The sequence below is a fragment of the Mariniflexile jejuense genome, from assembly GCF_042675665.1.
In the GTDB taxonomy this organism is placed as follows: Bacteria; Bacteroidota; Bacteroidia; order Flavobacteriales; family Flavobacteriaceae; genus Mariniflexile; species Mariniflexile jejuense.
Genome location: NZ_JBHTJI010000042.1, coordinates 1 through 230,686 on the forward strand (window position 1 = coordinate 1; position 230,686 = coordinate 230,686).

Annotated in this window: 162 protein-coding genes, 2 tRNA genes and 2 pseudogenes (1 of these 166 cut by a window edge); 56 read left to right on the plus strand and 110 right to left on the minus strand. The window is 32.1% G+C overall.

The genetic code is table 11. The features are described from left to right. From ACFQ1R_RS13205 to ACFQ1R_RS13215, 3 genes are all read left to right on the plus strand, one after another. Positions 1-1,360 (plus strand): T9SS type A sorting domain-containing protein (locus tag ACFQ1R_RS13205; protein WP_379926737.1); only part of this gene is annotated, 1,360 nt, incomplete at its 5' end. A 708-nt stretch (positions 1,361-2,068) separates the two neighbouring features. Beyond that, a complete protein-coding gene (locus tag ACFQ1R_RS13210) occupies positions 2,069-9,502 on the plus strand; it encodes a choice-of-anchor D domain-containing protein (protein WP_379926739.1) in 7,434 nt (2,477 codons plus the stop codon). A gap of 229 nt (positions 9,503-9,731) precedes the next feature. Then, on the plus strand, positions 9,732-14,063 hold the full coding sequence (locus tag ACFQ1R_RS13215; RefSeq protein ID WP_379926741.1) for a M14 family zinc carboxypeptidase: 4,332 nt from the start codon (positions 9,732-9,734) through the stop codon (positions 14,061-14,063). An 85-nt stretch (positions 14,064-14,148) separates the two neighbouring features. Here ACFQ1R_RS13215 and ACFQ1R_RS13220 read toward each other — a convergent pair whose 3' ends face one another. The 7 genes from ACFQ1R_RS13220 to rpsF form a co-directional block, all read right to left on the minus strand. Beyond that, positions 14,149-14,553: a response regulator gene (locus tag ACFQ1R_RS13220; protein ID WP_379926743.1), complete on the minus strand. Its 405-nt coding sequence runs from the start codon at positions 14,551-14,553 to the stop codon at positions 14,149-14,151. Further along, the gene (locus ACFQ1R_RS13225) at positions 14,543-18,202 is read right to left on the minus strand and encodes a CheR family methyltransferase (RefSeq protein ID WP_379926744.1); all 3,660 of its coding nucleotides are present in this window, start codon (positions 18,200-18,202) and stop codon (positions 14,543-14,545) included. The genes ACFQ1R_RS13220 and ACFQ1R_RS13225 overlap by 11 nt, the downstream gene beginning before the upstream one ends. Before the next feature lie 375 nt (positions 18,203-18,577). Then, entirely contained in the window at positions 18,578-20,221 is a 1,644-nt protein-coding gene (gene hisS / locus ACFQ1R_RS13230; RefSeq protein WP_379926745.1) for a histidine--tRNA ligase, read from the minus strand. A 250-nt stretch (positions 20,222-20,471) separates the two neighbouring features. Next, a complete protein-coding gene (locus ACFQ1R_RS13235) occupies positions 20,472-20,942 on the minus strand; it encodes a DUF6495 family protein (protein ID WP_379926747.1) in 471 nt (156 codons plus the stop codon). A 59-nt stretch (positions 20,943-21,001) separates the two neighbouring features. Beyond that, positions 21,002-21,451, minus strand: coding sequence for a 50S ribosomal protein L9 (gene rplI / locus ACFQ1R_RS13240; RefSeq protein WP_379926748.1), 450 nt, complete (start codon positions 21,449-21,451; stop codon positions 21,002-21,004). 15 nt (positions 21,452-21,466) lie between these two features. Beyond that, positions 21,467-21,763 carry a 30S ribosomal protein S18 gene (rpsR, locus tag ACFQ1R_RS13245; protein ID WP_379926749.1) on the minus strand — a complete coding sequence of 99 codons (297 nt, stop codon included), beginning with the start codon at positions 21,761-21,763 and terminating at the stop codon, positions 21,467-21,469. Between the two features lie 2 nt (positions 21,764-21,765). Next, entirely contained in the window at positions 21,766-22,104 is a 339-nt protein-coding gene (gene rpsF, locus ACFQ1R_RS13250; RefSeq protein WP_379926750.1) for a 30S ribosomal protein S6, read from the minus strand. A gap of 213 nt (positions 22,105-22,317) precedes the next feature. Between rpsF and ACFQ1R_RS13255 the strand changes: the two genes are divergently transcribed. Beyond that, positions 22,318-23,013: a LytR/AlgR family response regulator transcription factor gene (locus tag ACFQ1R_RS13255; RefSeq protein ID WP_372753359.1), complete on the plus strand. Its 696-nt coding sequence runs from the start codon at positions 22,318-22,320 to the stop codon at positions 23,011-23,013. A 15-nt stretch (positions 23,014-23,028) separates the two neighbouring features. Here ACFQ1R_RS13255 and priA read toward each other — a convergent pair whose 3' ends face one another. The 3 genes from priA to nadC form a co-directional block, all read right to left on the minus strand. Then, positions 23,029-25,479: a replication restart helicase PriA gene (priA, locus tag ACFQ1R_RS13260; protein ID WP_379926751.1), complete on the minus strand. Its 2,451-nt coding sequence runs from the start codon at positions 25,477-25,479 to the stop codon at positions 23,029-23,031. Between the two features lie 3 nt (positions 25,480-25,482). Next, positions 25,483-26,424, minus strand: a complete 942-nt coding sequence (locus tag ACFQ1R_RS13265) for a YihY/virulence factor BrkB family protein (protein WP_379926753.1) — start codon at positions 26,422-26,424, stop codon at positions 25,483-25,485. A 102-nt stretch (positions 26,425-26,526) separates the two neighbouring features. Then, complete coding sequence (nadC, locus tag ACFQ1R_RS13270) at positions 26,527-27,387, minus strand: carboxylating nicotinate-nucleotide diphosphorylase (protein ID WP_379926754.1); 861 nt, start codon at positions 27,385-27,387, stop codon at positions 26,527-26,529. A 127-nt stretch (positions 27,388-27,514) separates the two neighbouring features. On the opposite strand from nadC, the gene rlmH reads away from it, so the two are divergent. Further along, positions 27,515-27,988 (plus strand): 23S rRNA (pseudouridine(1915)-N(3))-methyltransferase RlmH, encoded by a 474-nt coding sequence (gene rlmH / locus ACFQ1R_RS13275; protein WP_379926755.1) that lies wholly within the window; start codon positions 27,515-27,517, stop codon positions 27,986-27,988. Positions 27,989-28,027: 39 nt separating this feature from the next. Here rlmH and hpf read toward each other — a convergent pair whose 3' ends face one another. After that, the gene (gene hpf, locus ACFQ1R_RS13280) at positions 28,028-28,327 is read right to left on the minus strand and encodes a ribosome hibernation-promoting factor, HPF/YfiA family (protein ID WP_379926756.1); all 300 of its coding nucleotides are present in this window, start codon (positions 28,325-28,327) and stop codon (positions 28,028-28,030) included. A 369-nt stretch (positions 28,328-28,696) separates the two neighbouring features. Here hpf and ACFQ1R_RS13285 point away from each other — a divergent pair, with 369 nt between their 5' ends. The 11 genes from ACFQ1R_RS13285 (at position 28,697) to ACFQ1R_RS13335 (ending at position 43,149) form a co-directional block, all read left to right on the plus strand. Next, positions 28,697-29,269: a non-canonical purine NTP diphosphatase gene (locus ACFQ1R_RS13285; protein WP_379926757.1), complete on the plus strand. Its 573-nt coding sequence runs from the start codon at positions 28,697-28,699 to the stop codon at positions 29,267-29,269. Positions 29,270-29,338: 69 nt separating this feature from the next. Beyond that, the gene (locus ACFQ1R_RS13290; protein WP_379926758.1) at positions 29,339-31,558 is read left to right on the plus strand and encodes a RelA/SpoT family protein; all 2,220 of its coding nucleotides are present in this window, start codon (positions 29,339-29,341) and stop codon (positions 31,556-31,558) included. Between the two features lie 25 nt (positions 31,559-31,583). After that, a complete protein-coding gene (locus tag ACFQ1R_RS13295) occupies positions 31,584-32,036 on the plus strand; it encodes a Fur family transcriptional regulator (protein ID WP_372753343.1) in 453 nt (150 codons plus the stop codon). 13 nt (positions 32,037-32,049) lie between these two features. Further along, positions 32,050-33,324: an adenylosuccinate synthase gene (locus ACFQ1R_RS13300; RefSeq protein WP_379926759.1), complete on the plus strand. Its 1,275-nt coding sequence runs from the start codon at positions 32,050-32,052 to the stop codon at positions 33,322-33,324. Between the two features lie 111 nt (positions 33,325-33,435). Beyond that, positions 33,436-35,586 carry an OstA-like protein gene (locus ACFQ1R_RS13305; protein ID WP_379926760.1) on the plus strand — a complete coding sequence of 717 codons (2,151 nt, stop codon included), beginning with the start codon at positions 33,436-33,438 and terminating at the stop codon, positions 35,584-35,586. A 3-nt stretch (positions 35,587-35,589) separates the two neighbouring features. Beyond that, positions 35,590-36,771, plus strand: coding sequence for an aspartate aminotransferase family protein (locus ACFQ1R_RS13310; protein WP_379926761.1), 1,182 nt, complete (start codon positions 35,590-35,592; stop codon positions 36,769-36,771). Positions 36,772-36,931: 160 nt separating this feature from the next. Next, a complete protein-coding gene (locus tag ACFQ1R_RS13315) occupies positions 36,932-38,320 on the plus strand; it encodes a tetratricopeptide repeat protein (RefSeq protein WP_379926762.1) in 1,389 nt (462 codons plus the stop codon). 52 nt (positions 38,321-38,372) lie between these two features. Continuing rightward, the gene (locus ACFQ1R_RS13320; RefSeq protein WP_379926763.1) at positions 38,373-39,293 is read left to right on the plus strand and encodes a DUF368 domain-containing protein; all 921 of its coding nucleotides are present in this window, start codon (positions 38,373-38,375) and stop codon (positions 39,291-39,293) included. Beyond that, positions 39,293-40,312, plus strand: a complete 1,020-nt coding sequence (locus ACFQ1R_RS13325; RefSeq protein WP_379926764.1) for a DUF368 domain-containing protein — start codon at positions 39,293-39,295, stop codon at positions 40,310-40,312. The genes ACFQ1R_RS13320 and ACFQ1R_RS13325 overlap by 1 nt, the downstream gene beginning before the upstream one ends. Continuing rightward, positions 40,305-41,045: a shikimate dehydrogenase family protein gene (locus ACFQ1R_RS13330; protein WP_379926765.1), complete on the plus strand. Its 741-nt coding sequence runs from the start codon at positions 40,305-40,307 to the stop codon at positions 41,043-41,045. Before ACFQ1R_RS13325 ends, ACFQ1R_RS13330 begins: the two co-directional genes overlap by 8 nt. Positions 41,046-41,151: 106 nt before the next feature. Continuing rightward, positions 41,152-43,149: a DUF349 domain-containing protein gene (locus ACFQ1R_RS13335; RefSeq protein WP_379926766.1), complete on the plus strand. Its 1,998-nt coding sequence runs from the start codon at positions 41,152-41,154 to the stop codon at positions 43,147-43,149. Positions 43,150-43,215: 66 nt separating this feature from the next. Here ACFQ1R_RS13335 and ACFQ1R_RS13340 read toward each other — a convergent pair whose 3' ends face one another. The 3 genes from ACFQ1R_RS13340 to ACFQ1R_RS13350 form a co-directional block, all read right to left on the minus strand. Beyond that, positions 43,216-46,503 (minus strand): Ig-like domain-containing protein, encoded by a 3,288-nt coding sequence (locus ACFQ1R_RS13340; protein WP_379926767.1) that lies wholly within the window; start codon positions 46,501-46,503, stop codon positions 43,216-43,218. 279 nt (positions 46,504-46,782) lie between these two features. Then, positions 46,783-47,562 (minus strand): nucleoside triphosphate pyrophosphohydrolase, encoded by a 780-nt coding sequence (mazG, locus tag ACFQ1R_RS13345; protein ID WP_379926768.1) that lies wholly within the window; start codon positions 47,560-47,562, stop codon positions 46,783-46,785. A 110-nt stretch (positions 47,563-47,672) separates the two neighbouring features. Continuing rightward, entirely contained in the window at positions 47,673-48,746 is a 1,074-nt protein-coding gene (locus ACFQ1R_RS13350) for an FKBP-type peptidyl-prolyl cis-trans isomerase (protein ID WP_379926769.1), read from the minus strand. A 166-nt stretch (positions 48,747-48,912) separates the two neighbouring features. On the opposite strand from ACFQ1R_RS13350, the gene ACFQ1R_RS13355 reads away from it, so the two are divergent. After that, positions 48,913-49,323, plus strand: coding sequence for an RNA-binding S4 domain-containing protein (locus ACFQ1R_RS13355; RefSeq protein WP_379926770.1), 411 nt, complete (start codon positions 48,913-48,915; stop codon positions 49,321-49,323). A 53-nt stretch (positions 49,324-49,376) separates the two neighbouring features. Next, positions 49,377-49,880, plus strand: a complete 504-nt coding sequence (locus ACFQ1R_RS13360) for a phosphoribosyltransferase family protein (protein WP_379926771.1) — start codon at positions 49,377-49,379, stop codon at positions 49,878-49,880. Here ACFQ1R_RS13360 and ACFQ1R_RS13365 read toward each other — a convergent pair. Then, a complete protein-coding gene (locus ACFQ1R_RS13365) occupies positions 49,872-50,393 on the minus strand; it encodes a shikimate kinase (protein ID WP_379926772.1) in 522 nt (173 codons plus the stop codon). The two genes, ACFQ1R_RS13360 and ACFQ1R_RS13365, sit on opposite strands and share 9 nt — an antisense overlap. 145 nt (positions 50,394-50,538) lie before the next feature. On the opposite strand from ACFQ1R_RS13365, the gene ACFQ1R_RS13370 reads away from it, so the two are divergent. Next, positions 50,539-50,611, plus strand: a tRNA-Lys gene (locus ACFQ1R_RS13370). A 234-nt stretch (positions 50,612-50,845) separates the two neighbouring features. After that, complete coding sequence (locus ACFQ1R_RS13375) at positions 50,846-52,069, plus strand: site-specific integrase (protein WP_379926773.1); 1,224 nt, start codon at positions 50,846-50,848, stop codon at positions 52,067-52,069. 1,194 nt (positions 52,070-53,263) lie between these two features. Here ACFQ1R_RS13375 and ACFQ1R_RS13380 read toward each other — a convergent pair. The 22 genes from ACFQ1R_RS13380 to ACFQ1R_RS13485 form a co-directional block, all read right to left on the minus strand. After that, entirely contained in the window at positions 53,264-54,031 is a 768-nt protein-coding gene (locus ACFQ1R_RS13380; protein ID WP_379926774.1) for a ThuA domain-containing protein, read from the minus strand. A gap of 74 nt (positions 54,032-54,105) precedes the next feature. Further along, on the minus strand, positions 54,106-55,077 hold the full coding sequence (locus ACFQ1R_RS13385) for a type I phosphomannose isomerase catalytic subunit (protein ID WP_379926775.1): 972 nt from the start codon (positions 55,075-55,077) through the stop codon (positions 54,106-54,108). Between the two features lie 79 nt (positions 55,078-55,156). Continuing rightward, a complete protein-coding gene (locus tag ACFQ1R_RS13390) occupies positions 55,157-57,322 on the minus strand; it encodes a T9SS type A sorting domain-containing protein (protein WP_379926776.1) in 2,166 nt (721 codons plus the stop codon). A gap of 10 nt (positions 57,323-57,332) precedes the next feature. Next, on the minus strand, positions 57,333-58,247 hold the full coding sequence (locus tag ACFQ1R_RS13395) for an Ig-like domain-containing protein (RefSeq protein WP_379926777.1): 915 nt from the start codon (positions 58,245-58,247) through the stop codon (positions 57,333-57,335). A gap of 27 nt (positions 58,248-58,274) precedes the next feature. Continuing rightward, positions 58,275-59,321 (minus strand): GntR family transcriptional regulator, encoded by a 1,047-nt coding sequence (locus tag ACFQ1R_RS13400; RefSeq protein WP_379926778.1) that lies wholly within the window; start codon positions 59,319-59,321, stop codon positions 58,275-58,277. 32 nt (positions 59,322-59,353) lie between these two features. After that, complete coding sequence (locus tag ACFQ1R_RS13405) at positions 59,354-60,676, minus strand: sugar porter family MFS transporter (RefSeq protein ID WP_379926779.1); 1,323 nt, start codon at positions 60,674-60,676, stop codon at positions 59,354-59,356. Positions 60,677-60,722: 46 nt separating this feature from the next. Beyond that, positions 60,723-61,970, minus strand: a complete 1,248-nt coding sequence (locus ACFQ1R_RS13410; RefSeq protein ID WP_379926780.1) for a glycoside hydrolase family 88 protein — start codon at positions 61,968-61,970, stop codon at positions 60,723-60,725. A 242-nt stretch (positions 61,971-62,212) separates the two neighbouring features. Continuing rightward, positions 62,213-63,811 carry a hypothetical protein gene (locus ACFQ1R_RS13415; protein WP_379926782.1) on the minus strand — a complete coding sequence of 533 codons (1,599 nt, stop codon included), beginning with the start codon at positions 63,809-63,811 and terminating at the stop codon, positions 62,213-62,215. A gap of 5 nt (positions 63,812-63,816) precedes the next feature. Next, positions 63,817-65,751 carry a glycoside hydrolase family 127 protein gene (locus ACFQ1R_RS13420; RefSeq protein WP_379926783.1) on the minus strand — a complete coding sequence of 645 codons (1,935 nt, stop codon included), beginning with the start codon at positions 65,749-65,751 and terminating at the stop codon, positions 63,817-63,819. A gap of 21 nt (positions 65,752-65,772) precedes the next feature. After that, a complete protein-coding gene (locus ACFQ1R_RS13425) occupies positions 65,773-67,359 on the minus strand; it encodes a glycoside hydrolase family 43 protein (RefSeq protein WP_379926784.1) in 1,587 nt (528 codons plus the stop codon). A gap of 43 nt (positions 67,360-67,402) precedes the next feature. Beyond that, positions 67,403-71,359: a glycosyl hydrolase gene (locus ACFQ1R_RS13430; protein ID WP_379926785.1), complete on the minus strand. Its 3,957-nt coding sequence runs from the start codon at positions 71,357-71,359 to the stop codon at positions 67,403-67,405. Continuing rightward, positions 71,359-72,561, minus strand: a complete 1,203-nt coding sequence (locus ACFQ1R_RS13435) for a DUF4861 family protein (protein WP_379926786.1) — start codon at positions 72,559-72,561, stop codon at positions 71,359-71,361. Before ACFQ1R_RS13435 ends, ACFQ1R_RS13430 begins: the two co-directional genes overlap by 1 nt. Next, a complete protein-coding gene (locus tag ACFQ1R_RS13440) occupies positions 72,558-73,772 on the minus strand; it encodes a glycosyl hydrolase family 28 protein (RefSeq protein WP_379926787.1) in 1,215 nt (404 codons plus the stop codon). The genes ACFQ1R_RS13435 and ACFQ1R_RS13440 overlap by 4 nt, the downstream gene beginning before the upstream one ends. Before the next feature lie 206 nt (positions 73,773-73,978). After that, positions 73,979-75,103, minus strand: coding sequence for a serine hydrolase domain-containing protein (locus ACFQ1R_RS13445; RefSeq protein WP_379926788.1), 1,125 nt, complete (start codon positions 75,101-75,103; stop codon positions 73,979-73,981). Beyond that, positions 75,103-77,889 (minus strand): hypothetical protein, encoded by a 2,787-nt coding sequence (locus ACFQ1R_RS13450; protein ID WP_379926790.1) that lies wholly within the window; start codon positions 77,887-77,889, stop codon positions 75,103-75,105. Before ACFQ1R_RS13450 ends, ACFQ1R_RS13445 begins: the two co-directional genes overlap by 1 nt. A 176-nt stretch (positions 77,890-78,065) precedes the next feature. Next, on the minus strand, positions 78,066-79,961 hold the full coding sequence (locus tag ACFQ1R_RS13455) for a glycoside hydrolase family 97 protein (protein WP_379926791.1): 1,896 nt from the start codon (positions 79,959-79,961) through the stop codon (positions 78,066-78,068). Between the two features lie 187 nt (positions 79,962-80,148). Further along, on the minus strand, positions 80,149-81,033 hold the full coding sequence (locus ACFQ1R_RS13460) for a T9SS type A sorting domain-containing protein (protein ID WP_379926792.1): 885 nt from the start codon (positions 81,031-81,033) through the stop codon (positions 80,149-80,151). Between the two features lie 207 nt (positions 81,034-81,240). Continuing rightward, positions 81,241-82,767 (minus strand): alginate lyase family protein, encoded by a 1,527-nt coding sequence (locus ACFQ1R_RS13465; protein WP_379926793.1) that lies wholly within the window; start codon positions 82,765-82,767, stop codon positions 81,241-81,243. An 81-nt stretch (positions 82,768-82,848) separates the two neighbouring features. Then, positions 82,849-84,462, minus strand: a complete 1,614-nt coding sequence (locus tag ACFQ1R_RS13470; RefSeq protein ID WP_379926795.1) for a DUF4979 domain-containing protein — start codon at positions 84,460-84,462, stop codon at positions 82,849-82,851. A 36-nt stretch (positions 84,463-84,498) separates the two neighbouring features. After that, positions 84,499-86,271, minus strand: a complete 1,773-nt coding sequence (locus ACFQ1R_RS13475; protein ID WP_379926796.1) for a RagB/SusD family nutrient uptake outer membrane protein — start codon at positions 86,269-86,271, stop codon at positions 84,499-84,501. Between the two features lie 24 nt (positions 86,272-86,295). After that, entirely contained in the window at positions 86,296-89,499 is a 3,204-nt protein-coding gene (locus tag ACFQ1R_RS13480) for a SusC/RagA family TonB-linked outer membrane protein (RefSeq protein WP_379926797.1), read from the minus strand. Positions 89,500-89,829: 330 nt separating this feature from the next. Then, positions 89,830-94,005: a hybrid sensor histidine kinase/response regulator transcription factor gene (locus ACFQ1R_RS13485; protein WP_379926798.1), complete on the minus strand. Its 4,176-nt coding sequence runs from the start codon at positions 94,003-94,005 to the stop codon at positions 89,830-89,832. Positions 94,006-94,288: 283 nt separating this feature from the next. On the opposite strand from ACFQ1R_RS13485, the gene ACFQ1R_RS13490 reads away from it, so the two are divergent. Further along, positions 94,289-95,080, plus strand: a complete 792-nt coding sequence (locus tag ACFQ1R_RS13490; protein ID WP_379926800.1) for a gluconate 5-dehydrogenase — start codon at positions 94,289-94,291, stop codon at positions 95,078-95,080. A gap of 31 nt (positions 95,081-95,111) precedes the next feature. Continuing rightward, a complete protein-coding gene (locus ACFQ1R_RS13495; RefSeq protein ID WP_379926801.1) occupies positions 95,112-96,413 on the plus strand; it encodes an MFS transporter in 1,302 nt (433 codons plus the stop codon). A 571-nt stretch (positions 96,414-96,984) separates the two neighbouring features. Here ACFQ1R_RS13495 and ACFQ1R_RS13500 read toward each other — a convergent pair. Further along, positions 96,985-98,244, minus strand: coding sequence for a type II toxin-antitoxin system HipA family toxin (locus ACFQ1R_RS13500; protein WP_379926802.1), 1,260 nt, complete (start codon positions 98,242-98,244; stop codon positions 96,985-96,987). After that, positions 98,244-98,546, minus strand: coding sequence for a helix-turn-helix domain-containing protein (locus ACFQ1R_RS13505; RefSeq protein WP_379926803.1), 303 nt, complete (start codon positions 98,544-98,546; stop codon positions 98,244-98,246). Before ACFQ1R_RS13505 ends, ACFQ1R_RS13500 begins: the two co-directional genes overlap by 1 nt. A gap of 418 nt (positions 98,547-98,964) precedes the next feature. Between ACFQ1R_RS13505 and ACFQ1R_RS13510 the strand changes: the two genes are divergently transcribed. Continuing rightward, positions 98,965-101,583: a glycoside hydrolase family 3 protein gene (locus ACFQ1R_RS13510; protein ID WP_379926804.1), complete on the plus strand. Its 2,619-nt coding sequence runs from the start codon at positions 98,965-98,967 to the stop codon at positions 101,581-101,583. A gap of 482 nt (positions 101,584-102,065) precedes the next feature. On the opposite strand, the gene ACFQ1R_RS13515 is transcribed toward ACFQ1R_RS13510, so the two are convergent. The 7 genes and pseudogenes from ACFQ1R_RS13515 to ACFQ1R_RS13545 form a co-directional block, all read right to left on the minus strand. Beyond that, a complete protein-coding gene (locus ACFQ1R_RS13515) occupies positions 102,066-102,860 on the minus strand; it encodes a DUF4138 domain-containing protein (RefSeq protein WP_379926805.1) in 795 nt (264 codons plus the stop codon). Between the two features lie 19 nt (positions 102,861-102,879). Further along, the gene (gene traM, locus ACFQ1R_RS13520; protein WP_379926806.1) at positions 102,880-103,797 is read right to left on the minus strand and encodes a conjugative transposon protein TraM; all 918 of its coding nucleotides are present in this window, start codon (positions 103,795-103,797) and stop codon (positions 102,880-102,882) included. A gap of 38 nt (positions 103,798-103,835) precedes the next feature. After that, complete coding sequence (locus ACFQ1R_RS13525) at positions 103,836-104,456, minus strand: conjugal transfer protein TraK (RefSeq protein ID WP_379926807.1); 621 nt, start codon at positions 104,454-104,456, stop codon at positions 103,836-103,838. A 58-nt stretch (positions 104,457-104,514) separates the two neighbouring features. Continuing rightward, on the minus strand, positions 104,515-105,360 hold the full coding sequence (locus ACFQ1R_RS13530; protein WP_379926808.1) for a hypothetical protein: 846 nt from the start codon (positions 105,358-105,360) through the stop codon (positions 104,515-104,517). Between the two features lie 2 nt (positions 105,361-105,362). Next, positions 105,363-105,917 carry a conjugal transfer protein gene (locus ACFQ1R_RS13535; protein WP_379927246.1) on the minus strand — a complete coding sequence of 185 codons (555 nt, stop codon included), beginning with the start codon at positions 105,915-105,917 and terminating at the stop codon, positions 105,363-105,365. Positions 105,918-106,058: 141 nt separating this feature from the next. Beyond that, positions 106,059-108,465: pseudogene (locus ACFQ1R_RS13540) on the minus strand (TraG family conjugative transposon ATPase). 305 nt (positions 108,466-108,770) lie between these two features. After that, positions 108,771-109,058 carry a hypothetical protein gene (locus ACFQ1R_RS13545; RefSeq protein ID WP_379926809.1) on the minus strand — a complete coding sequence of 96 codons (288 nt, stop codon included), beginning with the start codon at positions 109,056-109,058 and terminating at the stop codon, positions 108,771-108,773. A 194-nt stretch (positions 109,059-109,252) separates the two neighbouring features. Here ACFQ1R_RS13545 and ACFQ1R_RS13550 point away from each other — a divergent pair, with 194 nt between their 5' ends. After that, a complete protein-coding gene (locus ACFQ1R_RS13550) occupies positions 109,253-109,885 on the plus strand; it encodes an N-acetylmuramoyl-L-alanine amidase family protein (protein WP_379926810.1) in 633 nt (210 codons plus the stop codon). Between the two features lie 223 nt (positions 109,886-110,108). On the opposite strand, the gene ACFQ1R_RS13555 is transcribed toward ACFQ1R_RS13550, so the two are convergent. From ACFQ1R_RS13555 to ACFQ1R_RS13585, 7 genes are all read right to left on the minus strand, one after another. Further along, positions 110,109-110,321, minus strand: coding sequence for a HipA domain-containing protein (locus ACFQ1R_RS13555; RefSeq protein WP_379927247.1), 213 nt, complete (start codon positions 110,319-110,321; stop codon positions 110,109-110,111). 354 nt (positions 110,322-110,675) lie between these two features. Further along, positions 110,676-111,323: an ATP-binding protein gene (locus ACFQ1R_RS13560; RefSeq protein ID WP_379926811.1), complete on the minus strand. Its 648-nt coding sequence runs from the start codon at positions 111,321-111,323 to the stop codon at positions 110,676-110,678. Positions 111,324-111,335: 12 nt separating this feature from the next. Then, complete coding sequence (locus tag ACFQ1R_RS13565; protein ID WP_379926812.1) at positions 111,336-112,055, minus strand: AlbA family DNA-binding domain-containing protein; 720 nt, start codon at positions 112,053-112,055, stop codon at positions 111,336-111,338. A 97-nt stretch (positions 112,056-112,152) separates the two neighbouring features. Beyond that, entirely contained in the window at positions 112,153-112,815 is a 663-nt protein-coding gene (locus tag ACFQ1R_RS13570; RefSeq protein ID WP_379926813.1) for an ATPase, read from the minus strand. 543 nt (positions 112,816-113,358) lie between these two features. Then, the gene (locus ACFQ1R_RS13575) at positions 113,359-113,637 is read right to left on the minus strand and encodes a helix-turn-helix domain-containing protein (protein ID WP_379926814.1); all 279 of its coding nucleotides are present in this window, start codon (positions 113,635-113,637) and stop codon (positions 113,359-113,361) included. Positions 113,638-113,907: 270 nt separating this feature from the next. Continuing rightward, entirely contained in the window at positions 113,908-114,747 is an 840-nt protein-coding gene (locus ACFQ1R_RS13580) for an RteC domain-containing protein (protein WP_379926815.1), read from the minus strand. A gap of 32 nt (positions 114,748-114,779) precedes the next feature. Further along, positions 114,780-117,185, minus strand: a complete 2,406-nt coding sequence (locus ACFQ1R_RS13585) for an aminotransferase class I/II-fold pyridoxal phosphate-dependent enzyme (protein ID WP_379926816.1) — start codon at positions 117,183-117,185, stop codon at positions 114,780-114,782. A gap of 202 nt (positions 117,186-117,387) precedes the next feature. Between ACFQ1R_RS13585 and ACFQ1R_RS13590 the strand changes: the two genes are divergently transcribed. The 4 genes from ACFQ1R_RS13590 to ACFQ1R_RS13605 all read left to right on the plus strand — a co-directional run bounded on the left by ACFQ1R_RS13590 (position 117,388) and on the right by ACFQ1R_RS13605 (position 119,736). Continuing rightward, on the plus strand, positions 117,388-117,765 hold the full coding sequence (locus tag ACFQ1R_RS13590; RefSeq protein WP_379926817.1) for a DUF7793 family protein: 378 nt from the start codon (positions 117,388-117,390) through the stop codon (positions 117,763-117,765). A gap of 79 nt (positions 117,766-117,844) precedes the next feature. Continuing rightward, the gene (locus tag ACFQ1R_RS13595; protein WP_379926818.1) at positions 117,845-118,828 is read left to right on the plus strand and encodes a helix-turn-helix domain-containing protein; all 984 of its coding nucleotides are present in this window, start codon (positions 117,845-117,847) and stop codon (positions 118,826-118,828) included. A 101-nt stretch (positions 118,829-118,929) separates the two neighbouring features. Further along, positions 118,930-119,373, plus strand: coding sequence for a MauE/DoxX family redox-associated membrane protein (locus ACFQ1R_RS13600; protein ID WP_379926819.1), 444 nt, complete (start codon positions 118,930-118,932; stop codon positions 119,371-119,373). Positions 119,374-119,475: 102 nt separating this feature from the next. Further along, on the plus strand, positions 119,476-119,736 hold the full coding sequence (locus ACFQ1R_RS13605; protein ID WP_379926820.1) for a DUF6520 family protein: 261 nt from the start codon (positions 119,476-119,478) through the stop codon (positions 119,734-119,736). A gap of 140 nt (positions 119,737-119,876) precedes the next feature. On the opposite strand, the gene ACFQ1R_RS13610 is transcribed toward ACFQ1R_RS13605, so the two are convergent. The 4 genes from ACFQ1R_RS13610 to ACFQ1R_RS13625 are packed head-to-tail and all read right to left on the minus strand — an operon-like array spanning position 119,877 to position 126,153. Continuing rightward, complete coding sequence (locus ACFQ1R_RS13610) at positions 119,877-121,196, minus strand: TlpA family protein disulfide reductase (RefSeq protein WP_379926822.1); 1,320 nt, start codon at positions 121,194-121,196, stop codon at positions 119,877-119,879. A 6-nt stretch (positions 121,197-121,202) separates the two neighbouring features. Further along, positions 121,203-121,661 (minus strand): hypothetical protein, encoded by a 459-nt coding sequence (locus ACFQ1R_RS13615; protein WP_379926824.1) that lies wholly within the window; start codon positions 121,659-121,661, stop codon positions 121,203-121,205. A gap of 27 nt (positions 121,662-121,688) precedes the next feature. Next, positions 121,689-123,110: a RagB/SusD family nutrient uptake outer membrane protein gene (locus tag ACFQ1R_RS13620; RefSeq protein ID WP_379926825.1), complete on the minus strand. Its 1,422-nt coding sequence runs from the start codon at positions 123,108-123,110 to the stop codon at positions 121,689-121,691. A gap of 16 nt (positions 123,111-123,126) precedes the next feature. Further along, entirely contained in the window at positions 123,127-126,153 is a 3,027-nt protein-coding gene (locus ACFQ1R_RS13625; protein WP_379926826.1) for a SusC/RagA family TonB-linked outer membrane protein, read from the minus strand. Positions 126,154-126,958: 805 nt separating this feature from the next. Between ACFQ1R_RS13625 and ACFQ1R_RS13630 the strand changes: the two genes are divergently transcribed. Next, positions 126,959-127,207 carry a helix-turn-helix domain-containing protein gene (locus ACFQ1R_RS13630; protein ID WP_379926827.1) on the plus strand — a complete coding sequence of 83 codons (249 nt, stop codon included), beginning with the start codon at positions 126,959-126,961 and terminating at the stop codon, positions 127,205-127,207. Between the two features lie 110 nt (positions 127,208-127,317). Here the strand turns inward: ACFQ1R_RS13630 and ACFQ1R_RS13635 are convergent, their stop codons facing one another. Together ACFQ1R_RS13635 and ACFQ1R_RS13640 are read right to left on the minus strand one after the other, a co-directional pair. Then, the gene (locus ACFQ1R_RS13635; RefSeq protein WP_379926828.1) at positions 127,318-127,458 is read right to left on the minus strand and encodes a hypothetical protein; all 141 of its coding nucleotides are present in this window, start codon (positions 127,456-127,458) and stop codon (positions 127,318-127,320) included. A 471-nt stretch (positions 127,459-127,929) separates the two neighbouring features. Then, positions 127,930-128,673 (minus strand): SOS response-associated peptidase, encoded by a 744-nt coding sequence (locus ACFQ1R_RS13640; RefSeq protein ID WP_379926829.1) that lies wholly within the window; start codon positions 128,671-128,673, stop codon positions 127,930-127,932. A gap of 57 nt (positions 128,674-128,730) precedes the next feature. Here ACFQ1R_RS13640 and ACFQ1R_RS13645 point away from each other — a divergent pair, with 57 nt between their 5' ends. Then, positions 128,731-128,913, plus strand: coding sequence for a hypothetical protein (locus tag ACFQ1R_RS13645; RefSeq protein WP_379926830.1), 183 nt, complete (start codon positions 128,731-128,733; stop codon positions 128,911-128,913). A gap of 36 nt (positions 128,914-128,949) precedes the next feature. On the opposite strand, the gene ACFQ1R_RS13650 is transcribed toward ACFQ1R_RS13645, so the two are convergent. Together ACFQ1R_RS13650 and ACFQ1R_RS13655 are read right to left on the minus strand one after the other, a co-directional pair. After that, complete coding sequence (locus tag ACFQ1R_RS13650) at positions 128,950-131,904, minus strand: DNA polymerase III subunit alpha (protein WP_379926831.1); 2,955 nt, start codon at positions 131,902-131,904, stop codon at positions 128,950-128,952. Between the two features lie 2 nt (positions 131,905-131,906). Continuing rightward, positions 131,907-133,121, minus strand: a complete 1,215-nt coding sequence (locus ACFQ1R_RS13655; protein ID WP_379926832.1) for a DNA polymerase Y family protein — start codon at positions 133,119-133,121, stop codon at positions 131,907-131,909. Positions 133,122-133,173: 52 nt separating this feature from the next. On the opposite strand from ACFQ1R_RS13655, the gene ACFQ1R_RS13660 reads away from it, so the two are divergent. Both ACFQ1R_RS13660 and ACFQ1R_RS13665 read left to right on the plus strand, forming a co-directional pair. Continuing rightward, on the plus strand, positions 133,174-133,947 hold the full coding sequence (locus ACFQ1R_RS13660; protein WP_379926833.1) for an XRE family transcriptional regulator: 774 nt from the start codon (positions 133,174-133,176) through the stop codon (positions 133,945-133,947). Continuing rightward, entirely contained in the window at positions 133,947-135,287 is a 1,341-nt protein-coding gene (locus ACFQ1R_RS13665; protein ID WP_379926834.1) for an exonuclease domain-containing protein, read from the plus strand. The genes ACFQ1R_RS13660 and ACFQ1R_RS13665 overlap by 1 nt, the downstream gene beginning before the upstream one ends. A gap of 2 nt (positions 135,288-135,289) precedes the next feature. Here ACFQ1R_RS13665 and ACFQ1R_RS13670 read toward each other — a convergent pair whose 3' ends face one another. From ACFQ1R_RS13670 to ACFQ1R_RS13820, 31 genes are all read right to left on the minus strand, one after another. After that, a complete protein-coding gene (locus ACFQ1R_RS13670) occupies positions 135,290-137,908 on the minus strand; it encodes a DUF4132 domain-containing protein (protein WP_379926835.1) in 2,619 nt (872 codons plus the stop codon). 2 nt (positions 137,909-137,910) lie between these two features. After that, positions 137,911-138,303, minus strand: a complete 393-nt coding sequence (locus ACFQ1R_RS13675; RefSeq protein WP_379926836.1) for a hypothetical protein — start codon at positions 138,301-138,303, stop codon at positions 137,911-137,913. A 1-nt stretch (position 138,304) separates the two neighbouring features. Continuing rightward, entirely contained in the window at positions 138,305-138,727 is a 423-nt protein-coding gene (locus ACFQ1R_RS13680) for a hypothetical protein (protein WP_379926837.1), read from the minus strand. Positions 138,728-138,818: 91 nt separating this feature from the next. After that, positions 138,819-139,511 carry a M48 family metallopeptidase gene (locus ACFQ1R_RS13685; RefSeq protein WP_379926838.1) on the minus strand — a complete coding sequence of 231 codons (693 nt, stop codon included), beginning with the start codon at positions 139,509-139,511 and terminating at the stop codon, positions 138,819-138,821. Beyond that, positions 139,504-142,683, minus strand: a complete 3,180-nt coding sequence (locus tag ACFQ1R_RS13690) for a type I restriction endonuclease subunit R (protein ID WP_379926839.1) — start codon at positions 142,681-142,683, stop codon at positions 139,504-139,506. Before ACFQ1R_RS13690 ends, ACFQ1R_RS13685 begins: the two co-directional genes overlap by 8 nt. Before the next feature lie 4 nt (positions 142,684-142,687). Continuing rightward, positions 142,688-143,929: a PDDEXK-like family protein gene (locus ACFQ1R_RS13695; RefSeq protein ID WP_379926840.1), complete on the minus strand. Its 1,242-nt coding sequence runs from the start codon at positions 143,927-143,929 to the stop codon at positions 142,688-142,690. Next, complete coding sequence (locus tag ACFQ1R_RS13700) at positions 143,926-145,155, minus strand: restriction endonuclease subunit S (RefSeq protein ID WP_379926841.1); 1,230 nt, start codon at positions 145,153-145,155, stop codon at positions 143,926-143,928. The genes ACFQ1R_RS13695 and ACFQ1R_RS13700 overlap by 4 nt, the downstream gene beginning before the upstream one ends. Beyond that, a complete protein-coding gene (locus ACFQ1R_RS13705; protein ID WP_379926842.1) occupies positions 145,152-146,714 on the minus strand; it encodes a type I restriction-modification system subunit M in 1,563 nt (520 codons plus the stop codon). The genes ACFQ1R_RS13700 and ACFQ1R_RS13705 overlap by 4 nt, the downstream gene beginning before the upstream one ends. Positions 146,715-147,231: 517 nt before the next feature. Beyond that, a complete protein-coding gene (locus ACFQ1R_RS13710; RefSeq protein ID WP_379926843.1) occupies positions 147,232-148,680 on the minus strand; it encodes a type IV secretory system conjugative DNA transfer family protein in 1,449 nt (482 codons plus the stop codon). Beyond that, the gene (gene mobB, locus ACFQ1R_RS13715) at positions 148,677-149,711 is read right to left on the minus strand and encodes a MobB family relaxase (RefSeq protein WP_379926845.1); all 1,035 of its coding nucleotides are present in this window, start codon (positions 149,709-149,711) and stop codon (positions 148,677-148,679) included. The genes ACFQ1R_RS13710 and mobB overlap by 4 nt, the downstream gene beginning before the upstream one ends. A 2-nt stretch (positions 149,712-149,713) precedes the next feature. Continuing rightward, the gene (locus tag ACFQ1R_RS13720; protein WP_379926847.1) at positions 149,714-150,262 is read right to left on the minus strand and encodes a BfmA/BtgA family mobilization protein; all 549 of its coding nucleotides are present in this window, start codon (positions 150,260-150,262) and stop codon (positions 149,714-149,716) included. A 429-nt stretch (positions 150,263-150,691) separates the two neighbouring features. Then, positions 150,692-150,889 (minus strand): hypothetical protein, encoded by a 198-nt coding sequence (locus ACFQ1R_RS13725; RefSeq protein ID WP_379926848.1) that lies wholly within the window; start codon positions 150,887-150,889, stop codon positions 150,692-150,694. 11 nt (positions 150,890-150,900) lie between these two features. Next, positions 150,901-151,281, minus strand: a complete 381-nt coding sequence (locus tag ACFQ1R_RS13730; RefSeq protein ID WP_379926849.1) for a DUF6876 family protein — start codon at positions 151,279-151,281, stop codon at positions 150,901-150,903. A gap of 72 nt (positions 151,282-151,353) precedes the next feature. Then, the gene (locus tag ACFQ1R_RS13735) at positions 151,354-151,710 is read right to left on the minus strand and encodes a single-stranded DNA-binding protein (RefSeq protein WP_379926850.1); all 357 of its coding nucleotides are present in this window, start codon (positions 151,708-151,710) and stop codon (positions 151,354-151,356) included. A gap of 662 nt (positions 151,711-152,372) precedes the next feature. Next, entirely contained in the window at positions 152,373-152,918 is a 546-nt protein-coding gene (locus ACFQ1R_RS13740; protein WP_379926851.1) for a hypothetical protein, read from the minus strand. Positions 152,919-152,990: 72 nt separating this feature from the next. After that, complete coding sequence (locus ACFQ1R_RS13745) at positions 152,991-154,559, minus strand: ParB/RepB/Spo0J family partition protein (protein WP_379926852.1); 1,569 nt, start codon at positions 154,557-154,559, stop codon at positions 152,991-152,993. Between the two features lie 364 nt (positions 154,560-154,923). Further along, complete coding sequence (locus ACFQ1R_RS13750; RefSeq protein WP_379926853.1) at positions 154,924-156,210, minus strand: malonyl-CoA decarboxylase domain-containing protein; 1,287 nt, start codon at positions 156,208-156,210, stop codon at positions 154,924-154,926. 10 nt (positions 156,211-156,220) lie between these two features. After that, entirely contained in the window at positions 156,221-156,970 is a 750-nt protein-coding gene (gene madM / locus ACFQ1R_RS13755) for a malonate transporter subunit MadM (RefSeq protein ID WP_379926854.1), read from the minus strand. A gap of 6 nt (positions 156,971-156,976) precedes the next feature. After that, positions 156,977-157,351 carry a malonate transporter subunit MadL gene (gene madL, locus ACFQ1R_RS13760; protein WP_379926855.1) on the minus strand — a complete coding sequence of 125 codons (375 nt, stop codon included), beginning with the start codon at positions 157,349-157,351 and terminating at the stop codon, positions 156,977-156,979. 1 nt (position 157,352) lies between these two features. Next, positions 157,353-158,843 carry an acyl-CoA synthetase gene (locus ACFQ1R_RS13765; protein WP_379926856.1) on the minus strand — a complete coding sequence of 497 codons (1,491 nt, stop codon included), beginning with the start codon at positions 158,841-158,843 and terminating at the stop codon, positions 157,353-157,355. Between the two features lie 44 nt (positions 158,844-158,887). Beyond that, positions 158,888-160,663, minus strand: a complete 1,776-nt coding sequence (locus ACFQ1R_RS13770; RefSeq protein WP_379926857.1) for a PIG-L family deacetylase — start codon at positions 160,661-160,663, stop codon at positions 158,888-158,890. A 104-nt stretch (positions 160,664-160,767) separates the two neighbouring features. Then, positions 160,768-161,589 (minus strand): alpha/beta hydrolase, encoded by an 822-nt coding sequence (locus ACFQ1R_RS13775; protein WP_379926858.1) that lies wholly within the window; start codon positions 161,587-161,589, stop codon positions 160,768-160,770. A gap of 262 nt (positions 161,590-161,851) precedes the next feature. Beyond that, positions 161,852-163,471, minus strand: coding sequence for a RagB/SusD family nutrient uptake outer membrane protein (locus ACFQ1R_RS13780; protein ID WP_379926859.1), 1,620 nt, complete (start codon positions 163,469-163,471; stop codon positions 161,852-161,854). A 19-nt stretch (positions 163,472-163,490) separates the two neighbouring features. After that, a complete protein-coding gene (locus ACFQ1R_RS13785) occupies positions 163,491-166,721 on the minus strand; it encodes a SusC/RagA family TonB-linked outer membrane protein (protein WP_379926860.1) in 3,231 nt (1,076 codons plus the stop codon). Positions 166,722-166,778: 57 nt separating this feature from the next. Next, on the minus strand, positions 166,779-168,233 hold the full coding sequence (locus tag ACFQ1R_RS13790) for a glycosyl hydrolase family 18 protein (RefSeq protein WP_379926861.1): 1,455 nt from the start codon (positions 168,231-168,233) through the stop codon (positions 166,779-166,781). Between the two features lie 154 nt (positions 168,234-168,387). Beyond that, complete coding sequence (locus tag ACFQ1R_RS13795) at positions 168,388-170,403, minus strand: glycosyl hydrolase family 18 protein (protein WP_379926862.1); 2,016 nt, start codon at positions 170,401-170,403, stop codon at positions 168,388-168,390. Between the two features lie 50 nt (positions 170,404-170,453). Continuing rightward, positions 170,454-172,400, minus strand: coding sequence for a beta-N-acetylhexosaminidase (locus tag ACFQ1R_RS13800; protein WP_379926863.1), 1,947 nt, complete (start codon positions 172,398-172,400; stop codon positions 170,454-170,456). Positions 172,401-172,600: 200 nt separating this feature from the next. Beyond that, positions 172,601-173,635 carry a family 20 glycosylhydrolase gene (locus ACFQ1R_RS13805; RefSeq protein ID WP_379926864.1) on the minus strand — a complete coding sequence of 345 codons (1,035 nt, stop codon included), beginning with the start codon at positions 173,633-173,635 and terminating at the stop codon, positions 172,601-172,603. 161 nt (positions 173,636-173,796) lie between these two features. Then, positions 173,797-174,123: a hypothetical protein gene (locus tag ACFQ1R_RS13810; protein WP_379926865.1), complete on the minus strand. Its 327-nt coding sequence runs from the start codon at positions 174,121-174,123 to the stop codon at positions 173,797-173,799. A 35-nt stretch (positions 174,124-174,158) separates the two neighbouring features. Next, positions 174,159-176,087 (minus strand): glucosamine-6-phosphate deaminase, encoded by a 1,929-nt coding sequence (nagB, locus tag ACFQ1R_RS13815; RefSeq protein WP_379926866.1) that lies wholly within the window; start codon positions 176,085-176,087, stop codon positions 174,159-174,161. Positions 176,088-176,120: 33 nt separating this feature from the next. Beyond that, a complete protein-coding gene (locus ACFQ1R_RS13820; protein WP_379926867.1) occupies positions 176,121-177,434 on the minus strand; it encodes a sugar MFS transporter in 1,314 nt (437 codons plus the stop codon). A 421-nt stretch (positions 177,435-177,855) separates the two neighbouring features. On the opposite strand from ACFQ1R_RS13820, the gene ACFQ1R_RS13825 reads away from it, so the two are divergent. Then, positions 177,856-178,584 (plus strand): T9SS type A sorting domain-containing protein, encoded by a 729-nt coding sequence (locus ACFQ1R_RS13825; protein WP_379926868.1) that lies wholly within the window; start codon positions 177,856-177,858, stop codon positions 178,582-178,584. Between the two features lie 267 nt (positions 178,585-178,851). Then, on the plus strand, positions 178,852-182,823 hold the full coding sequence (locus ACFQ1R_RS13830) for a hybrid sensor histidine kinase/response regulator transcription factor (RefSeq protein ID WP_379926869.1): 3,972 nt from the start codon (positions 178,852-178,854) through the stop codon (positions 182,821-182,823). 18 nt (positions 182,824-182,841) lie between these two features. Here ACFQ1R_RS13830 and ACFQ1R_RS13835 read toward each other — a convergent pair whose 3' ends face one another. Together ACFQ1R_RS13835 and ACFQ1R_RS13840 are read right to left on the minus strand one after the other, a co-directional pair. Then, the gene (locus ACFQ1R_RS13835; RefSeq protein WP_379926870.1) at positions 182,842-184,092 is read right to left on the minus strand and encodes an MFS transporter; all 1,251 of its coding nucleotides are present in this window, start codon (positions 184,090-184,092) and stop codon (positions 182,842-182,844) included. 38 nt (positions 184,093-184,130) lie between these two features. Continuing rightward, complete coding sequence (locus tag ACFQ1R_RS13840; protein ID WP_379926871.1) at positions 184,131-186,725, minus strand: glycosyl hydrolase 2 galactose-binding domain-containing protein; 2,595 nt, start codon at positions 186,723-186,725, stop codon at positions 184,131-184,133. Between the two features lie 281 nt (positions 186,726-187,006). Here ACFQ1R_RS13840 and ACFQ1R_RS13845 point away from each other — a divergent pair, with 281 nt between their 5' ends. Next, positions 187,007-187,483, plus strand: coding sequence for a hypothetical protein (locus tag ACFQ1R_RS13845; protein ID WP_379926872.1), 477 nt, complete (start codon positions 187,007-187,009; stop codon positions 187,481-187,483). A gap of 356 nt (positions 187,484-187,839) precedes the next feature. Here ACFQ1R_RS13845 and ACFQ1R_RS13850 read toward each other — a convergent pair. Then, positions 187,840-188,319: pseudogene (locus ACFQ1R_RS13850) on the minus strand (transposase); the annotation flags it as partial. A 906-nt stretch (positions 188,320-189,225) separates the two neighbouring features. Here ACFQ1R_RS13850 and ACFQ1R_RS13855 point away from each other — a divergent pair. After that, the gene (locus tag ACFQ1R_RS13855; protein WP_379926873.1) at positions 189,226-191,640 is read left to right on the plus strand and encodes a TonB-dependent receptor domain-containing protein; all 2,415 of its coding nucleotides are present in this window, start codon (positions 189,226-189,228) and stop codon (positions 191,638-191,640) included. Between the two features lie 307 nt (positions 191,641-191,947). Here ACFQ1R_RS13855 and ACFQ1R_RS13860 read toward each other — a convergent pair whose 3' ends face one another. From ACFQ1R_RS13860 to ACFQ1R_RS13875, 4 genes are all read right to left on the minus strand, one after another. Further along, positions 191,948-194,347 (minus strand): outer membrane beta-barrel protein, encoded by a 2,400-nt coding sequence (locus ACFQ1R_RS13860; protein ID WP_379926874.1) that lies wholly within the window; start codon positions 194,345-194,347, stop codon positions 191,948-191,950. A 138-nt stretch (positions 194,348-194,485) separates the two neighbouring features. Next, complete coding sequence (locus tag ACFQ1R_RS13865; protein ID WP_379926875.1) at positions 194,486-194,950, minus strand: PepSY-like domain-containing protein; 465 nt, start codon at positions 194,948-194,950, stop codon at positions 194,486-194,488. Positions 194,951-195,031: 81 nt separating this feature from the next. Then, complete coding sequence (locus tag ACFQ1R_RS13870; RefSeq protein WP_379926876.1) at positions 195,032-196,279, minus strand: sensor histidine kinase; 1,248 nt, start codon at positions 196,277-196,279, stop codon at positions 195,032-195,034. Between the two features lie 2 nt (positions 196,280-196,281). Beyond that, positions 196,282-196,956, minus strand: a complete 675-nt coding sequence (locus ACFQ1R_RS13875) for a response regulator transcription factor (protein ID WP_379926877.1) — start codon at positions 196,954-196,956, stop codon at positions 196,282-196,284. Positions 196,957-197,260: 304 nt separating this feature from the next. Here ACFQ1R_RS13875 and ACFQ1R_RS13880 point away from each other — a divergent pair. From ACFQ1R_RS13880 to ACFQ1R_RS13905, 6 genes are all read left to right on the plus strand, one after another. After that, a tRNA-Leu gene (locus tag ACFQ1R_RS13880) sits at positions 197,261-197,345 on the plus strand. Between the two features lie 76 nt (positions 197,346-197,421). Continuing rightward, entirely contained in the window at positions 197,422-198,321 is a 900-nt protein-coding gene (locus ACFQ1R_RS13885; protein ID WP_379926878.1) for a MerR family transcriptional regulator, read from the plus strand. Positions 198,322-198,366: 45 nt separating this feature from the next. Next, positions 198,367-199,833: a phytoene desaturase family protein gene (locus ACFQ1R_RS13890; protein WP_379926879.1), complete on the plus strand. Its 1,467-nt coding sequence runs from the start codon at positions 198,367-198,369 to the stop codon at positions 199,831-199,833. Continuing rightward, on the plus strand, positions 199,830-200,669 hold the full coding sequence (locus tag ACFQ1R_RS13895) for a phytoene/squalene synthase family protein (protein WP_379926880.1): 840 nt from the start codon (positions 199,830-199,832) through the stop codon (positions 200,667-200,669). The genes ACFQ1R_RS13890 and ACFQ1R_RS13895 overlap by 4 nt, the downstream gene beginning before the upstream one ends. A 9-nt stretch (positions 200,670-200,678) precedes the next feature. Next, positions 200,679-201,131 (plus strand): beta-carotene hydroxylase, encoded by a 453-nt coding sequence (locus ACFQ1R_RS13900; RefSeq protein WP_379926881.1) that lies wholly within the window; start codon positions 200,679-200,681, stop codon positions 201,129-201,131. Then, a complete protein-coding gene (locus ACFQ1R_RS13905) occupies positions 201,132-201,827 on the plus strand; it encodes a lycopene cyclase domain-containing protein (protein WP_379926882.1) in 696 nt (231 codons plus the stop codon). Here the strand turns inward: ACFQ1R_RS13905 and ACFQ1R_RS13910 are convergent. The 7 genes from ACFQ1R_RS13910 to ACFQ1R_RS13940 all read right to left on the minus strand — a co-directional run bounded on the left by ACFQ1R_RS13910 (position 201,820) and on the right by ACFQ1R_RS13940 (position 206,167). Then, complete coding sequence (locus ACFQ1R_RS13910; protein WP_379926883.1) at positions 201,820-202,380, minus strand: TlpA family protein disulfide reductase; 561 nt, start codon at positions 202,378-202,380, stop codon at positions 201,820-201,822. The two genes, ACFQ1R_RS13905 and ACFQ1R_RS13910, sit on opposite strands and share 8 nt — an antisense overlap. Positions 202,381-202,454: 74 nt before the next feature. After that, a complete protein-coding gene (locus ACFQ1R_RS13915; protein WP_379926884.1) occupies positions 202,455-203,324 on the minus strand; it encodes an anti-sigma factor in 870 nt (289 codons plus the stop codon). Between the two features lie 69 nt (positions 203,325-203,393). Beyond that, positions 203,394-204,065, minus strand: coding sequence for a Crp/Fnr family transcriptional regulator (locus tag ACFQ1R_RS13920; RefSeq protein WP_379926885.1), 672 nt, complete (start codon positions 204,063-204,065; stop codon positions 203,394-203,396). A gap of 118 nt (positions 204,066-204,183) precedes the next feature. Then, a complete protein-coding gene (locus ACFQ1R_RS13925; RefSeq protein WP_379926886.1) occupies positions 204,184-204,609 on the minus strand; it encodes a DUF5606 family protein in 426 nt (141 codons plus the stop codon). Positions 204,610-204,664: 55 nt separating this feature from the next. Beyond that, a complete protein-coding gene (gene def, locus ACFQ1R_RS13930; protein ID WP_379926887.1) occupies positions 204,665-205,255 on the minus strand; it encodes a peptide deformylase in 591 nt (196 codons plus the stop codon). 83 nt (positions 205,256-205,338) lie between these two features. Then, on the minus strand, positions 205,339-205,749 hold the full coding sequence (ruvX, locus tag ACFQ1R_RS13935; protein ID WP_379926888.1) for a Holliday junction resolvase RuvX: 411 nt from the start codon (positions 205,747-205,749) through the stop codon (positions 205,339-205,341). Positions 205,750-205,858: 109 nt separating this feature from the next. Next, positions 205,859-206,167, minus strand: a complete 309-nt coding sequence (locus ACFQ1R_RS13940; RefSeq protein WP_379926889.1) for a hypothetical protein — start codon at positions 206,165-206,167, stop codon at positions 205,859-205,861. Positions 206,168-206,498: 331 nt separating this feature from the next. On the opposite strand from ACFQ1R_RS13940, the gene ACFQ1R_RS13945 reads away from it, so the two are divergent. Both ACFQ1R_RS13945 and ACFQ1R_RS13950 read left to right on the plus strand, forming a co-directional pair. Then, entirely contained in the window at positions 206,499-207,314 is an 816-nt protein-coding gene (locus tag ACFQ1R_RS13945; RefSeq protein ID WP_379926890.1) for a 2,3,4,5-tetrahydropyridine-2,6-dicarboxylate N-succinyltransferase, read from the plus strand. Positions 207,315-207,428: 114 nt separating this feature from the next. Continuing rightward, positions 207,429-208,547: a glycosyltransferase gene (locus ACFQ1R_RS13950; protein WP_379926891.1), complete on the plus strand. Its 1,119-nt coding sequence runs from the start codon at positions 207,429-207,431 to the stop codon at positions 208,545-208,547. Here ACFQ1R_RS13950 and ACFQ1R_RS13955 read toward each other — a convergent pair whose 3' ends face one another. Beyond that, positions 208,548-209,366: a glycosyltransferase family 2 protein gene (locus tag ACFQ1R_RS13955; protein ID WP_379926892.1), complete on the minus strand. Its 819-nt coding sequence runs from the start codon at positions 209,364-209,366 to the stop codon at positions 208,548-208,550. It abuts the gene before it with no gap. A gap of 120 nt (positions 209,367-209,486) precedes the next feature. Between ACFQ1R_RS13955 and ACFQ1R_RS13960 the strand changes: the two genes are divergently transcribed. Next, a complete protein-coding gene (locus ACFQ1R_RS13960; protein WP_379926893.1) occupies positions 209,487-210,245 on the plus strand; it encodes a glycosyltransferase family 2 protein in 759 nt (252 codons plus the stop codon). A gap of 1 nt (position 210,246) precedes the next feature. On the opposite strand, the gene ACFQ1R_RS13965 is transcribed toward ACFQ1R_RS13960, so the two are convergent. Beyond that, positions 210,247-211,002, minus strand: a complete 756-nt coding sequence (locus ACFQ1R_RS13965; RefSeq protein WP_379926894.1) for a lipopolysaccharide kinase InaA family protein — start codon at positions 211,000-211,002, stop codon at positions 210,247-210,249. Positions 211,003-211,113: 111 nt separating this feature from the next. Between ACFQ1R_RS13965 and ACFQ1R_RS13970 the strand changes: the two genes are divergently transcribed. The 5 genes from ACFQ1R_RS13970 to ACFQ1R_RS13990 are packed head-to-tail and all read left to right on the plus strand — an operon-like array spanning position 211,114 to position 215,139. After that, on the plus strand, positions 211,114-211,674 hold the full coding sequence (locus ACFQ1R_RS13970; protein ID WP_379926895.1) for an L-threonylcarbamoyladenylate synthase: 561 nt from the start codon (positions 211,114-211,116) through the stop codon (positions 211,672-211,674). A gap of 26 nt (positions 211,675-211,700) precedes the next feature. Continuing rightward, complete coding sequence (locus tag ACFQ1R_RS13975; protein ID WP_379926896.1) at positions 211,701-212,075, plus strand: GxxExxY protein; 375 nt, start codon at positions 211,701-211,703, stop codon at positions 212,073-212,075. A gap of 29 nt (positions 212,076-212,104) precedes the next feature. Continuing rightward, on the plus strand, positions 212,105-213,523 hold the full coding sequence (locus ACFQ1R_RS13980) for a CCA tRNA nucleotidyltransferase (protein ID WP_379926897.1): 1,419 nt from the start codon (positions 212,105-212,107) through the stop codon (positions 213,521-213,523). Positions 213,524-213,562: 39 nt separating this feature from the next. Beyond that, positions 213,563-214,579 carry a COX15/CtaA family protein gene (locus ACFQ1R_RS13985; RefSeq protein WP_379926898.1) on the plus strand — a complete coding sequence of 339 codons (1,017 nt, stop codon included), beginning with the start codon at positions 213,563-213,565 and terminating at the stop codon, positions 214,577-214,579. A 38-nt stretch (positions 214,580-214,617) separates the two neighbouring features. Continuing rightward, positions 214,618-215,139, plus strand: a complete 522-nt coding sequence (locus ACFQ1R_RS13990) for an IS1096 element passenger TnpR family protein (RefSeq protein WP_379926899.1) — start codon at positions 214,618-214,620, stop codon at positions 215,137-215,139. A 10-nt stretch (positions 215,140-215,149) separates the two neighbouring features. Here ACFQ1R_RS13990 and ACFQ1R_RS13995 read toward each other — a convergent pair whose 3' ends face one another. Next, positions 215,150-216,211: a hypothetical protein gene (locus ACFQ1R_RS13995; protein ID WP_379926900.1), complete on the minus strand. Its 1,062-nt coding sequence runs from the start codon at positions 216,209-216,211 to the stop codon at positions 215,150-215,152. Between the two features lie 229 nt (positions 216,212-216,440). On the opposite strand from ACFQ1R_RS13995, the gene ACFQ1R_RS14000 reads away from it, so the two are divergent. From ACFQ1R_RS14000 to uvrB, 6 genes are all read left to right on the plus strand, one after another. After that, on the plus strand, positions 216,441-217,337 hold the full coding sequence (locus ACFQ1R_RS14000) for an ABC transporter ATP-binding protein (protein WP_379926901.1): 897 nt from the start codon (positions 216,441-216,443) through the stop codon (positions 217,335-217,337). A gap of 19 nt (positions 217,338-217,356) precedes the next feature. Further along, positions 217,357-218,181: an ABC transporter permease gene (locus tag ACFQ1R_RS14005; RefSeq protein ID WP_379926902.1), complete on the plus strand. Its 825-nt coding sequence runs from the start codon at positions 217,357-217,359 to the stop codon at positions 218,179-218,181. Positions 218,182-218,205: 24 nt separating this feature from the next. Beyond that, positions 218,206-220,932: a T9SS type B sorting domain-containing protein gene (locus ACFQ1R_RS14010; protein WP_379926903.1), complete on the plus strand. Its 2,727-nt coding sequence runs from the start codon at positions 218,206-218,208 to the stop codon at positions 220,930-220,932. Positions 220,933-221,117: 185 nt separating this feature from the next. Continuing rightward, entirely contained in the window at positions 221,118-225,950 is a 4,833-nt protein-coding gene (locus ACFQ1R_RS14015; protein ID WP_379926904.1) for a T9SS type B sorting domain-containing protein, read from the plus strand. A 55-nt stretch (positions 225,951-226,005) separates the two neighbouring features. Then, a complete protein-coding gene (locus ACFQ1R_RS14020) occupies positions 226,006-228,327 on the plus strand; it encodes a T9SS type B sorting domain-containing protein (protein WP_379926905.1) in 2,322 nt (773 codons plus the stop codon). Between the two features lie 28 nt (positions 228,328-228,355). Beyond that, the gene (gene uvrB / locus ACFQ1R_RS14025; RefSeq protein WP_379926906.1) at positions 228,356-230,359 is read left to right on the plus strand and encodes an excinuclease ABC subunit UvrB; all 2,004 of its coding nucleotides are present in this window, start codon (positions 228,356-228,358) and stop codon (positions 230,357-230,359) included. 74 nt (positions 230,360-230,433) lie between these two features. On the opposite strand, the gene ACFQ1R_RS14030 is transcribed toward uvrB, so the two are convergent. After that, positions 230,434-230,686: the 3' portion of a TerB family tellurite resistance protein gene (locus ACFQ1R_RS14030; RefSeq protein ID WP_379926907.1), read on the minus strand. Its footprint extends 155 nt past the window's final position; the window shows 253 of its 408 coding nt (coding positions 156-408); the start codon falls outside the window, past its right edge; its stop codon occupies positions 230,434-230,436.

Consider the following 230,686-nt stretch of genomic DNA (forward strand, 5'->3'; position numbering starts at 1 on the left):
TGTAAACTCTGTGGTTTATACAACCTCGCAATCTGGTCTTCGTATTACTAATGATGGCTGCACTGCTGATCAGGTGCTTAACTTAACGGTTACACCGAAACCTGCCGATGTGGTGACTAATGCTACCATCTGTTCGGGTGCATCCTATACTTGGTCTGTAAACTCTGTGGTTTATACAACCTCGCAATCTGGTCTTCGTATTACTAATGATGGCTGTACTGCTGATCAGGTGCTTAACTTAACGGTTACGCCGAAACCTACGGATGTTGTTACCAATGTAACCATCTGTTCGGGTGCATCCTATACTTGGTCTGTGAACTCTGTGGTTTATACAACCTCGCAATCTGGTCTTCGTATTACTAATGATGGCTGTACTGCTGATCAGGTGCTTAACTTAACGGTTACACCGAAACCTGCCGATGTGGTGACTAATGCTACCATCTGTTCGGGTGCATCCTATACTTGGTCTGTAAACTCTGTGGTTTATACAACCTCGCAATCTGGTCTTCGTATTACTAATGATGGGTGTACTGCTGATCAGGTGCTTAACTTAACGGTTACACCGAAACCTGCCGATGTGGTGACTAATGCTACTATCTGTTCGGGGGATTCATATACTTGGTCTGTAAACTCTGTGGTTTATACAACCTCGCAATCTGGTCTTCGTATTACTAATGATGGCTGCACTGCTGATCAGGTGCTTAACTTAACGGTTACACCGAAACCTGCCGATGTTGTTACCAATGTAACCATCTGTTCGGGGGATTCATATACTTGGTCTGTAAACTCTGTGGTTTATACAACCTCGCAATCTGGTCTTCGTATTACTAATGATGGCTGTACTGCTGATCAGGTGCTTAACTTAACGGTTACGCCACTTAACCAATATTATGTAGATGCAGATGGTGATGGATATGGCTCAACAACCTCAGCTATGCTATGCGATACTACTGCTCCATCAGGTTATTCTATTAATAATACTGACTGTGATGATTCAAATTTCAATATTAACCCTGGTGCTTCTGAAATTTCTGGAAATGGTATTGATGACGATTGTAATCCATCTACACCTGATGGTTCATTAGAAATTGATGATTTTAATATCAATAACATTAATATTTCACCTAACCCTTTTAATAATAAAATTGTTGTTAAGTTGCCTTTGAACTACAACAATAGTGCTTTTAACATAAAAGTTTTTGATTTAAATGGAAGACTTGTATATGAACAAAAACATTACAGTAATAATGGAACTATTACTGTAATGGATATACAAAATTTAGAACAAGCACCGTATTTGGTAAAAATCACTAGCTATAAAACAAACACTAGCATTCTTAAACGCTTAATCAAGTTTTAAAAAGTTGTGTTTATACAAAATTTATTAGGTAGATTAAACTGCATCAAAAAATGTTTTTTTTGATGCAGTTTATTTAATTATCATAGATTATTTTTAGAGTAATTATGTTTCTCTTATTTAAACCATATATATTTTTTGTTCTAAAATTATATTGTTTATTTTTTGCACTTATTTTCATAACAAGAAAATGCACACTAAATTTTAATAAGGTTTACCCACTATTTATCACTAAATTATTCTAATTTTTGTTAGTTAATTACTAAATATTATAGTCGTATAGACTTTTAAGATATGAGTATCAAGCTCAAAAGGTTAATTCTACTAAACTAGATTTTTTAATATTTAATGTGGCTTTATTTTTTAATAATTAAAACTTCAATATCCTAGAGTAAATTTGCATTACAAACATATTTAACACTATTTTTTATTAAATATTGGCATTATGCATGATTTTTTTTACTTAATAATATATTAATAAAAAAAAGAAAAAATTAGTTTCAGCATATTCTTAAAACACTAATTACCAGTACATTAAAATTATACACCCCATACTATAAATAATAAAAAAGCAAAAACACAAAGCATTGAATATAAGGTTTTTAAAAAAATAAAAATGCATTTTATCGATTTTTTTTGCATTTCATAGAGTAATAATGTATATTTGGCCATTAAAATAATTTAGTCCCCATGCTAAAAACTTAATCTCTCATGAAAAATATTGCTATTTTTTTAAGACTTAATATACTTTTATTAGGACTTATACTTCTCTCAAACAAAGTATTTTCACAAACAACCATATATTCTGAAAGTTTCACTTCGGGATTTGGCAGTTGGACAGTAAACTCGTCTGGTTCTGGAACAGGTGCATGGATTAATGGATCTAACGCAGCACATACAACTGGAGCTACGGGTAATTACCTTTATTCACAATTATATTCAGGACAATATAATGACAATACTTTTATTACAGCTACAAGCCCTACAATTAATACAACTGGTTTTACCAATATTACATTTGATTTTAAAGTTTGGTATAATACAGAAACAAATTGGGATGGAATGCAAGTTGAATACTCTCTTAATAATGGTTCTAGTTGGTCTGATTTAGGATCGGTAAGTGGTAGTTGGTATAATGATAATGATGTAGATGGTATTAACAACAACGCAAATGGATGGTCCGGAAACAGTTTGGGATGGATTGACAGAAGCATTAATTTAAGTACAGAAAACATAGGCTTTAACAATAATTCTCAAGTAAGATTTAGAGTAATAATGGGAACAGATGGTTCGGTTAGAGCTGTTGGCGTAGGTTTTGATGAAATTTTAGTAAGAGGCACAAGTGCCTGTCCAACTTATAGTTTAACAAGTACCACGTCTTCAACACCTGTGTGTTTAGGAAACGCAACTACAGTTACATTAAATGGTAGTGCAGCAAACTTACCAGTAGGAACTTATACTGTAACATATAATCAATCCGCTCCTAATCTTGCTACTGGTGTTACCAAAACCATGGTAGTATCTACAGCAGGTACTGGTACTTTTGTAACGAATGCTTTAACAAATAGTGGTACAACAACCATAACAATAACAAACTTAGCTAGCGGTAGTTGCAACAATGCTATTACTACAAATAGAACTACTAATACCGTAGTAACTCCTTCTATTTCAAACAACACCATTTCATCAGCGCAATCTATATGTTCTGGTAGTACTCCTGCTATATTAATAGGAAGTTTACCTCTGGGAGGAAACTTAAGTTATACTTATTTATGGGAACAAAGTACTACAAGTGCGGTAGCTGGGTTTAGTAATGCAGCAGGTACAAACAATGGACAAAATTACACTCCGCCATCATTAACACAAACAACTTGGTATAGGCGTACCGTTTATTCAGGTGGATGCAGTATAACTTCAACTGCATTAGAAATAACAGTTAATAATAGTATTGGCGGTACTGCAACTTCAAATCAAAGTATTTGCTCAGGAACTTCTCCTACCAATATTACTCTTAGCGGACATACAGGAAGCATACAATGGCAAGTCTCATCAGATAATGTTTCTTTTAGTAATATATCTGGTGCTACTTCAACACCATTAACAAGTACTCAAATGGGTACTTTAACTGCTACACGTTATTATCGTGCAGTTGTAACCAATGGAAGTTGCGCTTCTTCAAACTCAAATACTGTAACCGTAACCGTAATACCTCTTAGTATGGGAGGAACAGCTTCAACCAACCAAACAATATGCAGTGGAACTTCTCCTTCTAATATTAGTTTAAGTGGACATACAGGAGCAATTCAGTGGCAAGTTTCAACAGACAATATTACTTTTAGCAATATTTCAGGCGCTACTTCAACACCATTAACGAGTGTTCAAATGGGTTCTTTAACAGCAACAAGCTATTATCGTGCTGTTGTAACAAGTGGAAGTTGCTCTTCAAATAATTCAAATACTATTACTATTACCGTAAATGCTACACCTACAATTACTAGCACTAGTCCAGGATCAAGAATTGGAACAGGCACTGTTACTTTAGGTGCAACTGCATCTATTGGCACCATATCATGGTTTACAGCATTAACTGGTGGTAGTGCAATTGCTACAGGAAACAGTTTTACAACTCCTAGTATATCAACTACTACAACTTATTATGTTTCTTCTACCAATGGTACTTGTACATCTACACCTAGAGTTGCAGTAGTAGCAACGGTAAATAACCCAGAAATAGATATTTTAGGAAATTTAATTAGTATTTTAGATGGTGACACAACTCCTACAACTACAGACCATACGGACTTTGGTAATGTTGCAATTGCAACAAATTTTTCAAGAACTTTCACTATTCAAAATATTGGAACTGCCAATTTAAACTTAACTGGCGCATCACCCTACATTGTTATATCTGGTCCTAATGCTGCTGATTTTAGTGTAACTACAATACCTTCTGCTACAATTGGAACTTCTGGAAGTACTACATTTGTTATTAGGTTTGCTCCAACAACAACTGGCATAAAAAATGCTACACTAACTATTGCTAATAATGACGGTGATGAGAATCCTTATGACTTCAGTATTAGAGGTACAGGAATTGTTGGTTCTCCTGAGATTAATATTCAAGGTAATTCAACAACAATTGTTGATGGTGACACTACACCTAGTTTAACCGATGATACAGATTTTGGTAGTATTAACGTAGCTTCTGGTACAAATCCAAATGTATTTACTATTCAAAATTTAGGATCTGGAACGCTAAATTTAACAGGAAGTTCTCCGTATGTTTCAATTTCTGGTGCACACGCTTCAGACTTTACAGTAACTACAATACCGTCAAATTCAATTAGCGCAGGTAGTAGTACTACATTTATAATAACATTTAATCCTAGTGCTACTGGACTAAGAACAGCTACTGTTACCATTGCTAATAATGATTCTGATGAAAATCCATACGATTTTAACATCCAGGGTACAGGTGTCGCTGGACAACCAATATACACTATATATTATGAGAATTTTGACAATAATAATGGTGGATGGACAATGACTAACTCTGGTTCTGGATCAACTTGGGCTTATGGCACAAATAGCACAGAAGTTGGAGAAAAAAACTATTGGTATACTAATAACTACAATAATTATTTAACCAATACTAATACTTATGTAACTAGCCCTGTAATTAATTTAACTGGTTTTAATAACCTAGTTTTTAAAATAGATGTTAGATTTAAAGCTGCTGCTAATGATGGTGGTTTAATACAATATTCAACAAACGGTTCAACATGGACTACTTTAGGTGCCGTAGGTTCAGGAACCAATTGGTATAACACCAATAGTATAAGTGCTTTAGGCAGCGTAAATGGCTGGAGTGGCACTATTGCGGGAACAATTTTAGCTGGTGCCAACAATTTTGTTGAGGCTAGCATACCTTTACCAACGGCATTAAACAACGCCCCTTCTGTACAGTTTAGAGTGCGCTTTGCTACTCAATCTAACAGCGATGATGGGTTTAATTTTGATAATGTTTTTATTCAAGGTGACCACATAACACCCTTAGCAGATCCAACTTATGGACCAGGAGGTGTAAAAGCCAACTTAAAACTATGGTTAAAAGCTAATACAGAAGCTGGAACTGTCGCAGACGGTAGCGATATAGCAGTTTGGTATGACCAAGCTATGAATAACCATGCTGTTAGTGTTACCTCAAATAGCCCTGTTTATGGCAATAACGCAACTGGAAATTTAAACTTTAATCCTTATGTAGATTTCACAAAAGCCAATAGAGATGTCATGAAAGGTAAGGGTGGCTATTTTGCAAGAGAATATTACATTGTTCTTAAAGCTAATGGCATAATTGACAAACAATTATCAAACACACAAGCACCTATTTCTGGACGATATGCTACACAAACAATGCATAGTGATGGTTCTGGATTATTTTTTGGTAAAGGTTCTCAAAGATTTACCAATTTTGATTCTATGGTAAACCATATGGTAAGTACCGTACCTCCTAGTTTAAGTGGAGGTGTAGCCTCTGATGGTTCGTATGGCAGAACCTACTCTAGTGCAACAGATTCTTATAACAGTCAAGTAATTGTTTTTAACATTAAAAACAATCCTGCTGGAAATTCAACTGAAATTTATAAAAATGGTATTAGAATAGACAATGCTACAGGGCAAACATCATCAAGTTTTGAAACCTTGCCTTTTACAGAATTTCTTAACTCATATTTTGCTTTAGGTAGTGGTAGAATCACTTTAAATGGACACTCATTTGATACCTATTTTGATGGTAAAATTGGTGAAGTTTTAAGTTATTCTCAAACCAATTCTTCTTTAGATCAACACAAAGTACTTTCGTCACTTTCTATTAAGTATGGTATCACATTACATGAAACCAATAGTACAACTGCTGTTAATTTAAATGATAAAAATTATATTGACTCTCAAGGTACAGTAATTTGGAATACAGTTGCGAATTCAGGATATAATTATGATGTAGCAGGTATAGGAAGAGATGATGCATCTCAATTAAATCAAAAGCAATCGCAAAGCTCAAATGATGCTTCAGATGGAACCGGTCGTACTCAAGGCATACTAACTATCGGACTTTCAAATATTTACAATACAAATACTAGCAACATTTCAAGTAATCCTACCAATTTTAACAACAGAGAATTTTTAATGTGGGGTGATAACGGTGCAAATCTTAATCTAGCTGCTTCAACTGTAAATGTTAATATGAGTGCTGGCATATCACCTTCACTAACTACAAATGTTTCGTTTGTTGCAATGCAACGTGTGTGGAAAGTAGTTGAAAATGGTGGAGACATACCGTCGTGTAAAGTTAGAATACCACAAAATGCTATTAGAAACATATCGCCTCCTGGTAGCTATTTAATGTTTATATCAAGCACAGGTATTTTTGACCCTACTGCTGATTATAGAGTTATGACTCCTGATGGAAGCGGAAACCTTGTTGCTGATTATGATTTTGATGGTACAAAATACATCACTTTTGGTTATGCACCACAAGTTATTGTTGAACGTTCTGTTTATTTTGATGGAGTAGTAGACTATATTGATGTGGAAAACAAATTAAACCTAAACTCTTCTGCTTACACAATTTCAGCTTGGATTAAAAGAGATACTGGTACAACAAACGCTTCTATTTTATCTAAAAGAAATGCTACATATACTGAAGGTTATGATTTTAAAATAAATAGTACTGGAAGACTTCAGTTTATTGTAAACGGTGGTGCTGCTTCAGTTACATCATCGGTAGCAATTCCTGAAAATCAATGGCACGAAGTAGCTGTAATCTACTCAAGCGGCACTGCTACTTTATATATTGATGGTGTTGCGGACACATCTGCTAGTTTACCAGCTCCTGTTACTACAACACAATCATTTTGTATGGCTGCTGCAGGCAAAAGTACTCATACTGCATATTTTAAAGGGAATATTGATGAAGTAAGAGTATGGAATAGAGCTCTCACTCCTACGCAATTAAGGTATGTAATGAATCAAGAAATTATTGATAATTCTACTTTAGCTTTGAAACGAGGTGATGTTATTCCTACAACAATTACTAAAAACGAATTGAATTCGATCCCATGGACTGATTTAGCAGGTTATTACCCAATGTCTGTATATACATATACAAATACAAATGACATGTCTGGAAACAATAACCAAGGAGCTTTAAGAAACTTAGATACTGTTGATAGACAAACTGCACCACTTCCCTATCAATCACAAGTAAATGGTGCTTGGTCTACACCTAGCACTTGGCTAAACAATTCAGTGCAAACTTTGCCAAATGCATTGTCAATAATAGACAATACCACTCCAATTAATTGGAATATTGTAGAAACAAACCACGATATAACCATTGAAGATTATGTAACACTAGGCAGAGAACGTGCAGTACAAGGATTAATTATTAATAGTGGCGATTTACAAGTTAATGGTAATACTACATCAAATACAGGAAATGGTTTAACAGTTACCCACTACTTAAAGCTAAATGGCACAATTGATTTGGAAGGTGAATCACAACTAATTCAAACACTTGGTAGCGATTTTGATGCAGCCAGTACTGGCACTTTAGAACGTGACCAACAAGGTAATTCAAGTACTTATTTATATAATTATTGGTCTTCTCCTGTTGCGCCGACTAGTAATTCAAACTACAATTTATTAAACATATTCACTAATATTGGTTTTAAAGCGACTGGTTATGACGGTACTGCTACTCCAACAATAAAAAATGCTGATTATTGGATATGGAAATATGCAAACAGAGCAAGTGACAATTATTCTTTATGGCAGCAAATTAGAAGCACAGGATCTTTATCAGCTGGTGAAGGCTTTACAATGAAAGGTCCAGGAACCGCAACTTTAGACCAAAATTATATTTTACTAGGTAAACCAAATAATGGAACCATTTCTTTAACAATTGCCGCTGGTAATGATTATTTAGTAGGAAACCCATACGCATCGGCTATAGACGCAAACGAATTTATTCTGGATAATATAGGTATTGCAGATGGTGGTAGAAATGTTTCAGGAAACGTTATAAATGGTGCTTTATACTTTTGGGATCATTTTGCAATTAACTCTCATTATTTAGCCGATTATCAAGGTGGTTACGCGATTTATACACTTATGGGTGGTACAGCAGCTATATCAACAGATACTAGAATAAATGCATCTGGTGCAACGGGTACCAAAATACCAGAAAGATATATTCCTGTTGCTCAAGGTTTCTTTGTATCTGCAATATCAGATCCATCGTTATCTGGCTTATTATCTCAGCCAATAGTTGGAGGAACTATTCAATTTAAAAATAACCAACGATTATTTAAAAAAGAAACTGTAACTGGCACAAATTCTGGTTCGGTATTTTTAAAATCTGGTTCAAAAAGTAATAAATCGGTAAATAGCAATGATACTGATATAGACAGCAGACAAAAAATTAGATTAATGTTTGATTCTCCTTCAGGATATCACAGGCAATTACTTGTTGGTGTTGATGAAAATGCTTCTAATGAGTTTGATTTAGGTTATGATGCACTAATTAATGAAACCAACAAAGAAGACATATATTGGCAATTTAATAATTTAAATTTTGTAATTCAAGCTGTTAATAATTTCAATGAAGATCAAATATTACCTTTAGGCCTTAAAACTATGAAGGATGGTTTAATCAAAATTAAAATTGATGGTCTTGAAAATATTGATAATAGCAAACCTATTTATATTTATGACAAACAACTTAATGTATATCAAAATCTTAACAATAGCTATTACGAAGTATTTTTAAATAAAGGAACATATTCAAACCGTTTTGAATTGGTATTCAAAAATTCGAAAGTTTTAAATACAAAAGAAATTACAAATACTAATATTCAAGTTTATTTTTCAAACGACAGTAAAAGTTTAATTATTCAAAATCCAAATTCAATACAAATTGAATCAATTGAAATATTTAATATTCTAGGACAGTCAATCTATAATTTTACTAATAGTACCAATGAAAAATATATTGAGCAAAAAACAAAAAACATTGCTACTGGTGCGTATGTTATAAAATTAAAAACACCTTCAGGAATAGTTTCTAAAAAAGTTTTGGTAAACTAAGTTTTTAATAGCTACAAATTCACAAATAATTTAAATATTTTTTAAGAGTTCTAAATTGATTTTTAGAACTCTTTTTTTTTGTAACAAAACTTATTGTAAGCAGTTTCTTTGATTTAAATAAGGTAAAACCATAAACGTTAATTTTTTTAACAAAATAGATTACCAAATGTAATTTGGTGTAAAAAAATCTACTAAATTACCTCCGTTTTCAACCTAACCACTTAACCATATGAATAAAATTACATTAACCCTTATTTTGCTGTTATACAGTACTTTTGCTCTTACCCAACAAAACAATACAGCAAAAAGAATTTCAATTTCAAACCCTTCAGAATCAGTTTTAATTCAAATAAAAAAAGCTGGTATCGATTTAAATTGTGGTCCAAGATTTATTAACAATAATCTTGAATTAGAATTAAGTAATGAAGAAATACTTGAATTAAAGAAAAATGGTATTAATTATACCATTCTAATTGATGATTTAACCAAATTTTATTCAGAAAAAAATGCAATTGAACTACCAAAAGCGAAAGTAGAATTAACAAGTCTTAAAAGTAATAAGAATAAAAAAAGTAATACTTCATCAACTCAAAAAAGTTTGAGTAAACAAAATGTTATAGTTGGCAACCCTGTACAACATGATGAATGTAGCGAAATAAATTGGACAGTGCCTAACAATTTTCAATTAGGAAGCATGGGTGGATGTCTAACTGTTAGTGAAACCTTAGCACAATTAGATTTAATGCGTAGTTTATACCCTAACTTAATTTCTATCAAAGCTGATGCTTCATCTATTGGTCAAAAAACATATGGCAACACAACTGGATCTACAACATGGCCAGGGCAAACTGTTTATTATGTAAGGATTTCTGATAATCCTAATATAGATGAGACAAATGAACCAGAAACTTTAATTACAGGAATGACACATGCTAGGGAAGTAAACAGCCTTATGAACGTTATGTATTTTATGTGGTACATTCTTGAAAACTATGATAGTGATCCTTTCATAAAGAACGTTGTAGATAACCAAGAACTCTATTTTATACCAATTATCAACCCCGATGGTTTACGCTGGAACGAAGTTATAGCTCCTTCAGGAGGCGGATTACAGCGTAAAAATTTAAGACCAGGTACTGCTGATAATGGAACTAACAGTACTACCAATAATGTAAGAGGTGTAGATTTAAATAGAAACTTTAATTACTATTGGGGTTGGGATAATTCTGGATCGTCGCCAACGGCTAGTAGTAATGTTTATAGAGGTCCATCAGCTGGCTCTGAACCAGAAACTCAAATTTTGCAAGACTTTGTATTAAATCATGATTTTAAAATTGCAGTAAACCATCATGGTGGATTAAATTCTATTGTTACTTCTTCATATAATGGTAGCGTGTTGGCATTAGATTCTGGAAGAGAAGATGAGTATGCTAAATTATGCCATGATTTAACACACTACAACAGATATATTTATGGTTCTGCACCAAACACATTATACGAAGCTAATGGAGATACTAACGACTGGATGCTTGGCGGACCTGCAGTCTCATCAGGAGGGCAAACTAATGCTGGTTCTGGAAAAAATGTGCTTACTATCGCGCCTGAAAATGGTGATGATTTTTGGCCAAGTCCAAGTTTAATTACCCCAATTGCACAAAATGCCATGAGAACAAATTTTCTATCTGTTTTATATTCAGGAAAATTTGCAAAACTACATGACTTAAATGCAAGTAATATTGCTACTACCACTGGAAACTTAAACTTTGGTGTGGAATATCTAGGAAAAACTTACAATAATATAACGTTAAATGTAACTCCTATTTCATCAAACATAACCTCAATTACATCGCCTCCCGTTCAAACAGGTTGGAATAAATTAGAACAACGTAACCTAAGCATTCCTTTTATTTTAAATGCTAATATTCAACCTAACGACAAAATTGAGTTTCAAGTTACCTTAAGTAATAATGATTTTGTTATCTATCAAGCCAATTATATAAAATACTATCAACCTTCAATACTATTTCAAGACAATCCCGATGTTAGTGGGATAACTAATTGGACATCGTCTGGAGGTTCATGGGGCACAACCGATAACGCCTATTCTGGATCTACTGCTATTACAGATTCTCCCAGTGGTTCATACAGCAATAATGAATCTAAAACCTTAACTTTAAATACTTCAATTAACTTATCTAATTCTAGTTCTGCTTTAGTTCAGTTTTATGCTAAATGGGATATTGAAAGAAATTATGATTTAGTACAATTTGAAGCTAGTACGAATTCTGGAAGTAGTTGGGCAGCGCTTTGTGGTAATTATAATAAACCTGCAGCTACTGCAGCAACAAATTATCATTTAAATAAAAATACAACGGCTTTTAAAGACCATCAATCTTTAAATGGAGCTATTATATACGATGGTGATACTATGGATAAATGGGTTATGGAAGAAATATTAATAAATAACACTCAAAATAGTTTCTTATTGGGGCAAAGCAATATTCAGTTTAGATTCAGATTTAAAAGTGATAGCACAAATAGAGAAGATGATTTAACTACAACGTTTGACGGATTCACTTTTGATGATTTTAAAGTTCTTGGTTTTATTGCTCCATGCGTAACCGAAGTACCTTCTGGAATAACTAATTCATCTACCACTCAAAATAGTACTAATATTACTTGGTCTAACATTCCTTCTACTACCTACGATTTAAGATACAAAATTTCAGGTTCATCAACTTGGACTACATTAATTGGTCTAACATCTGCTTCCGCAAACTTAGCAGGGTTAGCTGCATCTACAAATTATGAAGTACAAGTTAGATCTAATTGTGGTGTTTCCAATTCAGCTTATTCTTCGTCTTATAATTTTACGACTGCGTCTATTGTATATTGCGCTTCTAATGGCAATAGTTCAGCTCGTGGTTACACACGAAATGTAACTTTTGGCATTATTAATAACACAACTGCTTTTGGTGCTGGAGGCTACTCTGATTTCACTTCAATAAGTACCGATGTCATGATGGGTTCTAATTATTCAATCTCAATTGGTAAACAAATTGTGTCTGGTCGTTCTGCTGCTGTTAGTGTTTGGATTGATTATAATAAAGATGGCGATTTTGATGATGCCAACGAACTTATATTAAATAGCGCAGCTTCAACTACTGCTACTATAACTGGAACTATTACCATTCCCCAAAGTGCTACTCCAGGTAACACAAGAATGAGAGTTTCACTTAGAAATGGAGGAACACCTGTAACCTGTGGTGCTTTTACTTATGGTGAAGTTGAAGATTACAGTATAAACATTCAGAGTTTGGTTGATACTACACCTCCTGTAATTACTTTAAATGGAGCTTCAACCTTAAACTTGTTTATTGGTAATACATATACTGAACTTGGTGCTGCTGCCTCCGACAATAAAGATGGAAATATTTCAGCAAACATAGTAATTAGCGGCTCTGTAAATACTGCTATTGCTGGAACTTATAATATTAACTACAATGTTTCCGATGCTGCTGGCAACCAAGCTACGCAAGTTTCAAGAACCATAAATGTAGTTCCTGATACTATTGCGCCTGTTATTACATTAAATGGTGCATCAACCATAAATCTTAATGTTAGTGACACCTATACAGAACTTGGTGCTACAGCTACCGATAATAAAGACGGAAATATTTCTGCTAACATCATTATTGGTGGAACAGTTAATACCGCTGTAGCCGGAACTTACATAAAAACATATAATGTAACCGATGCTGCTGGTAATAACGCTACGCAAGTTACAAGAACGATTATAGTTGCAAGTGCACCATCTAATGTTGTGCTACATCAAGGATATTTTGAAACAGGAAATGATGGATGGACTTTGGGTAGTGGTGATGCTGGTAGATATGCAGGTTCTAGATCTTATGAAGGCAGCTACTCATTATATATAAGAGATAATTCTGGAATAGCTTCATCTATAACATCTCCAATTTTAAATTTAAGCCCTTATAGCCAAGTTGAAATCCGTTTTTATTTCTACCCAACTAGTATGGAAACCAATGAAGATTTTTGGCTACTTTACTATAACGGTTCTACCTGGAGTACTATAAAAACCTACGTAAGTGGCACAAACTTTAATAATAATAGTTTTTACACTTCTACAGTAACTCTTAATGCATCGCAATACAATTTTGCAACAAACTCACAATTCAGATTTCAATGTGATGCTAGTGCAAATGACGATTTGGTTTATATAGATCAAGTTATTATAACAGGTCTTGGCACTAACAATTCTGCAAAAACAATTTCTGGCAAAGTACTTGATGTTTCTGAAAATACTATAGTTGAAAACAATTTCAAACTGTATCCAAACCCAGTGAATGGTGCTATTTTAAACATTAAACTTTCAAAAGAAAGTAACGTATCCTATAAAATTATTAATATGCTTGGACAGGTTATAAGCATTGGGAAAACTACTAAAGAAATACCTGTAGGCAATTTAGAAAATGGCACTTATTTTCTTGAAGTTAACGATGGCGAACAAGTAATGACAAAAAGATTTATTAAAAACTAAGCCTAGGTTTCTAATTACAAAAAAGTCCTGAATTAATTTTCAGGACTTTTTTTTAACATACAATTTAAATAACAAAAAGTATTGCCTAGTTTGTAATAATATTGTTTTCAAGTTTATTTATAATACCTTTTACTTTATCTTTATTTAAAGGTTTATTTACAAAATCTAAAACACATGAGTTATTATCTGCCATTTCTTTATCAGCAGGATTTATTGATGCTGTTAAAACTATAATAATAGGTTTTGTAGTATCTGTACAACGTTGGCAATATTCATCTAAAAACTGCCAACCATTCATTACAGGCATATTTAAATCTAAAAAAATAAGATCTGGAATTTTCTTTTCTACAAAAATTATATCTAAAGCTTGTAAGGCACTATCGGCTATGGTAATACTTTTTGCAATACCTGCCTTTTTTATATGAATTTCGTTTAGTAAATTAGTTGTGCTATCATCATCAATTAAAAGTACATTGTAGCTATTCATCATCTTTTATGTTTTTTGAAAGGGTTATTATAAATTCTGAGCCTTCTCCTAGTTTAGATTTTACATGTATACTACCACCATGTAGTTCGGCTGTTTTTTTACATTTAGCAAGACCAATGCCGGTACCTTGATATTGTTTATTTGTGTGAAGCCTTTTAAAAATTTCAAAAATCTTTACAACATGTTTTTTTTCAATACCTATACCGTTATCTTTTATACTAAATTTTAAATATTTTGGGGTTTCTTTACCACTAATTATAACTATTGGAGATTCATTAACTTTTGAAAATTTAATGGCATTGCTTATTAAATTTTGAAACAAAGTTCTTAACGAATTCTTGTAACCTGTAATAGTTAATGGTAAATCTAATATTTCAATTTTTGCATTTTTTTCTTTAATAACACTATTTAAATCTTCAATTATTTCGGTTAATAAATCATTTGTTTTAAAGGTTGTTAATATTTTATTTTTGCCAATTCTAGAATATTCTAAAATCCCTTTTATTAAAGTTTTCATTCGTTCTGTGGCATCCAACACAATTTTTATGTATTGTTTTGAGTCTTCATTGTATACTGCTTCGTTTTCAGATTTTAACAACTCTATAAAACCAATAATTGTATTTAGTGGTTCTTGTAAATCATGCGAGGTAACGTATGCAAACTGGGCTAATTCATCATTTCTTGTTTTTAATTTTTCTATTACATTAATTAACTCTTTTCTTGCCAACTCTAACTCGGTAATATCTATTGATACTCCTAAAATATTATTGTCTTCTTTATTTTTTAGTAAAATTTTATTTGTAGTAAACCATGCTTTACCGTTTTTAGTATCGTAAGATTCTAGTATGTTGGTTTTAGATTTTCCTGTATTTATAACCTCTAAATCATCATCAAAATGTTGTTTTGCAACAAATGGATCTATTAATTCTAGCAAATTTTTCCCTTCAATTTCATATTTAGTTTTGCCTAATAAATTTGCTAAATAATTGTTAGCTTTTAGAAGGTTGTTTTTATTGTCTTTATAAAAAATCATTGCAGGAATGTTGTTCATAATTAATTCTAACTGTTTTAATAAATTTTCTCTTTCTTCATTAGCTTTAATTAATTTATTTTCGGTTTGAATTAAATTGGTTATATCTACATAAGTGATAACAACACCATCTATATTTTGTTCTCGATCTCGGTATGGAATTATGCGATTTAAATAGGTTACTCCTTCTTTATCAAAAATTTTTCTTTCTAATTTTACTCCTGTTTTTAATACTTCTTTTAAATCTTTTATAAATGCCTTTTCATTGGTAGATGTAAGCCTATGCGAAAAGCTTCCTATATATCTACCTGCATCTGATTCTTCAATATCAAAATGTTTTTTAATGTTAGGTGTTACTTTTCTTATATTTAATTTATTATCTAAAAATAAGGTTCCTATTTCTGTACTTATAAAAAAGTTAAGCATATCGTCGTTTACAACCGCTAGTTCTTTATTTTTAAATTGAAGTTCGGAGTTTACAGTGTATAATTCTTCATTTACCGATTGCAATTCCTCATTAGTACCTTGAAGTTCTTCGTTGCTAGCCATTAATTCTTCGTTTGAAGCCTGCAACTCTTCGTTGCTTGTTTCTAGCTCTTCAATTACGTATTGCAATTCGGCATTTTTTGCTTTTATTTCAAACTCTAAATCGTCAATTCTTTGTTTAGAAAACTCATCTAGTTTATATTGATTGTATACTATTGCTTCTGTAACTTTTTCTTTTAAATCTAAATTATCTTCAAAAACTATTAAATATATCTCAGAATCATTATCTGATTTTACTCTAGAAAACGATAAATTTATTAAGCTTGTTGTTTCTGAACTTGAATTTTTTACATTATTAAAAACTATGTTTTTATTTTCTTGCTTTACTCGTTTTACACCATTACGAACCATAACTGCCAACTTTTCATCTATCATTTTTAATAAATTATATTGGGCTATGCCTTCTGATATTTTTAAAATAGATTTTAAATCACCTTTTACAAATAAAATATTATAGTCTTTATCTATAAAAACACTTTTTGGAACAAATTCATTTAATAAATGGTTGGTAAATAAACTTTCGTTATCTCGTTTTATTGGACTTAAAAGACTTGAAACATGCAATTGTTTATCGGTTCTTTTTCCTGTAACTATATGTTTGTAAGCATTATTATCAAAAGTAAAATAGTTTGACAATTTTTTTTTACCATTAACTTGGTACATTTTATGTTTAGCATTTAATACGCTAAAATCTTTTTGTAAATCACCAAGTGTTTCACTACTACCTAAAAACAAATAACTATTTGCTAATAGTGAAAATTTAAACTTTTCCAGTACTTGGTATTGAGATTTAACCGAAAGGTAAATTAATAAATTTCTACAAGAAATTAAATCCATCTTAATAAACGGAGGATCATTTAAAACATCATGCCTAGAGAATACTATTTTTTCTCGTATCTTTTTGTTTACTTGATAGTAATTTCCTATTCTGGTAAAATATTTTTCAATGTATTTTGATGGTATTTCATTAGCCATATTTAAAATATATTCGCCATTACTAGCTACTTCTAATGCTCTTAAATCGGCATCGGTAGCAAAAACTTTAAAATCTGTAGCTAATTTATTTTCTCTAATGTACTCATCCATTATAATTGCTAAAGAATAAGCCTCTTCACCTGTTGAACAGCCTGCAGACCAAACTCTAACCGTTTCAAAATGTTTTTTACTATCAAAAATAAGAGGTAATATTTCTGTTTTTAAAACATTCCAAGCTTCTGTATCTCTAAAAAAACTTGTAACTCCTATATAAAAATCATTTATTAATAAAAGTTTTTCATCGTCATCAACCTTTAATAAATTTAAATATTCTAATATTTCTTGAATATTTAAACTACCCATGCGTTTTTCTAATCGTCTTACTAAAGTATTATGTTTATAATCTTTAAAATTTTGACCTGAAAACTTATATAACACATCTAATATATCGTTGAATGTATTTTCTATTTCTGTGATAGATCCTCCATTTACCGCATTTACAAAAGATGGTTTGCTTGGGAATTTTACAATTTCTAAGGCTAATTCGGCAGGTGTTCCTATGTATTCTGCCAAACCTGTACCTATGGCCGTATTAGGCATTCCATCAAACTGGGCCGATTTTGGGTTTTGAACCATTATGGTTCCACTAACTTCTTTAAGAGTTTTAATACCTCTTGATCCATCGGTTCCTGTTCCAGACAAAATAACACCTATTGCTTTATCTTTATATTCTTTACCTAAAGAATGAAAAAAAGTATCAATTGGTAAATTTAAAACAGGACCATCGTTTTTAGGAACATATTTAAATGCCTTGTTAGAAATTTTTAAACTGGCGTTATTAGGGTTTAAATAAATATGATTTGCTTTAATTTCTTCACCATCTTCAACAGTTGATATTGGCATTTTTGAATATTTACCAAGCAAATCACTCATTAAACTCTTAAAGTTAGGAGACAAATGCTGTATAATACAAAATGCCATTCCTGTGTTTAAAGGAATATGTTTAAAAAACTCTTGTAATGCATCAAGTCCTCCTGCTGAAGCCCCTATTCCTACTACAAAAATGTCGTTATGATTATTATTCTCGGTTTTAGATGTCATATATTAAATCAATTGATTGTTGTAAATATATTACAACAAATAATGAAACACAAATATCAAAAACGACTAAATTTTGAGAGAATAAACAAAACATTTATGATATTAACACAATTTATATATATTTTTCAAAAAAATAAAAAAATATGCAAAAAAAACGATTAAAATGTTTTTTTACATATTGCAACAAATGATATCGCATTTTTGGTTAATTTACATATCGTTAAACTATTTATGATCAAATTTCTTCCTAAAACACTTTAAGAGAATGTTGTACTTACTTTTTAAAAGCTAATTTTCGTTTTTTCAAGTAGTCAAAAAAAAATCCTGAAAATTAATTCAGGATTTTTTTTTTAAAATAGTTATAATATAGTTTTTTTATTTATATTGTTTTACTTTGCTTATTAAATCGCCTAGCGACACTTTAAACTGCTCGCCCGACACCATATTTTTAAGTGTATAAGTGTTGGAAGTCATTTCCTCCTCACCTACTAAAACCACAAACGGAATGTTACGCTTATTGGCATGATTCATTTGTTTTTTCATTTTATCGGCATCAGGATACAATTCGGTATTGATTCCTTCAAGACGCATTTTTTTTATGGCTTTTAAACAGAATAATGCTTCTTTATCGCCAAAATTGATGAACAACACCTCAACATTTTTGTTAACCGTTTCTGGAAACAAACCTAATTCTTCAAGCACCAAATAAATACGATCTAAACCAAAACTGATACCAACACCACTAACATTGTTTAAACCAAAAATGCCTGTTAAATCGTCGTAACGACCACCACCACCAATAGAACCCATTTGTACGGTTTTTGGTGCAGCTACTTCAAAAATAGCACCTGTGTAGTAGTTTAAACCACGAGCCAAAGTAACATCTAGTTGTAGTGTAGCCGTTTTTAAACCTAACTGTGCAATAGCTTCGTTTATAAAAGCCAGTTCTTCAATACCTTTTTTACCTTCTTCGGAAGCTGATAAAATGGTTTTTAAACTTTCAATTTGCGATTCAAATGAACCCGACAAAGTAAATAAGGGTTGTAATTTTGAAATACCTTCTTCTGAAATACCTTTGGATAGCATTTCTTCTTTCACCTTCGCCTCGCCTATTTTGTCCAGTTTATCTAATGCTACGGTAAAATCGATGAGTTTATCAGAAGCACCTATAACTTCGGCAATACCCGAAAGTATTTTACGATTGTTAATTTTTATGGTAACGCCTTCCAGTTTTAAAGCCGAAAAAACGGTGTCGTATAATTGAATAAACTCTACCTCTTGCCATAAACTTTTACTACCAACCACATCGGCATCGCATTGGTAAAACTCTCTAAAACGCCCTTTTTGTGGTCTGTCGGCACGCCAAACAGGTTGAATTTGGTAACGCTTAAACGGAAATTCTATCTCGTTTTGGTGTTGTACTACGTAACGTGCGAATGGTACTGTTAGGTCGTAACGAAGGGCTTTTTCTGAGATTATTTTTGATGAATCATTTGAGTCTAACAATCTTTTATTTATGCATTCTTCAAAAAAGTCTATAAAGACTTCTTGTCTTTGAAAAGCCTTTTCAGCTTGACTAAAATTTTTATATCTATTGTTAACTTCAATGAGCATATCTTTTCTTAAATCTAGATATTCATTTACTCTATCCCTATACACAACATCAAAAAAATCATTAACACCTTTCTTGATGTCCACATCCCATTTAGATATATCTCTTATAAACAAACCTTCTATAAATAAGAAAAAATTGTTGATTAAGTTACCCGCAGAGGACCAATTATCTCGCAAATCTTTTAAATAATCCCCAGAATTCAAAATCTTAAAAATCAATCTATCACCTTCATCGCCATATTTACCCATTAAGGTTTCAGAGTTTTCAAAACTTGGTGTTTCAATAGGTTGAAAACCAAACGTTTCAAAATTATTACGAATGGTATTAAATATATAGTTGCGCTTTGCTACTTGTTCTGGATTAAAATCTCTGGTACCTTTTGGTATGCTTGGTTTTTGAGCCATATTAATGCCTGCGAAAGCAGGTATCTTTTTAATTTATGAAATAATTCCGCTACAACTATTAACTTTGATATTTTATAAAGCGGAATGACAAAAATAAATAATGAAAACGTCATTGCGAGCTTTTTCATTAGAAAAAATTAGCCTGTACTGAGCGGAATCGAAGTAAAGCAACTTTTTTATATGTTACTAAACAACTTTTTAACTTCAAATTGAAAGATTGCTTCACTACGTTCGCAATGACGGTCCTATTCTAATTTATTAACCCATCAAAATACTTAAACAAATCGCCTTTGGTTATTACGGCACCTTGTTCAATCATTTTAAATTTATCTAGGTTTTTATCGGCTGTATAATCTTTATCGGCTTGTAAAAACTCAACGCTTTCATCCATTAAGTTTTCGCGTAGCCAGTTATAGCCTTCTTTGGTGGTAATATCTACATTTTTATTTTTCACATTTACCACAATTGCTTTCATTTTTTTGTTACCTAAACGAAACAAATACATGTGTTGTGGTGAAAAATGCTCTAAATATTTTGCTTTATTCAATACACCTTCCCAAATTAAATCGCTAAAAACATCCAGTTCCATTTCTGCAAGTTCTGGCTTGTTTGCTTTTAAGTTTGCCCACTCATCGGCAGTTATAGATTGTGTTGCCAAAAAGTTAATAAACTCTTGGTGTAGTTCTTCAAATTGTTCTTTTGTAAGTCTTGAATACTTCATAATATTACTATAAAAAAAGCCCCAACTAGGTTGAGGCTTCTATATTGATTCATTTAAAATTACTCAGCTTGTGCAGCAATAACTTCAAATTCTAAATCTACTGTTACCGATCTGTGTAAACGTACTGCAGCAGTATATTTACCTGTACGTTTTACAGTTGTAACGGTGATGAATTTTTTATCAATAGATTGACCTTCTTTTTCTAAAGCTTCAGCAACATCAATGTTGTTTACAGAACCAAATAATTTATCACCCGATCCTACTTTAGCAGCTATTTTAATTTCTAAAGCTTTTAAAGCTTCAGCAATTTTATTAGCATCATCAACTATTTTCTTTTCTTTAAAAGCTCTTTGCTTTAAATTTTCTGCTAATACTTTTTTAGCAGAAGCCGTAGCCATAACAGCTTGACCTTGAGGAATTAAAAAGTTTCTACCATAACCGTTCTTAACTGTTACAACATCGTCTTTAAATCCTAAATTTTCAACGTCTTGTTTTAATATAAGTTCCATTGTTATCGGTATTTTTTATTTTAATAAATCTGCTACGTAAGGCATTAACGCTAAATGACGAGCTCTTTTTACAGCAACAGATACTTTTCTTTGGTATTTTAAAGAAGTTCCTGTTAAACGACGTGGTAAAATTTTACCTTGTTCGTTTACAAACTTTAATAAGAAATCGGCATCTTTATAATCGATATATTTAATACCAGATTTTTTGAAACGACAATATTTCTTTTGTTTGTTAGTATCAATATTAAGCGGCGTTAAATATCTGATTTCGCCGTCTTTTTTTCCTTTAGATTGTTGTTCTATAGATGACATAATTAAGCTTTTTGTTTAAGTTTAACTCTTCTTCTCTCTGCCCATGAAATAGCGTGTTTATCTAACGATACCGTTAAATAGCGCATAAAACGCTCATCACGTCTAAACTCTACTTCTAAAGTGTTAATAACGTCACCAGCAACAGTGTATTCAAATAAGTGATAAAAACCACTTTTTTTGTTTTGAATTGGGTAAGCTAATTTTTTTAGTCCCCAATCTTCTTTTGATACCATCTTAGCGCCGTTAGAAACAAGAAAATCTTCGTATTTCTTTACTGTTTCCTTTATCTGATCTTCAGATAAAACGGGATTTAAGATGAAAACAGTTTCATAATGATTCATAAAAATCGTGTTTATTGTTAAAAATTGGGTGCAAAAATAGTTAATAAATACATACTACACAACAATATTTAAAGTATATTTTTTCAGTATCTTTATGGTGTGAAAAACAAATGTTAAAATTTTGTTAAATTAAACAGTTTAACGATGTTTTTTGGTTTTTAGCCGAATTTTTTGTACTATTGTCGATATCTTAACCGAAATAATATAAATGTTATGACTTTAAACTGTGTAGTAGTAGACGATTCAGCAATACAGCGTCTCTCTATTGTTAAGTTAGTAGAGAATCACCCCGCTCTAAACTTAATTGCAGAGTACAGTAGTGCTTTAGAAACCAAAAATGGTTTAAACACACACCAAGTAGACCTTATCTTTTTAGACATTGAAATGCCAGTGCTAAATGGATTTGAACTTTTAGATGTATTAAACAACAAACCTCAAATTATTTTTGTAACCGGTAAAACAGAATATGCTTTTAAAGCATTTAACTATGATGCTACCGATTATTTACACAAACCAATTACTAGAGAACGTTTTAATACAGCTGTTGAAAAAGCCCTTGAACAGCATAAACTAATCCAAGATTTTAACGAAGAAGAAGGTGAACATATCTTTGTTAAGAGCAATCTTAAAAAACGTAAAGTTTACATAAAAGATATTAAGTGGATTGAAGCCCTTGGTGATTATGTTAAACTAGTAACAGAAGAAAATAGTTTAGTAGTATTATCTACAATGAAATCTTTTGAGAAAGAATTACCGGAAAACAAATTTTTACGTATTCACAAATCTTATATTGTGAATTTAGATAAAATTGATAGGTTTAACAGTAAAAATGTTGAAGTTGGTGCTTATGAAATTCCTTTAAGTAGGAACAAAAAAACCCAACTGGTTGATGCTTTAAATAATATTTAAGTTGAACCAACTAAATTAAAAGTTATCGACATTTAAAATTACTTTAACCGACCGAAAATCTTTAATACTTAAGAAGCTGTTATTTATTTTAATAATAGCTTCTTTTGTTTTTGATAAAGATTGCTTTTTAGGAATTTTTACTAAAATATTTTTATGAAACTGATTTCTAATTCTTGAAATTGGTGGCGATTCTGGTCCTAATATATAATCGCCAAAAACATTTCGTAATGATTTAGCATACCAAATGGATGCCGTTTCAACTTTAGTATAATCTTTATGTTTTAAAGTAATTTTAATTTGTTTAAAAACTGGTGGGTATTTAAAGTTATAACGCTCATTCATTTGCTCGTTATACATGTCTATATAATTATTGGTAGAAACCTGCTGCAAAATATTATGATGCGGATTGTAGGTTTGAATTAATACTTTACCGCGCTCTTCTGTTCTTCCTGCCCTACCCGATACTTGCAACATGAGTTGAAAACTGCGTTCGTGCGCTCTAAAATCTGGAAAGTTTAGCATGTTATCAGCATTCATAATACCTACTAACTTTACGTTTCTAAAATCTAAACCCTTTGTTAGCATTTGCGTACCTACTAATATATCTATTTCTTGTTGTTCTAAAGCTGTAATTATTTTTTCGTAACCATATTTTCCGCGAGTGGTATCTAAATCCATTCTGGCTACTTTTGAATTTGGAAACAACAACTTCACTTCTTCTTCAATTTGCTCTGTACCAAAACCTTTATTATCTAACTCTGGGCTTCCGCAAGCAGAACAGGTTTTTCGCATTACTTCTGCAAAACCACAATAATGACAACGCAATTGGTCGCGATATTGATGGTAAGTTAAACTTACATCGCAATTTGGACATTGTGGCGCATGACCGCAAGTATTACACTCAACAATAGGCGAAAACCCACGGCGGTTTTGAAAAAGTATAATTTGTTGACCTTCACGCAAAGTTTCAGTCATTTCTTCTAGCAATCTATCACTAAAATGACCTTTCATCAACTTTTTTTTCTGCTTCTCTTTAATATCAACCAACTCAATATCTGGCATCAAAACATCGTTAAAACGCTTGGTTATTTCAACAAAACCATACTTATTTTGTTTTGCATTAAAATAGCTTTCTAAACTTGGCGTAGCCGAACCTAAAAGTGTTTTTGCTTGATGTATATGAGCTAATACAACCGCCGTATCGCGTGCATGGTAGCGTGGTGCAGGATCAAATTGTTTAAAAGAGGTTTCGTGCTCTTCATCAACTATAATCAATCCTAAACTATTAAATGGTAAAAATATAGAAGAACGTGCACCTAAAACTATTTGCGCTTTCGCGGAATTATTCAATACGTTATTCCAAACTTCAACCCGCTCGTGTGATGAGTATTTTGAATGAAAAACAGCCACTTGTTCACCGAAATAGTTTTGAAGTCGGGTGATTAATTGTGCTGTTAAAGCTATTTCTGGCAGCAAATACAAAACCTGTTTACCTGTACTTAAAACAGTTTCAATTAGTTTTACATACACTTCGGTTTTACCTGATGATGTTACACCATGAAGCAACACAACGGATTGTTCTTTAAATGACTCTTTAATTTCATTTAAAGCTGTGTTTTGGTATTCGTTTAACTTTTTTGAATCTTCATTATCATCACCAGCATATTGAATTCTATCTGTTTGAATAAAATACTCTTCAAGAACACCTTTATCTATCAGCGATTTTATAATAGAAGCAGACGCATCACTTTCTTTTGTTAAATCTGCAAATTTAACTGGCTTTTTTGTGGTAGCAGAAATTGAAAACAAGGTTAATATAACTTGATGCTGTTTTGGCGCCCGACTTAAATTGTTCAATAAATTTTCAAGAGCACTTTCTGAAGCATATTTTATGTGCAACTTTACATAACGAACTAGTTTAGGCTTGTATTTTTCAAAAACCTCTTCTTCAATAGCTATGGCTTCTTTTTCTATTAACCGTTGTATAACGGGAAGTACATTTTTTTTATCAAGAATATTGGCTATATCATGAATTTTTAATGATGATTGATGCTGTAGTGCTTCATAAACTAAAAATTCATCATCTTTTAAAATAGTTTCATCAATAGTTTTTGTGTTTTTTACAATGATAGTTTCACTTTCTAACACAAATGCACTTGGCAATGCTGCTCGCATAACATCGCCCAAAGTACACATATAATAATTTGCTATCCACTGCCAAAGCTGTAGTTGCTTTTCATTTACTATTGGACCTTCATCTAAAATTTGATGAATATCTTTAGCTTCATAAGTAGTTGGTGCTTCATTATGAATTTTAGCAACTATACCTGTATAAATTTTAGATTTTCCGAAAGGCACTGCAACACGCATTCCTATTTTTAAAAAAGTCGCTTCAGCAGGTGTTATGCTATAAGTAAATAACTTTTGTAATGGTACTGGAATAATAACATCTATAAAATACAGCATAAGCTAAAACCTTTCGCGTAATTTGTTTAAAGACGTATTCAATTCATGTCCAAGCAGTAAAATATTAGCGTTTAACCATAAATAAATCATTAATATTAAAAGTGCGCCAATAGAACCGTATAATTTGTTATACTGACCAAAATTTTCAATATAAACACCAAATAAAAAGGATAGAATAATAATTAACGATGTAGTAAACATAGCACCGACAGAAAAGAATTTTGAATTTCTACCTTCTTTAGTTCCAAAATAATACATAGTTGCTGTTGCTATATAAACCATAATTATAAAAAACACATATTTAACAACATTAAACCAAAACACACTTTGCGCAGCAACATTATAGCCTTTATTATGAAGCGTATCTAACACTTTTTGTACTACGTATATTTGAAAGTAACCTAATACAGCTATTGTAATTATTAGTAAAAAAGCTAATATTAATGCAACACCCAAAGCGTACAAATATTGACGAAACACGTTTCTAGACAATTGTTCGTGATATGAATTTTCAAAACCAGAAAAAAGTGCATTAACACCATTTGCCATAAGCATGATTGATAATACAAAAACAGACGACAATAATCCACCTCGTTGCGATTGGTCTATACCTTCAAAAATACTTTCGAAGAAAAAATCGGAGGTACTTGGTGGTAAAAACGATTCTAGAAACCTTAAAAATTCAATTTTAAAATCGTCAATTGGCACGTAAGGTATGATTATTAATATAAAAAGTAAAAAAGGAAATATTGCCATAAAAAAACTAAAAGCAATAGCACTTGCTCTGGTAGTTAAGGCGCCTTTTAAAATACCTGTTATGTAAAGCTCTAATAAATCGTAAAATGATAAACCATCAAGACCAGGCAATTTAGCTTGCTTAAAAAAACGCACCACCTGCTTTACAACAGGTATTTTTTTAAGTTTTTCTTCAAGAGATTTGGTCATTTATAGTTTGCATTAAAATTGATAACAAAGTTATTAAAATTAAAAATGCCAGTATAATAAAAGCATATTATACTGGCATTTTTAATTTATTTTTAAGACAAACTAATTAATAGCCTTTAAACTTAAATCCATATTATGTACTGAATGTGTTAAAGCTCCAGAAGAAATGTAATTAACGCCACACTCTGCATAGTGCCTAATAGTACTTTCATTTATATTTCCAGATGATTCTGTTAAGCACTTATCACCAATCATTTTTACAGCTTTTTTAGTATCTTCATAATCAAAATTATCAAGTAAAATTCTGTAAACACCATCACATTGTAGTATTTCTTCAACTTCACTTAAATTTCTGGCTTCTACCATAATTTGTAAATTTTTGCCAGAATCTTTTAAGTATTGTTTACTCATTTCTATGGCTTTAGTAATACCTCCAGCAAAATCTATGTGGTTATCTTTAAGCATAATCATATCGTAAAGTGCAAATCTGTGGTTTTCACCGCCACCAATTTTTACAGCCCATTTTTCTAAAACACGAATACCAGGTGTTGTTTTTCTTGTGTCTAAAATTTGGGTTTTTGTACCTTTAAGTAAATCTACAAACATGCGTGTTTTTGTAGCAATAGCACTCATACGTTGCATTGCATTTAGCACTGTGCGTTCTGCTTTTAAAATAGATTGCGATGGTCCTTCAACATACATAACCACATCGCCATAAGTAACCTCAGAACCATCTTCAATAAGCACTTCTAATTTTAAACTTTTATCAACGTAGGCAAATACTTTTTTAGCAAAATTAACGCCACCAATAATACCTTTGTCTTTAACTAAAAGTTTTGCTTTACCTCTAGCATTTTCTGGTATGCAAGCTAATGAACTATGATCGCCATCGCCAACATCTTCTCTAATGGCATTAGCTATTATCGACTTGACTTCTTGATCAAATTGTTCTTGTGTTATCATAGTTAAGGTTGATTTGCAACAAAAATAAGAAATTGATTTACTTTTTTTTAATTTACAATTATGATTTTTATAAATTTTTAATATTTAAATTCATTATTCATAATTACTAAGTATTATTTTTGCGGTTATGACTATCAAATTAATTGCCATAGGAAAAACCGATAACAAGGAATTACAATCGCTTATTGATGATTACACAAAACGTTTAAGCTTCTATATCAAGTTTTTAGCTGAAATTATTCCCGATATAAAAAATGTTAAGAATTTAAGTGAAGAACAACAAAAACAAAAAGAAGGCGAACTTATTCTTAACAAACTTAATGCAACCGATGTTTTAATTTTATTAGATGAAAACGGAAAACAGTTTGATTCTGTTAATTTTTCAGAATATTTACAAAAACACATGAATGCTGGCATGAAGCAATTGGTATTTGTAATTGGCGGTCCTTACGGTTTTTCTGAAGATGTGTATAAAAAAGCAAATGGGAAACTATCATTATCAAAAATGACATTTTCCCATCAAATGATTCGCTTATTTTTTATTGAACAATTATACCGTGGCTTTACCATTTTAAAAAATGAACCTTACCACCACAGGTAATAAATATGAATAATTGATAATTACTCATTAGTCCATTAATTAGTGTGTTTTAAAAACTTCTTTTCGTTTTTCTAGTTGGCGTTCTAAATCGCTAATAGTTTCGCGTACAGATACTTCAAAATTACGTTCGGTTGAGGTTGCAAAAATTCGTGGTCCTGGTAAGCTCAATTCTATATTACAAATTTTTCCAGTATCGTGTTTGTTTTCATCTTGTTTAAAATAAACGGTTGCACTTATTATAAATTCATATTTGTTAAATAGTTTTTTTAGTTTTTCTTCAGTGAAAGAAGATAATGTTTCACTCACATCTACACCTACATATTGAAAATTTACTGTCATAATATTTATTTTTACTTAGTTTAACGTCATGTAAAATACATTATTTTTAATGAAATTTAGCATACTTTGGTCATAAAAAAAGTTAAAATATTTTATATACAGATAATCAATAAATTAAAAAAACAAGAATTAAAAAACGTTATAAATACTTTTAAAAATAATTACTTCAGCTCTTTTAATACAGCTAAAAGTACGGTGTCCGATAACCTGTGTTTATAGTCAATATTAATATATTCAAACAAAATTTCACCCGATTTATCAACAACAAAAACAACAGACCTACACATAAAAACAAATATTCATTAATTTTAAGATTCGTTTTTACTTTTTTGAAATGATTACCACTATTTTTGAACTAAATTTTACAAAATGCAACTCGTTTTCGCTACCAATAATTTAAATAAACTAAAAGAAGTGCAAGCCTTAATACCTGAACACATAAAATTGTTGAGTTTAGAAGCAATTGGCTGTTTTGAAGATATTCCTGAAACCCAAAACACTATTGAAGGCAATGCCATTCAAAAAGCAAACTATATTAAAGAAAACTATGGGTACGATTGTTTTGCAGATGATACAGGTTTGGAAGTTGAAGCTTTAAACGGCGAACCAGGTGTTTTTTCCGCACGTTATGCGGGCGAACAACGAAATGCCGATGATAATATGAACAAGCTTTTAAACAACCTACATAATAAAACCAACCGAAATGCCCAATTTAAAACCGTAATCGCTTTGCATTTCAACAACAAAAAACACTCATTTACAGGCATATGCGAAGGCGAAATTACAAACACAAAGCAAGGTGAAAACGGTTTTGGCTACGACCCAATTTTTAAACCAAAAGGGTATGAAAACACATTTGCAGAAATGGATTTAAGTTTAAAAAACAGTATTGGGCATCGTGGTAAAGCCATAGTACAATTAGTTCAATTTTTAAATTCTTAATATTAAAAAATCATTATAAATTTTAACAATGCTGTTGGTTGTTAATATTCTTTATGCTACTTTTAAATTATGACAGAGGAAGATATAGAAAAAGAAAATGCAGCCATAACCAAAGCCTACAAAGAGTTATTAAAAGTTAGTTACACAACACTTACTGATGATGATAAAAAACTAATTCGTAAAGCTTTTGAAGTTGCCGTAGACGGACATAAAAACCAGCGCAGAAAATCAGGCGAAGCCTACATTTTCCACCCCATAGCAGTGGCTAAAATTGTGGCACAAGAAATTGGGTTAGATGCCACATCTATTGCCGCAGCATTATTACATGATGTGGTTGAAGATAGTCCTGATTATGAAATTGAAGATATTGAAAACCAATTCGGAAAAACCGTAGCTACTATAGTTGACGGACTCACAAAAATATCATCATTAAGTAAAGAAAAAGACATGAATGTGTCTTTGCAAGCAGAAAATTTTAGAAAAATGCTGCTTACACTAAATGACGATGTTCGAGTAATCATCATTAAAATAGCAGATCGCCTTCATAACATGCAAACAATGGATTCGATGCAACTTGATAAACAAGAAAAAATAGCATCGGAAACACTGTATATTTATTCTCCTTTAGCGCATCGTATTGGGCTTTACAACATCAAAACAAAACTTGAAGATTTAGCTTTAAAATATACCGAACCAGACGTTTATAATGATATTTTACACAAAATAAAGGAAAGTAAGGAAGAACAAGATTTATATATAGAGCAGTTTAGCGATGTTATAAAAAAATCGTTAGACAAAGAAAATTTAGACTATACTATAAAAGGACGACCAAAATCTATTTTTTCAATTAGACGGAAAATGGTAAAACAAGGCGTTACTTTTGATGAAGTTTACGACAAATTTGCCATTAGAATTATTTACAAAAGCAACCCTGAAAGCGAAAAATTTCTAGCATGGAAAATTTACTCTATTGTAACCGACCATTTTAGACCAAACCCTATTCGTCTTCGCGATTGGATATCATCACCAAAATCAACAGGTTATGAAGCATTACACATAACAGTAATGGGTCCAAAAGGCCGCTGGGTAGAAGTACAAATTCGTAGCGAACGCATGAATGAAATAGCCGAAAAAGGCTATGCAGCACACTATAAATATAAACAAGAAGGCGAAAAAGAAGATAATTTAGAAGATTGGATAAACAAATTGCAAGAAGCACTTGAAAACCCAGAAACCAATGCGGTTGATTTTGTTGAACAATTTAAGCTAAACCTATATTCCAAAGAAATATTTGTTTTTACTCCCGCTGGTGAATTAAAATCGCTACCAAAAGGCGCAACACCTTTAGATTTTGCTTTTAATATTCATACCGAAGTTGGTATGAAAACCCGTGGTGCAAAAGTAAACGGCAAACTTGTACCTTTAAATCATGTTTTACAAAGTGGCGACCAAGTTGATATTTTAACTTCTGAAACCGCAAAACCAAACCCCAATTGGTTAGATTACGCAACAACAGCTAGGGCTAGAAGCAAAATAAAATCGGCTTTAAGAGAAGATAAAAAACGCTTAGGAGAAGAAGGAAAAGAAATATTACGCCGAAAATTAAAACAGCTAAAAATAAATCTTAATGAAGCATCTATAAACGAATTAGTTGTATTTTTCAAACTAAAAACAAGTCTAGATTTATTTTACAGAGTTGGTATTGGAACTATAGACAATAACATGCTTAAAGACTACGCTTCATCTAGAAGCAATGCTTTAATGACCTTTATTAAAAGCAAAATTTCTAGAAAAGCCAATGCCAAAAAAGAAGATTTAGATAAAGAAGAAATAACTACCAATTATGACTCGCTAGTATTTGGTAAAGAACAAGAAAAACTAGATTACAAACTCGCCAATTGCTGCAACCCAATACCTGGTGATGATGTATTTGGTTTTTTAACCGTTTCTGAAGGCATAAAAGTTCATAAAAAAAACTGCCCCAATGCATTAAGTTTACAATCTAACTATGCATATAGAATTATGCCCGCCAAATGGGTAGATTCTACACAGCAAGAATTTTTAGCCCAAATATCAATAACAGGAATAGACCATATAGGTTTAGTAAATGATGTTACAAAGGTTATTTCAGAAAACATGCATGTTAATATGAAGAGTATTAGTTTTGAAAGTGAAGGCGGTATTTTTTCTGGAAAAATTAATTTAGTAGTTAAAAATAATACCCTTCTAAAAAAGCTATTAGAAAAACTTAAAAAAATTAATGGCATAGATAAGGTAACTAGAGTTTAAAAAAGTGTAAATTTGCAACGAAATTATGAATGCAAGCGCAGAAACAAAAAATCAAGAAATAGTAAAAAGTGTTTTTACTAACTTTTTAGAAACCAACGGGCACCGTAAAACACCCGAACGATACGCTATACTGCAAGAAATTTACAACAATAAAGAGCATTTTGATATAGAATCCCTATATCTTAATATGAAAAATAAAAAATATCGTGTATCAAGAGCAACACTTTATAACACGATAGAATTACTACTAGAATGCAAATTGGTAAGGAAACATCAATTTGGTCAAAATCAGGCACATTACGAAAAATCGTATTTTGATAGACAACATGACCATGTCATTTTAACCGACACAGGCGAAGTTATCGAGTTTTGCGACCCAAGAATTCAATCTATAAAAAAAACCATCGAAGAAGTTTTCGATATTGAAATAAATAATCATTCACTATATTTCTACGGAAATAGAAAATCAACTAAATAACTAATTTTTTACAATGGCAGTAGATTTACTACTAGGACTACAATGGGGAGACGAAGGCAAAGGAAAAATTGTTGACGTACTTACCTCTAACTACAATATTATTGCACGTTTTCAAGGTGGTCCAAACGCAGGACATACACTTGTTTTTAACGGAAAAAAACATGTTTTACACACCATTCCATCAGGTATATTTCATGAAAACACCATCAACTTAGTTGGTAATGGTGTTGTTATCGATCCTGTAATTTTTAAAGGTGAGTTAGACAAATTAGAAGCTCAAAATGTAGATTACAGAAAGTCTTTAGTTATTTCGCGTAAAGCACATATTATATTACCAACGCACCGTTTATTAGATGCTGCAAGTGAAGCATCTAAAGGAAAAGCTAAAATTGGTTCAACCCTTAAAGGTATTGGCCCAACCTACATGGATAAAACTGGTAGAAACGGATTACGTGTTGGCGATTTAGAATTAAGCGATTGGAAAGAACGTTACAGAGCATTGGCAGACAAACATGAATCAATGATTGCTTTCTACAATGTTGATATTGAATACAACCTAGCAGAACTAGAATCAGAATTTTTTAAAGCAGTTGATGTTTTAAAATCTTTAAAATTTATAGATTCTGAAGAATATATTTACCAAGCACAAAAATCAGGACAATCTATTCTTGCAGAAGGTGCTCAAGGTTCTTTGTTAGACATCGATTTTGGAACATATCCATTCGTAACCTCAAGCAACACAACTGCTGCAGGCGCTTGTACAGGTTTAGGTGTTGCACCAAACCAAATTGGCGAGGTTTTTGGTATTTTTAAAGCTTATACAACACGTGTAGGTTCTGGACCATTCCCTACTGAATTGTTTGATGAAGATGGAGCAACCATGAGTCGTGTAGGAAACGAGTTTGGTGCTACTACTGGTCGACCAAGACGTTGCGGATGGTTAGACTTAGTTGCCTTAAAATACGCTTGTCAGGTAAACGGTGTTACCCAATTAATGATGATGAAAGGCGATGTGCTTTCTGGTTTTAAAACCTTAAAAGTATGTACCGCTTATAAATATAAAGGCGAAATTATTTCTCATTTCCCTTATAATATTGAACCAGAAAATGTAGAACCAATTTACACTGAAGTTAGTGGTTGGGCAGAAGATTTGACTGAAATGGCAAAAGCATCTCAAATGCCAAAAGCCTTAAATGATTATATTGAATTTTTAGAAAAAGAATTAGAAATTCCTATCACAATCGTTTCTGTTGGACCAGATAGAAAACAAACTATTTTTAGAAAGTAATTCATTTTACTCAATATATAAAAAACGCTTCAAAATTATTTGGAGCGTTTTTTGTTCCAATACAATTATACATTATAATTATCGTTATTTTTGCGACAAACTTTTAAGAATTTGAACAAACAAACGTTTTATACCATACTGCTTCTTAACTTCTTTTCTATAGGAATTATTAATTCGCAAGACAAAAAGAAGATTGAAATTGAATATGCTGGTAGGCTAACCATAGATGAATTAAACTACCCTGGAGCAAAAATATTAACCCGAGATGAAATGCAACAAGTTCATATTGTACAAGGCAGCATCAATATGTGGAGTGATAAAGCTATTTACTACAGCGGTGAAAATTTTATTGAAGCTTATGGAAATGTAACACTAATTCAAGGAGACACAATCAATATGTCTTCAAAATATATTGAATACAGTGGTATAACGCAATTAGCATTTGCCAGTGGTAATGTGGTATTACAAGACCCAAATTCAACCATTTCGTCAGACACCTTATATTTTGATCGTGTAAAGCAACAAGCATTTTACAAAAATGGTGGTACCGTTGTAAAAGATACTTCTGGCACCATCACCAGTAAGGTAGGAAGGTATTATATGGAACAAAAAAAATACCAGTTTGTTGACGATGTAAAATTGGTAAATAAAGATGCAACCATAAATTCTAATTATTTCGATTTTTTTTCAGATACGGGTTATGCTTACCTATATGGTCCTTCAACTATAAATACTACAGAAAGTAATACCTATACCGAAAAAGGATTTTATGACACAAAAAAGAGAACGGGTTATGCCGTAAAAAATTCTAAAATAAATTACAACAATCGTATTATTGAAGGTGATAGCATTTATTTTGATGACACCATAAAATTTGCTTCCGCAACCAACAATATTAAAGTTACAGATACCATAAATCACAGCATTGCTATAGGGCATTATGCTGAAGTTTTTAAAGCCCAAGACTCTTTATTTTTAACCAAACGTGCGCTGGTAGTTACCAAACAAGAAAACGATTCTATTTACATGCACGCCGATAAAATAATGATGACTGGAAAACCAGAAAACCGTATTGTTAGAGCTTATTATAACGCTAAAATTTACAAATCAGATTTAAGTGGAAAAGCCGATTCTATACACTCAAACCAAAAAACTGGTATTACGAAGCTAATAAATTTAGCACGTTTTAATAATTCTGATATTTTTTCAACCAAACGAAGACCTATCATGTGGAATATAGAAAACCAAATGACGGGTGATACTATTCATCTTATTTCAAACCCTGAAACCGAAAAATTAGATTCACTTTTAGTATTTAATAACGCATTCATAATAAGCAAAGACACTATTAGTAAAACAGGCTTCAATCAAATTTTCGGAATTAAACTCGTTGGTTTATTTAATGATGAAAACAAATTACGAAAAGTAGATATTGTTAAAAATGCAGAATCAATATTTTACGCCAGAAACGATAAACAAGAACTTATAGGCATAGATAAAGCACGCTCCGGAAGTATTTCCATACTTTTTGCAGATGGCGATATAGAAGAATATACGCGTTACAACCAAATTGATGGTAATTTGTATCCTGAAGACGAATACCCAAAAAACGAAAAGCGACTAAAAGGCTTCGATTGGCGTGAAGATGAAAGACCACTTAGCGTAGAAGATTTATTTAAAGATGATGAACCTCTGGAATTAACAACCATTAAAGGTTTAGAAGATTATGTGCCCCAAGATGCTTTTTTTGATGAAGAATTATTGGAACGTATTAAGATATCAGGACAAGGTTTTATTGTTAATAGAGCAGCTCAAAGTATTCCTGATGAAGATAATTCTAACGAAAATTTATTAGAATCTAGTAATAATTTAAATGATCCAATATGGCAAAAACATGATTTACAAATAAAGTCTAATACAGTTTTATCGCCAAATAATAAAAAAGATGCGGGATTTATTACTGGTAAAAAAAATAGTGATGGATACATTTATCAAATAGAAAATAAAACAACTGGTACTTATTTATGGAGCGTTTGGTTAAAAGGTAATGGAACTGTCAGAATATCTATTCAAAAAAATGACAATAGTAACAAAGACTATAGTTATTTAGATATTTACTTAACCAATGATTGGAAAAAGTATTCTGTTATGGCTAAAAAGCCTAATGATGGCATTAATTTTCGGTGTGTAATCTATGCTATACAACTAGAAGACGAGTTTAGTATTTGGCAACCTAAACTTATAGAACTAAAACAAAAATAGCTTTTGAAACAAGATTTCCTAAAATACCAAGCGCAAACCTCACCACATCCATTAGCAATGGAAGTATCTCATGCTAACGGAAGTTATATATATGACACTAACAACAAAGCTTATTTAGATTTTGTTGCAGGCGTTTCAGCTACACCATTAGGTCATAACCATCCAAAGGTTATAAACGCCATAAAAGAACAATTAGACAAATACATGCATGTAATGGTGTATGGTGAATACGCCCAAAATGCACCCGTTAAACTTGCTAAATTACTTGCTAAAAATTTACCTTTTCCCTTAGAAAAAACGTATTTAACTAACTCTGGTACCGAAGCTATTGAAGGCGCTTTAAAACTAGCTAAACGTGCCACAGGACGAAGTGAAATAATATCTGCAAACAACGCATACCATGGCAACACTATGGGGTCTATGAGTGTTATGGGTTATGAAGAACGCAAGCAAGCTTTCAGACCATTGTTACCCGATGTGCGCTTCATTAATTTTAATAATGAAGACGATTTAAAGCTTATTACCACAAAAACAGCAGGTGTTATTTTAGAAACCATACAAGGCGGTGCTGGTTTTATTCAACCAGAAAATGGTTATTTGGAAAAAGTAAGGAAGCGTTGCGATGCCGTTGGAGCACTTTTAATTTTAGATGAAATTCAACCAGGTATTGGTAGAACAGGAAAATTATTTGGTTTTGAAAACTACAATTGCATACCAGATATTTTGGTAATAGGGAAAGGCTTAGGTGGCGGCATGCCAATTGGTGCTTTTACAGCATCAAGCCAACACATGGACCTTTTACAAAACAATCCAAAATTAGGACATATAACAACTTTTGGTGGGCATCCTGTTATTGCAGCTTCTGCCCTAGCTACTTTAAAGGAAATAACCGAAAGTAATTTAATGGCTGAAGCCCTAGAAAAAGAACAACTTTTTCGCAAACTTTTAGTACATCCATTAATTACAGACATTCGTGGAAAAGGACTTATGTTAGCCCTAATAACACCTTCGGCAGACATAACAAATTCAGTTATTTTACAATGTCATAATGAAGGACTCATCCTTTTTTGGTTACTTTTTGAGCCAAAAGCCGTTCGAATTACACCACCTTTAACCATTTCAAACGACGAAATCATCAAAGGTTGTAGCATAATTATCGATGTTTTAGATAAAATAAAAAAATAAAAAACATCACACAATAAGCTAAAAACCAGTTATTTAAATACTTTTATTTGAATGAAATATATAAGTGTTCATTACTTTGTTAAAAACATTTAATTATTTCGACTAATAAAAGAAGAATAGAACCTTAAATTTATTCAAGTACAACCTTACAAATGCGCTTATGGAGTTTAGTCATGATGACAACAACGATTTACCATTAACCAAATTTGAGTCGATGCTGAAAACAAACCATGTTTTATTCTTCGACTCTGAAGAATTTGAAAACATCATTCACCATTATCTTAATCAAGGTAAAATAGCTTTAGCTAAAAAAGCCATAAAATTAGGTTTAGACCAACACCCTACTTCTACTAATTTAAAGCTTTTTAAAGTTGAAATTTATATTTTTGAAGATAAGCTAATTGAAGCCGATAAGTTATTAAACGAGCTTCATAATTTAGACCCAATGAATGAAGAAATTTACATTCAAAAGGCTAATATTTTTTCAAAGAAAGACGACCATGAACAAGCTATTGTGGTATTAAAAAAAGCTTTAGAACTTACAGATGATGTGGTTGATTTATATTCATTAATTGGAATGGAATATCTTTTCTTAGACCAATTTGAAGAAGCTAAAGGCTATTTCATGAAATGCCTTGAAGAAGATATTGAAGATTATTCAGCACTTTACAATGTAATTTATTGTTTTGAATTTTTAAATCAAGTTGAAGAAGCTATAGATTATTTAAATGTATTTTTAGATAAAAACCCATATTGCGAAGTTGCATGGCATCAATTAGGCAAGCAATATTACGCTCTTAAAAACTACAAAAAAGCATTAGCGGCCTTCGATTTCGCAATCATTTCTGATGATACGTTTGTAGGTGCTTATTTAGAACGTGGTAAAGTTTTAGAAAAATTAAAACGCTTTGAAGAAGCTATTGAAAACTATACAATTACTCTAAAGCTAGAAGACCCATCATCTTTCGCATTATTACGCATCGGTTTTTGTTATGAAAAACTAAGAAATGATGATTTAGCAGTTCAATATTTCTATAAAACCGTACATGAAGATCCATTATTAGACAAAGGATGGATTGCCATTACCCGCTATTACAACCGAAAAAGAAACTACCAAAAAGCATTATACTACATCAATAAAGCCATAAATATTGATTCTGAAAATGTAACATATTGGAAGTTATATTCACAAATTAATCAACGTTTAAATTTTTATGAAGAGGCAGAACGTGGTTTCAAAAAAACCTTAGAATTAGGCAACTACGAATTAAACACATGGCTATCTCGTGGCGATTTGTTAATTAAACTTGGCGAACCAGAAGCTGCTATTTTTAACTTTGAACAAGCTTCTGAATTTTATCCTGAAAATGCCGAAATAGAATATCGTTTAGCAGGTTTATTTTTTACTTTACTTGAAAATGACAAAGGTATCTTTCATTTAAAAAACGGTCTAAAACATAATGAAGAATATGCTTTTATTTTAGAAGAACTTTTTCCAGATGTTTCAAACAAAATACTTGTTAAAAACATACTAAAATCAAATCAATAAACAAACGTCTAGTTAAAATCCATACCTTTGGTTTTAGCTTAAAAATTAAACTATGCAAAGACGTTTCAAAAACTATTCAATAATCACTTTAAAAGGGTTAGCTATGGGTGCAGCCGATGCTATCCCAGGCGTTTCAGGCGGCACTATCGCTTTTATTTCTGGAATTTATGAAGAATTAATTGCCACCATTAGCAATATAAAACCATCACTTTTTAAAACACTTTTAAACAAAGGACTTAAAGCGTTTTGGTACGAAGCCAACGGCAACTTTGTTTTAGCACTTCTTAGCGGCATCATTATCAGCTATATCTCTTTCATGAAGCTCGCTAAATATTTATTAGAAAACGAACCTGTTTTAATATGGTCGTTCTTTTTCGGGTTAATTATAGCTAGTATTTATTTTGTTGGAAAACAAATTACTAAATGGAACTTTTCGGCTATTATCGCCTTCCTCATAGGTACTAGCATAGCTTTTTATGTAAGCATTTTGCCAACAATGGCTACAAACGATAGCGCATGGTTTTTGTTTTTTGCTGGTGCTATCGCTATTTGTGCTATGATACTACCTGGTATTTCTGGCTCTTTTATTTTAATAGTTTTAGGTGCTTATAAAACCTTAAGCGATGCAATACACGACATTGATTTAAAAAAAATAATCGTTTTTGTATTAGGTGCTATTATTGGTTTGCTAAGTTTTAGTCATGTACTAAAGTGGTTATTCAAACATTATCACAACATTACGTTAGCATTACTAACAGGTTTTATTTTTGGATCGCTAAACAAAGTTTGGCCTTGGAAAAAAACATTAACATGGCATACAGATTCAAAAGGCATAAGAAGTCCGTTGTTACAAGAAAGTGTTTCGCCTTTAGCATTTGAAGGTGACAATAAGCTTGTATTTGCTGTAATTTTAGTAATTATTGGTTTTTTAACTATTTTTATTCTTGAAAAAGTAGGTTCAAAAAAACAGTAATGGAAAGCACTAGAACACTTAAAGATAAAATTTTCTTAATTCTTAAAGGATTAGGTATGGGTGCTGCCAATAAAGTACCTGGTGTTTCTGGAGGTGTTGTTGCTTTTGTAGCTGGATTTTATGAAGAGTTTATTTATTCCTTAAAAAAAGTAAATAAAAAAGCATTTAAGCTACTAATAAACAAGCGTTTTAAAAGTTTTTATCATTACATAAATGGCAGGTTTTTAAGCTTACTTTTTTTTGGAATGATAGTTAGTTACTTTAGCATTTCAAAAGTACTAGACTATTTAATTAAACACTATGAACTTTATGTTTGGAGTGTTTTTTTCGGAATGATTATTGGCTCTATCTACTATATCAACAAAGATTTTAAAGATTGGAATTTTAAAACATATACAACATTAGCTATTGGTATTTTAATTGGTGTTAGCATTAGTTTTTTAAATCCTGCAAAAGAAAATGACAACCTTTGGTTTGTGTTTTTTTGTGGTATAATAAGTGTTTCGGGCATGACACTTCCTGGGTTTTCGGGTTCTTTCATACTCATTCTTTTAGGAAATTATGTGCTGCTTTTAGTAGATTCTGTAAACGCACTATCTGATACTTTTTTTGATATTTTTAGTGGCAATTTCAGCTTTATACATAATGCCCAACGCTTAAGAATGCTTCAGGTTTTAGCAGTTTTTACACTTGGCTCGGTTACTGGTTTAGTAACTTTTTCACACATATTAAGCTATATTTTAAAACACCACAAAAGCATTACACTTTCGGCTATAATTGGGTTTATAGTAGGTTCTTTAGGTGTTGTTTGGCCTTGGAAAAATACTATTTACAAACTAACTAATAGTGGTTTACCAATGCTAGACTCGACCGGAACAAAAATCGTTTTAAATTACGAACGTTACATTCCGCAACTAAATACCGAAACCTATTATGCTATTGCTTTTATTTTCATTGGAATTGCTATAGTTTTGGCACTTGAATATTACGGACAAAAAACAAGAAATATTAATGAATAAATTAGGATTGTTAGGTAAAAATATCTCCTACTCGTTTTCAAAAGCATACTTCAAAGAAAAGTTTGAAAACCAACAAATAACAGATACTACTTACGAAAATTTCGATATTGAAACCATCGATTTATTTCCTTCAATAATAAAAAATACTAAAAACCTAAAAGGCTTAAACGTTACCATTCCTTATAAAGAAGTGGTTGTTCCTTACCTTGATAAAGTAAATAAGAAAGCAAAAGAAATAGGTGCTGTAAACACCATTAAAATAACAAAAAAAGGAAAACTAGTTGGTTACAATACAGATTGTTATGGATTTAAAAAAACACTAAAACCCTTTTTGCAACCACACCATAAAAATGCATTAATTTTAGGTACAGGTGGCGCAAGTAAAGCCATTGCGTTTACGTTTAAAGAATTAGGAATTAGTTACCATTATGTTTCAAGAACACAATCAGAAGGTGTGAGTTTTACGTATAATTCACTTACTGAAGATACTATAAAACAGCACCAAATAATTGTAAACTGTTCACCATTAGGCACATTTCCAAATATAGAAGATTGCCCAAATATTCCATACAACGCCATTAACGAAAACCATATTTTATTCGATTTAATCTACAATCCTGAACAAACCAAGTTTTTAAGATTAGGAAAAGCACAAAATGCCACAACAATTAATGGCTTAAACATGCTAAAACTACAGGCAGAAAAAGCATGGTCAATCTGGAATTTGTATTAAAAAGCGTCAATAAACAATTAAATCCTTCACTTGTGCTTTGTAAATAATAGACTTGTTAGTATCTTTAAAGTCTAAAGCAACAAACACGAACCATAACATTTTTAAAATGTCTGATATAAATAACCTGCCAAAAGCAGAAGGAGAAGAAGAAGTTAATAAGAATGTGAGTCATTCAGATAACAACTTAGATGAAAAAAAGCCCGTAGAAGCTAATGAACCTGAAATAGTTGAAGAAGCTACTGTTCCAGAAGAAAAAGCTAGTACTACTGCTGAAACTGTTGATGATAGTGCAAATTCAGACACCGACCATGATGCTGTTTTAAATGAAATTGAAGATTCGAATGCTGAAGATGCAGAAGATGAAGGCAATAAAGAACGCCATACTATTGAAGTAAAAGCGTATGATAAAATGTCGTTGGAGGCATTAACCATAGAGTTAGAAACACTTACCAAAAACGAAAAAGTTCAAGCTATAAAATCGCATGTAGATGCAATAAACAGTGAGTTTAAAGAAAAATTTCAATCGCTATTAGACGAAAAAAAGGAAGATTTTTTAAACGATGGTGGCAACGAAATAGATTTCTACTACTCATCACCAATACAAAAACGTTTTAAAGAAGCCTACCACGATTATAGAAAAAAACTTAACGACCATTATCAAAATTTAGAGAAAAACTTAAAACAAAATTTAGCCGATAAACTTGAAATTATAGAAGAATTAAAAGGCTTAATTAATGTTGAAGAAAACATAAATACTACTTACAAACATTTTAAAGAATTACAAGAACGTTGGCGCACAACTGGTCCAATTCCAAGAGACAAGTACAATAATGCTTGGAATAGTTACCATCACCATGTAGAAATGTTTTACGACTTTTTACATTTAAACCGCGACTTACGTGATTTAGATTTTAAGCACAATTTAGAGCGAAAATTATTAATTATTGAACGTGCTGAAGAACTTGCCAAAGACGATAATGTGATGCGCGCTTTTAGAGAAATTCAAGAGCTTCATAAAATGTGGAAAGAAGAACTTGGACCTGTTGATAGAGAACATCGTGAAACTATATGGAACAAATTTAAAGCTGCCACAAAAACAATAAACGATAAACGCCAATTATACTACCAAGAAATTGATAAAGTTTACGAACTAAACCTTGAAAAGAAACTGGAAGTTATAAATGCCATAAATACAATAAGTACCGAAAATGTAAACTCGCATAATGCTTGGCAGAAAAAAATTAAAGAAATAGAAGCTTTACGCGAAACTTTTTTTAGCATTGGTAAAGTACCTAGCAAAGTAAATGAGGCTACTTGGGCAAAGTTTAAAGAATCTGTACGAACATTTAATCGTAAAAAAAATGCGTTTTACAAAGATTTAAAGAAAGACCAATATACCAATCTTCAAAAAAAATTAGAATTAATTAAAATTGCTGAAGACAATAAAGACAGTGATGATTTTGAAGTTGCAACCGCATTGATGAAAAAAATTCAAAGTGATTGGAAAAAAATTGGACACGTACCACGAAAAGACAGCGATAAAATTTGGAAACGCTTTAAAGCAGCATGTAATTTTTATTTTGATAGAATACATGCCACAAAAAATGCAGCCAATAAAGAAAGTTTAAATGCTTTTAATAACAAAACCAAACTTCTAGATTCACTTAAAGATTTAAAATCTACTGGTAATAAAGAAAAAGATGTTGAAAGCATAAAAGACTTTATAAATACTTGGAAAGAACTTGGTAGAGTACCAAACGATAAACGCTATATTGAAGGTAAATTTAATAAAGCTATTGAAGAGTTTTTAACAACCTTAAAAATGGATAAAAATGAAGTTGAAATGATTAAGTTTGAAAACAAACTTGATGCAATTTCTGCTTCAGATGATAATAAAGATTTAGATTATGAACGAAACTTTATTAGAAAAAAGATTGATGAAGTTAAAAGTCAAATCAATCAATTAGAAAATAACTTACAATTTTTTACTAATGTTGATGATGACAATCCATTAGTTAAAGATGTTCATAAAAACATAAAAGCTCACAAAGACGAATTAAAACTTTGGAAAAGTAAACTTAGTATGATTAAGGAAATGTATTAAAGTTTAAAAATTGTAAAATGGCTCAAGTTTTCTTGAGTCATTTTTTTTTCTTAACATTCACATTTATTACCTAACTAAACTAAAATGCCCTTTATAGGTTACTACATTACCTGAAACTTCAACTAATTCGGCAATAAACCAATAGTCTGAATTGGTAAGTGGTTGTCCATTAAAAGTGCCATCCCAAGTACCATTTTTAGCATTTAATTGTTTAATAAGTTTACCATAGCGGTCAAAAACTTTTACAGTTGAAGTGTTTGAAAAATTATTACCCAAACCTTTAACTTGCCATATATCATTAAACCCATCATTATTTGGTGTGAAATATTTTGGAAAGCCAAGTATAAAAACTTCCAATTGTGCTATACCACATAAATTTTTATCTTTCACATAAATAATATGCGAACCTGCACCTACTTTACTAAAAAATGGTTCGTCTTGGTAAGGACCATCAACAGCATCCAATGAAAACTCATAATCGCCAATACCTAAATTATTATTTTCATTATTTATGGTTATACTATTATTATCGGATAATTCAACTATTGTAATATCATCTAAATTAATATTTGCAATAGCCGATTCTACAACATTAAAAACAACAGGAAACGATTCGCAACCAAAAGTTGATGTTGCAATAACGCTATATCTACCACCAGAAATAACTTCGGCATAAGGCAAACTACTTACTAGTAACCCAGCTTCATCTTTCCATTGGTATGTATAATTTCCTTTGGGATTAAATGTGGTTAATCTAATGGGATTATTATCTAAACAGTAAATGGCAGTGTTATCAACCTCAAATTCTGGTCGTGGGTTAACGGTTAACTTTAAATGTGGTCCAACACCAAAACAATCACCATTATCTTCACTTTCAACACGAACATAAATTACTTGAGAAAATGGCTTTTTGTTTGTGTAACTAGTTTGATTAATAATTTCATTTTGCTCTAATAAGGCATCGTTTAATGTTTCAAAATAATGAACACTTAAATTTTGGCCTAAAGGAAAATTTGCAAGCAAATGTGGTGAAACACTTGTTAAATTAAATACATTTTTTCCATCTATAATTGCATCATCATCACACATTGTTAGTTCTTCAAAATAACCTGATGTAAAAGACGTTGTTGAAACTTGCAAGTTTACTGTAGCTACACGATAGCAAGTATTACCATTTTCAACGCGAACAAATATTGTATTTGCTATTTGATTGTTGAAAATTGAAGCTATTTCATTATTACCTAAATTAGCGTCATTATATGTTAAATAGTACGTAAAACTTAAATTAGAAGAATTGTTATTGGAAAGTACATTATTTACTTCTTCCAAATTAAAATTTGTAAAACCATCAGGCGTACCATCTTCATCACAATTCTTAAAAATAATAGCTGTTTGAACAACTGGTAATTCATTCACTTTAATTTCAAAAGAAGCATCAGTATAACATAAATTATTAAGATTGTTTGCTATGCGAACATAAATTGTTTGACCACCTTGAATAGTGTTTAAAAACGCATTTGAAGGTGTTGTTATTGGAATAGTATAAGCTGAATCAATAAAATAGCTGAAATTGTAATTTGATGCCAATTTTCCATTCAGCAATATCGTTTCATTGCTAGTTAAATTAAAGTTTGTATAACCATTTGTGTCGCTACCATCAAGCATCGTATCGCATTCATATAAAACAGGAATATCTTGAGATTGTGGTAAAACAACTGTTTCATCAATAATAACTGTAACAGCTACTCTACTAACACTTTCACAAGTGTTTATAGTTTGCGATGCATAATAAATAGTGTTTGACACTAACGCTTCTGAGCTATTTAAAGGCATGCCTCCAGTATTTGATGCATACCATAAAATAGCACTTCCTGTAGCAACTAAATTAGAAATAGTTGGGTTTTCAATATCACAAAAGCGTTGTGTAGTATTTGCAGTAGGCAACGGTGTTTTTTGAACCGTTACGGTAATTGGTGTTCTTGTTAAAGTTGTACAACCATTATTTGTTGCATCTACATAATACGTTGTGGTTGTATTTAATACAGGCGTATTAAAGGATGTTCCTGTGGCTAATGATACGCCACCAATTGGTGAACTATACCAATTTATTAACCCTGCCGAGGCTGTTGCAGATAGTGTGCCTGAACCTGTTTCGCATACTACAGTATTTGTAACCGAAGTAATAGATGGAATTTGATGTACTGTTGCAAAAACTGGCGTTCTAAAACCTGTTGTACATCCATTAAGCGATGCTAGTGCATAATACGTTGTTGTGGTAGTTAAGTTTGGTGTTGTAAAGACAGTATTAGTAGTTAATAACGTACCACCAGTTGGGGCATCATACCATAAAACACTAGCACCTGCAGAAGCAGTTGCTTCTAAAGTCATAATACCACTTGCGCACACCGACGCTGGTTTTGTATTGATTATTGATGCTGTATAAATACTTGTGCTTGTAGCGATATTTAAAATTGGATCTCCTGGCATACCTCCATATTCTACAATATAACCTTTTGGGTGATAAACACCTGGTGAATCTCCTGCAACTCTTAAATCGTTCCAAGCACCTTTTATTCCAATAGAAGGATCTGTAATATGTAAATAATCTTCTCCTACACCACCATGCGCATTGTCTGGTTGATTAATATTCCAATTTGAATATGTTGTCGTTGATCCATTATTATCCCCATTCCAAAAAACGGTTCCTGCCTCTGGACCAGTTACCCATTTCCAAGTACCTTCAGTTTCTGCATCGCTTCCTCCAATCCAACCTGCACCTGCAGCTTGTTCGCCACATAATTGCGCTTCTTCTACTGATGTTATAGTTGCCAAATAACCTTGTAGCCCAAAATAGGTACTGCTTTCAGCAGCTGTTTTGGCTGAAGACCATGTAATTCCCAAAGAAGGAACGTATTGATAATAATGGTCTGTTGATGGTAAATAATTAGCATCTCCAACGGTTATTGAAAATTCTTTATTAGTTGGGTTATTTGAAGAGCTTTGAAAAACAATAGCTTTAACAGCAGCTATAAAATCAGTATAACTAACTAAACTTGTAGTAATACTACTTAATGTTAGTTTACCTTCTAATGCGTTCCATGAAGTTGTAATAGTTGGGTGCGAACCTGTAAGTATTAAAGTATCCTCACCATTACTATATCCTGTTGATATTTGTACATACAATGCCTCTGTTTTAGTATCATCAGGATCAACTATATTGAAATCGGTAACAATATTAATTTGGCTTTTTGCACAATATGCCTGATTTCCTGTAGCTGTTAATAAAGGTGCTATGTTTGTAGTTTGTGCTAAACACAAATTACTTATTAAAAAGAAAAACACAACGCAAAACATTGTGCAGCTAGCAATTTTATACATTAATAATTCAATATATATATTTTAATTAATTAATTAAATATCTTGCAAATATTTAATATTTAAATGATGTGTAAGATAAAAAACCTTTTAATACGTTTAAAGGTTTTAGCTTCGTTCTGAAGAGTATTTTGGTAATAACTTTACTTCCCAAAAAACTGTAATATTTGAAAATCCTAGATTTTCCAATATTTATTTTGGCAATCGCTTTGCTTCCTCCCAAATTGTAATATTTGAAAATCCTAGATTTTCCAATATTTATTTTGGCAATCGCTTTGCTTCCTCCCAAAACACATCCATTTCAGCTAAAGTCATGTTTTTTAACGGCTTATTCATGGCTTGTGCTTTTTCTTCTAAATATTGAAAGCGTTTTGAGAATTTTTTATTAGTTCGTTCTAAGGCATTTTCTGGGTTGATATTTAAAAAACGGGCATAGTTAACCATTGAAAACAACACATCGCCAAACTCACTTTCCATAGCGTCTTTGTTGCCATTATCAATTTCATCTTTAAATTCTTGAAGTTCTTCTTTTACTTTTTCCCATACTTGTTCTGGTTTTTCCCAATCGAATCCAACACCTGCTACTTTTTCTTGTATTCTGTTGGCTTTTACTAATGCTGGTAAACTTTTAGGAACACCTTCTAAAACACTTTTTTTGCCTTCTTTTAGTTTTAAATTTTCCCAATTTCGTTTTACATCTTCTTCATTTTCAACTTTAACATCACCATAAATATGCGGATGTCTATTTATTAACTTTTCACATATATTATTGCATACATCGGCTATATCAAAATGGTTTGTTTCACTACCTATTTTTGAGTAGAATACAATATGTAATAAAACATCGCCTAATTCCTTTTTTACTTCTTCTAAATCGTTATCTAAAATGGCATCACCAAGTTCGTAGGTTTCTTCAATGGTTAAATGGCGTAAGGTTTCCATGGTTTGCTTTTTATCCCAAGGGCAACCTGCACGTAATTCATCCATTATTGTTAGTAATCTATCAAAGGCTTTTAGTTGCTGTTCTCTTGTATTCATGTAATTTGTTTTTGGTAAAAATACAACTATAAATAACTTTATTTATATCTCATTTAAAACAAAAAATCCAGTAAAAACTGGATTTTTAAACTATATGTATAAAATTTATTCTAATTATCTTTATCTAAATAATCAAATGGTTCGCCAACAACTGTATCTTTAAATTTAATAATAGTACCTGTATATGTACCGTTTCTATTATCTATTATCTTGTTTAATAATACTTCATTATAGGCTAAAGATTTACTTCTAACTGCCTCTACGGTATCTGCTGTAAACGTTGTTATTATAATTTCATCTTTAGTTAATTTACCATCACCATCATCATCGTTATCTATATAATTATATCTTGGATAAACATTTCCGTAACTATCACTTGTAAAATCTTCATCTGTGTTTAAAGTAAATTCAAAATCATCATCAGCACCTTCTAAATATGAAGGGATTCCATCACCATCATGGTCATTTTCAAACATTTGTAATAATTCAAATTTAAAAATAATAGGTGAATATGCAGGAATACCTGTTGTTGCATTAGAAAAATAGGCTAGTCCTGAAGGCAAAAACATAACTCCTAAACCTTTATTAGTATAACTTATAGTGCCATCGCTATTTTCAACAAAACTTTCGGCTGTTTTAAAAGATGGCATTATTTTTTTCCAACCAGGTATAAGACCAAAAGTTGTAACTCCATTCCCTACCAAATCACTATCAAAAGGAAAAACTGAATAATCAAAAACAGCATCTTCTAACGTAAAGCCTTCATAATTAAAACGTATTTTATCTGAAAATTTTGGCGAGTTAATACCTCCACCAATATTTAAATTAAGTACAAAATATTCATAATCTGTATCTTCATACTTTACTGAATACTTAACTAATTTAGGCGCTAAAACATCTCCTTTTTTAAGCATGGTATAGCCAACTGGCGCATCGGTTTGTCCTGTTTCTAGCTTTTTAATTTCAATGTCAGAAATGCTTGCATTTGTGCCTAAACTTTCAATATATTCTGAATTATAATAATGGTTTTCTAAATATTTATTTAAAGAATCCATGTCTTTAAGTTGTTGCTCTGTTCTATCTTCTATCTCAACAATAACTTCGGTAACAGGATCATCTTTTTTACAAGATGCTACAGCTAACACTAAAAACAATATAAAAAAACTTACTTTTCTTAAATTCATTTGAAATTTTTTATTTTTTAAGAACTAATAACATGTTTTCTAAACATTCTTTTTTTAATATTAAATAACTTCGAATGTTTTTTATTATTCCTTATTTTTGAGCCGCAAGATACAATTTTAATATAATTTTGCATAACAACATTAACGTAGTTTTCACAATAATTGTATGCGTATAGACAAGTATTTATGGTGTGTTAGATATTACAAAACAAGAACGCTAGCTACTATAGCGTGTAAAAAAGGACACATACGTGTAAACCAAGAGGTTGTTAAACCTAGCAGAGAAGTTTATGCACAAGATGTTATTGAACTTAGAAAAGACCAAATTAACTACAAACTTACCGTTAATGATATTCCTGAAAGTAGAGTTGGCGCTAAATTGGTTGATATTTATAGAACCGACACGACGCCAAAAGAACAGTTTGAAGCTCAAGAACTTTTAAAATACTCTAAAGATTATTACAGAAAAAAAGGTGTTGGCAGACCAACTAAAAAAGATAGACGAGATATTGATGATTTTACTGATGATGCTTCTTTAGAAAATTCTATTTTTAAAGATTTGGATGCTGAAGAATAATTTTAAATTCAGATAAAATAAGTAATTTTATACTTTAATACTAAGCAACTGCTATGAATGTAACTAATAATGTGATTTTAAATCATGATGAAATTAACCATAAAATAAGACGTATAGCTTTTCAAATTTATGAAAGTAATGTAAATGAAACTGAAGTTATATTGGCAGGAATAGACAGTAATGGCTATATTTTTGCAAAAAAATTAAAAACAGTACTTCAAAAAATATCGGATATAAATCCTGTTTTATGCAAGGTTAGTATTGATAAAAAAAATCCGCATTTACCAATTAAAACATCTATTCAAGTTGAAGATTATGAAAACAAATCGTTAGTCTTGGTTGATGATGTTTTAAATTCAGGCACAACTTTAATTTATGGTGTAAAACATTTTTTAAACGTGCCTTTAAAACAATTTAAAACAGCTGTTTTAGTTAACAGAAACCATAAAAAATACCCAGTTAAGGCCGATTTTAAAGGTATTTCATTATCAACATCGTTACATGAACATGTAAATGTAATACTTGATGGCAAAAAATTTGAAGTTATTTTAGAATAGCTTCACAATTAATTCTTCAATAATATCTTTTTCAGATTTATTATCTGTACTTAAAGTTGCATTTGCCAAACTATAGTATTGAGAACGTTCAAACAGATGCTTTCCTATGAATTCCTCTAACAACTCGTCTGTTTCAATATGAGCAATTAATGGACGTTTGCTTTTTTCATTCTTTAATCTAGCAATTAAAGTAGGTATTGAAGCTTTTAAATAAATACTTTTAGCGTTATTAGCATTTAATATCATTTCCATGTTATTACTGTAACATGGTGTGCCTCCACCTAAAGACAATACTAAATTGGTTTTTGACTCTAAAAGTTTCTTTAAATAAAAAGTTTCTTTTTTTCTGAAATAAATTTCACCTTCTAACTTAAATATATTACTTATCGTAGTATTTTCATTTGCCTCTATGTAATCATCTAAGTCTAAAAACTCATAATTTAGTTTTTTAGCTAAAATCCTACCTAAAGTCGACTTTCCAGAAGCCATATATCCTATTAAAATTAAAATCATTTAAAGCGTTATAAATTGATTATTAAAAACATACGTTTTAAAGGTGCAAAAAAACGAAAATTTCTTTAAAAAAAGCCTTGTTTTATTAAAAATAGGTTTTATATTTGCACCCGCTAACGGTAATACGCTAGCAAACAAAAAACAAGACCTGGTAGCTCAGTTGGTAGAGCATTTCACTTTTAATGAAAGGGTCCTGGGTTCGAATCCCAGCCCGGTCACTAAGTAGGATATCATCCGAAATCAAAACCTTGCTAATCTTATGATTAGCAAGGTTTTATAGTTTTTAGGGTATCATTTTATTTGATATGATTTGATTTTAAAAGGTCGCAAATCGTCAACATTGATACAGAAAAAAATTATGTTGACGATTATCCTTGTAAGAATCTGATAATCAGTAAAATAGTTGATTTGACTTTCGTCTATAAATGTTTAACACTTTAAAGACAACAACTATGCGCACTTCATCAACATTTTCAATACTCTTTTGGGTATACACAACCAGAGCAACTAATGAACAAGCCGATATTTATGCCCGTATTACGGTCAACGGCAAAAGAGTCAACCTAAGTTTAAAGCAGAAAATTGATATAAAAACCTGGGATCCGAATCGACAAAAAGCCAAAGGAAATGGAATTACGGCTCGAAAAATCAATTTTTATCTCGATGATATTAAATCAAATTTAGTTCAATGTTATCGTGATTTGAAATCTGAAGATAAAACACCCTCACCACAACAAATAAAAGGTAGGTTTTTAGGCGAAGACAAAAAAAACTATAATCTTCAAGATATAATTGATTATCATAACAATAAAATGGCACATAAATTATCTGAAAAAACATTGTGCCATTATAAAACAAGCCAAAAATATATTAATGAGTATATATTAAATGAATACAACACTACGGAAATCTTATTACATGATTTAGATTATTCTTTTGTTTTAGGTTTTGAAAATTTTCTAAGATCATACCAACCGAAACATTATCAAGGTAAAATTGGAAACAATGCCATCATGAAGCATATTCAAAGACTTCGGAAAATGATAACCTTAGCATACCACATTGAATGGATTATTAGAGATCCATTTGTTAAATATAAACCAGTCATAGAAAAAAAAGAACGTGATTTTCTTACGAATTCAGAACTTAAGAGTATTGAAAACCTGACATCTCCAATTGAAAGAATCTCTGTAGTAAAAGATTTATTCTTATTCAGTTGTTATACTGGGATATCATATAGTGATATTATGAGCTTAACCAATAATAATATACTAAAAGGAATTGATGGAAATAATTGGATAATGAGTCAAAGAAACAAAACTGGCATTCCTTATAAAATACCAATGTTACCTACCACAGAATTGATAATAAAAAAATATAAAGACCACCCCAGAACCATATTTACTAAAGGGCTACTACCCTCTATTTCTAACCAACGGATGAATAGTTATTTAAAAGAAATTGCTGATATATGTGGTATAAAAAAGAACTTAACTTTTCATATGGCTCGCCATACATTTGCAACCACTGTAACTTTAAGTAATGGTGTACCTATTGAAACCGTATCAAAACTATTAGGGCACACCAAAATTTCCACAACCCAAATTTATGCTAGGGTAATTGAAGAAAAAGTAAGTGTAGACATGGAGAAATTAAAAAACAAATTAAACTCATAAAAAATCGAAAACATTTAATAAGTCATGCAAGTTCAAAAATCTTTCATGACTTTACTATTTAAGCTCGGTTTCCAATTTACTGCTTTATTCCGATGTAGCCCTTTAATCTTACAGTCAATTTCTCATTTTCACCTAAGCCAAATTTAGAAATTACATAGACATTTTTTTTGAGCTTTTGTTTCTAACATTTCTAGTTATGTCATGCCTATATACAATTTTTTGATTTAAACTTTGATAAGACAACCTACGCTTCTTATTACCTTTGACAACTTATATATCCAAGTAATCAATTTCAAAATCAATTCCCAAATTATTCACAATTTCCTTAACCAAATACACTTCATCTTTGTTGTGAACCTATTTTAATAGTTTTAAAACGATGTACTTGCATACGTGATCCTTAAATAGTGAAATCGTTATCTTTAGTCCTAAATGTTTTCTTATCTAAAAACACATACTAAATGTTGTCGAAGTCTTCATTTCTTCCGTTTAAGCAAAACAATCCGTTAAACAAAAGCCTAATCTATAAATGTATTAGATCTAAAAATATGTAATTAACCTAAATCTAGTAAAAATAGGACACCTAAAAAATGGTTTTAAAGCGAATCAAATGATATCAAATAAAATTTAAACAATTGAAAATAATATAATTAAATTTTTATCCATGTCCATTAACACCTATTTTGTAGGGATGACAGGGCCTGAAACACTTATCATAAACACCTGTATACCAACATAATAAGCATTATATTTAATATTGTAACACCTATTAAGACACCTAAATATACTATTTTAGCTTTCTAAGGTTAGAAGTAAACAAAAAGAACTAAATATTATCTACAAATACCAAAATTCTATGAATTTTAAAATTTTGGAATAACACAAACTTATCAGGTCCCATAAATTTAAACGATCCCTTTGCTTAAATCATGTGCATTAATTTATGTTTCTTTTTTTCATGATTCAAAGTTAAATTTTGTAACTCTAAATCTCGCAATCAATCTAATGTCCAGTCTAATGTAGTAATTCCAGTATTTAGGTATCGGTCAAAAAGTAGAGAATCTGAGCAAAAAAAAAAAAAAAAAATGGGCTCGAAGAAATATCATCAGATTATGATTATTCATTTTTTAATATTCTAGTTGCTTTTTTAAAGAACTAAAAGCATTTAAATTAAAATCTTATAGGTTTCCATTTTCACAAACCTTTACCCGTAGCAGCCCAATAAATCCCTCCAAATAAATGCTCTAAAAACATTTCATCAGAATATATGGCATCTATGTGACCTAAACTTGTATAGAACGATCTTCCGCCTTCATAAAATTGATACCAAGCTGTTGGATGAAATTCCCCCATACCATTCCCTTCTTGATTATTAAATTTGATGTATGGTTTATATGTTTTTTCATCAACGGACAATAAATAATTTAGGTTTGGTGAAATTGCAGGCATATTAAACTCATACCATTCATCTGTCCAAAGCATTTTTTTTGGAAAACGCTCCATACCTGGAAAATTACTGTCTTCAACTTTTATATAAGCTGTTTGAACTAAGGGATGAATTTTAAAGGTCATTCCTAACATTTTTGTAAAAAACAACCAATCTGTTTCAGTGTTAGAAGCAGAATGAACTCCCACAAAACCATTGCCATTTCTTATAAATTTTTCAAAGGACTTTTGCTCATTTTCATTTAAAATATCTCCAGTAGTACTTAAAAAAACAACGCATTGGTATTTACTAAGGTTTTCATCATTAAAAACATTAGAGTTTTCTTGCCAATCAACTATAAAGTCATGTTTTGCCGCTAAGGATCGAATACCCCTAACCCCTTCTAAAATAGATTCGTGATGAAATCCAACCGTTTTGGTAAAAAGTAATACTTTAAATTGCTGTGCTCCTATTGAAAAAATAAAAAACAGCATTAAAAAGACAGACAGAACTACTTTTAATTTGTTACTTTTCATTCATCCTATTTATATATTATATTCGCAATATGCCTATTATATGCACTTAAATACTTTGATAATTATTTTGATGACTATAAAAATACTTCTAATACTATGGAATTATCTGATTTTAGATTCAAAATATCTATACTTGCTGGGAATAGAATGGTTTCTCCTTGTTTAATGTCATAATCAACACCATTATATTCAATTCCTAGATTACCTTCAATGCATATATAAATAACAAATGAGTCTAAACTAGAATAATCCTTTTCAAGTTTACCTTTAACTTTTAATATATTCGTTTTAAAATAAGGAGAATAAACGAGCTTTTCAGAGGTATTAATTTTTGTAGTGTATTCCGTTTTATAATTATTGTAAAAATTATAATCAATAGCATCTAGAGCCAATTCGGTATGCAATTCCCTTTGTTTTCCTGTTTTTTCGTCAACCCTTTCATAATCATAAATGCGATAGGTCACATTGGATGTTTGCTGAATTTCAGCCAATAAAACACCCGCTCCTATGGCATGTACGCGCCCTGTTGGAATATAATAAGTGTCTCCTTTTTTAACTTTTTCTATATTTAATATATCATCTAAAGTTGCATTATTAACATGATTTATATAAGTGTCTTTTTCAACCTTTTGATTAAAACCTACTATTAACTCTGCATTTTCTTCAGCTTGCATAACATACCACATTTCATTTTTACCAAAGGAATTGTGACGCTCCTTAGCTAATGCATCGCTGGGATGTACTTGAATTGATAATGGCATTTTGGCATCAATAAATTTGATGAGCAACGGAAAATCTTCCCCAAAATTTTCGTAAACATGCTGACCAACAAAACTCCCTTTAAATTCTTTTATTAAATCTTTAAGCGTTGTTCCTTTCAAAACACCTTCATAAACTACTGTTTCACAACCTTCAACATCGGATATTTCCCAAGATTCACCAATAGAATCTTCATCATATTTTTTATTTAATACTGTTTTCAGCTTCTCACCACCCCAAATACGGTATTGAAAAAGAGGTGCAAATTTTAATGGGTATAATTTCATATTTTAAAAAGTTTACTTTTGAGTTTCATTGATATTCTGTTTTAATAATTTCACTAAAAAATTATAAATTAATAAAGCTTTACTTTTTTACGATTAATCTATTTAAGTTTTTATCTGAAAAATTTAATAGATAAAGTCCTTTAGAGTAACATTCCATATTAATTTTAATAGTAGATTCTAAAAACGTTTTAGTTAATACTAATTTCCCCATCATATCATAAACATTTATATTTATTGGACTATCCACTTCTTTATAAAACTTGATATTTAATTCATTAGTTATAGGATTTGGATATACTAAAACTTCAGAATTTAAATCTGGCATTGAATTTGTTTTTCCACTAAAATACTGCAATGAATATTCAAAACCTTGTCTACCAATTTTTTCACCGATAATTCTTCCCGGAATATCATCTACAGGGGGATGAATGCCTCCCCAAATTCTTGATAAACTACATTGATCTGAAGCATCTCTGTAAGTAGCCCATTGTAATTTAACATCTTGACTAGGCCCTTCTTCAAAAACTAAAAACTCATTCTTTTTTGCAATAAACTCACCCAAACCTTCTGGAAAACATTCTGAACCCGTAAGCAAGGTTAACGTTTCTGCTGCTGCTCTAGAATATGTGGAATGTCCTGATAGATAACCTGCAAAAGGAGGTGTAACAAAAGATGGTCTTTGGTATGGCCACCAATTTTCTGCCAATATCCAACCAACGCCTGCTACATCATTTTCCGGATTATCAATATAGTCATGCCCTTTCCATGTGTTGAGTTTTATTTTACCTATATTTTCTCCATTTTCTCCTGCCAACGCATCATTTTCTTGAACAATTTCTATGTAACCATCAATTAAAGATATGCCATCTTCATTATAATTGTACTGAGAGCTATCGGTACTCTGTCCTTTACTAGCCATATATCGGATCGCAGAAATGGGTCTAATATAATCATACCAACCTTTTATTCCCCATGCAGCAATAGCGGCATCATGTACAACACCACCCAAAATAAAATAGGATTTAATGTCCCATTCTAAATCATTTAATACCTCTCCTTCACCTTTAAATCTTTTTTCAAAAATATGATCACTTACATAATTAAGCAATACGAACCAATGTCCCGGTGGTGTTTCAGAATCAGGTCCATCAGCCCAAAATTCAGCTAGAACCCTCGTGTAATCTCCTCTAGGAACTACTTGAACCTGATAAGGAGCTCCTGTTACCGGATTTAGATTTCTTCCCATGCTAATGTCACCACCTTCAAAAAAATTATAAAAACTTGGATAATCAGAAAAGCTTGTAGGAAACGAAGAAAAAGATATATTGCCAATAGTGTTTGGAGAAATATCCCAAAGTACACCATCATCTGATGATAAATGTGATGCCCACACAGCATTTAATGTAAATGCCCATTTATACAAATCACTATTATCACTATTGCTTCCTAATTGAGGAGGCTGTCCAGGATCAAAGTAAACATGATACACTTTTGAATTGCGCTCAAAATTAGTAAGATCATTTTCCGTAAGAGCAAATGAAGCTACATTACCCCATTCTGGACTTAAAAAGGCTGGAGTTTTCTCTTTAATAACATTTCCACTTTGATCAATAAATTCTTCAAAAGAAAGTGGTTGCCATCTATTGGGATCAATAATGGTCTGGTTTCCGATAGCAGACGGATTTAAAGGCGCATTTATGGGCGTGTAATATACATTTTCATAATTATTTGCTTCATTCGATCCATCTTGCAACCCATATTCAATATATTGCATAGCAATATAATTGCCTAAAGCTGCAGCAGAACCTGTAGAATAATCTATGGAAACAAAATTTGCATCATAGCCCAATTGCCCCGTAAAAAGTTCGTTTGCTAATTGAACTATTTTAACGGCTCCTGGTGAGTTTGAAAAGCGATGTATAATTAATCTATAGGCAGCATAACTTACGGCCTTTTCCCTTAAGTTTTCAACTGCTCCTGGTATGTTTTTAAAGTTTTCAAACTGAGAAACAAACCCATGTAAATCATTTCCCAATAAATAAGATTGCGATTCTTCTGAAAACACAGCCCAAGCATCAAACATGGCAGCAGAAATATGAAATAAGTTTCTAGCATGGACCGTTGGTCTTGCGTAATCGTTTCTTATCGCTTCCAGTAAAACCTCGTTCCATTTTCGGGCTACTGATTGTTGGCTTTTTACAGATAAACAACAAAATAAAAAAACTATAATAAAAGCTCTTTTCATAGTGTTGGTATTAATAGCTTAATTCTCCAAATCCTACCATATCGTTAAATAGCTCACACCAAATTCCAACATAATCATAAGAATAAAGTGATGCTTGTGGGTCGATTTCAGAAATATTAATGGAATAGGAACCATCTTCTGCTAACCTTAATCTTAACGCATTGGTTATTTTATTATAATGATTTGTGAGATAAAAATATGTTAAAGGCCCTTGTAGCTTTAGATTTCGTAGCTCTAAAACTAATTGGCCATTAACCATTTTCAATATTCCATTTCCTGTGTTGTTATAATCTTTCAAACCAGTTATATTTATTAACCTATCTTGATTTTTCTTTTCTCTTATTTCGACTGGAATTCGTTTTTCAATGTTACCACTGTAAGCTATAATTTCGGCAGTACCCTGAAACAAGGCATTCGAATTACCCTGTGTATCTACTTGCAAAATAGATGGATTTGAGTTCTCCCAATTAACTATCTCTGATGCATCTATAACTCCAAACTCGTTATACACCAAAGCTTTAAACTTGTAAATATCACCTATATACAAGTAATGTCTATAACTCAAAAAATCTATTATTTTCTGAGGATATACACTATTAATTTCAATAACATCGGTAAAATTTTCAACCTCAACCGTTACAGTTACGACCCCTGTTTTATGAGCTGTTAATTTACCCTCATTGCTTACAGATATTATTTCAGGGTTAGAAGAGAACCATTTTATTTCTTTCGGGACTTTTATAACTTCCTGATAATTAAGATATACTATTTCAAGATGAAACGATCTTCCAACAGTTAAAGTTTGAATAGTATTCACTATTACAACACGCCCACCAGTATCTAGATTTCTTTTATTTGAGTCTTCTTGATTCGGACTACAACCAAGAAAAGCCAAAAAAACAACGGCCAAAGTATTTTTTATCATTGGTATCATCTTTAGCGACTTAAATTTTTAAATTGAATTTCTACAAATAAAATTAAAGGGGTTTTTTATTTTTCCCTTTTTATTATTTATAATCATTTGAGCAGCTGTTCGTCCCATAAGTTGAAAATCGGTGGATATTACTGTTATACCTAATAGCCTTTTTAAAGGCGTTTCATTATAAGATATAACCCCAATATCCTTTCCAATGGTTAAATTTTTAACACCTATCAAATCTACCATATTAACCAAATCATCATCATTCTGAACAATGAACAAATCTCCTTTATTTAAAGATAATTTATCATAGGAGTCATATGAAACTTCAAAAGTCAAAGAATTCCTTGTACAAAAATTCATAAACCCATTTATAATATTTAGATGAAACGGATAATGTGTGTCTTTTGGAATTCTCAATATCAGTTTGTTATATTTATTTATCTTTTCAATTCCTGATAGAAGCGCATTATATATATCTTTTTCAAAATCTTGATAAATTTCAATAAAATCACCATCTAAAGACAGCTGATTATTATCCATGATAACTAACTTTTCTCTTGGTATTTTTTTTATAATATCAACAGCTTCCTTTGAAAAACTAACTTGTTCTAAATATTTAGTTTTAAAATGTGGCATGATAACGTAGTAATCATATTTATTTAAATTTCTATCTAATAAATCTAAAAAAAGAGATTCGTCGCAATTATATATTTCTACATCCACATGATAATCATCTCCAATACTTTCTATAAATGAATTATACATTTTAAGTTTATAAGCACTGAACTTATTTATTAAAAAAAGGATATTTAATTTTGAGATTAATTTCGTACTACTTACATATGAAGATTTGCCTTTTCTAGCGGATATAATATTCTTTTTTTTTAAAACTTTATATGCCTTTTCAACAGTGTCTCTTGATACATTGTATATTCTACTAAATTCATTAATAGATGGAACTGTTTCGTTATGTTTAATATTTCCATTAGAAATATTAAACATAAAACAATCCACTATCTGTTGATACTTAAACTTATTTGGATCATTTTCAAACTTTAGATCCTTGAGCATATTCATAACTAAATTTTTAAATCATTAGTTAAAAACAATTATTTACTTTTTAAAATGATACTCTGTAGTTCCTCTAATGTTTTTCCCTTGGTTTCTGGCATCATAAACATAACAAACAGCAATTGTAAAACCATCATAAATGCAAAGATGGCAAACACCCATCCAGCTCCTATAGTAGAAAATAATACGGGTACTAATGAAGGTACTACAGCAGCTAAAACCCAATGTACCGAACTACCAAATGACTGACCAGATCCTCTTAAATGATTTGGAAATATTTCTGAAATAAACACCCAAATTACTGTTCCTTGTCCTATAGCATGAGCAGCAATAAACATAAATAAGAAAACAGGCATAAAACCACCTTCCCAATCAAAGAAAAATGCCATAGACACTAATGATAAAGATAAAATATACCCAATTGAGCCTATATACATAAGTTGCTTTCTACCAAACCTGTCTATAAGATAAATTCCTAAAAAAGTAAACAACAAATTGGTTACACCTACTCCTATACTGCTTAAAAGAGCTGAACTTTCAGAGAGTCCAGCTTCAGTTAAAATTCTAGGAGCATAATATAGCAAGGCGTTGATTCCTGATAATTGATTGAAAAATGCAATTAAAAAGGCTAATAGAATTGGAAATCGATACTTTTTTATAAAAATATTTTCGTTCGGCACAGTATTAGCCATTTCTTCTTTTATTTGTGCCATTAATTCATTAGTATCCTGCTCTGGATTGATAATTTGCAGTACCTCTTTTGCTTCTTTAACCTTACCTTTAGTTAGTAACCATCTAGGACTTTTTGGTAATGTAAATACCATTAAAGTATAAATAAAAGCAGGAAAAGCTTCCACTCCAACCATCCAACGCCAATCATTATCTCCAATACCATTCAACAGATAATTGGATCCAAAAGCCACCAAAATACCAAACACAATATTAAATTGATATAAACCAACTAACTTGCCTCTATCCTTTGCTGGTGCAATTTCAGAAATGTAAGCTGGAGCAGCAATAGTTGAGGCACCTACACCTAAACCCCCAATAAATCTGAATATTGCAAATGATATGGGGTCATTGGCCAACCCAGATCCTATTGCTGAAATGGTGTATAAAACACCAATCCATATTAAAGTCTTTTTTCTACCGAATCTATCAGTGGGAATTCCACCCAAAAATGCACCAACCACAGTTCCCCATAAAGCCATACCAATAACTACTACACCATGAAAAACATCTGTAGAGTTCCACAATAATTGTAATTTTTTTTCTGCTCCTGAGATTACTACGGTGTCAAATCCAAAAAGAAATCCGGCCAATGCAGCCGTAATAGACCATATAATAATTTTTTTATTCATATGAATTATTCATTTTTAATATGCTTAGTATTGTCAAATTGACATATTAATTATTTTTCAAGGCTAACGTATTAAAAGCTATACCTTCCTTTATTTTCTTTAATCTTAATAAGGCTTCTACGTAATAATAATCTGCATAATTAATAGAATAATCTATCTCAGAATCTGCTGGTTTATGGCCTGTTGAATGTAATAAGCAAGCTGAGTTTTTATTTCTACTCTGATAATTATTGGAAAGCTCCTTCAACATGCTTTCTGCTTTTTTGAGATAATCTTTAGCCAACACCGTATCTTCAGTATAAGTTGACAATTCTATAAGTGATGAAGCCACTATTGCTGCCGCTGAGGCATCCTTAGGCTCATTAGGGATATCAGGTGCATCGAAATCCCAATAAGGAATAAGGTCATTTGGTAAACGGTCTAAATATACTTTTGCAACCTTATGTACAAAATCCAAAAATTTAGGATCTTTAGTTTCTCTATATACCATAGTGTAGCCATAAATTGCCCAAGCTTGTCCTCTGGCCCACATACTATCATCACTATATCCTTGATGTGTAACTCCTTTTATTCTCTTTCCTGTATCTTTATCATATACTACCACATGATAGGATGTGTAATCTGGTCTAAAATGGTTTTTCATTGTTACCTCTGCATGGCTTACCGCCATATCATACAACGTTTTTGAACCACCATTTTTAGATGCCCAGAACAGCAATTCTAAGTTGATCATATTATCCATAATGGTGTTATGCTGTGGCCACTCCATATTGGGAACTTCTCTGGGCCATGACAGTATGGTTCCCACTTTAGGATTGAAAAGTGTTGCAAGCGTATCGGCCGCTTTAAGTATAACACTTTTATATTCTGGATCTTTTGTTAACCTATAACCATTTCCATAACTATTAAATACCTGAAAGCCTAAATCATGATCTAGTGCTGGTGTAACGGAAAGTGGTTTTAAATATTCAGTAAATTTAGCAGCATCCTCTTTCAATTCATCTTTTTGTGTATATTCGTATAAATACCATAACTCCCCTGGCCAAAAACCGCTAGTCCAATCTTTATAATCTACATATTTCCATTGCTTAGAGTTGGGTGGGATATTCCTTGGAATACTTTCACCATCATCTGGAATAAGCTTCAACGCTTCCAAAGATTGATTTACGCAATAATCCAATTGTTTATCTACGTTAAAATTAACATCTAAATTGGCTTGTGATTTAGAACTAATACAACCTGTCACAAGGAATGTTGCAAAAACCGCACCTAAAAACCGTAATTTAATATTCATATTGTCACTTCAGTTTTCCTAAGATTTTCAATAAAGCTCGTTATCTAAATACTGCCTTTATTATTATCCTCCTAAGACTATTTGATTATGTCAATATTATTAATAATAAATTCGCAACCGCATAAATTATGGTGCAATCAATATAAATTATAGGTATAAATTATAAAAAAACAATAATCCATAAGCTGATTACTAAGCAAGTACCATTTAATTAAACATTGTAGTCTAAAAATGGCGTCCAATTAATTTATAATATAAAAACTTTGCTCTACAGGTTTAGCCGATTGAATTTTATCTACAACTCCGTATTGCCATGCAACAACAGTAACCTTTATTGGAAATTTAGCCCTTGGTGGTATTTTTGTAAAATACAACATGTTACCTTTTAAGTAAGCAGGTCCTTCTTTTACATAATAATTCACTTTTAATCCCATATCTGAAGTAGCATTTAAAGGCATTTTTTCAACACCTTCTTCAACATTTTTTATAGGATAAAACTTAATGTTTTGCTCATTTCCAGATTTGTTCACCAAAGGAAAATGCATATTTAATTGCTGAACCATGCTTTTATATTTATCATCTCCTTTGTTATAAGCCAACAACCAAATATCATTACTTCGTTTAGGATTGCTAAAACCCATTCTGTAAAAATCTATTTTAAATGTGGTATCATTTACTTTTTTTACTGGACCACAAATTCTATCAATTTTCAATGAAGTTTTTGAATGATGATTAGTTTTTTTCACTCTAGAAGAATCAGCATAAAAAGCATTTATATTAAAAGTAATACCATCATTTAGAGGTTTAAAATCTAAATGATAATTTGCATGTGTTTTACTAGGAATTAAAGCCTTTCCGTTTTGTGAAATACCAATATACTGCTCCTTTTTACCTCTAGATTTAGCATAATATGTCTTTGTTGCTTTCGCCATTTCTTTGTCAAACACCCAAGAAGATGAATACCTATCTCCTTTGTATTTTTTATATTTAGTTGCAGTGTAATTAGGGACACTATCTTGCCTCCATCTATCCATTAACCAACCTGAATTAGGAGATACTTTCTTTAGGACTACGGAATCATTTAACAATGATTTTTTAGGTAATCTTTCTACAGCTACTTTTTCTATATAATTGGCAATATAATTGACCAATTCATCTGAATAATCAAAATGTCCATGACCAGCATCGGCAAACCAAGTAATTACACTTTTAGGATGTTTTTGTTGATATTTAAATCCCGGAGTTAAACGATCTTCCCACCATTCATATTCTCCCATCACAAATAAAGCAGGAATGCCATCTATATTTCTATTTCCCCAATCGGGGTTAGGCCTTCCACTGCCTGTTAAATTGGTCTGAGGTGCATCACCATGTATAGAGATTAAAGCAATGGTTCTATCTGGTATAAAAGCTGCAAAATTCCAAGGAAAACTAGCATAAGCCGAATGTCCCATAGGTACAATAGGAGCATACAACAATTCTTGATATCCAGAAACTTCTGATAAAGATTTCATAATTTCTTCAAAAATTTTATCTTCATTTTTTTGAACATCAAAGGTTATAGCAAAACCTGGAGTTACCCAAATCTCCGCAAAACCAATTTCAGTCATTTTCTTTCTAAAATCATGATGCTCTAATACCCCTTCTTCAATCATGTTGTGCTGTGTAAAAACCACCCCTTTTACTTGTTTACAATTTTCAGGTATCCATAAAAAAGCTTGGGGATTATCATTGGTTTCGTTAGAAACATAAGAATCAACCTTTACGCTCCATTGCCAAACTTGTGCAGATGCACAAAAGCTTGTGATAAACAGACTTATAAACAAAAGTTTTTTAAGCATTTATATTATTTTAAATTCCAATAAATATTGTAACGCTCTCTATGTAAATCAAACAAAGGAATAAAAGTCAATTCTTTGTTTTTTAAACCAACTGTTTTAAATGTTAAAGGTTTATTTTCAACAGGTTTTAACCAATTTTTAAACTTATCTCCTTTTACTTCTAAATGATTATTTAAAGTAGTAGGAACATTATAATCATAAGTATAATAATCATTGTGTAGCTGAGGGTTAGAATATGGAGCTGGTTTTTTCATTCCCTCTGTCCCTAATTCAGCAGCCATTACAATAGGTCCATACATGACTACTGCGATATTTGAATTATCTTTTGATACACTCCAATGTAATTCCATCGGATACGTAATTTCTACCTTATCATTATTTTTCCAAATCCTATCTATATTGATATAACTCCCTGGCTTATATTTTACACTGATTTTTTTACCATTCACTTTAACTGTTACTCCTAAAGTAGCCCAAGATGGATACCGAATAAATAATGTCGTATTTACATTTTTATTAGTTGATATTGTAAGCGTTGTTTTGTCTTCATATGGAAATTTGGTTTCTTGTTTTAAAGTAAGTCCTTTCTCTTTCCAATGTAATTCTGAAGGAATAAAAAGATTTACAAAAAGTCCATTGTCATTATGGTAGTAAATCGCCTCACTATATTTGGCTTGATTTTCAAAACCAGTACCGACGCAACACCAAAAAGATTCTGTAGGCGTGCTGTAAACTTTATGGCTACCAGGCAACATTGGTAAAAAATATGCTATCATTCCCGTTGCCGGATCTTGTTGACCTAAAATATGATTGTACAATGCTTTTTCATAAAAATCAGCATATTTTACATCAGCCTCTAAACCAAATAAATGTCTTGTTAATTTTAACATATTGTAGACATTACAGGACTCTCCCGTATACCCAGATAAATGTTCTGTTTGATTATCTGGCTTAAAAAACTTTTCTTTATCGCTATTACTTCCTGTTACAAAAGAATGATGATTTACAACTGTATTCCAAAAAAACTTAGGAACTTCTTTGTTTTCTTTGTTTCCTTCTATTTCATAATTTCGGATCAATCCTATTAATTTAGGGATATACGTATTGGCATGTTTTTTATCTAAATTATCTTCTTTTTTCTTTAAAGGGTCTAAACTTTCATTATGATAAAAGAACTCCCCTAACCATTTATACTTTTTATGACCTGTAATTTCATAAAGCGAATAAAAAACATCATTCATTCCGCCAAACTCATTTCGTAACATGATGGTTCTTTGCTCAGGAGATATCAATTGTAATTTGTCATAAGCCCAGTTTGCCATACCTTCAACTGTTTCTAAAGCTAGTTTATTGTCCGTATATAAATACTGATCTATTAAACCAGCATACAATTTGTGTAATGTGTACCATGGCGCCCAAACTCGTTGTCCAGCAATATTTCTGTCAATTAAATTTTGAGGATATGCACTTAAATAGCCGTTTTGATTTAATGTTTTTTGTACCTCAGCAAGTCCAACTATAATACTATCAGCCTTTGTTTTATAAACATCTTCCTTTGTTGTAGCATATAACAATGCCAATCCTGATAAAATATGACCTACAGCATGACCTCTAAGTTCACAGTCTAAAGACTCCCAACCTCCTAGTTTTTCTGTGGTATCATAACCTCCTTCATAACCACTATACACTCCTGCATTCGTTCTAAAACTGTGCAATAAACTATTTGTTTTTAAAGACAAAATCCAACTACTTTCACGTTGCATATTTTCCTTAAATCGTGAATCTAACAAGGTCACGTCTTTCATATCAAAAGCCATAGCTTTTGTTTTAATATTGTCTTTTAAAGCTAATTTATCTTGATGTTGCCCGGGATAATGAGACTGCCCCATTGAAGCCATTACGCCTCCTAAAAACAATAGTATTCCTATTTTAAATTTCATAATTTCTTATCTAAATAATTATTATTTCTTTTCAACTCTAAACCAATCAAAATCAGCATAACCACCCATTCTAACATCTTTTTCGCTTACACAAAAAATACCCATTTTTACACTAATCCAAAGATCTTTTTGAGCAATAAAACTGGTTCCTATCTCTTTATACTTTTTACCATTTTCACTATAATAAAAAACACAAGTTGCATCAGGGGCAACAACTTCCATTCTTAAATAAACCGTATTTGATTTTAATTCTTTTTCTGCAATAACTTTTTCTGCAGCGCCACGAATAGCATTATCACATCTTACTTGTTGTATCCAATATTTCTCGTCATGATAGGCAATTCCAACATACACATAGGATTGCCCCATTATTATTAATCCCGCTCGTTTTCCTGGAGTTTCCCACTCTATATTTAAGGTAACTTTTGTAGTTGTTTTAAAATTTGGAGCAGGTAACTTTTGTAATAATAAACTAGGCATATCCCACAAATTAGGAAGTTCCTTTTTATTCATTGCAAACAATCTTAAATAATCGGTTCCTGGAATTTGAGCACTCCATTTTACTGATGAATTTGCATACCATTGCCATTGTAACCCAGGTTTTCCATTGTTAAACTCATCGCTTTCTTTTGGAGAAGACACAGCCATACCCTGTACTGGTTTTTTATGAGTAAGGATTGGTTCTCCTATCCCATTTCCATCTAAATCCTTTCCCATTTCTGGCCAATTATCATTCCATAACATAGGAGTTACCCATAGCACTCTTCCATAAACAGCCTGATCTTGAAAGTGTACAAACCAAGAAGCTCCATCTGGTGAGGTTACCCAAGCTCCTTGATGCGGTCCATTAATGGCAGTACCTCCTTGTTCTAATACAATTTTCTCTTCATAAGGCCCATAAATATTTTTAGAACGCAAAGCCAATTGCCATCCATTTTCTACCCCTCCTGCTGGGGCTAGTATATAGTAGTAATCTCCTTTTTTATATAATTTTGGACCTTCTAAAGTGTGATGATTTTCATGCCCGTCAAATACATTTTTACCTTCGTCTAAAACTTCAGTCCCTTCTTTATTCATCGTACGCATGGTTAACATACTATTGATTCCTGCGCGACTACCAGCCCAAGCATGTATTAAATAGGTGTTTTCTCCATCCCAAAGCGGACAAGGATCTATAATGCCTTTTCCTTCCAGAACCAATATAGGTTTTGACCATTTACCATAAATATCCTTAGTTTTAATCATATACACACCAAAATCAGGATCTCCCCAATAGATATAAAACTCATTGTTATGATATCTTATAGAAGGTGCCCAAACCCCTTTACTATGCTGAGGAATATTAAACACCTCCACTGGAATTTGCTTTTCCAATGCGTAATTAACGATTTCCCAATTCACCAAATCTTTGGAGTGCAATATTGGTAATCCTGGGATACAATTAAAACTGCTCACAGTCATATAAAAATCATCTCCTACCCTAATGAGATCAGGATCTGAATAATCGGCATATAAAACAGGATTTGTGTAAGTCCCATCGCCATTATCAGCTTGCCATACTTTAGACACATAATTTTGTGCTATTACAGATTGAAAGGATAGTAGCAATAGTAGGAAAACGCCTTTTTTCATTATAGTTTATTATATTAAATTACATTTCTATTGATTTTTCTATAGCTAAAATCATTCTTACAGGTCCTAAAAGCCCTGATTCTAGTAATGGATCTGTTTTTTCAAAATTTTTCCAAACAGAAAAAGTAGTTCTATCACCTGGTTTAATTTTATTTTCTTTATACCACTTAGGAAGTTGATGAATGAACTTATCTTTACTAAACTCATTTTCTACAGCTAAATATTCATCTCCTATTAACCTATTAGCCCACAAATTTGTCACTTCAATTTTTATCGTGTTTTTTCCATGAACCACGTATTTAGTAATGTCTGCACAATAAGGTTCTTTCCAAAGCAATTGAACTTCTTTGTCATTCACATAAACTTTGGCGATAACTTCTACTCTACCTAAATCCAACAAAAACTTTCTCCCGCTTATGAATGCCGATGATTTTAATTGAATCGTTTTTGAATACACCATCGTTCCTGAAAAATGCTTCACGTTAAAATCTGAATGCTTTCTAAGTGACATTAATTCACCTATTTTAATAGCACTAGGTGTATTCTTTAATGACCCTAGAAATTCTAGCTGCCAATCATGGTTATAATCGACTACTTGACAATCATTGATGGCAATAGTTTTTTCATCGCGTCCCAAAAATTGATAAGTCCCATTTTGAGTAAACAACCACGCATCATTTTCTGATGGTTCAATAGCCGAAATTAAACTTAAAGATGGTATTCCTTTTTTATAGCTTAGTAAAATGTCTTCTTGTGAAAGGCTCTTTTCTTTTAAGATAATATCAGTGTAATTCCCTTCAAAAGAACTTACTATCTGATCATTACTTGAAGGTGTCTCTAAACCTGGATGTACTTGATATTTGGACGTACTTCCTTCTTTTACCATAACGCCATTTATAAATAGCAATGGTTTGTTATTTCTATAAATCAAATCTATATAAGACCAACCTTCAATCATTATATCCAACTCCAACACGGTTTCTCTTTTTGTAGCTTCCTCAAAAACCTTAATCCCATTTTGACCTATAGAAATGCCACACGTTGCATGGTTTTCACCAAATAATTGTTTACCATTTGATGTATGGCACAACATACCTCTACCTTTATGTGCATAAGAATCTGGTTTTGCCCAAAATGACAAAGAAAAATCACCAAAAACATCTTTATACTTTAATGTGATAGGGGTTTCAAAAGGTTGTGTAGATAACACTAATTCACTACCCTTCAAAATAGAAGTATAACCTAAATTATTTACTGTTTTTCTAAACATTACAAACAACGATTGTGAAGGTTTCATCTCCAAACTAATAATCGTTCTATTGTCTTTAATTTCAAATACTGGACAACTTATAGTCTCTCCAGTTTCACTATCCCAAAATTCTGGTTGATATCCCGTAATTCTAAAAGAACAATTTACCATTTCTTTTCTTCGTTTATGATTACTGATAAAGTAAAATTCCGCATCTTCTATTTTTTTATGTGTATAATGTAGCATGGCATCTTGATTTTCAGAAGTATATTCAAAATCGGGTGCGATGCTTAATTCTTTAAACACTTCTTTTAACGGAGTTCCCCAATACAGTTTACCTTTTCCATAGCTTCTTTTCTGAACAGAAACACCATCTAAATTGCCATAAAATTCTGACACAATATCTTGAATTTCTTTGTCGTTATTAGAAAGACCATACGTTATAGATGGTTTGTTTTGTACAATTAATATCATGCCTTGATCCACCAATTCTTGTAATCTTTTCAAGGTTTTTGGAAAAATAGCTTCTAAATTGGCCAGTATACATACTTTATACTGCATCCCATCGGGAAGGACAATTTTTCCATTTTTAATAGCAAAACGACTAAAAAGAGCATCAGTTCCTACCACATCGCCAACATAACCTTTTGGCAATATATTGTAGATATCTGGTACACCCGAAGCTGCTTCGTCACCTTTAAAATAGCAAACATCTGCAACTGTTAAACCTTGTTGTAACAGATATTGCGATCGTCTTAAATAATTTATCCAGCCATAAGCCTGTTCTGCCCACGTATTATTTCTATCAAAATGAGTTCCAAAAGGTCCCATAGTCATCCCTGGAAATCCAGTGGTATATGGTTGATGTACAAATGTGTGAAAAAGTAATCTATTGATTCCTAAACTAAAAAAGTAATCCCCTTCGGCTTTTAAAGAGTATGGATAATTCGTCCATTTACTAGTTAAAGGCATTCCCGTAAAAGCTTCGGCTGCAACCACATTTTTCCCATAAACATGCCCAATTGAAGTGGCTTGCTTAGAGGTCATATCACTACCATAAATATATCTAGTCCAAAATTCAGACATGGGTACATCTAAATATTGACCTGCTTGCAAACTATCTAAATTTCCATCACCATAAGGTTCTGCATGGTATTGTAATCCGTGTTGATGACACAACTCTTGGCAACGTCCATAATAATTTTTTGAAAGTAATTCGGCTTGGGTTTTTCTCATATCCCACAAAAAGCGTTCTGTACGATCTATAGAATCAATAATTCTACCGGTCATAGCTAACAACCATCCTCCTATTTCATACCCTCTATTTTTTTTAAATTGAGTAGGAACTGTTATTGACCAATTTTGTTTACCTGCTTCCCAAGAATCTGTTGTAAATCCATTAAAAGTATTTCCTACAAATCCATCTAACTTTTGAATAACTTTGGATAGAAATTTATCATAATGAAAATCTACTGCTTCCGCTCTAAATTTATCAATTTCTAAGCCTTTTCCAGCATCAGGATGTGCTGCTGGTTCTTCTCCCGTAGTGGTATGTCCCATTCTAACAATGGTCCAATTTCCTTTCTTAGGAGCTTTCCATTTTAAATTTCCTTCAGCATTCATATATTCAGTAATATCTAATATGTCTTTTGAATGGATGATATCATCTGCATTTACTTTAGATATGTTGGCATTATTATCTCCATGTGTCCAGTTTGCTTTCCCTGGCCAACCCGCCAATCTGGGTCCTGAAATAAATTCTACGGATGACAACCACGTTGAATTTTTGGTGCGTAATCTAAAATATTTAGCTTTTGTCGCTTTAAAATTCTGCATAGCAGGTGTATCCATTTCTCTTAAAGCTGGTGTATTAACGCTTGCCAGTTTAAAATAAGACATGCCATCAAAAGAGGCTTCAATTATAAAATGCGGCGGATGATCTCGCGGGCCATCAAATAGATCTTTTGGGATTTCAGCTTTTCTTATAATAGTGATAGAACGCGCTTCAAATGGGTTTAAAAATTCAAATTCCAATACAGAATCCTCTTTATCTTCTCGTTCTAATCTAATTTTGCTTTCTGGGTTTTCATCAAACAAAACAGCATAATCTATCTCTTTTCCATCAAGTGTCACTTTCTTTATATGATCTTTCATCAATCCCTTTTCGACAGAAAGCGAGGGATAGGCAAACACGTATGCATCTTTATAAAAACCATGTTTTTCTTGTGGCTTTGGTAAAGTGCCTTTTATTTTTCTTGTGTTTTTAAACTGAGCTTCTGTCCATACCAATTGTTGCATACTCATTTCTGGTGTCACCCAAGGACCACCAGATCCAGAATAACCGGCACCATTATGAAGCATGAATGTCATATTTAATCTATGACATTCTTTAGTGGCATGTACTACCATATCTAACCACTCATCACTAGCATAATCCACATTCCCTTTTGGAATCCCTACGGCATTGTTAAAACAAAGTGCGCCTCCAATACCTATACGATACATGGCTTCTAAATCCAATGTAATGCCTTGTTTGGTTATATTGCCATTCATCCATTGCCAAAAAACCCATGGTTTTGAAGCATTTGGTGGTGATTTAAATCCATTTTCTAAATCTGAAAAGGTCAAACTATTAGAAGTCAAACTCATCGCAGACAAACTTGAAGGGAGCATCATCAATCCTGAAGACCCTAAAATTGTATTACGTACAAATTCTCTTCTGTTCATTATTTTAATTGAACTTTTAATGGGTTATTTATGATTTGAATTTGTTTTTTTAACATGTTATCCCAATCCTCTACATTAGAGACCTGACCACTTTTTGTCCAAGCAAAACCAGCATAATAACTCAATGAATTCCCTTTGGGCCTAGTAACAATTAATACCTGACTTTGATCTGATGTTTTTGAATCATAATTAATAGATTCTTTTACCAATGCAGTATCTATTAAAACCCCTTCTCCTACAAAAGCATCTTCAATAGGTTCCCAGTGTCTAAACAATCCTTCTTGATTTTTCATTTTCACAGTTCCTTTTCCCTGATGTTTTGTAATCCCTATGGTATAATTAGGAACTTCCTTTTCTGATACTAATTTTATATCAAATTTTGAAAAATTACTTCCAAGGTCTAAAGAAATTCTTTTGGTTTCTTTTACATTGTAATTACTCCAAGGCGCATAGTCTAATTCAAAAACGGTTCTTAAAGGTCCTGTTGCAATGGCTCTATAAGCAATAAAGTTTTTAGAAACATACAAACTATCGTTTTCCCAAATACCAATTCCACCATCGCCTCTACTTTTACCTACATGGTATGGATCATAACCTTCACCATGATCGATATGGTAATAGCCTTCGGTCTCTACATTTTTAGCATACCATTTATCTATAATAGAATAATCTACACGTTTTAACCAAAGATCAATACCACTAGACAAAGTGCCTCCATATTCATTTTCTTCAATTCTGCGTTGTGCTTCTGGTCCATAGGTTCTAAAAGCCACTTTATCATTTTCCCAAGTATAATCGTCTGTTCTTTCAGGAACCAACCTCGAAAAAGTAACTGCTTTTGTTTTTTTAACATGATTGATACTATCTATAACTATAACATATTTTACAGAGGTATTTGCAGGGGTTTCTGCTTGAAACAATAAATCATCCATTATACCGTCTTGATTATTATCTATCCATTGGGTAAGAAGATATTCTTCTGTATCCTGCTTTTTAACTTTTATATGTTCTTGGGCATTGTTTTTTAACAATAAAGAAAGTTTATTATATCCTACTGCAACGATTTCCTTTCGTTCGAAATCTAAACTATTTGTCACTTCTACAGTAATTTCATTTTTTTCTACTTTATTGTTACAGCTCGAAAAAAGAGAAAGGACAACAATACTATTTATGATTAAAACATATTCCGGTGTTCTTTTCATTTTTGAAATTTTATGTTGTTAGTAAATTCCCTTATTGTAAAAAAAGTGTCATCTTGTTTTGATATCACCTTATCATTAATTTTTAAGTTTTGGATAGTCACACCCATAACCTGATTGTCCTTATTATAACCTTGAATTAGGGAAGGGTTGGGAAGCGAACCTGTGTATGTAATATTTTTGAGTACTACCCCCTCTATATGTCTTCCAGGTGCAGCACTATATTTCTCGTTAAATAACACTCTGAAATTAAATAATTGCCCTTCTTGTATATTATCTATTCTAATGTCTTCGTATCGGATATTCTTGATTAAGTTTTTATCACTTCCTGTAATAGCCAAACAACCTTGGTAATTACGGTCGTCTTCATCATGCTCTAAAATATCTATGTTAGAAAATGTAATATTTTGAATGGTATCACCAACATGTTCGGCGTTACCATGTAAACCAATATTTGTAGGGTGCGCAATATCTGCCCAAAGAATGGAATTCTTTATGTTATAATTCTCGGCATTTCCATAAAAATCCCAGCGATGTGCATAAATGGCAATACAGTCATCAGAATTTCGCATGAAGACATGGTCAATTTCCACATTAGAACACGACATTAAATCGATCCCGTCGCTCCATCCATTACTACTGAATGATTTTATGTTTTTAATAATTAACCCGTTTGCTTCTCCTCCATATATGGTATAGTGTTTTGGATTGATGAAGATTAAACCATCTATTGTTACATTTTTTGAATATCTAATTTCTACACCTCTTTCTGGTTGCATAACAATACCCCTACCAATTATTTTTACATCATGTGCTTTATCAACTAAAAATTTGGCTTTTACAATGGCTCCACCATGTACATACACCGTTTTACCTGAAGGAATGTGATAAACATCCCCTGGTTGATCGTTTGGCTGATGTACTCCTGGTCCAAAATAAATAACATTAGGATCGTTAGGATCCGGTCTGATTTTCTCTATAGGATTTGCAAAAACATGTAAGTTTTGTAGTTTATATCCATTAATTTCTAAGGAAAGATTCGTTGGTTTATCTAATAGGAAAGTAATTTCATTACCATTTACATTTGGATGTACTCCTAATGTTTTTGGTCTAATTTCAGCTTTATAAATATTTCCATTATTCTTTCTAATCTTTAGCTCAATTTTACCATTAAAATCAAATTGAACCATTGATGCTATAGATTTAGTATCCAAATCCACCTCTACTTTATATTCAAAAAGATCTTTCCACTCTCCATTAAGTTCTCTAACAAGGACAGTAAAATCATCATTATGTGCTGAATATTTGTACCCTCCTGGAACCTCATAAATAACAATATTTTGTTGAGCCTGGATTTTTAATGTAAATACAAATAAGATTAACAAAGGAAGAACTAATTTCATTTTTAATATTTTAGTTTTTAACGATGATTAAATTGTAAAACTTTTCGAATATCTATCACAAGCCCTGGACTGCTATAAAAAGATGAAAACCCATCCTTATTTGCCTTTTCAACATTTACATGCGTTAAAAAAAAGCCATAAGTATTGGTTGTTTTATCAATCCAAGGGTAAGTTCCTGCCCAACTGGGGCTACTAATTAAAACAGCGTTTCCATCAGCATCTAATTCTTCCCGCCATTCGCCCAACCCGTACACTGCATTATGTTTTAATCCTCTTACCCTATTGACATAATCGGGTTCTAAAACTGGATTGTTTATATCCCCAACTTGGTTTGCTTGCATGTCTTCAATAGACGATTTTTTCAAAACCTGTTTACGCTTATAAACTCCATTATGAGAAATCATCTCTAAAAAACGAGCATAATCATGTAAAGTACTTTTTGCACCACCCCCTAGCATAGGTGCATGTCCGCCACCATCATCTACAGGTGTAAAATGCGTGTTTTTCATTTCTAAAGGTATTGCTATTCTTTCTTGAAATAAATCCTCAAAATTTTTATTGGTAGCCAATTCTGCCATTCTACCTGCTACTTGCATGGCTAGTCCACCATAAAAAAACGCCTCTCCTGGATTGGATTTTGCTGGTAAATGAACAATATGCTTTACTGATTCCTCTAAGTTTTGATAATGATCTTTAGGCTGCCCTTCTGGTTGATAATCAGGAAACCCTGACGTATGAGAAAATAATTGTTTTAATGTGGCTTCTCCTTTGATATCCGTAAACTCTGGCAGCCATTTCTTTACTTTATCATCCCAAGAAAGTTCCGTATTTTCAACAACTGAAGCAACCGTGGCTGCTGCTAACCATTTGCCAGCTGATGCAATAAAGGTTTGTGTTTCTTTGGTATAATCTCCAAAATAATCTTTATAAACAATGGTGTCGTTTTTAGATACCAATATTGAAGCCCCAGAATAATACCCCTTATCAACCCAGCCTTGGATTTTATTTTTAACAACACTAAAATCGTAATGATTCTTATTAGACTCTTGTATTTTCTCTTCCTTATTATTCTTACAGCTAATTAAGAAAACTGCACACAACAATACCTTGTAAACGCTTTTTATATTATCAAAAAATAACATTAGTTTAATTCTATTTTAATGGCTTGAAAAGAAAGCATAGGAAGATTAAAAACCACTGTTTTAGATTTTTTATCATATGTACCCAAATAGTTTTTACCAGAAGCATCTGTTAAAACTGATTTTTTAATTTTATTGACCTCATTAATCTTTAAATACGTATTTCCTTCGGAAGAAAAATACAAGTTACCACTTTCGTATTTTAAAGATGTAGAAGCTGCATCTCCTTTTACTTCTAGTGTGTATTTCCTATTAGAAATGGATTTTCCTTTACCTAAAAACAAAGTAAATTCATCGTTATATTGACTAATAACCCCGTAAGTTCCTTTCACAGAAAGCTCGTTGTTTTTTAATTCATCGTTGTCATTTGTATTTGAAAACACAAAATTTTCCTTACCCGATTTTTCTACGATATGAATTCCAACGCTTTCTGTATTTCCAAAATAATCTACCGTTTTAATATTTGAATTTCCATTTTCATTTGGTTCATAAATAGCAACAAAAGGTCTATTCCATGCTTCCCCGTTTTGTTTTACGACTAATGTAGGTATTGGATTATCATTAAATGCCTCTGGAAGTGGACCATGACGAAACGCTGTTGATTTTGGTGACATTACAGAAAATACTTCTCTATTATCTTCTCCTTTAAACCATACATTCATATTCACTGTTCTGTCATTCATCTTCAATGAAAATTGTCCTTTAAAGTCATCATTGGTTTTTATGGATTTTTTGTCCCACATATAATCATAGGCCATTAAATCGCCATCACCAAAAGCTAAAGACGAGGTGGGTGTCAAGGCTAAAGGTTCGTCATATATACTGGTTAAATTTAATTGCTGACCCAAATTATGGTAGAAATATTCGTGTTTAATGTCTTTATTTTCTTTTTGTTTAGATCGGAAAATATCGATATAAAAACCACATATCTCATTCTTGATAATTCCCATGACTCTACGTTGATTACTATGGGTTTCTGGTTCTAAAAACTCAATATCAGAAAACGTATAACCTTTGATGTTTCCTTCTTTATTTTGACTTTTTGGATACATACCTAAAACGTTAAAAGCATGATTGCTTTTCATTTCAGGATATTTTGACTTACCATTAACAATAACCGTATTATGAGCAGGAAACTGTGTGTAATATTCCGCATATTCTATAGAAAAATAACTAGAACCATGTCCCATTTCTGGAGCCATAGGTAATCCTTTCCCGTATAATTCCATAGCAATGCCATTAGAGTGCATATGATTTCCGAATGAACCTATCTGGCTAATCATTAAAGCATCATCTTCATCATCACCCTGACGTTGTACCAACCAACTTGTGTTAGGTGCATAAAACAATGGTGATGTAAAATCTGACAATTTACCAGGTTTTATTTCACTTTTAACTTGAAAGGCTTCTGACGAAAATAAATCTGAAATATTTCTACCTACAAATTCTCCACTAAATTCATTTTCATCATAAATGGTTTTCAGCATTTTAGTAAAGTAAACCTCATCTTTTTGTTTTTTATATTTTTGAGCATTCTCAATTAAGTACTTTATAGGTTCTGACCTAAGGTGACCATAATGTCCATCACCAAACGCTACTTGAAATTTATTTGGATAAAGATATTCTGCCGCTGATTTTACCGCTTGCTTTAAAACGGGCATTTCTGCTATTAAATCAATCTCAAAATTACGATCATAAAATTCAGCAAAATGAATAAAGTCGTTTAATACATTCATTGAATATCCTGGACTTTCATTCCAAATACCTGTATTCTCATCATAGCCATAATCCATTAATTTTTTCATGGACCACTGACGTGTGGACGTTTGATTCATTATTTGGTCTAAATAGTAAGTTGCTCCCTTACCATTTTCATAATGACTATTATTTTCTAACACCAAAGCGATGTTCGATATGTGTGCTGCTTGTAGTAAATTCCAGTTATTGAAACTCACGCCATTTTTAATAATTAAATCTGCCCATTTTTGTAGGGTCGCATCATAGATTTTTAAATTCTCTGAATGATTATTGCTGATGTAATTATGTAAAAAATCATAGCATTGTGTCACTTCATTAAGCACATGTTCTTGAATGACTTCAAACTGCGTATAACTTACCAATGTTTGATGATGTCCGTGACTTAAATCAATCGGTTCATTTAAATAATACACACCTTTTAAGTAAGTGTCCAATATATTATATGCTAAATCGGCATATTTTTTATCATCTTGATACCAATATAAAAAAGCAGCATCTCGTGCAATACTCAAAATTTCTCGGTTAATAGAAGCTGTGGTACCACTAGTTGATGGTATGGATGCCCATTCCCATACATCAGTTGTTTTATTTTGAAGATACAAGCCTCTGGGATCATCCATATACGGTGTCACATCTTCTAATTTTGGACGTTTATAATCTGATGGCGTTCCACGTCCTCCTATAAATTTCACGGTAGGTACTGGTGCTTCTCCTTCAGCATGATCATAACTTCCTCCATTAATATATACTTGGTTTGACCTACTTTTCCAATACATTTGTAATCGGGATACTAACCAAGTTTTATCTTTTTCATAAAATTCGATATACTTTACTAAACGGTTTTTAGTATTATTTATAATCTGTGAAGCCCATTTTTCATTTTCGACTAATTTTTTTACTTCACCTAAAGACATATCTTGTCCAAAAATTCGAGGATGTTGTTTTCCTATGCTTTCTGGAACTGGTAATTTTTGTGCATAGGTATTAACTATTACTATTAACAACGCCGTTAAAACAAATAGTCTTTTCATTTTTATAAAATTCATTTTTTTTACCTTAAAAATAACAGTTGCTAGTAAAATTACCAACAACTGCTATTTTGACTAAACTAAAGTTCAAACAAAAACACTTATTAAACCATTTTGTTTGAAAAAGTAAATTTTAGTAAACTATTCTAAAACTTACAAAAACTAAACTAACTCAACTACTAATCAACTATTTTTTTAATTTGAATAGCTGTTCCACCAGAGGCTAACAGATTCAATTTTATTTTTTTTCCTTTTTTAACTTTTACTTCTTTAACTCCAACCTTAGTCTTCGTTTTTACACCCGAATCATCTAAATAAATAATAGCTTTGTACTTTGAGCCCTCATCTAAAAAATCTAAACTAATTTCTAAATCTCTTGCATCGTTATTTGTAATAGACCCAATGAACCAATCTTTACCAGATTTTCTTGCTATAGTAATATATTCGCCTATTTTTCCGTTTAATATTTTTGTATCATCCCATACTGTTGGTACGGCATCAAAAAATGCTATTTCGGGTTCCCTTTCATACATATCGGCCGTATCATACCAATATAAGGTTTGAAGTGGGCTATACATGACAACAGACAATGCTAATTGGTGCGCGTGCGTTGTTTTTAATCTTTTATCATAATAACAAACTGTATAATCGCCCATACCAGCAATTCCTCTTGTAAATGGTAAGGTTGTATTGTGCGTGGCATCTGGAAATTCCTCATTACCCCTTATGCCTTCAACAGTCATAATATTTGGTAACGTGCGTTGTTCTCCAGTTACTCTAAATTCATCATGAATATTAACCATTAATTGATTATCAGCCGCTCTCTTAATGGACTCATGCAACCAAGTAGTCCAACGATGCGATCCTACTTGCACGAAACCATACTTTACACCTACTACACCCCATTCTTTATAAAGTGGAAAAATTTCAAAATCTTGTTTTAATAAGGCCTGTTGATTGACATACACCCAAATACCAATACCTTTTTCCTTACCATAATCAATAACACTTTGCAAATCTAAATCGATATCTACTGTACGCGCGTCAGAATCGAAGGTAAAGGATGGGCCGTACCATTTCCAGTCAAATAATACATATTGTAAATTATGTTCAGCGGCAAAGTCAATCCATGCTTTAGCACCTTTTTCAGTTAAAGATATATCTCTAACTATTTTCCCTGGCTTAATCCAGTTTGTATCTTTTATAGCACTAGGCTCATTTAAATTTAAAAGAATATCATTATTCTCAATTAATTCACCTGCTGTATCAGCAGCCATTATAACCCGCCATGATGTTCCAAAATAAGGCACCTTATCTATACTTTCGTACAAAGCTGTCTTAATGGTATTTTTTTTTAGGTCGCTTAACTTAAACTTGGTTCTAACAAAATCTACCAAACCAGCTTCGGCAATACATGCATATAAACCATTTTCCAATTCTAAGGTTAAAGGTCTTTCACTTTCTGTTGGCCAATCGTTAAGTGGTAAAAGTTCATATGTTCCTTGAGCCCAAGGTTCAAACCATGCCTTAGTGTTTTTAGCAAATGTAAATTCTGTGTTTTCTTCAGTAATATGATAATAGATTCCCGTTGGATTGGTATGGAAATAATATCGAAATGCAACACCTTGATTGTACGCTCTTAATTGAATATCCATTTTATAATTAGAACTGGCTTTTTGCTCAAACGTAAGCACTAATTCATTATAATTATTTTCAATGGTGTTTCGTTCTCCAAAAATTGGCTTCCATGTATTAGAAACATTATTAACTTTAAAATCTGTTAGCACCAATTCATCCATCCAATTACCTTTTGGTTTATCCTTAACAGCCAAAGCCCATTCATTAAGATGATTATCTAGTTCTATATTAAACCGAGAATCTAGAATAACTTGCTTTCCTTTATAATTAACACTGTATTTAATAATTGATTTACCCAAATCATCCAATTTTTTAGAAATATTTATTTCGTAATTAGTATCTGGCGATGTCAACGATTTATGAAAACCATTATCTGATTGCCCGATAGATATCAGATAACTAAAGAAAAATACTATTGATAGTTTTACTTTGTTCAATTGTAATGAATTAAAAGATTGATAATTTAAATATGTAATTAGTATAGCAATATTATCCAAAAATGTATAATTTATGTATAAACTATCATCCATATACTATAAAAAAACACCCTTTCCTTATGTATTAAACAAAAAAGCAACACTTAGTTTAGTGTTGCTTTAAAATATGAAGCTATTATTTTATTTTTTATTTAACAACCAATTTAGCTAAACTGTTGTCAACTTTCACAAGATACATTCCCGCACTTAAATCATGATTGATAGTCACTTTTTTAGAATTTGCACTAAATTCTTTATCTAATACTAATTTTCCTAATACACTGTATACTTTAACCTGTGCTGTTGCTTTTGAATAGTTGTTTTTTAAATCAAGATTAAATGAATTATTAGTTGAAGGATTTGGATATATTTTGAATGTGCTATTGCTGGCATTAAAATCATTAAGTCCCAAGGCAGATTCATCCATATCTCCAGTGCCATCTTCATTTGTGTTTTTATAGGCTTCTAATGCAGCAACGTCAACAAATGTAGCTATCCAATCAATTGTGTAATTAGGATTAGCTGTAACATCTGCAATTGTAATGTTTATTTTATCAATTTGAATATTGCCTGCTGAATAATTAGCATCACCACTAAAATCAAAATAATAAATAGTATTGCCCGATGATGTTAAAACAGATCCCGCATTTGAATACCTACTACCTCCATTGTTAATCCATGTATTATCAGTAAAATTATGTATCTCAACTTTAAAACCAGTTGCAACTCCAGTAGGTCTATCACCTATAAATTTGACAGCTATTATTTTATCTGTCGTTGAATTAATAGTATAATTAGTTCCTGCTAGAAATTTTAAATCCGCACGATATTTTGTTTCTCCTACATTTGTAGATTGAGGTCCCATAGTAACCACTAAATGACCATTAGAAACCATACTTGTACCAGCTGGAACACTGGTATTTGTGTTTTGGGGTTTATTATCGACAAACCAGTCTCCAAAAGATGTAAAAATTTGGTTCACATTACCCTGAGCAGTTGTTACGTTTACTGTAAAAAATAATACAGCTACCATTAAAAATTGTAATTGTTTTTTCATAATAAATTAGTTTAATTTTTACCATTCTTTAGGGCAATGGCTTTAACCCTTTTGTGTTTTTGTAAATCTAAATGTTAAAAGAAAAAAGGAGTTTAAATTATAATTCAATAACTATAATTTAAACTCCTTTTTTAACTGATATTCAATAAACTACTACTAATTACAGAAGCCTATTTTTAGAATCTATTCATCAATTGCATAAAGTAAGGTTCCAAAACCTAAAGAATCGTAACCTCCACTGTTAGGTCCATAATCTCCTCCTCCACCTTCAATTGAGCCATTTGCCTCTGAGGCTAATTTAAGGTAGGGTGAACTTAGTCCCTTACGTATCACATAGTGATAATACAATAAGTCCCATATAGGTCGTACATTACCTCTTGCATCGGGACTAACAACAGTATGATTTACATTGTCACAATTATTATAAGGCTGAAATGGTACACTTAAATTAGCAACATTATATTTTGCACTATACTCGGCACCTTTTAAAATTCGGTTATCATCATAACCAAAAATGTCATCACCTTGACTGTATGCCATTTGAGCAATTTCCCCCAACATTCCAACACAAAGTAATGCATGTCCTTGATCACGCCCACTTTCTTGTAATTGTCCTAACCCATCTGGATGTATAAAATAAACGGCTTTGTTTAAATTACCATTACCCGCACCAGTTTTTAAATAGTTCATTGCAAAATCATATTTATCAGTATCATCTGTTAAAACAGCAATAGCTAAAATTGAAGAAATATTAGCAAGATCCCAATTTGCCCAATAGTGACTGATACATGTATTCCAATGTGTATCAATAAATGCTTTATTGATTGGATAAAAAACATCAACCATCCATTTTTTGAATTTATCAAAATCTGAAGTAGTCCAACCAGAATAATCTCTCATTATTTCAGCAGCATTTGCAAATTGATACCCATAAATTCCTGCTCCTAATGCCTTATTGGAGTTACCACTTATACTAGTACAAGTTCTTGCCCAAGAATTTAAAACAAAAATCGCTCTTTGCGCATAAATATCATTACCTGTAACTTTCCAGCGAATAGCCAATTGAAATGCCGCTGCCGCATCATTAAAAGCTACACTATAATTATCTGGTTCTGGTTCTTCTGTTGAACTTCCTCCTCTAATTAATTTTACTACTGGATTAGGGGTGTAATTTGATTGCGAATGTGCATTATTAATTAATCGATTCCACCCTGACATCCAAGGTTCTGCCCCTGCATTAACTTTAATTTTAATTCTGTCAAAATCTGATTGTTTAACTAAAAGTCCCGGATGTACAAAAGTTCTAGCTTGCACTTCTTCTATTGTTATTTGCTTGGAAGCTGTAGTTCTTACATTATTTCCTTTATTTTTTGAAGTAATAACTACATCAATTGTATTATCTGCAATTAAATCGCTGGTAGCTACGTCAACAGAGAAAGCTCCACCAGACACTATTGTTGTGTTATAAGCAGTTCCATTTACTAATACGATTACACCGTCTCCTGCTGCTATATACCCTCCTGTTGCCGATCCACTTACTGTATGATTTGGTCGTTTGCGTTCAGTCACATCAATAACATCATCATTTGCTATAGAATTAAATATTATAGATGCTGTTTTTGTAGTCCCTGCATCATCACTACCGCTACAACCCACTGCTCCAAAAAAAGTATAACAAATGAGTAAATTAATTAAAAAAAGTTTTTTCATAGCTTTATATTTAATATTAATAATTAGAGACGGATTCTAATTAATGAATCCGTCTCTAGGTTAAGTTTAAGACTATTTTGACTAATTAAGAAAAGCATTAAGTTCTGCTTTACTTTTAAAAGTTCTAACCCAATCAATTTGATAACCCGTTTCTGCAGAAGTAATATCAGCAATTTTAAATTGCCAAACATTTAGTTCTGTTCTTTCAGTATATTTATCCGAGACATCATAGTAAATTACATTTTTACCAACAAAATCAGTTAAATAGGTGTTATTTGCTCCTGTGTAAGGATCTAATTTTATATTTCCTGCGGCTGGTTTATAATCACCTGTTTCATTAAATGTAATCTTCATTGCTATAATTGGATATTCTGGATTGTATATCCAAGAGGCTTTATCAGCTCCTCCTGGGTAAGGAAATTTACCCAAAATAACATTGTAAAAATCTGCTCTTCTTTTATTGGTGCCTGTAAACTGAGCTGGATCAAAAGTTACTTTAAATTTCCCTCCTTCAATTTTAGTAGTGGCATTTTGAGCAGCTAACCAATCGCCTGTAGCATTTGCGTCATCAAACTCAAAAATGTATTTACCTTCAGGTAATGATGCATATGCATTTAGAGCCGCTAAATTTTCAAACGATTGTACCCAATCAACCGAGTAACCTGTTTCAGGACTTGTAATATCGGCAATTTTCCATTGAAATGTAGTGAGTTTTGTAGGCTCTGTTTGAGATAACTTAGCACCTGCACCAAAGGTATTACGAATATCATAATAATAAATATCACCAAGTAATATTCCATCATAGTTGTTAGACCCATTTTTATAAGAACCCAAATTAGTGTCAAGAATAAAATTACCTGTGGCTGGCTTATTAAGCTTAATTGCAATAATAGGGTATAATCCAGCATGAACTTCTGCTCCACCGGTTAATTGAAAATCGGCTCTACGTTTACTTGTTCCAACAAATTGACTAGAGTTAAAAGTAACATTCATAGATCCACCAGAAACTTCGTTGGTCGAACTATGAGTTGATACCCAACCTTCTGCATAACCATTTGTGTTAAATTGGTAATTCAACCCAACAAATGGATATGAAAATACTGGTGTCTTTACAAAACTATCCTCAAAAATAATAGTTATTGGGCCTGTACTACCTCCGGCAGGTACAGTAACAACTATTTGCGTATCTGTTACAGACTTTACAATGGCTGGCACGCCTCCATTAAATTCAACAGTAAATTTTGTAGGATCAGTTCCAAAATTTTCACCAGTAATGGTTAAATCTTGACCAACACTTCCTTGTGCAGGAGAAATACCAGTAACTTTAGCCCCTGGAATAAAAGTAAAATCTGTTGCTGTTTCCTTAGTATAAGTCCAAACCTTAACTGAAATTGGTCCTGAAGCGGCATTATCTGGCACAACAACTACAATTTTATTATCTGTTACACTAATTATATTTTCTTTGGGTGCTGCTTGACCATTAAAAAAGATAGTAACCGCTCCTTTATAAGTTCCAAAATTCGAGCCATTAATGGTGATTTGATTACCCGGACGCCCAATTGTTGGATTAAAATCACCAACTGTTTGTTCTGGATATTGATGAACTTTTAACTCATCATTTTCTTGACATCCCGAAAGTATAAACCCAATTATTGCAATACTTAAGATATAAGTTATTATTATATTTTTTTTCATTTTTTTTAATTTTAGATTATTCAAAAACTTCTACAATTACCAACCTGGATTTTGCACTAATGCTGGATTCAGGGCTCTTTGTGTTGGAGGAATTGGAAATAAATAATTTTTTCTAGAAAAATTTCTGTTAGATGCAGGATCAATAACAGACACTCTTCTTGTTCCCACTGCTGTTGTTACAGATTTCTCACCATAAACAAAGTCTGTAGGTTTATATAGACTTGTATTAGTTTCATAAACTGTTCCTTCTATAACAGCACCTAGTACATCTTTATTAAGTTCTTGCTCTGCAATACCCCATCTTTTTAGATCGTCAAACCTGTTATTCTCACCAAACAACTCAATGGTACGTTCTCTTCGTATTTCATCTAACATATTTAAACCATTAACTGAAACCAATGTGTTTGTTAATGGTGCAACACCTGCACGTGCACGAATCTTATTAATAGAAAGGTTTAAATCTGCATCAGAAATAGCTCCATCTCTTTCATAAAGTGCTTCAGCATATGTTAAATACACTTCTGGCAAACGAAGAAATGGATAATTAAAAGACTCTTCCAATGCTGCTCTATAGGTACCATAATTATAAGACCGGAATTTACGTGCATCAATTCCTGAGCCAGAAACACCATCACTTGCTGCTTTTAGAGCCACAGAACCATCGGTTGGAATATTTCCTCCAAAGTAAGCCTTCAATCTGTAATCTCTATTCTTGAACTCATCGGACGTTTTATTATAACCTTGAAATAAAGGTGACTTATCAACAGGAAGTCCATCAGTACATAATACCATATCCATTAACTTTCTGCTTGGAGATAATCTTGAAGTAACTGTATGGCTTATATTTACACCACCTTTTCTCAAATTAAAATCATAAATTCCTTGTATGATAAATTCTTTATTTGAACTTTTATCAAACCCTCCAGGATTAGAATTACTATCCTCTAAATTGAATAAGTAATTACTACTTAAATTATTTAGTGTAGCATTTTTATTCCAAAGCTCATAACCACCATTGTCCATTACATCTTTACTTAAAGTAATTGCTTCTGTTAAATAGGCGGTGATATTTGCAGACGATGTTCCTGAACCTTGAAAATCGGTTGTTACGCCTACATATTTCTCCCAAGTAGCTTCATATAGTAATATTTTTGCTTTAAACGCTTCTGCACCCCATTTACTTATTTTCCCTTTGTCTAAGCTACCAATATTTTGTTCTGTTGGTAAACCAGCAATGGCTTTATCTAAATCAGAAAATATTTGATTTATAACTTCATATCTACTATTACGTGCCCCATAAAGTTCTGGAGAATCTAAATCAACAACCGTTGTAACTATTGGAATGCCTCCAAATCGTTGCAATAAGAAAAAATGATGCCACGCTCTAAAAAAATATGCAGTAGCAACAGATTGTGAGATATCAGCAGCATTACCTTTATATTCATTAGCTTTTTGTAGTAAAATATTAACATCTCTTAAATAATAGTATGTATTATCCCAATATTTATCATCATTGGTAATAGTATTGGCTCCTCTACCCACTTCAAGTGGTAATCCATTTAAATCGGAACCAAAATCCATAAAATCATAAATACTACTTTCAAAACCATTTGGAGTTCCTGATGCCTTAGTTGGTTTCCACCCCACCAAACCTATGTATAATTGGTTAGCAGCATTAGCAAATTGTTGTGGTGTTTTAAAGTATGCCGCTTCGGTAACAGAATCTAACGGATTTAGTTCTAAATAATCTTTTTCACAACTTAAAAGCCCAAGAAAAAGAATCGTTATAGGAATTATTATTTTTTTCATAATAAATAATTAAATTTTTATTGATTAAAATGTTAAGTTTAAGCCTACTGCCCAAGTTCTAGAAAAAGGATAAATACTCTGTGAACTTTCTCCAAATTCAGGATCATAACCATCTTTAACACTTGTAAATTCAAAAAGATCGCTTCCTGATACATAAACTCTAAATTTATCTAGGCTTAACTTACCAGTTAACGATTTTGGCAAAGTATATCCTAAAACCACATTCTTTAAGCGGATGTATTTATTATTCTGTAATGCAAAATCATTATTAGCCCAATTATAAGCCGCTCTATTGGAATTAGTTGTCATTCTCGGGTAAGATGCTTGTGTATTATCAGCAGTCCAGGTTTGATTTAAATAAGCTGTAGTTTGATTTGTCCATACTCTGTAAAAAGGATAAGCCATAAAGCCTGTTCTTAATACATTTTGTTCTAAAACACCCTGAAAGAATGCCGTAAAATCGAAGGCTTTATAGCTTGCCCCTAAGTTAATACCGTAAACATAATGTGGTGCGGCATCACCCATATACTTAACATCTCCAGAATCTCCAACTCCACCCACGTCATCTATATAGCCATTACCATCTAAATCAACTTTTCTGGTATCTCCAATACGTAATCTTTGATTAGCATCAGATGCTACAGGAAGTTCTCCCTGATTTACCGAAGTATAAGTTGCATAATAAGCATCTACTTCAGCTTGTGTTTGAAATAATCCATCGGTTTGATATAAAAAGTAAGAATTTAAAGGGAAGCCTTCTCTTGTAGCAACTTTACCTGCTTGAAATGCAGTTGCCCCTTCCATTTTTACTAAAGTATTATTATTATCAGACATATTTAAGGAAATATTATAAGAAAAATCACCTTTTGTATCTTTCCATCCTAAAATAGCCTCCCATCCTGTGGTTTCAAGATTGCCACTATTTGATTTAGGTGCAGTTCCACCTAAAACACTTGGATAAATAATATTAACTAGCATACCTGTATTCTCTTTTTTGTACACCTCAAAAGTTCCTGTTAGTTTATTTTTAAGAACCCCAAACTCTACAGCAATATTTTTTATTTTAACCTGTTCCCATGTACGTGTAGCACTAGTTAAACCTCCTACTCTAGCTATATTTTGATATGCTGGAGTTGAACCAAAAGGTAACGATCCTAATGAAATACTAGATAGATAATCATACAACCCTATTCCTACTTGATTACCAGAAGTACCATAACTACCTCTTAACTTTAAATAGTTAATAGCAGTATCTTTTAAAAAATTCTCTTCAGAAATTAACCAACCTGCAGTAACACTACCAAAATTGGTATATTTATAATTTTCTGCAAATCTTGAAGATCCATCTCTGCGCCCAACTAACTCTAATAAATACTTGCCATTATAGTCATAATTAAATCTTGAAAGTGTAGAATAAATACCCCAATGACCAGCACCTCCTCTATTAGTAACATTATCAACTGGTGCTACATTTAAATCATAAACACCGAAATCTTGAATTCCTGAACGTTCAGCATGCAATAATTGATCTTCTTGTAATTCAGCTGTTAAGCCTGCCATAAACGCAAAATTATGTCCTCCATTAGAATATTTATAATTTAAAAATCCTCCATAATTTTGATACGTTCTATCTCTAGTCTCTGCTATTATGAGTGATGTTGGATTAATTCTTTCTGCTGACACTTCACCATTCCATGTATAAGGCTGTACCGTTAACCTATATTCATCTAGTCTACCAGTTAATTTGTTAAACGATGCATTAGCCGTAAAATCTAAACCGTCTATAATTTCATATTTAAGATTTAAACTTAATTTTGTAAGATCTTCAGAAAAATCTTTTCTACCTCCATCTGTGGTAGCAGCTGTTGAGTTTCTATTTCCAGCAATATTAAAGTTTGCATACCATTGCCCATAAGGGTTTAAAGCTGGGAAAAATGGTGGATCATAAGAACCCGCAGTTGCATCAAGACCCGTAGATGGACCAGATGTTTTTGTACGTTGGTAAGTTATACCACTCTGTAATGACAACTTTTCTGAGATATCATAATCATAATTAAAACGAATATTATGTTGTTTTGTCCCATCATATGCAGTTTTTAAAGCTCCTTCTGTATCTGCAACACCTGCAGACATTCTATATCTTGTGTTATCTGTACTACCCGATACACTAACTGTGTGCTGATAAGACGAACTATTTCCAAAAAGCTCATCAAAACGATTTGCTTTTCCAATAAAGATATCTCCCCAAAAAGGAGTAGTATAAATACCTTCTTCACCATTTTGCATACGCTCTAAGTTTGCTTTAGAAGCCCATCCCCAATAATCATTTGTTCCATCTTCACCAACTGCTTGCAACCATAACGTAGCATATTCTTCCATACTTGGTGTTGGTGGTTTAATACCTATGGTATTATATCTAAAGCTTCCATTATACTCAACTTTCATTTTACCCTTACCTCTTTTTGTAGTAACAAGAATAACTCCATTTGCAGCTCTAGAACCGTAAATAGATGCCGAACCATCTTTAAGTATACTTATAGAGGCTATATCATCTGGATTCATTTGATAAAACTCTCTATTATCAATTACTGCAGCTCCATCTATAATAACTAGCGGGCTGCCGCCATTTACAGATGTTGCACCTCTAATTTGCAACTCTACACCTTCATTTCCTGGACGCGGAGACGATTTTGAAACTGACAAACCAGGTGTTTGACCTTGTAATGCTAATGCAGGGTTTGTAATAGCTCTATCTTCAAAGACATCCGATTTGATTTGTTCAATAGCACCAGTAAGCGTTTCCTTTTTAGCAGCACCATATCCTACAACTACAACTTCATCAAGTGCAGCAATATCCTCAACTAATGAAATATTAATTGTCTTTTGGCTACCAACCTTAATCTCAACCGTTTTAAATCCTAAGTAAGTGATAACTATTACTGATTCTGAAGATGGCACATTTAAACTATAATTACCATCAAAATCAGTAACTGCTCCTATTGAAGTACCTTTTACCGTAACATTTACCCCAGGAAGAGGAAGATTATCAGCAGCAGATACAACTTTACCTTTTATTGCTATATTCTGAATCTCATCTATATTCAATATGGATGTATTTACAGTATTTGCATGTAATTGGGCTGAAAAGCCGCAAATCAGAAGTGCCATCGCCAATATGGTTTCTGATAAGAATTTCAGTTTTACCTGATTATTTTTTAATTCACTCATAAAATTGTCATTTAAAATATTTGTATTTAGTTAGCTTTTTTCGGACAATAAAAAACTAATATTAATTAGTTGATTTACTGTCTGTGTTTTTCGATAATAAAAACTGTCTTTTTCGTCTTAATAAAAATAATTTGATTCGTACTTTTTTTTCATATTTAAAATTGTTTAGTTGTTTTTTTATTTAACAAAAAATTAACCTTTATAAAAAGTTCATAATTCATTATCCAATTTTATAACTAAATGAAGAAAAGAAGTGTAAATTAGAATTCAATTTTGATTATTTATAACCCATTTTAGCTATAAACAATAGTGTAAGTCACTGAAAAAGGCTTATTTGTGATTATCTTTGAGTTTTTGTTCAATATATTCAGTTGGTGTTAAACCGAATAATTCTTTGAAGGTTTTACTAAAATAAGCTGTTGAATTAAAACCTGACATATGGGTAATTTCCTTTATAGATAATTCATTTTTCAATAAAAGTTCAGAAGCATACTTTAAGCGAATTGTTCTAATAAAATTGCTTGGATTTTGCCCAGTTATAGAGTTTATTTTTCTATAAAACTGAGACCTTCCAATTCCAATTTCTTTTAATAAGTCTTCTAATTTATAATCCGTGTCTGAAATATTGTCAATAATAGCCTTGGTGGCTTTATCTAAAAAAGCTTCATCCAAACTATTTGAAGTAATCTCACTAGATGGTATAACACCTCCTATTGAAGCAAATCTATCTCTTAATCTTTTTTTTGCCTCTAATAAATTTTTAACCCTAGCTCTTAAAATATTTATGTTAAATGGTTTTGGCAAATACTCATCAGCACCTATACCATACCCCTCTATTTGATCTTCTTCTAGACTCCTTGCTGTTAACAATATAATAGGAATATGGCAAATTTCAATTTCAGTTTTAACTAAACGACATAACTCAAATCCATCCATCTTGGGCATCATAACATCACTAATTACCAAATCTGGTTGGTATTTTTTAATTTTTTCTAATCCATCGACACCATTAACAGCTTCAATTATTTTAAATGAATTACTAAACTCATAAACCAAATGCTTCCGTAATTCTTTATTATCTTCTACTACTAGTATAACTTGTTTTTTCTTTCCGTCGGAATTTGTTTCTATATCCCGTATTTGACTATCAATACTTTCGTTGTAAATTCCAATTTCATATTCGGTAGAATGCACGCTACTCAAATCGAATTCATTTATATATTTATTAGCTCCATCTATAAATTCACTATTTTCATTTGTAAGGTTTGTAGGAAGTAAAACAGTAAAAACAGTTCCTTCTTTATACTTACTTTCTACAAATATTTCCCCACCATGAATTTTCACAAGACCTTGAGTAATGTTTAAACCAATTCCCATCCCTGTTTTGGTATTTCCTGCATTTACAAATCTTCCAAAAACATCTTTGAGTTGATCATGTTTAAACCCAATACCTGTATCTTTAATTTCAATTTGAATAAATTCGTCAAACTTATTTTTATTTAAAATCTTTGAAAATAAATCTCTTTTATTTTCGTTGGGATTGGAAATAGAAAGTTTTACTGAACCACCTTCATTGGTATATTTGATGGCATTGGAAATTAAATTGGTGATAATTTTTTCAATTTTATCAGGATCAAAATTTATTGGTAATTCTTCTAATGTGGTTTTAAATTTAAATTTAATCCCTTTCGATTTTGCCAATCCTTCAAACAATTTAAAAACATCTTCTGTAAACTTGATTAAGTCTCCATGAACTAATTTTAGGGGTACTTTGCCCAAATCCATTTTTCTAAAATCTAATAATTGATTTACTAAGTAATACAATCTTCTTGCACTTCTTTGAAGAGTATATGCAGATGATTTAACAACTTCAGGATTATTAAATGATGCTATAATTTTTTCAACGGGATTTAAAATAAGTGTAAGCGGTGTTCTTAGTTCATGTGAAATATTTATAAAAAACTTTAACTTCATTTGATCTAGTTCATGCTCTTTTTCCTCTTTAATCATTTTCGTATAATAATGCATCCCAAGCCAAAATAGCACTGCTAAAAACAATATATAAAGAGAATAAGCCCACCATGTTTTCCAAGGCGGTGGCAATACACTAATTTTTATGTTTGAACTTTCTGAATTATCCCATTTACCATCAATAGAAGCTTTTACTTGAAACTCATACTCTCCTGGAGGGATACTAGAATAATTTGCCAATCTGTTATCTCCGGCACTAATAAAATCATCGTGAATACCTTTCATCCGATACATGTACTTAACACGATTTTGATTTTCATAATGAAATGCTACGAATTCAAAAGACAAATAGCCTTCATCATATTTTAGTTCAACTAAATCGGTATTTGCAATTGAAGCATTTAAAATAACTCTATTGTTTAACTTTTGTCCTGGCCTAACTAACTCGTTAAATAATTTAAATTTAGTAATAATTGGTTTAAGCTTCGCTGGCTTTTCAATAATGTCAATTGGGTTAAATAAGTTAAAACCATTTATTCCTCCAGCAAGTATTCTACCATCTTTTAATTTTTCAATGGATTTACTTTGAAATTCAATCCCTTGAACTCCATCTTGTACATTATAATTATAGAATTTACTTTCAGAAACATTTAATTTTGAAAGCCCTCCTTTGGTAGTAATCCATAAATTATTTTTATTACTTTCAGCTATTCCCAAAATTAAATTGTTTGGAAGACCATCTGCAGTTGAATATGATTTAATAAGCTTCAGATTGCTATCTAAATAATGCAAGGCAACATCGGTTCCTATCCATATATTACCTAAATGGTCTTCTGTAATGTAATTAACCCTAGTTCCTTGAATTGGTTTTTCTTTAAGTTCTTTAAAATCTATATTACTTGGAATGTAACTTGACAAATTATCTAACTCAACTACCGATAAGCCTAACGATGTACCAATTAAAAGGCGGTTTTTAGAATCTATAAATATGGAAAAGACCAAATTACTTATTAAACTATTATTTTCTCCTTGTACACTTTTATATTTATAAAATCGTTTTGTTTTATTATCAAATAAATTTAAACCTTCAGATTGTGTTCCCAACCATAGGCGCTTTTTAGAATCTTCAACGGCACACCACACCGTATTTTGAGCAATTGAATATAGATTATTAGGTTCATATTTATATTGTTCAGCTGTTTCAGAAGTTGGATTGAACTTACTTAAACCTCCATCCCATGTACACACCCATATAGATCCATCAAAGCTTTCCAAGAGATAAACAATTTTATTGGAACCTATTGACGATTTGTTATTAGGATTTGCTTTAAAATGCTTGAATGAATTTGCCTTTTCATTAAATAGGTTCAGCCCTCCTCCATCTGTACCAATCCAAATTCTTCCTTTACTATCTTGAAGCACGGACTGTGCTATTTTGGCGCTTAACCCTTTTACATTGTTAGATTCGTAAAAATAATGACCGAAAGATGATTTTGATAGAACCAACTTACTAATACCTTTGTTGTATGTAGCAATCCAAAAGATACCGTCTTCGTCTTCTATTACCTTAGATGGTTGGTTATTAGGAAGCGAAAAATTATTTAAAGGACTATGAATAATATGTTGTAAAAGCCCCTTTTTTTTATCATATAAATATATTCCGTCTCCATCAGTAGCAATCCAAATTATACCCTTTGAATCTTGATACATATGAAAAATTGGAATATTATTCTTAACTGGGTCTAATTGATGAAACACGTTGTTCTTTCTATCCCAAAAAACAAGCATCGATAAATTATTGCCTATCCAAAAATCACCTTCACTATCAACTAAAACACTTTTTGGAATATGATTAAGCTCGTAAGTATTTGGTATATCAATAATTACTCTAGAAAAAGTGTTCTTTTTAGAATTGTACTTATTTAAATAGTTCCCTTCTGTAACAGCCCAAATACCACCTTCCTTATCCTTTATTATTGTAGTGATATCATTATTATCAATCGTTTTAAGATTATCATTTAAATTAACATAATGAAACAAAACAGCATCCTCCCTATAATTACTAATTTTGTTAGGTAAACTTAATCTAACAACTCCATTTTTTGTTGCCACCCAAAGCATATGAGTTGCGTCATCATATAATAAGTCATTTACAATTTCACCTTGGTCTATAAGATTTGATGATTTATTATGAAGAGAAATTCTATGAAATTTTTCTTGCTTTTTATCAAAAAAATTTAATCCATTACTAGTTCCAACCCATAAAAACCCATTGGAATCTTCAACAATTGAGCTTATACGATTATTACTTATTGATGTAGAATCATTTAATGTTGGTCTATAAATCTCAAAACTATAACCATCATATCGGTTTAACCCATCGATAGTACCAAACCACATAAAACCCTCACTATCTTTAAATATTTCAAGACATGTACTACTAGAAATTCCTTCTGATGTGTCTAAGTTTTCAAATTTAAGATTTTGATATTGAGAATATACCTGCATATTAATCAACAATAACAGGAATAACATAATTTTTCTTTTAATCGATGTTAAAATCAAAAATTGATACATATAAATTTAGAATATAAAAACTGGAGTAATAAAACTAAACAATTGAATTTAAAAAATATTTTTCTTATCAAAGTTTAAACTTGCATAAATATAAAAATATTAAACTTTATATAATTACCCTGTACATTAAAACATATTAAAATGGTTTATAAATAATTAATATTGAGCTATAATTTACACCCAAAAGCATGCTTTATTTTTAATATTGAATATTGAATTAACCAAAAAATAATATTTTAAAATGTCAACAAACTTATTTGATTTAAAAGGTAAAATAGCTCTTATTACTGGAGGAGTACATGGATTAGGGATGGCAATGGCTAAAGGACTAGGTCAAGCTGGCGCAAAAATTGTAGTAAATGATTTATCACAAGATGCAATTAATAATGCTGTTGCAGAATACAAATTGGTTGGAATTGAGGCCTATGGGTATGTTTTTAATGTAACAGATGAAGTAGCTGTAATTGAAAACATCAAAAAAATAGAAACTGAAGTTGGTCCGATTGACATATTGGTTAACAACGCTGGTATAATAAAAAGAACTCCTATTATTGACATGGAAGTTGTAGATTTTGAGTCTGTAATTAAAGTAGACTTGATTAGTCCGTTTATTGTATCAAAAAATGTGGCTAAAGGAATGATTAAAAGAGGCGGTGGAAAAATTATTAATATTTGTTCAATGATGAGTGAATTAGGTAGAGATTCTGTAAGTGCTTATGCAGCTGCTAAGGGAGGCTTAAAAATGCTTACTCGCAGTATGGCTACTGAATGGGCCAAATTTAATATTCAATCTAATGGAATAGGGCCTGGCTATTTTGCCACAAGCCAAACAGCACCTATAAGGGTAGATGGCCATCCTTTTAATGAATTTATAATAAGCAGAACACCTGCAGGACGTTGGGGAGACCCAGAAGATTTACAAGGTGCTGCGATTTTTTTAAGCTCTAAAGCTAGCGATTATGTAAATGGCCATATCTTATATGTTGATGGAGGAATTTTAGCCACTATAGGAAAACCATCTAACGAAAATTAAAATCTGCCCCTCATACACCAAGAAAATAATTATGGGTAAGACACAAAAAATTGGCACCTATCGCTACAGAATTTTAGCTCTTTTAATGTTTGCAACCACTATAAATTACTTTGACAGAAGTATTATAGGTGTATTAGCTCCAACCTTACAAAAATTATTTGGATGGTCAAACAGTGACTATGCAGGAATAATAATTTGGTTTCAAATTGCCTATGCTATTGGAATGCTTGCTATGGGAGGTATTATTGATAAATTAGGAACCAAAAAGGGATATACACTTGCCATAGGTACCTGGAGTGTCTTTGGTATGTTACATGCAATTGTACCTGCTTCATTCAGTATTTTGGGATTTTCAATTGCACGCTTTGGACTTGGGATTGGAGAGTCTGGCAACTTTCCAGCAGCTCAAAAAACAGTTGCAGAGTGGTTTCCTAAAAAGGACAGAGCATTTGCTACAGGTTTATACAATGCCGCCACAAGTGTAGGTGCCATTTTAGCACCTTTTGTGGTTGGTTGGATTGTACATGAAAATGGGAAGAATTGGCAAATTCCATTTTTAATCACTGGAGGATTAAGCGCTATTTGGGTATTTTTATGGTTTCGTATTTACAACAAACCAGAAACACATTCAAAGCTAACCAAGGAAGAGTTAGATTATATACAAAGTGATTCAGAGATTGAAAATGAAGAAAAATTGCCATGGAACAAAGTTTTTCTCAAAAAAGAAACATGGGCATTTGCTTTAGCCAAAACAACCGATGCCGTTTGGTGGTTTTACTTATTTTGGGGAGCAAAATACTTATCCTTAACTTTTGAAGTTGATGTTAAAAATATAGGGCTTCCATTCTTTATAATTTACCTACTTGCTGACTTAGGTAGTATTTTCGGAGGATATTTATCTGGTTATTTTATTCGGAAAGGTTATGGAATTAATAAAGCAAGAAAGATTACCTTACTTAGTTGTGCTCTAATTATTTTACCTGTTGCTTCTGTAGCTATAACAGGAAATAAATGGTTAGCTATTGTGCTTATAGGAATTGGAGCTGCTGGACATCAAGCTTGGTCAGCGAATATATTCACGCTCGTCTCAGATATTTTTCCTAAAAAGGCTGTTGCCTCTGTAACTGGCATAGGTGGTATGTCAGGTGCAATTGCAGGAATTATTACATCATTTCTTTTAGGAAAAGCACTGGACTCGGCAGGTAAAGAAGGGTTTTTCTGGGCATTCTTAATTGCAGGATCATGTTATTTAATAATTCTTGGCTTAGTTCATATCTTAATACCTAAAATGACACCACTCGATAACAATTTAAATCATATTACCAAACCTTAAATTTAGAATTATTAATAAAGGACAGTTAGACTTTTGATGTTTAATCGTTGCCAAATTCTCACCATCAACTCTATAACAAATGTTTCCTGAACTTGAAATAAAAATAGGACACCTAAACAAGGGTTTTAAAGCGAATCAAATGATATCAAATAAAATTTAAACAATTGAAAATCATATAATTAACTTTTATCAATGTCCTTTTATACCTATTTCGTCGGGATGACAGGACTTTTTATGTATTTTCAAGTAGTTGTATAACAGCGTCTTAAATGATAATATCGGTAAAAATTCCCTTTTCAGACACCGATATAACAATGCAACTTTAAATGTGCTTTTTTATGTGTTTATACAAGCGCTAATTTATAAAAAAAATACATTTATAACAAATATCATTACTCTTTAGAAATTATTAATAAAAAAGTGATGCATAAACATCACTTTAATAAATCTCCTAATGTTTCAGTATTCATCTGATTATTAAAAAATATAATCAAATAAATCTTATTATTATTATTTTAATCTATTTTATCATATTTTATGTGTATTCCTAATATGTTTTCAATTATAATTTTTAGAAAGCTTCAATACGTGGCCGATTTTTTTCGACTTGGTCTATTAATTCCTGTTTGACCCTTATTTTTGAAGCATATTCAGGAAAAGCACCTACTATTGTTTTTATTTTATCGAAAACTGCCTTGCGTTTTTTAATATTAAATTTTTGACCAACGACCATCAAATCTTCATACGTTATATTGGTACGCTTATTATTTATCCGCATGTTATGGCCGTTAACCCATTCATTTTGGTTATCATATGAGTAACATAAATCGAAAGCCGGACTTAAGGACCAGGCTCCATTTTGGTTCATCATAAAAGAAAAGTTTTTGGTATGGTCATCACAGTTGTGAACCAACACATTGAACACCATTCTTCGGAAGATTTCCTCCATATCATTTTGTCCCAAACCAAGTCGTCTTGCAGCCATAAAATAGTGCTCATATGAATACTGGCCAACTTTATTATAATCTAGACCAAGCAGACCACATAAGGAGTGCACATGCAATTTATCACCATTGTCATCCCTATCAAACCTTCTAGTTAAAAAATGTAAATCTCTATACAGTGAACATTCTGACATTTGGATATCGCAATCCTTAGCCATTTGGGAATAGGCATATTCTAGCCTACCATAACCACTTGGTTCCTCTAATTTTGTTTTGTTAGCCCCGTCAATTTTAATTAAATAATAGCCATAATCTGAACCTAATGGTAATTGCCCCGATTTAATATTGCCGTTTTCCTTGTTTATAGCGATGAGTGCCTTAGCCCTAGCTCCTCCTGCTGAAGTTCCTATGTGTAATATTTGCAACAAGGCATCTTTGTCTTTAATATTAGTTTTTAAGGCTTCCTTTCCTTGGGTACTTAGCATGGAAATCTTCTCAATGTCCTCTAAAGAGATAGTATCTTCTATTTGCTTGATTTCGGTTGCAGGCCTAAACTCTAAAGCTCCCATACCTCTTTTACCTATGTACTGAAGTTTAGCAAATACATCTATATCATTTTCGGTAAGTCCTTTTTCAGTAAAGTAAGTGCGCAATAAATCGTTACCAAACTTATCTGGCAACGAATCATAAATCAAACCTGGTATCCCTTCTGTTTCTCTCCATTCGGCTTCGTTTATATAGATCCTTTTACCTTCCAGGGGTAAGTTAATTGGAGACAGTTCAAGACCAGTTTTAATAAATGCTGGATCATATTCGAACGCTATCCCTTCGGATGTTTTCACCAATGCCCCTACCCGTATGTCCCATATAAAAATTTCGATACCCATTAATTACTTGCTCTTTTACGTTTTTTCTTTTCCAATTCGATTAATTCCAAAGGGCTAATTACTGGTATTTCCGGAAATAGACCATCCAAATTGTTCAATAGTCTCAATGCCCTAAGCATCTCTATGAAACTCATCAATGTTATATTTTTTTTGCCAAGTTCAAAACCAATAATCGTACGTTCACTAACACCACTTTTATCTGATAATTCTTTAACGGTAAGATTACTGTTTAAACGGTGTTGTCTTAAGCCTTTTCCAAGTTCCTGTAGTATGTCCTCATTTAATAATATATTATAGTTCATATGTAATATATTGCATATTATACACAAATATAGCTATTAATACGCAATATATTGCATATTTATAAAAATTACTCATTCAGTTTTTCGATTTACTTTTAACAATACCCTATGATACAGAGTTTCTTCGTTCTATTTAATCTATTGCTTATGCTGCCCTTTTTAATATTATTTTCAAAAAAGCCTTTATAATTAGTATCAATTCATTAAATAGTTCAATATAAAATCAACACACTAATTTGGACACCAAAATATACTGTTTTAGATTTCTATAGTTTAAAAGTAAAAAAATGAAACCCCGCAAAGTAAAATTCTTAAAATTAATTTTGAACTATAATTAATACCAAAAAAAAAAAAACTATCATTGTTTTTATTTATGAAAGCTATTTTTTCAACCTAAACTAAATTAGACATAAATTAAATGAAAAACATCAAATTACTTATTTGTACTTTTTGTATTGCAATAATAATTAGTGCTAAAGCTCAAGAAAACCTGCTATTTAAAAATCCAAACTTACCAATTGAAACTCGTGTTAATGACCTTGTTACAAGAATGAGTTTAGATGAAAAAATTAATCAGCTTATGGATTATGCACCTGCAATTGAGCGTCTTGGCATTCCAGAATACAATTGGTGGAACGAATCACTACATGGTGTTGCTCGTGCAGGTTATGCTACGGTGTTTCCGCAATCCATTTCTATTGCTGCCTCATGGAATAAGGACTTAATTTTTAATGTCGCTAATGCCATATCGGATGAAGCCCGAGCAAAACACCATGAATATTTAAGACGTGGCGAACATGGCATGTATCAAGGTCTCACTTTTTGGTCCCCTAACATCAATATTTTTCGCGATCCTCGTTGGGGTCGTGGTCATGAAACCTATGGTGAAGACCCTTATTTAACTGGGCAACTAGGGCTTCAATATGTTAAGGGCTTACAGGGAACCAATGAAAAATATTTAAAAGTTGTTGCTACCGCAAAACACTATGCAGTGCATTCTGGTCCAGAGCCATCGCGCCATGAATTTAACGCAGAAACAAACGATATAGACTTATATGAAACTTATCTTCCTGCTTTTCGAACTTTAGTAAAAGAAGGACATGTGTATTCTGTAATGGGTGCTTATAATCGTTTTCGTGGCGAATCTGCTAGTGCTAGCCCTTTTTTATTTGATATTCTAAGAAACAAATGGGGATTTAATGGATATATAGTTTCCGATTGTGGTGCTGTAGCTGATATTTGGAAATATCACAAAATAACAAACGATGCTGCTAGCGCATCAGCTTTAGCTCTTAAAACTGGATTGGATTTAAATTGCGGTAGCACTTATAAAACCTTAAAAGAAGCTATTGAAAAAAATCTAATTAATGAAAATGATATTGATATTGCCGTTAAACGATTGTTTACAGCACGCTTTAAGTTGGGCATGTTTGATCCTCAAGATATGGTTCCTTACGCACAAATTCCCTATGCCGTAAACAATAATAGTGCTCATAATTGGTTGGCTAGAAAAGCTTCTCAAGAAAGCATTGTCCTTTTAAAGAATAAAAACCAAACCTTACCACTTTCAAAAAAAATAAAGAAAATAGCTGTTATAGGTCCCAATGCGAACGATATCCAATCGTTATGGGGAAACTACAATGGTACTCCTAGCAACCCTGTAACCGTGCTACAAGGCATAAAAAACAAACTAGAACCCAATGCACAAGTGGAATATTCACAAGGAACCGATTTAGCTACTGGAATTCCAGCGATGAATACAATTCCGTCGATTTATTTCGAAACCGTAAATGGTATCCAAGGTTTAACTGGGCAATATTATAACAACCTTGAATGGGAAGGCGAACCTGTTTTTACCCGTATTGATGATAACATCGACTTTAATTGGGATATTGATACGCCAAGTCCTAAACTAAAAATGGGTTACTATAGCATTAAATGGACAGGATATATTATTGCTCCCAAAACTGGTGCTTATCATATTTCAGAATGGTCCAAACCCTTTATGACCGTTGAAATTGAAGGCGGGAAAATATCTGGTGGAAAAAACAAACATCATCCACGAATCCGTTCTCAAGAAATTTCTTTGGAAGCAGGAAAGAAATATAAAATTGAAGTTAAGTACCAAAATTATTATGGTGATTCTACCGCAAAATTGTTGTGGGCAGAACCTCAAGATCATCTCTTAGAAAATGCTATAGCAACAGCAAACCAATCGGATGCTATTGTTTTAGTTTTAGGTTTAAATGAACGCTTGGAAGGCGAAGAAATGAAAGTTGAAGCCGAAGGATTTGTAGGTGGTGATCGTACCAGTCTTGATTTGCCTTTCAACCAACAAAATCTAATGAAAGCCATGATGGATACAGGAAAACCTGTGGTTTTGGTTTTAATAAACGGTAGTGCTCTTTCAATCAACTGGGCAAACGAACATGTGCCAGCCATATTAACTGCTGGCTATCCTGGGCAACAAGGGGGCAATGCTATAGCCGATGTTATTTTTGGCGACTACAATCCTGCTGGCAGACTTCCTGTAACCTATTACAAATCTGTTAACCAACTACCAAATTTTGAAGACTATAATATGAAAGGTAGAACTTACCGATACTTTAGAGAAGAACCGCTTTACCCCTTTGGTTTTGGCTTAAGTTATACTATGTTTAACTATAGTAACCTGCAACTTCCAGATGTAATACAAACGGCAAAAGACATTGAAGTATCTGTTAACGTAACAAATACAGGCAATTGGGATGGCGATGAAGTTGTGCAATTGTATATTACAGACGAAAAAGCCTCTACACCACGTCCAATATGCCAATTAGAAGGTTTTGAACGTGTTCATATCAAAAAAGGAGATACTAAAACTGTTCGCTTTGTACTATCGGCAAGACAATTTTCAATTATTAATAAAAAAGGTAAACGTGTTATAGAACCGGGTTGGTTTTCAATTTCTGTAGGTGGAAGTCAACCTGATGACACTAGAAATACGCAAATAAAACGCCTGAAATATACTGGTAAAACCGTATCTTTAGAAGATTAATAAAAAAAATTAAAGAATCGTAATACATAATTATTTTAGTATTACGGTTCATTTCATTTTGATAGCCTTATATACATTAGATTTTACACCCACTTCATATGCAACAATTATAGTATATTTCTAGTTAAATTATAATTTTAGGTCAACCTTTTAACTATTTGTTATATAAGTCGCTAATTATCTTTAAAAGAAGTTTATTCTGCTTGATTATAAATTAAGTAAAAATGGACATCCAAAATTAATTTACCCAGTTACTTTAAAGTTTTGATTTAAAATATTAGCAGTGATGAGATTCTTTTGTTTACTTTCATTTAATCTAAGTATTTTTCAACCGATACATTGACACCTAATCTAAAACCTAAAGAAATAATTTAAAATTAGAACCTACAAAACAAAAGAAGTAACAAAAATTAATACCCGAAAATCACGGATTAGTTCATAACAAATTTTATTGTTTATAGAATTGTCTTAAATAAATACATTTAATACTTAATTAGCAATTCCCTAGCCCCTTTTAATTCCTTCATATCAATTTGTAATTTCTCATTTTCACCTAAAACAAATTTATTCAGTACATACACAAATCGTTTTGATTTATCATTTTCAACAATCATTGGCGTATTGTATTTATGAATGACTTTTTGTTGCAGTATTTGTAAGGAGGCCTTACGCTTCTTATTACCTTTGACAATTGAAATATCCCAGTAATCAATTTCAAAATCAATCCCCGAATTATTCACTATTTCCATAACCAAATACACTTCATCTTTGTTGTGTACCATTTTTAGTAGTTTTAAAACGATTCCCTTTTTTCTTTTTGATGCAATTGAAGAACTCTTTGTTTTTAATAAATATTCTGAGAACATTTTATAATAATTCTTTTTTGGGTTTTCAGTATTTATTGTATCACTCGGATTTAAAACTTCTATAGTCTTTGGTTTTTCATTACCTATACTTTCGTATTCCTGTATGAAATAATTAAGTTTAGATAAGCTCTTCGAATACTTTAAGATATAGGAATAAACGTTTCCATCACTGGTTATTGCTAATAAATTACTGGTTTCACCAGGATTTGCTTGTAACAATCCAAAGTATTGTTCCTTTTCCCTATTGTAGGTGAATGCAAAATTGTTAGTTCCTGTAATTCCCTGACGTATCGGGTTTGGAAAAAACAGGGCAACATTCATTTGGTCATTGGCGAAAATGGTATCCAAAGCTTGTTGGGCATGTATGCCCATGGACCAAACAATTAATAAATAGGTGATAGTAGTTTTCATAATTATATATTTAATTTCCCTACCGGGTTTTTAAGATTAATTGATAGTTATTTAAGACTGTTGCTTTGATGTGTCTATTATTTCGTTGGAATATTTTTTTTATACCACTAACTTGGGGCATGCCCGCAATATTGATATCCTGAACCACATCATCAACTACTTCGCGTGTGGCATCTGCACGAAAACTATTTTCTATATAAATACCTTCGCTTCCATCCTGTAGATCAAATGCTTTGAGTTTTGTTGGCTGATGGTTGATGTTTTCTATTTCAATGATGACACGATTGGGCTGAAAGCTCACAAAGCCATATACTGGCGTATTTCTTGGTATTTTAACATTGTTAATATTGGTGTCTTTCATCAATCGCATCCGTAATCTATAATTGGTCTTTACGGTTTGCGTACCATCTACAATAACAGGAATCGCCAAGTCATTACCCATAGTTTTAGGCTCTTTGGGATCTGAAGAAAAAAAGAGCTGATGCTCCAATGGCAATTCCTTCATTGAAATAGTAGGTGCTACTTCCAAGATTATGGAATCTGTTTTAGATTCGGTTACTTTTATAGTCTCTCTGGGAATTTTACTTCGGTAGGCACTTTCTGAATAACTGATACGTCCTTCGTTATAAATACTATCCACCATGCGCATCTTTTCCTTGTTCAATAAATCTGGGTCATAAATACCCGTTGAATCTAGCAGGCGCTCGTCATAAATACTGGGCGCATTGGTTTGCCTAACTTCCTTCAGGTCATTAAGCGCATCCAATTTGGAGTCGTACGCCTTCTGCTCATCCTTCAATTTGGGTACTTGTATTTGATTGCTATCCAAGGTTGGCTCTTCACCAGCACCAAGTACAAACATCGCATAGGCTCCAATAAATACGATGATACCCACTAGCATCAATGCAAATACGATTTTTTTCTTTTCTAGTTTCATCTTTAGTTTTTTATTTATTACTCTGTTTTAATTATTTTTTATTCTTCATTTTGAATTTTTCTTAGAGCTTTTTCAAAAAAATTGGTAATCAACAAACCATGGGTGTTATTTGGAAAATGTCTATCCACATGTATCAAGTTTCCTGTTGTTTGTAGTTCATATACATCTATGATGGTTCCGCGGTTCACTTCAAATATGGTCGTGGTTTCAAAACTGTAAGGCTCTTTTGTTATATCTACTTTGGATACAATAGACAACACTTTTTGTACTAATGAATACTGAAGCAACCGATTATAAACACCATCAGATTTTTTCTGTCGGTATAATTCATCAACTGAACTATTACCTAGCCAAAGCGCTTTTTCCAAATGCTTTTCATAATTACTTGCATCGATATGATAAAAATATTTATGGAACAGTTCTATATGAGCCAAAGCTTCTACTTCTAAATTTTCACGTTGTTTAACTAGTTTTAAGGGTATCACACTACCATCCGTATTGACCATAAATGCAGTGTTGATGGTTTCTTTATGTAATTTTATGACCAACACCACAGACACAACACTGATTAATGTTGCACCAATGATGGCTGACAAAACAATAAAACGGTTCAGTTTTAAGATGGTATAAATATTTTTATAAGGTGTTTTTGCTTCCATTTGGCTTTTAGTTTTTTGTTTTCAATCATTGGTTATTTATGAATGTATCTTAGAATCCTTAGGCACTACCAGAGAAGAGTTTGAATGTAAAAGCGGTGGCGCGTCTATATAGCTTGAATTTTAATAAAACAACAAACCCTATTGATCCTAACTGGATTACTGGTGCAAAAAATTGACTGCCCCAATCTGTTCCAAATAAGGTGGACCAAAAATTGGTATTCACTTCGGTATAGAGGGTGTTTATAAATACATTCACCAGAAAAAACGCTGGTACTAACATATACACGGCTGCATATAGCTTAAAGAAATTATAGGCCAACCCCCTAAACTTTTCAAAAACAGCTAGACTAATCACCAAAGGAAAAAATGCTTGCATAATGCCCAATAAAAAGTAGCGTTCTGCCAAAAACAGTGGATAAATAAACAGATCTAATAACCACAGAAACAGTCCTATTATAAAAGCTACGACCTTCAATCCAAACAATGGTGTAACCAATGCTTCATAAAGTAATGCCATAGCTTTACTGGCGGCTTCCAATACACTCACATCCTGTTCCAAATCTACATCTTGCATTTGCAATGGAAGGAGTGCTGGAACCGTATCCCTGTATTGAGCTTCAATAGACACCAATATGGAATCAAATACACCCAATACTTGTGTGGAGAAAATAACCAATATAACTATTGCTAAATTTTTGGCGAGTTCTGCAGGCGTCAATCCCCATGTATAGCCATCATTATTGGCTATACCCTCATTATATTTTTTTAGAATATTAATCAGAAAGAACAGAATAGCCAAGGTTTTCATACCAGTAATCGTGTACTGCGAAAAATCACTGTTCTTAATGGTTGCAAATACTGCATCCACATATTCCAATCCTATGCCTAAAAAAACACCTGCCATGGCTAATAATTGGTTTCTCTATTATTGATTTTATCCTGCATCGTTCTAAATGAAATTATGCTTTTATATAACCTAGTCTTTTGTTCTATGTCTGCAACCATTTGTTTGGACTGTTGTTCTTTTTCTTTTAAAAACATAGCACGCTCCGCATCCGTCATTTTTAGTGTATCACTTGATAAAATTTGCGCTATAAAATCAAGGTCATCCAAAGATTGCTCTATGATGCTATTGAATGATTCTGAAATACGATCCACTTCATCTACTTTGATGTAAGGAGAATTTAGAATATCTCTTAAATCCTTTTGAACCATGTTAAAGAGCTTCTGGTTATTTTTGGTCAATTCTTTGACGGCCTTGAGTTGCTTGATTACATTGTTAACTTTTTCAATGTTCTCCTTTTGCTGTTTTAAAAACTCTACGGATTTTAAAAGCTGTGAGGTTTGTTTTGCTGATTCTACAAGCGATTTTGCTAAACTTATAAAATTGGTATTATCATAAACTGGCATCCCCTGGGCCATCATGTAACCAGATAATGACGTGATTAGGATCAGTGTCATAATAACTGTTTTTATGGTGTTTTTATAATATGCTCCTTGCGCATGTCTAAAATCCTGGAATAAGCTGTGGTTTGTTTTTATAATTTTCATGATGTTTTATTTTAATACTTTTTAAGGTTCTGTATGGGTTAATGATTCTTGTTATTGTTTTTTGATGATGAACTCCTTAATTGCCTGTTCCATGCTTCCATGTTTGTTATAGAGGTTCATAATGATTTCACTTTCGCTACCGTCGGTCAGGTAAGCCGCATACACTTCTTTGGGAACTTCCAATCTGAAGATGTTACTCTCCTTCCCTATTTTGATAAACATTTCGGTGTACTTTCTGGTGCCTACCAAGTTGTTACGTATGGATTTCAGTTGGTTTAAGTCATGGCTCGAAAGATGCAAGCGCTTTTGAAGCTCATCATACCCTTTTTCATTTCGTAGACTATAAATAACCTGAGTGTTTTCCAAAATACTGGCCGATGTGGAATTATTGGGTAACTGGTTGATGGATTGCAAAATGATACCAATCGCACCGTTTTGCTTCCTAATAGCTTGGTAATAGAACTCCACACTTTCCAATACATTTTCAAACTTTAGTTGTTTGGCAAACTCATCAAATAGAATGATGCCTCTTTCGGCTTTGTTTCGCCAAATTGTGCGCTGAATGGCAGATTTAATAAGTTTCAACATCACCGAGAGAATTTCCTTGTTATCCTTAACTTCATCGAGTTCAAAGACTATCAATCGCTTATCTTCTATTTTATAGGTTTGGTCTTCACTAATATTGAACAGAAAACTGTACAATCCTGTTCCCACATATTCTGAAAGGATATGCAGAAAAATTATAGACACTGAAATGTGCTTCTTGGATGTTTAGTGCCGTTATGAGTGTTTCTTTTTCATCATCCACAAATTGATATAGACTTGCCAGTGAATGGGCTTGTCGTGTTTTAGTATAATACCGTAGTAATACTTTTTTCATAGCCACCTGCTCTGCTTTGGTGGTTGTTTTGCCTGAAGCCATAAGCTCCAATAGAAACATTGTCAAATCCTCCAAACGTTCTGGCGTTAAATCGGCATCACTGGAAATATAAAAGGGATTGATGCCTAGATTTTTTCCTTGCTCATATTTTAAAATGATATGGTCTTTGGGATACAACTTGGCAAATTTAGAATAGGATCCTCCCAAATCGATAATGACCAGCCGAACACCATCCTCAAAATATTGCCTTAGAATATTGTTGGCTAAAAAGGATTTCCCCTCGCCCGTTGGAGCAAAAATGGCAAAGTTCCTCGCTTTGATGCGTTTTTTTTGCTCATCCCAAACATCTTTAAGCACTGGAATATTATACTGCCGGTCATTGAATAGAATACCCTTGGCATCGGATCGGTAGTTGGTGTTATTGATATATAGACAGAGGGCATGCTTTAAATCGGTAACATACAAATCCGCATTGGAAAAATTGGAAGCAAAACAACAAAAGCTATTCAGGTAATAGTGCTTCCGCTCTTCGCCTTTGGGATAATAGGGTACAATATCAAGTTCCTTGAACTCTGCTTTTATTTTAGATGCTATTGTATTTAATGCTGTGACTTCATGTGACCAAAAAACAATGTTCAGATGCCCCCGGATGATCCGTGAGGTGTCATCTTCATTAATTTGGTTCACAATGTCCTCGATTTTTTTTAAAACTACTTTGTTCTGTGTCCCGAAATTGGAACTTTTGTTGAGTTCCTCTATTTTCTTCTCCAGTAGTTTTCGCCATTTATGCTTGTCATCTAAATAGATGATTTGATTGATGATATGGTTTTCATTGAGGTTCAATCCCAACCCATCAATAAAGCCTTGGTGGAACACAAAATCATCGGAGGTAAATTTATCATTCGTTTTACTGCTCTGTACGACATCTCCAAAGCAGAGTTCACTATTCACTGCCAAGACATCAAAATGGTTTTCCCCAATTTCAATATTTGATTTTTTGAGCTGAATATCGGTGTCAAAATCCTCATTAAAGCCATTAAAATAAGCTTCTGAAATAGATCGTATTTCAGTCTCAACCATTGGCAACAAAGATACCTTCCGACTGTTATTGATAAATGAAACCGCATCGTTTACGGCTGTAATAAATGCTTGTACGTTTTGATCTAATGCCTTGTATATGCCTTTTTTTATATGTCGAAACGGATTGGTAAACTTGGAGGCATTGAGTGCTTTATTTAATGGTAAAATAAAAAATAGATAGGAACTGTGATTTAGGCATTCCCTCCCTTTAAAATAATTATAGGTAGCTTGTTCCAAAAAGCTTTCATTTGGAATATTATTGGCACGATATGTTGCCTTTTGGTAAATATCCTGTTTATGGATAGCAGTCCCTATTGGTAGGGATTTGAACCCCTGAAACCAAGCGGCATGAATTTCTTCAAAGTCGGACTCGGACAAGGTATACACTTCGGGCAATTCTAGTTTATAACATAATACTACATTGCCGTTATTTGCAAATAAGATATGGTCTTGGATATCCAAAATGGGATGGTATGTTGCAAGATTAATAGCCTTCATAATACAAGTGACTTTGCTTTTTATTACTAATGGATTGTGGAAACACCTTTTTAAAATGCATTAAGGATGGATTTTTTATAAAGTGTGTCAAAACGATATACAACATACCATTGAATAGAAATACCATGATGATGACCAAAAAACTAAAGGAAAAAATGATAACTAATAGTGATCCTATAACGGCGGTCATCATGAGCGCAAACAATGCTATGGGCAGTCCCATAATCGTTGCGCGCTTTCTAATATTTCTATAGATTTTAAAGGTTTTCATTGCTATATTTTATTCATAAATGGTGTATAGCAACTTATACTACGATGCCAATGAGATAGGTAAAGATGCCTACCACGGCTCCAGCTATTAGTACAAATACAAGCACACGTGTGATGCCCTTTTTCAAATCGGCATTCTCCCCAAAGAAATGACCTGCATTAAATAGAAAACCTACCAAGAATATAACCCCCAAAATGATGGGGAAAATGGTTCGAATGGTATCGGAAACATCATTAACAGAATCTTCAATGCCTCCAATCTGTGCAAAAATGGAGGTTGAAACCAGCAGTAATAGCATGGTAAAATAAATTGATTTTTTCATAAGAATTAAAATTTAGGTTTTTAATAGTTTTGATTCTTTAAAATTACAATATATTTGTTTTTAAACTACTGATTATCAATATTTTAGTAAATAATATTATTTGATTTACATTGTAGATAATTGCAACTAAAAGCCATTAAATTTTATGGTTTTAGATGCAAAAAGGATTGATATTTATGAAAACCAATTTGAAAATGAAGCTCAAAAACGTCTTATTTCTTCTAGCGATGCTGAAAATGTGCTTCCTTTTTGGACAAAATTTGGATGCACGAAAAAGAATTGTTATTGATGTGGGGCATGGTGGAAAAGATTCTGGTGCCATTGGCATAAATGGCATCCAGGAAAAGGATGTGGTTTTGTATATTGCCCAGGAAATTATTAGGCTTAATAAAACGATTTTTGATGATAAACTGGATATTTATTTGACCAGATACTCTGATACGTTTATTGCGCTTTCTGATAGAAGTCGATTGGCTAAAGCTTTAATGGCGGATGTGCTTGTGTCTTTGCATTGTAATGCATCTCCATACTATTCTAAAGGTATTGAAGTTTATGTGCATAATTCTGAAAAATTGCATATTAAAGAATCTATTGCTTTGGGAACAACTATTTTAAATGAAAGCACACAAAAGCTGCGGTTTGAAAAACGAGGTTTGAAATCTGCTAATTTTCAGGTATTAAGGGAAACTGTTGGTTTTTGTCCCTCTGTACTTGTTGAAATTGGATTTGTGACGAATATGAATGAGGCTGATTATTTTTTGAAGCTCTCAAATATTAGGGCTATGGCTTTGTCTATTTTAGTTGGAATATATAATTATTTAAAATGATTCATGGAAAATTGTTAATTGAGATTTTTAAGAGTATTAAAGCGATAATTAAAACTACGCTTAAGGAATTTATTCTTTCACTTAAAAAAATGAATTGAAATACTAAATATTAAAAGATTTATACATAATACTCTTTTCTCTTTTTGCAATACCTATGTTATCAGCTTCATTTCCCCATGTTGAGACGACGGTTTTTACTTGAGTTAGTATGGTATCCATTTGGTTATTGTCTAGACGAAAAAAAGCACAGACACTTTTTTGCCAAATCATAATCCAGCACATTGTTATCTGTATCGATATTGAGTGCCAACCCATCTTTGTCTATTGAGGGATTTAAATCGTATACAGGAGACAATACCCATCCTAAGCTTGTTAGAATAAAACCATGATTAAGTAAGTGGTCGTCTGTATTGGAAATAGCATTTACTTTTCTTATCTATCATTTAAATGATTGTTATTTCATACAAATACACTGATTATGATTGAAATAACAATCTTTTTATAGTTTAAGCCTTCTAATAGAAACTTTATTAATAATTTGAATAATGTAAAAGCTATTAAAAATCCTGACGGATTAAAAACAAAAATTCTAGCTAGTATAACCAGAAAAAAATTAACAATGAAATAAGCACTCTTTCAAAATTATTAGAAATGTACACTAAAGCCAAAGTGCTTGATACTGAATATAATTTGAAAGATAAGATAGGTTATATAAATTTAGATACTATGCTTTATGGAAATGCAAAATAAATTTTCATTATATCAATTTACCACCCACCTTTCTACCCACCTAAGGAAGTATATAATTAATTTTCCAATGGCCACCTTTAGCACTACCAACTCTTTCAATAAGACCTAAGTCTTTTAGGGTGTCTAGATTATTATCAATGGCAGTGGCACTTAAGTCAACTTTCTCTTCAAGTTCTCTTTTAGAAATTTTACTGTTTTCATGAATAGCTTTAATAATATTAACTCTATTATCAGTAAGATTACCTACCCACTTATCTACCCACTTATTAAAATCAAAAGGTCTTCTAACAGTTACTGTAAATATTCCTTCAGTATTAAATTCAGGTTCAGTTAAATCAGCTTCAATCATTAAATCTCTCATTCTGCTAATACCTGAACCTATTTGCTCAACCATTCTTATTCTTTCAAATAGACCAAATATTAAAGGATTTCTACTTAAGCTTCTTTTACCAAATTCATTTTTGGGAATACCACTAATTAAACCACCAGGGTTAGAAATCTCAACGCGATCATTAAACACTTCAATGGTAATACGAGCTCCTTTATCATAATAATCTCTATGAGCAAGAGCATTTATTATAGCTTCTTTGAAAACTGTTTCTGGAATTTCCCAAATTTCTTTTCTTGGTTGAGAGCCTTCTCCTTCAATATCATATCGAATATTTAGTTTAGATTTTATCCAAACCATAGCCTGAAGAAACTATCGATATAATGTACCTGACATTGTTTGGTCATCCACAATAAATCGTTTATCAATACCATCAAAAGCGACACAAGGAATGACTGCTTTTTCGAAAAACTGCTCTGGATTTTGAGCAAAAAACAAAGTAGCTCCATTTTTCAGAAACCCTTCATTAGTAATCAACTTTAAATTGTTAAAAACCTGCTCATTTGAAACCGTTGAACTCAAACCTGCCAACTCTTTAAATTGATCAATATTTTTATCAGGAATGTCTTTAACTAAATCAATTTCTTTGCATGGTGCCTCGTCAAAATAAATGCGATCTGCTTGTTGGAAGAAATCCCTCATTTCTTCAACTGTTGTTAGCTTTTGAGAGTTTGGGCCTTGACGCACATAAATTGCTCCAGAAAGCACATAAGGTTTATTTGCACCTGAAGGCACTTCTATTACCACGACATCCTTAGCATCAATCTGTATGGTATAAATTTCACAATGCAATGCTGGTGTTAATTCATTGATAGAATTTTGAAGTGCAGAACGTTTTGCATTATTAAAAGAAACACCTTGAATTACATTATTATCATCAACTCCAATAAAAAGCACACCACCAGAAGCATTAGCAAACGCACAAATTTCTTCGGTAATCTCCTTGACCTTACTTGGAATGCTTTTTTTGAATTCGACATTGTATCCTTCACCAGAAGCAATAAGTGATTTTATTTCAGTGCTATTTAACATAAATTAGTTGATTATTAAGTGTAACAAAGCTATTCAAATTGTTTTGTTTTTAGATCCTTATATTCCAATTTTGTCGGTGTTATGTCGGTGTTATGATTTATTTTCTCTTATCATAACTTTCACTATCAAACGCAATCAAATTAAATAACTCCCGCATCCGGGAACGTACACGATTCCCATATCTCTCCTCCAATTCCTGTGCGTTTAGGTTGGATGTAGCATGCGTTTTAACCTTTTGTTCTAAAAATAATTCATAACGTGACAACAGGATTTCACCCATAACATTACAATCCTTTCCATAGTGCCTTCCTATAGGTTCGACCCCCAAATCATCAAAACAAAAGTAGTTGGTGCTGCCATAATCTTCGATTGTCTTATACCCCACATGATTAAAGCCAAACACAATATTTCTGCTTGGAATCAATTTGTAAGCTTTTTGATGTGGCACAATATGCCTAAGCAGTTTCATCAAACTTGTTTTACCACAGCCAACAGGACCAGTTAAAAGAATGCCCTTATGAATGTCAATATCCAACTTTTTACAGTTAGCTTCGTCCTTTATGAAATAATTACATAACTTAAACAGGACATCCCTATCTTCAATTACTATTTTAAAACCAGTTCCAAAAAGTAACTTTCCTTTTGCATTCAAATAAGTAAGAATTTCATTAAAATCATAAACGATTTCATTGCCCTTAAGTTCCCCTAACTTATACTCCTTAGAGCCCTCCAAGATAATATGTGGACTTTTGGTATTCATAAAGGCTCATTGTAATTTTTATCAGTACTTGTCCTCAGGTTGTCCTGATATGGGACATCTCTATTTTGTTTATCCTCTTTTTCAGAATTTTTGGAAATTAAATTTTTTATATTTTCCGGTTTGTTTAAGTTTTTATTGTTTTCTTTAGTTTGTATATGTTTGTTTATACGTACCAGTGCTTGTCCACTGCTTGTATCTATATTGGTACGACTTTGGTACAGAGCTTGTCCAGTACTTGTCCCAAAATCGAACATCTTGATTCTGCTTCCTTTAAACGGATTATGCGAAGGTGTGTATAGAATGTAGCTCCAATGGCTCAATTCCTTGATGCAACGATGGTAGGTGCTCTTCGATCCAATCTTGGAGAACGACATGATTTCCTCGCGATTGATATAAAATTCAGCCTTAAAATAATTGGTATTCCAAAATTGAAACAAAGCGATATATAGACTGATATGGGTTGGATTTAGTCTACCATCTATCGAAAATTGCAAAAACACCGCATTAAGATGCTTGATATAATTGATATTTTCCAAAACGGGTTCAGAATTTATTAAGAATCTTGTTCTTTTCAAAAACCTTAACAATCTCCTGATAATCATAATAAAGCACGCCTCCAATTTTGGTGTATGGCAAAGTGCCATTGATGCGTAGATTTTGCAAAGTTCCTGGGGAGATTCCCAAAAGATCGCGAACCTCTGGTGATTTTAACCATTTCTTGGCCACTTGACCAGACTGGTTGTTCAGTAGTTTTTTAATATCATCGAGGAGTTCCATTTTAAATTCCTGAAGATCTTCCGTGGTAATAATTGTTGCTGCCATGTGCTTTTTGTTTAAAAAAACAAAGCCGTCTTTATCATAATCCCTTATAAAATAATGTTTAGACGACTTTGCTTCGATTTGACTTTCGTATGGCAAAATTGGGTAACTATTTCCTAGGTTTTTCAATAGTTGTTCCCAAGGTGGGTGATTTTTTTATCATTTTTTTTAACCGATTTTGTTACAGCTTTTTTAACAATATCATATATTTTATGCTGAATAATATGGTGTTATTTTCATTTTAAAAGAGACCAAGGTGGGTTCAACTTGGTATTATTCATCAGCTTTATCAAACCGTCTGTTCAACCCTTCTATTAACTGTTCCATAAACTTTGTTTTATTACTTTTTCTACCACGTATCTCAATAAACGTATGATAGTAATTGCCTAGGTCTTTATTAAACAGTTGTTCAAACATGGAGGCTATTTCTTTTATATCTGCGGTACCACTATTTATAGCACCACTGCTGTGCAACGCATAAATAAGTTCTACTAAATCTATATTATTACCTGTCCAGAAGAGTTTTGATGTTTGTTTCATAGGGGCTGTTTTAGGGGAATCTGCATCCATTACCAATTTTTCGATCTCTTGTTGTAAGTATACTATGAGCATATCAAACGCCATGATGGTTGCCACCGTGCTGTCTTGGCAAGTAGAAAACTGTTCATCAACAAAAAAATGAAACGACTCTGTTGGAGAACGCAAATCAGATTGTCCTCTAACAAAATATAGTTCATCCAAAGTGCTTGCACCACGACGGTAATAATGATAAAACTCCAAATTATCATTAAAATACAATTGCAGTTTATCTATCTGCATGTTCAAGTATTTGACTTGGTATTTTATACTGCTTCTTGGGCGTTTACTTTCAATATTAAATAGTTTAACGTAGTAAATGAGTTTGCTTAATATTTGAGGCTTGATATGCTTAAAAAAGAATATTTCTTCCTGGGTGGTTTGAAACCCCTTAAGCACGACTTCCCGCCGCAACTGTTTTATGCATTTTTCGGTGTGGTTAATACCTGTTTCCGCTTTATATAAAATGTCGTCTTGCCGTAATTCCAAAGTTTCTAACTTCGCCTCAAAATCGGATAGTAATTCTTGGTATTCCATACATATGCATATCCCTCAATATTTTGATTATGTTAACGATGTCCTTCTAATATACCCATGAGTTCGAGGGTATAGTTATCTGATGTTTGTATGTATGCAAACCTTTCTTCAACCACAGCTCCTAATTTACGCTTCTCAAAGCTAGCTGTCATTCCCAAATCTATCTGTCGAAAATTTAAGAACACTGCACGTTTTATGGTTTGATATAATAATTGCCGATACGTATAATACTTAGTTAAATAATCGTAATCCATCCCTACAAATGCAGGAACATAGGTGTGAGTACCATTTTTATAACATAGCATTACCCCGATTATGAAATTTGGTGTTTCTCGGATTCGAATCGTTATAAATTCCCAATTGGGATGGTTGGACATGGCTTCAAAGAGTTTATCAGGGAACGAAAAGGTATTTAATCCCAGATTGTTTTGATGTACATTGTTATATAGTTGCTTTACCTGAATTTGTGCTTCAGCACTAATGGTCTGCAAAATCTCTATTTGCAACACGCTTTCAAAAGCTTGTATTTCTTTTCTAAGATGCTGTCTGTTTCTAGAAGATAGTTTGTTACAGTAGGCTTCAATAGTTTCATTCGTATCTAGATTAATTTTACAACTATCTGGCATTTGTACACGAACAAATCCTTGACCTTGAAAATAATGATGTAAAGGATTTTTTGCTGCAAAATCGCGAAGCACTACCATTTTTGCATGATGTTCCCTTTCAAGCGACTCTATAGATTCCATCATGGCATTTAAAGCTTCTTGTTTTATGGGATGCGCATCATTTACATAGAGATGTTTACCTTCCGTAAATAGGGTTCCCATACTCAAAACCTCAGAGGTCAGATAGTAAGGATTTGTTTTACGCTGGTATTCAATAGCTTGAGAAGCGCTAACATCAGTCAACATATCATCCTTCCATAGCCCAAGCGTGAAGAATGTCGCTAAAATGGGGCTTTGGTTTTGATCATAAATGATTAAATACCAAAACCTCCAATTATGCTCTTTCAACATATTTTCTTTGAATGTTTCTTCAAGAAATTTGAGCCCTTCCCAATCAAAAACACCTTGTTTACCAACACAGGTATTCCATATATTTTTCTCAACTTTTAAAATTGAATCTTCTAATTGAATGCTAAGGTTTTGTTGTACGTTAATTTCCTTAGATTCTTTTACATCCATTTTAAATGCATGATAAATACGTTGTGCATTTGTCCATGTAGCTTCCAAAGCTTTGGAAAAATGATAGACCATGGCCTCTACCAACGCCTTGATTTCCTTTTTTTGATTATGCCTGGATATGGTAATACGGACTCCTGTATTTTTTACGGGCACAGCTGGAAATATACCCAGATTCACATAAAATCCTTCCTTCATTAGGCGATTAACAAAATTATAACCTGTTTTGGGCATACCCGTTCCAATAAAGAATACTGGTGAGATATTCTTTTCAATAAGTGGAAGATTCGTTTGCTCTAAAAGTGCATTAAAATAGTGTACGCGTGTTCTCAAATCATTTTGAAGTTCATATATTTCAGGTGATAAATGAATATCGGCAGAGGCAATAGCTGCTGCCACTGAAGCAGGTTCTAATTGTGCTGAAAAGGTCAAAGGCCCTCCGAATGTCTTTATCTCTTGGTACATCTTTTTATTGGAACACACTAATACAGCACCACTAGCACCAAATGTTTTACTCAAAGTTCCAAATAACAATACGTTTTCTGACAAATCTCCTAGTTCACTAAGGGCATATCCTGTACCATTTTTGCCTATCCAACTCATACCATGTACATCATCTATATAAAGATGTAATTGGGGATATTTTAATGCTAATGTTTTTAAATCTTGAACTGGGGAAAAATCACCATACATTGAATAGATGCCGTCAGCCATATACCAAATCTTTTTTCGTGAATCAGAAAGCGATTTTATCTTATCTTCTAACATATTTAAATCATTATGCCGGATCATATCTATTGGTACACTTCTATTCTTTAATACTTTGGCGGCACTTTGTACACTCCAATGAACCTGATGGTCTAATATGATGGCGTCACGATCATTAACAGCATTGGGAATCACGCCCATATGCCCCAAGGTGCTATTCTTGGTAATAATGATGGGGTTTTGGTACATTGCTGTCACTTTCTCTTCCAATGCTTTGTATAAAGGATTCGAAATGTATGATTTGGATAACGGGAACTGTGTACCATATTTTTTAATGGCTTCGATAGCTGCTGCTTTCAATCTTGTATCTTGTTCCAAGCCTAAATAACCCGTCGTTCCAAAATGAAATAACTGTTGGTTTTTAACCCCAATGGTTCGCCCTGTAAAGGTTTCTCCTTCTGCATATAAGTGCATTATACCTGCTTCTTTGGCATCTGTAAATACCTCATGTACCGTGTCTAAAAAATTGTTGTGTTTGATTTTTGCCATTTGGTTGATTTTTTAAAAGTCATTTAATTTAACGTCATTTGCAGGACTTTGACGCATTTTTTTCCTACAAAATCCTTTTCAGTCAACTATTAATCCTTTTCAGACAAACAAATCACCTCATTTTAAGCACCTTATCGATTAACAAACAAACAAAGTGTTGATTATTTTGTAAGTTTATAATGAAAAACCAGTTTTCTAGACCATGCGAAATTATTTTGAGAATGACTATACCTCGTATAGATTTCATGATGATGTGCTACACATCATTTACCACCAAGGCGTCTGTATTGATTTAAATGCCGCCGTACAAATTGTTAAAGATCGCTTGCTCTTACAAGAAGGCGTATCTTTACCTATTCTTTGTGATATAAGAGGTATTAAGGAAATTAATAAATCCGCAAGAGCCTATTTAGCTATGGAAGGTTCAACACTTATAAAGGCTGTTGCCGTTATTGTAGAAGCCCCCGTTTCTGAAATGATGTCTGAATTTTATATCCGTACAAGCAACCCCAGCATTCCAACACAATCCTTTGAAAACCTAGACGATGCCATGGTATTTCTAAGGAACTTTATGGCATAATCCTCTTATTAGAATTAGCACGTAATGGCTGTTTTAAGGCTAAGTCTCTCACATTAATAATTAATTTAATACTTTAAATGTGAGCAACAGTAAAAAACACAGAATTCAACAGATTAACAAAATGTTATTAGAAATGGCTTCTGGTAATTTCTTCTATCGTTTAAAACGTTCTGCTAAGAATGACAATTTGGAAGCCATCAGTATTTCGCTCAATATGTTGGCTGAAGAAATTCAAGAAACGTTAATACATCAAGGCTATGTGAATTCGAACCAACCCATCATGGAAATCATCCTAATGAGTTTTGTCATTGATTTTGAGGGCTATATTGAAATAGCAAACCAACAAGCTTGTAACATCCTAACGGTTCTGCATACCGATATCATTGGGAAACCATTTGATACATTTTTGGATGATCATTCTAAAAAAGCATGGAAAGACACATGGCGTTCGCTTAAGCAAAAGGCTTTTCAAGATACCTCATTGGAACTGAAGTTTATTTCCAAAGAGGGTTTCGTTGTTCCCAAGACCTGTTATATCACTAGTTTTCAGGGCGATAATCCCAATTCAATGAGAACACTGGTATCCGTTATACATCATGCCACTAGTCAAGTTTTTCTAGAGCAAAATTTAAAACAGCAGGTCATCCAGTTTTCTAATGTCAAAAAGCATCCTTCGATTGACTCCCAAATTAGTACCCACAAACAAAAAATTAGGTTGACCTTTGATGACATCCATAAAATCCGTGAAGGTCGGGACATCATCATTAACAATCTTGAAATGGACTTTCCTTCTCTAAAAGAATTTGCTTTGCAACTAGGCACCAATGAATTTAAATTAAAATATGGATTTAAGGAATTGTATGGTACTACGGTACATCGATTTTTAATGGAAGAGCGTTTAAGAAAATCTAAAATGATGATTCAATTCACTCAGAAATCTTTAAAATCCATTGCACAAATGACTGGTTTTAAAAGTATCTCCCATTTTTCTAGAACGTTCAAAAAGCGATTTGATTACTCCCCTAGTGACCTCAGAAAAAAATCTTTTGATAAGGATAAATAGGTGTTTTAATTACAAAAAATATATTAAATCCTTCACAGTCAATTTTTTATCCTTTAAGATAAAATGCAATTAATGAACTTTACCATATCAAAACAAAAGATATGGCTCCTTATAAATTTAACTATCAATTGGCACTAAAATTAAGTAATATGCTATTTATGGTATTATTCACTTATGCTGCTACAAGTAAATTAATATCGTTCGATTATTTTCAATTTCAACTAAGTAAAATGCCTCTTATTTCTCGCTTAAGTGCTTACCTAGTTTGGCTAGTTCCTTGTGTTGAATATGCCATTGTTTTACTGTTCCTTGTACCTAAACAGCTTCTTAGTGCTTACTACCTTAGCTTAGGCTTATTAACGGGGTTTACAAGTTACCTGATTTGGGTTTTAAACAGTGGCAAAGCTGTTCCATGTTCATGTGGTGGTGTGCTTTCTAACTTAAGTTGGAAAACACATATCCTTTTTAATTTCGCTTTTATTGCAATAGCTATTATAAACATTTCGATACTGCACAATCAAAAGGGGTTTTTAAGGCAAACTTAGAAAAATGACTTTAAATGTAATCAAAAATATTCCTGCGCAGAATCAGGGTAAGACCGAAAACCTGTAAAAAAGAGTAGGTCATAAATTTTAAATCAAAACATTATGAAAACCAAAGTTTTTAAATTCATGTTACCAGCCTTAGCTATGGTATTAGCTATTGGCTTATCTTTTGCTACAGAAGCAAAACGTTCTGCCCAAACTGGGTATTACGATGACCCATTCATCCCTGGCGTACAATCCATTATTACTGATTGTGAAAAACAACCATCGGGGGATTTATGTCAAACCGAAGAAGGTTATCAATTGTTTGACACACCTGCTCTTAATTCCGTTCCAAACAACGAATTAAGAAGAGTTGAATAGTCAAAATTTGTTCCAAATGGAAAAGGTGTCCTTAAAGGACACCTTTTCTTGACTAATTCTTAACCAAATGGTTTTTATTGCCAAATGAAATTAGAATTGCTAAAACATTGATAGTATTCTGTTTTTATTTATAAACATCTTTAATTTGAAGCCGCATCCAAGTTTAAATATTTTCGAATTAAGGCCTCCACGTCTCCATGTTTAACATCCTTTTCTACCAATTTTCCGGCTTTATCTATCAACCATAAGGTTGGTAATTTTCTTATTTCATACAACGCATGATAACTTACGGAAGCTTCCTGTCCAGTATCTAAACGCTGTGGCCAATCGGCTTTGGTTTTACTTAATATCTTTAAAATCGCTGCTTTCGAGGTATCACCTTCATTTGCAATCCCGATAATTTCAAATCCTTTGTTTTTATAGGTATCGTAGAGTTGTTTTAAATGTGGCATGGCGGCTATACACGGTGGACACCGTGTAGACCAAAAATCAATTAGTACGACTTTACCTTTCATATCTGACAAATCTATATGACGCCCATCCATGGCCGTAAATACCATATTTAAAGGTGCATCTTTCGAACTTGAGTCTAGTTGTTCCAAGGCTAGCAAATTATCGGATGTAGCCCTATGTAATGCTTTAAATCCTTTTCGATGGGATAGCTGCTCTTTTTGGGAAAACACCAAGGCTTCTTTCATATAAGTCAAGGACAACTCAGGCGAAAATCGTTTAAATTCATTCAATACGGCCATCACATAGGCTGTTAGTCGTTCAGAATCTGGGTAGGTTTCCAAAAGATCCAGCAAACGGTTCCAAAAGGCATCCCATTGGGTTTTTTCTAGGGACTTCCAATAATCAGATTCTAAAGGGTCTTTGGGTAAATAATAAAATGTCTTTAAGGCTATATTAATATCGCGATTGTATAAGGATTGCTCAAACTGTGCCTTGCGTTCCCAAGATGCATTGGAATTAACAATTGCCTTTACATATGCATTTCCTTTTTCTAACCAAGCATCCTTTTTTTCTGTGTCAATGGGCAACAAGCGATAGGCCTTAAGCCAAGCATCTGCAGATCCACGTCTGGGAAGCTTTTCTATAAGCTGTATATGAATCCTATCTATAGGTTTTGCTATGAATAATGGGGTGAAATACTCGCTTAAAAACAAGCTTAAAGCTTCGTCATAATGCGCGCTGTTGGAATAGGTATCCATAAAAGCTTCCGCTAATTCCGATTTCGTAATTTTGAGTTCATCGATATACTTTAAATACTCCAAAAGCGTAAAATTAGCGACTTGTTGGCACTGCTCGGGTGGTTTGCAAATCACCTTTTTTAAATAATCCAAATGTTCCCAATCTGCTGCTTCATTTGATGCTTGGATGTTACTCTGAGCGGTCAAGTGGGTCACTAAACCTAGACTTAGGAGCATCAACATGCGTTTTATGTTCTTAATTTTTTTCATACTTTCTTAGTTTATCGTTTTTATTTTAAATTCAAAATTGTCTGTTTTAAAAAGACATTTTCCTTCTAACACGTGACATATTTGATACTCATAATATCCTTTTACAATAGGCTTGTCGGTACATATTTTTATTTTCTGACGGAATTCTGCTATTTTATCAAAGTAATGGACATCCACATCGAAAATGGGTTCATGCTCCATTTTGGATCCTATTGGTATCATGTCATCTAGCAGTTTATAACTAGGATGGGGTTCAAATTCAAAGATTGCGGGTAAAGGTCCTAGCTTATAATTTTGTAGGTTGCTATAAAGGTGCCAATGGTCTTCCAATTGCAATGTAAAAATGAGTGTCACCACATCCCCTTTCTTGATCTCTTTTTTAGAAAGTGTATAATATGGTTTGACTGGTGACGCTATTTGTGCGCACATTTGTTGACCAAATAGGCTTATTAGTAGTAGTAACATTATTTGTTTCATTGTATTTCTTAAAGATTAATACCCAGAATTTTGTGGCTTTAAGTTTGGATTTATTTGGATTTCACTATTAGGAATAGGGAACAAAACATCCGTAGGCTTCCAATTTGGTTTAAGTGAGCTTAAAATAGTATTTGCTTGACCTAGCCGTATTAAATCATGCCAACGTTGCCCATGCTCTGTAAACAACTCAACGCGGCGTTCTTTTAAAATAGCATCAAATAAGAGGTTTGTATCCATAGTTGATATAGTTCCCAAACCTGCTCGTTGTCTAATCGTATTTAAATCTTGTTGTGACCCCAAAGGATTATTTTGATGTGCTCTGGCTTCTGCCCGGATTAAATATTGTTCAGACACTCTAAAAATTATTGAATATTCCAAAGAAGTTGTTGTGCTACTTAGGGTCTCTTTATATTTATAGGCAAAGCGTAATGTGGTTATTCCATTGCTAATGCTACCAATCCATTTAGTGCGTCTCAAATCATTTGGTTCAAAAGCGTTTAATAAGCTATTTGAAATTGCATACCCACGGGTAGGTAAAAAACCAATGATTAATAGTTGGGCTTCTTGAGTATTCTTTACACTTTTACCTTCTGGTTTAAACTGCCAAATGGTTTCAGCTGAGTTTTTTAAAAACACCTTATTGATATCTATTTCTAATGGAAACATACTTATTACCTTACTCGATGTTTCCTCTGCTTTTTCCCAATTTTCTGTATAGAGATACATTCTAGATAACAAGGCCAATGCTGCAGATTGGTTTGGAATTACCCGCTCGCCTATAGCACCTGAATCACTCATAACGCTTACAGCCTTGTTTAAATCGTCAATAATGTGTTCATAAACCATATTGATGGGCTGTCTTAGCACGTTACTATTAGTTACATAATCTGTTGAATTCACATAGGGTATCTCTCCATAAAGCCCTAATAGTAAACTATGCATATATGCACGTACAAATAGTGCTTGTCCCTTATATCTTGCCTTTAATGCTGGCGATAAACTAGAAGCCTGTTCTAGTCCATTTATAACATCATTTGTTGCATAAATAATATTATAGGCGTGGTTCCACCAGCTCAATACGGTGATATTATTGGATGCTATGGTATGATTATAAATAGTTGATGGGTTCGCACTGGTACCGTAATAATCCAATTCGTCAGCATACATCCCTAAATTTATACTTAAGCCAAAACTTCCAGAAACCATGCCTTGCTCCCTTAGTTTATAGTATATATTTGCCATGGCTGATTCAACAGTTGCTGCATCTTCAAATACGGTTTCGGTAATTAGCGTATTACTTGGTGGATCTATATCAACAAAAGATTCACAAGAAAGCATGCCGAAACTTAGAAAACTAATAACTACTACTTTCAAACGATTGCTGGTATTTCTATTGGGATATATTTTAAATCCCAAACTATTTATAATATGTTTCATGATTTTGTATTTAGTATTAAAAACTTAATTGCATTCCTAAAGTCAACTGCTTTAGGGGTGGTAATATGGCATTCGAAGATTGCTCAGGGTCTGCCCCTTTATAGTTCGTAATTGTCCATATATTTTGCCCTTGTAAATACAAGGTAATGGCTGTATTTGAGTTTAAGGCTTTAGGTATTTGATAGCTTAAAGAGATATTCCGTAATCGAATAAATGACGCATCCGAAATAGCTGCATCACTCGCACCTTGATTTTGACCTGCCAATCCTGCTCCAGGAAACCTTCCAAAGGTGGCTCTTTGTATGGGCGCAATATCGCCTGTTTCCTGCCAACGCTCTAGTAATTCAATGGCATTATTTCCTCTAAAGCCTGCGGAAGCTCCATAAGCCAAACTATTGTATGCTTTTTGATTTTTAAATTGAAAGAAGCAATCAAAAGACCAATTACAGTAAGTTATAGTATTTCCCAAGCCTCCGTAATACTTTGGTGCCACATCTTCTATCCATTGCTTATCCAAGGCATTGATGCTTCCATCTTGGTTATAATCTTCAAATTGATAGAGTCCCGTTTCAGGGTTCACTCCCAATGCATGATACAAATGCACTATGGATAAAGGCTTGCCTATAACATACTTACTGGCAAAGGCTGAGCTTTCTAAATTTGGAAACTTCACAAGTTTATTCTCTGCTAATGTCAAATTAAAGGTTGTCGTCCACTTGAAGTTTTTCCTTTGGATGTTTACGGTTCGTAAATCTATTTCAAATCCTTTATTTTCAACTGTAGCCTCAAAATTCCCTGTCAGACTATTAAATCCTGTGGTTCCTGCCAACGGAATGCCTATCAATTGGTTTGAAGAGCGGTTTTGATACCAAATGGTATTTAGTAATATGCGATCATTAAAAAAGCCTAACTCTAAACCCAATTCTTGTTTTTTATTGGATTCCCAACCAAAATTTGGGTTAAATACGCCTGTTGGTTCTAATACTGAAGTACCATTATAGTTGAATCCTGTTGTATTATAGGTTCCTAAAAATTTGTAATCACCTATGTTATCACTTCCAGTGGTTCCATAGCTAGCTCTAATTTTTCCAAAACTTAACCATAAACTTTCTTTAAGCCAATTTTCTTCAGAAAAGAGCCATGCCATGCCAATAGCACCAAAATTTCCAAATTGTTTATTGGGACCGAAACGAGACGACCCATCACGCCTTCCAGTAAGGTTTATGATATATTTTGAGCTATAGTTAAGGTTAACCCGTCCAAAATAAGCCATGTATTTATAGGTACTTGAATTATCTTGCAGTATTGCTAGTGTATTAGCCGCTGAAAGGTTTTGTATTAAATTGTTACTTGAAAATCCAGTACCTCGTTGCACTAATTGGTTGGTAGTTTCCTCCTGAAACGAACTTCCTAATAATACCATGAGCTTAACCTTATGCCATTGCTCTTGCCAATGTATTTGAGGTTCTATAATCCATGAGTCTCTTTGACCCGCATTGGTTGTTAATGAGGATATACTCGAGGTAAAGTTATTACTAGGGTTAAATGCCGTATTGGGATAGGTTAAATAAGATTCCATAGCGTATTTGTTATATCCCAAATTGGTTTTCAACTCCAATGTGTTAAAGATGCTATAAGACAGGGTTGTATTAGCTATCAGTGTATTAATCTTAGCTTGGTATTCTCGTTTTAGTGCTGCCAAGGGGTTTTCCCAAGTGCCATTTTCCCAATTTAGATTACCATTCTCATCATACAGAGCTGGTGCATTTGGTTCAAGGGTATTGGCTAAATAGGTATAATCTGACTGAGGTAGTAAATTATTCTCTAAGGTATAACTGAATGATGTGTTTAGCTTAAATCGTTGGTCAACTGATTGGTGATTCAGGCTATTGTGTACTGTCGTTTTTTTATAATTGGAATCTCCTGGAAAAACGGTTGTCTCTTTTTGATGTGTTGTACCTATTGAAAATTGGGTATTATCATTTCCTCCTGACACTGCTAATTGCATGGTATTTCGATAGGATGTTTTACCTATTAATTCCTTCTGCCAATCTGTATAACGGGTTTGACTCCATGTTTTAAGATCTGGCCAAATAAAATCAAAAGCGGGGTTTTCTAAAAATGCACCAAAACCATCATTTACAATGGCTTCCCGTCGTACTTCCAAATACTGTTGGGTATTCATTAAGTCTCTAAATTGAGTGACTTGCCCTAAAGTGGTACTTACATTGGCACTAATTTGTGTTTTTCCTGCTTTTCCACTTTTTGTGGTAATAAGCACTACCCCATTTGCTCCACGGGATCCATATATTGCTGTTGCATCCGCATCTTTTAGGACTTCTATACTTTCTATATTGTTTGGGTCTATGGCATTGAGTGGGCTAATATTTGCTGCATTAATACCTGCCGATACATCTGCTGCTCCTAAAGACTGCGAGCCAAACGGCACACCATCAATAATAAATAAGGGGTTGGTACTGCCATTTATAAAGTTCTTACCACGTATTTCTATTGAAAAACCACCTCCTGGCACACCTGTTTTTTGAACTATATTAACCCCTGATACATAACCTTGCATGGCTGCCATAGGATTATTTACAGGCTGTTTTTCAATGGTTGTGGCGTCTATCTTTGCTATATTTCCGGTGCGTTCTTTTTCTTTAACACTATAATAGCCTGCATTTAGCATCACTGTTCCCAATTGGGTAATAGCCTCTACCAGTTTTACGTTAACTACATTTTGATGGTTTATGGCTATTGTTTGAGACTCAAAGCCCAATGCTGTATATTTAAGCACATCGTTTGGATGTACATTTATTGTATAAGTACCATCAAAGTCTGATACCACGCCTTGCTTGGTATTTTGAGACACGATATGTACACCTGCTATCGGTAAGCTATTGGTATCTGTGATGATACCTGTTACTTTAAACTGCATTTTGGTGGGTGGATTTGCCCATGCTGTTCCGACAATTAATATAAAGATATAGAGATACGGGTTGAATAAGGCGTTCTTATGAATACCAATTAGTTTATTTTTCATAATTTTGAATTAAGTTTAACATTAGGTTGTTGAATGACTACCTCCTACAGGACCGTGCAAAGTTTACTAGGAGGTTTTTTGTGTGTGTTTTTATAGCATAGGCTGTTACATTTTTAATTAATAATAAGTGAAGGCGTCCGCCGTAACCTGTAATTATAAGGCAAGACGGACTGTGCCCTCTGACTAACTCAATTATAAACTACAAAACACTAGTTATAATGGTTTAAGGTGCTATTATGTTCGGATACATTGAAGAAAATAAAAGTAGTAATGGGATAAAAAAAGATAAGTATCAATCCGAAATCAAGGTTGCGTGCATCCCACACCAAAGTATTTATATCGGGTTCTTAGGCTTTTTCTTAAAGAGAATATCGAACACAGTAAGTTCTAACACATAAAAATGTTGTAATGAACCTATTGGTATTTGTTTATAAAACCTGTGTTGCATACGCTTTTGGCTTAATAACCCTTTGGCAATGCTTCATAAAACACAAACAACGCTAAGAATGAGCTAAGAAAAACCTTTAGTAACAAAAAGGCGTGGAACTCAGCTTACTGCCCTTGAGGTACTGGAATAACTTGCAACAATAAGTGAGCCCACGCCCATAGACGTGAGCATCTTACTTATCATCTCGTTGCAAAAAGTTCCAGTTTTCTAGTGCGAGATTCTTAGCGAATGCTTCAAATATTTTTATGATGAAGAATCGCAAAATTATTTTATTACGGGCTAATATAATAAATATTTTTCAATTGTGGGTTTTATAACCCACAATATTTTTTAAGAATTTGACCAACTTGTTGCCATATGAATGAGAATACAAACAAAGTTCAATTCCAGCAGCTATTTGGCACAAAGATTAAAGAATTGCGTAAATTGAAGAAACTGAGTTTAAGACAGCTTTCTCAAAGATGTAATTTAGATTATAGTGATATTGCTAAATACGAAAAAGGGGAAGTTAACATTCAATTGTCTACGGTATTTGAATTATCAAAAGGGTTGGAGGTACACCCGAAAGTATTATTTGATTTTGATTTTCTTTTTAATGCTGACTAAAACTTTAATTGGTTTTTTAACAGATTAAGGTACTTTAAATAATAAACTTTCACTTTTAAAGCTTATTAAGCGTATATCAAATATTTATTAGCAGTTGTTTATTCACCCATTTATTCACCCACTTTAGGATTGATGACGTGAACTATCCAAACACCTCCTTTAGTTCCTTTACGCTGCAACAGTCCTTCTTTTTTAAGAACTTCTATATTATTATCTAATTCAGTAGCACTAAAATCAACTAATTCCCGCAATTTTACTTTTTTAATTTTATTATTCTGTTGAATAGCCTGAAGTATTATAATTTGTTTTTCTGAAAAAATAATTCACCCACTTATTCTCCCACCACATGATGGTGTATTAATATATTTAATAGACAACCATTAGCATAAAACAATACATTTAAATAGTTTAAAGCTGATAATATTGCATTTCGCAATATGAAATACGTAAGTATCTAAAAGTAATTTAAAGCAACAAAATTTACTCATAATCCTAAAAATAATTGCAATAAGAAATCTGCCTTGATTTCATCTCACTATTGGACAGGAATTAGAAATAAATCAATCAGAATTTAGTCAATTGCATTACCGCTCTAAAGATGCAGAATTGATTGATAACTTAATTAAAAATGCAAAAAATAGCTTTAATAGCGTGACCTGTCCAGAAATAAGCCTTAATAATTTAATCATAAAGAATTTCTAGAACTAGATTACTAGAAGATATTATGAACTAAAACTTTCTTTTAATTCAGCATATTCAACCTTTTCAATGATAGTTTCAATATTACTATCCACTTTTGGGCTGAACAAATCTTTACTAACAGTATAAGCCTCCAATTGAGATTCTGGATAATTTGAGCTCACTAATTCTCTTACATCATCTGCGTTAAGTTCAGGTAATAACCAATTATCCTTTATGTCATCACTTAAAATAACTGGTTGACGCTTTTTACTATTGTGAATTTTTGCAAACATAGGAGACGCCTCTTTAGTAAGTATTGAAAATGTAATGTAGGTGTCAATAACAGAATAAATACCTGCAAGGGCTAATGGTTCGTTATCATTATTGAAAATAAAAAATGGGTACTTCTTTTTTAAGTACTCATGAGGTTCAAAAAAACCATTTACAGGTATGATGCAACGGCGTGTTAAGGCTGATTCTCTATACATATAATGCTGGAACAGTTTTTCTGATTGCGCATTCAGTCCACCCCCATATTTAACCGCCTCTTTATAATAATCCTTTATGGCATCACCTTTTTTATTTGAAGGTACAATACCCCAAACTCCTGGTGCCAACACGTTGCTTTTCTCTTGTGGGATTACCAACATGTTTAGGTGCGCAAAACCATTTAAATGGTAATTAGGTTTATCAAAAATTGACCGAATATTTTCAGCATTTAATTTAACCTTAAAATGCTCTTCTAACTTTTTGGTCTTAAAGGTGGTACTGGTATGAAAACACATAGAGTAAATTTAATAAATTATTGATTATATTTCTTAAATTATTTAAATCAAATAATTATGAAGTTAATTGATTTAGCAGATGGTACTCCAAAAAATCATAGAATTTACCTTGTATGTATCAAACAAGTGTTTTATTCCAACACCAGAGATGCGTACGCCGATTGGACTGACAATGGGTTTATTTTAACAGAAAGCATTCTTTTTAATGATGAATATATTTTTGGATTTTATTCTGAATAGAAATAATTGATGTAATAAGGTGATTAATTTTATATTTTAACTTCTTGGATCTGGTTTTAACGACATTTTTTTTGACCAAACAATGTCGAGACTACAAAAATCAAACTCCTCCGTTACTTTCCCATAACACCCATAAACACCCATACCATTAATGGGGTATTTATCGACCACTTTTGTAAAATGTACCGTATCAAAATAGTGGCCAGCCCTATCTATAAAGGTGCAAAACCTGATTAATTTATTGTTTGATGTTTTATGAAAACGGGTGTTTACCAAGACACCATAAAGCAATACGTTCTGATTGATGTACAGATGCATGTCACTTGCTTTTATATTATTTTGAAAAGTTTCATCAACTAAATCAAAATAACTACACAACGGAAACCCCAGAAGTTCAATCTGGTCATAGGCTTCTTCAACAAACGTGGTTGTTAATGTCGGTAAATTAAATTGCTTATGGCTTGGTTTGAACAATCGCGCCTGTACCGTTCCCTGCTTACTAACATTCAACTTAAAGATAGCTTCCCATAACAATTCGGTTTTGGAACGTTCGGTAAACCTAAAAGCGTCTATTCGGATCAAAATAGTAATTTGCTCGATGCTGATAACCACCCTATCAATAAAATCATCCAAAGATGTAAACGAGCCATTGAAATTTCGATCGGTCAAGAACCTTTTAATGGTCAATACTTCCAAACTTTTCAAGTAACCAAAACCCAAATAAATATCCTTCCCTTTAATAATGTTGGGATGATCACTGTTATTGATACATGGGGGATGCACCACCGCACCACACATTTTTGCTTCATGTATATAATGTTCTGCACTGTAAAATCCACCACCGTTATTTAAAACGGCCACCATAAACTCCAAAGGAAAATAGCATTTTAGGTATAAGCTTTGGTAACTCTCTACTGCATAGGATGCGGAATGACCTTTGGCAAAGGCATAACCTGCAAAGCTTTTTATTTGATTCCACACTTCAAGCGTTAATTCTTCAGTATAGCCCTTGTCCTTGCAGTTTTTGATAAACTTCTCCTCTACTTCCACAAACTCTGTTCTAGACCTGAACTTACCACTCATACCCCTACGTAAGACATCGGCTTCCCCTAAAGTCAACCCTGCAAATTGGTTCGCTACTTTAAGCACGTCTTCTTGATACACCATAATACCATAAGTCTCTGGCATAATCTGTAACAGCATGGGGTTGGCTTCTTTTCGCTTTTCAGGATAGCGCTGCCTGACGATAAATTCCTTTTTCATTCCAGAACTGGAAACCCCTGGTCTGATAATGGAACTGGCCGCTACCAACCCCAAATAATCCTGTGTTTGCAGTTTTTGCATCAAGCCACGCATGGCAGGAGACTCTACATAATAAGCGCCAATGGCTTTGCCTCTTTTTAGCAGGTCATTGATTTTGGGATCGCTTTTAAAAGCCTCCACTTGGGTAATTTCTATGGGTGGTAGTTCGGGTCTGTTGTACTGAATAATTTCTATAGCTTCCTTTATTTTAGCTAAGCCCCGTTGCCCTAAAATATCGAACTTAAAGATTCCCACATCTTCAGCAATGATCATATCAAATTGAATGGTTGGAAAGCCTTTTGGTGGCATATCGGTAGCTGAATAATAATGGATCGGTTTTTCAAGAATAAGCACCCCACAGGAATGGACGCTCAAATGGTTTGGAAAACCCCGTATAAGCTGTCCGTACTTCAGTACCAATTTTCCCATTTCATCAAGACTATCTGCGGCATACTTGCCATCGCTTAACTTGTCTATTTCTTCCTTTGGTAAGCCAAATACTTTGCCCAATTCCCTCACCACACCTCGGTATTTAAAGGTGTTATAGGTTGCCAATAATGCCACATTCTTGAACCGTTTGAAAATGTATTGGGTGATGTCTTCCCTATCTTTCCACGAAAAATCTATATCAAAATCTGGTGGCGATGCCCGAAATGGATTGATGAAGCGTTCAAAGTACAAATCCAGTTCAATGGGATCTACATCGGTGATGCCAATGATATACGCCACAATACTGTTTGCGCCACTGCCCCGTCCCACGTGGATATATCCCATGCGTTTTGAATAGGACACAATATCATAGTTTATCAAAAAGTACGACACAAAATCCATAGTCTTGATTGTTGTCAACTCGGTCTGCAAACGGGCTTTCACCTTTTCAGTGGGTTTGGAATAGCGTTTATGTAAATTGTCCTCGCATAGTTTTTCCAAAAGTTCATAATCCGCTTCGGGTGATTCTAGATACACCTTTTGGTTTTGCGAAATCCTATCACTACCAAAACTGAAATCAATGGTACACGCATTCAAAAGGGTTTCTGTATTGGCAAGAATATGTGGGTAGTGTGCATAGGCTGCTTTTAACGCTTCAAGGGGCAGCATCACATCCGATGTTCTACATTCTTCGGATTTTTGCAGTTTGCTCAATAAGGTATTGTTGTCAATGGCTCTGAGCAATCGGTGCGCATTGAAATCACGTTTGTTTCTAATGGTTACCTGTTGCTGCACCACCAACTTTTCGGTGTAGGTTTTATAGATGGAAAATGGCAACTTTTTAAGTTCTTCTACCGAAACACCTATATATTCATTTGGTGCAAATGTTTTCTTTTCCAACTGCATCACCCGTTCTAAGGGATACACCATATAGGTGTGGGTTAATGTGGGTGCTTCTGGTGGCAGGTTTAGGTTATTGTGGGTGTGGTGTGATAAAAAAGCGTTTAACTCTTGAAATCCTTCGTTGTTTTTTGCCAAACCCACATAATACTGGGTGGCACCACACCTAAAATCAATCCCGATAACGGGTTTTATTTGGTATTCGGGTGATTTACGAATGAAATTAAGGCAAGCGGATGTATTATTGATATCGGTCAATGCCAAGATTGTGATGCCATTTTCTTTTGCAAGATCTAATAAGTCAACTTCCGAAAATGTACCATATCGCAACGAATAATAGGTGTGACAATTGATATACATGTTTATTGTTTTCGGTGCGCCAATATTATTGGTGGTTCTCCATTAAATGGGTTTTTCATACTACCTATGGTTTTAGCGCCCATGGAAGCTGCTTTTTGGATGCTGGATTCACCAAAACGGTTCCGTATGGTGTCCAAGGCATTGTATAAACTCAGCATTTCCTCGGTATCATCAAACAGGTTTATTTGGTAATTACCACTCACCAGATTACTCATTTTTACACCTACCAAACGTATTAACAAACGGCGTTGGTAAAGGGCTTCAAAAAGTTCCAACACTCTAGGTATAATGATATGGTCTGCACTGGTATAAGGTATGTTGACTTGCTTTGAATAGGTATTAAAATCAGAATACCTAATTTTTACACTGATGCGCGCTGCTAATTTATCGCCACGACGTAATTGATAGGCCAAACTTTCTGCCATGGCAAAAATGGTTGTTTTTAGTTTTAGCATATCAATGGTATCTTTACTAAAGGTACGTTCTATGGAAATGGACTTTCGTTCATGAAATGGAATGAGTGGTGGGTTATCCAATCCGTTCGCACGTTTCCAAATCGTAATCCCATTAACACCCAAAGCACTATGCATCATTTCCACAGGCATTTGTTGTACCACACCCACTTTATCGATACCCAAATTGCGTAAGATCTGATAGGTTTTATCCCCTACGGACGGTATTTTTTTTATCGATAATGGTGCCATAAACGCCTTTTCAAACCCAAAATCCACCCGTAACTGGTTATTGGGTTTGGCTTCACCTGTAGCTACTTTAGAAACAATTTTATTACCCGACAACCCAAACGAAATAGGTAAACCTGTTTCTTTTATGATGGTATTACGCAATTCGGTGGCGTACTTGTAGCTTCCAAAGAACTTGTCCATCCCACTTAAATCAGCATAGAATTCATCAATACTGGCCTTTTCAAAAATGGGTACTTTTTCCTTAATGATTTCGGTTACCTGATGTGAATATTTGGTGTAAATGGATGAATTGCCACGAATGACCACCGCTTCAGGACACAAACGTTTGGCCAAACGCATGGGCATACCGGAATGCACCCCAAAACGTCTGGTCTCGTAGCTACAGGCGGCAACTACACCTCGATCGCCCGTTCCACCAACCAATAGCGGACGTTTTTGCAACCTACTATCTATCAAGCGTTCACAGGACACAAAGAAAGTGTCTAGATCCAAATGCAATATATTCTTGTTCATGCTACAAAATTAGCTACATTATTAAGCAATTATTGCTTATATTTGTAGCATTATGAAAATGATTTCTAAAAACATTCGGCATTTAAGACATTTAAAGGGACTGACCCAAGAAACATTGGCTGATGACCTATCGGTTACACGTTCGCGTATCAGTTCGTATGAAGAGGGTCGCTCTGCTCCCACTATTGAGATGCTTATCCAGTTATCCGATTATTTTAAATTACCTATTGATATATTGTTACGAAACGATCTAACAAAAGCTACGGATTCCTCGTTTATTGAGGTAGGCAACCAACGGGTGCTGTTCCCTATAACCGTGGATAACGACAACAACAATTTGATTGAAGTAATTCCTGTTAAAGCATCTGCTGGCTATCTGGAAGGATATGATGATCCTGAATATATTGAACAGCTCGAAAAAATAAAGCTCCCGTTTTTACCCACGGGTAAACATCGGGCATTTCCCATCAAAGGGGATTCCATGCTGCCTATGAAAAGTGGTTCGTATGTAGTGGGTCGTTTTGTGGAAAACAGAAATGATATTGTGAGTGGTAAGACCTATGTCCTTATCACCCTTAATGATGGTATGGTGTACAAACGGGTGTACAACCACATTAAAGAAAAAAATGCTTTGCTGTTGGTTTCCGATAATAGCGCCTACCAACCCTACGAGGTGTACATTGATGAAGTGTTGGAACTTTGGGAGTTTACCTGTAGCATTAACACCCAAGAGTACAGCGAACAGGAACTGAAAATCAGCAGCATCATCAATATGTTCAATGAATTGGGCGTGGAACTGAAAGCCCTAGAAAAACTGCAACGCTAATGTATACCATCATCGATGTTGAAACGACGGGTCAGGGCAATAAAATCACTGAAATAGCTATTTTCAAATACGATGGTTTACAAATCATCGATGAGTTTACTTCATTGGTTAACCCTGAAATGTACATTCCTGAGTACATCACGGCATTAACGGGTATCGATAATGGTATGGTTGCCGATGCACCCACTTTTTCTGAAATAGCTGATGCCATTCTGAACATTACCGAAGGCACTGTTTTTGTTGCCCACAGCGTTAATTTTGACTACAATGTGATTCGCAACGAGTTTAAAGCTATTGATATAGATTTTAACAGAAAAAAGCTTTGCACCGTAAGATTATCACGTAAATTAATTCCTGGACACAGGTCTTACAGTTTGGGCAAAATTTGTAATGCCTTGCACATTGAGATTAATGGCAGACACCGCGCAAGAGGCGATGCCGAAGCTACCGTCGTGCTATTTGAAAAGCTCTTGCGCGCTGAAGGCTCGGAAAAAGTGTTCAATGATTTCCTTAAAAAATCATCCAAAGAAGCCACCTTACCTCCACACCTACCAAGTAGCGTATTCAATGCCATCCCAAACGAACCCGGTGTATATTTTTTCAAGAACAAAAAAGGTAAGGTTATCTATGTAGGTAAGGCGAAGGATTTAAAGAAACGTGTGTTGGGACATTTTTATAATAAAACTGAAAAGGAACTTAACCTTTGCCGAGAAACCGTGGACATCGATTTTGAATTATCGGGAAGCGAACTTGTTGCATTATTAATGGAAGATGCCGCCATAAAAAAACACTTCCCAGAATACAATAAGGCTTCCAAAAGAAACCCGAAAGCCTATGCTATATTCAGTTTTGAGGACAGGAATGGTATTATCCATTTAGCGTACAACACCTTAAAAACAATACCCAACCCCATACTGACCTTTTACAACGTTACTGATTGTAGACAGTTCTTGGAACGCTTATGTACACAACACTCATTATGCCCGAAATATTGCCACCTACAGGAAGGTGTTTCCCAATGCTCGCACTATTTAATTAAAACATGCCAAGGTATTTGCATAGATAAAGAACCCGTTACCAACTACAACCAACGGGTAAAAAGTGCCATTGACCAAACCATTGCATCTTCAAAAGACGTAGTAATCAAAGAAAGAGGACGCCATTCTGAAGAAGAAGCCTTTGTACTCATCAAAAACAATGTGTATTTGGGTTATGGATTTATTGATAGATCGGAACAAATAACTACTAATGAGGCGTTGGAAAATTATTTGATTCCTCAAAAGAATAATGTGGATGTGCAGAAAGTCCTTAAAAATTTACTATTAAAAAGTATTACTTAAAATTAACCCTTTCTATTGATTTGGCTTAAAATAGTAGTATCTGTTATCTTATCATCTTCCGCAAGTAAAAATGCTTTGCTAAGCACTAAAGACAATCCCCTATCTCCTTCAAATGGTAAAAACACATTTTCAGTATTTACATCTTTTCCTCTAGCCGGAACTATACATAAATATTGGTCGTTTGGTTCCATTAAAATATTTGTGCTACCAATATGAATTTTATAAGTTCTTTTTGTTCCCTTTATTTTTAGAAACTTGCCTTCAAAAGAAGCTACTTTTCCGATTTTTAACCTCGGCACTATTTTTTCAAGTATTTCTTTTCTTGTTTTAGCAACTTCTGTTAACTCACCAAATGAATAACTTGTCCAATAATCGGTATATTGCGGTAAACCACCATTATCTCTCCATTGTGGGTCATTACCAACACTAGCAACACCAACAAACAGATCGACATCCCTCATAATTTCTGATAGAATAATTTTAGGAATTTCGATTAAATCCTTTACCTCATTTTCAGTATTAACAAAACGCACTTGATCCGTTGCTACATAGTCCCAAATTCCTGCATCATTCCAAGCTTCACTTGCATTTACTTCATTTATCCAAAATTGAGCTTCTAAATTATATTCTTTTAATGCTATTTTAGCTATATCACCATCTCTACCATCGTCAAAAGCTCCCAATAAAGAATAATGCCAACCTCTTAGCCCTGTTAGTGCTTTAAACTGATGTTGCTTTAATAAATGGGCAGCCATTCTATTGCTGTAGGTTTTTGTGTTTATTTCCGCATCAGTTAAAATATATACTTCGCGATAAGCCTGTTTTAATGCTTGTTTGATATTTAATTCCTCAAGCCTATTTCTCCAAGCTAAAACCTCATTTACTTCGGCGTTTATGGGATGCCATAATTTAACTTCTGCCTCATTGTTTATACAGGTTAAAGCATTACCCTTAACATCAACCCATTCTTCTTTAACCCATAAACCACTTTCTTCTTTATCTCCTGTCTTAAAAGTCCAAATCAAATCTTTAGCAATAAAGTTAACTAAACCATGATTTAAATAAAATTTTAAAAAATTATCATATGTCCAAACTCTATTATACAAATACAATCGGTCTATCCTATCTCTTTGGGCAGTTAAGTATTTCTTTATTTGGACAACACTATCTTTTGCTTTTTTTAAAGTTTGCTTATGCTTACTTGTATCCTTTATAAAAGATGGTGCCGTTTTTTGAATACTACCATCTGGTTTTACCCATGTTAGAGCTACTTTTCCTAAAGCTTCAATTTTAACCTCTAAAGTATAATCATCAAAAACATAAGTTTTAAATCCATTTACCAATCCAAAATCTGGAATCGATAATTCTTCAATTTCCGATGTTGATATACCTAGTTTTTGTGATGAAGCTTCTATATACTTTCCAATAATGGCTTTAGTATTATTCTGCTTGATTTTTAGTTTTAGTCTAGACAAATGGCTAATGCCTTCTAGCCCTTTAACACTTCCCAAAGTGTAAATGCAGGCATTGCCAACTCCCGCCGCCGTGGGACCAACACCGGGTATTTTATCAAAACAACGCTCGGTTAATTTAGCGATAATGTTGAGTGTTTTAGAATCATAAAACTTTGACATACTCCAAAGTAGTCCTTTTAAGAAAATAAGATTCTTTTCATGCAAAAACTCATTTGCTACATAATTATAAACCCGTCCATCTGGGTATCTAACTTGTTTTGGTGTTTCAATTACTTTTAATGAGGCGGTAAATTCAAGCCACTCTTGTACTATGCTTTTATATTTTTCTAGCCCAATACTGTCAATAATATCACTCGTTTCTTTTAAATATTTTTGAGTTGGTTTAGCCCCTGTGGCTTTCATAAACAAATGAAACAATGTATACATTGAATCTTGCATGTCACTTTTTAAGCCTAATATTTGAGGATTAACCATATGTGATAATCTATCATCTGGCAAAGTATATGGTGGAGCTTTACTTAGGTCATTTTCACTTTCAAAGACAATTTTTTCTAACTTAACTTTAATCTTTTCTAAATCGGCTCCCCAATAATTTTTTTTAGAAGTATGCTTTAGCGAGTCCAATAAGTCTTTTAAGTAAAACTTCAAGGTATTATCTAATCCTTCTTTTTTTACTAAACGCTCTATTTGTTGAACCGCAAACCCAATAGGCCAAAAGGTGAAACTTTTAATATTTCTTTCATCTGAAATTTTAAACTCATTAATCAATCTAATAATATCATCGGATGATAAATCTAGATTACTGCGCATTAAAAGGTTTAATAATTCAGAATATGTGTATTTTTTTTGCCAGTTTAATTCTCTTCCTGAAAAATTTCCTGATTTCTTATAAATAGTTTCAGAGGTATTTATTGGTTCAATTAAATAGAAAACTAACGCTTTTTTGGTAGTTGAATCTAATTCCTTTATAGTTTTATAGGATTTTAATTTACCAATTGAACCCGAAGAAACGTAATTACCATATTGGTTTTTGCTATAGTTTTCAGCAAGTAAATCATCAAGTAATTTTTCAAATTGATTGTTTACAGGTTTTTCAGCAAACTCTTTCTTGCCAAATAAGTTTCTAAAACTTTCTTTAATTCCCATGTTTATCCGCCAACTAATTGTGTTAGTTTAATAAAATTAACTGTAGTATCTTTACCAATAAGTACTTCTTGTTCTAAATCCTCGGCTTGTTGCTCGTCAATTAAAATAAAATAACTGTTTTTATAAAAAGCATCCCAAGCAATTAAAACTTGTTTTTCTATATCTATTCTTCGGTTTCTGTCTTTAAGCTTGAACCCATTTAAGGTTTTTTCAGTATCATTGGGTTGAATAAGCCCCTTGAAATATTCTGGTAGTTTTTCGTTATATGCTTTTACTTCGGCTTCTACCCTGGCTGCAATTAACTCCTTAACAGTGGTGCGTTCATTTTTTACAGCGATGGTAATTTGGTTGAGAATGTCTCCCGTAAATGTGACGTCTTTTAGTACTAGTTCCATATTATAATAATGTGTTAATATCAGTTTCCTTTATTTCTCCTTGTCCCATCTGATCGAAACCAGTCATTAATTCAAAAGCATCAGCTTCTATGGGTTTCCATTGTTTGCCTGTATATTTAAAATTGAAATACAATGTTTCTTCGTTTAATCTACCATGGTTACATAATACTACTTCTAGCCGATCTCCAGATTTTAAATCGAGGTTTTTATCGAAAGCATCCGCAGAATTTAAAGTATTAAGCATCAGCTCTTCATTAATATCAAACATGGGATTGAACATTTGTGGAAGTGTTGGCATACCTACTACAATCAAATCTTTATTTTTATTATATCTATGCAAAACCCAATAATGATTGAGTTCTTCAATGTCAATATTAACATCAACACAAGTGCAAAACTTAATTTTACCCGACACTTTACACATTATCTGTTTTTAATATAAAATTATTTCAAGCTTTTTTTGGACATAACAAATAGGTTAAATCAGTTATGGTAATTTAAATATAATAATATTGCTACAACTTCATCCCATACATTTTATCGTCCATTTCTTTCCAGTTTGGTATGTGTTTGGAAAGTTCTGCCCAAAATTCTTTGGAATGGTTTTTTACTTTAGTGTGTACTAGTTCGTGTACTATGAGATAATCAATTAAACTAAAAGGCAGTTTAATGGCATCTATATTTATTAAAATGCTATTGGTGGGTGTACAACTACCCCAGCGTTTTTCTAATTTTCTAATCTTTACATCTTTAAAGTCCAAACCCGTTTTTTTTGCCCATTTTTTAACCCTAGGCAGTATTTTCTCTTGGGCTTTGGCTCTAAAAAAGTCTTCGAATGCTCCTTTTAAAGTGTCTTGGATGTTTTGGTCTTTGGGAACCAATACTTTGAATTTCGATTCCGTAAAATCAATAGTTACTTCGTCTAAATCTTGCTTTACAAATAGCTCTACATAGTACTTTTTCCCTAAGTAGGGTATTCTAGACCCTGTTACAATATCGTCATAACCTATAGCTTCTACCAATTCCATTTTTTCCAATATCCATCGGGCTTTTTTAAGTATAAACGCCTGTTCTTTTTCCAATGGTACAGGGCTGCCCTTTAGCATCACCCCCGTATCTTTTTGTACACTGATGTAATGCGATTTTAGCCCTTCTTTTGGAAGGAATGTATATTCTATAACCTTATCTCCGTACTGTACTTTAGGCATCTTTGTTTTTTATAAGTACCTCTACCAATTCTTTTGCTTTTTCTTTGGCAGCTTCCCGTTCTATTTTGGCAGTGGTTAAATAGCGGCGCATCTTATTTTCTATATCCTTTTTTACCTGTCCTTTTGCTTGCCAACCCACAATGTTTAACTCGCCCGCTATCAGGTCGAATATGGTTTTTGTGGCATCTTCGGCATCTTCAGCAAACAACACTTTCATAGCATCATAAACTGCTCGTTCGCGTTCTGTTTTAAAACCTTTTGCCTCACCTTCTTTTTGTTGCTCTATGATTTCATCTTGCATTTCGGCATAGGCTTTTAACAGTTCCAATTGCGTGATGCGTTCTTCGGCTTTTAACTTCAACAGTTCATCCAAACGTTGCGCCAAGGGTTTATAAAAATCGGGGTTTTTATCTAAACCTACTTTTATGGTGTGTTTTAAATTGTTGCGCATTTTCAACTCTTTGGTAGCTGGCGATGCGTTCATGATTTCCTCCTTAAACTTATCCTTGTCTATAATGGAAATGGGCTCTTCCAATAGGTTTTCTACGCCTTGGGCTATTAAGTGCGCATCTATCATACCTTGCAGCATGTTACTTTCGTCTTTGGTAATCTTCAGTTCTTCATCATCCGGAAAGGCGTTTCTAGCTCTTAGTTTTATTTCATTGAAAAGCTTAAAATCCCCTTGGTACTTCATCGCCTTGGTATTGGGTAGTACGATGTTAAGCGATTTATTAAAATCCTTTAAAAGCGTTTTAAAATCATCGCGTTTGTTGATGGGTTCTATAAACCTAACCGCGGCATCCATATAGTCGTTGCGGTTGTAATGCCTATCAATGCGTAAGGGTTTGAAAAAATCGACCAGCTTGGTGTGGTTCATTTCCAACTTGGGCAACTCTTCGTTGATGTTCTTTAAAATATCGTCTGGTCGGATATCACCCGAAAATATTTCCAATGCCTGTATTAAATTGGCGGTAATACCATTATAGTCTACAATATAGCCCGCTGCTTTTCCTTTTCTGCTGCGGTTTACCCTAGCAATGGCTTGCAACAGGTTATGTTCCTTTAAGGGTTTATCTAAATACAAACAGGAGGCTATGGGGGCATCCCACCCGGTAAGCAACATATCGGACACAATTATAAAAGCAGTATTATCATATTTCTTTTTGCCCGATTTCTCCGTGTCTGCTTCATCTCCAAAAGGCAATTTAAAACTATCGGTTACCTCTTTAATGGCTTCGGGTGCGACTAGGTGTATGGGCTTTTTATCTTGTGGGTGCTTTCTATTCCACTCCAAGACTTCATAGTATTCCTTGGCAATGGGGTCCGATTTTAGCGACCCCATGCTCATCACCACTTTCGATTCAAACCCATGATAGCCTTGGTCTTTCAACCGTTGCAGGGCTTCTTGGTATCTTAATGCGTGTGGCCGACCACTACATACTATCATGGCTTTATGCCCATCTGGATGTATTTTATCCCTAAAATGGTCTACAATATGTTTTACAATGTCGTTTATACGCCCTTTACTCAATTGGTATTTGCGTAAGGCATCGCTTTTTAGCTTATCTTTTTTCTCTGCGGAATAGTCTCCAAACTTTTCTTCAAACTCCTTGTCCAGTGCCTCTTTTTTAACATCCAGTTTGGCAATGCCTTCGTCGTACAGCAACTCTACCGTGGCACCATCGGCAACGGCTTCTTTTATGGTATATACATCTATATAATCGCCCCCGTAAAACTCGCCTAGGGTCGATTTATCTTCTTTTGAAATGGGCGTACCCGTAAAAGCCACAAATTTGGCATTGGGCAATACGGTACGCATAAACGATGCTAAAAACCCGTAATGGCTGCGGTGAGCCTCATCGACTAAAATATAAAGGTTTTCTTTTTTTGACAGTTCTTCCAATTGAATTTCCACCCGTTCCACCTCTACCCACTTTCCTTTTTGAAGTTCTTTGGTAATTTTTATAAGGGTCTTTTCCTTTAGGTGTTTTTCAATCATCACATCACCACGTTCTTCCATTTCGGTTTGGTCGGTGCTGGCGGTGGCTTCTTTATCGGTTTCCTGAAACTTTTGTATGGTGGTGGTAATAATACCCCCGTAATCGTTACGCAGTAATTTATCCAAATGCACCACAGATGAAGCTTGGTTTACGTTTTTAAAACCCACATTTTGCAAGGTGGTGGTAATTTGCCTATCCAAATCCTTTCTATCGGTCATAATCATAACCGTGGGATTGTTAAAACCGTATTCGGGGGCTTGCAGTTTTCTAGCTACATATGCCATGGTTAACGATTTACCCGAGCCTTGGGTGTGCCACACCACACCGCCTTCACCCGCTTGCAATCGGGTAATGGTTTTGTTGGTGGCACGTATTTGTTGGTAACGCGGTAGTTTTTTTATGGTAACGCCCTCATCCAGTTCAAACAGTACAAAATGCCTGATGATGTCCAGCACCCGCTCCTTTTTAAATAAGGCCAGGAGTAATTTATCTTGCTCGGTTTTTGCCAAGTCTAATATATCGGTATCGTCTTTACTGGTTTTAAACACCGAATAAAATTGTTTTGGGGCATTGATAGCGCCATATCTACCGCCTACTTGCCATATACCGGCGCATATTTGGTTGTAATGAAACAGTTTTGGTGAGTTTTCTTGGTAATATTTTAAATCGTTATAAGCTGAATCCCACGCCGTGGGTGCTGTGGGCGATTTACATTCTATAACACCTATGGGCAAGCCATTGATATACACCACCAAATCGGGTACCGAGTTTTGGTACCTACCGTGGTATTTTATTTGATTTACCACCAAAAAATCATTGTTATTTGGGGTTAGATAGTCTATAAAATGAACCGCTTTAAATTCCTCTACCCCGTTAATTACCTGTTTTACGGTAAAGGTACCGCCTTTAATAAGCTCCCAAATGTTTTGGTTTATTTCCATTAAGGATGCGCCGTTTACACTGGTTATTTGGGTAAAGGCTTTGTTTAGGTTGTTATCGTTAAGCCAAGGGTTTATTTTATTTATGGCTGCCAATAACCTATCCGTTAAAATGACTTCGGTATTATTACTGCGCTCATCGTGTTTAGAGGCATCATAGTATTGATACCCCAGCGTTTGCAATAAGGTAATTGCTGGCAGCTCGCTGTATTTGTATTCTGGCGATTGGCTCATGCTTTTATAATTTAGCTAAACATTCTTGTACCCAAGGTTGGATAAGAACTTTGTTAATTTCTTCAAATTTTGTTTTATATAATTCTAAAAACGGTTTATCACTTGCATAATATGCCACATCATTAAATAAAGGAACAACACATATTCCTTTATAACTTTCCTCTGGACTTTCAAGATGAAAATCTATTCCTATCCCTTTAATTTTAAAACAGTTGAAACTATTCATGGTTGTTACCATATTAGTTTTTATCAATTGATACGCTTCCCTATTGTCATCATTTTTAATATCACCAAAACACCACTTTAACCAAACCACGTTTTTCTGAAAAAAGAGTTCCAAACAAAACATATAATCGCCATTCCAAGAATTAAATCTAGCATCTCTAAAAATATTTTTTAATGCTTCTTTATTTGGTAATATTCTAATAATCTCTGGATGGGGTTCATTCTCTATAATTTCAAAATCCCCTAACTCCCCATCTTTAATGGCATTCATTATAACCGCTTTTTGAGCCGTAAAATCTTCTTGGTTACTGATTATAAAATCAATTTCCTTTTTATATTTTTTATAAATTTCTCGGGCTAAAGCTACTTCCTTACTGGTTTTTGTAATGTCTTTTTGTACCATGGCAATGTATTGGCTAATGCTTTCTTTAACGGTGGATTTGGAAGCATGTATTGATGTTTGGTTGCATTCTATAATACCTACAATTTGTTTGTAGTTTATATTGGTAAACCTGTCTCCTTTAATTAAGCATAAATGACCGTTGCTTTCAAAAGGCGTTAAGGTTAAGTATATTTTTGTTTGTAATAATTTGTAATTATCCTCTACAAATTCAAAGTATTTTTCTAACTGATGCGCTGAATAACCAGAGAATATTTTATTTTCAATAGTGATAACAAAACCTAGTTTTTCATTCACTATTAAAATATCAATGTTGTGTACTGATTCCCTATAAACTTGTGTGTCTGACAGGTTTTTATCCAATAAGGCAGATACTTCGGTATGCTTGCTTGGTATTACTTTACAAATGTGGGTTAACAAACTCCTTAAAAACACATCGCCCAATTGGTGCGACTCGTTGGGGCTAAACAGCCAACCTAGAAAATTGCTGTGGCGTATTTCGCGGTATTGAATACCCAATACGTTAAATATATTAAAGGCGTTTAACGATTCTTTAATATCGAGCAAATCACTTTCGCACGCTGCTTCAAAGCTTTCTAAATCTTGGCTTGTTACACTCATACGCCTACCTCTGTTTTAACCCGAATATTACCCGTTAACAATTGTTGCATCAAACCTTGTTTTAACGCTTGATAGTGGGTTTTCTTTTCTCCTAATACTTCTAGTTTTTCGTCTACTGTACCTAGTATATTTGCAATTTCTTGTTGTTCTTCAAAAGTAGGAGCCGCAAATACAAATTTTAAAATATCTGAACCAGGTAAATTAGCAACTGTTCCTTTTCTGATATATTTTTCAACCTGATTCTTAGCCATTTTTGTTTGAAAAACATATTTAAAATAAAGTGGATAGGCTTTTTTATTTAATGTTATTCTTACAGCATACGCACTTGGAATATAGGGAAACCCTTGGTCAAAATAAACACCTGTTAAACCACAATCAGCAGTTGTAATCATAACTAAATCTCCATCTTTTAGCATATGGTTTTCTACAAAATCATTTGGCAATAACGCTATTGGTACTTGTTTATATAATATATCTCCAGTTTTATTAATATCCGTTCCTCTAATAGTTTTAACATTTCCCCTTTCAGAATAATCTTTTGAACTAAACCTAGGGCCATAGCAATGACTATAAATCAAATTCTTAAATTCCGTCACCTCCCAACTCACAGGAATTTTACCCAAAGGCGATTCTTTAAACTGGGTGTGCCCAATGCCTTTGGTTAACAGGCGTTGCATCAAGCCTTTTTTAAGTGCTTGGGTTTCGGTAATTTGTTGGTCTATCACCTCTATTTTAGCATCTACGGTGCTTAATATGTCGGCTATTTTTTGTTGTTCTGGGAGGGGTGGTAGTTTAATATTAAGCTCCTTTAATACCTCAAGTCTTATACCCTTTACCGTACTGCCTGAACCTAGTGCTAAAATTTTATTGGCATTTAATTGAAACCAATGAAATAAGAAAAATTTATCTAAGTTATCTTTAGGATATAATGCTTTCAAATCTTGATTAATAGCAACATCAACAGTAAAAAAAGCAGCTTTACCTAATGCCATTCTTGTTGGGATTACTAAAGTCCAAGCAGGAATTAACTTTGATGAACTATTTTTTAACCCTTCTATGGTAATTGAATCCATTGTATCTTCAATAATACAACCTTTAAAATCTTTTACGGCTGCCCAAGGAATATCACCATTCCAAAATGAAGAAACTTCTTTACTTGGTGTCCCACCTCCTTCAATTTTTCTAAGTAAATTTCCTAATTTAACTTCTTTGAAATCTATGGTCATACCCCCAACTCCTTTAAAAATTCAGCTAATTTTTTATCAATGTAGGCTTCCTTTTGTTCCAAGGCTTCCAGTTTTTGGTGTACCGCTTTAATATCTACTTCGGGTTCGGGTTCGCTGGTATCAATAAAACGGGAAATGTTTAGGTTATAATCGTTTTCGGCTAATTCCTTTACATCTACCACACGCATGTATTTATCTACATTGGTAGCGCCATCATAGGCGGTTACTATGCGGTTTATGTGTGTTGCTTCCAGCTCGTTTTGGTTTTTGCCTTCTTTATAATCGTTACTGGCATCTATAATAATAACCTTGCCTTTTTGGGCTTCGGTTTTGTTTTTGTTAATTATCCAGATGCTGGCAGGTATGCCCGTGTTGTAAAACAAGGCACTTGGCAAGCCTACAATGCCCTCTACCAAATCGACTTCCAAGAGGCCTTGGCGTATGCCGCCTTCGGTACCGCTTCTAAACAGGGTACCGTGTGGCAATACTACCCCTGCCTTACCATCTTGCTTTAATACGGCTACCATGTGCTGTAAAAAAGCTAAATCGGCATAACCACGTGGCGGTATGCCATACTGGAAACGCCCATAGGGGTCGCTTACCACTTTGGTATAATTGGGGGTTACTTTCTTTTCTTTGCCGTTTTTATCGAGCTTTACCTCTATGGCGTTTTCGGCGGGCGTCCACCACCCATCCATAGAAAAGGGTGGGTTGGCAATAACGCGGTCAAAAAGCGTTAGTTCGTTTTGGTCGTTTTTGTGCTGTGGTGCGGTTAGGGTGTCGCCTTTGCGTATATCGGCATCCATAAAGTTGTGCAGCAACATGTTTAGTTTACCTATGGCCCACGTGCCCAGGTTTTTTTCTTGCCCGTACAACGACACGTTTACGTTGTTGCCCACTTTACCGTTGGGTTGTTGGGCAATGTATCGGGCAGATTCTATAAGCATACCCCCCGACCCACAGGTGGGGTCGTACACCTTTTGTTTGGGTTCTGGTTTTATAAGCTGCACGATAAGCTGTACCACCCCGCGTGGGGTGTAGAACTCGCCTCCTTTTTTACCGGCATCATCGGCAAACATTTTAATAAGGTATTCGTAGGCATCGCCCAACAGGTCGTTAGACTCTAAATGGTCGTTACGCAACGAGTGTTGGTTGAAGTGGCGCAATAGGCGTTGCAGCAGCTCATCGGATAGTTTTTCTTTATCGCCAAACTTAGTGGCGGTCATAACCCCTTCTAAACTGGTGTTTGCCTGCTCTATGGCTGCAAAGGCCTTATCTAGTGCAATACCAATATTTTCGGTGTGGGTTTTTATGCTGTTCCATCGGGCTTCTTTGGGCAGTTGGAAATAGGTTTCCTCTTCGGCTTCTTCTCTAGAAAAGCCTTCGCGTTTCATGATGTTTTCTACTTCTTCTTCAAACACATCGTTGGAACGCTTTAAGAACAGCAAGCCAAAAATGTAGTTTTTAAAATCGGAGGAGTCTATGCTGCCTCTTAATATGTTTGCTGAATCCCAAAGCCAGCTTTCTAGGGTACTTAATGTGAGTTTGTTTTGGGCCATTGTTTACTTTAAAAATTTATAGAGGATAAAAATAGTTAATATCCGTAATGCGGATGGATTAAAACGGTTATTTTTAAATCTCAACGCCCATAAAAATATAAAACTTTACTTACGGTTTGTAATTTTTAACAAATTACTTAATAACAGATTTTGGGTTTGGGTGTGTGGTGTAATATATATAAACCGAAAAACCCTTAAGAATTATGTTAACTTATTTGAACAATTAACCTAAAACTTGTGTATAACAAATAAAGTACAAAAAGTTAACCTTATGAATTAATCATTTAAATAAATACAATTTTAAGAGTTAAAATATTAATAAATATGACTTTTATACGTGATTTATTCATGGAAATCCTCAAACTAGATTGACCTACAAAACTAAAGTATTTTAAAGTATGACTTATGCTTCGTAGTGCTTAGAGTACTTTCAAATTTAAAGTACCTGTGATTAAAACATTATCTACAATTCCATTTTTAGTATTGAACTATTAAATTAAAAAATGGTAGTGATTATCTATTTAGCATTTATATCTAACAATGTTTTAACATCTCGATATACAATTTCAAAATTCCACTTTAATTCACCATCAAAGTAGGTTCTATTGGTTTCTGGTTTAACCTTTTCAATGCTCTGTAACCTAAACCGCACCTTGCTATCTTTACCATCCGCAAAAGCCACAAACTCACCTTGTTTTAAAGTAAAAAAGATACTGGCTCGTCGCTTCGAAACCTCCTTTTCACCTTTAGTAATACGGCTTTCTAACGTCAATCCACTACTCCTACTAATGCTTTTGGTTGGTATTTTAATGAGTTCAAAAAACTGCTCGTAATACTTTGCTGTATCGGGGTCATTGACCTTTCCAAAAAACTGATAAGACAAATTGCTCAATATGGCTTTACTGGCTTTATCGCCATAAAGCATATCATTCTGTATTTTATCCTGCATCACATAAACGGTGGCAATATCATAACTTCTTAGCGTTGCTGGAATGCGGTGCATGTTTAGAAGCTTTATGGTTGGCGCTTCTTCCATAAGTACAAAAGCACTTTGTTGGTTTCTAACACTCATTTGTTTGATGACCGTGTGCATGATGGTAGCAATAATGGGTGCATATGCCGATTCATATTTGGGATTATTGACAATGGAAATAACCCCTGGATTGTCTGGGTTATTGATATTAAGTGGCACTTCATCTTCAGACAAGACCATAAACAACTTTTGGGAACTTATTTTTTTAAAGGCATTGGCCAAGGTGCTTTTCACCCCTGCTGTTTGTTTTTCGGATTCTATACCATTTATAAATGCACTTGCCATACTTTTGGAAGTTAAGTTGGAATTTAAAAAAGCAACGAGTTTCTTGGTGTCCATACTCTGAAATACCGCTATAAGATGGGGCAAGGTGCAGAGTTTAGGATAGTCCGTTTTAAGTTTCCAAATAAGCCCTGATAATAAGCCTTCAACAGCATCATTAAAAAAGCGTGTGGTGACGTTCATGGATTCACCCTGTTCCAAAAGGTTTTCAATGAGCACGCGTGACAGTTCATTGACGCTTTCTTCATTGGGCAGGTATCGCGGTGCTATGGGATTGACCTTAAAATAAATAGTATCAAATGAAATGGTATAGAATTTTATTTCTGGGTTTTTACTGAACAAGGGATAGGCGATTTCGGTGAGTTCAAAATCCTTATAGTCGTGGATGATTCCACAAAATTGATGTTTGCTAAAATGTTGCAACAGATTAAAAACCACGGATTCGGTTTTACCACTACCTGCAGATCCAATAATCGACACCCCACGTTTGACATTTTCTATTTGTAACCGACCTGATTTCAGTTTAAAATGTACGCGATATTTTTTATGTATTGCCTTATGGTCATTTTGCAACAATACATATAAAAGCATCCCTACTAGGAGCATTCCTAAAAAGACATACAGGCCGATATGTTGTACCACTAGCATCATATCCCTATTGATCCTGATTCTATAGCTTTGCCCACACCTCGTTTTAATTGTTTTATAGCTTTCATTACGAGCTGTACCTTATTGGTTGGGATATTCATAAGGGGTGTGCTGAGTCCTGCTTTACCAAGCATTTTAAAAGCAATGGCCTTTTCATTGGTTGGCAATCCCATAATACTGGCATAATACTGTTGTGGTTGTTTTGTAAAGGTCTTTCTAGCTTGATAGGTTTCTACGTAGTTACGTTTATAGCCAAACTGTCTATCAAAAGTGGTTTCAGCATTTTTGTAGAAGGCATCCCTATCAAACCCACGCTTTACGGTTTTGCCATTCAGTTCTACTTCCGAAGTTTTGTACTTACTACCTGGAGAGAGGCTATAGCGATTCGATTGGTCCTTTCTACTGACGATGATATGGATATGGGATTGAGAACCTTCCTTTGCCATACCTTGGGTGATCATCTGTCCATTACTTTTATGGGGTGCTTCCCTTTCCAATTGTTTGATTTGCCGTTGCTTTTCTGAAATATCCCCTATTTGTCTGCCACTTTTAATCTGTTGTATCTCGTTTTTTAGGGCTACTATTTTTTTATGGTAAGGTGCATTTTCCTGAATAGCTTTATCCGTTCCTTTATAGCTTCGCTCATGCTCAATCTTAGCAAAGTATTTGATATCATCAACATGTATAGGCCTACCGTTGATCTCACGATTAAACGATGCGGCATAACTTTTCATGACCTCTCGGGTATATTGTTTTAGTGCTTCGGAATGGTTTTGGAGTTTCTTCAATTCATACTGGCTTGGGTTGAGAGTAATCGAATAGAATTTAGGTTCGTTCTTTTTAAGTTTTGCTGTATTACCATCTATCTCATGGATGACCTGCTTACTGGAAATAGCATCCCCATGTTGGTTAAAAAAAGGTTCGATATCCTCGACGGATTTATCCTCATTTTCCTTTTCCAAATAGGCTACAAAATCGGCAACGGATGCTGTGTAGTTATCACCCAATTTTTGCGGTGTTATGGTTACATACATAATCAGTCCAGTTTTTGTTTAAGAGCCTCTAGGGCTTCCTTGGTGATGTTCCACCTATAATGTCCAATGCCAAAATTGTTCTTTACATATTTTACTTTTTTAAGCAATTCCTTAGTGTCCCGTTTCATTTGGTTATGGGTTTCTTGGGTTTTGTAATAGGCATTTTTGTAATAGGTCAGTTCTTCATTTTCGGTTATGAGTGTTGGCGTTCCAAAATCAAAAATGGTTTCCGATTCCTTTTCAATGGATGCGGTCTCTTCGAAAAGGGATTGCAAGATGGCTGTGGTTGGTTTATGGTGTATCTTTTCAATGTTTTTGATGATGGCGATTACTGCATTTGAACGTTTGATGATCTGTCCTTTAAGGGTTGCTATAGTATCGCCTAAATGATCTTCTGGGGATACGCCATTGCTTTCGAAAAAGTTTACCATGTTGTACAAGGTCATGGACTGCGATTTAGAAATGCTTCTACAATAATTTCTGAAGCGTTTAGCCACCGACGTTTTTATACTTAAGCTTTCAAATTTCTCCTTTTCATATCCTTTGTCCATTTTTCCGTGATAAATTTGTTGGTTTTACTGGGCTGCGGCATTTTTTCCGTGAAAAGCCGCAAAGCGCCCCATTTTAAAAATTGCTTGAATCCCGCTGATGGCGAGGGATTCCACTAAAAATCAAATACTGTAACGGCGCTTTGCGTGTTACCCTCTTGCTCTTCCTATTTTGTCCCGTAGGGATCAAAATTTCCAAACAACCTGATTTAAAAAATCAGTTGCTTTTTATTTGTATCCCTACACTTTTAAAGTTATGCTATTGGCTTGTAAAATGAAAATGCGATCTATTCCCAAATGATTGGCTTTGGATGTATATTTTATGATTTTTTATAAAATGTGAATTTTGAACGTCAGATGTTCGTCAAGATTTTGTTAGACACCCATAAAAAAGACCTTTAAAAACTAAAGGTCTTGGGTTTAAATGTCAATTTAAATATTAAAAACATACTCGTAGGAATAGAGGTTTTTTATGGCTTCTTCTTCCAAAAGCGTTTCATATTCCAAATGATGTGCTTTGGCGTATCGTTTCAAATCATTTCCAAATTTACGTTCCACATCTTTTTTGGAAACAGAAACCAATCGCTGTTGGGTCTCGTTATCTAAATTATTATAATTGAGATATACCATGATACTGGTTCTTAATATTCACTTGGAAGCATGAGTGTATTATTTACATAATACATCCGCAATTCATCCAATGGAAAATCGGTTACATTATAGCGGTGCGCTTCCAAAATGGTATCATTTCCATCACCATAAAATATGATAGCTTCACAACCTTTCTTTTGCTGTTCTGCTTCTGAAAGGCGTTTAAAGTCTATGGTAATAAAATAGCTTTTATCCATCAAACTTTTGGCTATCACTGATGCATCTGTTATCAACCATAAGCAGGACGCTTTTTCTGCTAAATAATGTATGCCTTCTGTAAAGCGTGTTTGTAATAATGGTACTTCAAAAAATTGTGTACTACCACAAAACTGTTGCAAGGTTTCTTGTAATGTTATAATTTTGTTGCTCATTATTTCTTTTTTTTAGGATTTAAGAAAGATAGAGGGTGTAAGGTAAAAGGGTACACCCTCTTTATTTTTCATTTAGTCATGTGAGGTGTCCTCATCTTTAGTTCCTAGTAGCAGAATTTCATTAGCTACCACTTCGGTTACATAGCGTTTTGCTCCGTCTTTATCTTCGTAGCTTCTTGAGGTTAATTTACCTTCAAGTGCCACTTCTTTTCCTTTGCCCACATATTTTTCTATAATGTCAGCAATCTTGCCCCAAGCTACGATGTTGTGCCATTGGGTATCTTGTTCTTTTTCGCCTTTTGAGTTTTTGTAAAACGCATTGGTAGCGATTGAAAATTTAGCGATTCTTTTACCGCTTTCTAGGGTCGTGATTTCTGGCGTGTTTCCTACGTTGCCAATTAACTGTACTTTGTTTTTAAGTGTACTCATAATTTTAAAATTTAAAGATTAATATGAACCTGTCTGAACCTTTCAGAAAGGCTTTGTTATTGATTTACTTATTATATCCAGAGCGTTTTCCTTCTTTGTTTTTTTTAATTTGTGTTTCGCTTCCTTTTTGGTGTTTTTGTATGATTTCATAAGATTTATTTTAGATTTACTTCCCATAGAGCCGACGCTGTTACCTTCTTTTGTTGCTTAGTGCTTTTCAATATTCAGTTTTGTGAAGCCATATAAAAAGTGCGAAGCATGAGCCTGGTTATGCTGGCCTTCAAAACTGAATGTTGTTATTTTGCTATCAAAAAAAGGTATGGCGGTGTTGGCTTACGGATGTGAGTCTAAATCTGTTGTGAAATACCAAAACATGGGAAGTGGAACACGATAACTAATACTCTTTTGTTTTTTTAGCGGACTTAATTCACGCTTTTTACTTGGAGTGAAGTGGTCCTTTCCTGCTAAGCGGAAAGGTTAGCGAAAAAAAGAGTCAAAAGTGGGGATTGTGTCCAAGATATTTTAATGAAGCGCTTTTCCCGAAATGGCGCTTTTCGCGCCAAGCAGGGGAATGTGCTGCAATGGGTTTAATTCCTAATTATCCAAAGAATCGTAAAGTATTTTAAAACCATTTTTTTGTCTATATCTTATGATATTTATGTTTAAAATAGTTTCTCTTGAATTTCTAGAATGTCTTCAGATTTTGAAACTGTAGTTGTTTTATAAGTATGTTTTAATGCTTTTCTGCGCTTATCATAAATCCATTTTCTAAGGGTATTTAAAAGCCCTTTTTCATACTCAGAAAGGTCTTTAGGAGCGATTTCAACCATGGCTTTCAATTGTGACTTCTTTTTAAACTGAAGGGCATATTGGAGCCCTAACCAGGTGTAGATATTGACCCACGCCATGGGCATGGGTGCTTCAAATGTTCTGGGCATCATATAGACTAAAGTTTCTGTAAGTGATGCGGTTTTCTCTTGTGTTATTGTACATAGAAGTCTTGCCATTTTTATATTGCCTAATAGCTCCAGTGGTATGGCGTCTTGCCATGCGGATTTAAAAACGATGATAGGACTTGCCAAACAATCCATAATATCGAAAACAAAATCGCTTGTTTGTTTTTTAGCTGGTTTTACTTCTTTTTCAATTGCTTTTACTGATTCACATTCGAAACCAAAATCAAGCTGTACTACTTTTAAATTTTCCATGATTACTATTTTTTATATTTAACACTAATTAAAAAAGCCACTAATTATCAAATGGACAATTAGTGGCTTCAATTATGACTTCACCGCGTTTTTGAGTTTTACAATCCGTTCTTTCTGACGGCTTAATCGCTTATCGGCAATGGCCTTTTGTTCTGTCTCAAAATCAACAATTGGAATACTTCCGAAACTTTCGGCCAGACTTCGTAGTGCCATTGCTTCGCTATGAATTGGTAACGATGATTTAAAGGCATCAAAACCTACATTGTTAATGATAATGGCCATGTCATTTTTGGTCAACTCCATAAGCCGTTTCAGCAGTCCAGAACCACCCTCTGCTTCATATTTGTCTATCTCTAACAGCTCGCCATAGTGTTTCTTTTTTGGCCAACCTAGGGCATTCCATAGTATTAGTCTGCCTACTTTTTCTGTGGCATCACAATAGGTGTGTTTTCCAAGTACTGATAATTCCTCGGTCTCACTCATGGTTTCAATAATGCGCTTATGCACTTTTTCTGCATCCAGTTCCAGCATACGTTTTGCTCTGACATTGATTTTTTCAATTTGAACGTTAACACATGCTTGGCTTTTGGGATCTAACAGGGCTTCTTCCTGCTTTTTGGTCAATTTGATTGCTGCATAGTGTCCTCGATCATAGCCATTAAGCCAAAACCCCTGGATTTTACGTTTCCGTTTATCTTCACCATGAAACGTCTCAAAATCATCATAATTTACCAATACTTTGATATCAAGTTTTTTTAGTTTTTCTGACAGTTCCTCATCCATATCTTGATGTTTGGACCTTATTAAATAAATGGACTCGTCTGTATTGATGATACGGTCTATCTCACTTTGTATATGCTTTTCTGTTTTACTCCCAAAACATAGATGATCGAAACACCTATCGTCTTCCTTGACATCGGGAAACAAGGAACAGTTTGCTCCGGAACGTTTCGGACAATCGATACAGGCGCCTGCTTTCTTTATCAGATTTTCGTCAATTGGATTAAAAACCGCTTTTGATAACAGTGCCGTAATGTTTGAATCGATATAGCTTTGCAGTTGTTTGGCTGATTTGATCTCACCACTCCAATCACTGGCATTTGCAGCTACTTCTTTTTGATATTTTTTATCCAATCGCGCAATGATTAATGCCTTTGATAAATTAATATCACCTCTAAAGAACAGCTTTTTCCATTCAGCATTTAAATTATTCAAACTGAGCCTTTGCAGAATGAACTTCTCAGACTTGGCTATTTTGATGGCTATATCTTCAATACGAAAATGCCCTTTGTCAATCATCAGTCTAAAGGTTTCTGCTTCACGCAAGGGATGGACATCCTCTCTTTCTAAATTCTCAATAATTTGGGCTTCTAAGGCTTCTTGGTCATTCAATTTTTTGATTTGTACGGGTACGGACTCTAGATTAATTAATGAACAAGCCCTAAGTCTTCTTTCGCCACAGACCAGTTCATACCCTTTCGCTGTTGGTCTTACCAATAATGGTTGAAGCAGTCCATTTTCCTTGATGCTTTCTGAAAGTTCTTGGATAGATTGTTCGTTAAAATCGCTTCTTGGATTGGTTTTACTTGTTGAAATCTCAACCAGATTGACTTCTTTTAAATGTTCGGTGATTGTTTCCATAATTTTATAGTTTTGATTAAACAATATCTAAGGGTTAACCAAACGGAAGACAAAATTTTGGAGTGGAAAGGAAACGGAATAAATAGTGAGGAACGAACGGCTTTATGCCGTCCCTTTGCCGAGAAATAGTTTGCGAGTTTATATTTCGGGGATATTGTATATAATAAATAAATTATTATTTAAAATTTCTATAAGGTATAGTAGCCTAACAATCCCATTTGGATTATTAATATTGACCTCATAAAGATTTTTAAATTTTTTAATACTATAATAATTAATATAAATGCAATTTAACTAGCATTTTCTTATAAATTCCATTACCCTTTTAACCAAAATTTATACCCTTGTCCTTTTTACATAATGATTACTCAATCATCTTTTGTACTTTTTTAGATAATGTTATTTTTCCCTTTGAAAAAAAAGATTCGTGGTATTCGTCCATTCTTTTTAAGTCATATTCATAGTTCACCATAATACCTAATGAAGATTTCATGCCATTATCGGAGGTATCTCCATTCCAAAAAATATCGTTAATAAAAGCACCATTTCCTAAATGAAAACTTGCTACTTTATTAATGGGCCTATCTTTTATTTTTACCTTTATTAAATAAATGGCACATAATTTTAAGATGACATTTTTTGTTTTTGCATTTAATTTTGATAAATCAAAGGTGTTATCAAATATTATAAAAATTGATTTTATTTCAGTTTCAGAAATGTAACCTACTATATTTTTTCCTTTATTTTCTAACAACCATTTAACAAAACCTGGTACAGGAGATAGCGTATAAAACTTTTTAATATTTGGTTTATCCACTAAAATTTTTTGAACAACACGTTTAATTAAAAAATTACCAAGTGATATTCTGGACAATCCAACCAAACAATTGTTTATGGAATAAAACATACAGGAATCAAATTCTGATAAATTGGATTTTGTATTTCTATTAATTATTTCTTGAATAGATTTTCCAATACCTTTTGTATAAGCAACTTCTACAAAAATTATTGGCTCAATTTTTATGGCAGGATGAAAATAAGCATAAAACTCTTTATGGTTTTGTAATCTTTTCTTTATTTCAGATAAATCTTTAATATAGTGAACCTTTTCGTTGGCTATAAATTTTTCTAGAATACTTGCTTCAGTACTCCAATTTATTTTTCTAAGTTTAAGAAAACCTGGGTTAAACCATGACCTAAATAAGTGTATCAAATCATTGTCTAATTCTTTAAGTTCAGGGAAGTCGTTAATTAAAGGTAACAAATCACCTCTCATAAAAACTAATACTTCACTGCCACCAATAGCCATATTCATTCTCCTAAATAACTCTTGACGCTTTCCTTCAATACTTACAGAAAGGTTATTTAAATTTTTAAGATTACTGTTTTCTAAAAAGAGTTCTGCATCTCTGCGTATATCCGAAATGTTTGAAGTAAATCTTTTATTGACATCTAAGAAATAAGACAATTTCTCTGCTTCATTTAACTTTTGATATTCATCTAATATTCTTGTGGCTAAAGATATTCCTGATGTTCTACCTTTATACGAAACTAATTCTTCACATAGCTTAAGTATATAATCTATTTTATTAAAAACATGATTGGGATTGATTAAATCTTTATTTCTAGAAATAGGGTTAATATTTTGCATTGATTCTAATTCATTTTAAAAAATAATCTATTATTAAATAAAAAAAAGACGGACACAATAAGCAGCCTAAACCCGTATAAAAAGTAGCTGCCATAGCTCCGTAAGGAACTAACTTAACATCTGTAGCTGCTAATCCTGCTGCTACACCACTAGTAGTACCCATTAAACCTCCAAAAACAATGGCACTATGTGGATTGTTTAATCCTATTCCTTTAGCTAGTAATGGTGTCATTATAGTTACGAAAATTGTTTTAACTACACCTGTTGCAATACTAATAGCAATAACTTCTGAAGTTGCACCTAAAGCATAACCTGTTATAGGACCGACAATGTAAGTACAAGCACCTGCACCTATGGTTGTTATGCTAACTATATCTGTATATCCAAAAAGAAAAGAAAGTAACGCGCCGACAGAAAAGGAAAATGACACTCCTACAATTAATGAAATAGAACCTGCAAAACCTGCTGCTTTAATTTTAGCAATGTCTGCATTCATTGCAGTTGCAACTACAGCAAAATCTCGAAACATTGAGCCACCTAATAAACTGAGTCCAGCAAAAACTTTAACATTACCTAATCCGTTTTTACTACCAAAAAAGGCTAAGCCTAATGCTATAATTATGGCTATAGCAACGCTTGGTATATAATTTTTTAAAATATGTTTGGATATCCAAAACGAAAACAACATTAAAAAACCAACACATAAAAAAGCAAAAATTAAACCATTTTTATCTATAATATTTTCTAAAATTTCTAACATTACTTTCTAAAGTTTTATTGGTTCTTTTTTATTACCTATTTTTGATATTATTGGTACAAATAAAAAAATTAAAAGAACCACTACTATACCAACTAAAAGAGCAATCCATCCACCAGCCCAAGCTGCCTTCACATTTTGTGTTGCTGACATTGCTATTACAATTGGGATATACATGGTACCCCAAAACAATATGCCTCTTCTAGTTTCTTTTTTAAGTAATCCTTTTTTCTTCATAAAAGAATTAATAGTAATAAGATAGATCATAGCAAAACCAACACCCCCTATATCACCTTCAATATTTATAAACATCCCTAAAGCATAACCAGTAAACTTACCTATCAAAAAACAACCTGCTAATAAAGCAACACCGTATATTTTCATATTACAGAATATTGACACTAAATAATTTTTTTAGCTCATTTTTGGTAACCTTTCCCATAGTGTTGCGAGGTAAGTCCGTCTGTATAATATATTTTTTAGGAATTTTATAACCTGGCAACTTTTCTATAAGCCAGCTTTTAAGATTATCAATAGAAATTTCTTTAGTATTTAACACTAAACTAACTCCAATAATTTCGCCCCATTCTTCATCTGGAATACCTATTACCGCACAATCTTTAATATTAACATGTTGCCTAAGCACTTCTTCTATTTCTAAGGCCGAAATTTTATATCCACCAGACTTAATTATATCTACAGAATTTCTCCCTAAAATTTTATAGCTCCCATTATTTAAAACAGCAATATCTCCAGTTTTAAACCAACCGTCTAGTGTAAATGCTTCTTTGGTAGCTTCTGGTTTATTCCAATATTCATTAAAAACATTTTCACCCTTTACTTGTATTTCACCAGGCTCACCTACCTTAACTAAATTATTATTTTCATCAACTAATCGCACTGATACATTTCCTAGTGGTTGGCCTATAAAACCTGGTCTTCTCTTACCATTATATGGATTACTTATTGCCATACCCATCTCTGTCATTCCATAGCGTTCCAAAAGAACATGATTACTTATTTTTTCCCATTGTTCATGTAGACTTAAAGGTAATGCGGCAGATCCGGATACCATTAATCTGAATTTTTTTAAAATTAAAAATATTTCTTCTTGTTCTGTTTTTTTCAAATCGTTCCAATAAGCTATTAACTTAAAATATATAGTTGGAACTGCCATAAAAACGTTTATCTCTTGCTTTTTAAACAATTTAAATATTTCTTCAGGATTGAATTTAGGCAAAAACTCACAGCAAGCACCACTCCAAAGTGCACAACTAAGAACATTTATAATACCGTGTACATGGTGCATAGGTAAAACATTCAAAATGTGGTCAGATTGATTCCATCCCCAAAAACTTATTAAGCTTGATATTTGTGCTTCAATATTTTTGTGTGTTGAAACAACTCCTTTAGGTAATCCAGTTGTACCACTAGTATAAATTATCATGGCGCGTCTTTTAATATCAACTTCAGGCAATAAGCCAAAAATATTACTAAAAGACTCCGCTCTAATAAATCGAATATTGGTATTATTAAATAATGGTTCAATTAAATCCTTGTATTCTTTACTGTAAATTAAAATAGAGGCGTCCGTATCTTCCAATACATATTTAATAGATTCTAACGGATGTTTAATACATAAGGGAACTGCGATACCACCAGCTCTCCAAATACCCCATTGTATGGTTACATATTGAAAACTTGGATTTACTAAAAATGTTATTCTTTGTTCATTTAAATCTCTTTTTCCTGCTAATAATTCAACTGCAATGGATTCTGATTTGTTTAAAAGCGTTTTATATGTATAACTATAACCTTCACTTTTAACTGCAATTCTATTCTTATTATTATAAGCTCTTTCAATAAGTTTTATCATATAATATCTTAATTATTCTACAGTTATTAATATTTATTGTTTATTTACTTAGTAGTTAGTATTGGGCTAACACCTATATTACCTGCCATATCTAGTGCCATAAACATTATTTTACTCTTTTTAGAAGCCATACTAATTGGCAGGTTGGATACTGTTATGGTTTGAGTATTTGTTGATCCTTCCAAGCCATCAATTAAAGCATCTCCACACAATAAATTTGAAGATGTTATTATTTTGCTTTCACTTTCATCAGGAGTTTTCCAATAAAGTTTACAACCAGCATCACCCGTGTAATCCCAAAAACCTAAGTGAATTGGATAAACTTTATCTTTTTCAAGATAGATTCCAATTCCTCTTTTTTTCCCCATAATAAAATCTCCATGATCCCACACTATTAATTGATTGTTAACCATGAGAAAACCAGAATCTTCAGCTTCTAAAAAAAAATAATACACCCCACTTTTTTCTACTGTTTTAACCCAACCAATCCATTCTGCAGACCAGTAATCATCATTAACTGCTTCACTTAAATTAAAATCGTTTTCAAAATCTATTTTAGCATCTATCCTTTCAAAAGCAACATTGCCTTGCCAATATGAATAGTTTTCAGTTTCTGGCCTGTTTTTAAATTGCTTAACATCGTATATTGATTTATTGCTTTTATTTCTGTAAAAACCTTTGAGCCCTGGTACACCGCTCCATGTTTTACCTTTATCTGTAGAAAAAATATATTGAGGCTTAGTATTTACATTTATACCCGGAGCTATATCTCTTACATTAATACTAAAACTTAATTTATTTACTGTTTTGTTTTGTTTTATTAAAAAACTACTCCACTCAGATGGTCCTGTGTTATCATACATAACAAAAGGCCCACGAATAATATCATTTTTTCTTGCCCTAAAACATGGTGGATTTGGCATTTCGTAAGGATGAAATTTCCATAGTTTACATTTATTTTCTCCACCTAATTTGTCATAATAACTTACTTGAGGCGGAAAAATATCTTGAGGAAAAGGTTCTGCTAAAAAAGGACCATCTTCTTCTGGTAAAAAATCTTTACCACCTAACCAAGACTCGTGATTATCCCAAGCAAAGTGTGATGCATATGACCAAATCACTTCAACTTTTTTTACCCAATCATTATTTCCATCTTCTCTTAAATCATATAGAGCTTGTGTTGCTACTCTACCTAAAGCACCGTGATCTGAAGGTGTGTCTAAAAAATCGGGAACCATAACACAATCTGGCTTGTATTTACTATACAGTCTCTTTATATCCTGTGATAATGAACTATATGTGTAGGGCACTTCTGTTTTATAACTAAGACCATAACAATATTTTGGAGCATCTACAACGTAAGGAGACTTGTTGTATTTAGTTATAGGATTTAAGTATTGTAAATTTCTATCTTCCCACATGCCGTATATACCTCCATCAGGGTAACCCAAAAAAAACAGATTATTAACAGTATCTAGTCCTAATGACGCTAGCCCTGGCGTACTTCTATATGCCATTCTATCATAGCCTCTATCAACCATATCAATATCACCATCATTATCAAAATCTTTAGCATCCAGACTGCTTTCCCATCTTGGGTAACTCCATTTATTGGCATCGCCTGCTGTTGCAATAACAACAATTAATGTGTCTGTAGATTTAATCCTATCATATATCCAACCAGCTTTAAAATATATTTCGTCGTCTGGGTGTGCATGAATAAACATATAAACCTTGGCGTGTATTTTAGTAATACACAAACATGAAATAACTGTAGTTAAAACTAATAATTTAATAAATTTTGAAAAATTTTTAGACATTTTAGACATGATACGTTTCATTATAAATTAATACAAAACGAACATATAACCTGTTATCGATTTATATTAACTACAATAAATAAGTTTATTTAATAATGAATTAACTAAATTTTAGTTTTAGTTATTTTCTCTACAAATTTCAACAGTAATGGATATGCTGGACTATCCATAACATGACCATATCCGTCCATTTCATACAACGTAATATCATTGTGCCCAGATACTTTCATCATTCTATAGAAATAAGCATTTTCTTCATACCTGCCTAACATTTCAAGTTCTCTATCACCAGTTATTAATAAAATTGGAGGCGCAACTTTACGAACATAATACAATGGCGCAAATTCATCAATTATAGGTTGTTTTCCCGGTATCCCTCTTTCCGAACGAATTTGAAAGTGAGTAATTGTATGGCCACTAAACGGAATTAAACCTGCAACTTTGTTAGAATCTATACTATATTTTTCTAACAGTTTTTTATTCATTACTGCCATTAAAGCGAGATAGCCTCCTGCTGAATGTCCAGAAATAAAAATTAAATTAGGGTCGCCGTTGTAAGACTCAATATTTTTAAAAACCCAAGCAATTGCTGCAACTGCGTCATCAATACAGTTTTCAGCTTTTACAACATTTGCTAACCTGTATCCCACACCTACAATAACACAACCTTTATTTTTTAATTGGCTAGGTATAGATCTTTCACCTGCAGTTAAACCTCCACCATGAAACCATATAATAACTGGAGCTTTTGCTTTATTTTTTGGATAATATATATCTAATAGGCACTTTTCTTTTTGATAATCTGATATAATACCTTTTTCTACAGTTAAATAAGAAATTGCGCTATCTTGTTTATATTTAACACTTTGAGACATCATACATAGAGGTAACATAAGTATTAAAATGTTTTTAGCTAGTTTTTTCAAAATACAATAGTGTTAAATTATTTTTTTAATTAATCTTTGCTTTAACTTTAAATGTTACTACAAATTAATTTTGAATTATATTATAGGTTTTGAGTTAATTATTTAAAACTCAAAAAAAGGTAATAATTCATGATTTTTTTAATATTAAGAATTTACAGTAAAAAAGATAATCTAATTAAAATAGCATTAGATTATCTTTTTGCTAATTTATATTGGGAGATGAGACTTTTATAAAATTACTTACAACTTTATTTTACAAAATTTAATCAATAGCATTATTGTTTGCCGATTCTGATAATGGAATTACTAAGTGCATTATTCCATCATCTGTAGCTTTTGTTCTAATCAATGGTGCTAAAACTGGGTCATTAAAGTTATTATGAACCGAAATAAATTCATTTACAAGAAAATCTTTTCCACGTCGTCTAGATTCATAAAATTCATGCCCTTCACCTATTAATTCGTACATACGCTCCCAAGCAATTTTCTTTCTAAAACTTTCTTTTGTTGGAACATTAGTAAGATTCCAACTTAGTGGGTATGTTCCTTTTCCATTTCTTCTTGCTCTATCCAAAACTTGATTTACATATTGATAAGCATTTGCTGGTCCATTAATTTCATTTTCAATTTCTGCTCTTAATAAAAGTATATCTGCATACCTAAGCACTTTCCAATTACACATACTAGCATTACTAGTTCTATTAAAATCCAAATATTTGGCAACATAAAGATAAGCACCACTTGTAGTTTTGCTTCTTGGATAAACTGTAACAGGTGTGGAATTAACTCTTGTAAAGGATGAATCTATATAGGTAATATCAACACGAGGGTCGTGTTCTCTAACAGCAGTAATTTTCCCAGTTGTAGCATTTTTTGTGTAATCGCTATATAAATTATCACCCATTTGCTGTGTCCACATCCAAGGCTGAACTTTAATAAATCCTCCAAATGATCCGTCATACTCATAATCAAGCGGGTTATAAGCTTGGGAAAGATTATTTAAATTCACAACATAATTTGCTTGCAATTCAAAAATAGCTTCTCTTGAGTTTCTACCAGCGGTTGAGTGTAATTTTGCTATATCATCTTCCAACATATAATTGTTTGAGGCTATAACTAAATCTGCATGAGTTTTTGCTTTTACCCATAGTTCTGGCATATTATACCATCCTGCTTGGGTGGCATAAACTTTGGCAAGAAAAGCATCGGCTGCTGTTTTAATTGGTCCTTGAAAATTTTGTGGCACACCACTACCTGCAGGAAGTAATGTTTTAGCTTGTTCAAAATCTTTAATTATTTGTAAATAAACCTCAACTTCTGTAGAAAGTGGCGTATGTGTAATGCCAATTGCTGGCTGTAAAGGCATTGGAACTTTTCCCCAAAATCTTACTAATTTAAAATATTGGTAAGCTCTTAAAAAATAGGCAGAGCCTAAAACCTTTTTATAACCATCTGACAGTTTATCAAAATCCGGTTTGTTAGTTTCAAAATAGTTTGTTATTACATTTAATGAATATATTGAACTATAAATATCATTCCAAATGGATGATGACCATGGTTGATTATCTTTAAAAATATTGTTATTATATTCTGCTATATAACCACCTGACGATGTTGACCTATATAAAAATGTACCCGAAGCAGCTATTAACTGATGTGTACCTTGATTAGCCCAAAACCCATTTTCAATTTGAAACAGTGCTCCTTTTAAAGCTAATTCAGCCCTTTCTTCTGTTGAAAATATTTTAGCAGCGTCAACCGCATATTCTGGCTCTTCTTCTAATGTTTCTTCACAAGAAAACAATGCTATACCCGTAATTAAAACCAATAAAAATGCTCTTATTTCTAAGGGCTTTACTAAACTTAATATTGAATTTTTCATTTTTTTGAATTATTAATTATTAAAAAGAAACATTAAGACCTATTGTAAACGATATTGGTCTTGGTGAACTCGACCAATCTATCCCAATTCTTGTACCATCGTAGGCAAATGAATTCACTTCTGGATCAAAGCCTCTGTACTTTGTTAATAGCAGAAGATTATTTCCTGTAAGATATATACTTGCATCTTTAATTCCCAAATCTTTCATTAAATCGGTTGGGAGATTATAATTAATTGTTGCTGTTGCAAGTCTTAAAAAACTACCGTCTTCAACCAAAATATCAGCTGAATCTAGCAACGAAAAACCTTGTCTTGGAAATTTACTATCTATATTATTTGGTGTCCATCTATCATACCAAGAGTCTGAATATACGTTATATTGTCCTCGTCTATCATTATATCCATTTTGTCCCAACTTTGCGTTGAAAATGTTATTACCCTGTTTCCCTGTAAAAACTAAGCGTAACGATATGTTTTTAAAACTTACTTCTGTATTAAAGCCATAGGTGTAATCTGGGTTTGGGTTTCCTATAATTTGCTTATCTGAAGTTCCAATTTGTCCATCACCATCTTTATCAATAAAACGAACATCTCCTAGTTGAGGTGCAACACCTCTGTATATAGGTGCATCGATTAAGTCATCAGCAGTACGGTATAGACCATCCGTTTTTAAACCCCAAAACATTCCAATAGACTCATTCTCAAGAAATATATTTACAGGATCTGTATAAACACCTGTTCCTAAACCACTTCCAAAAAAATGAGTTCTACCATCACCAAAAGTATCTTCAGTTCCTAAATCTATAATCTTATTTTTATTAAATCCTATATTTGCACCAATAGACCAAGTAAAGTTGTTTTTGCTATAAATATTGGCATCAACAGTAAATTCTAGTCCTTTATTTTCAATTTCACCTACGTTAACTGTTGTAGATGTAAATCCATTTGATGCTGGTATTGGTTTGTTTAATAATAAGCGCTCAGTAGTTTTTAAATAGGCATCTATTGCTCCACTAAATTTACCTTTAAGAATAGACCAGTCTAATCCTGTATTACTTTGTACAGTTTCTTCCCAAACCAGATTAGTGTTAGGTATTCCTGTTGATACAAGACCTGTTATTGTATTACCACTATAATCTGCTCCTTGAGTTATATTATAAAGGTTAAGTGTTTGAAAAGGTGCAATACTAGAATTACCCGTTTGCCCCCAACCTGCACGCAATTTAAGCTGACTAATAAATCCAAGGCTTTTAATAAACTTTTCTTTTTCTAATTTCCATGCTAATGCTAAGGAATGAAAATTATCCCATTTTTTGTCTCCACTAAAAACACTCACACCATCACGTCTGAACGTGTAAGTAACTAAATATTTATCCAGTAAAGCATAATTGGCTCTTACAAATGCAGAAACATAGTTTTTAGGATATTCGTTTGGATTATTATAAACTATACTTTGAGCAAAATTTAATCCTTTTTCACCTAAAATAAGGTCTGAAAAATTGCTTCCATAAATAGATTTAGTAACTGTTCGATATTGATCGGTTGTAAAACCTAAGGTTCCATTAAGCGAATGTGCTTTTGAGAAATTCTTTTTGAATTGTAGCAAGTTTTCTGTAGAGTAGTTTCTAGAAGTTAAATTTGATTCACCCAAATAACCGTTATAAGATGCACCTAAACCAATATTATTAGTATAATACCTAACTCTTTCTTTATTTCTAGTGTTGGCATTAACTTTTAATTGGTATGTTAAAAAATCTGTAAATTTAATATCTGCTCCAACCGAAGCTACAGTTCTAGATTCTTTTGAATTATCGTAATAATCTGAAGCCCAAAGGTAAGGACTAGATAATGGCTCTCCATCTTCTGCAAAAATATCATCATTGAGAGGAGACGCATTAAGTATTGCATTCATTAAACCTCGATTACCTGTGCCATCTGTAGATAAATTCATGTCATTAGAATTGTATGTGGTATACAACGTTGATCTTAATGTGATGTTTTTATTTACCTTAACACTCAAATTACTACGAAGGTCGCCAGATTTAATACTTGAGTTTGGTATTATACCATTTTCATTATTAATACCTGTTGCAAAATAATAATAAACCCCTCCTGTACCTCCACTTACAGAAACTCTATGTACAGTACTAATAGCCATGGTTGTCATCTCTTCTAACCAATTTATTTGTTCTGTAGGTGTAAGGTTATAGGTATTAATAACCGACGGATTTAAAACTGCACTTGAAACATCTCTAAAATACAAATCGTTAGCTGGAATATTTCTAATTTTATATATATTGTTACCATAAAAACCATAACGAATACTAGTACCGTCCAAAATAGCATCATCATTTCTCATACTCGCATAACCATTTGCATCTAAAAGTTTTATGCTTCTACTCATAATAGAAGCTGTTGTTGATGTACTTGCCTTTATAGTTGCTTTACCTTCTTTTCCACTCTTAGTAGTTATTATAATAACACCATTAGCACCTCTAGAACCATAAATTGCAGTTGCAGATGCGTCTTTAAGAACCTGAATATTAGCAATATCACTTGGATTAATTCCTGACAACCCATTTTGTTGAGCTTGAAAATCGTTTATTGTGTTTGCAAATGGATTTGATGCATCCTCGGTTGATGTATTCATTATAATACCATCAACCACATATAATGGTTCATTATCAGACCTTAGCGAGTTTGTCCCTCGAATTCTTACACTTAAAGCTGCACCTGGAGTTCCAGTTGTACTTGTAACATCCAAACCAGCTACCTTACCTTGTAATAAGTTATTAATAGAGCCACTTCTTAGTGCCTCATTTTCATTGGGTTTAATTGCCGAAACAGAACCAGTAAGATCATTTTTTTTAACTGTCCCATAACCAATAACTGTTACTTCTTCTAGTGAGCTTGTAGCTTCTTGAAGAACGACATTAATAGTTGTTTGCTCTCCAACCAATACTGTTTTATTAGCCATTCCTAAATATGTAAACATTAATACTTCATTTTTTGAAGCTTTAATAACATATTTACCATCAAAATCTGTTGACACTCCTTTTTTGGTTCCAAGTATTACAACACTTACACCTGGTAATGGTTGCCCTGCAACATCTGTTACAATTCCCGTTATAGTGCTTTGTACTAAATCTATTTTTGTATTATGAGCATTAGCAAATAATGTAAATAGCATAACCGTTAGAGCTAAAAAGTTTCGATAATGATTAATATTTTTATTTGTTTTTATTTTCATGAAGTGTTGTTTCTTTAGTTATTTTTAGTTTGTAAACAATGAATTAATCATTTTTGTTTAATTTTTAACAAGTTTTCTTGTTAATGTTTGATTACCATCAATAATTTTCAAAACATAAAACCCTTTATTTAGTGTCTTAAAATTTACTTCTAAATTATTATCCCCAAGCAATAAAGGCTTAGTATTCTCCCAAACCAAACGACTATTAATATCATAAACCATTATTTTAGTTGATTCAGGATTATTCGAGTAAAATGAAACATTAAATACCTCTGAGGATGGATTGGGAAAAACCGTAAAATGATTTTGTGTGTCTTTAATAATTTCATCGGTACTTAATGTACCCTTACCACCAGTTGTTTTAGAGCTAGAACCACCATAAACTGATATTTTTTCATTCATTGCTCTAATTAAAGAATTGCTATTAGTATAATCAAAATCTTGGGTTATTTCCCAAAACATAACCCCTTTTAAGTTATTATCTAACACATATTGTCCTTTGGTTTTAATGGTATTTACGCAGTTAAAGTAAAAAGGCACATTACTGTAAGGCATACCTCCACTTGTAAAAGAACTCACAACAGCTCTATCTGGTTTACTATTAACAATTGTAGGGTTGCTATCAATTAGGTTTTTATATGATGTAGACAACACTTTTTGTGTAAACTCAGTATTTAGAGTTTTTGCATAAACAGGCAAACCAATAACATATTTATTAGCTGGAAGACTAAGGTTAGTAATCCATCCCGTATAATATTGATCAAGTTTGGAAATTGGCACTTGTGTATCATTACCTATTCTAGATCCTCCTCCGTAAGACATAATTTGAAGATAATCTATATATTGAAAAATACCCGAAATACCTGTACGATCATAACGTTCTGGGACAAGGGTTGCAGATAAACTTAAAACTTTACCTCCGTTTGATGATGCTTGAGCTGTAATTTCACTTTTTATTTTTTGAAGTAAATTGGTATACTCTGCACCTGTATATTTAAGTTGTGTGCCTGAACTTGTAGTGTAATCTTCCCAATCTACATCAATACCATCAAAGCCATTAGCGTGGCAAAATTGAACTAAATTTGCAGCATATGTTGCTTCATTGGTTGTGTTTTTAATCATACTATGTAAATAATAAGACGAAAGTTCGCCGCCAACTACTAAAATTACTTTTGTATCTAAACCATTCCAAGCTTTTACGTTTTTAACTCTATCTAACTTAGTAAAAAAGTCTGGATCATTTTGAATATAGGTAAAAGTAGCACTACCATTTACTGTTTTAGCAGTTCCTATTTGTCCATTATAACTTGAAGTTACAGAGAAAAAATATAAATGAGTTAAATGTGCCATTTTATCTCTTAATTGTGCATTAGTTAAGTTATTTATAGAATAAGTAGGCAAATAACCGCCAACCACTTTTTGTGCCGAAATATTGGTTAGGGTTCCAATGAAAAAAATAAATAAAAACAGTTTTTGTTTTTTTGTTAAAAAAGCTTGTAGTTGATTTTTCATAATAAAATAAAATTTTGTTAAAGTTTGTTTAACGTAAAACTCGAATAAATTATCTTTTTTTAAATCCAATATCTTCCTTAATAGGTTTGATATTATCTAAAAACCTCATTTACAAATTATTAAACAAAAATCCACATAATACAAAGTTTATAATTTATTCATTTTTTATAAGTTTTTTTGTTGACGATTTATTCCCATCAATAATTCTTAAAATATAAAAACCTGTATTTAGTTTCTTTAAATCTAGAGCTATATTATTTAAGCCTGTTTTTAAAGAACTTATGTTTTCCCAAACCAATCTACTATTAATATCATAAACCATTATTTTAGTAAATTTTGGATTATTACTGTAGAATGAAACATTAAAAATATTTGTAGATGGATTAGGGTAAACTTTAAGTTCATTGTCCATTTCGAAATTATTATTACTTAACGATGTTGAAGTAACATTTACTGGTATAATACTTGTAGCTGCATTTAATAAAGACATAGAGTTAGTAATATCAGTATCTTGATATAGTTCCCAAAACATAACACCTTTTAAATTATTATCTAATACGTATTGAGCTTTTTCTTTAATTGTATTTACACCATTAAAATAATATGTTTTTCCATTAGATACGACGGCGTCTAAATTAGTATCTAGATTAGGGTTTTGAGCCACAACATCACTATAAAACAATGTACTATCATCTACTAATGTTTTTGCATAATCAGGCAAGCCCAAAACGAGTTTTGAACTTGGTAATCCAGCATTTGTCCATCGTGTGTAATACTCTTGAACCTTTGACATAGGTATTTGTGTTCCTTGTGATATTCTAGATTTACCATAAGACATTATCTGCAAAAAATCTATGTTTCCAAAAAGCCCATTAAGCCCTATAGGATCGTTAGGTTTATCATGCTCTGGAAGAATAGTTACAGACAACTCTAAATTTGTATTGCTTGAAGCTAATATTTTAGATTTTATAGCCGAAACAAGATTAACATAATTGACATCATTAACTTCTCCATGATAATTTTCCCAATCAATATCAATCCCATCTAATTGATTATTTATACAAAAGTCCACTAAATTTTGAGCTACGTTATTTCTTGCTGTTGGGCTAGCTGCAACTTCATCTATGTAATCGGATGAAACCCATCCACCAAAAACTAAAATCAATTTTGTTTTCTTAGTGTCTATCCAACTTTTAATTGTGTTCAAATTTGATTGAACACTTGGTAAGTAATTAGCTAAAGGTGTAAAATTACCATTAGAATCAACCGCTCCTAAATTACCAGAAACATCTGTACTTATTGAAAAATAATATAAATGAGTAAGATGTTCCATAGTTAATGAAGGATTTTTTAAAGCAAAACTAGTCAACCTATACGATGGCAAATAACCACCTACTACATGTTCGTGTACTGTTGGCCCTCCGTAAGTAGCTGCTTCTATTGTTCCTGCATATAAAGTTCCATTTACTGCGCTTACAATACTAGAATTACTGATGTTATCAAAATCCCAATATAATTTGAGGTTTGCATAATTGGGGTGATTTGAACCAATATGTAAACTTTTCCAGATATTAATCGTATTAGCACTAAGTGCTGTGTTCCAAACCCTTACATCATCAAGATGTCCATCAAAATATGTGCCTCCAACCATATATGGTTTTGAAGTAAAATTTGCATCATTTGATGTAAAACTAGGTAAGGTTCCTGAAGTTATTAAATTAGTTTCTTCTACACCATTTATAAATAATTTAATTCTATCTGAGTTAGTAGACAAAGTTCCATTATAAACCATTGCAATATGATACCACAAACCTGTAGTTAAAACCGCACTAGAAGTACGACGATATGCATTTGCCCCATTACATACTATTCCATAAATAACACCATTACTTATTTGCAAAGCAACGCGATTATTAGTATCATAAATTTTGCTTAAAACATTAGTTAAATTAGTTTGAGAATCTAGAAATACTTCAGCTTCAAGAGTAAATTTATCAGTATTATTTAATTCAATAACTGCCGCATTAGATATTGCTTTATTGTTCGCCGCAAAATCTAAGTAATAATCTTGTTGTGCTGCTACTTGTAAAAAAGAAGTAATGCAAAAAAACAAGAAATGAATTAATAAAAATTGATTTTTAAAAAAAAAATAAATTGATTGATTTACCATAATTAAAATAGTTTTTAATTAATAAGCTAGTAAAATATATTGGTGAAGGATTAATTCAAATATGCAGTTCTAACTTTTAATAATTGCTCTAGACTATCCGTTAAGCCACCAATTTGGTTTCTCAGTATCCAAACTTCTTTATATTCAGCTATAATTGCATCTATCTCTACTAATAATTTATATTTTGTATCTGCATCAACTTTTTCTATACTACCTTCTTTAGCTTTTAATTTGGCAATGCCTAAATTACAAGAATGAATTGCTAACTTGGAAGCATTTATAATTTCTCTGTATACAATCTCTGCATCATTGGCTGTCGCTTTGCAGGTTTCAACTCTTTCGATAATTTTGTTTAAAACATTTATTGCCTCATTCAAGTCTTTACTATTTAATTTAGCTGTTTGTCTATTTTCTTTTAAAGGTTTATTTATGTAATAAAGCAATGAATAAAAAGAATAGTTATTGATATCTGAATTATCTAATATCTGATTGGTATTTCCCATATCGAAAATAACTTGCGCCGTTTTTTCAGCAGGATCTTTATAAATATATTTGTTTAAAACCCAATTAATATCCAAATCTCTATTATTTTCTAACGACCATGAAACAGCAGCACCATATACATAAGGTGCATAACCAGTAATTAATGGTTGCGGATGTCCATCATCTCCCCAATCTGTGTTCAAATATCCTATAGCACCATATTTAATTCCGTTTTCGGCTGCATTTATTTGATTTTTTATTGCGTTTTCTGTTCTACCAACTATAGAGCGCCATGACGAAGTACCAGGGCATACATAGAATGGTATTTTTGCTTCTTTAAACTTAGCAGCTTCTTTGTTAAATGGATGATCCCATTTATAACCCCAAATCATACAAGTAATATTTTTGGGTAAGTCTTTAATTAATTCAGGATGTTCTAAAATGATATCTCCCCAAAATTGGGCTTTTTTACCATTTTTTTCAATAATACTATTTAGCTTTAATAAAAAATCTAAATATACTTGCCCTTTTCCTTTTTCCGAAACTTCTTTTTTAGATTTTCCTGTACCTAGCTCATAGGGTTCATCGCCACCAATGTTTACATTTTCACTTGAAAAATTTGAAAGTAACTCGCTATACAAATTGTCAACAAAATCAACAGAACTCTTATCTACAGCAGATATAGTTCGTCTAATACCTAAAATATGATGTGTAGGATCTGAAATTGTTTCATTTTCTGCAAGATGCCAATATTCTTTATGTTCTAACCAACGTTCCATATGTCCAAAACCGTTTTGATTAGGCACTAAATCTATAAACCTATCGCTACAATATTTATCTAAATCTATAATGTCGTTAGAAGATAATGCACTAGCATCTTGCCAAACCTTTTTATGGTTTTGATATTGAAAAGTATGCTCTGTATATAACTGAATTTCATTAATTTTCCATGAAGCAAACATATCAATATATTGATATAATGTTGCCATAGTTGGCACCTTGGTTCTACTAATATCTATTGTAACACCTCGCCTTTTAAAATCTGGATAATCATTTATTATAACTTGAGGAAACGTTCCAAAATCGTAGGCATATTGAGCAATTTGCCCCAAAGTAAGCACGCCATAATACAAACCTGCTTCATTGTTAGCTGTAAGTGTTATTTTATTCTCATTGATTACTAATGAATAGCCTTGAGAGTTTGTTTGCTTTTTAGAGTCAATTATTAACTCGATTTCTGGAGTTTCTCCAACAGCTACATTTCCTGCTATAGAAAAATACATACCTTTTTCTTTCAATATTTTTTGTAGATTATTGGCACTAAACCTTACACCCAAATTTGTTGCTATTCCATAGGCAATTATTCTACCGCTATTAGGCTTAAAAGATGTTTCTAAAACTGTTACACTTTTTGGTATGGGAACTAAATATTTTTTTAATTCTTGATTATTAGAAGCATTTATATTAAAAATGCTAACTATTAAAAACACTATACTAACGTGATATTTTTTCATATTAATTCTTACTTTTTAAAATTTATGGAATTTGAACAGTTTTATTTTTAGAAGCATTTCTAATCTAACTTTGAGCTGTAATTAGATTATTTTCTGTAAATAAATCTTTTAAATAACTTTGATGATTACATCTTTATTAATAGCAACTTAATTTATAAATTAGCTATAATGACACTAATAATAAACAACATCATTGTAAATTATTTATCATTTTCATACATTGTTTTAAATGTTTCAACAGCTCCTTTTATAGTTTCTGAATTACAATTTGAATTTTCGTAACAATCAATAAAAGAATCGAAAGTGCTCCAATAGGTATGCATAACACCTAGCAACCTATTTTTTATAATTACTTTATTAAGTTTTCTTAAACTTAATACATTATCTAATTGTTGAATTGCTACTTCGGGAACTTCAAAAGAGCAACTTATTACCTTAAATCCTTTCATTGCAAAATATGCAGGAGTTGGTGGTGCTGTTTTATATTGCCAATCGCAAATAATTATATTTTTAGATATTAAGTCTATTGCAGGATGGGTATCATTATGAGAAGCACTCCACTTCCCTAATCCGGTAGTTTTGCCGTCTAAAAGACGATCTCCCCACATGTACATATTTACACCTTTTGATTCTAGATGATTGTAAATTTTTGTTACTTCGTCTGCAAAAAGTTTTGCTTTATTTTTTCCTTTACATCTACTGCAACTATCCTCACCCAACACAAAAACCTCGTCCATACCCACATGAATTGCTTTTGCTTCAAAAACCTTAATCAATTCATCTACTAGATCAAAAACAATAGCGTGAACCTCTGGATGTAGTGGACAATAACTGCGGCAGTAAAAATCTTTGTCTTGTAATTTATCACCTGGATTTTCCTCAAACTGTGGATATACTTTTAACAAAGATTTTATATTATCCTGTTTCCAAGATTGATGTCCTAATAAATTTATAAGCGGAACTATTGTAATACCATAATTTTTACAAGTTGTAACTATTTTTTTTACATCATTTTGAGATAAAGATGATGTTTCTGCTAATTCTGGATGGCTCTCAAATTGATACTTATAGTTTACCATTAAAAACAATGTGTTCACGTTTGTTTTTGACAAGTATTTTTCAACAAAATCTGTAAATTTTCCAAGTTCAGATGGTCTTGGAGCGCTAATAGTAAAACCTCTTACCGGCAGTTCTTCTTCAATAATTTGGGCTAAACATAATGATATGTTCAGCATAAAAAAAAGAAAGATAATAGCATGCCTATTTCTAGGCTTTAAAACTTCATCCATAAATAAATTGAATTAATTATTTTTAACAAAAAAAGGAGTTGTTGTAAAATGATTAGTTTAGTATGTTCTAAAATAGGTTTGTTATTGTTCTTTTTATTTTTGGATTGTTAATTTTTTTTAGTAGATAGATTAACAACTTGATCTAAAATGCGTATTAGTCTAATCATTAAAATTTCACATGCTATTTTTGATTTTCCTTCAATTTTTATTTCAACAAAATAAAACTGATCCCCTTTTATAAAACTTCTAACACAAAACCAACCATTAGGAAAATATACTTTTAATTCTTCCGACTCATTCTTAAGGTATAAATCAAATTCGCCAATAACCCAATTAACAAACTTGTTACAAACCAATATACTCTTAACTTCAGTGATTTTATCAAGCTTATAGCAAGTTGATTTAGTATTAGTTGTTTTATCTATAGTAAGCATCTTAAAATTTCATTAAACTTTAGTTTATATACAAATTAGAATTCCCATTTAACAAAAGCTTCCATAGCTGCATAATGAGACAAACCTAATGCATCATATAAGTCTGCTGTTTCTTTGTTTCTATCCTCGGCACGCTGCCAAAACTCCCTACTATCGGCACCCTGAAACACCACACCATCCTTTTGAGATTGATGTTTAAAAATCCCTTTTCGTTTTTCCAATACTTGATCTGGCCCCATAGGTACTGCCATTTCAATTTCGTCAATTCCCCATTCTTGCCATGCTCCTCTGTACAACCATAACCAGCAATCCTTCATGAATTTTTTAGTTTTCAGTTCCCTTACTGCTGCAAAAACAACATCTAAGCATACTTTGTGCGTACCATGAGGATCGGCTAAGTCACCAGCCGCATATATTTGATGTGGTTTAATTTTTTCTATTAAATCGATTGTTAACTGGATATCGTCTGTTCCCAATGCCTTTTTTTCTATAGCTCCTGTTTCATAAAATGGTAATTCCATAAAATGAATTTGTTCTTTTGGAATACCAATATAGTAACATGTAGAACGTGCTTCTCCTTTTCTTATTAACCCTTTTATGTCCCTAACGTCTTCAGTATCTACTTCGCTAGTTTTTTTATTTTTTAAAAATTCTTCAGCGCGCTTATATATGGTAAATGACTCTCTATTTTCTATACCAAATTTATCATTATAATCACACACAAAACTTGCAAAACGAAGAGCTTCATCATCAGCAACAGCAATATTACCTGATGTTTGATAGCCCACATGAACTTCATGCCCTTGTTCTTGTAGTCTCTTAAAAGTTCCTCCCATACTAATAATATCATCGTCGGGATGTGGACTAAAAATAAGCACCCTTTTCTTTGTTGGTTCGGCACGCTCTGGTCGTTTAGTATCATCCGAATTAGGCTTACCACCAGGCCAACCTGTAATTGTATTTTGTAGTTTATTAAATATTTTAATATTAATATCATATGCAGGACCTGAATCTGCCAGTAAATCGCTCATTCCGTTTTCAATGTAATCTGCGTCCGTAAGCATTAAAATAGGTTTCTTTAAATTAAGAGCTAAATTCAAAACAGCTTTTCTAATTAGCTTATCAGTCCAAACTATTTTTTCAACTAACCATGGTGAATTAATTCTGGTTAATTTTGATGCCGCCTCTTTATCCAATACAAACGTTGCGTTATTATGTTCTTGCAAATATGATGCTGGCACACGACTAGTTACTTCTCCCTCCGTTGAAGCTTTAATAATATTAGATTTACCTTCACCCCAAGCCATGAGTATTACTCTTTTGGCTTCCATTATTTTTTTAACACCTAATGTGATAGCAGTTCTTGGAGTATTTTCTAGACCAGAAAAGTCGCTGCTTGCAGCTACTCGTGTAATATGATCTAAGGCAACTAAACGTGTCTTTGAATTTTGAAGCGATCCAGATTCATTGAATCCAATGTGCCCATTACCTCCTATGCCTAAAATCTGTAAATCAAAACCACCTAACGCTTCAATTTTCGCCTCATAGCTATCACAATAATCAGCTATTTCTTCCTTAGATAAAGTACCATCAGGTACATTATAGTTTTCTGGCAATATATCCACATGATTAAACAATTGTTCTTTCATAAAACGGACATAACTATTAATAGAGTTAGGTTCCATTGGATAATATTCATCTAAATTAAAGGATATGACGTTTTTAAAACTCAACCCTTCTTCTTTATGTAAGCGCACTAATTCTGCGTATAAACCTTTTGGTGTTGAACCTGTCGCTAAACCTAATATACACGCTTTCTTTTGTGCTTGTGTAACTCTAATAAGATCTGCAATTTCTTTTGCAACTGCTTTTGATGCAACAGTTGAATTTTCGTAAACTACAGTCCCTATATTTTCAAATCTTTTTTCGAATCCTGTCGCTTTATCTATACTGCTTTTTAACATATTTTTGATTATTATTTTCTGTAATTATTTTAATTATTGAATACCCTTCCAACTTTTATATTTATATCCTTTAATAGCAAAAAATAAAACAATAGAATAACAAGGAATTAAAATCCAGTAGCTACTCGTAGCTGCTAAAGAGATAGCGTCTGTATTTTGTAGCCCTCTATTAATTAAATCGCACTTTTTAGCATCAACAATTTTACCATAAAGAGGAGGAACGATGGCTCCTCCCGAAATAGCCATAACTAATAAAGCAGATCCCGTTTTTGTAAACTTACCTAAACCGTCTAAAGTTAATGGCCAAATTGCAGGCCACACTAAAGCATTTGCAATTCCTAGAGCTGCAACAAACAAAACAGACGTAAACCCTTGAGTAAATAAAATACTTAAACTAAAAACTATACCTAAGAAAGAACTAGTTATTAAAGCTGTTCTTTGGTCTATATACTTAGGAATTAAAAAAACACCTAAAGTATAAGTTGCAACCATAGCCATTAAAGTAAATGTGGTAAAAAATTTAGCATCAGCTGACGAAAAACCTAGTGATATACCGTAAGAAATAATAGTATCTCCAGCTATTACTTCGGCACCTACATATACAAACAATGCTAAAATACCAAACCATAAATGAGGAAACTGAAAAACATTTGTTTTAGCAGTTTCACCTGTTTCTACTTCTTCTAGTTCATCTACCTCAACATGTGGTAAGGGTGCTTTTCTTATTAATATTCCTAAAATAAATAATACAATTGCCATAACTAAATAAGGCACAAACACGCTATTAGCCATTGTATCTAAAAGAACTTCTTTCTCTTTTAAAGTAGCTGAAACTAATTGTTCTTTTACTTCATCAATACCCGATAATAATATCGCTCCAAAAATTAAAGAACCTAATGCCCCAGCTGTTTTATTTGCTATACCCATAATTGCAATACGTTTTGCACCGCTTTCTATAGGACCTAATATTGTTATATATGGATTAGATGCCGTTTGTAACAGTGTCATTCCTATGCCCTGAATGAATATGCCTGTTAAAAACACCCAATAAGTTCTAGCCTCAGCTGCTGGTATAAATACTAAAGCACCCATTGCCATGATTATTAAGCCTAAAGACATACCTCTTTTATAACCAATTTTATTTAGTAAATAAGACGCTGGTAATGCCATCACTACAAAAGAAATATAGGAAGCTGAAGCAACTAAATACGATTGAGCATCGGTTAACTCATTTATGGTTTTCATAAAAGGTATTAAGGCTCCATTAATCCAAGTTACAAATCCAAAAATGAAAAATAAACCTGCTATTATTAATATTGCTATTGTATTTTTATTCGATTGTGCCATTTAATTTATGGTATAAGTTTTTAGTTATTGGATACTTTATATAAAAAATAATTTTTGTGAGTTAAAAATTAAAATACTTAGATACATTCACAGCTATTAAGTTTTGTTGAATATTAAATTCTTTACAAAAAAAAGTTCTTTTATAAGTTTTAAGGTTTTGTTTTCTCTTAAAAAGGTTTGTGTTTGTTCTTTTTGATTAATTAAAGGATTCACTTTTAAATTAATTACTTCTTTAAAAGCAAGATTAACCGACTTTTACTTGAATAATTAAGCCTATAGAAATAGAATAGCACACAAACAACAGTATATTTAAATAAAATAGATCTGTACAAAAACAAACCTTTTTCGGAATTTATCAAACTCAGAAAGTAGTTCAATTTTATAATATTGAGGAAAATATTAATCCTTTAAAACTTAAACCATGAAAAAAATTACTTTTGTCCTGTTTTTGTCAATCTCTCTTGTAAGCTTAGCCCAAGAACAACACATTTATAGTTTTGACACAAGCGAGGAATCGTTTGTTGGAGAAGGTGGCACTGTATCCGCAAGTCCAACTGGGTATGTTACTTTCACAAGCACAACTTCATCTTATGCTAGAATGGCACAACTTGTTAAAAATGTTGATGCAAACACATACAAATATTTACATATAAGAATTAAAAATTCCGCAGGATCTAATGATAAATTAGCACTTACCGCAGGTTCATCAGGTACAATCGTTGCTACATTAGATATATCAACTAATGATACCGATTATAAAACTTACTCAGCAGAAATTACGCATGCAAATTGGACTGGTGCTGTTACACCTTTCAAGTTTTTCCCAAAGAATTCAGCAAATAATAATTTAAGTACTGCCGGAACTATAATTTACGATTATATAATTTTTAGTAATAGTGCAACTTTGGCTGTTCAAGATATTGAACACTATAAGAGTTCATTATACCCAAACCCAGTAAAAAATGTTTTAAATATTAAAACCGTTAATAATGATATAATAAAATTAGAATTATATAATTTGTTAGGAAAGAAAGTTGCTAGCAACATAAATTCTAATCATATTAATGTTGAAAATTTATCAAAAGGTATATATTTAGTCCAAATTACTACTGAAACTGGAGTCTCTACTTCTAAATTTTTAAAAGACTAAATATTTATTTTAAATCAAAAAGAATAATATATATAGTCTGAAAGAATCAACTTAATAGCATCTTTAAAATTCTTCTAAATATTTACTAAAAATATATTTGGAAGAATTTTTAATTTTAAGAAAAATATAAAAAATTAGACTTAAGCAAATGCTTTACTACTAAATATGATTTAAACCAACCATCCATTCATAAATAATTATATTTGCTAAGTGGTTGTTTTTAATTAAATTACTAATGTTTAATACTTTGCCTTTTAAGTAAAACTTATGAAACATGTGCTTCCTCTGATATTAAGCATCTTATTTTTAACACCTTTTTTTTCGGTTAGCCAAAACGAACATTTTATTAATTTAACAAGAGAAGATGGGCTTGCAAGTAACTTTGTTAGAGTAATATATCAAGATTCTTACGGTTATATGTGGTTTGGATCTGACAATGGCTTAAATAGATATGATGGTATAAATATGGATTTGTACCGTAATAATAGAGCTGACAAAAGTTCTTTAACAAACAATTACGTTGTCGACATATTACAAACCTCTAAAGGAAAACTACTTATTTGCACAACTAATAGTGTTGATGTTTTCAACTATAAAACAGAAAAATTTAAAAATGTAACTTTAATTGATGATATTACGTACAAAGGAATTATTGAAACTGAAAATAATGAAATATGGGTACTTTCAAAAAATAATATAGTTAACATTTTCAATTCTAATTTAGAACCTATAGATAGTTTAAATTTATTAACCTTAAAAAAAAATAGAAAACCATTTGAAAACCATATAAATGTATTTAAATATGATAAAAATAATTTAGTTATACATTTTGAAGATGATGGTTTCTATTTATTAAACTTAAAAACAAAAAAACTAAGTTATTTAGCTCATGATATAATCCCCAATTCTACTCATATTATAAAGATATATCCGATAAGTAAATCAGAGTTTTGGATTTTTAGTTTATTTGGTGTATTTGTTGTTAAAAATGGTGTACTAACAGAAAGATTTGTTGAGGGTGATATAAAAAATGGTGAGAGTTTAACCAGCAATTTTATTCTAGATTTTAAAATAATGCCCAATAATGAGTATTGGCTATTTACAGATGGTGGTGGAATAAATATTTACAACACTACTACAAAAAAGTTTAGATATATTGTTAATGACTTAAATAATAATCATTCTTTAGCGTCCAACTTTATTTATTCAGCCTATATAGACCATAACTCATCGTTATGGCTAGGAACAGTTAAAAATGGTGTTAGCCAACTTGATGATGACAACCCCTTTAGCACATACAAGGTAACATCTACAGAAAAAAATCAAAAGTTCGACATACCAGTAACTTCTATTTTTTTAGATTCAAAAAATAGAGTTTGGGTAGGTTCTGATGGTAAAGGGTTATACAAATTTGAAGACAATATATTGAAACAAGTAATTTATGACGAATCTATAAAAATAATATCTTGCATCAACCAAATAGCTTCAAATATATTAATTCTAGGGACTTATAATAATGGTGTAAGTACCTTTAACATTACAGAAAACAAGTTAATAAATCAGAACTACATAAATCAGGAATTAAATTTAGACACTCGAATTACATTTATTGAAAAAGACGATAATTCATTTTATATTGGTGGCAATAAGGTTGTTAGATTTAACAAATTAAATAATGCTTTATTAATAAAGCCAGATTACAATTTCACACAGAATAATATTCGTGCTTTGTCATTCAAACCCATTTCAAAAGATGCTTCTATTTTTGGTAACGCTTCTGGCCTATACAAATACTCAAATAATAAATTTGAGATAATATCAAACCTAACAAAAAAAGTTTACAGTATTTGGAAATATAAAGGTGATAAATATTGGTTAGCAACAAATAATGGTCTCGCTTTAATTGATATTAAAACAAATAAAACAATTTTTTATGGAACGGAATCTGGTCTAAATAATGAAACTATAAATTCTTTATTTGCATACAATTCTAAAAACTTGTGGCTAGGTACAGGACAAGGCATTTCAAAATTTGACATAGAAACTAAAAATTTTACAAATTACACTTATAAAGATGGGTTTATTGATAATTCTTTTAAGTCTTTAAAATCACTAAAATTAAATGATGGCCGTTTAGTTTTTGGTGGTGAAAAAGGGCTTTTAGTCTTTCATCCAGACAGTATAAAAACTAAAACAAAAATAAATAAAGTAATATTTACAAAATTATTTATAAATCATAAAAAACTTACTCCTAATGAGGATAAAATTATAACAGAACCTTTAGAACAGACTAAATTAATTACCCTAAATCGTAAAGATAAAGTTGTTACTATAAATTTTACAGCATTCAATTTAAAATATGCAAAAAATATAAAATTCTCATACAAACTTGAAGGATATAATAATGAGTGGAGTATTACTAAAGAACGGTCTTTAACATATATGAATTTATCTCCAGGCACTTATACTTTAAAAGTAAAAGCTTCTAGTCTGTCTGGTTTATGGGACGAATCGTATTCATCAATAACACTTAAAGTCTTACCTGCTTGGTGGCAAACAATTTGGTTTAAAATATTGGTTATTAGCTTTATAATTTTTATAATCTTTATAATCAATAAAACTATTTTAAATAAAGAACGCCTAAAAAGAGATTTTGAATTTGAAAAAAAGACATTAAAAGAACAAAATGAATTAGACGAGAAACAATTAGAGTTTTTCACCAATTTGTCTCACGAAATTCGCACACCTTTAAGCTTAATAATTAGTCCTGTTGAATCAATAATAAAAGAAACTACGAACTTAAATATTAAAAACAATTTATCTTTAATTCAAAAAAACGCTTTAAGAATTAATAGGTTGATTAATAGGGGGGTTGATTTTAGAAAAACTCAATTTAAAGAACCAGATATACAAATTGTACAAGAAGACATTATTAGCTTTCTTAAAGAATTGACAGGAAGCTTTAGTGATTTTTCGATGAGCAAACATATTGAACTTGAATTCATTAGCAACCAAAAATCCTTGCTTTTATGGTTTGACAAATACATGGTAGAAACCATTTTTTATAACCTTTTATCTAATGCATTTAAGTACAGTAATAAAAACAACAAAATTCTTTTAAAAATAGATTTAAAAGATAAGCATGTAAGCATTATTGTTCAAGATTTTGGGCAAGGAATTTTAAAAGAAGATATTCCTCATATTTTTGAACGTTTTTATCAATCTAAAAACCATATTGGAGGATCTGGCATCGGTTTAGCCTTAACCCATGAATTTGTTAAAGCACACAAAGGAAGTATTAAAGTAGATAGCGTTTTTGGAAAAGGAAGCACCTTTGAAGTTATTTTTCAATTAGGAAATAGTCATTTTAAAAAAAGTGATTTAGTTGAACTGAATAATAAAACGGAATATGTTCTTTCAGAAAGCAAATTATTGGAACATAACGAAATACTGGATGTTAAGCTAAAAAACAAAACAATACTTGTAGTAGAAGACGAAACTACTTTAAGAGATTATTTATACACAAACCTTTCTAAAACATACATAGTAATAACCGCAGAAAATGGATTAGAAGCTTTAGATATTATAAAAAATCAAAAAATACATTTAGTAGTTTCAGATATTGCAATGCCAATAATGAATGGTTTTGAATTTTGTAAAAAACTAAAAGAGAACGTAAAAACATGTGATGTACCTGTAATTCTATTAACAGCAAAAACTCGTAATGAAGAAAAAGTTGAAGGTTATGAAACTGGAGCCGATGCGTATCTTGAAAAACCTTTCTCTTTAGATGTTTTAAAATCTAGAATAAATAATCTTTTACAAAGAAGAATTAGACTAAAAGACAAAATGGTTGATAATTTAGACATCACTATAGATTCTGAAACTATCAATACTTCAGACGAAAAATTCTATGAACAAACCTTAGCCATTATTGAAAAACATATTGACGACATAGACTTTAATATTACTACATTCTCAAAAGAATTAGGTATGAGTAAATCTCTTATTTACAGCAAAATGTCTAAAATAACCAATATGAGCATTAATAACTTAATATTAACCATAAGGCTTAATAAAGCTTCTCAAATGCTTATATATACCAACAAGCCAATAGTTGATATATCATTACTAGTTGGTTTTCAAAACGCCAAATATTTTAGCACTAGTTTTAAAAAGAGGTTTGGTACTACACCATCCAAATATAGAGATGAGAAAAGCAATTTAAATGAAATTTAAATTATGTAAACATAAATCTTATTTAAACTTATCCTTTAAGTTTATTGTTTTATTATTAATAAGTGGTTTTGCACTAAAACCGATATAAAATATATATAAAAGCAACACAAAATTGAGTAGCATACCAACTTTTAAAGAAGTAAAATCGCTAATAAAACCAATTAATAACTGTATAACAGCACCTCCCATAATTCCACTTACTAAAATTCCTGCAAAAGCACCATGTAGTTTATCGATAGAATTTAAACCAAGTGAAAATATAATTGGGTACATTACAGATAATAAAAATCCACAATATTGAAATCCGTAAAGAGACTCTTCAGCAGAACCAAATAACGCAAATGAAAGGCTTAATATTGCTAATGAGGTGAAAATTTTTAACACCAACTTACTATCTATAAATTTTAATAGTATCAATCCAACTACACCTCCAATAGTCATTAATCCCCAAAAATTAGCCACTGCACTAGCTCCAGTTGTTTCATAATCAAACCCATGATATGTTTGTAAAAATTTAGACATCCAATAAGAAATACCTTGTTCTACCCCGACATAAGCAAAAAGACCAAAGAAAAACAATTGAACAGTCCTATTTTTAAAAAGTAGTAAATAGCTTTCTTTAGTACCTACTTTTTCATCATCCTCTAATGATACATTAGGAAACTTTATCAAAAACACCAATACAATTAATATTAAACTTAAAAAAGCAAATATCCAATATATAGACGTCCAAGACATACCTTTTGAAGTTACTCCAGATAACAAATTAATGATAAGACTTGTATTTTCAGCATTACCTATACTAGTTACTAACCATGAATAAACTAGTGGACTTACAAACGAAGCTACTCCAAAAATTAGTTGACCCATTACAGAAGTAAATGCATAGTTTTCTTTTCCGCCAGATTCTCTTAAAAGTGGATTTATTACTACTTGCAAAATAGCCATACCAGTGCCAATGGTAAATAAAGAAAACAAGAACACATTAAATGAAGGAATACAAGCAAAAAAAACAGATGCAAATAAAGCTAGAGCAAAACCAATAAGCATCATTCGCTTCTCTCCATATTTTTCTATCATAAATCCGGCAGGTATAGACATGACCCCATAAGCAATAAAAAAAGAAAACGGTAAAAACCCAGCCATTGTTTCACTTAGATTATAACTTAACGAAACACTTGGGTTTAGTGCACCAAGTATATTTGTTAAAAAAGAAATAACGAAAAAAGCCAATAATATCAATAGTACTAAAATATAATTCGTTTTCATTTCAATGCCTTTTATTTATTTATAAGTTAACCAAAATATTATTTATTAATATTAGTATTCCATCCATTATAAATAAATTCTGTCTCTTTATTATTAAGGTGATTTTTCTTTATTTTACCTTTATAAGTTCTTATTTCTCCTGGTAATATAGACACATAATTATCTGACCAGATAACAGGCAATATGGACAAGCCAGTTTCTTTGTCAACAATTTTTAATTCAATAAAAAATGCCATTTTATCTGATGAATTATTTAAAGTAACTTCAAAGTTTATAAATTCTTCGTTTTCTGTTTTAATCACTTGATGACTTAACTTCACTTTTTGAAGTTTTTCAAGTTGTGTGAAATCTGAATATTGTTTTGATGGTGTATGATAATTCCATTTTGGAACTTTGGTTTCATAATCCAAAACATCTTCTTTTTTGCTTAGCCAATAAAAATTATTATCAATTTCTTCATCTTTGTTGTTTAACACTTTCAGGCTTAAAAAATAGGTGTCTGTTAGATTTGATATTTCCTGTAATTTGAAAACATTAATTGAAGAATTTGCTTTGATCTTTGTATTTAATTTTTTCTCAAAAAGAATTTTCGAATTAATATCTAAAACTTTAATTTCAAGTTTTAATTCATTTGCGTCTTCAAGTTTATCGTTTACCAAATAAATAGATTCATTATTGTAATTGTATAATGCATGTATAGGCATTCCTGCTTTTTTAGTGGCATAATATGCTCCATTTGGCATTAAATAGCTATCGTAAAGTTGCCAATACATTTCTGGCCATGCAGAATTTAACATCCACTGAATAACACCAGTGGCATCATATCTATTTGCAGAAAATGCTTCAAACATAGGGCGCATTAATTCATAGTTTAATAACTGTGCTTTAAAAGCATAATCTTCAACATTTTTAGCTTTACAATATCTCTTATTTAAGGCCTCTGTAAATCTATCAAGTGTATTAAATACATTTCTTCCACAATGATAATCCCAAACGTCGTTTATTGGCCATAAATCTTTTTCAGGAATCATTTTACGTATACTCTCTATAGGAGGTACTTGAGCACCTGGACCAGTTTCTGTATTAAATCCAAAAGCACCACCATATTTAGTATCATTAAACCAATATATAGGAGGAACATACGCATAGGGACCACGCATTTTAACTCCACTTGGACCTGCAAGAGAATTCCACTCTTTTGCTGAAGAAAGGTAAACTCTAGTAGAATCGTACTCATTAAATATTTTAAAATATTCTTTTTCTAACTCAGGTAAAGGTTTACAATCGCTACCTGCCATCCAAGTAAAAATTGAAGGATGATTTCTTAGCCAAACAACCTGATCTCTCCACGCAGTTGTCATTAATTCTATGTCTTCTGGAGATTGGATTCCTCCGTAAACTTCATCAACAGGTTTGCCCAAATAGTTTTCCCACTCCCATTGACAACTCCAACCAACCATAACCAGAATACCCATCTTATCACATTTCTCATAAATTGTATGGTCTTTTCCCCAAAACCCTTCCAATCTAATTGTATTAAGATTCATATCTCTTACATAGTCTAGTTGTGATTGTATATAATCTTCAGTGTCATCTAGCATAATATTATCAACCCAACCACCACCTCTAATAGATATTTTCTTGCCATTTATTTTAAATCCTCTATGACCATCTTTAGTAAAAAAATCAGAAACTTCTCTAATTCCAAAATCAAAAGTCACTTTATTTATTAGCTTATTACGACATAAGAATTCAACTTTTGCATTATATAATTCTGGTTTACCAATTGTATAAGGCCACCAAAGTTTTGGGTTTGAGATTTTAAGTTGTTCAAAATCTTTTACCGTTAAAATAATTTTTTTGTTTTCACCCTTTTTTAAACTAACTTTTTTATTAATAACAATATCTCCAATCTCTATCTTCAAAATACCATCAATGTTTTTTTTATAGTTTATAAGATTTGTTGAAAAAGTTAAATCAACTTTATCATAATCTCCGTCTTTAAACGAAGATTCTACATAAGGATTTTCAATACCTATACCATTATGACTAATAATACTTACTCTTCTAAAAATACCCATATTATTATCTGGTGGTTCTGGATTCCAATCAACAAAACCAATAGTAAAGTCTCCTGGATTTGGTGGAAAAACCTCAATAGCTAAGACATTATTACCTTTTTTTATGTATTTATTTATTTGTAATTTAAATTGTCTGAACGAATTTATAATTTCTTTATTAGATGCTATTTGTTTACCATTTAACCAAATATTAGCACTATAGTTGATACCTTCAAGATATAAAGAATGGGTAAGATTCAAGTTATCTATATCAAAAGTGGTTCTGTACCACCAAGATGTTTTAAAAAGATCTTTACTTATAGTGTCAAGATTTTTTCCCAAATAAATATCCTTATAAATCCCTTTTTTTACAAGTGCGTTAAAAACTGTTGAAGGTACTTCAGTCTCAATCCAAGAACTATCATTGTACAAACTGGTTGAAATTTTATTTTCATCAATTTTTATACTACTTTGAATTTTCCATTTTTTTAAGACTTTACTTGTTATATTTTTTTGAGAATATGCCACAGTAACAAAAGCAATTACTATGAAAAAGGATATTTTTCTTTTCATTTAAATTTTAGGAATAATTATTTATCACAAATTAAAACCCTTCAATACGGTTTTAGGTTTTATATTTTCTTAAAAAGGTTTGGCTTCGTGTTTTTTATTAATTATTCTAGATAATTTAAAACCTATCAAACAATTATTTTGTATGATATTACAGGTGAATAATTAAAAAATAATAATAACAAATAGAAAAATATAAAATCAAACTATTTACGGAATATAATGAACAGCTCTATCGAGTGTGTTAAATAAATTTGGCCACATATAACTTTAAAATAACAATTATGAAAAATTTCACTTTAGTATTATTCCTAACAACGTCAATCCTCACCTTAGCCCAAACAGAAAAAAACACTTACAATTTTGATAACGACACAGAGGCTTTTTTTGGGGAAGGAGGCAATGTTTCTGCTACTCCTTCAGGCTTTATAACATTTAGCCCAATATCAAATTATGCAAGAATTGTACAAAAAACTAATTACATCAATGCTTATGAAAACAAAACCATACGCCTTCGTATAAGTAATCAGTCTTCTACAAACAATGTGTTATCGTTATCTGTAGACGGTAAAGCGATAGGAAATATTGAAGTATCAACAAATGATGGTAATAGTTTCAAAGAATACGTGTTTAAAATAACTTCAAACAAATGGATTGGAAATGTTTCAGAATTTAAATTATTCCCTAGAAACTCTGAAACAAAAATGAATGATGATGATGGTGCTTTAATCATTGACTATATTATATTTTCTAAAAAATAATTGAATTAAAGCTTGTTACTAATATAGTTTATTGCAACCCCAAGATTCTACATGTTTTTAGCATATCATTAAAAAAATTTTGAGGTTGCTTTTTTTTTGCTGAATTAAATTATTTTTAATAGTGTTTTCATAAATAAAAAGCTCTTGTATCAAAATGAAAATATTTGTTTACGAAACAATAATATTATTTCTATTTACTTTTTGGTTTTCATATTCAAAAGGGAAAGATATATCAGAAAATAATACTTCTAAGATTCTTTTAAGGTGTAATAATCCGTTTCCAAATCATACCACTTATATTGGAAACCATATAAAACTGGACTTGCAACAAAAAGTTGGACAATTTATTGCGAGATTTAAGACGCTACATTTTGGTTATACATTTCTGTTTCAAATTCCTTAATAGTTTTATACCCTAAAGTAGAGTGTATTCTTCTTTTGTTATACCAAGTTTCTATCCAAGAAAAGACTGATAGTTCTTCTTGAGACCTGTAATTATATTTATGTTTGGATACCCATTCTGTTTTTAAGCTCTTAAAAAAAGATTCTGCTACGGCATTGTTCCAATAGTTCTCCTTTCTACTCATGCTTTGCATTACTAATCCATTATAGTTTTTGATAACATAAGTTAACATATAGCTGGCATACTGAGAACCTCTATCGGAATGGATGATAAGTTCTTCCGAAATTTCATTGGATTTTACCGCCATATTCCATGCAGGCATTATAGTGTCCTGCGTTATTAAATTGGTGCTCATAGACCAACCCATTACTTTTCGAATATATAAATCAAAATCTCTGTTAAATACATTGCAAATAACGTTTAAAGTCAACCACTGAAAACGGAATTTTTTAAGCCACTTAAAAACTCATTTCAGCCTAAGATATAAAAGGACTTTCAATAATTATTACTGTGCTCACTTTTATCCGCTGTGGGTGGCACACGTTGACCGCCTTATCTATCAGACTCACTATATCGACTATAAATATTACGTGCTTTTAAGTTCTTAAAAAAATTGAATAACAAAATAGGAATAAAAAGATACAATTAAGAAAAAAACAAACTGACACTAATGTTTAATTATTACCGTTACTTTTCTGAAATAAAAATGATTAAATAAAATGTTTATCATAAAATGAGTATATTTATACAATCGAAAGTTAATATCACTTAAAATAAAATAAATCAAAGTTCACAAATCGTCAACAATGGTTGTAAAAATTAGTAAAAGCCTTGATAACACTGGCAATGGGACTTTAGGTTCGAATCCCAGCCCAGTCACTAAGTAGGATATCATCCGAAATCAAAACCTTGCTAATCTTATGATTAGCAAGGTTTTATAGTTTTAAAAATATATCTTTAAACATTATTTTAATTTTGAGTTCTTAAATAATGAGCATTAATATTAAAAAATAGATGTTAATATTTTTTTTTAGTAGCAATGGATAAACAACAAAATTGACAACTCAACTTTGATCCATAAATATTTAATACTTTAAAATAACAACTATAGTTTTTATTACAATTTATCTACAGTTTTTTTTTGCACAGCTAATAAACAGTCTAATATTTACACTAAAAAAGGGATTCTAAACCAAGTATCAAACTTAAATTTAAGCAATTTTGTTAAAGCATATTTAATGTGATTAAAATCAATTCTACATTTAAACATTAAACTTTATTCTTTAAGATGTCTTAAGAATCAAGATATACTTTTATCAATATTTAAATATAGTTAGATATGAATATTAAAAGTATTATTGTAACCATAATTCATTTTTTTATTACATTAACATGCTTGTGCCAATCTTCTACTGAATTTAAAATTCATGGAAAAATAGTTGACAGTAAGAGTTTTAAACCACTTGAACTTGTAAACATCATACTTTACACCACAAAAGACAGTACTTTGTACAAAGGAGTGGTAACCGATATTAACGGCAAATTTGAGTTTAACAACATTAGAGTTAACACATATTTTATAGAAGTTAGTTACATGGGGTACGAAACATTACTAATTTCAGAAATTAATGTAAATGATAAATCAATAGATTTGGGAACAAAAAAAATATTGATATCAAATATTAAATTAGATGATGTTATTGTATCTGCCAAAAAATCGGTTCTTAATACAAGTATCGATAGAAAAGTTTATAATGTTGAGAAGGATATTCAAAGCCAAACAGGATCTGCAAGTGATATTTTACAAAACATTCCATCTATTTCTGTAGATGTTGACGGAACAGTAGCCTTGAGAGGATCTACCAATGTTACTTTTTTTATTAATGGAAAACCTTCAACTTTATTAGGTAAAAATAGTGCAGTTGTATTACAGCAAATGCCATCAAATAACATAGAACGAATTGAGGTTATTACAAATCCATCGGCCAAATATAAACCAGATGGTACTGGTGGTATTATAAATATTGTTTTAAAAAAGGATAAACAAAAAGGCTTTAATGGTCTGTTTTTAGCAAATGCAGGAAATAACAACAGGTATAATACTAGTATGTCTTTAAATTACAATACAGAAAAGATCAATATATTTGGCAATTACGGTATTAAAAAGAATAATAGCCCTCGACTTTCTACTGACTATAGAATTAACAGAGACTCTTTACTAAACGTTATTAATTACTACGGTTCAAAAAGCAAATCCACATCAAACCCTTTGTCGCAGCTAGTATCTGCAGGTATAGAATTTCAAATGAATGATAAAAATAAATTTGAATTATCAGGAAATTCAAATTTTCAAAACATGTTTAGAATTCAAAAAACACATTCAAACTGGAAAAACCCAGAAAATATTTTAATTAACGATTATACTACAAAAAGACTAAATAATGAAACTGAAATGGAATGGGACGTTAATGGCCTTTGGGAACATCAATTTAAAAAAGATGGTCATGTAATACAATTTGAACTTAATTTATCTGATTATGCAGAGACTGAGGATAATCACTATTTAGAAAATCATGCCATTCCAACTGTTTATGATGACGAAAAAAAGATTCTAATAAAAAAAAGCGGTCCAAAACTAATGCTATATGCGGAATACACCTTACCAATTAATAATAATACCGAATTGGAGGCAGGATATGTTATGGAATCCTTTAAAGATAATCTCACATATTTAGGTAAGGATTACAGCAAAAACACAGCAACATGGATTAAAGATGAAAACAAATCGAATGAGTTTATTTCTAATCAACAAATTCATGCTGTTTATAGTACCTTTTCTCATACTTTTGACCGCTTAAGTTTTATGGCTGGCCTTAGGGCAGAACGGGCTTTAATTACATCTAAACTCTTAACGCTTGATTCTATAGTTCCTAACAATTATTTCAAAGTATATCCAACTGTTCATTTAGCTTATGAAATAAATGAAAATCAAGAATTACAATTAAACTACAGTAAAAGAATAAAACGTGCTGACAGCGATGAAATGAACCCGTTTCCTGAATACAGTGACCCAAGAAATATAGCATCTGGAAATCCAAAAGCTAAGCCAGAACAAATACATTCCATAGAATTTGGTTATCATCTAAAAACCAAACCCTTTAACTTTATTCCTAGCATTTACTATAGGTACAAATATGATGGCTTTACTGAAATCAAGAAATATGTAAATGATAGTATTTTATTAACAACATTTGCAAATTTGTCCAAATCAGAATTCTTAGGAACTGAATTAATAGTGTCGGCAAACCTAGGGCATTTTGTTAGCCTTAATTTTAATATTAATGGTTATTACACTAAGCTAGATGCTTCAAATATTGGGTATTCAAATAACAGAACAACTTTTTCTTTTGACACTAAACTTGGAGTCAATATAAATTACATAAAATCAGGCATGTTTCAACTTAACAGTTATTACAGGTCTAAAAGGATAAATACTCAAGGAACTACTAATTCGTTATTTTACACCAATATTGGTCTAAAACAAGATTTATTGAAAAATAAAGCTTCTATAGTATTTACCGTGTCTGATCTTTTTAACTCCCTTAATCAAGTTTATTTTATTGATACTCCTTTATTATGGCAAAAATCTACAAGAAAAAGAGACTCGCAAATTGTATTTTTGGGCTTTACGTATCGTTTTGGCACTAAAGAGAAACATGAAAATCAAGAATTAAATTATGATGATAAAATTTAAAACATAATTTTAACTTGAACTAGTTTAACTAAAAATTTATTAATCCTTTGTTTACAAACGTTAAGTTATAAATACTGTATTTAATACCGCTCTAGTAAGTAGTTAAATTAGTAATAAACTAGATTTATAAATTTATTAATGAATAAAAACTGAAAACACTGATAGAAAAAAGTGTTAAATTATTTGTTAAGTAGCTTAGTTTTAAATATTAATCTATTTTATGTTTCTTTAAGTAATTACCACAATTTTATCAACAAAAAAATAAAAGGTATTTATACATCTTCATTAGCTTTTACACACCTTCTAGTCAAAACTTATAAGTGTATCCCAAGCGTATTATCTGCGATTCTGCATAATTGCTACTTGTATATTGAAAACCTTCACCAAAAACTCTCGTTTTCAGGGTCATGGTATTTAGAAGGTCGGTTGCATTTAAAAACAGTTCACCTTTGCTTTTTTGAATTGATTTTTTTACACCAAAATCTAACGAAAAACGCGATTCTATTTTTCCTTGTGGAATAATATCGGCTGCTAAATAAACGGCACTTAGTTGAGCAACTACCTTTTTAGAAAACTTTAAAGTATTATTAAGTTTCAAACTTCCAGAGGTTATTTCCTTAGTATTAGCTGAAAATATATTAGGTATTGGGTATAAGTTTTCTACAGTAAAAGCATTTATTTGATTTCGATATATATTACCATTAAAATTCAAAGTAAACCAATCTGTAACATCTTGTTCAAAAACCATTTCAATCCCAGAATTATAACTTTTTCCTGCATTTTGAAAAATGGCATAAATGATATTACTTGCCCCATCTGTTGAAGAAATTCGTGTAATGGTACCGTCTGCAAAACGATGATAAAGTGCTGCATACAAACTACCTTTTTCCCAACTGGTTTTATAGCCCAATTCTATTAGATTAGTGAATTGCGGACGTAACGCAGGATTACCTACTTTTATTAATTCCACATCGTCATATTTAGGAAAAATACGAATATCAACCTCATTTGGTCTGTCTACACGACGATTATAAAACACAGAAATCTTATTGTTTTCATTAAACTTATAAGCAAATCGCACATTTGGAAAAGGCTTGGTATAATTGTAACCATCACTTTTATACGTGTTATGGTCTGGGTTTACTAGATAATTTAAATCTACATACTCCATTCGTAAGCCAATTTCGGCTTCATAGGTTTCGTTTTCAAAACTATAATTTCCGTAAAGTGCTGGAATAATTTCCTTATATTCTGCCCAACCGCCCGCATCGGCATCTATTGGTGAATTTTGCCCTTGAAAAAATTGCATGTTTATCGGAATGTTTCGTTTTCTTAACTTGATACCTGTTTCAAACTTTCCGTATTTTATTGGACGAATATAATCAACATTAAAATCGTAAACCTGTTCATCTGAAAGTAAAACAAACGAATCTAAACCAGTAAAAGTGGGTTGAATATTCTCAAAAAAATACTTTTCATCTTCTCTATGGAAAGTATAATTAAACCCAATGTTTAGCAATCGTCCAGCTTCTTTAAATTTATGCTGATAATTTGCCGTTGCCATAATGGTGGTTTTAACCTCATCTTCTAAAAACCGCCAAAGATACAGGCGCTCAAAATTTTCATCAACAAAAGGTTCGTCGCCATTATCAATAATAATTTCTCCACTATACAAACCCGATATTGTTAATGTGTTTTGCCCGTCTATATTCCAATCTAATCCAGATTTTAGAGTTATAAATTGGGTATCTCTATTTCTTTTGGTCTGTCGGTTTATGATGGTTCCATCATCATGAATACGATTTACAAATTCGTTTTTATTAAGTGTTTCGGTATATAAATAATCCCCTTGAAAAAAAAGATTTACATTATTCTTTCTATAATTAAGAGATAACGACGGGTTTATTTTTGGCGTGAAAGTATATTGCGGTCTGATGTCTGGAAAATTAGCTTTTCGCTCCCATAAAGACCCAAGTCCGGAAGTGAAACCTACTTTTCCATTAAACCCCTGCACCTTGCTTTTCTTATAAATAATATTGATAATACCTGCATTTCCGTTTGCATCATATTTAGACGATGGGTTATTTATAATCTCAATTTTTTCAATTGCCGAAGCAGGAATATTATCCAACCCACTTTGGTTTCCAAAACCCGTTAACGCTGTTTGCTTGCCATCAATAAGAACAGTTACTTTGTCGTTTCCGCGCAATTGCACTTTACCTTCTTGTATGGTAACACTTGGTAAATTTTGCATTACTTGTAACACAGAACCACCACTTTGACTTATGTTATCTTTTAAATCATAGGTTTTTTTATCCATTTTGTTACTTACTTCTTCTTTTTCCGCTTTAACTATTACTTCTCCAAGGAATGTTATGTTTTCGGTAAGTTCAATAGTTTTAATATCTAGATATTTTGAAAGTTTTCCAACAAAAAGTGATTGTGTTTCGGTATTATATCCTATGACAGATACTTCTAAAATATAACTACCTGATGCAACATTTTCAATAGTGAATCTACCTGCTTCATTTGTTGCTGTACCTGTAATGAATGTATTGTTTTTTTCAGATTTTAAAATAATATTTGCATAAGGAATACTTATTTGTGTTTCTTTTTCCTTTACTACACCTGAAATTGTAATATCTGTTTGACAAAATAGTTTTGAAGAAATTAAGGTGATTATAGCTAAAATATATTTTTTATACATGGGTATTACTTTTTTACAATAGTAGCTATAAATTCTTTAGATAAACTTAGGCTGAGTTTTTTGTGTTTCATGATTTTATGAAATAAAAAAATGCTAAAAACATTAAACTGTTTTTAGCATTTTTTTTCAAATTTATGTTTAATCGTTTTCTTCCTCGTTTTCTTCTATTAGTGCTTTCTTCAAAATTTTACCATCCATATCTAAAACAACTTCCATTTTAGTTTCATCTTTTTCTATTTCAAATTCATAAAAAACACCTTTAGAGGTTTCTGAAATTTCAACATCTTCAATATCGTATTCTAGAAATTGAGATTTCAATACATCAATGATGTTTTTTGGAAGATCTTTGGTCTTAATTTCATGTTCTGTTTCTAACCAAACACCTTCATTGGAAAAATTAGCTGAATACTCTACCTTGTTCATTTTAAATTCAGCTTCCCACTCTGTTTCAGATTCTTTATCCCAATGCGCTTCTTTAACGTTAGGGAATTTTTTAGCAAAAGCCTCTTTTACTATTTTAGGTACATTATTTTGGTTCGCACATGTAAAGGCTAACATGCAAAACACAATAAAAGCCACCAATAATTTTGTTACATTTTTCACTTTTTATTTATTTTAAATTAAACAACCATGCTAAAGTAACCCTTAATTCTAAAGACAATTTTAAGCAAATCTCAATAAAAATTATTTGAATATTAATTGAAAAAAATGTTTTTGTTCTTTAAAAGAATAATTTACCTTAAAATTATATAAATCACATATTTTTTTTACAATAGTCAAGCCTAATCCTATAGAGTGTTTATTATTTGTTTCGGTATAAAACCTTAAAAATAACTTTTCAGGATTCAATAATTCTCTATCTCCTGCATTTGAAATTATTAATGATTTTTTATTAGTAATTATTATAATAGCCTCTTTTCTCGAATTATATTTAATGGCATTGGAAATAAGGTTATTTATAAGAATATCGGCTAAATAAGCATCCATAGAAACCACTATATCTTGTTCTGAATCAAAATAAATACTATTAGTACTTATTTCTTTAAAACTTTCAATTTTTTTCGAAATTAAACTGGTTAGATTTACAATTTCTAAATTATCAAATTGATGGTTATCTACTTTAGTTATAAGAGTTATTTTTTGATTAAGCAACTTTAGGCGCTGTATATCTTTTTGGATACTTGATATATCCTGAAATTGTTTATCACTTATAGAACCATCATTTATAAAAGTATCAATTTTTGCTTGAATTATGGCAAGTGGTGTTTGTATTTCATGTGACACATTCTCTGTAAACTGTTTTAGGTTTTCATAGTCTGTTTTTACCTTATTTGTAAGGGTTCTTATTTCTTTATTTAATTCTGAAAACTCTAAAATATCGCTATCCTCCAATTCGATAGATTGGTTGGATGTTAATGAAAACCTTTTCATTTGTTCCAGATTATTAAAAAAAGGGCTCCATAATTTAAGATTTTTAGCTGTGTTAAAATAGAACAAGAAAAAAAAAGCGAGTATAAATACTGTAATAGTAGATGTGACAATGGCTATTAGAATTTGGTCGTTTTCAACCACAAAATCTCTAACAGTAACTTGATAAATTTGGTTATTAATATGCTTAAAAGTTGTTAATTCCCTAAAAAGCTCCATCTCTTTTTGTGAGGGATCAAAAATAACTGTATCCTTAAAAACTTGAGGTTGTATTATCTCAGCTTTTCTAATTTCGACTATTGGTGGCAAAGAAAATAATTGATTATTTGTCTTTATGGCATTAACAACTCTGGCTTCTGTTGAATATAGTATTTCATCTATTTCTTGTTGTAAAAGGTGTTTCGTGTAATAGTATAAAATACCAGTACTTAAAATAGTTAAAACTAATCCTGTTAATAAGAAGGTTTTAGATGTTTTCTTTATAAGTTTAATTTTTTTAGCCACTTCTAATCTTCAATAAATTTATACCCACTGCCGTATGCCGTTTTTATGTACTTTGATCCTTCAATGGTTAATTTTTTTCGTAAATTATTAATATGCACATAAATAAAATCAAAATTATCTAGCAAATCACTATTATCACCCCAAAGATGTTCTGCTATTATTTCTTTTGATAAAACCCTTCCTTTATTTGATATAAAAAACACCAACAAATCATATTCTTTACGGGTAAGAGCTATATCTTTACCTTTAATGAATACGGTTCTAGACTTCGTATTAATTGAAATTTCATTGTATTCTAAAATATCGTTACCTCCAAATTTCCCTCTTCTTAACACTGCTGTTATACGTGCATTTAGTTCTGCTAAATGAAAAGGTTTTGTAATATAATCATCAGCTCCAAAATTCAAACCCTCCAACTTATCTGTTAAAGAGTTATTAGCAGAAACTATAATTACTCCCACATGTTTTTTTTCTTTTTTAATAGTTTTAAGAACATCCAAACCACTACCAGTAATTAAATTTATATCAAGTATTATTACATCATAATCATATAAAGCTGTTTTTTCTGAAGCTTCTTCAAAATTAGACGCAACCTCACATACGTTACCGTCACGATTCAAATATTTTACTATAGATTGTTGTAAATCGAATTCGTCTTCAGCTATTAAATATTTCATATTTATAAATTTAACTTACTAAAATTAGTATTTAATTCTAAATTAAATCTAAAGCTAAAAACAACAGCTTATTGAATATAATTAGCATTTGTTACACAAATAAACCTTTTTGTAATAAGTTGTACTATTACTAAATTAAAACTATATCCGCAAATAATACTTCTAATAACTAAAAATAAATCCGTAAAAATTAAAAAATCTTTATTTATAATATAAATACACTGAAGCTTTAAACCACATTGAATCACCAAAAAAATTCAAGTAAGTCTGCCTAACTTTTTCTATTTTTACACACTTCATAAATGCGCACGTGGCGGAATTGGTAGACGCGCCAGCTTGAGGGGTTGGTATTCGCTTAGAATGTGGAAGTTCGAGTCTTCTCGTGCGCACTTTTTTTCTTTAAATTTTAAAATTTTATTTATTCAATTAATATACATACTTTTGTTTAACACAAAACAAATATTAATGAACAATATTAAAGTCAATTTTAGTATTAAAGATTTAGAAAATCTTACTGGTATTAAAGCTCATACTATAAGAATTTGGGAAAAACGCTATAACTTACTAAGCCCAAACAGAACAGACACTAATATTAGAAATTACAGTATTACTAGTTTTCAAAAACTATTAAACATTTCATATCTAAACAATAACGGTTTAAAAATTTCCAAAATTGCTAAGTTAAAAGAAGAAGAAATACCCATAAAAGTAAGAGAAATTGCTTCCAGAGGTAAGGTTGAAGACCATGCCATTAATGCCTTTAAACTGTCTATGGTAAACTTTGACCAAGTTTTATTTTACAATACCTACAACAATTTACTTGAAAACAAAACTTTTAAAGACATTTTTTATACTGTATTTTTACCTTTACTAAATGAAATTGGAGTTTTATGGCAAACTAACACCATAACACCAGCTCACGAACACTTCATATCCGTTCATATCAAACAAAAAATACTTCTAAATATTGAACGACTGCAAAGCCTAGAACCAAAACCTGAAACTGATACTTTTGTACTATTTTTACCTGATAATGAAATACATGACATTGGTTTATTATTCATTAATTATGAGTTAAGAAGCAAAGGTTACCATACCATTTTTTTAGGAGAAAGTGTTCCTATGGACAATTTAACAGATTTGTTCGATTATTTTGAAAATATAACTTTTGTTTCTTACTTTACGGTATATCCCGAAGATGATTTACTAGAATTATACATAACAGATTTTAAAAATTTACTTCTTAAAAAAGAAAGTGCTAAATTATTGTTGCTAGGACAAAAACTTATTAATTACAACAGTAAAAAACTTCCAGAAAAAATTAAAATATTTAAATCGATAGAAGATTTAGTGAAAGAATTATAATTAAATTTTTTATTGTTTAACTTTTACGTATATTTGTTAAACAATATGAAAAAAACAATTAGTATTATAGGTTCGGGGTTTTCTTCTTTGGCTGCCTCTTGTTATCTTGCCAAAGCTGGTTATGATGTAACTATTTTTGAAAAAAATAGTACAATTGGTGGTCGTGCTAGACAGTTAAAAAAAGACGGTTTCACTTTTGATATTGGTCCAACTTGGTATTGGATGCCCGATGTTTTTGAGCGTTTTTTTTCAGACTTCAATAAAAAACCTTCAGATTATTATGATTTAGACAAATTAAACCCTGCATATAGTGTCTATTTTGGGAAAGATGATTTCATAACAATTGAAGATACTTTAGATAAAATAAAAGTAGCATTTGAAAATGAAGAAAAAGGCAGTTCTTTGAAGCTAAATTCATTTATTGAAAAAGCAAAAAGCAATTATGATATTGCCATTAAAGATTTGGTTTACAATCCAGGTGTATCACCATTAGAGTTGGTTACTCCTGCTACCATAAAAAAACTAAATCAATTTTTCAGCACAATCAAAACGGATGTTAGAAAACAATTTAAAAACAACCGGTTAGTAAAAATACTAGAATTTCCTGTTTTGTTTTTAGGTGCTAAACCAAGTGATACACCGTCATTTTATAGTTTTATGAATTATGCCGATTTTGGTTTAGGCACATTTCATCCAAAAAAAGGTATGTATCAAGTTATACTTGCCATAGAATCGTTAGCCAAAGAATTAGGTGTTACTATAAAAACACAAAATTCAATAGATAAAATTATTGTAGAAAATAGTGAAGCTTCAGGAATTATAGCAAATGGTATTACATATAAAAGTGATATTATTGTTAGTGGTGCAGATTACCATCATACTGAAACATTATTAGATAAACCATACAGGCAATACACTGAAAACTATTGGAATAAAAAAACTTTTGCACCTTCTTCCTTATTATTTTATGTTGGGTTTGATAAAAAATTGAAAAATGTAAATCATCACACATTATTTTTTGATGTTGATTTTGATGTACATGCCGAAGCTATATATGACAAACCTAAATGGCCAGAAAATCCACTTTTTTATGCAAGTTTCCCTAGTAAAACAGATGATAGTTCAGCGCCAACAGGTAAAGAAGCAGGTATATTTTTAATACCACTTGCACCAGGAATAGAAGACACACAAGAGTTAAGAAATATATACTTTGATAAAATTTTAACGCGATTTGAAAAATTAACTTCTCAAGAAGTAAAAAACGCAGTACTTTTTAAAGAAAGTTTTTGTTTAAACGATTTTATAAACGATTACAACTCGTATAAAGGAAACGCCTATGGTATGGCAAACACATTATTACAAACAGCCTTTTTACGACCAAAATTAAAAAGCAAAAAAGTAAAAAACCTATACTTTACAGGTCAATTAACAGTGCCTGGTCCTGGCGTTCCACCATCATTAATATCAGGAAAATTAGTAGCCGATTTAGTAACAAAACACCATAAATTATGAAATCACTTTTTGATACCGTTTCGTACCATTGCAGTAAAACTGTTACCAAAACATATAGTACATCGTTTTCTTTGGCTACCAAAATGCTTTATAGTTCTATAAGAAGTGATATTTACAATATCTATGGCTTTGTTAGGTTTGCTGATGAAATTGTTGATTCATTTCACGATTATGATAAAGAACTTTTATTTAATAAATTTTCTGAAGATCTAGAATTGGCTTTAAAAGACAAAATTAGTTTAAATCCTATTTTAAATTCATTTCAACATACATTTCACAACTATCAAATAGACAAAAGTTTAGTTGATGCTTTCATGAATAGTATGCGATTGGATTTACACAAAAACACCTATTTAACTGATGACGAATACAAAAATTACATATACGGATCTGCCGATGTGGTTGGTCTTATGTGCTTAAAAGTATTTGTTAAAGGTGATAATGAAAAATATGAAGCTTTAAAAGATACGGCTATGGCATTGGGTTCGGCATTTCAAAAAGTAAATTTTTTAAGAGATTTAAAAGCCGATTTTGATGGGTTAAACAGAAGTTATTTTCCTAATGTAGATTTAGATAATTTGGATGAAGCATCAAAAAAACAAATTATTGAAGATATTGAAAGTGATTTTGAAAAAGGTTTAAGTGGCATACAAAAACTACCTATTGAAGCTAAATTTGGTGTTTTTATGGCTTACCGATACTACAAACAGTTACTTAAAAAACTTAAAAAAACACCTGCATTACAAATAAGAAGTGCCAGAATACGTGTTTCAAACCCAAAAAAAGTTGAATTATTGATGCGTAGCTACGTTAAGTATCAATTAAATTTATTGTAAATTTATAACATGCAAACCTTCATTTTTATAATTATATTTTTAGCAACTTATTGCTTTATGGAATTTATGGCGTGGTTTACCCATAAATACGTGATGCATGGTTTTTTATGGAGTTTACACAAAGATCATCATAAAAAAGACCACGATAGTTGGTTTGAACGTAATGATGCCTTTTTTATATTTTACGCAGTAGTAAGTATAGGATGTTTTTTACTTTGGAAATATGATATATTTTGGGCAGGTTTACCCATTGGTATAGGTATTTTTGCTTACGGACTTTCTTATTTCTTAGTGCACGATATATTTATCCACCAACGATTTAAACTGTTTCGAAATGCTAATAATTGGTATGCAAAAGGTGTTAGACGTGCTCATAAAATGCACCACAAACATATTGGAAAAGAAGATGGCGAATGCTTCGGAATGTTGTTTGTGCCTTTCAAATATTTTAAGCAAAAATAGATGTCTTACCTATATCTGTTACTCAATTTAGGTTCTTTATCAATCCCTTTTCTTTTTAGTTTTCATCCAAAATTGAAATTTTATAGACTTTGGAAATCACTTTGTATTAGCATTTTAATTAGTATGCTAATATTTATTCCTTGGGATGTTTTTTTTACAATTGAAGGAATTTGGGGTTTTAATTCTAATTACTATTTAGGTTATAAACTACTAAGTTTACCAATTGAAGAATGGCTATTTTTTATCTGTATTCCTTATGCTTGTGTTTTTACGCATTTTGCTTTGTTATATTATTTTCCGAAGTTAAAATTATCAAGTGGTGTTACTAAATTAATATGTTACCTATTAATTCTCATCTTCATAACTATTACTATTTATAATTATGATAAATGGTACACGTTTGTAAACTTTAGTTTGGCTAGTATTTTAACATTTATCGTGATAAATAAAAAACCAGAAATATTGCAATCTTTTTTATTAACATTTTTAGTAATGTTATTACCTTTTTTTATTGTAAACGGTATTTTAACAGGAAGTTTTATTGAAAATGAAGTGGTTTGGTACACAAATTCTGAAAACTTAAACATTCGATTATTTACAATTCCTGTTGAAGATTCGGTGTATGCCTTTACTTTAATTCTTTTAAATTTATTTATAATAACTTCATTAGAAACTAAAAAGAAAACAACTATTTAAGTAATACATCAATAGTATTTCTTATCTTTTCACTATTCCAGTTAGCAGCATTATCTTCATCAATAATAATGTTGCCTTTTTTATCTATCAAAAATGTTCTTGGTATAGTATTTATATCAAAATATTCTGGATAACCTAGTGTTGGTCTGTACACTTTAAAGGTATAGTTATGCTTTTTTAAAAACGGATTTATCTCGCTATACCAATCATTTGTTACAAACAGGAACACTACTTTATCTTGATAATCATTATAAAGTGCTTGCATACTTGGCATTTCTGCAATGCATGGCGGACACCATGTTGCCCAAAAATTTATTAAAACAACCTTTCCTTTTGTATCTCCAAAATTGAGAGGAACATTGTTCTCGTCACTTAATTTCCAATTGTAATGTGGTATGTTTGTTAATTTTGTTTCATTAATTGAAACAGGTTTTACCCATGCAATAGCCTTGTGTAATAGAACTTGTATTGGCTGTCTGGTTTGCGGAATAAGCATTACTGCTATTGCTACAAAAAATAATATATTTTTAAAATTCTTCTTAAAAAAATTCATAATTATAAATTAAAAAAGGCATAATTTCTAAGTGGAAATTACGCCTTAAATATACAAGATTTTTTAAGTAAAAATTATCTGGTAACTGAACCTGACAAACTTGTAACTGGTCCCGCACCCATGTTAATTGTTTTGTGTACTTCCGCATTAGCTGGCACTACATGAGCTAGCGGCTTTAACGTAAATGGAGCTGGACTATTATCCGGATTTGGTTCAACAGAAATAACAATAGTTTTACCCTTTAAATCTGTTGGAAACATCAATCCTGTGGGTGCATTTCTTAGATAATCTTCACCTGGAAAGTTTGGTCCATTTCCAGCAATTCCTTTAAAAGGAGAGGTTACGGCATTATCATCAAAACCTGTTGAACTAACAAATGTACCAGTACTTATTGGCGTACCGTTAAAAACCACCCAACCTTCGTATTTCCATCCATCTGAAAGGGTTGGTAAACTTAACCCAGCAACAACACTACCTGTTGAATTGTCTAAAAACCAAACGCCACTGGCTTCATTTGTATTGTCTTCATCAGTTGGAGTTGCTAAAATGTACTTACCACTTACCGAACTAAAATTAGCTACAATACCATTAGAATTTACACTTGCTGTATTTCCAATAAAATCGCCAACTAATATTTTTGTTGCGGCTGGTGCTAAATCAGTATCAAGCCTAGGTTCAATTGAAAGTACAAATTTGGTTGCACTAGCTAATTGCCTAGCTTCAACCTGAAAAGATTGCGGAAATATAACTGAAGAAAACACTCCTGTTGAAACAGGTTCTCCATCAACAATAATCCAACCTTCATAAACAAAATCACTGCCTAACTCTTCTAAACCAGATAGGTTTAAAACCAAATTGGTTGTTTTAGCCTCGTCTTCATTATCACAAGAAATAATAACAAAACACGTAATTAACACTAGAAATAACTTTTTTTTAATCATCATATCGTTTTTAAGTTTTTAATAGCTCAAAAATATGATGTGTAATTATTATAAAATGTTAGCTATCTAACACTATGCTATTTTTTTATATATTCTAATCTCTTTTTTGTTAAACTCAATAATTTCTTCATCTTTCAATTCATTTATAAGAATATTCAAAGTAGGTCTGGAAGTTCCTATTAGAGAAGCTATGTCTTTTTGAGTATATGGGTGGTTTATAACTATATCTCCCGTTTTTTTACAATTATAACCATATTCTTCACCTAATTCATTTAGAAATTCAAGAAGCCTAGTTTTTGTATCTTTAAACATTAAAAGCTGAAGTCTTCTTTCTAATTTTTGAAGTTTAAAACCAATAAACTTATATATTCTAAAACTGAAAGTTTCATTTTTTCGCATTAAATCGTGCATAACATCTACACTTACAGGACAAATACTTGTTAGGTTATCAATAGATTGGGCAAATTCTTCTCTTTTATATTCTCCAAGAATTGCTTTTTCACCAAATAATTGTCCTTTAGATAAAATAGCCTTTATAACCTCTGTGCCATCTTCATTATAATAGCCAATTTTTACTTTTCCTTTTTCAATAAGAAACACTTTGTTTGAAGATTCCTCTTCAAAATAAATATAGTCTTGCTTTTTATAGGAATCAAAATCATGGCTATTTTTATATTCTTTAAACTTATGAGGGCAAAGTATTTTAAATAAGTTTACATCTTCGAAAAACCAAAGTGGATTCATAATTTAGTTGTTTTGTTGGCTTAATACAGTCGTAAATTTTTAAAAAACTATCATATACAAATAAAAAAACCTCCAAAAAGGAGATTTTTTTATATGATTTTCATAAAACTACTAATTATTATTCTTCTTCAGACTTTGCATTTTCTTTACTAGAATTTTCAAAATCTAACATATCGTGTTCTTGCAGCAAGTTATACCATTGTATTACTTTTTTTATGTCGCTTACATACACACGATCTTCATCATATTCTGGTAATATTTCAAAGAAATATTCTTCTAATTTATCTTTACTATCTTTTGCTTTTACAGCTGTTTGCCCACCATTTTCTTTCTTTTTAATGCTTTTAAGCACTTCTTTTAAAGGCACTTCTTCTGTTAAGGTATAAATAGCTATTTCACTTAAAACACTTACATTTTGTTGAATATTTACTGATAAACGTTTTTTATCAATTAAAGATTCTGCTACAAAACCACCTCGTGTTTGTGCTACTAATTTATATAATCCTGGTTTTCCTGCAATAGCTAAAACTTTTTCTAAACTCATAAATTATTTTTTTGAAAAAGGCAAATATCAACTGTTTGTTGATGCTTTGCAAATATTATCGTTTCTTTTTTTGGTCTGGAAAACGCATGCGGTAATCTACATCAATCTTTCCTTTAGAAATGTTTGTTAACCTTCCTTTTATTAAACGCTTTTTTAAACTTGACAGCTTATCTGTAAACAAAACACCTTCAATATGGTCGTATTCATGCTGAATAACACGAGCTATTAAGCCATCAAATACTTCGGTATGTTGCTTAAAATTTTCATCAAGATATTCAACAGTTATTACAGGTTTTCTAAAAACATCTTCACGCACATCTGGAATACTTAAACAGCCTTCATTAAATGCCCATTCGCTACCTTCTTCATTTAAAATTTTAGCATTTATAAATACACGTTTAAAACCGTTTAGTGCTTTTTGCTCGTTTGATGTTAAATCTTCATCATCTGAAAATGGTGTTGTATCAACAATAAAAAGTCTTATTGCTAAACCTATTTGTGGTGCTGCTAAACCTACGCCACTTGCGTTGTACATAGTGTCAAACATATTGGCTAGCAATGCATCTAGTTGTGGATACTCTTTATTTATATCGACACACATTTTTTTTAAAACTGGGTCGCCATATGCTACAATGGGTAAAATCATGGTTGAAATTTGTATTATTAGCTGCAAAAATACAATACTTATGTATTATTGTTTGTATTTAATAGAAATTATTAAGAAGAAAACTATTTTGAATATAAATAGCTTTGTAAAATAAGTGTTGCACTAATTTCATCAACCAAAGCCTTATTTTTTCGTTGATTTTTTTTAAGTCCGCTATCAATCATTGTTTGAAATGCCATTTTTGAAGTAAAACGTTCATCAACACGTTTAATTGGAATATTAGGAAATTGTGTTTCAAGCTTTTTTAAAAAAGGCGCAATTAGTACTTCACTTTCTGAAGCTGTGTTATCCATCTGCTTAGGTTCGCCAACTACAAATAATTCAACCAATTCTTTAGAAGTGTAATCTTTTAAAAACACCAATAATTCAGTTGTATTAACAGTAGTGAGTCCAGATGCTATAATTTGAAGCTCATCGGTTACTGCTAAACCTGTGCGTTTCATACCATAATCTATTGCTAAAATGCGAGCCATAAGTAGTTTTTATTTCAAAATACGGGATAAAGATAAAAAAGACCTTCTTTTCAGAAAGCCTTTTTTCAATTTAACCTTATGTAATTTTTGAATATGAACTCGTTTTTAATTAAGCTTTTACAGCTTTATTGATTTTAGGAAACATTAAGTTTAAGTTATCTACATTTCTTAAACGGTTAAAGTAAAGTTTAATATCACTATTACTACGAGCAATAGATTCTTTTACTTCTGAAGCATTTATTAACATTACTTCATTTTCGTTTGTAGTAGTTGTAGTTTCAACTGTTACTTGTTTATCATCATTTGAAACAGATACAGTATTAGTAATCTCAACTTTTACAGTTTCAGTAGTGCTTTGTGCGTTACCAAATGAGAAAGCTAGTAAGAAGATTATTAATATGTAAAAATTTGTTTTCATCTGTTTGTTATTGTTTGATGAGACAAATATATATCTGCACAAAGCCTCATACACAATAAATTAGTTGTACACGACGGTATTTTCGATTAGTAGTGGAGTGACAAATTTTTATCGATAAACAGATGAAAAGCATGTTTTAAAAGACTAAAAACACCAAAAATGTATTTCATCCGATTATTTTTTTCTTTGAAAGATGAAATGAGCAACTAATTTTTGAAAAATTGTCGTTTAACGACATCTTTTAATGTCTTTTAAAAGTTTATATAATAGAGGTTTCATTCCTGTTTTTTAACAGATACCTCTTATATTTGCCAAAAATTAAAATATAATAATGACCGAATTAAGACAAACCATAGAACAAGCTTGGGAAAATAGAGAGCTTTTAAAAGAAGAAAAAACAACTTCAGCCATTAGACAAGTTGTTGACCTATTAGATAAAGGAGAATTGCGTGTTGCAGAACCTATTGAAGGTGGCTGGCAAGTGAACGAATGGGTGAAAAAAGCTGTTGTTTTATATTTCCCAATTCAAAAAATGGAAACTATTGAATGTGGTCCATTAGAATTTCATGATAAAATTCCATTAAAAACAGGTTATGCTGAAAAAGGTATTCGAGTAGTGCCTCATGCAGTTGCAAGACATGGTGCCTATATTTCTGCCGGAACTATTTTAATGCCTAGTTATGTAAACATTGGTGCTTATGTAGATGAAGGTACAATGGTAGATACTTGGGCTACAGTTGGAAGTTGTGCACAAATTGGTAAAAATGTACATTTATCTGGTGGTGTTGGTATTGGTGGTGTTTTAGAACCTTTGCAAGCTGCACCAGTTATTATTGAAGATAACGTTTTTGTGGGTTCTAGATGTATTGTGGTTGAAGGCGTGCATGTTGAAACCGAAGCAGTTTTAGGTGCAAATGTAGTATTAACTATGAGTACTAAAATTATTGACGTAACTGGAGATACACCTATTGAAATGAAAGGTCGTGTACCTGCGCGTTCGGTAGTAATTCCTGGAAGTTACACTAAAAAGTTTGCTGCTGGTGAATATCAAGTACCTTGTGCATTAATTATTGGAAAACGTAAAGAAAGTACCGATAAGAAAACATCGCTAAACAATGCACTACGTGATAACGATGTAGCTGTTTAAAAAATAATAAAACTTAAAACAATTAGCTATCTAAACTACTTTGATTAGATAGCTAATTGTTTTTTTACTAAACTTGTAATCATTTTTCTTTCTGAAAATTTAATATCTAACTAAATGCGTATTTGTATAACTCGTTCTGAAAAACATGCCTATTCTGAAACTTTTATTCGCGATCAAATTTCAGGATTTTCTGAATTTGCAGATGTTTATACAATTCATAGTGGCAGATTTCCTGAAAGAGAAGAAAACGGAACACTTTTAAGCCCTAAACCTTTTTGGATACTTCACAAAATAATAAAAACCTTTGTTGGTAGAAATAATTTTTTTAGCAATTACGGTGTAAAAAAGTATCTGAAAAACAACAAAATAGATATTGTTTTATCAAATTATGGTATATCGGCTTCACATATGACTCCAGTTTGTAAAGCTTTAAATATTCCTTTAGTTGTTATTTTTCATGGGCATGATGCTACAAACAAAAAAACACTTATTAAATACAAAACAAAGTATCAACGTTTATTTAAATATGCTTCATTTATCATTGTTGTATCTGAAGAAATGAAAAAAGGATTAATAAAAAATGGCGCTAATCCTAAAAAAATAAGGGTTGTACCTTGTGGTGTTGATACCAGTAAATTTAAGCCACAAACAAAAACAACTTCTGAAAAAAACTTTCTTGCTGTTGGTAGGTTTACTTCCAAAAAAGGGCCACTTTTCACTATTAATGCATTTTATCAAGTTTTACAAAAATTTCCAGAAGCAACACTTACTATGGTTGGTAAAAAAAACGGTCTTTTTGAAGCTTGTGAAAAGCTTGTAAATGACCTTAAAATACAATCTTCTGTTACGTTTACAGGAATTTTAGAACAAAATGCCATTGCAAATTTAATGCTAAATTCACTTGCTTTTGTACAACATTCTGTAACTGCACCAAATGGCGACATGGAAGGAACACCTGTAAGCGTTATGGAGGCAAGTTCATGCGGTTTGCCTATAATAAGCACGCTACATGGCGGTATAAAAGATGCTGTTATTCACAACAAATCAGGCTTTTTAGTTGAAGAAACTCATTTTAATGATATGGCAAATTACATGATTAAACTGTGTGAAAATCCGGAAATGGCAAAAGAATTTGGATTAAATGGCAGAAAGCATATAGAAGAAAATTACAATCAAAAAAAGCAACTAACTAAACTTTTCAATTTGGCAAATGAAGCCATAAATAAAGCCTAACTATTTTTTTGCTATTCCAAAATCTGTCCAAGGTATTTTAGAATCTCTAGTATGTTTTCTAATAGCTTGGTTTTTAGCGATAGATTCTGGTGTTTTGTAACCGCGTTTATGGTCTAAATGCACACAAATTGCACTGTAACGTATTTGTTTTGATTTGATACCAAAATTGGTTAATCGTTCACCTAGCTCACGGTCTTGACCTCCATATTGCATGCGTTCATCAAAACCATTAATAGCTACAATATCTTGTTTCCAACCAGAAGCATTATGCCCATTCCAACTAGGGTTTGTTGGTGTTAAACTATTTAATAACTTAGAAACAATACCTTTTGCAGTAAGTTTATTATTCTTGAAAGATGATTTTAACCCATTATTTTTTAGCCATTTTAGCTGAAAACAATTACCTAAAAGAATATCATTTTTAGTTATTTTTTGAGAAATATCCATAGGAAGCATAAAATAACCACCTGATAAAAAATAACCTTTTTCTTTATTGTTTTGATGAACTTCTAAAAAATCGGCACGCGGAATACAATCGCCATCGCTCATTACAATATAATCTGCCTTACAAGCTACAATGGCTTTATTTAAAATTCTAGATTTTTGAAAACCATCATCTTCCTGCCATACATGAGTTATTTTTAAACTAGTAGCTTTTACAAACTCATCTAATAAAGCTTTCGTTTTTGGCCCAGAACCATCATCTGCAATTACAATTTCAAAATCTTTAAAAGTTTGACAACTATAACCCCAAAGCACGTTTTCTAACCAAGCTTCCGCATTATATGTGCTAATAATTACTGATATTTCAGGCATCATGTTGTTCTTAAAATCTAAATTTTTAAAGTGTAGCAAATTAATAAAAAGTATGGGGAAAACTAAAATAAATAGTCCTAAAGTATTTGATATATTTATATTTGTATCTAATAAACAGATACTATGATTAAACTTTCAGCAGTTATTATAACCTATAACGAAGAAGAACATTTAGAAAAATGCTTAAGTTCTTTAGTGGACATTGCTGATGAAATTATTGTAGTCGATTCATTTTCAACTGACAGAACACCAGAAATTTGCAAATCGTTTAACGTTACTTTTATTCAACATGCTTTTGAAGGCTATATTGAACAAAAAAATTATGCCGTATCGCAAGCAAAATACAATTACATTTTATCGCTTGATGGAGATGAAGCCTTGTCTGAAACTTTAAAAAATAGCATTTTAATAGTTAAAACTAATTGGCAGCATGATGGGTATTATTGTAACCGTTCAAATAATTATTGCGGACAGTGGATTAAACATTCCGATTGGTATCCAGACAAAAAACTGCGCTTATTTAAAAAAGAAAGTGGTGAATGGAAAGGCATAAACCCACACGATTGTTATACCTTAAAAAAAGGACTTAACGCTGGAAAACTAAAAGGTGATTTGCTACATTGGATTTATAGCGATTATTCAGACCATAATCAAAAAATAGAACGTTTTTCAACAATTGCATCTGAAGCTTATTTTAAATTGGGCAAAAAATCGTCTATTTGGAAAATTATTTACAGACCAACATGGGCGTTTTTTAAAGCTTATTTTTTAAGATTGGGCTTTTTAGATGGTTTAAACGGTTGGATTATTTGTGTACAAACGTACAATGTAACGTTTTTAAAATATGTGAAGCTTTACCGACTTTGGAAAGTAAAACAATAATTTATTTTTTTAAAAACTTCTTTTTCAATCGTTTTTTCCTATGAAATTTTTCTTGAAACGTCTCGGTTTCTTGCCACATTAAGCTTACTATTTTATTGTAATCTTCACCAGAACATTTGGCATATTCATCACTCATTACTTCTACCATCGATTTATGAATGGTTAAACGTGCAAAATTTTTAATTCTGGTTTCAAAATCTAATGGTCCAAATTCCATTCTGTTTAAATCTACCAAATAAAAATCATAATCAATTCCATTGTTTTTTATTAAGGTATTTCCGGGTGAATGGTCTAAAAAATGAATACCTTTTTCATGCAAACTAAATGTAAATCTTGTAAATGCTCTTAGTATTGCATCATAATTAGGTATATTAAAATCTTTGGTAAGTTCTCTATATGTCATATCACAAACCAATTGTTCACTCACGTAAAAACTTTTATTGAAGAAAAGAGCTGATTTAAATTCAAAATAAGCAATTGGTTTTGGCGTTCCAACACCCAATTTTATTAACTTATTAGCATATTCAAAAGAGCGTTGTGCTTTACTTTTTCTAAAAAAATTATATACTATTTTATTAACCGTATTGGGTATTTTAAAGGCTTTTATGTTTAAATCCATCCCAGCTACAGGAATTATTTTAATTACATTTCGGTTGCCAACGCCACCTTCAAACGTATCAAAATTATAAATTACGTTAGATAGCGCTTCTTTAAAATCGTTATTTAAACCTGTGTTAAAAACCTTTATTTCCTTCATTTAATAAAATAATATCACAAAAAAATTACAGTGCAATCTACTTTAAATTATAACATAACTTTTTAATTTTCTGTTGTAAATTTGCAGCGTTACAAATATAAGGTTCATAAAATGAATGAAGAAATAAATAAAGCATTACAAACTTTAAAATCTGGCGGACTTATACTCTACCCTACAGATACTGTTTGGGGTATTGGTTGCGATGCCACTAATGCGGAAGCCGTAAGTAAGGTTTATAAACTAAAACAACGTATTGATAGTAAAGCGCTAATTTGTTTAGTTGCCGATGATAGAATGCTGAAAAAATATGTAAAAAAAATACCCGAAGTAGCTTTAAATATTATTGATGTTACAGATAAACCAACTACTATTATTTATGATAATGCACAAAATTTAGCATCTAATTTAGTAGCTGAAGATAACACAATTGCCATAAGAATTCCTGATGATGAATTTTGTTTTCAACTTTGCAGAAGACTTAATGGTGCCATTGTTTCAACCTCGGCAAACATAAGTGGGTTTCCAACGCCAAATTCATTTAAAGAAATACAACCAGCTATTTTAAAAGGTGTAGACTATGTTGTAAATTTGCACCACGAGAAAATTTGCAATAAGCCATCATCAATTATCAAATTGAGTAACAATGGTGTCGTGAAGATTATACGAGAGTAAATTTAGCCACTAATACACAAATAATTATGTCTAACATTATTTATAAAGATGAGAGTTACGCTATTGCTGGTGTTTTATTTGATGTTTATAATAATTTAGGAAGTGGCTTTTCTGAAATAGTTTATAAAGATGCTATAGAATACGAATTTAAAACTCAAAATATATTATTCCAGAGAGAAAAAGAATTTAAAGTACAATACAAAGATGTGATTTTACCTCATAAATTCTATGCTGATTTTGTGTTATTTGATAAAATTATTTTAGAAATAAAATCATCAGAAAACTTAAATGATAAACATATTGCTCAATGCATCAATTATTTAAAAGTATCTAACCTAAAATTAGCTATTTTGGCTAATTTCCATAAAGATTTACTAGACCATAAAAGAATCGTTTTATAAAAAATTCGTGTATTAGTGGCATAAAAAATATGAATTACAAACAAGCATTACAACACCCCATATTTAAAACAATATCTAAATCTGCCAACCAATTAAATTTAGACAGTTACGTTATTGGTGGTTTTGTACGCGATTATATTTTAAAACGAGGCACCGCAAAAGATATTGATGTGGTTGCCATTGGTGATGGTATTGAACTAGCTAAACAAGTTGCAAAAAACCTACCAACAAAACCTAAAGTTCAGGTTTTTAAAACCTATGGAACTGCAATGCTTCTACATGAAGATATTGAAGTTGAATTTGTTGGCGCTAGAAAAGAATCGTACACCGAAGATAGCAGAAACCCAGCTGTAGAAAACGGCACTTTGGAAGACGACCAAAACCGACGCGATTTCACCATAAATGCCTTGGCTTTAGATTTAAACGAAGCCAATTTTGGCAACTTACTCGACCCTTTTAATGGCATTCAAGATTTAGAAAACAAAATAATCCGTACACCGTTAAATCCTGATATAACCTATTCAGATGATCCGTTAAGAATGATGCGAGCTATTCGATTTGCTACGCAACTTAATTTTGCTATTGAAAAAAATTCTTTAGAAGCCATTACAAGAAATAACGAACGCATAAAAATAATAACCAACGAACGTATTGTAACAGAACTTAATAAAATTTTGGAAAGCGAAACACCTTCCATTGGTTTTTTACTTTTAGAACAAACAGGATTATTACACCATATTTTACCCGAACTTATAGCTTTAAAAGGTATTGATGAAGTTGAAGGCCAACGCCATAAAGATAATTTTTATCACACCTTAGAAGTAGTTGATAATATAGCTAAAAACACCGATGATTTATGGTTACGTTGGGCAGCATTATTGCACGATATAGGAAAAGCTCCCACAAAAAAATTCAGCAAAAAAGTAGGTTGGACGTTTCATGGGCATGAGTTTGAAGGCTCAAAAATGGTGTATCGTTTATTCAAACGATTAAAAATGCCTTTGAATGAAAAAATGAAATTCGTTCAAAAAATGGTATTTATGAGCTCGCGACCAATTGTTTTAGCGAATGATGAAGTTACCGATTCCGCAGTCCGCAGATTGGTGTTTGATGCTGGTGAATTTGTAGATGATTTAATGACGCTTTGTGAAGCCGACATCACCACTAAAAACCCTAAAAAATTCAATAAATACCATAACAACTTTAAAATTGTTCGTGATAAAATTATTGAAGTTGAAGAACGCGACCATGTTAGAAACTTTCAACCGCCCATTTCAGGTGAAGAAATTATGGAAATTTTCAACTTAAAACCTTCAAAAGAAATAGGCATTATTAAAGAAGCTATAAAAGAAGCTATTTTAGAAGGCGATATTCCTAACGACCATGAAGCAGCTTTTCAACTAATGCTTAAAGAAGGAAAACGTTTAGGATTAACAATTAACAATTAACAATTAACAATTAACAATATTAGCTTATTTGTGGACAACATGAAAAAAGATAACAAAAAAGTAATTTACTGGTTATTAACGGGTTGCTTACTTATTTTTAGTATGGTAGTTATAGGAGGTATTACAAGATTAACCCACTCTGGCTTGTCTATTTCAAACTACAAATTAATTTCAGGAACACTTCCGCCTATGAATGAAACCGAATGGCACGAAGCTTTCAATTTATACAAACAATACCCTGAATACCAAAAACTTAACAACCATTTCAATCTTCAAGATTTTAAAGATATTTATTTTTGGGAATGGTTACACCGCTTAATTGGTAGAATGATTGGTTTGGTTTTCTTAATACCATTTTTATACTTTTTGGCTACCAAACAACTTACAAAATCAACTATTAAAAAATCCATTATTTTACTTTGTATGGGTGCATTTCAAGGTTTTATGGGTTGGTATATGGTAAAAAGTGGTTTGGTTAACAACCCAGATGTTAGTCATTACCGTTTAGCAGCACATTTAACAACTGCTTTTTTAACCTTTGCATATACGTTTTGGGTAGCTTTAGATTTAATATTTCCAACTAATAAAGAAATTAACCTCAAATTTAGAAATTTAGTACGTTGGGGACTTGCCATTTTAATGATTCAAATTATTTATGGTGCATTTGTAGCTGGTTTAGATGCTGGTTTTATACATAACCATTGGCCAATGATGAGTGAAGGCAAATTTATGCACCAAACCGTTTACATAGAACAAACACCGCTTTACAAAAACTTTATAGAAGGAAAAAGTGGTGTACAATTTGTACACAGAACACTTGCTTATATTGTGGTGTTATTCATCATAATTATTTGGCAAAAATCAAAAAAACTAAGCCTTACTAAAATGCAAACTAACGGCATAAATAGCTTATTAATAATGGTAATTATTCAATTTTTACTAGGTGTTTTTACTATTTTATTGCACGTTCCTGTATGGTTGGGTGTTGTACATCAAGTAGGTGCGTTTTTCTTGTTAAGTACCATGATATTTACTTTACATCGTTTTTCAAAATAATTTAAAAAAAACATACATTTGCAAAATATTATTTTACCATGATTTACAGATTTAGAGTTATACTTGATAACGATGTTGACGATGATGTGTTTCGCGATTTAGAAATTCGTGAAACCGACACACTAGAAGATTTACACAACATAATCACGCAATCTTTTGGGTTTGATGGTAGTGAAATGGCTTCATTTTATTTAAGTGATAACCAATGGAATCAAGGTGAAGAAATATCATTATTCGATTTAAGTGATGACGAAGAAGGTTCTGCACGTTTAATGAGTGAAACTGCCATTAATGACGTGGTTCATGAAATGCAAACAAAACTAATTTATGTTTACGACTTTTTAAGTATGTGGACGTTTTTTGTAGAACTAGCCGAAATTGTTGAAGAATCAACTGGTGTAGATTACCCAAATGTAATGTTTATTCACGGGCAAATTCCAGACACAGCTCCTGAAAAAGACTTCGATTTTGAAGAAGACTTTGACGATTTTAATGAATTTGACGACGACTTAGATATTGAAGATTACGACAACCTAGATTTTGACGAAAACTGGAACTAAAAACCAATTACTAAAAACTACCTTTAGGCTTCACGTTTTCATAATTCTGATTTAAAAAATTTAAAGCATTTTTTAGTATTTCACCCATATTTTTACAGCGCTTAAATTTTTTATCTTTTGTGTAGTTATAAATGGTATGCTTCAACAAATCTACATATTCATCATTCGAAATATTATCCTCTGACATGCTTTCCAAAAGTTTATCAATTCTGTCATGATAACTTTTTAAACGCTTCACTAAAATAGAGCGTTCTTCAATTTTATATTGATCTATTGATAGTTTTTGAAAAGTTTCAGATACCAATTCAACCATTTTTAAATTCTCTTTAAAAAACTGAGGTCTGTAAATATTAAATTTCCCTTCGTAAGATTGTTGATCAAAATCAATAGCACGTATTTTATAAACCACTTGATCAAAATCGTGTGTAGGCACAATAACATAGTTGTATGAACGCATATCGCCCAAAAGCCTAATCATACAACGCTCATTAAACTTAACAAACTCTTTAGCTATTTGCGATTTCTCCAATTTATCACACTTAGGTAAAAACTTTTTAATAAACTCATCACCTGGAATACCAGAAATATGTTCCTCAATTAGCGTATCCTTATAAACTAAAAAATTTAAATTGTAAGGCGATAACATATGCTCTAACTCCAAACCATAAATTCTAGACGCATCGGCAGTTTTAATATAGAAATACGTAAAATTATCATTCAAAATATTTCTAACTTTTATTCTAAAAGGTTTCGAATTTCCAAACGTACAATAGTCAATAGCATCAACACTTAAAAATGGCAACGTATTTTCATTACCATCAGAATGTAAAATAGTATATACTTTTTTAAGCGACAATTCAATTTCGGCACGCTCAAACTCATTGTAATACACCCTAATCCAAAGCGTATCATTTTCATCCTTATCATAAACCACAATCGACCCTTGAAAACGCAACAAATCATCATAAAAAATAGGAAGTTTTATATTTCTATTATATCTAGACAAATAGTCGCTTAACTTATCAGTAATAGAGTAAGACGGTTTTCTTTTAGAAATTTTTAAATCGTTCATAAAATAAAGTATTATTCAAAAATAGCAATTTTTAGGGCGTTACCACAAGGGTCGGGCTATACGTTGCAATCTTTTTGTTCGTACCTCACAAAAAGGATTTCCACTACTATCCCTAACGCAACACAAAATACACTTATTTTTTTTAAAGATGTAACAAAACACATACACTTTCGTCTTACATTTGAAGCTAACCAAAACAGAATCTGTATTCTAATTAAAATTTTCAAATTTGGAACCAATACTAACAATTAACAACCTAACAAAAAAATTTGGGCATTTAACAGCAGTAAGCCACTTATCGTTTACCATAAACAAAGGCAATGTATATGGTATTTTAGGGCCAAATGGCAGCGGAAAATCTACCACATTAGGCATTGTATTAAACGTTGTAAACAAAACCAGTGGCGATTTTAAATGGTTTAATGGTACAACAACAACGCACGACGCATTAAAAAAAGTAGGTGCTATTATAGAGCGTCCAAACTTTTACCCATACATGTCTGCAACCCAAAACTTAAAATTAGTTTGCAAAATAAAAGGTGTCGATTTTAATAAAATTAACGAAAAACTAGAAGTTGTTGGTCTTTTAGAACGAAAAGACAGCAAATTCAGTACCTATTCTTTAGGTATGAAACAACGTTTAGCCATTGCTTCTGCTCTACTTAACGACCCAGAAATTTTAATTCTAGATGAGCCAACCAATGGTTTAGACCCACAAGGTATTCATCAAATACGCGAAATTATAAAACAAATAGCTGCCAAAGGCACAACCATATTATTAGCATCGCATTTACTAGATGAAGTAGAAAAAGTATGTTCACACGTAGTGGTTTTAAGAAAAGGTGTAAAATTATATTCTGGCAGAGTAGACGAAATGATTTCCAGTCATGGTTTTTTCGAACTAAAAACAAACAATCAGGAAGCACTTATAAAACTTATAGAAAACAATCCTGCTTTCGGAAAAATTAAAGTAACAGATACCTTAGTAACTGCCTTTTTGAATGAACCCATGAAATCGGATGAACTTAACAAATTACTTTTTGAAAACGGCATCATCCTAACCCATTTAGTACAACGTAAAGAAAGTTTAGAAGAACAATTTTTACAATTAACAGATACTATTTAACACTACCAAAACCAACCACATGTTCCGACTTTTAAATTTAGAATTACAAAAACTTTTACTAAGTAGAACTAGTAAAATACTAATATTCATTTCTTTTATTTTACCATTTTTTGTTATTCTACTTTCATCATTAAAAATAAATGTTTTTGGCTTTTTCACTTTAGAATTGGGTGAATTAGGCATTTTTAACTTCCCAATAATTTGGCATTTAACAACCTTTTTTGCCTCTCAATTTAAATTCTTTTTTGCTATTGTAGTAGTAAGCATGATTGGTAATGAATACAGTAATAAAACCCTAAAACAAAACCTAATTGATGGCTTAAGCAAAAAGGAATTTATTTTATCAAAATTCTACACCATTGTATTTTTCTCTTTGGTTTCAACTGTATTAATTTGTCTTATTTCAATTTGTATAGGTTTATACTATTCAAGCTATAATGAAATATCAATAATTTTACGAGAAACCAATTTTTTAGTAGCCTACTTTGTAAAACTTTTAGGCTTTTTTAGTTTATGCTTATTTTTAGGAATGCTTGTAAAACGTTCTGCATTTGCGTTAGCATTTTTATTTATATTATTTATTTTAGAATGGATAACTTTTGGAATAATTACATGGAAATTTGATATACATATTGCAGAAAAAATTCAAAATGTTTTCCCTTTAAAATCTATGTATAAATTGATTGATCAACCATTTCAACGAATAGCAATGACTAAGTTTCCAGACAAGGCAAATTTAGCTTACGACTATGCTGTGCATTGGTACGAAATAGCCATTGTTTTAGGTTGGACAGCCTTATTTATCTTTTTATCGTACACTTTGTTAAAAAAGCGTGATTTGTAATATCTTTTAATAGATTTGCTATGTATGGTAAAAAATGTAGTAGCAGTTATAATTTTGTTTTCTGTTTTTTTTGGTTATAGCCAAAAAGAAGCATCCAATTGGTATTTTGGAGATAATGCAGGTATTCGTTTTAATAATGATGGTACAGTTTCAGAATTAAAAAATGGGCAATTAAGCACTATTGAAGGTTGCACAACTATTTCTGATGCTAATGGTGATTTATTATTTTATACAGATGGCGTAACGGTTTATAATAAAAACCACCAAGCTATGTCTAACGGTTTTGGGCTTTATGGAGATCCATCCAGTACACAATCTGCAATAGTAATTCCTCAACCAAACAATCCTAATTTATATTACATTTTCACTGTTGACACTACTGTTCAAGACGACCCCAATTATGGTTTTAATTACTCTGTTGTAGATATGACATTAAATGGCGGTTTAGGAAATGTAACCATTAAAAACAGTAACTTACTTCCGCTTAGTTCAGAAAAAGTTACCGCTGTGGTAAAAGATTGTGTAAGTCAATCTATCTGGATTATTACTTTAGCTCATAATAGCACAATTCAAGACGATTATTATGACACCTTTTTTGCTTATGAAGTTAGTAATACAGGTTTAAATACCACTCCTATTACGTCTAAAACATCAAATATTGTAGATGGCAGAGGTTACTTAAAATTTTCACCTGATGGAACAAAATTAGCAAGTGCAAATACCCCCGCTGGATTATTTATTTACGACTTTGATAAAACCACAGGTATTGTTAGTAATGAAAAAAATATAGCCATTAACTTTTCGTTAAACGGTCAAAAACCACAAATTTCTTATGGCTTAGAGTTTTCTCAAAATAACGAATTGTTATATGTTACAACATATTATCAAACCAATCGAAATGAAGGCAACAACCCTGCCGCCCAATACGGTGCTTTATTACAGTATAATTTAACAGCAGCAAACATTAGTAGTAGTGAATTTGTTGTAGACCATAGACAAACCTACAGAGGCGGTTTACAATTAGGCCCAAATGGGAAAATTTACCGAACAATGAATACCAACTACAACCAAGGTTTGCCATATTTATCTGTTATAAACGAACCTAACAATATTGGGGCAGCTTGTAACTATGTAAATAACAGCCTTGTTTTAAGTAACAATGCCAGACAAGGTTTGCCTCCTTTTATAACATCTTTTTTTTCAGAAAAAATTGATATTATTGGTAACCAAGCAAAATCTATCGAGTTGTTTTTATGCGATGGCGATACTTATATGCTAAAATCGCCTGAAATAGCTGGAGCTACTTATGAGTGGACTTATAATGGTACACCAATTACAAATAACACCTTTGAATTAGAAGTGACTCAAAGTGGTTTATACGAAGTATTCATAGACCGAAACATCAATGAATGTGATAAAACACTTCAAGGTGTAGCAAATGTTACCTATAACCCAAACCCTATTGCATACAACTATACTTTAACACAATGTGACGAAGATGGCATTCTTGGAGGTATAACACGCATTAATTTAAATCAAGCTTCAAGCTATTTAACTGGCAATATTTCTGGACTTTCAACCTTATTTTACAGTGATGCTGCAAGATTAAATGAAATAACAAACCCTGAAGCTTATGAGTTTAATGCTGATAACCCATTACCTATTTACGTAAAAGTTATAAATGATAAAACCGCTTGTTTTGATTTTTCAATATTAACCCTAAACGTTAGCATTACTCAAATTGAAACCTTTACACCAACACCTTTATGCGATGAATTAGGTTCTGAAGATGGCATAAACACTTTCAATTTAGATACTATTACAAACAATATACAAACAGCAAATAATTTTAATTTTCCAATTACCTATTTTGAAACTTACGACGATGCATTATTAGAAAAAAACAGTCTAGGAACTACTTACAAAAACACAAAACCCTACTTACAAACTATTTTTGCGCGTATAGAAAACGATAATAAATGTTACGGCATTAGCAAAGTAAACTTAGTAGTAAACAAACTACCTAATATTGAAAGTACCAGTGAAAGTTTATATTGTTTGAATAACTTCCCAAAAACTATAACACTAAACGCAGGTATAGTAAATGATTCGCCTAATAATTACACCTACAATTGGTCTACAGGTGAAAGTTCATATGAAATTAAAATAAACCAAACTGGTATATATAGTGTAACCATTACAAATGCCAACGGCTGTTCAAAAACTAGTACAATTACAGTAAACCCATCAAATATAGCAACAATTGAAAGTATTAAAGTTGAAGATGTTACAACTCAAAACAACACTATTACCGTTTTAGTGTCTGGTGAAGGTATTTATGAATATGCTTTATATGATGAAAATGAAATTCTTGTAACACCATACCAAGAAAGCAACTATTTTGAAAATATAAAACCCGGTATTTACAGTGTATTTGTAAAGGATGTTAAAAATAATTGTGGTGAAGTACCAGAAAAAGTATCGGTTATAGGTTATCCAAAGTATTTTACACCAAATGGCGATGGCTATAATGATACTTGGCAAATTTATGGTGTTTCTAGCATGTTTCAACCAAATACAAAAATTCAAATTTTTAACAGATTTGGCAAATTAATGAAAGAAATTAGTCCATTAAGAGAAGGCTGGAACGGAATAATTAATGGTGAAATTGTGCCAGCAGACGATTATTGGTTTACAGTAAAACTTCAAGATGGTAGAATATTTAAGAATCATTTTAGTTTAAAACGTTAAAATAATACTCAAAAACAATTAAAAACGCATTTCGTCCTATTTTTTTTGCATTTCATCTAAAATTTATCTACTTTTCGCATCTATTTTAAACCAAAAACACAACGTTTTTACCCAAATAAAGCAAAGTGAAAAAGAACCTACATAGCTACATATTTTTAATGCTACTAATTTGTAGCTGTAAATTTATGTTTGCGCAACAAATAATAGTAGATGGTTCTGTTGGTTTACAACCACTTATTGAAAATAATTTAGTTCAAAACAGTTGTGTTTCTATTACCAACATAACATCATCTGTAAATGGCAGTTCTAGTGGCTTTTCAAGCTATGCCTATTTTGAACGTGGTAGCTCAAATTTTCCATTTCAAAACGGTATTATGCTTTCAACAGGAAATGCAACTTCTGGAGGTAATGGTGTAAGAACGCCAACCCTAAGCGAAGGCGCTTCAAATTGGGGAACAGATCCAGATTTGGAAACAGCTTTAGGTATAACAAATACATTAAATGCAACATCAATTGAATTTGATATTGTTTCCATTTCAAATCAACTTCAGTTTAATTATTTATTAGCTTCCGAGGAATATTTTGGTATCAATCCGTGTCAATTTTCCGATGGATTTGTATTTCTTATTAAAGAAACAAGTAGTTCTAATCCCTATCAAAACATTGCATTGGTGCCAGGTACTTCAACACCTGTAAACACAAATACAATACACGATGAAATTTTTGGTGTTTGTCCTGCTCAAAACGCACAATATTTTGACACCTATAATTCTAGCGATACCAACTATAATGGTAGAACCACTGTGCTAACTGCTTCTGCAACCATTACACCATATGTTCAATATCATATTAAATTAATTATTGCCGATCAAACTGATATTCAATCAGATTCTGCTGTATTTATTGAAGGTAATAGTTTTAATATTTTAGATTTAGGAGACGATATTACAACCTGCGCTAGTTTAGCAACCCTTGATGCCGATATACAAAACCCAAACGCAACATATGCTTGGTATAGAGATAATGTTCTAATAGTTGGTGCTGTAAACCCTACATTAGATGTAATACTAAATGGAACTTACAGAGTAGAAGTAACTGTATCTTTAAATGGTAATGATTGCGTTGAAAATGATGAAATTGTAGTGGTTTTAAATACAGAAGAACCTATAAACCCAATTACCAATTACCAACAGTGTGATGATGTTTCTGGTGATGGTATTGAAATATTTGACTTATCAACAAAAACCGCAGAACTTGTTGCTAACATTCCGTTTACAAATTACACTTTTAGTTACCATTTATCAGATGCTGAATCAAGAGCAAACATAAACCCAATTACAACACCAATTCCAAACACATCAAATCCGCAAACAATTTATGTTAGAATTGATGATGCAAACAGTAATTGTTTTTCATATACTACCTTTAATTTGATTGTTAATCAAGTACCAAATATAGTAAACCCAACACCTTTAGAAGTTTGTGATAGCGATGATTATCCCGATGGTTACGCCATAGTTTATCTTACCGAAAAAGATGATGAGATTACCAACGGACAAAGTAATTTAGCTGTAACATACCACTACACACCTGCCGATGCAAATTCTGGCAACAACCCAATACAATCGCCTTACGTAAATGCCACAACACCTACTAGCACAGTATATGCTCGTATAATAAATACTCAAACTGGCTGTGTAAATACAACATCTTTAGATGTTAATATTACCGTAAGCCCAATTATAAACAGAGATACCAGATATATTGATGGTTGTGATGCCGACCATGATGGTTTTGATGATTTTGATTTAACGCAAGTTATTGCAGATATTGAAAATGGTTTGCCAAATGTTACTACCACATTTCATGAAAGTTATGCCGATGCGCAAACGGGCACAAACCCTATTCAAAACCCTAGTAATTATCAAAATACAACCTTTGAAGAACAAACACTTTACGTAAGAGTTGTTGATAATACTACTGGTTGTGCATCTTTAGTACCTTTAGAAATTCACACAAATTTACTATTAACAGGAACAGATACAGGCGATTATGCCATATGCGACACAAATGATAATGAAAACGATGCAGCCGATTTTCAACTTTCAGCAATAGAAATTTATATAACAAACGATTTACCATTTCCTATTGAAGTAACATTTTTTAATTCGGAATCTGATAGAGATAACAACATCAATCCTATTGATAAAAACCTTCCTTACAGTGCTGTAAGTCCTAAAGTATTATATATCAGAATTACAAATACAGCTACTGGTTGTTCTGATGTTTCTGATATTACGCTATTGGTTAATCCAATACTATTTTTTAGCCCTGCAAGCCCACTGCCTTATTGCGATACAGATGATGATGGTATAGTTGATATTGATTTACATTCTTTAGATAATATTATTAGTAATGGCAATACAAATTTTAATGTTACATATTTTCCAACAGCTCAAGATGCAGAAGATAACTTAAATATGCTTCCGCCATTTTACACCAACACAAACCCCGTTGAAACCATTTTTGCACGCATTGAAAACAATGTAACAGGCTGTCATACAGTAAATTCATTTGAAATTGAAATTCTTACTGCACCAACTACCAACCAACCAACCGATATTATTATTTGTGATGATGACCAAGATGGTTTTTCAATAATCAACCTTAATACAAAAATTGATGAAGCAGTTTCTAGTAGAACGGGTGTAAATATTAGTGTTCATACCTCATTAGCTGATGCAAATACTGGTGCAAACCCAATTCCAAGCGGGCAACTATCAGCATACAATTCAAATACACAAACTATATATATTCGTGTTGAAGATGCACTTTCTTCAACTGGTTGTTTTGCTTTAGAACCTTTTGAGGTTATTGTAAATACACTACCAGATTTTCCTATAATAAGTAATTTTCAAGAATGTGTATCAAACGGTGGTACAACAGCAAACTTTTTGTTAGCTGATAAAGATGCTGAAATTTTAAATGGGCAAACGGGTAAGGAAGTATTCTATTTTTCTGACGCTGCTTTTACAATTCCTATTAACAAAAACACAAATTATCAAAACACTTCAAGTCCGCAAACTATTTACGTAAGAGTTGAAAATATAACCGATGCTTCTTGTTTTGGCACATCATCTTTCTTGCTACAAGTATCGCCAGATCCTGTTTACAATACAAATTTTGATGATTATTTAATTTGTGACGATTCTAGTAACGATGGTAAAAATGTTTTCAATTTAAATGATAAACGCAATGAAATAGCACAAGGTTCAACAGATAATTTAAATATTTCATTCCATCTTAATCGCGCTCAAGCCGAAAACAATACAAGTCCGTTACCAAATCAATATACAAATGCTACCAACCCACAAACCCTGTTTGTTAGGATTGAAAGCAACGACTCTTTTTGTTCTATCATTGAAGAGTTAGGTATAAACATTATTGCTGCACCAGATATTACTCAAGTTTCTGCTCCTTTAATTGAATGTGATGCTGATTATGATGGATTTACAACCTTTAATTTAGAAACTGCCGATTTTCAAATTAATGATAGAGTGCAAACAAACCTTATTATCAACTATTTTGAAAACCAAAGTGATATAAATCCAAATGATGGTTTAGATAATTCAAACGCAATTCAAAACCCAACAAGTTTTAATTCAAACTCAAAAACCGTTTATATAAAAGTAGCCAATACGCTAACAGGTTGTTATAGTGTAATTCCGTTGCAACTCATTGTAAACCTACCACCTGCAATAAATACAATTGGCACCATTCAAATATGTGATAATGATACTAATACTTATGATTTATCGCAAGTTAATGCTATGTTACTAAACAACCAAAGTACTGTAACTATAAACTACTATAATACACTAAATGATGCTAATACCAACGTTTCACCAATAAGCACAACGTATACATATACCAATAGCAACCATACTATTTTTGTAAGAGTAGCAAATCCTACCACGGGATGCTTTATTATACAAGCTTTTAACCTTCAAATTAATCCAAATCCTATTGCTAATACGCCTGCAAATTTAATAGCTTGTGATGATGATTTTGATGGCTATTTTCAATTTAATTTATCGGCTACAGCAAGTGCAATTATAGGCGCTCAAAACCCAAGTTTACATACTGTTACGTATTATGCTAATTTGGCAAATGCAGAAGCTAAAACAAATCCTTTAAATTATCTACATATAGCATTTAATGATGATGTTATTTATGCCAGACTAGAAAACAACAGCACAAAGTGTTATGATATTACACAATTTTCAACCATTGTAAATCCGCTTCCTATAATTCCTATTAATGATGTGGTTCCTATGTGTATTAACAATTTGCCATTAGTAATAGATGCATATACCGGCAACCCAAACGATACTTACTTATGGTCTACTGGTGCTACAACATCTCAAATTATTTTAACAGATCCATCACAAATAGGTAATTATTGGGTAACAGCTACAACGCCTCACATTATTTCTGGTGATTGCTCTTTTAGAAAAGACTTTATTGTTATAGAATCGGAAGACGCAAACATAAACTTTACAACAAAAGTAGATTTTGCCGACCCAAATAGCATTACTGTTGATATAAGTGGTATTGGAGATTATGTGTTTATTTTAGATGATGGTGAACCACAAACATCAAATGTTTTTGAAAACGTTACGTATGGCCTTCACACTGTAACCATTCGCGATTTAAATGGCTGTAAAGATGTTACTACAGAAGTAGTTGTTATTGATATTCCTAAGTATTTCACGCCTAATGGCGACACTTTTAATGATACTTGGCATATTGTAGGCATAAATCAAATACCCGGAACCATTGTTTATATTTACAATCGCTACGGAAAGTTAATTAAAACCCTACCACATACATCCATTGGATGGGATGGTACTTATAACGGTGAAAACATGCCTTCTGATGATTATTGGTTTGTTGCAAAAGTTATTCAAAACGGTGAAGCCTTCGAAATTAAAGGACATTTTGCACTAAAACGTTAAAAATAGTAGTGGTTTCTGGCTAAGTAGTTATATTTACAGCTAGAGTTAATTACCGATGAAGCACCTCTTTTATTTAAGTTTCTTTTGTATTTCTTTTGCTACATTTTCACAAAATGTGCAAGTTAATAGCCAAACCTATACACCACAACAACTTATTGAAGATATTTTAATTGGCAGCAATTGCATTACAAACGTGGTTGTAACCAACGTTAGCGGTGGTAATTTTAGTGGTTCAGACCAAAGTTATGGCTATTTTAATGGTAATGGAAGCTCTTTTCCATTTCAAAGTGGTGTTGTTTTAAGCACCGGAAAATTATCTAATGTTCCTGGTCCTAACAATTCTTTGAGTGATGATAATGCCCCAAATTGGGCTGGTGACGGTGATTTAGAAACCATTCTAAACGAAAACAATACCATAAATGCTACTATTATTGAATTTGAATTTACAGCTGTTGCTTCACAAATTAGTTTTAGATATTTATTTGCTTCAGAAGAATATCAAATAAACAATTCAAATACTTGCCAATATTCCGATTTATTTGGTTTTTTAATACGAAATGTAAATGACACACAATACACCAACATTGCACTCATTCCAAACACGCAAACGCCCGTAAAAGTAACCACAGTACATCCAAATATTCCAAACGGTTGTGCTGCACAAAACGAAGCCTATTTTGGCGGTTGGAATAACACTAGTGCGCCAATTAATTTTAACGGACAAACCGCCGTACTTACAGCAACGGCAAACACAATACCTAATGAAACCTATCGTGTAAAATTAGTTATTGCAGATGAACAAAACTATCGCTACGATTCTGCTGTGTTTTTAGAAGCTGGCAGTTTTCAATTAAGTACAAATTTAGGTATAGACAGATTAATTTCAACAAATAATTCGCTTTGCGAAAACGAAACTTTACAACTTAATGCACTTCAAACAAATGCTACTTCATACAAATGGTTTAAAAATGGCAGTGAAATAATTGGAGAAATAAACAACACCTACAAAGTAGTAGATGCTGGTATTTATACTGTTGAAGTTATATTGCAAAACAGTTGTATTTCTTATGGCGGTATAAGTATTGAATATACCCCAAGTCCTACTTCAAACAATACCACGCTAGTTGCTTGCGATGCCAATCAAAATGGTTTAGCAACCTATAATTTGAATGATGCAGAACAAGCCATTACCAATAACAATAATGGTTTAAGTGTTATTAATTACTATAGAAGCCTTTTTGATGCTCAACAAAATGCAAACGAAATAACAAACCCTTCATCCTTCAATAATACAACACCACAACAAGTTGTTTATGCTAGAATTGAAAACCAAAACGGTTGCTACACAGTTGCAGAAATTACTTTAGATGTTTCAAACAACAACTTAAACATTCCAGCTTTTGAAGCTTGTGATGAAGATAACGATGGTTACGAATCCTTCAATTTAACAACTTTAAAATCAAGCATACAACCTAACATACCGGCAAACGCATCCATTTCATTGTACAGAACACTCACTAATGCTTACAACGAAACCGATGAATTAATTGGAAACTACACCAATACTACACGCTTTTTTGAAACACTTTACGTAAAAATTAAGAATGGTATAGACTGTTATGCTTTAAGTACTGTTGAACTAAGAATAAATGCATCGCCAATACTGTTGGACGACCAAACATTTTTTTACTGCTTAAACAGGTATCCTCAAACAATCACACTATCATCTGGTCTGTTAAATGCTTCAAATAATAATCCGAGTTATGAATGGTTTTTTAATAATACATCAATACCTCAAAACACAGCTTCCATTCAAATTAACGAAACAGGAACTTATAGGGTTATTGTAACTTTTTCTAATAATTGTTCAGCTTCAAGAAACATTGTTGTAACACCTTCAAATATAGCTACTATTCAATCTATTGATGTCTCGCAAGATACTTCAAACAAGACCATTACTGTAAATGTTTCGGGCGAAGGCGAGTATCAATTCGCATTAGATGTACCCATTTTTCAAAACGAACCTACTTTCACAAATGTAGCACCTGGTATTCACACGGTTTATGTTTACGATACCAACGGTTGTGGTACTATTGAAAAACAAGTGGCCATTTTAGGTTTTCCTAAATATTTTACACCAAACAATGATGGTTTTAACGATGTTTGGAAACCACTTGGTATCAATGCAGAATTTAATGCCGATGCTGATATTAAAATTTTTGACCGCTATGGTAAATTTATAAAGCAAATAAACCCATTGGATACAGGATGGAATGGCTCTTCTAGAGGAAAACTGTTACCAACTAACGATTATTGGTATGTTGTTACACTTTCTGACGGCACTATTTTTAAAGGTCATTTTACTTTAAAACACTAACGAAACCTATTTTACGTAATTTTGTAATATGAAGTTTAAAATAGAATCGGAATTCAAACCAACAGGCGACCAACCACAAGCCATCAAACAACTTGCTGATGGTTTAAAAGCCCATGAAAAATACCAAACCTTACTTGGTGTAACAGGTTCTGGTAAAACCTTTACAGTTGCCAACGTTATTCAAGAAGTACAAAAACCAACGCTTGTTTTAGCCCATAATAAAACCTTGGCAGCGCAATTATACTCTGAATTTAAACAGTTTTTTCCAAATAATGCTGTTGAATATTTTGTGTCGTATTACGATTATTACCAACCGGAAGCATACATTCCTGTTTCTGGTGTTTTTATTGAAAAAGATTTATCCATCAATGAAGAAATAGAAAAGATGCGTTTAAGTGCTACATCTTCCCTACTTTCAGGCAGACGCGATGTGTTGGTTGTTGCATCGGTTTCATGTATTTATGGTATTGGAAACCCGATAGAGTTTCAAAAAAACGTCATCACTTTAGAAAGAGATCAAGTAATTTCAAGAACCAAATTACTTCACCAATTAGTACAAAGTTTATATTCAAGAACTGAAGGCGAATTCAACCACGGAAACTTCAGAATTAAAGGTGATACAGTAGATATTTTCCCAAGTTATGCTGATGATGCCTTTAGAATTCACTTTTTTGGTGATGAAATTGAAGATATGGAATCTTTCAATATTCAAACAAATCAGGTAATTGAGAAATACGATTTATTAACTATTTATCCTGCAAATATGTTTGTAACATCGCCCGATGTGCTTCAAGGTGCGATAAAAGAAATTCAGGACGATTTAGTAAAACAACATGATTATTTTAAAGAAATTGGTAAACATTTAGAAGCAAAAAGGCTTAAAGAACGTACCGAATTCGACTTGGAAATGATAAAAGAATTAGGCTATTGTTCAGGAATTGAAAACTACTCACGTTATTTAGACGGTAGGCTTCCTGGTACACGCCCATTCTGTTTATTGGATTATTTTCCAGATGATTATTTAATGGTGGTTGATGAAAGTCACGTTACCATTTCACAAGTACACGCCATGTATGGAGGCGATAGAAGCCGTAAAGAAAATTTGGTAGAATATGGTTTTAGATTGCCAGCTGCTATGGACAACCGACCCTTAAAATTTGAAGAGTTTGAAGCCATACAAAATCAAGTAATATATGTAAGTGCAACACCTGCCGATTATGAATTAAAAAAAACGGACGGTATTTATGTAGAGCAAGTAATTCGTCCAACTGGTTTGTTAGACCCAATTATTGAAATTCGCCCAAGTTTAAACCAAATTGATGATTTAATTGAAGAAATACAGCAACGTGTTGAAAAAGACGAACGTACCTTGGTAACCACACTTACCAAACGTATGGCTGAAGAATTGACTAAATACTTGGATAGAATTCAAATTCGTTGTCGTTATATTCATAGCGATGTTGATACTTTGGAACGTGTTGAAATTATGCAAGATTTACGCAAAGGTTTATTTGATGTATTAGTTGGTGTAAACTTACTTCGTGAAGGGTTGGATTTACCTGAAGTATCTCTTGTAGCCATTTTAGATGCCGATAAAGAAGGTTTTTTACGTTCGGCACGTTCATTAACACAAACCGTTGGTAGAGCAGCTAGAAACCTTAATGGTAAAGCCATTATGTATGCAGATAAAATAACCAACAGCATGCAAAAAACCATAGATGAAACCAATTACAGGCGCGAAAAACAAATTGCATACAATACCAAGCATAATTTAGTACCTAAAGCTTTAAATAAAAGTTTAGATAATGCCTTAACAAAAAACTCGGTTAGCACCTATAGCTACGAATTGGAAGCCGCAAAAGCTGCCGAACCCGAAAGTCTTTATTTAAGCAAACCTGAATTAGAAAAGAAAATTCGTGAAAAACGCAAACTTATGGAAGAAGCTGCTAAAGCGTTAGACTTTATTGTTGCTGCAAAATTGCGTGATGAAATAAAAGGTTATCAAGTAAAATTAGAAAAGCTAAACGTATAAACATTTAGCTTTTCTATAACCAAGTCCAAGTAGGTTAACTATTAAAACACAAGCAGGAATCTTAGCAATAAACCTTAATTGTATTGTGTTTTAAAAATATCTATTAAAACGTCTGGTGGTACTATTTTATTTGGAAAACTTTCCATTAAATATAAAACCTTCGTAATAGATTCATGACTTAAACCCATACGTAAGCCAAAATTGTAAAGTTTAATTACACCTTTTGAATTGTTATCACCTTGGTTTTCAATATTCATTAATAATACCAATCTGTGAAATTGCACTATGCGTTCGCTGTGCGATTTTAAGTGAATATAATTAATTGGG

What these genes read in the sequence shown, in the direction of transcription:
- ACFQ1R_RS13485 (WP_379926798.1), bottom strand. Translation starts at nt 94,005, where the DNA reads ATGTTATTCCTGTTATTGTTGATTAATATGCAGGTATATTCTCAATAT.
- ACFQ1R_RS13615 (WP_379926824.1), bottom strand. Translation starts at nt 121,661, where the DNA reads ATGTTACTACTACTAATAAGCCTATTTGGTCAACAAATGTGCGCACAA.
- ACFQ1R_RS13225 (WP_379926744.1), bottom strand. Translation starts at nt 18,202, where the DNA reads ATGACATCTAAAACCGAGAATAATAATCATAACGACATTTTTGTAGTA.
- ACFQ1R_RS13525 (WP_379926807.1), bottom strand. Translation starts at nt 104,456, where the DNA reads ATGGAAGCAAAAACACCTTATAAAAATATTTATACCATCTTAAAACTG.
- ACFQ1R_RS13295 (WP_372753343.1), top strand. Translation starts at nt 31,584, where the DNA reads ATGAATGCAAGCGCAGAAACAAAAAATCAAGAAATAGTAAAAAGTGTT.
- ACFQ1R_RS13965 (WP_379926894.1), bottom strand. Translation starts at nt 211,002, where the DNA reads ATGAAGGAAATAAAGGTTTTTAACACAGGTTTAAATAACGATTTTAAA.
- ACFQ1R_RS13610 (WP_379926822.1), bottom strand. Translation starts at nt 121,196, where the DNA reads ATGAAAAAAATTAAGAACATAAAACGCATGTTGATGCTCCTAAGTCTA.
- ACFQ1R_RS13745 (WP_379926852.1), bottom strand. Translation starts at nt 154,559, where the DNA reads ATGGAAACAATCACCGAACATTTAAAAGAAGTCAATCTGGTTGAGATT.
- ACFQ1R_RS13985 (WP_379926898.1), top strand. Translation starts at nt 213,563, where the DNA reads ATGAAAAAAGATAACAAAAAAGTAATTTACTGGTTATTAACGGGTTGC.
- ACFQ1R_RS13355 (WP_379926770.1), top strand. Translation starts at nt 48,913, where the DNA reads ATGCGTATAGACAAGTATTTATGGTGTGTTAGATATTACAAAACAAGA.
- ACFQ1R_RS13885 (WP_379926878.1), top strand. Translation starts at nt 197,422, where the DNA reads ATGAACAATATTAAAGTCAATTTTAGTATTAAAGATTTAGAAAATCTT.
- ACFQ1R_RS13650 (WP_379926831.1), bottom strand. Translation starts at nt 131,904, where the DNA reads ATGTATATCAATTGTCACACCTATTATTCGTTGCGATATGGTACATTT.
- ACFQ1R_RS13915 (WP_379926884.1), bottom strand. Translation starts at nt 203,324, where the DNA reads ATGATGATTAAAAAAAAGTTATTTCTAGTGTTAATTACGTGTTTTGTT.
- ACFQ1R_RS13975 (WP_379926896.1), top strand. Translation starts at nt 211,701, where the DNA reads ATGTCTAACATTATTTATAAAGATGAGAGTTACGCTATTGCTGGTGTT.
- ACFQ1R_RS13640 (WP_379926829.1), bottom strand. Translation starts at nt 128,673, where the DNA reads ATGTGTTTTCATACCAGTACCACCTTTAAGACCAAAAAGTTAGAAGAG.
- ACFQ1R_RS13465 (WP_379926793.1), bottom strand. Translation starts at nt 82,767, where the DNA reads ATGAAAAAACTTTTTTTAATTAATTTACTCATTTGTTATACTTTTTTT.
- rpsR (WP_379926749.1), bottom strand. Translation starts at nt 21,763, where the DNA reads ATGTCATCTATAGAACAACAATCTAAAGGAAAAAAAGACGGCGAAATC.
- ACFQ1R_RS13535 (WP_379927246.1), bottom strand. Translation starts at nt 105,917, where the DNA reads ATGACACTGATCCTAATCACGTCATTATCTGGTTACATGATGGCCCAG.
- ACFQ1R_RS13905 (WP_379926882.1), top strand. Translation starts at nt 201,132, where the DNA reads ATGTCTTACCTATATCTGTTACTCAATTTAGGTTCTTTATCAATCCCT.
- ACFQ1R_RS13290 (WP_379926758.1), top strand. Translation starts at nt 29,339, where the DNA reads ATGACAGAGGAAGATATAGAAAAAGAAAATGCAGCCATAACCAAAGCC.
- ACFQ1R_RS13820 (WP_379926867.1), bottom strand. Translation starts at nt 177,434, where the DNA reads ATGGCACAATCGAATAAAAATACAATAGCAATATTAATAATAGCAGGT.
- ACFQ1R_RS13365 (WP_379926772.1), bottom strand. Translation starts at nt 50,393, where the DNA reads ATGATTTTAATTTTAATAGGATATATGGCTTCTGGAAAGTCGACTTTA.
- ACFQ1R_RS13690 (WP_379926839.1), bottom strand. Translation starts at nt 142,683, where the DNA reads ATGAGCCAATCGCCAGAATACAAATACAGCGAGCTGCCAGCAATTACC.
- ACFQ1R_RS13515 (WP_379926805.1), bottom strand. Translation starts at nt 102,860, where the DNA reads ATGAAAACTACTATCACCTATTTATTAATTGTTTGGTCCATGGGCATA.
- ACFQ1R_RS13550 (WP_379926810.1), top strand. Translation starts at nt 109,253, where the DNA reads ATGAAGCTCAAAAACGTCTTATTTCTTCTAGCGATGCTGAAAATGTGC.
- ACFQ1R_RS13810 (WP_379926865.1), bottom strand. Translation starts at nt 174,123, where the DNA reads ATGCTTACTATAGATAAAACAACTAATACTAAATCAACTTGCTATAAG.
- rlmH (WP_379926755.1), top strand. Translation starts at nt 27,515, where the DNA reads ATGACTATCAAATTAATTGCCATAGGAAAAACCGATAACAAGGAATTA.
- ACFQ1R_RS13685 (WP_379926838.1), bottom strand. Translation starts at nt 139,511, where the DNA reads ATGCCTAAAGTACAGTACGGAGATAAGGTTATAGAATATACATTCCTT.
- ACFQ1R_RS13900 (WP_379926881.1), top strand. Translation starts at nt 200,679, where the DNA reads ATGCAAACCTTCATTTTTATAATTATATTTTTAGCAACTTATTGCTTT.
- mazG (WP_379926768.1), bottom strand. Translation starts at nt 47,562, where the DNA reads ATGAATACAAGAGAACAGCAACTAAAAGCCTTTGATAGATTACTAACA.
- ACFQ1R_RS13220 (WP_379926743.1), bottom strand. Translation starts at nt 14,553, where the DNA reads ATGATGAATAGCTACAATGTACTTTTAATTGATGATGATAGCACAACT.
- ACFQ1R_RS13405 (WP_379926779.1), bottom strand. Translation starts at nt 60,676, where the DNA reads ATGAATAAAAAAATTATTATATGGTCTATTACGGCTGCATTGGCCGGA.
- ACFQ1R_RS13660 (WP_379926833.1), top strand. Translation starts at nt 133,174, where the DNA reads ATGAAAATGATTTCTAAAAACATTCGGCATTTAAGACATTTAAAGGGA.
- ACFQ1R_RS14010 (WP_379926903.1), top strand. Translation starts at nt 218,206, where the DNA reads ATGGTAAAAAATGTAGTAGCAGTTATAATTTTGTTTTCTGTTTTTTTT.
- ACFQ1R_RS13330 (WP_379926765.1), top strand. Translation starts at nt 40,305, where the DNA reads ATGAATAAATTAGGATTGTTAGGTAAAAATATCTCCTACTCGTTTTCA.
- ACFQ1R_RS13575 (WP_379926814.1), bottom strand. Translation starts at nt 113,637, where the DNA reads ATGGCAGCAACAATTATTACCACGGAAGATCTTCAGGAATTTAAAATG.
- madM (WP_379926854.1), bottom strand. Translation starts at nt 156,970, where the DNA reads ATGTTAGAAATTTTAGAAAATATTATAGATAAAAATGGTTTAATTTTT.
- ACFQ1R_RS13255 (WP_372753359.1), top strand. Translation starts at nt 22,318, where the DNA reads ATGACTTTAAACTGTGTAGTAGTAGACGATTCAGCAATACAGCGTCTC.
- priA (WP_379926751.1), bottom strand. Translation starts at nt 25,479, where the DNA reads ATGCTGTATTTTATAGATGTTATTATTCCAGTACCATTACAAAAGTTA.
- ACFQ1R_RS13590 (WP_379926817.1), top strand. Translation starts at nt 117,388, where the DNA reads ATGCGAAATTATTTTGAGAATGACTATACCTCGTATAGATTTCATGAT.
- ACFQ1R_RS13840 (WP_379926871.1), bottom strand. Translation starts at nt 186,725, where the DNA reads ATGAAAAGAAAAATATCCTTTTTCATAGTAATTGCTTTTGTTACTGTG.
- ACFQ1R_RS13825 (WP_379926868.1), top strand. Translation starts at nt 177,856, where the DNA reads ATGAAAAAAATTACTTTTGTCCTGTTTTTGTCAATCTCTCTTGTAAGC.
- nadC (WP_379926754.1), bottom strand. Translation starts at nt 27,387, where the DNA reads ATGATAACACAAGAACAATTTGATCAAGAAGTCAAGTCGATAATAGCT.
- ACFQ1R_RS13410 (WP_379926780.1), bottom strand. Translation starts at nt 61,970, where the DNA reads ATGAATATTAAATTACGGTTTTTAGGTGCGGTTTTTGCAACATTCCTT.
- ACFQ1R_RS13470 (WP_379926795.1), bottom strand. Translation starts at nt 84,462, where the DNA reads ATGAAAAAAAATATAATAATAACTTATATCTTAAGTATTGCAATAATT.
- ACFQ1R_RS13585 (WP_379926816.1), bottom strand. Translation starts at nt 117,185, where the DNA reads ATGGCAAAAATCAAACACAACAATTTTTTAGACACGGTACATGAGGTA.
- ACFQ1R_RS13265 (WP_379926753.1), bottom strand. Translation starts at nt 26,424, where the DNA reads ATGACCAAATCTCTTGAAGAAAAACTTAAAAAAATACCTGTTGTAAAG.
- ACFQ1R_RS13620 (WP_379926825.1), bottom strand. Translation starts at nt 123,110, where the DNA reads ATGAAACATATTATAAATAGTTTGGGATTTAAAATATATCCCAATAGA.
- ACFQ1R_RS13750 (WP_379926853.1), bottom strand. Translation starts at nt 156,210, where the DNA reads ATGCAAAATATTAACCCTATTTCTAGAAATAAAGATTTAATCAATCCC.
- ACFQ1R_RS13970 (WP_379926895.1), top strand. Translation starts at nt 211,114, where the DNA reads ATGAATGAAGAAATAAATAAAGCATTACAAACTTTAAAATCTGGCGGA.
- ACFQ1R_RS13420 (WP_379926783.1), bottom strand. Translation starts at nt 65,751, where the DNA reads ATGAAATTTAAAATAGGAATACTATTGTTTTTAGGAGGCGTAATGGCT.
- ACFQ1R_RS13960 (WP_379926893.1), top strand. Translation starts at nt 209,487, where the DNA reads ATGATTAAACTTTCAGCAGTTATTATAACCTATAACGAAGAAGAACAT.
- ruvX (WP_379926888.1), bottom strand. Translation starts at nt 205,749, where the DNA reads ATGGCTCGCATTTTAGCAATAGATTATGGTATGAAACGCACAGGTTTA.
- ACFQ1R_RS13495 (WP_379926801.1), top strand. Translation starts at nt 95,112, where the DNA reads ATGGGTAAGACACAAAAAATTGGCACCTATCGCTACAGAATTTTAGCT.
- ACFQ1R_RS13340 (WP_379926767.1), bottom strand. Translation starts at nt 46,503, where the DNA reads ATGTTTTGCGTTGTGTTTTTCTTTTTAATAAGTAATTTGTGTTTAGCA.
- ACFQ1R_RS13890 (WP_379926879.1), top strand. Translation starts at nt 198,367, where the DNA reads ATGAAAAAAACAATTAGTATTATAGGTTCGGGGTTTTCTTCTTTGGCT.
- ACFQ1R_RS13645 (WP_379926830.1), top strand. Translation starts at nt 128,731, where the DNA reads ATGAAGTTAATTGATTTAGCAGATGGTACTCCAAAAAATCATAGAATT.
- ACFQ1R_RS13395 (WP_379926777.1), bottom strand. Translation starts at nt 58,247, where the DNA reads ATGATAAAAAATACTTTGGCCGTTGTTTTTTTGGCTTTTCTTGGTTGT.
- ACFQ1R_RS13530 (WP_379926808.1), bottom strand. Translation starts at nt 105,360, where the DNA reads ATGGCAGGTGTTTTTTTAGGCATAGGATTGGAATATGTGGATGCAGTA.
- ACFQ1R_RS13450 (WP_379926790.1), bottom strand. Translation starts at nt 77,889, where the DNA reads ATGAAAAGACTATTTGTTTTAACGGCGTTGTTAATAGTAATAGTTAAT.
- ACFQ1R_RS14015 (WP_379926904.1), top strand. Translation starts at nt 221,118, where the DNA reads ATGTTTGCGCAACAAATAATAGTAGATGGTTCTGTTGGTTTACAACCA.
- ACFQ1R_RS13565 (WP_379926812.1), bottom strand. Translation starts at nt 112,055, where the DNA reads ATGTTAAATAGCACTGAAATAAAATCACTTATTGCTTCTGGTGAAGGA.
- ACFQ1R_RS13350 (WP_379926769.1), bottom strand. Translation starts at nt 48,746, where the DNA reads ATGAATTTAAGAAAAGTAAGTTTTTTTATATTGTTTTTAGTGTTAGCT.
- ACFQ1R_RS13475 (WP_379926796.1), bottom strand. Translation starts at nt 86,271, where the DNA reads ATGAAAAAAATAATAATTCCTATAACGATTCTTTTTCTTGGGCTTTTA.
- ACFQ1R_RS13860 (WP_379926874.1), bottom strand. Translation starts at nt 194,347, where the DNA reads ATGTATAAAAAATATATTTTAGCTATAATCACCTTAATTTCTTCAAAA.
- ACFQ1R_RS13740 (WP_379926851.1), bottom strand. Translation starts at nt 152,918, where the DNA reads ATGGAAAATTTAAAAGTAGTACAGCTTGATTTTGGTTTCGAATGTGAA.
- ACFQ1R_RS13490 (WP_379926800.1), top strand. Translation starts at nt 94,289, where the DNA reads ATGTCAACAAACTTATTTGATTTAAAAGGTAAAATAGCTCTTATTACT.
- ACFQ1R_RS13805 (WP_379926864.1), bottom strand. Translation starts at nt 173,635, where the DNA reads ATGCTGAACATATCATTATGTTTAGCCCAAATTATTGAAGAAGAACTG.
- ACFQ1R_RS13895 (WP_379926880.1), top strand. Translation starts at nt 199,830, where the DNA reads ATGAAATCACTTTTTGATACCGTTTCGTACCATTGCAGTAAAACTGTT.
- nagB (WP_379926866.1), bottom strand. Translation starts at nt 176,087, where the DNA reads ATGTTAAAAAGCAGTATAGATAAAGCGACAGGATTCGAAAAAAGATTT.
- ACFQ1R_RS13835 (WP_379926870.1), bottom strand. Translation starts at nt 184,092, where the DNA reads ATGAAAACGAATTATATTTTAGTACTATTGATATTATTGGCTTTTTTC.
- ACFQ1R_RS13925 (WP_379926886.1), bottom strand. Translation starts at nt 204,609, where the DNA reads ATGAGTTTAGAAAAAGTTTTAGCTATTGCAGGAAAACCAGGATTATAT.
- ACFQ1R_RS13385 (WP_379926775.1), bottom strand. Translation starts at nt 55,077, where the DNA reads ATGAAATTATACCCATTAAAATTTGCACCTCTTTTTCAATACCGTATT.
- ACFQ1R_RS13790 (WP_379926861.1), bottom strand. Translation starts at nt 168,233, where the DNA reads ATGAAAAATCAACTACAAGCTTTTTTAACAAAAAAACAAAAACTGTTT.
- ACFQ1R_RS13855 (WP_379926873.1), top strand. Translation starts at nt 189,226, where the DNA reads ATGAATATTAAAAGTATTATTGTAACCATAATTCATTTTTTTATTACA.
- ACFQ1R_RS13600 (WP_379926819.1), top strand. Translation starts at nt 118,930, where the DNA reads ATGGCTCCTTATAAATTTAACTATCAATTGGCACTAAAATTAAGTAAT.
- ACFQ1R_RS13980 (WP_379926897.1), top strand. Translation starts at nt 212,105, where the DNA reads ATGAATTACAAACAAGCATTACAACACCCCATATTTAAAACAATATCT.
- ACFQ1R_RS13285 (WP_379926757.1), top strand. Translation starts at nt 28,697, where the DNA reads ATGCAACTCGTTTTCGCTACCAATAATTTAAATAAACTAAAAGAAGTG.
- ACFQ1R_RS13390 (WP_379926776.1), bottom strand. Translation starts at nt 57,322, where the DNA reads ATGAAAAGAGCTTTTATTATAGTTTTTTTATTTTGTTGTTTATCTGTA.
- ACFQ1R_RS13725 (WP_379926848.1), bottom strand. Translation starts at nt 150,889, where the DNA reads ATGGTATATCTCAATTATAATAATTTAGATAACGAGACCCAACAGCGA.
- ACFQ1R_RS13940 (WP_379926889.1), bottom strand. Translation starts at nt 206,167, where the DNA reads ATGAAAACAAATTTTTACATATTAATAATCTTCTTACTAGCTTTCTCA.
- ACFQ1R_RS14005 (WP_379926902.1), top strand. Translation starts at nt 217,357, where the DNA reads ATGTTCCGACTTTTAAATTTAGAATTACAAAAACTTTTACTAAGTAGA.
- ACFQ1R_RS13625 (WP_379926826.1), bottom strand. Translation starts at nt 126,153, where the DNA reads ATGAAAAATAAACTAATTGGTATTCATAAGAACGCCTTATTCAACCCG.
- ACFQ1R_RS13770 (WP_379926857.1), bottom strand. Translation starts at nt 160,663, where the DNA reads ATGTCTAAAAATTTTTCAAAATTTATTAAATTATTAGTTTTAACTACA.
- ACFQ1R_RS13500 (WP_379926802.1), bottom strand. Translation starts at nt 98,244, where the DNA reads ATGGGTATCGAAATTTTTATATGGGACATACGGGTAGGGGCATTGGTG.
- ACFQ1R_RS13505 (WP_379926803.1), bottom strand. Translation starts at nt 98,546, where the DNA reads ATGAACTATAATATATTATTAAATGAGGACATACTACAGGAACTTGGA.
- ACFQ1R_RS13325 (WP_379926764.1), top strand. Translation starts at nt 39,293, where the DNA reads ATGGAAAGCACTAGAACACTTAAAGATAAAATTTTCTTAATTCTTAAA.
- ACFQ1R_RS13415 (WP_379926782.1), bottom strand. Translation starts at nt 63,811, where the DNA reads ATGCTTAAAAAACTTTTGTTTATAAGTCTGTTTATCACAAGCTTTTGT.
- ACFQ1R_RS13875 (WP_379926877.1), bottom strand. Translation starts at nt 196,956, where the DNA reads ATGAAATATTTAATAGCTGAAGACGAATTCGATTTACAACAATCTATA.
- ACFQ1R_RS13215 (WP_379926741.1), top strand. Translation starts at nt 9,732, where the DNA reads ATGAATAAAATTACATTAACCCTTATTTTGCTGTTATACAGTACTTTT.
- ACFQ1R_RS13730 (WP_379926849.1), bottom strand. Translation starts at nt 151,281, where the DNA reads ATGAGCAACAAAATTATAACATTACAAGAAACCTTGCAACAGTTTTGT.
- ACFQ1R_RS13580 (WP_379926815.1), bottom strand. Translation starts at nt 114,747, where the DNA reads ATGGAATACCAAGAATTACTATCCGATTTTGAGGCGAAGTTAGAAACT.
- ACFQ1R_RS13560 (WP_379926811.1), bottom strand. Translation starts at nt 111,323, where the DNA reads ATGGTTTGGATAAAATCTAAACTAAATATTCGATATGATATTGAAGGA.
- ACFQ1R_RS13430 (WP_379926785.1), bottom strand. Translation starts at nt 71,359, where the DNA reads ATGAACAGAAGAGAATTTGTACGTAATACAATTTTAGGGTCTTCAGGA.
- ACFQ1R_RS13375 (WP_379926773.1), top strand. Translation starts at nt 50,846, where the DNA reads ATGCGCACTTCATCAACATTTTCAATACTCTTTTGGGTATACACAACC.
- ACFQ1R_RS13335 (WP_379926766.1), top strand. Translation starts at nt 41,152, where the DNA reads ATGTCTGATATAAATAACCTGCCAAAAGCAGAAGGAGAAGAAGAAGTT.
- ACFQ1R_RS13435 (WP_379926786.1), bottom strand. Translation starts at nt 72,561, where the DNA reads ATGAAAAGAACACCGGAATATGTTTTAATCATAAATAGTATTGTTGTC.
- ACFQ1R_RS13210 (WP_379926739.1), top strand. Translation starts at nt 2,069, where the DNA reads ATGAAAAATATTGCTATTTTTTTAAGACTTAATATACTTTTATTAGGA.
- ACFQ1R_RS14020 (WP_379926905.1), top strand. Translation starts at nt 226,006, where the DNA reads ATGAAGCACCTCTTTTATTTAAGTTTCTTTTGTATTTCTTTTGCTACA.
- ACFQ1R_RS13570 (WP_379926813.1), bottom strand. Translation starts at nt 112,815, where the DNA reads ATGAATACCAAAAGTCCACATATTATCTTGGAGGGCTCTAAGGAGTAT.
- hpf (WP_379926756.1), bottom strand. Translation starts at nt 28,327, where the DNA reads ATGACAGTAAATTTTCAATATGTAGGTGTAGATGTGAGTGAAACATTA.
- ACFQ1R_RS13920 (WP_379926885.1), bottom strand. Translation starts at nt 204,065, where the DNA reads ATGAATCCACTTTGGTTTTTCGAAGATGTAAACTTATTTAAAATACTT.
- ACFQ1R_RS13400 (WP_379926778.1), bottom strand. Translation starts at nt 59,321, where the DNA reads ATGAATATGCTCAAGGATCTAAAGTTTGAAAATGATCCAAATAAGTTT.
- ACFQ1R_RS13680 (WP_379926837.1), bottom strand. Translation starts at nt 138,727, where the DNA reads ATGTGTAAAGTGTCGGGTAAAATTAAGTTTTGCACTTGTGTTGATGTT.
- ACFQ1R_RS13605 (WP_379926820.1), top strand. Translation starts at nt 119,476, where the DNA reads ATGAAAACCAAAGTTTTTAAATTCATGTTACCAGCCTTAGCTATGGTA.
- ACFQ1R_RS13315 (WP_379926762.1), top strand. Translation starts at nt 36,932, where the DNA reads ATGGAGTTTAGTCATGATGACAACAACGATTTACCATTAACCAAATTT.
- ACFQ1R_RS13735 (WP_379926850.1), bottom strand. Translation starts at nt 151,710, where the DNA reads ATGAGTACACTTAAAAACAAAGTACAGTTAATTGGCAACGTAGGAAAC.
- def (WP_379926887.1), bottom strand. Translation starts at nt 205,255, where the DNA reads ATGATTTTACCCATTGTAGCATATGGCGACCCAGTTTTAAAAAAAATG.
- ACFQ1R_RS13945 (WP_379926890.1), top strand. Translation starts at nt 206,499, where the DNA reads ATGACCGAATTAAGACAAACCATAGAACAAGCTTGGGAAAATAGAGAG.
- ACFQ1R_RS13995 (WP_379926900.1), bottom strand. Translation starts at nt 216,211, where the DNA reads ATGAACGATTTAAAAATTTCTAAAAGAAAACCGTCTTACTCTATTACT.
- ACFQ1R_RS13665 (WP_379926834.1), top strand. Translation starts at nt 133,947, where the DNA reads ATGTATACCATCATCGATGTTGAAACGACGGGTCAGGGCAATAAAATC.
- ACFQ1R_RS13445 (WP_379926788.1), bottom strand. Translation starts at nt 75,103, where the DNA reads ATGTTATTTTTTGATAATATAAAAAGCGTTTACAAGGTATTGTTGTGT.
- ACFQ1R_RS13300 (WP_379926759.1), top strand. Translation starts at nt 32,050, where the DNA reads ATGGCAGTAGATTTACTACTAGGACTACAATGGGGAGACGAAGGCAAA.
- ACFQ1R_RS13795 (WP_379926862.1), bottom strand. Translation starts at nt 170,403, where the DNA reads ATGGTAAATCAATCAATTTATTTTTTTTTTAAAAATCAATTTTTATTA.
- madL (WP_379926855.1), bottom strand. Translation starts at nt 157,351, where the DNA reads ATGAAAATATACGGTGTTGCTTTATTAGCAGGTTGTTTTTTGATAGGT.
- rplI (WP_379926748.1), bottom strand. Translation starts at nt 21,451, where the DNA reads ATGGAACTTATATTAAAACAAGACGTTGAAAATTTAGGATTTAAAGAC.
- ACFQ1R_RS13235 (WP_379926747.1), bottom strand. Translation starts at nt 20,942, where the DNA reads ATGAAGTATTCAAGACTTACAAAAGAACAATTTGAAGAACTACACCAA.
- ACFQ1R_RS13990 (WP_379926899.1), top strand. Translation starts at nt 214,618, where the DNA reads ATGATTTACAGATTTAGAGTTATACTTGATAACGATGTTGACGATGAT.
- ACFQ1R_RS13710 (WP_379926843.1), bottom strand. Translation starts at nt 148,680, where the DNA reads ATGATGCTAGTGGTACAACATATCGGCCTGTATGTCTTTTTAGGAATG.
- ACFQ1R_RS13675 (WP_379926836.1), bottom strand. Translation starts at nt 138,303, where the DNA reads ATGGAACTAGTACTAAAAGACGTCACATTTACGGGAGACATTCTCAAC.
- ACFQ1R_RS13460 (WP_379926792.1), bottom strand. Translation starts at nt 81,033, where the DNA reads ATGGTAGCTGTATTATTTTTTACAGTAAACGTAACAACTGCTCAGGGT.
- ACFQ1R_RS13830 (WP_379926869.1), top strand. Translation starts at nt 178,852, where the DNA reads ATGAAACATGTGCTTCCTCTGATATTAAGCATCTTATTTTTAACACCT.
- ACFQ1R_RS13955 (WP_379926892.1), bottom strand. Translation starts at nt 209,366, where the DNA reads ATGATGCCTGAAATATCAGTAATTATTAGCACATATAATGCGGAAGCT.
- hisS (WP_379926745.1), bottom strand. Translation starts at nt 20,221, where the DNA reads ATGGCTCAAAAACCAAGCATACCAAAAGGTACCAGAGATTTTAATCCA.
- ACFQ1R_RS13670 (WP_379926835.1), bottom strand. Translation starts at nt 137,908, where the DNA reads ATGGGAATTAAAGAAAGTTTTAGAAACTTATTTGGCAAGAAAGAGTTT.
- ACFQ1R_RS13950 (WP_379926891.1), top strand. Translation starts at nt 207,429, where the DNA reads ATGCGTATTTGTATAACTCGTTCTGAAAAACATGCCTATTCTGAAACT.
- ACFQ1R_RS13480 (WP_379926797.1), bottom strand. Translation starts at nt 89,499, where the DNA reads ATGAGTGAATTAAAAAATAATCAGGTAAAACTGAAATTCTTATCAGAA.
- ACFQ1R_RS13800 (WP_379926863.1), bottom strand. Translation starts at nt 172,400, where the DNA reads ATGAAAAAATATCACGTTAGTATAGTGTTTTTAATAGTTAGCATTTTT.
- ACFQ1R_RS13320 (WP_379926763.1), top strand. Translation starts at nt 38,373, where the DNA reads ATGCAAAGACGTTTCAAAAACTATTCAATAATCACTTTAAAAGGGTTA.
- ACFQ1R_RS13360 (WP_379926771.1), top strand. Translation starts at nt 49,377, where the DNA reads ATGAATGTAACTAATAATGTGATTTTAAATCATGATGAAATTAACCAT.
- ACFQ1R_RS13700 (WP_379926841.1), bottom strand. Translation starts at nt 145,155, where the DNA reads ATGACCATAGATTTCAAAGAAGTTAAATTAGGAAATTTACTTAGAAAA.
- ACFQ1R_RS13910 (WP_379926883.1), bottom strand. Translation starts at nt 202,380, where the DNA reads ATGAATTTTTTTAAGAAGAATTTTAAAAATATATTATTTTTTGTAGCA.
- ACFQ1R_RS13720 (WP_379926847.1), bottom strand. Translation starts at nt 150,262, where the DNA reads ATGGACAAAGGATATGAAAAGGAGAAATTTGAAAGCTTAAGTATAAAA.
- uvrB (WP_379926906.1), top strand. Translation starts at nt 228,356, where the DNA reads ATGAAGTTTAAAATAGAATCGGAATTCAAACCAACAGGCGACCAACCA.
- ACFQ1R_RS13545 (WP_379926809.1), bottom strand. Translation starts at nt 109,058, where the DNA reads ATGAAAAAATCAATTTATTTTACCATGCTATTACTGCTGGTTTCAACC.
- mobB (WP_379926845.1), bottom strand. Translation starts at nt 149,711, where the DNA reads ATGTATGTAACCATAACACCGCAAAAATTGGGTGATAACTACACAGCA.
- ACFQ1R_RS13705 (WP_379926842.1), bottom strand. Translation starts at nt 146,714, where the DNA reads ATGGCCCAAAACAAACTCACATTAAGTACCCTAGAAAGCTGGCTTTGG.
- traM (WP_379926806.1), bottom strand. Translation starts at nt 103,797, where the DNA reads ATGAAACTAGAAAAGAAAAAAATCGTATTTGCATTGATGCTAGTGGGT.
- ACFQ1R_RS13695 (WP_379926840.1), bottom strand. Translation starts at nt 143,929, where the DNA reads ATGAGTGTAACAAGCCAAGATTTAGAAAGCTTTGAAGCAGCGTGCGAA.
- ACFQ1R_RS13785 (WP_379926860.1), bottom strand. Translation starts at nt 166,721, where the DNA reads ATGAAAATAAAAACAAATAAAAATATTAATCATTATCGAAACTTTTTA.
- ACFQ1R_RS13655 (WP_379926832.1), bottom strand. Translation starts at nt 133,121, where the DNA reads ATGAACAAGAATATATTGCATTTGGATCTAGACACTTTCTTTGTGTCC.
- ACFQ1R_RS13845 (WP_379926872.1), top strand. Translation starts at nt 187,007, where the DNA reads ATGAAAAATTTCACTTTAGTATTATTCCTAACAACGTCAATCCTCACC.
- ACFQ1R_RS13380 (WP_379926774.1), bottom strand. Translation starts at nt 54,031, where the DNA reads ATGAAAAGTAACAAATTAAAAGTAGTTCTGTCTGTCTTTTTAATGCTG.
- ACFQ1R_RS13630 (WP_379926827.1), top strand. Translation starts at nt 126,959, where the DNA reads ATGAATGAGAATACAAACAAAGTTCAATTCCAGCAGCTATTTGGCACA.
- ACFQ1R_RS13765 (WP_379926856.1), bottom strand. Translation starts at nt 158,843, where the DNA reads ATGATAAAACTTATTGAAAGAGCTTATAATAATAAGAATAGAATTGCA.
- ACFQ1R_RS13510 (WP_379926804.1), top strand. Translation starts at nt 98,965, where the DNA reads ATGAAAAACATCAAATTACTTATTTGTACTTTTTGTATTGCAATAATA.
- ACFQ1R_RS13780 (WP_379926859.1), bottom strand. Translation starts at nt 163,471, where the DNA reads ATGAAAAATTCAATATTAAGTTTAGTAAAGCCCTTAGAAATAAGAGCA.
- rpsF (WP_379926750.1), bottom strand. Translation starts at nt 22,104, where the DNA reads ATGAATCATTATGAAACTGTTTTCATCTTAAATCCCGTTTTATCTGAA.